This window comes from Pseudomonas sp. LBUM1670, from assembly GCF_059695695.1.
Map to the genome: position 1 here is coordinate 4918266 of NZ_CP166783.1, position 227514 is coordinate 5145779.

Consider the following 227514-nt stretch of genomic DNA (forward strand, 5'->3'; position numbering starts at 1 on the left):
CGGGTTCCGCCCTTGCGCGAACGCCGCGACGACATCGAATCGTTGGCCAGTCATGTCCTCAAGCGTCTGGCAGCAGGCACCGGTCAGCCCGCCACGAAACTCCACCCGCAAGCCCTTGAATCGCTGAAGAGCTATCGCTTTCCGGGCAACGTGCGGGAATTGGAGAACATGCTCGAACGGGCTCACACCTTGTGCGAAAACAAACAGATCGAAGCCAGCGATCTGCGACTGACCGAAGGCAACTGCACCGCAGACAGTGGAGTGCCGGACCTGACGCAGATCGACAATCTGGAAGACTATCTGGACAACGTTGAACGCAAACTCATCCTCCAGGCCCTGGAAGAAACCCGCTGGAACCGCACGGCGGCGGCTCAGCGGCTGAATTTGTCGTTTCGGTCGATGCGTTACAGGCTGAAAAAATTCGGTTTGGATTGAGGTCCTCTTCGCGGGCAAGCCTCGCTCCTACAGGATTTGAGTCGATCACAATGTGTAAATCGACTCATACCCTGTAGGAGCGAGGCTTGCCCGCGAAGGCGTTCTGAGAGACACCGAATATCTAACGGTCAAATACGCCCGATCGGTGCATACGGCGCCGGATCAATAATCGGCGCCCGGCCCAGCATCACATCCGCAAACAACTGACACGACGCCGGCGCCAGCACCAACCCGTTACGGTAATGCCCGCAGTTGAGCCACAGTCCGTCAAAACCCGGCACCCGCCCAATGTAGGGAATCCCTTCCGGCGAACCCGGCCGCAGCCCGGCCCAATGCCCGACCACTTGGGCATCCGCCAGCGCCGGAATCAACTCCACCGCAGAGGCCTTCAGACTCTCCAGCGCAGACACGGTCGGTGTCTTGTCGAACCCTTCGTGCTCCAGCGTACTGCCAATCAGAATGTGGCCATCGCGCCGGGGAATCGCATAGCGCCCCTTGGCCAACACCATGCTCGGCAAGAAGTCTGCCGCGCACTTGTAGAGAATCATTTGCCCTTTCACAGGCTCGACCGGCAGTTCCAGCCCCAGGCTTTTGAGCAAATCACCGCTCCAGGCGCCAGCCGTCAGCACCACCTGATCACCGTGGATAGCGCCCGCCGACGTCTGCACGCCGACGACATTATCGCCCTCATGGATAAACCCGCTGACTTCGCATTGCTCGTGAATCGTCACGTTCGGCAGCGCCAGCAAAGCCGCCTTGAGGGATTTCACCAGCCGCGGATTGCGCACATTGGCCACGTCGGCCATGTAGATCGCCCGGGAGAAACCGGAGCCCAATACCGGCACGGCATCGCGTGCCGCCGAGATATCCACAGCCCGCAACGGACGGTTTTCGCGCTTGGCCCAGGCCAGCGCCTCGGCCTCATCGTCCAGATCCAGCCAATACAGACCGGTGGTGTGCACCTCGGGATCAACACCGGTCGCGGCAAATAGCCGCTCGCCCAGCTGTGGATAAAAATCCTGCGACCAGTGGGCCAGTGCGGTGACCGCCGGGCTGTAGCGCCATGGGTAGAGTGGGGAGACGATGCCGCCACCGGCCCAGGACGATTCCTGACCGACATTCGACCGGTCCAGCAGCACAACGCTCTGTACTTCGGACGCGAGATTGAACGCCGTCAGCAGGCCAATCACACCGCCGCCGACAATCACCACTTGCTGTTGCATGGTCATGTTCCGATCCAACCGTTAAATAGACAGAGGGCGCAAAAGGCACCCGAAAAAGCAACTCAGCGCCCCCAGCAATCCTTGGTAGTCAGGCCGGACGCAGCACTGACCATGCTTCTGACACCGGTGTTGGTGATGGTGAAATCGCCACACTTGTCAGTTTCCATGCTGCCGGCCTTGCGTGCAGCGGTCAGCAGGAAGGTCTGGTCGGTCAGGGTCGGGGTGATGGTGTAGAAGTCATTGCCGGTGCTCAGGCCGGTGGCACCGGTGTAAACATTATTCTTCGAGTAAAACCGTTCGAGAATTTGCGCCTGCTCGGAAAGCAGCCCGGCCACTTCAGTCCGACGCCCCTTTTTCACGTATTCAGTGAGGCTCGGGTAGCCAATGGTGATGACGATCCCGATGATCGCAATCACGATCATGATTTCGATCAGGGTAAAACCTCGATTGGATCTGCGCATTCATCAACTCTCACTTACTGAATTTGTCGCCACATGATGCGACGGCTACCGCCGCCGGCTTTTTCCACCAGCGAAGTGGGCGTTCCGCTGGAATCGTTCACAATCTTGCGGGCTCCGCCGTTGACGATGGCGTTCAAGAACGGCATCCCGCCAGTAAATATCACTCCACTGGATATCGTGTCCGCGCTGTCGACCACCCCGTCGCCGTTGGTGTCGAGCACCGCGTAGTTGAGCATCTTACCGCTGAACGCATCCAGTTCGACCAATTTGCCGGTGCCGAAACTGGCACAAGGGTCCGTAGTGTCGACTACGGCGGTAGTAAATACGATTCGCCCCAGCACCAGGGATGCCTGGTTGATCACTCGTTCACCGGTCAATACGCTGTTGTAGACCAGTGGCAAGTACCAGCCCTTCTCCGCCGGATAAGTCGTTTCGTTCTGGCTGGTAGTAATGAATTGCCCCGAACTTCCCGAGAACACGCCCGTCACCGACTGGGCCTGCAAACTGGATGTGGTGATCTGTCCGGAACCGCCGTCAGCGTCCCATACCGCATAGAACGCCTGCAGATCCTTGTTGGTCTTGTCGACGGTCTCGTTGAACTTGCCGGTGCCGAAAAACACCACCTTACCGCCCAGTGAATTGTCCGCCAGTAACGGCTGCGCGGTGATCGGCTGGGTGGCGCCGCCAGCCGTTGTGAACAACGGCTTGCCGGAAAACGCCACGCCCCAGGTGTTGGTGGTGGCACCGCTCAGATCAAACTTCCACAACCGCCCTTTCAGATCTCCGCCATAGGCGGCCTGCACCACATTCTGTGAGTTGACTTTGAGCTCCACCGAAGACAGTCCATTAGTGGTCTCCGTGCTGTCGATGACGATTTTCTTGATCAGTGACCCGTCACGAATATCGACCACATACAACGCCGCCACACCGGAATTGCTGCCATAGCCGTTGGAAATGAACGCCGCCCAACGACCGTCGGCCAAGCGTGCCACTTCCGGGCGGGCGTAGGCATAACCCAGATCATTGAAAACGTTCGCCGTATTGGCCGTGGCGGGTGCACTGAACTCCCACAACGCCTTGGTCACGTTACCGGCCGAAGCATCAAATAGCTGCAGCGCGTAAAACGTCTTGCCACCCGCCCCTGTCCCGCCGATCGCCAGGGTTTTCCAGGCACTGTTGAGTTGTGCATCGAATACGCCCACTTGCCCGTCGACCAGAAACTTGTGGCTGACGCCGTTGATGTAGGCGGTATCGGCGATATAGCGCAAAGATGGCAGTACGCTGGACGGCATGTAGGCATAGCGTCTCGCGCCGTTACCCGAGTTGATGACGCTGACAAAACCATCGTTGGCGTTGACCACCAGACTGGAGTTCATGTTGGTTGCTTTAGTGGCCAGATAGGTACTGTAGCTGGTGTCACTCACCAGATCGGACGCGGTTTTGTCCGTAGGCGAGGCTAGCACCAAAGGCGAGTTGATGATGTCGCCGAGCAACACACTGCGCACTTTCAACCCGGTCTTGTTGGTGCCCTTGCTCCACTCCACCAGATCGCTGCCGGTGATGCCGGTGGGCAGCCCCTGACTCAACACCGTCTGCTGCGCCGGGGCGAAATTGGTATAAGCAAGGGTGACGGGAGCATTGCTCACGCTGTTCCAGGACTGGTAAATCGGTGCCGTGGCGCCGGGTACGATGGCCGTGTCAGTGGTCCAGAGCACTGAGGCGGTATTGACCGTGCCAGCGGCGGTGAACCCATAGGATTTTATGGTGCCGCGCCAGTCCTTGGGGTCGTAGCTGGTCTGGTAGTAAGCGGAACCGACACCGACGATTGCACTGCTGGTGGTGCCGCCCCCCCCTGAACCGGCTTTCGAGGTGATGTCGCTCAGGGCGGATGACAGCGCGGTGTTGAGGCCGGCGCTGTCAGTTGCCTGATAATACCTGCCCTCCCCGTACCTGGCGGCGTCCGACAACATCTGATTCGCGGCAGTGAAGCCTACGGTGTAGGTGTTCATGTTCTGCGTGGGGAAATCTGCGGCGTTCCAGCTTTTGCCACCGGCGTCGGTACCGGTGATGCGCATGTCGATGTCGAAGGCGAATTTGGCAATGTCGTCCAGGTACAACGTGTCACCCTCGCCATCACCGGAGAGGTTGTCGCCATCGTTCGCACTGTTGCCGTCCCAGTTCGGCAAACGGCTGCCACCGAGCGGATCGTCGGTCGGGAAGGTCCGGTCGAACGTAGGCAGTCCATCGGTGATCACCACGCCGTAGTTTTTCTGGCAACGATACTGGATCGGGCTGGTGTAAGTGGTGGGTGTCGAGTTGTAGTACGGCGCCATGCCGCGCATGTACCGCGTGATCTCGTAATAGGTTTCTGCCAACGGGGTATTGGCGATTGCACTCAAATCATTGATCGATGAAATCAGGTTGTCGAAGTTGGTTTGCGCCTGCCCCTGGGTGATGCTCCCAACAGCAGTTAGATCACTGACAGCGCGGGCGATAAACCCACCTTGGTCGGAATTACTGCCCTTGGGCGGGTTGAATGTCGCAAGCCCGATACGCAGCGCGCGATTGCCTGTAACCAGACTCGTAGAAACATCCTTCGCTACGTTCATTCGGTAATCGTTGGGGATGGCACCAGTGCCAGTGGTGAAGTCCCTGTTCGATCCATTCGCCAGACTCACCAGATAAGACAGATAGTCAGCCGTATAACGCGTGTTTTCGTGGCCCACCGGATCGGGCAACTTCAGGCATATCGACGACATCCCGGATCCCCGATAAAAACCGTACCAGTTGCCGTTGTTGGAGCAGTCGCCGCGGTTAAGGCTCGACAAGGCGATGTTGGTATCTTCCATGTTCAGATTCTGTCCGTTCGAACATGTGCCGTTTGAATGGCAGTTCGCAATTTGCGCGCGGCTGACCGTCGGATCGAAACCCGGCGCCCAAATGATGTTGTTCATGCTCCCCGAATCATCGATCAACAGCATCACGTTTGGCGGCACCGCCGCAGCGCTCAGCAGGGGCGAATCCGAGGGCGTGAACGCGTAAGCAGGGGCTGACAGGTACAGGCCCAATGCAACGCCAGTCAGCAACCGCCAGATCCCGGAGCACCTGTCAGTACTTGGCATAGATGCTCTCCACCACACTGCGAACGTTATTCCCCACGATGGCCACTGCCGTGACCCGATAAAGCGTCGCAGAGGTGTTGCTCGGTACATTCACAGCGTTCAACGTGGTGCCGATGTTCTGCACTCCGTAGAAACCGTTGGCGGCGGCGATCCAGGTGACACCCGAAGTGGAGTTGAGCCCCGCGGCGATGATCGACGAAGACTCGGCCGGTGGTGCGCATTTAGTGGTGCCGCTGCAAACCGGCAATGCATAAGTACCCAGCTGCACTGCACTTTCGCCGATGCGCAACGCGGCTTCGGCGATCTGGAACGACTGATTGCGCAGGGTCACGCTGCTGGCCATTTTTTCCTGCAGAGTGGCGTTCTGCATCGATGAAATGCCGATCAGTGTCAGCAACAGCAGAAACACCAGGCTGACCAGCAATGCCATGCCGCGCTGGACATGAGAGGTCACGGAAGAAAAATTCATCGGTCCTCCCCTCATGGCAAGCGGTTGCGCAATGCGGCAACCACGTTGAAGGTTTGATCGCGAACGCTATTGTTCGGATCGAAGAGGGTTAACGTCAGACGCACACTGCGGATTCGCGCAGGGTCGGACGGGTTGGTGCTGTAACTGGAAGCAGCCGTATCGTTGGCCGATGCAGCGAGCCCGTAGCTCACATTGAAAGTCCTGACGTTGTCGACCAGCACCGCCTGAGTCGGCGTCCCGTTGCCGACACCCATTGTCAGCTGATTACTCCTGAGGCTGTAAATCAGGCGCCGAATCGGAAACGCCAATTGCCCCGTTGCGGGGGTTCGCACGCCGGTGTACGCCGTCGCGGTGTTCCTGCAGTCAGACACCACCGTCCACACCGGGGTCCCGCCACTGCCTCCGACATCGGCGGTCACCAGGGTCAGTTTGAGGTTGGCATTGTCCCAACTGATCGGTGTGACCTGACTCGCATTGAAGTCCCCCGCCGTACTGGAATCGGTAATCGTCCCCAGACAACCAAACATCCCCACCATGCGGATTTCCTGAATCATCTTGCTCAACACGAAACGCGCATCTTCCTGCATGTTCGCCGCCGCGTTCTGGCTGACGTAGGTGTTCTTGGCCGCGATAAAAATCTGCGCCACGCCGAGTACCACAACCAGGCTCAACGCCAGGGCGATCATCATTTCGATCAGGCCGAAACCTCGATTGAGACGGTTCATGGCGTCGCCACCGGATCAATGGCGGCGCGACTGGTCAGCACAAAGCTGCGACGGGAGTTGGCGGTGTTGGCAGCCCGCGAGTCGTCCCAGGTGATGGTGATGGTGTACACCCGCTGATTGAGGGTGACGCTGCCGGTGGCGGTGCTGCCGAGGATACCGACGATGCTGGACGTGAAGTCGTACAGGTCCTGATCTCGCGCGACATTCAGGTTGCCCGACGTCGGTGGCGTGACGGTGTAATCGGCACCGGAGTTGGCGCGGATGCGGTCCATCATGTCGTAGGCAATGAAACTCGCCTGGCTGGTCATTCGCGAGCTGTCAGTGTACTTCAGCGCATTGAGCTGAAACGCCGCTGCCCCCAACAGGCCCACGCTCAGAATCAACAACGCCACCAGAACCTCGATCAGCGTCATGCCTTCCTGTGCACGCTTGCTCCATTCCCTCATCCGCAACTTCCACCCAATAGAATTCGTCCGTTCAAACACACCGTCAGCGTCCTGTTTTGCGCCCCCAGTACGTAGCTGATAACCACCTCCGTGGACGGTGCCGACAGACCACCCAGATTGTTGAAATCAATGGCGGTCACTCCTGAGGTTAGCGTCAGAGTCGCGCCGCTGCTCATCGCTGGAACAACCCGCAATACATTGGCCGAAGTGCCAGTACTGTCATAGACCGTCAGTTCCCCGGTCCAGGCTGTGCCGCCCGCCGTTGGTCGCACCCGGGTGGTAATGCCCCGGTCAATGGCTTCAAGCCTGGCGAAATTCAGGCCGCGCTGCAGGTCGCTGATTTCAGTATCAGCTTTGGTGCCTTGCACAGAACGGGTAAACGCCGGCACCACCAGGGTAATCAGAATCAGAAAGACCGCGAGCGCTACCAGCAACTCGATCAGCGTGAAACCTTTTGTACGATGATCCATCGGTGCCCTCCGTTGCCGTCGGCTATACCTGCTGTTACACGCTAGAACATTCGACGGACAGATGTACGGTTGTTTTGCCATTAGTCGCGCAAGGATTGTGCGAGCTACCGCATTCCAGGGAGGTGATTTCATGCGTCAGCAGGGTTTCAGTCTGGTTGAACTGCTTATGGGACTGATGATTATCGGGATTGTTCTGCATTTGGTCAGTCCAGCGTTCGCAGCGCTTACGGAATCGAACCATCGAGAAGTAGCAGCGGAGTCGTTAATCAGCGGTATACGCAACGCCAGAACCCTCGCGATCTCGCGCAATCAGAGCGTTGTGATTCATGGCATCAATGGCGATTGGGGTCAGGGCTGGCGAATCATTTTCGACATCAGTGGCAAAGGCCCGGAGGACACCAGCAATCCGATTGTGGTGGAGCACACCAGCGGAACGCGGCTGCCGATTGTCGGCAATTGGTGGGTCAAGCGATACATACGTTTCAGCAGTCTCGGCGAACCGCTGATGCCAAAAAAAGCTTTTCAAGCCGGAACGTTGCACCTTTGCGATGCCCGTGAGCCCGTGAGCCAGCTTCAAGTAGTGCTGGCAGCCACCGGTCGCGTCAGCCTGCGCAGCGATAAGGCTGCACAGGCGTTGTGCGAGAAAGGAGAAAAATCAAAGCAGCGAACGAACGCGTAACTCTTTAGGCATGGAAAACGTGATGTTCTCCTCGCGACCGGCCAGCTCATCGGCACCGGTAGCGCCCCAGGCCTGCAACTGCTGGATCACACCACGCACCAGTACTTCCGGAGCGGAGGCGCCAGCGGTAATACCGATGCGCTCGACACCATCGAACCAGCTCTTTTGCAGGTCTTCGGCGCCGTCGATCAGGTAGGCCGGAGTGGCCATGCGTTCGGCCAGCTCACGCAAGCGATTGGAGTTGGAGCTGTTCGGGCTGCCGACCACCAATACCACATCGCATTCGTCGGCTAGTGTCTTGACTGCGTCCTGACGGTTTTGCGTCGCGTAGCAGATGTCGTCCTTGCGCGGACCACCGATCGCCGGAAAGCGCGTACGCAGGGCGTCGATGACGCGGCTGGTATCGTCCATGGACAGGGTGGTCTGGGTGACGAACGCCAGTTTTTCAGGATTGTGTACTTGCAACGCGGCAACGTCTTTCTCGTCCTCGACCAGATAGATCGCGCCACCATTGCTGCCATCGTACTGGCCCATGGTGCCTTCGACTTCCGGGTGACCGGCGTGGCCGATCAGGATGCATTCACGACCGTCGCGGCTGTAACGCGCGACTTCGATGTGCACCTTGGTCACCAGCGGGCACGTCGCGTCGAACACTTTAAGGCCACGGCCGGCGGCTTCGGTGCGTACAGCCTGGGAAACGCCGTGGGCACTGAAGATCACGATGACGTCATCCGGCACCTGATCCAGTTCCTCAACGAAGATCGCGCCGCGAGCACGCAGGTCTTCAACGACGAATTTGTTGTGGACCACTTCGTGGCGCACATAGATCGGCGGCCCGAAGACTTCCAGGGCGCGGTTGACGATTTCGATCGCCCGGTCCACACCGGCGCAGAAGCCACGGGGATTGGCGAGTTTGATTTGCATGCTGTGCCTCGTGTCTTGCGCGCGGAAACAATGAATAACCACTGTGGGAGCGGGCTTGCTCGCGAAAGCGTTGGCACATTCAACATTTATGTCGACTGATAGACCGCTTTCGCGAGCAAGCCCGCTCCCACAATTTTGACCGCATCCGGTCAGTTACAGCGATTTGACGCTGATGATTTCTACGTCAAAGGTCAATGTCTTGCCAGCCAGCGGATGGTTGAAGTCGATGGTCACTTGCTCGTCATCGAACTCTTTCACCACGCCAGGCAACTCAGTATTGGCCGCATCGTTGAAGATCACCAGCAAACCCGGTGACAATTCCATGTCCTTGAACTGTGAGCGCGGGATGATCTGTACGTTTTGCGGGTTAGGCTGGCCGAAAGCGTTTTCCGGCTGAATCGTCAGCGTACGCTTGTCGCCCGCCTTGAAGCCGAACAGTGCCGCTTCGAAACCTGGCAACAGATTGCCGTCGCCGACCTTGAAGGTCGCCGGGGCTTTGTCGAAGGTGCTGTCGATGGTGTCGCCGTTCTCCAGGCGCAGTGCAAAGTGCAAGGTGACTTCCGTGTTCTGGCGGATGCGTTGCTCAGCCAATACCTGTTCAGTCATGAACGGCTTCTCCGGTCTTTTTACTTTTGAACATGTCCAGCGCCAGCATCACGGCACCGACAGTAATTGCACTGTCGGCAAAGTTGAACGCCGGGAAATACCAGCGGTTCTGCCAATGCACCAGAATGAAATCGATCACATGGCCCAGGGCAATCCGGTCATACAGATTGCCCAGCGCGCCACCGAGTACCAGGGCCAGCGCAATGGCCAGCCAGGTTTCGTTGCGCCCCAGACGCTTGAGCCACACCACCAGCACCGCACTGACCACCACCGCGATCAGGGCAAACAACCAGCGCTGCCAGCCCGAGCTGTCGGCCAGGAAGCTGAACGCCGCGCCGGTGTTGTAGGCCAGGGTCCAGCTGAAGTAATCGGGGATCACCACGATCTGCTGGTACATCGCAAGCTTGCCTTCAAAGTAGAACTTGCTGGCCTGGTCGATGACCAGGACCAGCAAACTCAACCAGAGCCAGCCCAGCCGTCCGAAACGGCCAATGGCATTAGGCATAGTGACGAACCTCGCCAGCGCCGCTGATGTTGTCGACACAACGGCCGCAGATTTCCGGATGCTCCGGGTTCACGCCAACGTCTTCACGGCAGTGCCAGCAACGGGCGCACTTGGCGAAGGCCGACTTGACGATTTTCAGCTTCAGACCGCTGACTTCGGTGACCACCGCGTCCTCGGGTGCCTGAACAAAAGGCGCAACGCTGGCGGTCGAGGTGATCAGCACGAAACGCAGTTCGTTGCTCAGCTTGGCCAGGTCGGCGCTCAGCGCGTCTTCGGCAAACAGCGTCACTTCGGCTTGCAGGTTGCCACCGACGGCTTTGGCCGCGCGCTGGATTTCCATTTCCTTGTTCACAGCGACCTTCACCGCCATGATCCGCTCCCAGTAGGCGCGGCCCAGTTCAACGTTTTCCGGCAGTTCGGTGAGGCCTTCGTACCAGGTGTTGAGCATCACCGATTCGTTACGCTCGCCCGGCAGGTATTCCCACAATTCGTCAGCGGTGAACGCGAGGATCGGTGCGATCCAGCGCACCAGCGCTTCGGAGATGTGGTACAGCGCGGTTTGCGCCGAACGGCGGGCCTTGCTGTTGGCGCCAGTGGTGTACTGACGGTCCTTGATGATGTCGAGGTAGAAACCGCCCAACTCCTGCACGCAGAAGTTGTGGATCTTGGAGTAGACGTTCCAGAAGCGGTATTCGCCGTAGTGCTCTTGCAACTCGCGTTGCAGCAGCAGCGTACGGTCCACGGCCCAACGGTCCAGCGCCAGCATTTCTTCGGCCGGCAGGATGTCGGTGGCCGGGTTGAAACCGGTCAGGTTGGAGAGCAGGAAGCGCGCGGTGTTACGGATGCGCCGGTAGGCGTCCGCACTGCGTTGCAGGATCTGCTCGGACACCGCCATTTCACCCGAATAATCGGTCGAGGCTACCCACAGACGCATGATGTCGGCGCCCAGGGTGTCGTTGACTTTCTGCGGCGCGATCACGTTGCCCAGGGACTTGGACATCTTGCGACCGGACTCATCGACGGTGAAGCCGTGAGTCAGTAGCTCGCGGTACGGCGCGTGGTTGTCGATGGCGCAACCGGTCAGCAGCGACGAGTGGAACCAGCCACGGTGTTGGTCCGAACCTTCCAGGTACAGGTCGGCGCGCGGGCCGGCCTCGTGGCCCATCGCGTGCGAACCGCGCAGGACGTGCCAATGCGTGGTGCCCGAATCGAACCAGACGTCCAGGGTGTCGCTGATCTTGTCGTACTGCGGCGCTTCGTCACCGAGCAACTCGGCAGCGTCCATCTTGAACCAGGCTTCAATGCCTTCGACTTCGACGCGCTTGGCGACTTCTTCCATCAGCTCGGCGGTACGTGGGTGCAGTTCGCCGCTTTCCTTGTTCAGGAAGAACGGGATCGGCACGCCCCAGTTGCGCTGACGGGAGATGCACCAGTCCGGACGGTTGGCGATCATCGAGTGCAGACGCGCCTGGCCCCAGGCTGGAACGAACTTGGTGTCTTCGATGGCTTTGATCGCCCGCTTGCGCAGGGTGTCGCCAGTGACCGGCTCTTTGTCCATGCCGATGAACCACTGCGCGGTGGCGCGATAGATCAGCGGGGTCTTGTGACGCCAGCAGTGCATGTAGCTGTGTTCGATGACGGTGGTGTGCAGCAGCGCACCGACTTCGGTCAGTTTGTCGACGATGGCCGGGTTGGCTTTCCAGATGAACTGGCCGCCGAAGAACTCCAGCGACGGTACGTAAACGCCGTTGCTTTGTACCGGATTAATGATGTCATCGTTGACCATGCCGTATTTTTTGCAGGTCACGAAGTCGTCTACGCCGTAGGCCGGCGAGGAGTGAACCACACCGGTGCCAGCGCCCAGTTCAACGTAGTCGGCCAGGTAAACCGGCGACAGGCGATCGTAGAACGGGTGACGGAAGTTGATCAGTTCCAGCGCTTTACCGGTGGTGGTCGCGATGACCGAGCCTTCCAGGCTGTAACGGGCCAGGCAGGATTCGACCAGCTCTTCAGCCAGGACCAGCAGTTTGTCGCCGACGTCGACCAGGGCGTAGTTGAATTCCGGGTGAACGTTCAGCGCCTGGTTGGCCGGGATGGTCCACGGGGTGGTGGTCCAGATCACGATCGAAGCTGTTTTGCCCAGCGATGGCAGACCGAAAGCGGCAGCCAGTTTGGCTTCATCGGCGATCGGGAACGCCACGTCAATGGTCGAAGACTTTTTGTTCTCGTACTCGACTTCCGCTTCAGCCAGGGCCGAACCACAGTCGAAGCACCAGTTCACGGGCTTCAGGCCCTTGAACACGAAACCGCCCTTGACGATTTCGGCGAGCGCGCGGATTTCACCGGCCTCGTTCTTGAAGTCCATGGTCTTGTACGGGTTGGCGAAGTCGCCCAACACGCCCAGACGGATGAATTCGGACTTCTGGCCTTCGATCTGCTCGGTGGCATACGCACGGCACAGTTCGCGGGTCTTGTCCGCGCCCAGGTTCTTGCCGTGGGTCACTTCGACTTTGTGCTCGATCGGCAGACCGTGGCAGTCCCAGCCCGGAACATAAGGCGCATCGAAACCCGACAGGGTTTTCGAGCGGATGATCATGTCCTTGAGAATCTTGTTCAGCGCATGACCGATGTGAATCGTGCCGTTGGCGTACGGAGGACCGTCGTGAAGTACGAACTTCGGACGATCCTTGCCAATTTCGCGCAACTTACCGTACAGGCCAATGCTGTCCCAGCGCTGCAGAATCTGCGGTTCGCGCTGAGGCAGGCCGGCCTTCATTGGGAAGGCGGTGTCCGGAAGGTTTAGCGTGGCTTTATAGTCGGTCATTTATGGCTCTTCATTAGCGATTGGCGCTAGGTGCGACAGGGCACGGGCGGCGGCGACATCCGCATTGATCGCCGTCTTAAGCGCCTCCAGAGAGGCGAAACGCTGCTCTTCACGCAGCTTGTGGTGGAAAACCACCGTCAAACGCCGGTCATACAGATCGCCGGCAAAATCTAAAAGATGCACTTCGAGATGGGCTTTGCCATCCCCTTGGACCGTTGGCCGCACGCCGATATTGGCGACGCCAGGCCAGGTCTTGCCATCGATGTCGACGTCGACCAGGTAAACCCCGGACAGCGGCACGCGACGACGCTTGAGTTGAATGTTGGCGGTTGGCGTACCCAGTTGGCGCGCCAGCTTTTGGCCGTGCAACACACGCCCGGTAATCTGGAACGGACGACCGAGCAGGCGTTCGGCCAAGGCAAAATCGGCAGCGGCCAAGGCATTTCGCACCTGGGTGCTGCTGACGCGAATGCCATCCAGCTCAACGGTTTGCGCCGCTTCGACGGTGAAGCCTTGCATGACGCCGGCCTGTTGCAGGAAATCGAAATCCCCTACCCGGTCGCAACCGAAGCGGAAGTCGTCACCGACCTCCAGGTGCTGCACGCCGAGGCCATCCACCAGAATGGTATCGACGAATTCACTGGCGCTGAGTTTGCTAAGGCGCTGGTTGAAAGCCAGGCACAGGACCCGGTCGACACCTTCGTCAGCCAGTAGCTGTAGCTTGTCGCGCAGACGTGCGAGGCGCGCCGGCGCGGTCTCCGGGGCGAAAAACTCCCGGGGCTGCGGCTCGAAAATCACCACGCAGCTGGGTACGCTCAACTCGAGCGCTCGCTCACGCAGCCTCGCCAGGATAGCCTGGTGGCCACGGTGAACACCGTCAAAGTTGCCAATAGTGGCGACACAGCCCCGATGCTGGGGGCGCAGGTTGTGGAGGCCTCGAACCAGCTGCATAACGCGCTTCTTGCTCATAAAGTGGTCGATTATAACCACACCCGGCGGCCGACGACAGGCAACACCGTAACCCAAAGTGATCGAGCCGACAAAACTGCTCGCCCGCCCGTGTTTATCGAGGCAAAAGCCTCAGCTCAGCGCCTTGCGATTGAAGTCGCGCAAACGGAAGCCCATCAACAGCAACATCCCGAAATACGAGACCACCCCAGCGCCCACCAGAGCCCCCAGACGCAGGAACCGCTCCAGCATGTGCCCCTGATCCCAGGCCGGCATAAAGTGCATCCCGACCAGCAACACTGCGGACATTACCAACACCGCGATCACCAGCTTGGCGCCAAACTTCGCCCAGCCCGGTTGTGGCTGGTACATCTGCTGCTTGCGCAGTTGATAGAACAGTAGCCCCGCGTTGAGGCAGGCACCGGCGCTGATCGCCAGCGCCAGCCCGGCGTGGGCCAGCGGACCGATCAGCACCAGGTTGAACAACTGCGTAACGATCAACGTGAAAATTGCGATTTTTACCGGCGTGCGGATGTTTTGTTGCGCATAAAAGCCCGGCGCCAGCACTTTGATCACGATAATCCCGAGCAACCCAACGGAATAGGCAATCAACGCCCGCTGGGTCATGGCCGCATCGAAGGCGCTGAACTGGCCGTACTGAAACAGCGAAACCGTCAGCGGCTCAGCCAGAATCCCCAGCGCCAGCGAGCACGGCAACACCAGCATGAAGCACAGGCGCAGTCCCCAATCGAGAATCCGCGAATACTCGGCGCGGTCTTTGCTGGCGTAGGTCTTGGCCAGCGTCGGCAGCAGAATCGTGCCCAACGCCACGCCCAGCACCCCGGATGGCAATTCCATCAAACGGTCGGCGTAATACATCCACGACACGGAACCGGCGACCAGGAACGACGCAAAAATGGTGTTGATGATCAGCGAAATCTGGCTCACCGAAACGCCGAGAATTGCCGGCAGCATCTGTTTCATGACCCGCCAGACCCCGCTGTCGCGCAGGTTCAGGCGCGGCAGCACCAGCATGCCGATTTTTTTCAGGTGCGGCAGCTGATAAAGCAATTGCGCCAGACCGCCAGCCAGCACCGCCCAGCCCAGAGCCATGACCGGCGGATCGAAATAAGGCGTCAGGAACAGCGCAAAGATGATCATGCTAACGTTGAGCAAGGTCGGCACGAAGGCTGGCACCGAGAAGCGGTTATAGGTGTTGAGGATCGCCCCGGCCAGTGAAGACAGGGAGATCAGTAGTATGTAAGGAAAGGTCACCCGCAACAGGCTGGACGTCAGCTCGAATTTTTCCGGGGTGTTGGTAAAGCCTGGCGCTGTCGCCCAGATCACCCATGGCGCCGCGAGCATGCCCAACGCGGTGACCAGCGCCAGCACCAGTGTCAGCAAACCGGAAACGTAGGCAATAAAGGTGCGCGTCGCCTCCTCGCCCTTCTGGCTTTTATATTCGGCAAGAATCGGCACGAACGCTTGGGAAAAGGCCCCTTCGGCGAAGATCCGGCGCAGCAGATTGGGCAGTTTGAAGGCGATGAAGAAGGCGTCCGTCGCCATTCCCGCGCCAAATGTCCGCGCAATGAGGGTGTCACGAACAAACCCCAGAATCCGGGAAAGCATCGTGATAGAGCTGACGGCGGCCAACGATTTGAGCAGATTCATTGAAAGAGTTTGTGCCTGTCGATAAACAGCAGGCGAACAACGCGCCCACTTATGCGATACTCCGCGCCGCAGCAGCACAGAGCCAAAGCTCGCGAGTTTACAGGTCAAGCGCCGGAAATAAATATCCCGCCTCTTTATACCTACCACTTAGCGGAACGTCTCAACCGCCCTTGACAAGACATCAACTCATCGGCATGATTCGCGGCCTATTTTGTTTGCTATTTCCTAAAAAGTCTTTCGAGGAGCTCGACGGTGGCCAACACACCTTCCGCCAAAAAACGTGCAAAACAGGCTGAGAAGCGTCGCAGCCACAACGCCAGCCTGCGTTCCATGGTTCGTACCTACATCAAGAATGTAGTTAAAGCCATCGACGCAAAAGACGCTGAAAAAGCTCAAGCTGCTTACGTTCTGGCCGTGCCAGTTATCGACCGTATGGCCGATAAAGGCATCATCCACAAGAACAAGGCTGCTCGCCATAAGAGCCGCCTGAACGGTCACGTCAAGGCTCTGAACCTTGCTGTTGCCGCATAAGCGATAAGCTTGTTGAAAAACCGACCTCAGGGTCGGTTTTTTATTGCCTGCGATTTAACAAACGCAACGCAAAAAAAATGTGGGAACGGGCTTGCTCGCGAAGGCGGTGTATCAGCCAACATTAATGCCGACTGACACTCCCTCTTCGCGAGCAAGCCCGCTCCCACATTTAGATCTTCGTTAGCTTATTGATTGTGTGTCCACGGCAAAATCGGAATCGCTGTCACCGCATTCTGCGGGCTGCCTTCGATCAAGCGATCGCTGTACACCAGATACACCAGCGTATTGCGTTTCTTGTCGAGGAAGCGCACCACCTGCATGGTCTTGAATACCAGCGATGTACGCTCCTTGAACACCTCTTCGCCATCCTTCAACTCGCCTTTGAAGTTGATGGGACCGACCTGGCGGCACGCAATAGACGCTTCGGCACGATCTTCCGCCAACCCCAGCCCACCTTTTACGCCACCGGTTTTGGCGCGCGACAGGTAGCAGGTCACACCCTCGACCTTAGGATCGTCAAACGCCTCGACCACAATGCGGTCATTCGGGCCGACGAACTTGAACACCGTCGACACCTGACCGATTTCCTCGGCCGAGGCCAGCAGCGGCATCGCCAACAGCAGACCCAACAATCCTTTTGCCCCACGCATTCAGGTATTCCTTCAGACCAGGATCAGGTTATCGCGATGGACCAGTTCCGGCTCCGCCATGTAACCCAACAGACCGACAATCGCCTCAGACGACTGACCGATGATTTTCTGCGCTTCCAGCGCGCTGTAGTTGGCCAGGCCACGGGCAATCTCACGACCGTCCGGCGCCACGCAAACCACCATTTCGCCGCGACGGAAACTGCCCTGGACCAGTTTGACGCCGACCGGCAACAGGCTTTTGTTGCCTTGGGACAACGCCGTCACCGCACCCGCATCCAGCACCAGCGTGCCGCGGGTTTGCAGATGGCCCGCCAGCCATTGCTTGCGCGCTGCCAACATGCCGCGCTCCGGCGACAGCAAGGTGCCGATGCGCTCGCCCGCCTTCAGGCGATCCAGCACACGCTCAAGGCGCCCGCCAACGATGATGGTGTGCGCACCAGAACGCGCCGCCAGTCGTGCCGCGCGCAACTTGGTCTGCATGCCGCCGCGCCCCAGCGCACCGCCAGTACCACCCGCCACCGCATCCAGCGCCGGATCATCGGCACGCGCTTCGTAGATCAGCTGGGCGTCGGGGTTGTTGCGCGGGTCGGCGTCGAACATGCCGTCGCGATCGGTAAGGATCACCAGCAAATCAGCTTCGACCAGGTTGGCCACCAGCGCCGCCAGCGTGTCGTTGTCGCCGAAACGGATTTCATCCGTAACCACGGTGTCGTTTTCGTTGATCACCGGGATCACTTTCAACTCGACCAAGGCACGCAAGGTGCTGCGGGCGTTCAGGTAGCGCTTGCGGTCGGACAAGTCGTCGTGCGTCAGGAGAACCTGCGCAGTGTGCCGACCATACTCGGCAAAGCTCGACTCCCAAGCCTGCACCAGGCCCATCTGACCGATGGCGGCAGCCGCCTGCAGTTCGTGCATCGCACTGGGTCGTACGGTCCAGCCTAGACGGCTCATGCCCGCTGCCACCGCCCCGGAGGACACCAACACCAGCTCGATGCCCGCTTCATGCAGGGCCACCATCTGCTCGACCCAGACACCCATTGCCGCGCGATCCAGGCCCTTGCCGTCCGCCGTCAGCAAAGCGCTGCCGATTTTCACGACCCAACGCTGCGCACCTGTCACCTTGCTCCGCATCATCTTCAACCTTAGCTTGAGGACAGCGCGACCCAGCGCTGTCCGTAACGTTATTCGTGACTACCGATTTCCAGATACTAAAACGCCGCTCTAGTGAGCGGCGTTTTAGTTTATCGCAACGAATCAGTCGCGCACGTAAATGATTTCCGGACCGTCTTCATCATCCACGTCTTCTTCGTCCCAATCATCGTCGCCGATGTCATGGACCGACTTCACGCCGCTGCGACGCAGGGCACGCTGGTCATCCAGAGCCTGCAGCTGAGCACGGGCTTCGTCTTCGATGCGCTGATCGAGTTCGGCCAGCTCTTCCTTGTAAGCAGGGTCGTTCGCCAGGCGATCGGCACGATCTTCCATGTAACGCATGATGTCGTGACACAGACGCTCGGTGCCGAGCTTGGAGATCGCGGAGATCACGTAAACCGGACCCGTCCACTCCAAGCGCTCAACGATTTCCTTGACGCGAGCATCGTGCTCTTCTTCGAGGATCTGGTCGCACTTGTTCAGCACCAGCCAACGATCACGCTCAGCCAGAGACGGACTGAACTTGGTCAGTTCGCTGACGATCACTTCAGCCGCATCCGGGGCACTGGTGTCGTCGAGCGGCGCCATGTCCACGAGGTGCAGCAACAAGCGGGTACGCGACAAGTGCTTGAGGAAGCGAATCCCCAGGCCTGCGCCATCGGAAGCGCCTTCGATCAGACCCGGGATGTCCGCGACCACGAAGCTCTTCCAGCGATCGACGCTGACCACACCCAGGTTCGGCACCAGCGTGGTGAACGGGTAGTCGGCGACTTTCGGCTTGGCGGCCGATACCGAACGAATGAAGGTACTTTTGCCCGCATTCGGCAAGCCCAGCAGACCGACGTCCGCCAACACCTTCATTTCCAGCTTCAGGTCACGCGCCTCACCCGGTTTACCCGGAGTCGTCTGACGCGGAGCGCGGTTGGTACTGGATTTGAAACGGGTGTTGCCCAGACCGTGCCAGCCACCGTGAGCCACCAGCAATTTCTGGCCAGCCTTGGTCAGGTCGCCGATCACTTCTTGAGTGGCGGCGTCGATGACCGTGGTGCCAACCGGAACACGCAGCACCAGCTCTTCACCTTTCTTGCCGGTGCAGTCGGTGCTTCCGCCGTTGGAACCGCGCTCGGCATCGAAATGCCGGGTATAGCGGTAGTCGACCAGGGTGTTGAGGTTTTCGTCGGCGATCATGTAGACCGAGCCGCCATCACCACCATCACCGCCGTTCGGGCCACCGTTCTCGATGAATTTCTCGCGACGGAAGCTCATGCAACCGTTGCCGCCGTCACCGGCCTTTACTCGAATCGATACTTCATCAACAAACTTCATAACAAAACGCCTCTCGCCATACGGACGAGCCGAAAAAATCCAGACATAAGACTCTTGCAAAAATGAGCGCAGCGACCTCAATCAACGACCGCAAATCCAGCGCTGGAGCCCATTACAAACAGCTTTGCAAGAGACTCACCCCACAAACGAAAAAGCCCCGTCGCGAGACAGGGCTTTTCCAGCATCTACGTAATTATGCCGCGACGACTTCAGTCTTCGGGACAATGCTCACGTAACGGCGATTGAAAGCGCCTTTTACTTCGAACTTGATCACGCCGTCGATTTTAGCGAACAGAGTGTGATCTTTACCCATGCCAACACCGTAACCGGCGTGGAATTGGGTGCCGCGCTGACGCACGATGATGTTGCCCGGAATGATAACCTGGCCGCCATACATCTTCACGCCAAGGCGTTTGGCTTCTGAGTCGCGACCGTTACGGGTACTACCACCAGCTTTTTTGTGTGCCATGAGTCAATTCTCCTAGTGAGGAATTAGGCTGAAATTAAGCCTGAATACCGGTGATTTTGATCTCGGTGTACCACTGGCGGTGGCCCATACGCTTCATGTGGTGCTTACGACGACGGAACTTGATGATGCGGACTTTATCGTGACGACCTTGGGAGATCACTTCAGCCACAACGGTAGCGCCGGCAACAACTGGAGCGCCGATGTTCACGTCATCGCCATTGGCGACCAACAGAACGCGATCAAAAGTAACGGATTCGCCAGTAGCGATTTCCAGTTTTTCGATCTTCAGGTATTCACCTGGGGCGACCTTGTATTGCTTGCCACCAGTAACAATTACTGCGTACGACATGGTATTTCTCCGATAATCCTGCTCACCCAGCTCTTTATAAGAAGAGGTATTGGCTGGCATGGCTGCATAAGGCTGGAAGGCCTGTTTGCAATTGCGTAAGGCAGGTGCTGCCCAGGAAGTTCAGGGTGCGCGATTGTACGCAAGCTGCCGGAGCGATGCAAGAGGCCGTCCATCGCGCCTTGACACCCGCCGACGTGGGTCCTAGCATGCCGCGCAACCCTTCTGGAGCGACTGTCGCTGATGCAACCCCAAGCTTTCTACCGCGCGGTGGCGGACGATTTTAGCGCCGTCGACGGCATCATCAAGAAGCAGCTGACTTCCCGAGTGCCGCTGGTATCGAAAATCGGCGACTACATTACCTCGGCTGGCGGTAAACGCCTGCGTCCTTTATTGGTGCTGCTGTGTGGCAAGGCCCTTGGCCGCGAAGGCGACGACCTGCGTCTGCTGGCCGCGACCATCGAGTTCCTGCACACCGCCACCCTGCTGCACGACGACGTGGTCGACATGTCCGGCATGCGCCGTGGCCGCTCGACCGCCAACGCCATGTGGGGCAACGCGCCGAGCGTGCTGGTAGGCGACTTCCTGTATTCGCGCTCCTTCGAAATGATGGTCGAACTGGGTTCCATGCCGGTCATGAAGATCCTTTCGCAAGCCACGCGCATCATCGCCGAAGGCGAAGTGTTGCAGCTGTCTAAGGTCCGCGACGCCAGCACCACCGAAGAAACCTACATGGAAGTCATCCGTGGCAAGACCGCGATGCTCTTCGAAGCTTCGACCCACAGCGCCGCAGCCCTCTGCGAAGCCACTCCAGAACAGGCCGAAGCCCTGCGCACCTTTGGCGATCACCTGGGCGTGGCCTTCCAACTGGTCGACGACCTGCTGGACTACAAGGGCGACGCGGAAACCCTGGGCAAGAACGTCGGCGACGATCTGGCCGAAGGCAAACCGACCCTGCCGCTGATCTATACCATGCGCGAAGGCACGCCGGAACAGGCGGCACTGGTGCGCAAGGCGATCCAGAAAGGCGGCATTGAGGACCTGGAAAGCATTCGCGAGGCCGTTGAGGCTTCCGGCTCCCTTGAGTACACCGCGCAACTGGCCCGCGACTATGTGGCCCGTGCGATCAAATGCCTCGACGCGCTGCCTGCCAGCGAATACCGCGATGCGTTGGTGGAATTGAGCGAGTTTGCGGTAGCCCGCACGCACTAAAACTGTGGGAGCGGGCTTGCTCGCGAATGCAATCCGTCAGTCGACATCGTCAGTGACTGAGACACCGCATTCGCGAGCAAGCCCGCTCCCACAGGTTCGTCACCGCCATGCCCTCTCCCGTCTAAAACCCTATACAATGTGCGCTTTTTAGCGATCCTGAATCCAAGGAGCTTTAGTGAGCACGTTGCCACCCTGCCCGAAATGCAAATCCGAATACACTTACGAAGACGGCGCTCAGCTGATCTGCCCAGAGTGCGCCCACGAGTGGTCCGCCAGCGGCGAAGCTGAAGCAGCGTCCGATGACACCGTGAAAAAGGATTCGGTAGGCAACGTCCTGCAGGACGGCGACACCATCACCGTGATCAAGGACCTCAAGGTCAAAGGCACGTCGCTGGTGGTCAAGGTTGGCACCAAGGTCAAGAACATCCGTCTGTGCGATGGCGACCACGACATCGACTGCAAGATCGACGGCATCGGCCCGATGAAGCTCAAATCCGAGTTCGTCAGAAAAGTCTGAACCTGCTGTACTCCATCCCGCGCCCGCCGTGGGATGGCGCTTCTCCCTCCCCCGCTTCACCCGGCATTTTCCTCGCAGTAGCCAAACGCCAGCCGTTTTGACCTTAGGCAATCCTTACCCGGAAAAAATCACAAACCGCCAATAGGTCCTTGCTATTTGATGAATAGGAATTATTCTCATTGAAATCCATCAATGGAGATGAGACCCATGACTTATTTGATCGATGCCTGGCTGGACCGCCCACACCCCTACCTCAGAATCCTGCATCGGGAAACCGGGGAAGTCTGTGCGGTGCTTGAGGAAGAAGCCTTGAACGAGCTGCAGGATCAGGGTGATCTGGACGTCAACGGCTTGAGTTCCAGCGAGCCGGTGGTACTCAAGGAACTGGTGCGCAATCTGTTTCTGTTCTGCTATGCCCGGGCGTTGCGCCCGTCAAGTGAGCTGCACCACAAGATCGAAGTATGAAGCGTACAAGCAAGGTGTCGGAGCAGGCCCTGTGGGAGCGGGCTTGCTCGCGAAAGCGATCTGACATTCAACACTAATGTTGCCTGACACTCCGTCTTCGCGAGCAAGCCCGCTCCCACATTTACCGGGCCACTCCCACACGCAGGGCTTACAGAACGTCGAGCAGCTCGACGTCGAAGACCAGTACGCTGTGCGGCGGAATGCTGCCAACGCCTTGAGCGCCGTAAGCCAGTTCGCTCGGCACGTACAGACGCCATTTGCTACCGGCGTTCATCAGTTGCAGGGCTTCGGTCCAGCCAGCGATCACGCCGCCCACCGGAAATTCAGCAGGCTGACCACGATCGTAGGAGCTGTCGAACACAGTGCCATCGATCAGAGTGCCGTGGTAGTGAGTACGCACTTGGTCTTCACGGGTCGGCTTGGCGCCTTCACCGGCGGTCAGCACTTCGAATTGCAGACCGGAAGCCAGGGTGGTGATGCCATCGCGCTTGGCGTTTTCAGCCAGGAAGGCCAGGCCTTCGCCAGCAGCCGCTTCAGCTTTGGCGGCCGCTTCAGCTTGCATGATTTCGCGAATGACTTTGAAGCTCGCGGACATTTCTTCCTGACCCACACGGCTTTCCTTGCCGGCGAATGCGTCGGTCAGACCTGCCAGGATCGCGTCCAGGCTAACGCCCGGCGGCGGGTTGTCGCGCAGCTGGTCGCCCAGCTGACGGCCAATACCGTAGCTGACGCGGGTTTCGTCGGTGGACAGATTTACTTCGGACATGACACTGCTCCGCTGTGCGGACGGCCCTGGAACTTGCCGTGCGTGCACAGCGCGTCCCGGAGCGCCCGGAACCAAAAGGGCCAGCAGACTAGCACAGATGTCGTTGCGCTGATGAGGGTGTCAGTGCCGCCAGGCAGAACCGATGTTGATCGGCACCTTCAGGCTTTCCTCCGCATTCGCACCCAACCCGCACATTTCATCATGAACCGAGGTGTGCACAAGGTTGAACGGCAAGGTAGGAAAGGCATGAAGCACTTCACGCGCATGCTCGACCGAACGCAGGTGAACGGCCTGGCCGCGGGCATCGCTCAGGGGGTACGCAGAACCATGCATGCGCGCCTCCAGCAAGTAGATCCCGCCTTCCATGGAGATCAGGTTCAGCTCATCGATTTTCCCGGCGATGGCATAAGCACGTAACTCATCGAAGTTCATGGAACGCACCCCATACAGTGGCGAGACAACATCCTTACAGGCATAGGCCTCAGCGCTTCAAAGTACAAGCCATAAACGCCACCGCCCGTCTGTTTCACAACTCTCCCTGTGGGAGCGGCGGTGCGACGATTCGACTTGCTCGCGAAGGCATCAACTCGGTCTGACGGTAAACCGCGGTGCTGCCTTCGCGAGCAAGCCCGCTCCCACATGGTCAGTGCGAATCAGTGCTTGGTGAGTTTGTCCAGGTAACCCATGGCAAAGGCCGACACCACGAAGGTCATGTGAATGATCACGTACCACTTCAAATGCTCGGGATCGACGTTCCTGGCGTCCATGAAAACCCGCAGCAGGTGAATGGACGAAATCGCCACGATGGACGCCGCGACCTTCATCTTCAATGAAGACGAATCCATGGTGCCCAGCCATTGAATCTCACACATTGGGCTGTAAATGGCCGCGAGTATACCAGCCGCCTGTTGCACCCAGAAACCATCGGAAAATCCGCCACCTGCGCGTGTGTGACAAGGTTTTTCTGCTAGTGTCCAAACCATTGACAGCTCCGCGACATCGGACAGGAAGACTGGAAATGGATGTGCGATTGCCTTTAACGAGCGCCGCAATGGGCTTGGTTCTGCTGATGAGCGGCTGCTCACCCGGCGATGACAAACGCCAGGTCAGCCTCGAGGAAAAGACCGCGCAGTTCGAGAAGTCCCTGGACGCCATTCAGGACCCGAAACTCAAGGTTGCCGTGGCCGAACTGGGTGGCTCGCTGCTGTTGCTCGAGCGTGCACAACTCAAACTCGACAGCAAAACCGTGGCAACCGAGTACGGCGAAGACGTCCTCGCCGTGCTCAAGCACTATCCCACGCCCCAGGCCCTGGTCGACACGTACATCAACGGCCTGATGGTGTTGCACAAGGATTCCAGCTCCGATTACCTGACCGACCTGCAACCGGTGTTCCCCTTCAACTTCGACATTCCGGCCACATTTCTCTTTCCCCATGGGCTGGAATGGCAGTCGGTGACCCTGAGCAACAAACGCGTGATTCCGTTTCAGCCGGAATGGTCGGAAACCGATCCGGGCATCCAGCTCAGTCCGTCGAGCTCCAGTCTGACCAACCCTGATGACCTGACAGTAACCTATCCGTTCATCGATGGCCTGGACGTCGAAAACAAGAACCAGCCGCAGCCCGTCAGCCTGCAAGGCAAGGTGGAAGTCATCGCGCCGCGCAGGCTTTATAGCTTCGACCTGACGAAAAAGGACGTTGGCCAGACCCGCACCAACGATAACCTCAGCGTCACTCTGCTGAAGCTGGCAAACAACTACGCCGAAATCGAATTCAACAACAGCGCACCGCTGGCACCCGAGGTCGGCGAAACGCCACTCAACCCGCTGATCGTCCAGGCGAAGGACGCCACCGGGCAGTTTCTTTTGCGCTCGGGCTCGATTAACGAAACCGCCGCGCAAATTGCCTTCTATCAAAAACAGCTCGCAAAAATGCAGCAGCAAAAGGCCTGGAGCGAGACGTTCGAAAAACAGCTCGACGAAGAGCAGCGCGCCTTTGAGAAGCAACAAAAAAACCATTACTCCAAGGTCTATTTCAACGGGCCGATCGATACCCTTGAAGTCAGCCTGCTCGACTTCTCGGCGGCCACGGTCACACGCAAGGATCTGGACCTGCCAGTCCGTCGCTTCGACCAGCACACCACCGAAAAAACCATCCAGCCACTGACCTTGCCCGTGGTGGTATACGACGATCAGGCCCCGACCTGGCTCAAAGGCGCGACGCTGAGCGAGGAGCAATTGAAAAAAAGCGTCAGCATCCGGCAATCGGTCGATGACCCGAGCGCCGCGCGCATCGAATTCGATCACACCCGAAGTTTCAACGATGAACTGCTGGGCACTTCCTTCAACCCCGGCGATAGCCCGGTCAGTTTCTTTACCGAGGACAGCAGCGGTAAACGCGATGAGCCGATCGAGCTGCCGCCGGAGGCGTATCAGATCGATCCCCTGCGCGGCATCATCACTTACGATCTGAACCTGTTTGCGCAAACGCCGGCCTACGCGGTGGGCTCCATGCCGCTGTTCCTGGCGACGGTCGACAAGCAAACACTCGACGCCCATCAACTACCCAAAGGCCTGGAATTGAAAGGCAATGCGCTGGTGGTTGATCTCAAGATGTTTCCCGCCCAGGACTGGCGCTTTTTCGCCAGGGACGACAGCGGTCACTACCTCAAGGAGATTCTTTCGGTCATTCACGACGCGAGCGCAGAAGGCCCGGCGCTATTCGGCGTGCATTACTTCTATGGCCTGCCCACACGCCTGGAAACCTATCAGCGAACCGACCTCACCACCGTGCAATATGGTTTCGAGGTCAAGCTGGACAAGGCTGACACGTCCAGCCTTGCCCAATAGCCCTCTCAATGGTCGGGGCGAAACTCGAAACCGCCCAGGTTGCGGCAACGTCCGCCATTGATTTCCCGCAGTTGGGCTTGCAGGTGCAGGCACCAGATTTGCGGATCGTCCGCCAGCTCGTAGCCGTGCAGGGTCAGGCTTTCAACAATGGTGTCGAGGATTGATTCAGCCACGAAGGGGCCATGAAACGGGCCCTGGGCTTTGATGGCTGACGGTTGTTCGCCGGCCATTCCGGCGGCGAAGAGTAAGGTCCACATGCCCGTATCGCCAGCCAATGGCTTGATGGCACACTCGATACGGGTCACAAGACCCAGGCATTGACGGGTGAGGCAGAGGTTGCGCGACATGGCAGCGACCCTCGTTAGATCCGGTATTCAGCCCCCACGGGAGAGCTGTCTCGATCCAGTGATAACTGTCGATATCCTAGAGCTCAGAATAGAAGAAAAGTCTGACCAGCACGTCAACTGAGACCAGAATGCGCCGAATGGTCACTGCGTGAGGCTTGAAGTCAGGGTAATGGCACGCTCTCAGGTTTAACCGGATACCAATGTGGGAGCGGGCTTGCTCGCGAAGGCGTCGTGTCATTCAACATTGATGGTGACTGACACGACGCCTTCGCGAGCAAGCCCGCTCCCACAGTAGATCGGTGTGATCCTCAGAGTTGTGTCAGGCCGGTTTGGTTTCCACCAACGCTTCCTGCGCCGCTTCTTTCTCGGCTTCCTTGAGGTCTTCTTCGCTGATCATTTCCGCGATCACCCGCAAGCGTTCGACCACCCGCGCATTCACGCTGCCTTCTGGGAACTCGCCATTCTCATCCGGCGCACCGGCAGGCTCGCCGACCAACAGGCTCAACGCCTCATCGGCCTGACGCACCGCGTAGACATGGAATTGCCCCGCGCGTACCGCCGCCAACACCTTCTCGTCCAGCATCAGCGTGGCCACGTTGGCGTGAGGAATGATCGCCCCTTGCTCACCGGTCAGCCCGCGGGCTTCGCAGAGGCGGAAGAAGCCTTCGATCTTCTCGTTGACCCCGCCCACCGCCTGCACTTCACCGAACTGGTTGATCGAACCGGTGATCGCAAAGCACTGCTTGAGCGGCGTTTTCGACAAGGCCGAAATCAACGTACACGCCTCACCCAGCGACGCACTGTCGCCATCGACGTAACCGTAGGACTGCTCCAGCGCGATGCTCGCGGAAATCGCCAGCGGGAACTCCTGGGCGTAACGGCTGCCCAGATACCCGGTGAGGATCATCACGCCTTTGGAGTGTATCGGCTGGCCGAGGTTAACTTCGCGCTCGATGTCGACGATGCCGCTGCCGCCCGGATACACCGTGGCGGAAATCCGCGCCGGCACACCGAACGCTGAGTCGCCGACCTCCAGCACTGTCAGCCCGTTGCACTTGCCGACCGCCGCGCCATCGGTGTCGATCAGGATGATCCCGGCCAGCATGTCATCGAGAATCCGCGCCGAAACGCGCCCGGTGCGGGTGGCCTTGGCCTTGAGCGCACGCTCGATGTGCCCGGCGTCGGTCATTTCGTCGCCCGCCAGGTGACGAATGAAATCCGCCTCGCTGACCAGTTGGAACAGGTCACCGATCCGCGCCGACAAACGTCCCTGATGCTCAGCCAGACGCGCACTGTACGTCGCCACACGCGCCACAGCATCGGCGGTCAGAGGCGCCATACCCTCTTCGGATGTGCGGGTTTTCAGTAACTGGGCGAACTGTTCCAGGCTTTCATCGACCATCGGGATGTCTTCGTCGAAATCCACCAGAACGCGGAACATCTCCTGGAAGTCCGGATCGAGGTCTTGCAGCGTGTAATACAGCTGACGTGCGCCGATGATGACGACTTTGACCTGCAACGGGAGGTGCTGCGGTGTCAGGGTAACGGTGGCGAAACGGCCCATCTCGCCGAGTGGCGATTCCATTTTCAGCTTGCGCGATTGCAGGGCGCGCTTGAGCGCATCCCACACAAACGGCTCGCTGAGCATTTTTTCCGCTTCGAGAATCAGGAAACCGCCGTTGGCACGGTGCAGCGCGCCCGGTCGCAATTGACGATAAGTCGTGAAGAGCGCGCCCTGATCGGTGCTGTATTCGATGCGACCAAACAGGTTTTCGTAGGTCGGGTGCGGTTCGAACACCACCGGCGCACCGCCGCTGGCCGAATGACCGACCACCAGGCTTGGCGCGTATTGCTCTTCCAGCATCTTGCGGGCAACGGCATCGACCTTGCTGTCGTCCACCAGTTGCTCGACCACGGTTTTCAACAGATAAACCTGCATCGCCTGCAGGTAACCGCACACCGCCGCGTTCTCGGCGTATTTCTCCGACAACGGCGACAGCAACGGCTGCAAGGCCAACGTGATGGTTTCTTCGTTGAGGTGGCGCAGTTGATTGCTCGACTCACGTTTCCATTGCGGCAGGCTGGCGAGTTCTTCGTTCAGTCGCTCTTCCAGACCGGAAATGTCTTCGTGAAAACGCTCGCGATCGGCTTCCGGCAACTGGGCGAATTCCGCTTCGTCCAAGGCCTTGCCTTCACTCATCGGGGTGAACGCGATGTTGCTGGCGTCGCGGTAAAGCGCAACTTCCTTTTCCAGCGCCAGGCGCTCGATGATGTCCAGCGCCTTGTCGTAGCGCTGGTTGAAAGCGCGGTCGATGGCGCTTTTCTTCTGCTGGTAGGACGGGTGTTCGAATACCGCGGGGAACGTCGCCACCAGGTTGTCGATCAACGTGTTGATATCACCGATGAACGCACTGGCCGTTCCCGAAGGCAATTCCAGGGCGCGGGGCTCGCGCGGCTCATCGAAATTGTTGACGTAGACCCAGTCCGCCGGGGTTTGCAGGCGTTTGCCTTCGGCTTTCAGGTAGCGTTTGACGAACGAAAACCGGCCGGTGCCAGGTTCGCCCATGACAAATACGTTGTAACCGGGGCGTGGCATGGCCACACCGAACTGCAAGGCTTCGACCGCACGTTCCTGGCCAAGCACACCGCGGAAGGGCTCCAGATCATTGGTGGTAGAGAAGCTGAACTGTTCAGCGGAAAACGGACGGGTCAGCGCTTCGGGCGCTAGACGCAAGCTGGCAGCAACAGGATCAGGCATCGGGCTTCCTTACATCAGGCGGGGCAGATAGCGGCATTCTGGCGCTGCCTATACCTCACTTGCAAGGTGCGCCTTTAGCCAAAGCATAGCCAAACCGGCATCCCCAGGCGGGCCGGGTCTAAATCAGCGTTTCCCACGAATATTTCGCAAAAAATCACGGAACCCCTGGAACGTGCCTAAACTCCAAACTGCGCGGCTGGAACAATAACCGGCCCACTGGCGCCAGATCGGGCCAGACCCCTCGTCCATTGGTATGCACATAAAGAGAACAAAGCTATGAAACGGATTCTTCTCGGTACTCTCTTCACCGTTGTATCCCTCAACGCTATGGCACAAGCGCCAGGCGGTCCGGATTGCGGTTGGGGCAACATGCTGTTCGAAGGTCAGCGTGGCACCCCGGCTCACTTTCTGGCCTCCACCACCAACGGCACTTCCGGCAACGCAACCTTCGGTATGACCTCCGGTACCAACGGTTGCTCGACTAATGCGTCGCTGACCTATGGCGGCAAATCCTGGATTGCCATGAATGGCATGATGAACGAGCTGTCCGAAGACATGGCCAAAGGTAACGGCGAAGCGCTGACTACCTACGCCGTGGTACTGGGCGTGGCGCCGGAAGACCGTGCGCACTTCGCCGCCGTGACTCACGAGCACTTCCAGCAGATCTTCAGCAAGGCTGACGTGACCGCTGATGACGTGCATACCAACACCCTGGCCGTTTTGAAGGCCGATCCCCGTCTGGCCAAGTACGCAACTCAAGCATAAGCTCGACCCGCCCGCTCCTTTTCGGGAGCGGGCTTTATTTTTTTGACCTGCCCTCTTTGGGTCTTTATTCTCGAATTTCTAAGTTGCCCACTATGCTCAAACGCCTTGCCTGGCTGGCGCTCTGTGTCTGCGCCCCGCTGTCCGCCGCGCCACACATCGACAATCAACGTTTGCAGCAACTGGCCAACGATCCCTTCTGGATTTCCCTCGGTCATTACGAAACCGCCAAGCTCGGCGGCTGGCGCAGCTATGTCAGCGACAGGAAGTTCTTTCTGGCGCCCGACGGCAACGAACATCCTGACCGCGAACTGGCGGCCACCGTGCAAGCGCTGTACGCCCCGGCCAGTGCGGGCGAAAAGCACGCGCAATGCGTCTACCCGGCGCGTACTCGCTGGCTCAAGGCACAACTCAATCTGACCGGTCTGCCGACACTGGACTGCGCCGATTTCAAGCAATGGTTCAAGGATGTCTCGCCCCACAGCGCGGTGATGATCTTCCCGGCGGCCTATCTGAACAGCCCGTCCTCGATGTTCGGCCACACCCTGCTGCGCATCGATCAGGCGAATGTGCAGAGCGACAAAACATCTTTGCTCAGCTACGCGATCAACTTCGGCGCCTATATCGAAGGTTCGGACAACAGCATCCTGTATGCCTGGAAGGGCTTGATGGGCGGCTATCCGGGCCTGTTTGCGCTGGTGCCGTATCAGGAAAAACTCTCGGAATACCGCAGTCTCGAGAACCGTGACCTGTGGGAATACCGGCTGAACCTGACGCAACAAGAAACCGAGCGCATGGTCGAGCATGTCTGGGAACTGAAACAGATCCAGTTCGACTATTTCTTCTTCGACGAAAACTGCTCCTATCGCCTGCTGGAACTGCTGCAGGTAGCGCGCCCGAGCCTGCGCCTGACCGAACAATTCCCGCTGACCGCGATTCCAACCGATACCGTCAAAGCCGTGAAAGAAGCAGGCCTGGTGGAATCCATCCAGTATCGGCCGTCCCGCGAGCGTGAGCTGCTGAGCCGCGCCGAGCCGCTGACCAATGAAGAACAGCAGTGGGTGCTGAAAGTCAGCGCCGATCAGAAACTATTGCAGGAACCGGCGTTCAAGACGCAACCACGCGAGCGTCAGGCGCTGATCATCGATGCGGCTTACCGACTCGAACGCTACCGCGCCAACGGCCAGGAGCGCGATCCGCAACGGGCTCAGCGCAGTTTCGAATTGCTACGGGCGATCAACCAGAACCCGGCACCCGAGCTGGAGATTCCGCAACCCGGCCTGCCCGAGGACGGCCATGAATCCCGTACCTGGCAGGCCGGCATCGGCACCCGGGGCGACAAGGCGTTTGGGGAATATGGCCTGCGCATGGCCTATCACGACCTCAACGACAACTCGGAAAGCTTCCCCCTCGGCGCACAGATTGAAATCCTGCAGATGAAACTGCGCCAGTACGAAGGCAATGACTGGCAGTTGCAGCAACTGGATCTGGCGACCATTCGCTCCCTGACCCCGCGTAACGAGCTGTTGCAACCGCTGTCGTGGCAAGTCACCGGTGGCCTGGAGCGTGTGCCGGGCAAACATGACGATGAAACCCTTGTCAGTCACGTCAACGGCGGTGGCGGTGGCACCTGGCAGCTGAGCGAGGACATGCTCGGTTTTGCCTTGGGCACCGTGCGCGTTGAGCACAACAATGACTTCGCCGGTTTCATCGCCCCGGCGGCAGGTTTCAACAGCGGCGTGCTGTGGAAAAACCCGCTGGGCAATTTCAGCCTGGAGGCCAAAGGGGATTTCTTCACCAATGGCGAAGTGCGTCGTAGCGTGAGTCTGAACCAGCAATGGGAATTGTCGCGCAACCTCGGTCTGCGCCTGAGCGCCCAGCGTGAATTCAGCCATTTGGCTTCGCCTGAAAACGAAGTGATGCTTGAGGTGAAGTGGTATCACTATTAACGCAAATCCCCCTGTGGGAGCGGGCTTGCTCGCGAAAGCGGTGTGTCATTCAACATTAATGGTGACTGACACACCGCTTTCGCGAGCAAGCCCGCTCTCACAGGGGATAAGTGTTGGCCAACAGAATAATCACAGACCTTTCACAATCACCTCACGAATCCACTCCTAGACTTCACTTATAGGCCGTTAAACGGCCGGGAGTCCGAGATGTGGCGTTGCGTGGGTGTGGTGGGTTTATTGATGTTGATCATGGGCTGCCAGACGACCCACGAAGACCTGATTGCCAAGGGTTATCCGCCGGCGTTCGCCGATGGCTTCGATGACGGTTGCAGCAGTGGCCGGCAAGCTGCCGGGGCGATCACCGGCGAGTTTCGCAAGAACGTCCCCCGCTACCTCAAGGACAAGCAATACGCCGAAGGCTGGAGCGACGGTTTCCGCCAATGCCAGGCCATGCGCGAAAGCGAAGACCGCGAGGACTATCGCAGCCACCATTGGGACGAGCGTGAAAAAGCCTGGCAGCAACAGAAAGACCAGGACGCCGCCCGTGCGTTTCGCTCGCAATGAGTCGCTTCCAGACATCCGTCGAAACTAAAAGACAGTGACCATGGCCCAAACCCTATAACGGGAGAAAAAACCATGAGTCGCGCCTTCGTCAATGAAGATAACGCTGCCGCGCAAGCCGATCAGCCAGTCGAACGGCAGGTCAGCGCGCAGCTTAATTACGTCACGCCCGCGGGTCTCGCGCAGCTTCAAGCGAGACTCGTCGAGGTGCAAAACTTGCTCAATGATCAAAGCGCAAAAGGTGATCTGGCCGACAAACAACGCCAGGCCGACCTTGAGCGTGATTGGCGGTATTTCAACCAACGCGTGCAAAGCGCTCAATTGGTCACACCCGCCTCCTCCACCGATAAAGTGCAGATAGGCAGTTGGGTGACCTTTGCCGATGATCAGGGCAACGAACAACGCGTGCAGTTGGTGGGCGAGGATCAGGCGGATGCCGCCAGCGGGTTGGTCAATTGGGGCTCGCCGCTGGGCCGGGCCTTGCTTGGCGCGAAGGTGGGGGATGAGGTGGTGTGGAAGCGGCCGGTGGGGGATTTGGTGATTGAGGTTCTGGCGATAGAGATCGGGTGACCTGAATGACGCCTTCGCGAGCAAGCACGCTCCCACAAGGGATTCTGCGGATCACCGTGATCAAATGTAGGAGCGGGCTTGCTCGCGAAGGCCGCGCCGCGGTGATACTGAAATCACAAAAAAAAACGGAGCCCCAAAGGCTCCGTTTTTCATGCAACCAACCTGAAATCAGGCCAGTTTCTTGTGGCGTACCCGGTGTGGCTGGGCAGCGGCTTCGCCGAGGCGTTTGCGACGATCGGCTTCGTACTCGGTGTAGTTGCCTTCGAAGAACACCGCTTGCGAGTCGTCTTCGTACGCCAGGATGTGAGTCGCGACGCGGTCAAGGAACCACCGATCGTGAGAGATCACAATGGCGGCGCCCGGGAAGTCCAGCAGCGCTTCTTCCAGGGAACGCAGGGTTTCGACGTCGAGGTCGTTGGACGGTTCGTCGAGCAGCAGGACGTTGCCGCCCTCTTTCAGGGTCAGGGCCAGGTGCAAGCGACCGCGCTCACCACCCGACAGGTCCTTGACGAACTTCTGCTGATCGCCGCCCTTGAAGTTGAAGCGACCGACGTAAGTGCGCGACGGAATCTCGTAGTTGCCGATGCGGATCTGATCCGAACCGTCGGAGATTTGCTGGAACACCGTCTTGCTGCCGTCCAGGTCTTCGCGGCTCTGATCGACACACGCCAGTTGCACGGTTTCGCCGACTTCGATGCTGCCCGAATCCGGAGTTTCCTTGCCCATCAGCATGCGGAACAGGGTCGATTTACCGGCACCGTTACCGCCGATCACACCAACGATGGCGCCTTTTGGCATGGAGAACGACAGGTTATCGATCAACACGCGATCGCCGTAGCCCTTGGATACGTTCTTGAACTCGATGACCTTGTCACCCAGGCGCGGACCGGCCGGGATGTAGATCTCGTTGGTTTCCGAACGCTTCTGGAATTCCTGCGACTGCATTTCTTCGAAGCGTTGCAGACGAGCCTTGGATTTCGACTGGCGGGCCTTGGCGCCTTTGCGCACCCACTCCAGTTCTTCCTTCATGGCTTTTTCGTGAGCCGACTGCTGCTTGGATTCGGCAGCGAGACGATCGGACTTGGCTTCAAGCCAACCCGAATAGTTGCCCTCGTAAGGAATGCCCGCGCCGCGGTCGAGTTCCAGAATCCAGCCAGCGACGTTATCCAGGAAGTACCGGTCGTGCGTGATCGCAACGACGGTGCCCGGGAAGTCGTGCAGGAAGTGCTCCAGCCAGGCAACGGAATCGGCGTCCAGGTGGTTGGTCGGTTCGTCGAGCAGCAGCATGTCGGGGGCGGACAGCAGCAGGCGGCACAGGGCCACACGACGCTTTTCACCACCGGAGAGGAATTCGACCTTGGCGTCCCAGGCCGGCAGGCGCAGCGCATCGGCGGCGACTTCCAGCTGGCGATCCAGGTTGTGACCGTCGCTGGCTTGCAGGATGGCTTCGAGCTTGGCCTGTTCGGCTGCCAGTTTGTCGAAGTCGGCATCTTCATCAGCGTAAGCCGCGTAGACCTCGTCCAGGCGTGCCTGAGCGTTCTTGATCACGCTGACCGCTTCCTCGACCACTTCACGCACGGTCTTGGTCGGGTCCAGGATCGGCTCTTGCGGCAGGTAGCCGATGTTCAGCTCCGGCATCGGACGGGCTTCGCCCTCGAACTCGGTGTCGACGCCGGCCATGATTTTCAGCAGCGTGGATTTACCCGAACCGTTGAGGCCGAGCACGCCGATCTTGGCGCCAGGGAAGAAGGACAGTGAAATGTTTTTCAGGATTTCCCGCTTCGGCGGAACAACTTTGCCCAGCCGATGCATGGTGAAGACGTATTGAGCCATGGAGAACCTTGGGTCAGTGACAGATGAATGATTGAAGCGCGGGCGATGCCCGGCCAGGCCGTGCGCGTCGACGATTGACGGGTATCAATGCTGCGCGCTGAAAAAACCTGATTCTAGGAGCTGGAACGCTCCCGCGTAACCGGCAAAGCTACCTTAATGACGAGAGGCAGTCCAGCCGGGAGGGACTGGCACTTTGACACGACTCAAGGCATGCTAGCCGCTCTATGGGCGTCCGGCTTATAGTGCACGTCGCGCCAGTCCAGCCAAACCGCAGGATTACAGTTTGTCTAATGTCACTCCGCCCTTGACCAACCGTGCACCGACTGTTGCACTCGGCTCCCCCCTGCGCGGAACCCTGAAAGGTGCGCTGGCGACACTCGTGCTGTTGCTGCTCGCCCTGCTGTTCTGGCAACTGCTGGATCAGCTTCGCGAAACCCAGAAAAGCCAACGTCAGTACACCATCGACTACACCGCCGATCTGGCCGCGCAAGTCAGCCTGAACATGTCGCTCAATGCGCAGATCGCCCTCAACCTGCTACCGATCGTCGAACAGCCGCAAAGCGCCGACGAACTGCAGGAGCTGCTTCGCAAGCTGCAAAAATCCTTGCCCGATCTGCGCAGCCTCGTGCTGTTGAGTCCCTCCGGCAAAGTCCTCAGTGACAGCGCCGCCGACAGTGACGACGCCGACTACCTCGTCGAGCTGGTTCGTCGCAGCCGTGCCCAGGGCCACTTTTTCAGCAACTCCGATAACGGTTCGATTGTGCACTTGCTGCTGCATCAAGCCAGCGGCAGCACTCGTGGCTACTGGGCCCTGCGTCTGAAGCCGACCTTTTTCTCGTCACTGACCAAACAGAACGAGACCGGTATCCGCCCGCTGTGGTTGGTGGAAAACCGCTTCAATCACCAGGTCATCAGCCGCGATGAATCGCAGCCCTTGACCAAGCCGAGCGAACTGACCGAAGACGATGTGGCCAACAGCGTGCTGACGGTTCCCCTGAGCAACAGCGACTGGCAATTGCGCGGCTTGTTCGACCGCAAACGCGTGATTGAAGAACTGCTGCCCGCGTTCATCGGCAAATGCCTGTTGGGGCTGGCGTTCTCCCTGCTGCCGCTCTTTGCCCTGCTGGGCATGCGCCGCCGTCAGCGCCAGGTGACTGAAGGTCGTCGACGCTATCAGGATATTTTCGAAGGCACCGGCGTTGCGCTGTGTGTACTTGACGTGTCGGGACTCAAGAGTGCTTTCGACAAAGCCCGGCTGCACAACAGCGAACAACTGCGTGGCTGGCTGGAGTCTGCGGAACAGCGGCAGCAATTGCTGCAGGAACTGCGCATCACCGAGGTCAACCAGGTTGCCCTGCAACTGCTCAACGTCAACACCTGCGAACAAGCCTGGAAACTGCTGATCGACGGCAATCCGCTGGACGGCACCGCCATCGGCAATCAAATGCTCGAAGCGGTGCTCAACCAGCAGAAACAGCTTGAGCTGGAGATAAAACTCCCGGACGCCAATGGGCGCGACCAGCACTTGTGGCTGGTGCTGCGCCTGCCGGAAAACCAGGATGACTATAAAGCGGTGATCCTGAGCATCAACGACATCACCAGTCGCAAGCTCGTCGAACTGTCGCTGCTCGAGCGTGAAGGGTTCTGGTCCGATGTGGTGCGCACGGTGCCGGATCATCTGTACGTGCAGGACGTGATCAGCCAGCGCATGATCTTCAGCAACCATCACCTGGGCCAGACGCTCGGCTACAACCGCACCGAGCTGCACCAGATGGGCGAGTACTTCTGGGAAATCCTCCTGCACCCCGAAGATGCCGACTACTACCACCGTTCGCGCCAGGCCCAGCGTCACGCGGGCTACACCCAATTGCTGCACTGTCAGCTGCGCTTCCGTCACCAGGACGGCAGATGGCGGTGTTTCGACATTCGTGAGCAGGCGCTGGCGCGTGACAAGCATGACCAGGTCACGCGGATCATCGGTGTGGCCAAGGACATCACCGAGCAGATCGAGGCCAGCGAGTCCCTGCGCGACAGCGAGCAGCGTTACCGGATGCTCGCCGAAAGCATCAGCGACGTGATCTTCTCCACCGACAGCAAGCTTTCGCTCAACTACGTCAGCCCGTCGGTGCAAGCGGTGCTGGGCTACGACGCCGACTGGATCTTCCAGAACGGCTGGCAGACGACCATTGCCAACCCTCAGCAATTGTCCGGCATCTACGGTCTGATGGACCGCGTCAGCAAAGCGCTGGATAAACCCGACCAACTGGCGCTGCTGCGCAGCCAGGTGCAGACCCAACTGTTCCTGTTCGACTGTCTGCGGGCAGACGGGCGCAAGATTCCGATCGAGTTGCGTCTGGTACTCGTCTGGGATGAACACGGCGCTTTCGAAGGCGTGCTCGGCGTCGGTCGCGACATCAGCCAGCAGCGCCGCGCCGAAAAAGACCTGCGCATGGCGGCCACGGTATTCGAACACTCGACCTCGGCGATCCTGATCACCGACCCGGCGGGCTACATCGTCCAGGCCAACGAAGCGTTCAGTCGCGTGAGCGGCTATGCGGTGGAGCAAGTGCTCGACCAATTGCCAAACATGCTGACCGCCGACGAGCAGCAGGAAGCGCATCTTCGGTATGTGCTCAAGCAATTGAATCAGCACAGCACCTGGGAAGGCGAAGTCTGGCTCAAGCGGCGCAATGGCGAGCATTACCCGGCGTGGGTCGGCATCACGGCGGTGCTCGACGACGAAGGCGATCTGGCCAGTTACGTGTGTTTCTTCAGCGACATCAGCGAGCGCAAGGCCAGTGAACAACGGATTCACCGCCTCGCCTATTACGACGCCCTGACCCACCTGCCCAATCGCACGCTGTTCCAGGATCGCCTGCACACCGCGTTGCAATCGGCGGAACGGCAGAAGTCCTGGGTGGTGCTGATGTTCCTCGACCTGGACCGTTTCAAACCGATCAACGACTCCCTGGGCCACGCCGCCGGCGATCGCATGCTCCAGGAAATGGCCACGCGCCTGCTCGGTTGCGTCGACGATGACGACACCGTGGCGCGCATGGGCGGCGACGAATTCACCTTGCTGCTGCAACCGCGCATCAACCGGGAAATCGCTTTGAACCGGGCGATTCACGTGGCGGAGCAGATCCTCGCCAGCCTGGTGACGCCGTTCGTGCTCGAAGGCCGCGAGTTCTTCGTCACCGCCAGTATTGGCATCGCCCTGAGTCCGCAGGACGGTAACGAACTCAGTCAGTTGATGAAGAACGCCGACACCGCGATGTACCACGCCAAGGAGCGCGGCAAGAACAACTTCCAGTTTTATCAGGCCGACATGAACGCCAGCGCCCTCGAGCGCCTGGAACTGGAAAGCGACCTGCGCCATGCCCTGGAGCAAAACGAATTCGTGCTGTACTACCAGCCTCAATTCAGTGGCGACGGCAAACGCCTGACCGGTGCCGAAGCTTTATTGCGCTGGCGTCATCCGCGCCGCGGACTGGTGCCGCCGGGGGATTTCATCCCGGTGCTCGAAGAACTCGGGCTGGTGGTGGATGTTGGCGACTGGGTGATCAGCGAGGCCTGCCGTCAGCTCAAGACCTGGCATCAGGCCAAGGTGCGGGTGCCGAAGGTGTCGGTGAACATCTCCGCGCGGCAGTTCTCCGATGGCCAGCTCGGCACGCGGATCGCCACCATCCTCAAGGAAACCGGCCTGCCGCCGGCGTGCCTGGAGCTGGAACTGACCGAAAGTATCCTGATGCGCGAAGTCAGTGAGGCTATGCAGATTCTTGCCGGGCTGAAAAACCTCGGGCTGAGCATTGCAGTCGATGACTTCGGCACCGGTTATTCATCGCTCAACTACCTCAAGCAATTCCCGATCGACGTGCTGAAAATCGACCGCACCTTTGTCGACGGATTGCCGTCTGGTGAACAGGATGCGCAGATTGCCCGGGCGATTATCGCCATGGCCCACAGCCTGAATCTGGCCGTGATCGCCGAGGGCGTGGAAACCCATGAGCAGCTGGACTTCCTGCGTGAACACGGCTGCGATGAGGTTCAGGGTTACCTGTTCGGGCGTCCGATGCCGGCGACCCGGTTTGAAGCGCAGTTCAGTAATGATGCGTTGTTCGTGTTTGACTGAAGCTCTGTGCTGTAGCTGAAGGCCCCTTCGCGAGCAAGCCCGCTCCCACATGGTTTTAGGGTGTACACACAATTTGTGAACATCGAAGATCCAATGTGGGAGCGGGCTTGCTCGCGAAGAGGTCCGCATGATCACCGCTGATCCCGTCATGAAGCCCACTTGTCTGCGACATGACGTCCTTTCATATGCCATCTAAAACCCATTGGGTTAGAATGCCCCCCTTTTCTGCCCCCGATCCTTGAGGACCGCCATGTTCAGCCGTGATTTGACTATTGCCAAGTACGACGCCGATCTCTTTGCCGCCATGGAGCAAGAAGCTCAGCGCCAGGAAGAGCACATTGAGCTGATCGCTTCGGAAAACTACACCAGCCCTGCGGTGATGGAAGCTCAAGGCTCGGTACTGACCAACAAGTACGCCGAAGGCTACCCGGGCAAGCGTTACTACGGTGGTTGCGAGTTCGTCGACATCGTTGAGCAGCTTGCAATTGATCGTGCCAAGGAGCTGTTCGGCGCCGATTACGCCAACGTTCAGCCGCACGCCGGTTCGCAAGCCAACAGCGCCGTTTACCTGGCTCTGCTGCAAGCAGGCGACACCATCCTGGGCATGAGCCTGGCTCACGGTGGTCACTTGACCCACGGTGCCAGCGTTTCCTCCTCCGGCAAGCTGTACAACGCCGTTCAATACGGCATCGACGCCAACGGCCTGATCGACTACGACGAAGTCGAGCGTCTGGCGGTTGAGCACAAGCCGAAAATGATCGTGGCCGGTTTCTCTGCCTACTCGCAGATCCTCGACTTCCCGCGCTTCCGCGAAATCGCTGACAAGGTTGGCGCCTACCTGTTCGTCGACATGGCCCACGTGGCCGGTCTGGTCGCCGCTGGCGTCTACCCGAACCCGGTTCCGTTCGCAGACGTCGTGACCACCACCACGCACAAGACCCTGCGCGGTCCACGTGGCGGTTTGATCCTGGCTCGCGCCAACGCCGACATCGAGAAGAAGCTGAACTCCGCAGTATTCCCGGGCGCCCAGGGTGGCCCGCTGGAGCACGTGATCGCCGCCAAAGCGATCTGCTTCAAGGAAGCGCTGCAGCCTGAGTTCAAGGCCTACCAGCAACAAGTGGTGAAAAACGCCCAGACCATGGCCAGCGTGTTCATCGAGCGCGGTTTCGACGTGGTCTCCGGCGGTACTGAAAACCACCTGTTCCTGCTGTCGCTGATCAAGCAGGAAATCTCCGGTAAAGACGCTGACGCCGCTCTGGGCAAAGCGTTCATCACCGTGAACAAGAACTCCGTGCCAAACGATCCACGCTCCCCGTTCGTGACTTCCGGCCTGCGCTTCGGCACTCCAGCTGTGACCACTCGCGGCTTCAAAGAAGCAGAGTGCAAAGAACTGGCCGGCTGGATCTGCGACATCCTGGCGGACCTGAACAACGAAGCGGTGATCGACGCCGTTCGCGAGAAGGTCAAGGCCATCTGCAAGAAGCTGCCGGTGTACGGCGCCTGATTGCACCGCTGAACTGCGGCAATAAAAAAACCGGCCAGTGATGGCCGGTTTTTTTTCGTCCGGGTTTTGAGTGGATCAGGCAGCAACCGGTCTCGCGAACTCCAGCGACAACACATCAGGCAAACCGGCGTCCACGGCATGCAGCAGGGCCTGACCGACACCCGTGATGCCTAGCATCATGCCCAGATCAGGGATGTTGCGCTCATCCAGAAAGTCTTCATTGAAGAAATTATGGGCCACTTGGGAAAGCGCCCGATTGACCTTCGCAATGCCCTGCTCATTGTTTGTCTCTCGATAGAGTTTGAGCAGGCACATCAGGTTGCCAAAATCACCATGGCACAGGCTGTAACCCGACCCGAGACCCTGTTCCCAGAGATGACGCTCGCAGCGTTCGGCGTCTTGCTCAAGTACCGTTCTGGTTTCGGCGTCCAGCGCGTCTCCCATCGTTTGAGTCAGCCAACGTCGGGAAAGGAGAATACCGCCATCGCCGTGGCACCATTTTACAAGGGACGCAGACTGCGCGTTTTCCCGCAGATCTAGCCAGAAACCATCGACCGTGTGGCGGTTTTCTGCCTGCAACCACTGTGCAATCAACTCGGCGAGCAAGGGATCTTTCGTGACCTCCCAAGCCTTGCCGATTGCCCGCAACACTCCGGAAATGCCATGAGAAAAACCGGTCCACAGCGGTTCCCCCGTTGCCTTGTGCCGCAGTGTTCCGTTGTCCAGCGTCAGGGCCGATTGAATGGCTTGTGAGAGCTTTTCGATCAGCGGACGCAATGTCTCGCGCTTTCCGAGCTGATAGAGATTCACCAGAACGGTCAGAGCGCCACACCAGCCTTGAACGAAATCGAATTCATCGCCTTCGCGTGGAAAATCCGTCAGTTTCACCAACAGATCTTCGACGGTCGCCTGATAGGTCTGGCGGCCAGTCATCAGCTCATAATTGACCAATACGTACAGGTAGGATGTCAGACCGAAATACGCACTGACCGCCAGTTTGTTTGGAAAATGCTCTTGGGATTGACTGATCGCACACAGGATTCGCTCGGCCTCATCCCGGTGGCGTGTCGCGCCACTGACCCGGAACAGGCTCAGGTAGAAAATCGCCAGTCCTCCCATTCCGTTGTACAAGCTATTGCCCATGTGCGTTATGAAGTTGCGTCTGGTGCGTGGATGCGTATCCATGAACGTCCAGCCGACATCGCCTTCCTCGCCCTCTATGCGGCTCTTTTCAATGAGTCCGGCAATGTGAATGGCGCCATCGAGATAGTGCGCGCGACCAGGATCAGGTACGGCAACAAGATGATGACTTCGATCAAGTGATTCGATGGCGCCAGTCACCAGACACGCCTGCAATATCCGGATCTGAAACGCCTTGTCTTTGGGCGACAGTATTTCCAACTTGCGCCGGCAAGTCTCAAATGGACGTTCAATAGGCAACAAAGCAACGGTTTGACCCTGTGCGTTGAGCAAATGGTCAGACAGCAAGGATTGAGTGAAGCATGGAAAATTGGCCTTCTTTAGATCGTTGATCTCGTGCCTTGGAATGTCGTATTCATTAAGCGTATCGCCGATATCGGACCACAAGGTTGCCAACAGCAAGTCATGTTTCAGCTGGCATTGAGTGAAGCGCGGGTGAGTCATCATTCCGATGAAGTCAGCGTAGCGTCGGGTATTTTTGATCAGGACCCGGGACTTCAACCCTTCGGCATGCTTCTCGAGCAACTCGAGTAATGCAGCTCGTCGGTGAACGATTTCATCGTAACCAAGCTCGAAACCGCAAAAAAATACCTCCTTGTAATCAGTGACCGAACGCTTCTCGCCTGCAAAAATGGGTAGGTGTCGCATCAGCGGACGATTGTCGACTTCATGCGGCTTCAAGCGATAAAAACCATTCTCAAGCACCAGTAGTTTTCTGATGGCGACGAACTGCTGCTGCCGACTCAGGCCGCTTTGGTCATTATCGGAGCCTGCTGAATTAGGCACAAAACCGGTTGTAAACACCGACTGGCTGTTGAGCTTGATGATCTTGAAAAGCGCCCGGCCATGAGGCACATCAACCTTTAAGTCGACCATGGCCGGAGTGAACAGGCACTCCAGATCGATCATCACCGGGCTGCTGCCACAGGCAATGATATTTTCATAATGGAAGTCGATGCCGTTCAAGGCATGGATCACTGCAACCTGTGCCCCCAGGCGTTGAAAGAAAAGCAATAACTCACTTTCCGTTTCGCAGGGCACGTTGTCGATTTTTTCAATCCAGCAGTGATCATCCACAGAAACCATCAGGGGTGCGTAGACGGCGAAGCAGCTGTTTCCAGTCTGCACCCGCAATTGCTCAAGCAAAGCACTGTAAAACAACGCTTCACGATTGTTTCTTGGCTTGAAAATCAGTTCCTGACTGCCGATCCGCACGCAGCAGACGGTTTCGCCGTTGGCATGAGCATCGCCGAGCCCCAGGGAAATCGCACCGACGCGCTTGTCGGACAAGGCAAAAGTGCGCTTGAGCTGTTGAAAATCCTCGGCAAAACAATGGAGGATTCTGTACAGGTACGCCGCCGTATCTTCGATCCGCTCTACCAGCAAACGTGTCAGTACCGGATACGATTTCAGGAAGTGCGCCAGCCTTACGCCTGCCAGTTCCTGATCAAAAGTTTCCGGGTCCAGATCAGCGCCGTCGGCTATCCGGTTATTTAGATGATGAACCAGCGATTTCTCTGCCAGACTTTTAACCAGTGAAGTCACGTGAGAGCGAAATCCAGGTAGAAATGCATCCACATCAATCAATTTACATACGGAACTGTATTTAAGATCACTTTCAAAAACATGTTTCAGAAAACCATACCAACGAGCGTAAAACTTACCGAATACAACTTTCTCAGCCCCCGCCTCCAGCGGCAATGAAACGATTTTTTCAACTTTCGTTTCAAACGCGCGAGCCACCGGATCATCTTTAACTCTACCGGAGGACAAAGTATCTCGATATTCTTCCAGCAACGCCTGACGGCCGACACCAAAATAACGGCAAACAGCTTTGTCATCCTTGTGTAAAAGTTCGATCATTTTGCTCAGTGCGTCATATTCTTGCGCCTCTGCTGCGCTCATGATGTTCACTCGACATTCAGAAGATTGGAAAATACCGGACACCCGCGCGAAGCAAGGCGGGCCTGGGCCCGCCTTGTAATATTATGGGAGGCAGCAGGTAAAGGTGCATCCCAAGGTGGAGCAACTAAGAGTGGTTTCACAACCCACTTCCGCTGCAACAATGGCGTTACCAGAGTTCACATACGCCTGGAAATCCGCACCCAACTCACCGGACAGATCCAAAATCAGCTCTTGCATGGAATTACTCCTGATTAAACTATTAGTCGCCTTAAGTGACGAGAATCAAAATTACCATCTACCGACGACCTTCATCTCTCTTTAAATGAAACCAAATGCGAGCAACTTCCTTGCGTACAAACACCCCACCACAACCACATTAAATAGCGCAGATCCTGACCATCTAAATACCTTGTAAAACTCAGGCACTCCGCCATCAGGCCAAGTCAGTAAAACCTGAATCTGGATTACTTTCCTAATATTACAAAAACTTGGATTCGCCATCACTTGGCGTCATTGCACCAGGCTTAATCAAAACTTGTGAACCTACAACTTAATATCCATTTACAACCTGTTACCCCTGAATGCAGATTCGCGGGGTGTTGACGCAACTGTCCCATCAGCAGGTCGTCGTGCTGCGCACTCAACATCCTGAACCGACACCTGGATTATCTCGAAAAACCGTTACTGAATGCGGGTACGGTTCTGAGCCAGAATCGTGTTGCCGGTTAGACCGTCTTCGCGAGCAAGCCCGCTCCCACAGTGATCTTTGGTGTTCACAGGTTTTGTGCCCACCCAAAACCTGTGGGAGCGGGCTTGCTCGCGAAGGCGGCATCAAACTCACTGAAGATGTCAGTATTTACTCCGCCGCCACCCGCTCAAATCCTTCCCGAATCTTCTCTTCCGGCAACTCATCGGCAATAAAAACGATCACGCTTTCACGCACCTCGCCCTCCACCCATTCCGTATCCCAATCGAATCCGTACAGCTTCAGGACGCCTTGAAAAACCATGCGCCGCGGCTCGCCACCGATGTTCAGCACGCCTTTGTAGCGCAGCAGTTGCTTGCCATGATCTTCCAGCAGTTCGTTCATGAACTCGCTGAGCTTGTCGATATCCAGCGGCTTGTCAGTGCGCAGCACCAGGCTGGAAATGCGGTCGATGGAAGGCGCTTTGCTCACCGGGCGCAAATTCACGCCGCCACCGAGGTCGGCATTCAGGTTGAAGCCGCGCACATCAAGCAATTCGGCCAGGTCGATCTTGCCATTGTCGACCACGCGAATCGGCGCGCGACGGTTGATGCGGGTCAGGCGTTCGCTCAATGCGGTGAAGGTCGGCTCGTCCACCAGATCGCGCTTGCTCACCAGCAAGCGGTCGGCGAAACCGATCTGCGCCTGGGCGATGGTTTGGGTCAGATGAGTGTCGGCGTGCGCCGCGTCGACCAGGGTGATGATGCCATCGAGGATGTAACGCTCGCGCAGTTCTTCGTCGATGAAAAAGGTTTGCGCCACGGGTGCCGGATCGGCCAGGCCGGTGCACTCGATCACCAGACGGTCGAAGGCGATTTCACCGCTGTCCAGGCGTTCGAGCAACAGATAAAGCGCCTTGGTCAGGTCGGTGTGGATGGTGCAGCAGACGCAGCCGTTGGACAGCGTCATCACTTGCACCGGCTCATCACCCAGCAGTTGGGTGTCGACGCCGGCGTCGCTGAATTCGTTTTCGATCACGGCGATTTTCAGGCCGTGCTCGGCTTTGAGCAGGTGGCGCAGCAGCGTGGTCTTGCCGGCGCCGAGGAAGCCGCTGAGGATCGTGACGGGAATGGGAGAGGACAACTGGAGTCTCCTGTTTCACAAAATGAGAAATCAACACAAAAACAAATGTGGGAGCGGCGGTGCGACGATTCGACTTGCTCGCGAAGGCGGGGTGTCATTCAACACTAATGTCGACTGACACACCGCTTTCGCGAGCAAGCCCGCTCCCACAGGGATTGCATCAAGCCGGCTGTTGCATCAACAGCACTTCGGCCCACCCTTGCCACCGTAACGAGCTTCCTGACGCTCCCGGAAGAACATCTCATAACTCATCACCGGTTTGTCCGGGTGTTTGCTTTGCATGTGCTCGACGTAGTTGTCGTAGTCGGGCATGCCGACCATCAGGCGCGCGGCCTGACCGAGGTATTTACCGAGGCGACTCAGGTCATTGAACATGCTGCACTCCTCGATTACGCGTCCGGCAGGGCCTGGAATGGCGCTTCTTTATCCGTACGCTCTTTTTGACCCCAGGCGGCAATACCGACCTTGAGCGCATAGAACAGGATACTGAAGACCACAAACAGGAACAGCGCCGTCAGCGTTGCGTTGGTGTAGGCGTTGAAGATCACGTGTTGCATCTGAGTGATGTCCTTGGCCGGGGCGAGGATCTGACCGTTGGCCAGCGCATCGCTGTATTTCTTCGCCAGCGACAGGAAGCCGATCGCCGGGTTGGCGTCGAACAGCTTGATGAAGCCGGCCGTGGTGGTGCAGATCAGCAGCCAAACCGCTGGCAGCATCGTGACCCAGACGTAGCGCTGGCGTTTCATTTTGATCAGCACGACGGTGCCGAGCATCAGCGCGATACCGGCCAGCATCTGGTTGGAGATACCGAACAGCGGCCACAAGGTGTTGATGCCGCCCAGCGGATCGATCACGCCCTGGTACAGCAACCAGCCCCACATCGCCACACAACCGGCGGTGGCGATCAGGTTGGCGGTCCAGGATTCGGTACGTTTCAGCGCCGGTACGAAGGAGCCGAGCAAATCCTGGAGCATGAAGCGTCCGGCACGGGTGCCGGCATCGACCGCGGTCAGGATGAACAGCGCTTCGAACAGGATCGCGAAGTGGTACCAGAACGCCATGGTGTTTTCACCCGGCAGGACACTGTGGAGGATCTGCGCGATACCGACCGCCAGGGTCGGTGCACCGCCGGCGCGAGCCAGGATGGTGGTTTCACCGATGTCCTTGGCCACCGCTTGCAGCGCTTCCGGGGTAATTGCAAAACCCCAGCTGCTGACGGTTTGTGCCACTGCCACCACGTCACCGCCGACAACGGCGGCCGGACTGTTCATGGCGAAATACACGCCTGGCTCGATCACCGAGGCGGCAACCATCGCCATGATGGCCACGAACGATTCCATCAGCATGGCGCCGTAACCGATGTAACGAGCGTTGACCTCGTTATCCAGCAGTTTCGGCGTGGTGCCGGACGAGATCAGCGCGTGGAAACCCGAGACCGCGCCACAGGCGATGGTGATGAACAGGAACGGGAACAGACCGCCCTTCCACACCGGGCCGGTGCCATCGACGAACTGGGTCAATGCCGGCATTTTCAGCTCTGGCATGGTGATCAGGATGCCGATCGCCAATGCGACGATGGTGCCGATTTTCAGGAACGTGGAGAGGTAGTCACGCGGTGCCAGGATCAGCCAGACCGGTAACGAGGCGGCCACGAAACCGTAACCGACCAGCATCCAGGTAATCTGCACGCCAGTGAAGCTGAACGCCTTGGCCCACAACGGATCAGCGGCAATTTGCCCACCGAGCCAGATCGAACCCAGCAGCAGCAATACGCCGACCACCGAGATTTCGCCGATGCGGCCCGGACGGATGTAGCGCATGTAGATGCCCATGAACATCGCGATCGGGATGGTCGCCATTACCGTGAAAATGCCCCACGGGCTTTCGGCCAGGGCTTTGACCACGATCAGCGCCAGCACCGCGAGGATGATGATCATGATCAGGAAGCAGCCAAACAGCGCGATGGTGCCGGGGATGCGGCCCATTTCTTCACGGACCATGTCGCCCAGCGAGCGACCGTTGCGGCGAGTGGACATGAACAGGACCATGAAGTCCTGAACCGCACCGGCCAGCACCACACCGGCAATCAGCCACAGCGTGCCGGGCAGATAGCCCATCTGCGCCGCCAGAACCGGACCGACCAGCGGCCCCGCGCCAGCGATGGCCGCGAAGTGGTGACCGAAGAGGATGTGTTTGTTGGTGGGAACGTAGTCCAGACCATCATTGTTGAGCACGGCGGGGGTGGCCCGTCGTGAGTCGAGTTGCATCACATTGTTAGCGATGAACAGGCTGTAGTAACGATAAGCAACCAGGTAGATGGCCACGGCAGCGACCACAATCCACAAGGCGTTGATCGCCTCGCCTCGGCGCAATGCCACTACACCAAGGGCGCACGCTCCTACGATTGCCAGCAGCAGCCAGGGTAAGTGGCGTAGCAGGCTATTATTATTTTTCATTTTTTTATTCCAGCCAGGGTGGACAAGAAAGACAGCCACCCCGAGTTTAGCTCTCCTGACGGCAAAGGCCATACCCTGACATTGGTCTAGCCGCCCTTACTGGCTGGCAGGCTTTAACGATGCGGGTCTATAGTCAGCAAACATTTCGAGGATTGCGCCATGAGCGAACACCCTGCCGAGCGCCGCCGTTTCAAACGTATTGCGTTCGATGCCCGAACCGAGCTGAGCCAAGGGGAATTCATCTGGCCAGTGAAGCTGATCGACTTGTCGCTCAAGGGATTGCTGATCGAGCGCCCCGAACCGTGGCTGGGCGACCGGGAAAAGATTTTTTCCGTCGACATACATTTGAGCAAGGACATCGAGATCAAGATGGACGTGCAACTGACGCACGACGATCACGGCCAGTTGGGTTTCGTTTGCCGATACATCAGCCTGGAATCCATAGCGCGCCTGCGGCGGTTGATCGAGCTCAATCTGGGTGATCCGAAGGAGCTGGAACGCGAGTTGGGTGCGCTCATCGAAATCTGACAGCCCTCACCATTCAAATGTGGGAGCGGGCTTGCTCGCGAAGGCGGTGTGTCAGTCACCTTAATAACTGAATGTCAGACCGCTTTCGCGAGCAAGCCCGCTCCCACAGTGGCTGCGCCCGTCCCACAAAATTATTCGAACAATGCATCCAATGCCTGTTCGAGGCGGGTCACTGCAATAATCTGCAACCCCGGCGGCGCCTCCTTCGGCGCGTTACCCTTGGGCACGATGGCCCGTTTGAAGCCATGCTTGGCGGCCTCTTTCAAACGCTCCTGACCGCTGGGCACCGGGCGCACCTCGCCAGACAAACCGACTTCGCCGAACACCAGCAGATCATGGGGCAATGGCCGGTTGCGCAAACTGGACATGACCGCGGCCATCAGCGCCAGGTCGGAAGCGGTTTCCAACACCTTCACGCCACCCACCACGTTGAGGAACACGTCCTGATCGTGGGTCGGAATGCCACCGTGTCGGTGCAGTACCGCCAACAACATCGCCAACCGGTTCTGATCCAGACCCAACGTGACCCGACGCGGGTTGGCCAGATGGCTGTCATCCACCAGCGCCTGGACTTCCACCAGCATCGGCCGGGTTCCCTCCCACGTCGCCATGACCACACTGCCCGGTACTTCTTCCTGAGCACGCGTCAGGAAAATCGCCGACGGGTTGGAGACTTCCTTCAGTCCCTTGTCGGTCATGCCGAACACGCCCAGTTCGTTGACCGCGCCGAAACGGTTTTTCACCGCCCGCAGCAAGCGCAAGCGACCATCGGATTCGCCCTCGAAATACAGCACGGTGTCGACCATGTGCTCAAGCACTCGCGGACCGGCCAATGCGCCCTCTTTCGTCACGTGGCCGACCAGGAAAATCGCCGTGCCGCTCTGCTTGGCGTAGCGCACCAGCAAGGCCGCGCTCTCACGAACCTGGGACACGCCGCCCGGTGCCGATTGCAGTTGTTCGGTGAAAATCGTCTGAATCGAGTCGATCACCATGACCTTGGGTTTTTCGACCCGGGCGGTGGCGATGATGGTTTCGATACAGGTTTCGGTCATGACGCGCAGTTGATCCTGCGGCAACCCCAGACGCCGGGCGCGCATGGCCACTTGTTGCTGGGACTCTTCGCCAGTGACATACAGTGCCGGCATGCTTTTGGCGAGGTTGCACAAGGTTTGCAACAGGATGGTTGATTTGCCAATGCCGGGATCACCGCCGATCAGCACCACCGAGCCATCCACCAGGCCGCCGCCCAAAACGCGATCCAGCTCACTGGAGGCGGTGGAAAAGCGCGGTATTTCTTCGACGCTGACTTCGGCCAGGGTCTTGATCTGCGCCTGCTGGCCGGTCCAGCCGGTGCGACCGCTGGGGGCCGCAGCACCGCCGCTCTCGACCATGGTTTCGGTCAGGGTATTCCAGGCCCCGCACTCGCCGCACTGGCCGGCCCACTTGGGGAACGTTGAGCCGCACTCGGTGCAGCCGTACATGCGCTTGGCCTTGGCCATCTGAACTCCCGGCAAAAAACGCGATGATAGCTCAGCTGGACTGGATCGGCGCGAAGCAGTTGCCCAATGAAACTTCATCCGTAACTTGTGCAATTGCCCGAAACGTAATCGTCGAGTAACAGCTCACAGGATTTGTACAACTTTTCCCATCGATAGCCCAATCCAGATCCGGATCGGAATAACCTATAAACAACAAAAGCTGTACAAACCTTTTATATCTCGACAAGAGGGCGTACAGCATAATTTTCACAAGTTATAGTTCAACACGCCACATCAACTTACTGGCAATTCAGTGGCACCCATAACTATCCGGAGCCGACAACCTGTACATTAAAATTAACTATGTAAAAGTTCTGAGCCAATATCATTCCATGCAACAAGCCAACATTACATTCAACTGCTCCCCCTTCAAACTTTCAAGCGCCCCGGAGTGACGGACAGAATGCGCTGCGCTGATAGAGCACTCCCCCCCAGAACGATGGATCATTACGGACAAATCGCGCAGGGATGATGGCGTTTTGTAAACTTTTATCCGATGACCCGGTCGATAGCAGGCAAGCTCTGTAAGCAGTTGTGTCGGGCGAGAAGCCTTTGGCTGATTTACACTGCGTTACCAACCTCATCTGTAACAAGGAAATAACCTATGGGCGTGATAAGTGAGTTCAAGGCCTTCGCGGTCAAGGGCAATGTGGTCGACATGGCCGTCGGCATCATCATCGGTGCCGCCTTCGGCAAGATCGTTTCGTCGTTTGTCGGCGACGTGGTGATGCCACCAATCGGCCTGCTGATCGGTGGGGTGGATTTCAGTGACCTGGCCATTACGCTCAAGGCAGCCAACGGGGATATCCCCGCGGTGGTACTGGCGTACGGCAAATTCATCCAGAGCTTGATCGACTTCATCATCGTCGCGTTTGCGATCTTCATGGGCGTCAAAGCCATCAACCGCTTGAAGCGCGAAGAGGCCGTTGCGCCAACACTGCCGCCTGTTCCGACCAAGGAAGAAGAGCTGCTGAGCGAGATTCGCGACCTGCTGAAAGCCCAGAACAATCAGCCTGAGTGACGTGATGCATTCAAGAACGGCGCCTTCGGGGCGCCGTTTTTTTTTACCAGTAGTTTTCCACCGCTATATGCCCGGGGCGTCGGCTGAGGCTCAAGTGCATGCCGCGCTGTTTTAGCAGTTGGCGCGTGTCATCGATCATCTGCGGATTACCACAGAGCATGACCCGCGAATGCTCGGCCGTCAGTGCCACACCCGCCACCCGCTCAAGTTCGCCATTCTCTATCAGCGTCGTGATCCGGCCACTCAAGGCGCCCGGATGCTCCTCGCGAGTGACGGTGACGATGGACTGCAGCTTGTGCGCATACTCGGTCAGATAGTCACGTTGCGCCAACCCCGAGATCAGCTCCTGATAAGCCAACTCCCGGGCTTCGCGCACGCTGTAGACCAGGATGATTCTTTCGAATTTCTCCCAGACTTCGAAGTCCTGCAGGATCGACAAGAACGGCGCCACGCCCGTACCTGTGGATAACAACCAGAGATCGCGCCCGTCAACAAAACGGTCAAGCGTCAGGTAACCGAAGGCCTGGCGGTCGACCAGCAGGGTATCGTCCACGCCCAGCCGACTCAGCTCACTGGTGAACTCGCCCCCCGGCACCACAATGGAAAAGAACTCGAGGAACTCGTCATAAGGCGAAGAGACCATGGAATAGGCACGCCACACCGTGCTGCCATCGGCCTTGGTGACCCCCAGCCGGGCGAACTGACCGGCACGAAAGCGAAAGCCCGGATCCCGAGTCGTACGCAGAGTGAACAGGCTCGGGGTCAGCGGCTGGACGTCGAGCAGGGTCTGACGTGTGAATTTTTCTGCACTGGCGGTCATGGGGCGTTCCATTGAACAGATGGCTCCAGTGTCCCGCAAAACATGTGCATTAAACACCGACGGTTTGTAATGCCTTTCACAAGGACTATCAAACGGCAAAACTCACACTAGGCCTTCCACATTTTTTCACACACTATCCAGTTAAAACACTGAAGCCCGATCAATAACATTAAGCTCGACATTCTATTTTTATGCTTCGAACTTTCTATTAGAACTGGATATTTAGTTTTTAATAGCCTGACAAAACTAAAAATTCTCACTCTGTATGTAGGATTCATCCTACACTCGATGCGTGCTGGATCTCGGATCCAATTAGCACCCCGAGAAGATTTGGATAATGGAGATACATTATGGATCAGTGGAAGGAGTCACAGCTTAACCGACTGGCGGATACGACGGATTTAGATAACGCGTACCAGATAGCACTTGGATTCGCTAAAAATATCGGGTTTAAATTTTTCGCTTTTTCAACTACTTATCAAACAAAAAACAACCAATATAATACTGTCGGACGGAACAATTATCCTGCCGGCTGGAACGACGAATATGAACGAAAGAATCTGAGATCAGTAGACCCGGTAGTAGCCCATTGCAATCACTCCATGCTGCCCATTCTGTGGAGCGCAAACCTTTTCTCCAATGTTCCTTGGCTGTGGGAAGCCCTTGAAGCGCAAGGTTTTCAGCATGGCTGGTCGCAATCGTTGAACGACGAAGAGAACGGCTCGTGCAGCATTCTGAGTCTGGCCAGGAGCCATTGTGCGATCACGGCGTTGGAGCTGTATGAAAACCTCGGTTTCTCAGTGTTCATGTGCCGTCATCTGCATGCGTTGGTTGCACAATCGCTGCCCAAGCGCCTGACGATACCGTCCCCCCCCCTCTGTCCCCTCGCGAAATCAAAGTACTGGAACTGGCGGCAGGCGGTAAGACGGCGGATGAGAGTGCCAGAATTCTCAATCTCAGTGCGCGCACCATCCATTTCCACATTCAAAGCGCCATCGAGAAGCTCGGCGTCAACAACAAGATTTCGGCAATCATCACCGCCATCAAGAAAGGCTACCTGGACAGCACCGCGATACGTTGATCATTAAAACCTGCGAGTAATCCAAAAGAAAAAAACGTACCATCTGCGACACCTCCAGAGTGTTGACGTGTGAACCGACACGACGCAGTACACTCGGACGGTCTCGCCCGCTACAACGCCCCTGGGCCGCGGGAAACCCGTTGATTACCCAGAGCCCCGCCCCATGCCTTTGCTCGAAACACCCTTCGCCCGACTCGACCTGATCCGCCAGCCCGAACAGCAGAACGAACCGCTGCAAGCGTTTGATGCCGCCGACGAATACCTGCTCAATCATCTGGCCGAACAGCAACCGGCCGCAAACACCCGAGTGCTGGTGCTCAATGACAGCTTCGGCGCATTGGCCGCCAGCCTGGCTGGCAAGGTTCAGGTGAGCACCAGCGGCGATTCGTTCCTGGCCTTCCAGGGGCTGGAAAAGAATCTGATCCGCAACGGCCAAGCCTTTGATGCCGTGCCGAGTGTGCCTGCCAGCGAAGCAGTCACCGGGCCGTTCGACCGGGTACTGATCCGGGTACCAAAAACCCTGGCCCTGCTGGAGGAGCAACTGATCCGCCTGCAAAACCAGCTGGCACCCGGTGCCCAAGTGATAGCCGGCGCCATGATCAAGCATCTGCCACGGGCCGCCGGGGATTTGCTTGAACGCTACATCGGTCCGGTGCAAGCATCATTGGCGGTGAAAAAGGCTCGACTGTTGATCGCCACGGCTGAAGCCAAAGCTCCCGCGACGTCCCCCTACCCCACCCGCTATCGACTCGACACGCCGCCCATCGAACTGCTCAACCACGCCAACGTGTTTTGCCGGGAAGACCTGGACATCGGCACGCGGGCGTTTCTGCCGCACTTGCCGACGAACCTCGGCACGGCGCGCGTCGCCGACCTCGGCTGCGGCAACGGCGTACTGGCCATCGCCAGTGCCCTGCAAAATCCCGAGGCGCACTACACGCTGGTGGACGAGTCCTTTATGGCCGTGCAATCGGCCGCCGAAAACTGGCGCGCAGCGCTGGGTGATCGGGACGTGATTGTGCGTGCCGGTGACGGTTTGGCCGGGCAGGAACCACAATCATTGGACGTAGTGCTGTGCAACCCGCCGTTTCATCAGCAGCAAGTGGTGGGTGACTTTCTGGCCTGGCGGATGTTCCAGCAAGCCCGGGAGGCGCTGGTGGTGGGCGGCGCGCTGTATATCGTCGGCAATCGTCATCTGGGTTACCACAGCAAGCTGGCGCGGTTGTTCCGCGGTGTTGAGCAGGTGGCGGCCACACCGAAATTCGTGATCCTTAAAGCCCGAAAATAATTCCAGGCAAAAAAAACCCTCCAGCGCAGGAGGGTTGTAAATCCGTGCCGCAAGGCATCGGAATGGGATCAGGTGCGAAGCATCAGTGCGTCGACAGGCCTGCTGCATTCATGAACATGCGCATCAGGCTTGCAACGATGAACAGCGCCACCACGCTGCCGGTCCAGATCATTGCCAACCAGCCGAGTCGCTGCCAAAGCGGTTTTTTTTCTGCGGCTTCGATTTCCTGCAAAGTGTGTTTGGTGGTCATTGCTTTCTACCCTCTCGTTAAGATTAATGGCGTCTGTGATGACGCCATCGCGAGCAAGCTCGGCTCCTACAGGTTCAGTGGGCTAGTGGTAACCATCTTCGTGGGTGACCTTGCCGCGGAACACGTAGTAGCTCCAGAAGGTGTAACCCAGGATAAACGGGATGATGAACAGCGTCCCCACCAGCATGAAACCCTGACTCTGCGGCGGTGCGGCGGCGTCCCAGATCGAGATCGACGGCGGCACGATGTTCGGCCACAGGCTGATGCCCAGACCGCTGTAGCCGAGGAAGATCAGCACCAGCGTCAGCAGGAATGGCGTGTAATGCGCATTGCGGGCCACGGCGCGGATCAGACCGTACATGGTCACCAGCACCAGAATAGGCACCGGCAGGAACCAGAACAGATTCGGCAACGTGAACCAGCGAGCGGCGATTTCAGCATGAGCCAGCGGCGTCCAGATGCTGACGATGCCGATCACTGCCAACACCACGAAGGCCAGCGGCCGCGCCAGGTCATGCATCTGCTCCTGCAATTTGCCTTCGGTTTTCATGATCAGCCAGGTGCAACCAAGCAGCGCATAAGCCACCACCAGTGCGACGCCGCAGAACATCGTGAATGGCGTCAACCAGTCCAGTGAACCCCCGGCGAACTGACGGTTGACCACTGGCAATCCATCAATGAACGCCCCCAGGGCCACGCCCTGAAAGAACGTCGCAGCAATGGAACCACCGATGAAGGCCTTGTCCCAGAGGTGTCGTTTGTCGTCCTTGGCCTTGAAGCGGAACTCGAACGCCACGCCGCGGAAGATCAGCCCGATCAACATGAAAATCAGCGGCAGGTACAGCGCCGAGAGCACCACTGAATACGCCAGCGGAAAGGCACCGAATAACGCCGCGCCCCCCAGAACCAGCCAGGTTTCATTGCCGTCCCACACCGGTGCGACGGTGTTCATCATCACGTCACGGTCGGTCTTGCCCGGGATAAACGGAAAGAGAATCCCGATCCCCAGGTCGAAACCGTCCATGACCACGTACATCATGATGCCGAAGATGATGATCACGGCCCAGATCAGCGGAAGATCAATACCCATGATTCAAATCTCCTTTTGCAGGCTGGGGTCGTGGTCGGCATCAGCGGAATCGTCGGCTGCGGACAGCGGACGGGCCGGCGTGCGTTTTTTGCCAGGACCACCCTCGGGCGTTTCCTCGCCTTCGTCGATCTTCGGCCCTTTGCGCACCAGACGCATCATGTACCCAAGGCCGGCCCCGAACAGCGCGAAATAGACCACGACGAACAGGATCAGCGTGATGCTCATCTGCATGAAGCTGTGATTGGACGACGCATCTGCCGTGCGCATCAACCCGTAGATCACCCACGGCTGGCGGCCGATTTCAGTGGTAAACCAGCCGGCGAGGATCGCGATCAGGCCGGACGGGCCCATCCACAACGCCAGGTACAGGAACGGTCGCGAGGTATACAACTTGTCGCTTTTGCGTAGCCACAGGCTCCACAGACCGGTAAAGATCATCAGCATGCCCAGGCCGACCATGATCCGGAACGACCAGAACACAATGGTCGAATTCGGTCGGTCTTCTGGCGGGAACTCCTTGAGTGCCGGCACCTGTTTGTCCAGCGAGTGCGTGAGAATCAGGCTGCCCAGGTACGGAATTTCTACCGCGAATTTGGTCCTCTCTTCTTTCATGTCCGGCCAGCCGAAGAGGATCAGCGGAGTCGGTTCATCGCCGTGGTTTTCCCAGTGGCCTTCGATCGCCGCGATTTTCGCCGGTTGGTGCTTCAACGTGTTGAGGCCGTGGAAGTCACCGATGACCGCCTGGATCGGCGCCACGATCAGAGCCATCCACATGGCCATCGAGAGCATGGTGCGGATCGCCGGGTTGTCCTTGCCGCGCAGTAAATGCCAGGCTGCCGAGGAACCGACAAAGAACGCCGTCGCCACGAATGCGGCCGTCGCCATGTGCATCAGGCGGTACGGAAACGACGGGTTGAAAATCACTGCCAGCCAGTCGGTTGGAATGACCTGGCCGTTGATGATTTCGTAGCCCTGCGGGGTTTGCATCCAGCTGTTGGAGGCGAGAATCCAGAAGGTCGAGATCAGCGTGCCGATGGCGACCATGACCGTGGCGAAAAAGTGCAGGTTACGCCCGACCTTGTTCCAGCCGAACAGCATGACCCCAAGGAACCCCGCTTCAAGGAAGAAGGCCGTCAGTACTTCGTACGTCAGCAACGGCCCGGTCACGGAACCGGCGAAGTCCGAGAAGCGGCTCCAGTTGGTGCCGAACTGATAGGCCATGACCAGTCCGGAGACCACGCCCATGCCGAAGTTGACGGCAAAGATCTTCGACCAGAAGTGGTACAGGTCGCGGTAGGTATCGTTGTGGGTTTTCAGCCACAGGCCTTCGAGTACCGCCAGGTAACTCGCCAGACCAATGGTGATGGCCGGGAACAGGATGTGGAACGAGATGGTGAACGCGAACTGAATTCGGGCGAGATCAAGCGCCTCCAAACCGAACATAAGTCTTCCTCTGTCAGGTAAAACCGGCTGAAGGCTTGCGGCCTGCACCCACTGCCCCCACGGATATGGAGTGTGGCGAATTTGCATTCGTTCTTTTTTTACAAACATCACACGTAGGGAATCTGGCCATCTGGCCGCCGGATCAATTCCAGAAAGGTTTTGATCTGGATCAAGCATGGCTGAAAGAGTAGTCCGGTTTTTGGCGATGGACGGTGTGGTCTTTTGCCGCGTGACAGGTTGCCTCACGGGCTTGGAAATCAGCAGCAACACATTCCCTGTGGGAACGGGCTTGCTCGCGAAGGCGGAGTGTCAGGCGACATGGATATCGACAGATACGCCGCCTTCGCGAGCAAGCCCGCTCCCACAGGATATTGCGGTAATCCTTGAGATCGGTGTCTAGCTAACTAAATTCCCGTCTCCGCAACTTCTGGTTACAGGTTGGTGATAATCTCGGGCCTTCCCTCGCTCAAGATCTGCCTCAGATGCCCAGCCAAGCGCCCTTGCTGTTACGTCATCATCGACCTTTCATTGCGTTCTGGCTGGCTCGGGTGTTTACCGCCAGCGGCTTTCAGATGCTCACCGTCGCCATCGGCTGGAACCTGTATCAGTTGACCGGCAATGTGCTGGATCTGGGCCTGGTCGGCCTGGTGGAATTTGCCCCCCGGGTACTGTTCATGTTGCACACCGGGCATGTCGCCGATCGGTATGACCGCCGAAAAGTCGCGGCCATCTGTCAGTCACTGCAAGCATTGATTGCACTGACGTTGGCGATTGGCGGCGCCACCGGCCACGTCACCCGGGAAATGATCTTCATCCTCGCGTTTCTGCTCGGCGCCGCGCGCTCCTTCGAGATGCCGACCACCCAGGCGCTGCTGCCGAGCATCGTTCCCCCCGCGCTGTTCCCCCGCGCCGTCGCCGCTGCACAGTCGGCGCAACAATCGGCCACCATCGTCGCCCCGGCCCTCGGTGGTTTGCTGTATGCCTTCGGCAGCGTCTGGGTCTACGGGCCGACCGTGGTCCTTTATGTGATCGCCTGCCTGTTGATGCTCAATCTCCCCGCCCGGCAAACGCCGCTGAACAAAGGCAAGGCGACCCTGGATTCACTGCTGGCAGGTATCCGTTTCATTCGCAGCCGTCCGGACATTCTCGGGGCCATTTCCCTCGACCTGTTTGCCGTGCTGTTGGGTGGCGCTACGGCACTGCTGCCGGTGTTCGCCAAGGATATTCTGCTGACCGGGCCGTGGGGGCTGGGCCTGCTGCGTTCGGCTCCGGCAGTCGGTGCGTTGCTGATGTCGCTCTGGCTGGCGCGTTTTTCGGTGGATCGCAAGGTCGGTCGGGTGATGTTTACCGCTGTCGGCGTGTTCGGCGTCGCGACCATCGCGTTCGGCCTGTCGACGTCGTTCTGGTTCTCGCTGGCCGTGCTGGTGGTCCTGGGCGCGGCAGACATGATCAGCATGGTGATCCGCGCGTCCTTCGTGCAACTGGAAACACCGGACGAAATGCGCGGCCGGGTCAGCGCAGTGAACGGCCTGTTCATCGGCGCTTCGAACCAGTTGGGCGAGTTCGAATCCGGCCTCACCGCCCATTGGTTTGGCACCGTACCGGCGGTGGTCATGGGCGGCATCGGCACGCTGGTGGTGACGGGGGTGTGGATCAAGCTATTCCCGACGTTGGCCAACCGTGATCGCATGCATGTGCCGGCAGAAGAAGCGAAGGTTTGACGTTCTTTAAACTACCAACTCCCTCACCACCGTCGCCCGAGTGGCCTTGCCGCAGAGCTGTTCAACCAGCGTCAGAGCAAACTCCAGTGCGTCCCCCGAACCTTGCGCAGTAACGCAATTGCCGTCGACCACCACCGGTTGATCGACGAAGTTGCAGCCCAACAGCTGATGACTGGCCGAAGGCAGGCAGGTCATCCGCCGCTGACGCAGGACACCAAAGGCTTGCAGTGCCAGGGCCGGGGCTTCGGCGATGCCGGCGAACAGACGACCTGCCGCCGCCTGATCCTTGACCAATTGCTGCAAGGGTTGATGGGCCGCCAGATGCTGCGCGCCGACTGCGCCGCCGGGCAGTGCAATCAAATCAAACGGCTGGGCCAGCAAATCCACCAGCATCGCATCGGCCGTCACTCGGGTGCCGCGAGCACAGGTGAGCATGCGCCGCCCCTCGATGCTCGCCACCACCACTTCAACCTTGGCGCGGCGCAGCACATCGATCAGCGTCACTGTTTGCAGGTCATCGATGCCCTCGGCGAGGGTAATCAGAGCTCTAAAGGTCATGGGCGCGGTCCGCAGGATGATCTTTAAAGCGTAGTCAGCTTTCCTGACCCTTGTTCGAGCCGGCCGTTACTTGATGTAAAGCTGCGTCGACATCGTGTTGCCCGGCGCGTTGATGGACGTGTTGCTGAAGGTGAACGTGCCTTCCTGCTTGCCGGCCAGATCGAAGACATACAAATAGCCGACTGTTTTTCTGCCGACGGTGCACTCGGTCAGATTGCCATTATCAAACGCACAGACCGGGGTCCGGGTGCCGTTCACCTCAAAACCTTCCAGCCCGACATGCGCCGCGCGGCCGTAGCCGACTTCCAGCACGTAGATCTTGATGTTCGGCCCGCTGTGATCGCAGCGTGTTTTCTCCTGCCCCTCGCCAATGTCTTCAAAACCACAGGCTGGCGACTCGACCTTGAGCACCTTGACCTGGCTCAACGGCGCCGCCGAAGCAGCCGAGGCGGTCTGCGCCCCCAACGACAAGGCAAACAATGTTCCGAATACGGTAAGCAGACGCTTTTTCATGCAATCCCCATGTCCCCCAAAACCAGCGCGCAGTATGGCGCACTTGGCTTTAACGCAAAACATCGACGACGATCGCAGCCATAAGCAGCCACAAGCCCACGCTGCTGGTATGATGCGCGGCTTTTTCCGACCCACAGAAAATTACCAGGCGCCTGCAGTGGTCTGTGCTTTGCTGTTGAGGTCGATACATTCACGGCGCCGGGCGCGCCACGGGGAGCAGACATGCTGGAAAGGCTGTTTCAACTGAAGGCACACAACACCAACGTACGCACCGAGATTCTGGCGGGCGTCACGACCTTTTTGGCTATGGCCTACATTCTGTTCGTCAACCCGAGCATCCTCGGCGAGACCGGCATGGACAAGGGCGCGGTGTTCGTCGCCACATGCCTGGCAGCCGCCTTCGGCTCCACGGTGATGGGCCTGATCGCCAACTACCCGATTGCCCTCGCACCGGGCATGGGCCTGAACGCCTTCTTCACCTACACCGTTGTCCTGCACATGGGCCACACCTGGCAGGTGGCGCTGGGGGCGGTATTCATCTCGGCGGTGCTGTTCTTCCTGCTGTCGATCTTCCGCATTCGGGAATGGATCATCAACAGCATCCCGCTGCCGCTGCGTTCGGCGATTGCCGCCGGTATCGGCCTGTTCCTGGCGCTGATTGCCCTGCACAACGCCGGCATCGTGGTCAGCAATCCGGCGACCATGGTCGGCCTCGGTGACCTGAAACAACCGGCGCCGATCCTCGCCACCCTTGGTTTTGTCCTGATCGTCGCCCTCGAAGCCCTCGCCGTGCGCGGTGCCGTGCTGATCGGCATTCTGGCGGTGACCATCGTTTCGATCCTGATGGGCTTCACCCCGTTCGGCGGTGTGACGTCGATGCCGCCATCGCTGGCGCCAACCTTCCTGCAACTGGACATCAAGGGTGCACTGGACATCGGTCTGGTCAGCGTGATCTTCGCTTTCCTGTTCGTCGACCTGTTCGACAACTCCGGCACCCTGATTGGCGTTGCCAAGCGCGCCGGGCTGATGGGCAAGGACGGGCACATGCCGAAAATGGGCCGTGCCCTGATCGCGGACAGTACCGCGGCGATGGCCGGTTCGTTGCTGGGCACATCGACGACCACCAGCTACATCGAATCCGCAGCCGGCGTGAGTGCCGGTGGCCGTACCGGCCTGACGGCCATTGTGGTGGCGATCCTGTTCCTGTTGGCGCTGTTCTTCTCGCCACTGGCCGCCAGCGTTCCGGCGTTCGCCACGGCTCCTGCACTGCTGTTCGTCGCGGTACTGATGACTTCCGGCCTGGCCGAAATAGACTGGGACGACATCACCGTTGCCGCACCGGTCGTGATTACCGCCCTGGCCATGCCGTTCACGTATTCCATCGCCAACGGCATCGCCTTCGGTTTCATTTCCTGGACCGCGATCAAGTTGCTGTCCGGTCGCGGCCGTGAGCTGAACTCGGCGCTGGTGATTCTGTCGATTCTGTTCGTGATCAAGTTGGGTTGGTTCAACGCATGACTTTTGATTCCCAGGCCTACACCGTTCAGCTCGAAGAAAAGGTCACGCGCTTGCGTGACCTGCTGGCCCCGTTCGATGCGCCGGAACCGGCCGTATTCGATTCGCCGTTGAAGAACTTCCGCCTGCGTGCCGAATTCCGCCTGTGGCGCGAAGCCGGCGAGCGTCACTACGCGATGTTTTCCCAGGAAGACAAACGCACGCCGATCCTGATCGAAGCGTTTCCGATTGCCAGCCTGCGTATCAATGAGTTGATGCCACAGCTGAAAGTAGCGTGGCAAGCGAGTGCAGCCCTGAGCCACAAGCTGTTTCAGGTGGAGTTCCTGACCACCCTGGCCGGCGATGCGATGATTACCCTGTGCTATCACCGCCCGCTGGATGAACACTGGCACGCGGCGGCGTCGAAACTGGCGGCAGACCTGAACGTCAGCGTGATCGGCCGCTCGAAAGGCAAACGCGAAGTGATTGGCCATGATTACGTGGTCGAAAAACTGGAAGTCGGCGGCCGCACCTTCAGCTACCGCCAGCCGGAAGGCGCGTTCACCCAGCCCAATGGCACCGTGAACCAGAAGATGCTCAACTGGGCTTACGACGCCCTCGGCGATCGCCCGCACGATCTGCTGGAACTGTATTGCGGCAACGGCAACTTCACGCTGCCGCTCGCGACCCGCGTACGCAAAGTGTTGGCCACCGAGATCAGCAAAACCTCGGTCAATGCGGCACTGAGCAACCTCAGCGAAAACGCGGTGGATAACGTCACACTGGTGCGCCTGTCCGCCGAAGAACTGACCGAAGCCCTGAACGAAGTCCGCCCTTTCCGTCGCCTGCATGGCATCGATCTCAAGAGCTACGAATTCGGTAGCGTCTTCGTCGACCCGCCTCGCGCCGGCATGGACCCGGACACCTGCGAGCTGACCCGGCGCTTCGACAACATCCTGTACATTTCCTGCAACCCGGAAACCCTTGCGGCCAACATCGCCCAACTGAACGACACGCACCGCATTACCCAATGCGCAATGTTCGACCAGTTCCCGTGGACCCATCACATGGAATCCGGGGTGTTGTTGACCCGGCGTTGATCGCAGCCGCCTGATACAAATCAGCCGTCAGTACGACGGCTTTTTTGTGCGCGCTCAAACGGTGACATCCGGCTTGCGCGGGCGCCCACCCTTGCGACCATTGGCCCGCGCCGCCTCGGCCTTGGCAGCGCTGCTTTGGCGACCATTGCGCGAAGCGATGACCGAAGCAGCCATGTCCATCAGCGGCTTGCTCGCGGAAATCATTCCGGCGATGGACACATGCAAACCCTTGCCCTCATGGCAGAGGGCGGTCCCGGAAAAGCCGACTTTCAGGTCGGCGAAATCCGCGACGTCGAAATCATCGAATTCCGGGTAGTGCTGCACGGGCAGCAGCACGCCACTGCCATCAATGAAACTGACTGCCAGACACGGTTCCACAAAGGACACGGCAGTCACCTGCAAACCGCTTTTGTGGCGCACTTGCCCACGCTGGATGGCGTCGTCCAGCACGGCTTCGGTCACAGGCCGATCAGCCAGTGTGTTCGCCTCTATCGTTTTCATAACTTGATCTCCACGCCCTCCGAAACGCCAAATAGCGCCAGCAGGGTCTTGTTCGTCTCGGGCTCATAGCAAGCCGAGCAAATCATGTCGGTCGTACTCGCAATCCTTTTCACGACCAGGACTTCGCTGGTCCGCCAGTCCCATATCTGATGATCGAGGCAGACCGTGTGCAGCTTTTCCCACCAGATCGTACGAGCGCGACGCAAGTGGGCGGGTTGTCTGAGTGCGTGACGCAATCCTTCCAGCACGGGTGCAGGCGGCCGGTTTGAATGAGGAACCACGTCCCACAGCTCGACACTGTTGTGCCAAAAGCTGAATTTGAACCGTGCGCTCCAGGCCCCGGCGTCCACATGCGCGTGCGGTGGGCAGTGTTCATCGCGCAGCATGATCACCATTGAAAGCCCTTTGTAGCAGAACAATTTCATGCTAACCCATCCGTTAGGTTAATGAGCCCGACGACTCGTCATTCCTTGAAAAATCCGATAACCGGTGCTGACGTGCATTCAGCCACCCGAACTTGAGGCTAGCGGTCGAAGCCGTCCAGGGTGCGGCGATCAGGGACAAAAATGGTAAGCAATCCTTTCACCAATTTGATAAACACTGCGTCAGGCCCTTCATTTGATCCCCGGTGTAATCAATCATGCAGCGAACATTCGACGATCTTCAGCTCGGCAGCATCGAGCTGTTTTGCCTCGCCGCCGAAGCTGGCAGCTTTACCGCAGCGGCGTTGGTGGCCGGGGTAACGCCCGCAGCGGTGAGCCGTTCGGTGTCGCGCATGGAGGAACGTCTGGGTGTACGGTTGTTCGCCCGCACCACTCGCAGCGTCAAATTGACCGATAGCGGGCGCCGGTATTACGAAGAATGTCGTCAGGCGCTGGCGCAGCTGGTCGAGGCCCAACGCGAAGTGATGGGCCAGCAGCAGGAGCCTTCCGGCACCTTGCGCATCAGTATTCCCACGACGTACGCCCATCACCGGATCCTGCCGTTGCTACCGGCGTTTCGGGAGCGATTTCCACAGGTGAAAGTCGAGTCGCACATCAGCAATCGCAACATTGATTTCGTCGGCGAAGGCTATGACATGGCCATTCGCGTGCGGGCGATTCCGGATTCCGGACTGATTGCCCGACAGCTTGAGGACGCGGAACTGGTGATGATCGCCAGTCCCGATTACCTCAAGCGCGCGGGCACTCCGCAAACCCTGGGCGACCTCAAGCAGCACGAGTGCATCCAGTACGAACTACCCAGCAGCGGTCGACGGATTGCCTGGTTGTTCAACGACCATGGCGAGCAACGCGAGATTCTGGCCGAGGGCAATTTCAGTTGTTCCGACGATGTTCTGGGTGGTGTGACCTTGGCCAGGCACGGGGCGGGGCTGTTCCAGACCTATCGGTTCATTGTCGAGAAGGAGTTGGCCGATGGCTCGCTGGTGGAAATTCTCAAACCTTATGGTGGACGCTCGCGGCCGTTCACCCTGCTCTATCCGCAAAGTCGACATGTGCCGCTTCGGTTACGGGCGTTTATCGATTTTCTGGTTGAGCATTTACCACGCTAAAAGATCGCAGCCTTCGGCAACTCCTACAGTTGGAAGGCGTTTTTCTGTAGGCGCTGCCGAAGGCTGCGATCTTTGCAATTGTCCGATCACCGCACACAAAAGTCCGGTTCGGGGCCTCTTCAATTGACCAAATTAACCATCTAGTACAATTTATCTCCACAGGCTGACCATCAGTCAATGCCAAAAATAATAAGTGGAGAGACCCCGATGCCCCCTATCGTTCTGGTGCTCAACGGCCCGAACCTGAACCTGCTTGGCACCCGTGAGCCGGCGACCTACGGCCACGAAACCCTGGCAGACATTTCAGCATTGTGCGGACGTGCCGCCGAAGAGTTTGGCCTGGCGGTGGAATTTCGCCAGACCAACCATGAAGGCGAATTGCTCGACTGGATTCACGCCGCCCGCGGCCGTTGCGCCGGGATCGTCATCAACCCCGCGGCCTGGACCCACACCTCGGTCGCCATTCGTGACGCCCTGGTCGCCAGCGAACTGCCGGTGATCGAAGTCCACCTGTCCAACGTCCACGCTCGCGAACCCTTCCGCCACCACTCCTTTGTTTCAGGCATTGCGACCGCAGTAATGGCCGGATTCGGCAGCCACGGCTATCGTTTGGCGCTGGAGCATTTCAGCCTGCGCTTGAAGGGGTGAACGCCGTGAATCAGAACAACGCGGTACTGGCCGGACTGATCGGCGCCGGCATCCAGGCGTCCCGTACGCCCGCGCTGCACGAGCATGAAGGCGATGCCCAGGGTTTGCGTTACCTCTATCGCCTGATCGACCTCGACCAATTGAAACTCGACAGCAGCGCCCTGCCCGACCTTTTGATGGCGGCCGAACAGATGAATTTCACCGGGCTGAACATCACCTTTCCGTGCAAGCAGACGATCATCCCGTTGCTCGACGAATTATCCCCGGAAGCCCGCGGCATCGGTGCGGTGAATACGGTGGTGTTGAAGGACGGCAAACGCATTGGCCACAACACCGATTGCCTGGGCTTTGCCGAAGGTTTTCGACGTGGGTTGCAGGGCGTTGCCGTTGAGCGTGTCGTACAAATGGGCGCCGGGGGTGCCGGTGCGGCGGTGGCCCACGCGCTGTTGAGCGAAGGCGTACGACTGCTGAGCATTTTCGATGTGGACGACAGTCGGGCTCAGTCGCTGGCGAACAACCTGAATCAGCATTTTGGTGCTGGCCGCGCGGTGGCGGGTCATGATCTGCCGAGCACGCTGGCTCAGGCCGACGGACTGGTCAACACCACGCCCATGGGCATGAAAAAACTGCCCGGCATGCCGGTACCGGTGGAGTTGCTTCGGGCACAGTTGTGGGTGGCGGAGATCGTGTACTTCCCGCTGGAAACCGAACTGCTGCGCAACGCCCGCGCCTTGGGTTGCCGGACGCTGGATGGCGGCAACATGGCGGTGTTTCAGGCGGTGAAGGCGTTTGAATTGTTCAGCGGCGTGGTGCCGGATGCGCAGCGGATGCTGGCGCATTTTCAGAGCATGAATGGCTGAAGATCAAAAGATCGCAGCCTGCGGCAGCTCCTACAGGATGCACACAAAACCCTGTAGGAGCTGCCGCAGGCTGCGATCTTTTCAGGCCTGCAGGTACCGCAAAACCGACTCGCAAATCATCTCCCGATGACGCTGCTTGATGCTTTCATCCGGCAAGTCGATCTGAAAAATCTCGCCAAAGGTGTGGCGGTTCGACACGCGATAGAAGCAGAACGAACTGATCAGCAGATGCACATCCAGCGGCTCAAGCCCCGACCGGAACACACCCTCTTCAGACCCGCGACGCAAAATCACACCCAGTGAATCAAGAATGGTGTTGTTCATTGCCTTGATCGCATCGGAACGCTTCACGTATTCGGCGTTGTGAATGTTCTCGATGCTGACGATGCGCACGAATTCGACATTGCGATCATGGTGATCGAAGGTAAATTCCACCAGCCGCCGAATCGCTTCCACCGGCGCCAGTTCGGCCAGGTGCAAGCGGTTTTCGGTGCTGCGAATATCGCCGTAGAGTTTCTCCAGCACCTCAATGTAGAGCTGTTCCTTACTGCCGAAGTAGTAATAGATCATGCGTTTGGAGGTGTGAATGCGCTCGGCGATCGCGTCGACGCGAGCTCCGGAAAGCCCCTGCTGGACGAACTCGACAATGGCTTCTTGAAGAATGTTCTCGCGGGTCTTTTCCGGGTTGTTCTTGCGACTCTTGCGAGGCTCGGCCATGGGTTCGTCGGGCGCTACGGAGAGTTCTGAAATTATTGTCATTGCGGGCTCACGGCCATCACTGCACAGGCTGGCGATTATGAGCCGCACCGCACAGTGAAGGAAGCCGCGCGGCAGCGGTTTAACCTCGCGCTTACCAAATTCCTACAACTTGGCCTGACGAAGAGCGCCGCTGCGGGATTTGGCCATGGCCGCCAATCGCACCGCCACGTTGGCCGCGCCATAACCGGCGTAGCCATTCTTGCGCTGGATGATTTCAAAGAAAAACCGCCCTTCGAACGGCTCGGTGTAAACGTGAAACAGCTCGCCACCCTGGGCATCACGGTCGTAGAGCACGTTGTAATAGGCGAGTTCACTGAGGAATTCGTCATCGAAATCGAACCGCGCAGCCAGGTCATCGTAATAGTTGAGCGGGATATCCAGCAGCGGAACGCCCGCCTCCTTGGCACGGCTGACTTCGGCAAAGATATCGTCGCAGTCAAACGCAATGTGATGCACACCAGAGCCGCGATAACTCGACAGTGCGTGTGAGATCGCGGTGTTGCGGTTCTCGGAAATGTTCAGCGGCAAGCGGATAGAACTGTCGCGACTGCGCAGCGCCCGACTCTTCACCAGACCGTAGGGGTCCGGCAGAACCACTTCGTCGTCGGCTTCGAAATCCAGCAGGCTCTTGTAGAACAGCACCCAACTGTCGAGGCTGTCGGCCGGTAACGCAATGGCCATGTGGTCGATTCGCTTGAGGCCACCGCTGGCCACGGCGGCCGGTTGCAGATTGAAGTCGGTGCCATAGACGTCGGCGTCCTGGTCCACCAGATAAATCAGGCTGCCATCCGGCGCACGTACCGCCGCCAACTCCAGTTCATTGGGGCCGACCAGTCCGCGATACGGCTGACCTTTGTAAGCCACAGCCCGGGCCAGCGCGCTGGCGCTGTCGTTGACCCGCACCGCTGTGGCGCACAGCGACGGTCCATGCGCTTCGAAAAAGCTGTGGGCAAACGAGTAAGGCTCGGAGTTGAGGATCAGGTTGATGTCGCCTTGACGCATCAGGCTCACACTTTTAGAGCGATGCTGCCCGGCCTTGACGAAACCCAGCCGCTCCAGCCAATGAGAGAGTTTGGCGCCGAGACTTTCATCCACGGCGAACTCGAGAAACTCGATGCCGTTGTATTCGCTGGCCTTCGGCGTCTCGAACAGAATGTCCGGGGTGGCCACGGGTTGGGTTTCCTGCGCCAGCCGCTCGCGGGTTTTCTCTTCCAGGTACAGCAGCGAACGCAAACCGTCGGCGGCGTTGGCCCGTGGCGGCGCGGCGCGGAAACCATCGTTGAAAATTTCCAGCGACAACGGTCCGGTGTAGCCACTCTTGATGATCGGTGCGAGGAACCCCGGCAAATCGAATTCGCCCTGGCCCGGGAAGCAGCGGAAATGCCGGCTCCACTCCAGCACGTCCATGGCCAGGATCGGCGCGTCGGCCATTTGCACGAAGAAGATTTTGTCGCCGGGAATCTCGGCGATGGCACTCGGATCGCCCTTGAGCGACAGCGTGTGGAAACTATCGAGCAACACGCCCAGACTCGGGTGGTCAGCCTGTCGAACGATGTTCCACACCTGTTGATACGTGTTCACATGCCGGCCCCAGGCCAAGGCTTCGTAACCGATTCGCAGGCCCCGCGCAGCGGCGTGTTCGGCCAGCAGGCGCAAATCGTCGACGAGGATCCGTTCATCACCGATGGCGTCGGCCGAGGCATTGCTGCAGACCAGCACCAGGTCGGTGCCCAGTTCCTGCATCAGGTCGAATTTGCGCTCGGCGCGTTCCAGATTGCGCGGCAGGCGGTCGCGGCGGCAGCCTTCGAAATCCCGGAACGGCTGGAACAGCGTGATGGCGATCCCGAGATCGGCGCACATCTGTCTGACTTCCCGTGGGCTACCGTCGTAGTAGAGAAGGTCATTTTCGAAAATCTCCACCCCGTCGAACCCTGCGGCGGCAATGGCTTCGAGTTTTTCCGGCAGGGTACCGCTCAAGGACACGGTGGCAATGGAACGCTGCATATTTCGACTCCCGGTGGTGGAGGCTGTCTTGTTGTGGGCATAGCTACGCTTTCGCTTATGTAGGAGCGAGCTTGCTCGCGATGGACCCAAGAGCGCCGCGTTTTAGCCAGAAAACACGCGTAATCCTTAAGACCATCGCGAGCAAGCTCGCTCCTACAAGGAACAGCGCTCGTCCCATGGACCGCGTTTTTCTTGACGTGAATTATTGGCTGCAAGATCCTGCACAGCAATTCAAAGTGTACTATCCGGTTAGTTTTGCGTGCGATTATCGAACACAATGGCCTTTGGCGAATTGACGATTTTTCGTCCACTGCCCACCATCGACTACACATTGAGTCCGGTCACAAACATCGGTCTCGGTGACCCAAGACCCAGAACACCACATAAAAATAATCGGTGGCCTAAATGACTCCTTCCCAAAGCTCACCCGTGGAGCGTTCCTCCATGACTCCTGCCACTGGCGGCATCGGCGACAAGATCCGCGGCGCCATGGCCGTCGGCAAAACCCGCTGGGGCATGCTGGCGCTGGTATTTTTCGCCACCACCCTGAACTACATCGACCGCGCCGCACTGGGCGTGATGCAGCCGATCCTCGCCAAGGAAATGAGCTGGACGGCGATGGATTACGCCAACATCAACTTCTGGTTCCAGGTGGGTTACGCCATCGGTTTCGTGCTGCAAGGCCGGTTGATCGACCGGGTCGGCGTGAAGCGCGTATTTTTCTGCGCAGTGCTGCTCTGGAGCCTGGCGACCGGCGCCCATGGCCTGGCCACCTCGGCGGTCGGTTTCATGGTCTGCCGCTTTATCCTCGGACTGACCGAAGCCGCCAACTACCCGGCCTGCGTGAAAACCACGCGGCTGTGGTTCCCGGCCGGCGAGCGCGCGGTGGCCACCGGCATCTTCAACGCCGGCACCAACGTCGGGGCGATGTTCACGCCGATGCTGTTGCCGCTGATCCTGCACGTGTGGGGCTGGCAGGCGGCATTCCTGTGCATGGCTTCACTGGGCGGCATCTGGTTGGTGTTCTGGGGTCTGAAATACTTCAACCCGGAAGATCACCCGAGCGTCAAACAATCGGAACTGGACTACATCCAGAAGGAAGTCGAACCGGAACAATCCCGCGTACCGTTCTCGAAAATCCTGCGCATGCGTGGCACCTGGGCGTTCGCCCTCGCCTACTCGATAACGGCGCCGGTGTTCTGGTTCTACCTGTACTGGCTGCCGCCGTTCCTCAATCAGCAATACAACCTGGGGATCAACGTGACCCAGATGGGTATCCCGCTGATCATCATTTACCTGACTGCCGACTTCGGCAGCGTCGGCGGCGGGATCCTGTCCTCGTTCCTGATCGGCCGCGGGGTCAACCCGATCAAGGCGCGGCTGATGTCCATGTTCCTGTTCGCCTGCTGCATTGTCGGTGTGATCATGGCGGCTGGTTCGAGCAGTCTGTGGGTCGCGGTGTTTGCCATCTCACTGGCCATCGGTGCACACCAGGCCTGGACCGCGAACATCTGGAGCCTGGTGATGGACTACACGCCTAAACACATGATGAGTACGGTGTTCGGTTTCGGCGGCATGTGCGCCGCAATCGGCGGGATGTTCATGACCCAGTTGGTCGGCCACATCCTGACCATCACCAACAACAACTACACCGTGCTGTTCACCATGATTCCGGCGATGTACTTCATCGCGCTGACCTGGATGTACTTCATGGCGCCACGCAAGATTCCGACCGTTACCGAGTAAACACCGTCCATGTGGGAGCGGGCTTGCTCGCGAATGCGGACTGTCATTCAACATTGATGTTGACTGATACATCGCCTTCGCGAGCAAGCCCGCTCCCACAGTTCGTTCAGCGTTTTTATCGACGGCTTTGCTGCCACGCCGCCGCCAACCCACTGCAGCAAATCACCGCAATCCCGACCACCGTGGTCAGCGTCGGTGTGTGAGAAAACAGCAACCAGCCCAGCAAACCGGCAAAGACAATCTGGCAATAGCCGAACGGCGCCAGCAACGCAGGGGCGGCGTGACGGAACGCTTGGGTCAGAAACAGATGCGCCGTCATCCCGCAGGCCCCCAGCGCCACCATCATCAATCCATGCCCGACACTCGGCACTTGCCAGAAGAACGGCACCAACGCGCTCATCACCAGGGTGTTGCACAGGCCGGCAAAGAAGTTGCTGGTGGTGGGGCTGTCGATCTCACTGAGCTTGCGGGTGAGCAACTGATAAAAGCAGAAAAACAGCGCCGAGCAGAGCGGCAATAAAACCGCTGGCGTGAATAGATCGCCGCCGGGGTGGACGATGATCAACACGCCAATAAATCCGCAAATCACCGCGATCCATTGGCCACGGGTGACGCGCTCACGCAGCAGCGGCACCGACAGTGCAGTCACCAGAACCGGTGCAAGAAAGTTGACCGCCGTGGCTTCGGCCAGCGGGATGTACTGTAAACCCGTGGTGAAAAACAGACTGGTGCCCAGCAGGCACAACGCCCTCAGTAACTGCAGCAACGGCCGTTTGGTGCGTAGGACACGCATTCCGGACTGCGGCAGAAAAATCCCGGCCATCAACAAGGTGTGAACCACATAGCGAGCCCAGACCACCATGACGATCGGGTAGATCCCCGAGAGGTATTTCGACAAGGCATCGTGGCTGGAGAAGAGGAAGGTTGCGACAACGATCAGCAAAATCCCTTTGAAGGGTTGGTTTACGCCGGAGAGCGGGGTGCTGACGGTCATTGGGTTTCCCTTTGTGCCTCGCGAATTCGACTAATTTAGAACCAGGTTCCAGATTCTCATACACCCGCACCCTAAATGTGGGCGAACAGCGCACACAATTTGTTGCCGCGATGCCTCATCGCAATGGTCGTTAATTAAAGAACTCGGACGCCAGGCTAGCGGCAGACAACTCCTCGGTAAATTGCAGCAACAGCGGAGCCAACTCATGAAGTCGCGCCCCCGGCATCCGTGCGCTTGGACCGGCAATGCTCAGTACGCCAATCACTCGCCCATCGGTGGGGTGCCGTACCACTGCCGCAATCGCTGACGTGCCCACCGCCGAACTTTCCTCGACCCAGGCGTAACCTTGCTCCCGCGCCAGCCGCAGCCGTTCCAGTAACTCAATGTTGGAGCGTGGTGCGTTCGGCCCCAAATCTTTCGGCCGGTCGCCAGCCTGTCGCTCCACTAGCGACAATGCCTCGGCGTCGCTCATGCACGCCAGCCATGCATGGCCCGATGCCGTATAAAACAGCGGTGCGTCGCGGCCCATGTCCGGGTCGTAACGCAACCCCGAACGGGCGCCCTGGGATTTGGCGATCCAGATCTGCCGCTCACCTTCGATGACACCAAGGCGCACCAGTTCCCCGGTTTCCCGGGCCAGACGATCCAGCACTGGCTGAACGATATCGGCACCGCTACCCGCCAGGTAACGAAAACCCATCGCTACCAGTTTGGTTGACAAGTGATACCGCTGGTTCTCCGGATTCTGCCGCACATAACCCAGCCGAATCAGCTCCGCGAGCAAACGGTGGGTTGCGCTTTTAGGGATGTCCAGCTGCTCCGCGAGCATCTGCATTGGCAAACCGCGAGGATCACGGGTGAGGCTTTCGAGCACATTGAAGACACGTTCGATCTGACTGCCGGCCATGAGAGGTTCCGAATTCGATTTGCCCTGATTCTAGAAGACGAACCGAGGAATGCGAAATCTGGAACCCGAAGCTCGAGAGACGCAGACATTCGACTGTTTGATAAAAACCCGTCTCCTGAGGGAATTCGATGGGTTATCCATGTTCCTACAGCCTGCAAGGCTACCGGCCAGCGAGCGAAAGACGGACGACCGGACTGGCGCCGCTCTCACTCACCAGCAACACTCATCCCCACGGACAATCAGAGGATTCCCACATGCTTTGGAAAAAAGGCCGACGCAGTGACAACGTGGTCGATGCCCGTGGTGATGGTGGCGGCGGCGGGATGCGCTTCGGTGGCGGCAAGGGCCTGAGCCTGACGGCGATCATTCTGATTGTCGGGATCGGCTGGCTCACCGGCCAGGACCCGATGCAGATCCTCGGCGAGCTGACCGGGCAGATGACCGAGCAATCGGCACCGGCCCCAACGCAAACCCGCAAGGCACCACCGGCCAATGATGAAGGAGCGGAGTTCGTACGCTCGATCCTCGGTGACACCGAAGACACCTGGGGCCAGATTTTTCAGCAGGCCGGTCGGCAGTACAAGAACCCGACCCTGGTGCTGTTCAGCAACCGGGTGAATTCGGCCTGCGGCCTGGCAACTTCGGCAACCGGTCCGTTCTATTGCCCGGCGGACCAAAAAGTCTATCTGGACACGAGTTTCTTCCAGGAAATGTCACAACGCTTTGCCGCCGCGGGTGACTTCGCTCAGGCCTACGTGATCGCTCACGAAGTCGGACACCATGTTCAGACGTTGCTTGGTGTCTCGGCGAAAATTCAGACCGCCCGCCAGCAAGGCCAGCAAATGGAAGGTGACGGTGGTTTGCTGGTGCGCCAGGAACTGCAAGCGGATTGCCTGGCCGGTGTCTGGGCCAACAACGCGCAGCAGCGCCTGAACTGGCTGGAACCTGGCGATATTGAAGAAGCCTTGAATGCCGCCAACGCCATCGGCGATGACCGCTTGCAACAGCAAGGTCAGGGTCGCGTGGTGCCGGACTCGTTTACCCATGGTACGTCGGCGCAAAGGGTGCGCTGGTTCAAAACCGGATTTGCGCAGGGCCAGGTGGGCCAGTGCGATACCTTTGCGGCGAAAACCCTATAAATGAAAAAGTGGCTGTTGGTTCTGTTGTTCACCTGTGCAAGTACCCAGGCTGCCGAGCCTGGGGTCAAGGAGATCAGCCCCGGACGGCTGTTGTTGAAAGAAGGTGAGATGGCCGTGGGCATCAGCCCGGCGCCAGCGAAAATCGAACGCGTGCTGATCATCATCCATGGACGGTTGCGCAATGCTGAAACTTACCGCCAGAGCGCCGAGCGTGCATCGGAGCAGGCCGGGAAAAGCGCGAACACGCTGGTGATTGCTCCGCAATTTCTCAATGAAACCGACGTGGCACTCCATCCAGTGGCCGACACCGTGTTGCGTTGGCAGGGCAATGACTGGATGGCCGGCGGTTTATCCACCGCTCCGTTTGCTCTGAGTTCCTACGCGGCACTCGACCAGATCATCGCCCGGCTCGGCGATCGCCGACAGTTTCCGGATGTGAAGGACGTCGTCATCGCGGGACACTCTGGCGGTGCTCAGGTGGTTCAGCGTTATGCGCTGTTGAGTCACGATCAACCAGAGCTCAAGGCCGCCGGCGTGCACGTGCGTTATGTCATCGCCAACCCGTCTTCATACGCGTATTTCGATGAGCGGCGGCCGGTGGCTTTCAGTCACGCCGGTTGCCCAAATTTCAATCGCTGGAAGTACGGTCTGACAGATTTGCCTGCTTATGCCGAAGGACAAACGCCCGCGCAGCTGGAGGACAATTACGTTCAGCGTGACATCGTTTATCTACTGGGGCAGCAGGACATCGACCCGAATCATCCGGCGCTGGATAAAAGCTGTGAAGCGAAAGCCCAGGGCGCTTATCGATTGATTCGCGGGCGTCATTATTTTGATTTTTTAAAGCGCAGCCATCCGCAAGGGTTGAATCAGCAACTGATCGAAGTGCCCGGGGTCGGGCATAACGGGGATGGGATGTTTATGTCGCCGGAGGGGCAGAAGGCGTTGTTCGGGCAGTGAGCCTTGTAGTGCCTGTCAGTGCCCCTTCGCGAGCAAGCCCGCTCCCACATTCGATCGAGTTCTTCCAGCAAGAATGCGGTCGAATGTGGGAGCGGGCTTGCTCGCGAATGCGTCTAGTCAGACAACCAATCCCTCAAGCCGAAAGCATCTGCCTTAGCTCAACACAATCCGCCGCATGCCAATCGGTCAATTCCGGCCAAGGATTATCCGGCAGATTGACCAACACCGTTCGCGTTCCCGCCGCCCGACCGCAATCCAGATCAAACCGGTAATCACCGACCATCACCATCTCGCTCGCCGGCACCTTCCAGGCCTCGGCCAGTTTCAACAAACCACCGGGATGCGGCTTGGGCGGCGCTTCATCACGCCCCAGCACATCCTCCACCGCGAAGCAGTCCGCCAGGCCGATGGCCTCCAGTGTCACATGCGCCAACTCCCGAGCGTTGCGCGTCAGAATGCCCAGCCGATAACCACGCCCGGCCAACTCACGCACCAGCTCCACCGCGCCCGGCGCCGGTTTCGAACCCAGCGCCAGATCCCGTTCATGCTCCAGTAGCCACGCGTGTTTGGCCGCGGCTTCATCAGCCGGCAGCGCCGCGAGGTGGGTCAGAATGTCGTCTTCGGCCGGGATCGCCAATGCCACGCGAATCGCCGCGAAATCATGCACGGCCACCGTCAGGGTGCCATCCATATCGAACACCCAGTTCCGCACCTCGGCCAGGCTCATGCCCAATCCTTGCGATGACGGATCAGGCCTTCCTGAGTGACCGATGCCACCAGTTGCCCGGCGCGATTGAACACGCTGCCACGGCTGAACCCACGGGAATTGCCGGCCCATGGGCTGTCCATCGCGTACAACAACCAATCATCGGCCCGCAGGTCCGCGTGGAACCACAGCGCGTGATCGAGGCTGGCGACCTGCATGTCTTTCTGCCAGACCGATTTGCCGTGAGGCAGCATCGACGTGGTCAGCAGACCGAAATCCGAGGCGTAGGCCAGAAGGTACTTATGCAACGCCGGGGTATCGGCCAAGGCACCGTCGGCGCGAAACCAGACGTATTTGATCGGATCGGAGGGCTGCGGGTTGTAGGGATCTTTCTCGGTGACCGGTCGGAATTCGATCGGTTTCGGGCACAGCAGTTTTTCTCGCATGTGTTCGGGAATCAGGTGCGCGCGCTGCTGCGTCAGCTCCAACTCCGACGGCAGGTTTTCCGGGCCGACCACAACCGGCATTTCGGTCTGGTGCTGGAAGCCTTCTTCGTCGTACTGGAACGAGGCGCTGCAGGTGAAAATCGGGTTGCCCTTCTGGATCGCCGTCACCCGGCGCGTGCTGAAACTGCCGCCGTCGCGCACCCGGTCAACCTGATAAACCACCGGCAACCCGGCATCGCCCGGACGCAGGAAATAACCGTGCATCGAATGCACATGCCGCGCTTCTTCGACCGTCTGACTGGCTGCCGACAGGGACTGACCCAGTACCTGGCCACCGAACAACTGACGAAAACCGAGGTCCTGACTACGGCCACGGAACAGGTTTTCTTCGATCGGTTCCAGGGTCAGCAAATCGACCAGATCATCCAACACTTGGCTCATTCAGACTCTCCTCACACAACGCAATGCCGCGCAGTCTTGGCTGCGGCGGTCGGTTCAGTTTTCGGCCAGGGCCATCATTGGCGCCATTGTAAACGTCCGGGCCGTCTTATCCATGCAAGGTTTGCAGCCATTGTTCACGGGTGATGCGGTACAACACATGGTGACGCAGGGGATGATCGGCCGCGAGCGTCGGGTGCTCGAAATCAGCGGCTGAATCATGCTGCATGCCGATCGCCTGCATGACTTTCTGCGAAGGCATGTTGGTTTCAGTGGTAAAGGACACGACTTCTTTCAGCGCCAGCCGGTCAAACCCGCAGCGCAGAGCGGTCCACGCCGCCTCACTGGCGTACCCCAGGCCCCAGTGTTCCCGGGCCAGACGCCAACCGATTTCGATGGCCGGAGTAAACGGCGCATCGAAACCGACCACGCCCAACCCGGTAAAACCGATGAAGGCACCCGTGTCCTTGCGCTCCAACGCCCACAAGCCGAAACCATGCTCGGCAAAATGCCCGCGAACACGCCCGATCAGCGAAGCGCTGTCCAGCCGACTCAGGGGCGCCGGAAAATAGCGCATCACTTGCGGATCGGAGCACATCGCCGCAAACGCCGGCAAATCCTCATCCCGCCACTGTCGCAACAGCAGTCGCGCGCTCTCGAGTTCCAGTATCGGCTCCATCGTGCCCCTCCGTTTCCATGCTGCGAGTCTACATCGCTGGTAGGATCGTTCACTCATTCCTGCTTGACGCTGTCTAATCCTGAACCAGGTTTACACCGCATTTCATATTGTAGGAGCGAGCTTGCTCCGGGCGGCGTTCCGACGAAAAACTCAAGGTCGCGACGGAGCATCTGGGTTTTCGCATTATCGTTCACGACCATCGCGAGCAAGCTCGCTCCTACAGTAATAAAGGCCCGCCATGTCGCTGCCGCTGATCTACCACGAAGACTACAGCCCCGAGTTCCCGGCGGATCACCGCTTCCCGATGGACAAGTTTCGCCTGCTGCACGATCACCTGGTGGACAGCGGGCTGACCCGGGACGCCGACCTGCTGCGCCCGGAACTCTGCCCACCGGAGATTCTCGCCCTCGCGCATGACGCTGCTTATATCGAACGCTACATGAGCGGCGAGCTGTCCCGCGAAGACCAACGCCGCCTCGGCCTGCCGTGGAGCGAAGCGCTGGCCCGGCGCACGGTGCGCGCGGTCGGCGGTTCCCTGCTGGCGGCGGAACAGGCGCTGGAACATGGATTAGCCTGCCACCTGGCTGGCGGCACGCACCATGCGCATTACGACTACCCGGCGGGGTTCTGCATCTTCAATGACCTGGCGGTGATCAGCCATTACCTGCTGGAAAGCGGTCGTGTGAATCGGGTACTGATCTTCGATTGCGACGTGCATCAGGGCGACGGGACTGCACGGATCCTGCACAACACCCCGGACGCGGTGACCGTTTCCCTGCACTGCGAGAAGAACTTTCCTGCACGCAAGGCCGAAAGTGACTGGGACATCCCGTTGCCCAAAGGCATGGGCGATGCCGATTACCTGAAAGTGGTGGACGACGCGCTGAATTATTTACTGCCGCTCTATCAACCGGACCTGGTGTTGTACGACGCCGGTGTCGATGTGCATAAGGATGACGCGCTCGGTTATCTGAAGCTGACAGATGAAGGCGTGGCCGCTCGTGATGAAAGCGTAATGCGCCACTGCCTCGGGCGGGATATTCCGGTGGTCGGGGTGATTGGCGGCGGCTACAGCAAGGACCGTAAGGCCTTGGCGCGACGTCATGGAATCCTCCATCACAGCGCGCAGCGGGTGTGGACGTCATCAGGTTGTCATTGAGGTGTGAGTCTTTACCCACAATGCCTGTGGAACTGCCTGTGGATAACCTGAGTGAAAGGGCCTGCAGGGCATGTTGCATATAGCCTGCAAAGGGGTGGTTGTTTTTTGATCAGCTCTTGAACACACCAACAACACCCTGTGGGAGCGGGCTTGCTCGCGAAAGCGATTTAACACTCAACATAGATGTCGACTGGCCCAACGCTTTCGCGAGCAAGCCCGCTCCCACCCTGATCTGTGCGGTAGAATGCCCGGCTTATTCCGCCGAACCGCAGCGCATTCCATGACCCAATCTTCCGCCGCCCTCCCTCCTCAAGTCGCCATCATCGGCGGCGGCCCCGCCGGCCTGATGGCCGCCGAAGTGCTGAGCCAGGCCGGAATCAAGGTCGATCTGTACGACGGCATGCCGTCAGTGGGGCGAAAATTCCTGCTGGCCGGTGTCGGCGGCATGAACATCACCCATTCCGAAGCCTACCCGGCATTTCTCTCACGCTACGCCGAGCGCGCACCGCAGATTGCGCCGCTGCTGCGTTCCTTTGGCGCTGATGCGTTGTGCCAGTGGATTCATGATCTGGGTATCGAAACCTTTGTCGGCAGCTCCGGCCGGGTGTTTCCGACCGACATGAAAGCCGCGCCGCTGTTGCGCGCCTGGCTCAAACGGTTGCGGGATGCCGGCGTAGTTATCCACACCCGGCACCGTTGGCTTGGTTGGGATGACAAAGGTGGATTGCGCGTCGAAAGTCCTGATGGCGAAAAAACCCTCCAGCCCGACGCAACCCTGCTGGCCCTCGGCGGCGGCAGTTGGTCACGTCTCGGTTCGGATGGCGCATGGATGTTGCCACTCGAGCAGCGCGGCGTAGGACTGGCACCGCTGCAACCGAGTAATTGCGGCTTTGAGGTGCAGGCCTGGAGCGAGTTGATGGTCAGCAAATTCGCTGGCGCGCCGCTGAAAAACATCGCCATCGGTCTGAATGACGACGTGCCACGGCTAGGGGAATGTGTGATTACGGCGACCGGGATTGAAGGCAGTTTGATTTATGCGCTGTCAGCTCCAATCCGCGAAGCAATCAATCAACATGGCTCGGCGACCATTCACCTCGATCTGTTGCCGGGCCGGCCTGTGGATAAAGTTGCGGCCGCGCTGAGCAAACCCCGTGGTTCGCGCTCAATGTCCAAACATCTGCACAGTCAGCTCGGGATAGACGGCGTGAAAGCGGCGCTGCTGCGCGAACTGACGCCGGCAGAATGCTTCGCCGATCCGGCGTTGCTGGCCAACGCGATCAAGGCGCTGCCACTGCCCTTGGTTAAAACCCGTCCACTGGACGAAGCCATCAGCAGCGCCGGTGGCGTGATGTTCGAGTCGATGGATGAACGTTTGATGCTCAAGCAACTGCCTGGTGTGTTCTGCGCGGGGGAAATGCTGGATTGGGAAGCGCCGACGGGGGGCTATTTGCTGACCGCGTGTTTCGCCAGTGGGCGAGCGGCGGGGTTGGGAATGGTGGAGTGGTTGAAGCACAAGGATTGAGACCGAGGCGCGCCCTTCGCGAGCAAGCCCGCTCCCACAGAGGATTTGCGACCGACACAGATCCAGTGTGGGAGCGGGCTTGCTCGCGAAGGCGGCTTAACAGACGCCGCAGCTAATCAAGGCTTACGCTTACGCGGCCCAGTGTTAAACACCGGCACTTTGCGCACAGGCTTGATCGAAGGCTCCGGCGCCGAAGCATCCCCGCTCTCAACCCATTTACCCAAATTGCGCTTACCGCCACTGGACGTCTTCGGCTTCTTCGGTTTTTTCGGCTTCTTCACCACCTGACCGCTGGCATCGGTATCCGGCACCCGGTGCTCTGGTTCAAAGTCATGTTCCATCTGCCGAGGCAACGTCTGACGCGTCAACGTCTCAATGGCCGACAGCAAATTCACTTCATCCGCGCACACCAGCGAAATAGCCTGCCCAGTGGCACCCGCACGGCCGGTACGACCGATCCGGTGGATGTAGTCCTCTGCCACGATCGGCAGGTCGAAATTCACCACCAACGGCAAATCTTCGATATCCAGACCACGGGCCGCGACGTCGGTAGCGACAAGGATCTGCACTTCGCTGGCCTTGAAACGGTCCAGCGCGCGCTGACGGGTGGCTTGCGGTTTGTCGCCGTGGATGCCGTCGGCATTGATGCCCAGGCCCTGGAGTTTTTCCACCAGCGCGTCCACGCCGTTGCGGGTCTTGGCGAACACCAGCACCTGCTTCCACTTGCCTTTGCGCAGCAGATGGATGAACAGCTCCGGCTTGCGCTTCTTGTCCACCGTCACCACCCACTGTTTAACGGTGTTGGCGGCAACGTTGCGCGGGCTGACTTCGATGCTCAGCGGATCGTTGAGCATTTGCCCGGCCAGCAGGCGAATCGCATCGGAGAAGGTCGCGGAGAACAGCAGCGTCTGACGTTTCTTCGGCAGTACCCGGTAAATGTTCCCCAGCTCCTCGGAAAAGCCCAGGTCGAGCATGCGATCGGCTTCGTCCAGCACCAGGGTTTGCAGCTGGTTGAACTTCAGCGCGTTCTGGCGGAACAGGTCGAGCAAGCGGCCCGGCGTCGCCACCAGCAGGTCGACGCCTTTGCGCAGCTTCATCATTTGCGGGTTGATGCTGACGCCGCCGTACACCGCATAAGTGCTCAACGGCAGGTTCTCGGCGTACTGACGCACGGCTTCGTGAACCTGTTCGGCCAGTTCGCGGGTCGGCACCAGGATCAGCGCGCGCACCGAGTTGGCGGTGACTTTCGGCCCTTCCATGGCCAGCAATTGCAGCAGCGGCAGCGCGAAACCGGCGGTCTTGCCGGTGCCGGTCTGGGCGGCGGCCATCAGGTCACGACCGGCCAGCACCGCCGGAATGGCTTGCGCCTGAACCGGCGTAGGGGTCTGGTAGCCGAGCGTCTCGAGAGAGCGCAGCAAGGGTTCGATCAGGCCAAGGGTGGCGAAAGTCATGGGATTACCGTAGGAAAATTCAGCGCGGTTGTGCAAAACGAGTGTGCAATGGCGCGCAGTTTACCCTAATTCACGCTCGATTCTGTCTGCACCACGGCAGCAGGTCGAACCGGCGCCCGCCGCCACTGCGGCAAACCGATCAACACCACAGCACTGATGATCACCAACATAGCCAACGCTTCTTCGATACCAATCGTTTCGCCAACGAACACGATCCCCAACAACACCGCCACTGCCGGGTTGACGTAGGCATAACTGGTGGCCGCCGCCGGACGTACGTTTTTCAACAGGTACATGTAGGCGTTGAAGGCGATGATCGAACCGAAGAAGGTCAGATAGGCCAGCGCCGCCCACCCTTCAATCGGCGGCATGGCTTCCAGGTGCTCACCGCTCAAGGCACTGCCAATCAGCAGCACCACGCCACCCACCAGCATTTCCACGGCACTGGCCATCGCCCCCTGAGGCAGCGGCAAATGCTTGCTCCACACCGAACCGAACGCCCAGGCCGCCGCCGCGAATATCAGCAACAGCGCGCCCAGCGGGCTCGATTGCAGGTTGGAACCGAGGTTGAGCATGGCGATGCCGATCAGCCCGAGCACAATCCCGGCCCATTCGAGACGGGTATTACGCGCGCCCCAGAAATATCCACAGAGCAAGGTAAACAGCGGCACCGTCGCCACCGCCAGCGCAGCGACGCCAGAAGCGACGCCCATGTGCTCCGCCACACTCACCCCGCCGTTACCGCACGCCAGCAGCAAAATCCCGATGATCCCCGCCGCTTTCCACTGCGCCCAGGTCGGCGCCGGCGCCCCGCGCCAGCGCAGGAACCCATACATCAAGGTCCCGGCGATGACGAAGCGAATACCGGCGAGCAGCAAGGGCGGCCAATACTCCACGCCGATACGAATCACCAGGTAAGTCGAGCCCCAAATCACGTACAAGGCGAAAAAGGCAGCGATCAACGGCAAGGGAAAACGGCGCAGGCCAGGCATGGGGGCAGCTCGCAGGCAAGGACAAATGAACAGCTATTCTAGAAAGGCCAACGGCGGAAAATAAGTTACAAAACCTGTTTATCGCGCCGGTACACTTTTCAAATCACGGAGATCAGCGCTATAAACCGTGTTTTCGAAAGTCAGTCTTTTTTCAGGAATCCGCCCATGGACAAATACGACCGCATGCTCCTCAGCGCCCTGCTGGAAAACGGTCGTGCGTCCTACGCCGACCTCGCGCGCAAGGTCAACCTGTCCGCCCCGGCCGTGGCCGAGCGAGTGGCCAAACTTGAGGCCAGCGGGGTGATTACCGGTTATCAGGCGAAAGTCGACATGGCCAAGCTAGGGCTGCCGATTCAGTGCGTGATCGAACTGCGCCTGAATCAGCATGGCAATCAGAAAGCCTACGACGACCTGATCAAAATCCCGCAACTGACCGAATGCCACCGGGTGACGGGTGATCCGTGCGTGATCATGCAGGCGGCGGTGGGCTCGATGCCGGAGCTGGAAGAGTTGATTAACCGGATTGCCACGTTCGGGTTCAGCAAGACGTCGATTGTGTTGTCGAGCGCGATCGAAAAGCGCGTGCCACTGGGGCAGCTGGAAGGTAAGCCGATCTAAAGTTGCAGGTGAACAACTGTGGGAGCGGGCTTGCTCGCGAAAGCGGTGTGTCAGTCGACATCAATGTTGAATGACACACCGCTTTCGCGAGCAAGCCCGCTCCCACAGGGGATTTGCGGGGTGTCTGTCAGAACCCGCGATGGCGCTTCAGGTGTTCATTGATCTTTGCCGCTGGCACTTTCTGCAGGCTGACCAGCAAATCATGGGACAGCTCGCGCAACCCGTGCTTCTGCCGAAGTTCCTGCGCGAGGTGTGCCGTGAGATTGGCGGCCATTTCGGCATCGGCCATGGCCCGGTGAGCCTGGCCGGTATGAGGCAGTTTGGCGAAAGTAGTGAGCGTACCGAGTTTGTGATTCGGCGCAGCGGGCATCAATCGTCTGGCGAGTAACAGCGAGCAGGCAAAGTTCTGCAACCGAGTGCGTTTGATCCGCCCCAGTTCAAAGTCCCAGAACTTCTGGTCGAACGCGGCGTTGTGCGCCAGCAGCGGCGTGGTGCCGACGAATTCGTTGACTTCGTTCATCACCTGTTCGGCCGACGGCGCGGTGCGCAGCATGGCGTTGCTGATGCCGGTGAGTTGTTCGATGAAGGCCGGGACGCGTACGCCGGCGTTCATCAGGCTCTGGTAACGCTCAACGATGCGCCCCTGTTCAAGGATCACCACGGCAATTTCCGTGGCCCGGCAGCTACTGCTCGGGGAGATCCCGGTGGTTTCAAAGTCGATGACTGCTATGCGTTCCAAACCTGTTTCAACTCCGTAAAAATCAATTCTTGAGCAGCAACGCGCCTTCGATCGGCACGTAGCGGCTGGCGGCGCGGATCAGCGAGTTGGCCGTCAGGCCCGGCACGCCGTAGGCCACCGCTTGCACACCGTGCTTGGCGATGATGCGTTCCAGCAGCATGTCGAAATCGCCGTCACCGGAGGCCAGCACCACTTCGTCGACGTGGTCTGCCGCGTCCATGATGTCGAGGGTGATGCCCACGTCCCAGTCGCCCTTGGCCGAGCCGTCGCTGCGCTGGATATAGGGCTTGAGCTTCACGGTGAACCCGAGATTGCGCAGGATCTGCTGGAACTGCTGCTGTTTGCTGTCGCCACGGTCAATCGCGTAGGCATAGGCCTCGACGATCTCGCCCTGCTTGCTGATGTCAGCCCACAACGCGGCGTAGTTGAAGTGGCAACCATAGGCCTGACGCACGGTGTAATAGAGGTTTTGCACATCGGCGAACACTGCAATTTTTTTCACCGCACATCCTCTCGGCGCTTAAGCGCACAGGCTGAATCAGGCACCGGGCCCGAAAAGTTGCCCAGTATGCCAGCCTGAAGGATTGTTCCGCGAATAATCGGCCCGAAGCCTCTTGGAGCCTCGGACGAATGGCAACCTGTGGCGAGGGAGCTTGCTCCCGCTGGGTCGCGAAGCGGCCCCCAAAAAAGGACTGCTGCGCAGCCCAGCGGGAGCAAGCTCCCTCGCCACGGGTTCGGTGTTACACCTGTAACGTTGAATCAGACGAAGGAATCGTCGTCGTCGCCGCCGCCGCCGCCGCCGCCGAAGAACGATGAACTGTCATCGCTGTAATCACCAGAGTTGTCAGCCACACGCTGATCGTCGCCCCAACCGTTGTCACCGCCCTGATCGTTGACCTGAGCCGGCTCTTCCTTGATCACTTCAACCACTTCCGGCTGCTGGTTGTCGTGGAACAGGCTGCTGATGCCCTGTGCCAGCATCACGCCACCCGCCACACCGGCCGCGGTTTTCAGCGCGCCACCGAGAAAACCGCCCCCGACCGGCTGCTGCGGCACGTAGTTCTGCTGCGGTGGCGGTGCACCAAAATTTTGCTGGGGCGGTGGCGAATTGAACGACTGTCGCCCAGGTTCACGCCAACCGCCACTGGAGGGCGGCGCACTTTGCGCAGGCGTTTCACGGGAACTGCCGCCGAAAATACTCGACAAGAAGCCACCGCCGCTCGGTGCCGGAGCAGCCGTCTGTGCCTTGGCCGATTGCAGTTCGGCCTGCAATTGCTGGATTTGCTGAGTAAGTTGCTTGTTCTGTTGGTCGAGGCTTTTGATTGCTGCCTCTTGCACCAGAATGGCCTGGGTCATGAAGTAGCCCGCCGCGGGTTGGCGAGTCAGGTGTTCCTTGATCCGCGCCTCGGCCTGGGCGTCGCGCGGGGCTGAATCCGTTTCGGCCTGTTGCAGCCGGGAAAACAGTCCATCGATCAGGGTTTGTTCTTCGCTGTTCATGGCGACCTCGTAGATTGCCGGGGAAATCGTTGTCCTTCTCCACTGAGGATAAGGTGCTCGACCTTAATGGAGGCTGAAACAAGTTGTTTCAATGACCTTTACCGAACGTTTACGTTTGCTTCAGGCGGTACATCATCGGTTACAGTGAGTTACTAAATGTGAACCTGCGATACCGACTGATGAATCCGTTCGATGTACTGCGTGACTCTTTGTATTTCTTCAAGCGCAATCTGCGCCAGATCGTGCGGCTGTGCCTGCCGTTGGTGATCTTCGAAGCGCTGCTGCAACAAGTGGTCGACCATTCCACCCCACCTGACAGTTTTCCCGGCATCAGCGTGATTGTCGGTTTGCTGGTGTATCCGCTGTACACCGCCGCGCTGATCCTGTTTCTCGATGCGCGCAGCCGTGGCGAATCGCCGCGCAACCGTGACCTGCTGGCGAGGTCCGCCTGGCTGTGGCCGCGTTTCGCCCTGCTGACCGCGCTCAATACCGTGCTGATTCTGCTCGGTCTGTCGCTGTATTTCCTGCCGGGCATCTGGCTGATGGTGACCCTCGCGTTCGGCGAGTACCTGCTGGTACTGCGCGGCCTGGCGCCACTGGCGGCGATGAAGGAAAGCCTGCGTCTGACCCGCGGCCATTTCATGCGCATCCTGGTGTGCATTCTGTGTGTGATGGGGCCGTTGTGGGTGCTCAAGGGGTTGACCCTCCAGGTTTACCCGGAGCCGCAGAACCCGATGATTTCCCTGCTGATCGACAGCGCCCAGAGCTTTTTGCAGCTGTTCACCAGCGTGGTGCTGTTCCGTTTGTTCATGCTGATCAGCGAGGTACCGGAGAAAATCGACCGGCCGCTCTGACCGTGGGCTTCGGCGCGGCGCTCGGTTATGCTCGGGGCCATCTTTTGTAACGCTATAAGCCGAGCCATGACCCGTCTACTGCGCTACACCCTGCTAGGCCTGCTGATCGCTGCCGGTCTGATTGCCTTGCTGATCTACAGCCTGACCTGGCGCCCCGAGGCCAGGGAAACGCTGCCCGTCAGTTGCAACGCTCAGGCACCGACACTGGTGCCCGGTCAGGCGCTGAAAGTGATGACCTGGAACGTTCAGTACCTGGCGGGTAAACGCTATGTGTTCTGGAATGACCTGGCGGCCGGCAACGACGAAAACCCGACCGCCGAAGACATGGCTTTCAGCCTCGATGAAGTAGCACGGGTGATTCGCGACGAGCAACCGGATGTTGTGCTGCTGCAGGAGCTTGATGACGGCGCCAAGGCCAGTGATTACCTGAGCCAGTTCAAACTGCTTCAGGAACGGCTCGCCGACCGGTATCCGTGCAGCGCTCACGCCTTCGACTGGAAAGCTGATTTCGTGCCGGAACCACACATTTTCGGCAGCGTCGGCCGGCAACTGGTGACCCTCAGCCGTTTCCAGATCGAACACGCCGAACGCCTGCAACTGCCGGTCGCGCCAGCCAACTTCATCAGCCGCCAGTTCAAACCGAGAAACGCGCTGCTGGTGACTTACCTGCCGTTGAGCGACGGCGGTCAGATGGCGGTGCTCAACACCCATCTGGACCGCGTCCTCCAGCCTGACGACACGTTGCAAGCCCAAGTGAGCGCTGTCGCCAAGGTGCTCGACAAATACGAAAGTCGGGGCACGCCATGGCTGATCGGTGGCGACTTCAACCTGTTACCGCTGGGTCAGTATCGACGCCTGCCCACCGAACAACGCACGCCCTACTCCGCCGATAGTGCGTTGCACCTGTTGTGGGACAAGTACCCGATGATCCCGACCAACAATGAAGCCAGTGGAATCGATCGGGCGCGGTGGTTGACGCATTACCCGAATGATCCGGGCTTGAACGGCCCGGACCGGACTGTCGACTACCTGTTTTACAGTCCGCGGATCAAGCGGGTCGAGGCGATGGTGAGGCAGGACGATACCTTGCGGATCTCCGATCATTTGCCGGTGATTGCGCGGTTTCTTTTACCGGCCAACTGAAGATGCAGAACCTGTGGGAGCGGGCTTGCTCGCGAAGGCGGTGTGTCAGTCAACATCAATGTTGAATGGTCAATCGCCTTCGCGAGCAAGCCCGCTCCCACAGGGATAGACGGTGCAAGGTCAATGCACCTCCTCCAAGTCATCATGCAATAACCCGAAAATATTGCGTTTCATCTCGATAAACGAGCGCTCCATGACCATGTCCAGGGTCCGTGGGCGTTCGATCGGCACGTCCAGAATCTGCTTGATCCGTCCAGGTCTGGCGCCCATCACGTAAACCCGGTCACCCAGCAGAATCGCCTCGTCGATATCGTGGGTCACGAACAGCACGGTCTTCTTGCTGTTGCCCCAGACCCGCAACAACAGCTGCTGCATTTGCAGGCGCGTCTGGCTGTCGAGTGCGCCGAAGGGTTCGTCCATCAGCAGGATTTGCGGGTCGTTGGCCAACGCCCGCGCAATCGCCACACGCTGCATCATGCCGCCGGACAGCTGCTTGGCGTAGTTGTCGGCGAACCCCGTCAGGCCGACTTCATTGACGTAGTAATCGACGATTTCCTTGCGCTGCGCCGCCGCCATGCCGCGACGCTTGAGGCCGAACTCGACGTTCTGCCGCACGGTCAGCCACGGAAATAGCGTGTAGCTCTGGAACACCATGCCGCGATCCGCGCCGGGGCCCTGCACTTGCTGGCCGCCGACGTAGATCTCGCCTTCCGTGGGTTCATTCAGGCCGGCGGTGAGGTACAGCAAACTCGACTTGCCGCAGCCCGACGGCCCGACCAGCACGGCGAACTGCTGATCCGGAACCTCGAATGAAACCTGATCCAGTGCGGTGAACATTCCGCCATCGGGCTTCTGGTAACGCAGGCTGACCTTGTCCACTTGCAGGCGTGGCGCGGCGTGCGCCGGGGCGGCCATCGGGGTGACGAAACGCGGGTTGACGGCGGTTACTGAGCCCATGCGGCAATCCTCAGACGAAGGAAACGGAACAGTTGATCGGTGACCAGGCCCAACAGGCCGATGATCGCGATGGCCAGAAAAATCACATCCACCTGAAAGCCGCGCATGGCTTTAAGGCTCAAGTAACCCAAACCGCTCGAAGCCGCGACCAGTTCGGCGACCACCAGGTAAGTCCAGGCCCAGCCCATGGTCACGCGCAAGGTATCAAGCACGCCCGGCAACGACGCCGGGGCGATCACATGCAGCACCGCGTCGCGGCGGTTTGAACCCAAGGTGTAGGAAGCATTGATCAGGTCTTTGGAGATGCCCTTGGACACGTCCGCAATCATCACCAGTTGCTGGAAAAACACACCGAAGATAATCACCGAAACCCGCTGTTCCAGACCGATGCCGATCCACAGAATGAACAGCGGTACGAACGAGGTCACCGGCAGGTAGCGAATGAAATTCACCATCGGTTCAAGGAACGCCTGAACGATGCGAAAGCTGCCCATCAGCAATCCCAGCGGCACCGCCACCAGCGACGACACAATGAAACCGACCATCACCACTTCGACACTGGCCCACACATGTTGGCCGAGCGTGCCGTCGCGGCTCAGGCGCACGGCGGCCTCGACCACCGCGCCGGGTGTCGGCAGGAACATGCCCGGCACCACGCCGCCGTACGACAACCCGGCCCACAGGCCGACCAACAACACCCAGGCCAGACCGCTGGCGCTCCAGATCACCGACCCCGGCAGGCCGGTCTTGGGCGTGATGCAGCGGCTCAGCCATGAATTGCGCTTGAACATGCGAACCTCCTACAGCGGGGTGACGAAGCGGTTGTCGATCAGGTCGTCATTGCTGACGTTGTAGGGTTTGCCCTGCAGTTCACTGGCGGTTTCATTGGCCAGTTTGATCAGCGGTTCGCTGTCGCCCGGCTTGCCCGGCGAGCCCAGGAGTTTTTCGCTCATGGCCTGATCGTAGAAGCGCACGCCTTGCGCGGCGGCTTCCAGTTCCTTCGGATCGGCGAGGTAACCACCGACGCCTTTGGCCATGATTTTGTAGGCCTCCTGCGGATGGTCCTTGGTGTACTGCACCGCTTTGTACAGACCGGCAACCAATGCCTTGACATCTTCCGGTTGCTTCTCGATGACGGTGCAGTTGAGCGCGACCACATCGACAATGACGCCCGGCGTGCTGCTGCTGTCGATCAATACTTTGCCTTGTTGTTTGTTGCGCACCATCGACAGGTGCGGTTCCCAGGTCACGGCGGCCGGTACGCGACCGGCGATGAACGCGGTGGCGGCGTCGTCGGCCGTCATGTTTTGCACGGTGATGTCGCTCATGGTCATGCCGTGTTTTTTCAGCAGATAAGACAGCCAGAACTGCGAGGTGGAACCTTCGTTCACCGCCACGGCTTTGCCTTTCAGCTCCTGCAGACTCTTGACGTCCTTGCCCACCAGAACACCGTCGCCACCATGGCTGTCGTCCAGTGCAGCTACGGCTTTGAAGCAGAATTGCGGGCGGTACTTGAGCACTTCGTCGATGGTCGAGGCCGAGCCAGATAATTCGCCCGAGGCCTGCGCGGCCATGTACATCGAGGCTTCTTCGACGACGGGCAATTCGACGGTCAAACCGTTTTCCTTGAAGTAGCCCAGATCCTGGGCGAGGTAAAGCGTGCCGTAACCGACCCACGTGGTGTGGCCGATAGAGAGGGTGCCGGCCTGGGCGCTGGTGGCGACCGTGGCGGCGATGGCGGTGACCGCCAGTGGATGAGCGACGCGGGTAAGTAAGGACTTGATCATGGAGCACTCCCAAAGCTGTTGATTTAGTTTTGTCATGGGCAGTACGGCCAGTGGCCTTGGAGAAGCGCTGCCACTTGTGGTCTCTGATGGACCTTGTTGTGGGCAGCGTTCGGCTGACTGGCGAGGTCGATGTTGGACCAAGGTGGGGATCAGGAAAATCAGGAAATATGTCGTTGGGAGTGATGAAAAAACTGGGTAGCTTGGGCTGTAAAAGGGCGGGGTTGGCGGGGGTGCATGGGGGGTGCACAAGGTGAAAGCTGTGGTGAGTCGGCTATCGCCTTCGCGAGCAAGCCCGCTCCCACATTGGATCTATGTCGGTCACAAAATTTGTGTACGACACCGATCAAGTGTGGGAGCGGGCTTGCTCGCGAAGAGGCCTGAAAGAGCGCTAAAAAATCAAAGCCGGCCGTATTCCTGAGCGGTACGATCGATCGCTTTCAGGGTTTTGCCGACAAGCTCATCAACCTCTTCCCGACTGGCAATCAACGCCGGCGCCATGATCATTCGCCCCAGCGTCGAGCGAATGATCACCCCTTCCTCAAAGCCAATCGTGCGGCAGCGCCAGGCAATGTCGTTTTCGTTGGCAAAGCGCTTGCGGCTGGTTTTGTCTTCGGCCAACTGCAACGCCGCGACCATCCCGACACCCTGAATATCCCCCACCAACGGGTGATTGCCGAACACCTCGCGCAAGCACTGTTGCAGGTATGGCCCGATGTCGTCCTTGACCCGCGCCACCACGCCCTCATCGCGCAACGCCTTGAGGTTGGCGATGGCCACCGCTGCCGCCACCGGGTGCCCGGAATAGGTCAGGCCGTGGGCAAACACGCCGCCCTGCTCCACCAATACCTGCGCCATTTTCTTCGACAGGATCAGCCCGCCCATGGGGATGTAACCGGAGGTCAAACCCTTGGCGATCGACAGCGTGTCCGGCTCGAAACCGAAGTGTTCATGGGCGAACCATTCGCCGGTGCGACCGAAGCCGCCGATCACTTCGTCGGCACACAGCAGCACGTCGTATTTGCGGCAGATCCGCTGAATCTCCGGCCAGTAACTTTCTGGCGGGAAGATCATCCCGCCCGCGCCCTGGAACGGTTCGGCGATGAACCCGGCAACCTTGTCCGCGCCCAGTTCGAGAATCTTCGCTTCGAGTTGCTGCGCCGCTCGCAGGCCAAATTCAGCCGGGGTGAGGTTGCCTTCATGAGCGAAGAAATACGGCTCGTCGATGTGCTCGATGTCCGGCAGCATGCCGCCCATTTCGTGCATGAACTTCATGCCACCGAGCGCCGTCGCTGCCAGGGTCGAACCGTGATAACCGTTCCAGCGACCGATCATGACTTTCTTCTCGGGCTTGCCGAGGATCGTCCAGTAACGGCGCACGGTACGGATCAGCACCTCGTTGGCCTCGGACCCGGAGTTGGTGTAGATCGCGTGGCTGTAGTGCCCCGGCAACAGACTGAACAGCAGCTCCGACAGCTCGATCACCTGTGGGTGAGTGGTGTGGAAAAACATGTTGTAGTACGGCAGTTGCTCAAGCTGCTGTGTCGCCGCAGCGGCCAGATCCTTGCGGCCATAACCGAGGTTGGTGCACCACAGCCCGGACATGCCGTCGAGGTACCGCCGACCATCGTTGTCCCACAGGTGCAGACGCTCGCCACGGACCATCACCCGCGGTCCTTCGTCATTGAGCGCCTTCTGATCGACGAAGGCGTGGATGTGGTGCGCAGCGTCGGCGGCCTGGTAGTCGCGGGTTTCACGTGGTGTGGTCATCGCCAGTTCTCCGTTTTGTTGTTAGCGGCTGTTATGAGCGCAGCTGAAACCAGGTGGTCTTCAACTGGGTGTATTTATCGAATGAGTGCAGCGACAGATCACGGCCAAAACCGGACTGCTTGCCGCCGCCGAACGGCACGGTCACATCGAGCGCATCGACGCTGTTCACCGACACCGTGCCCGCCCGCAATTGCCGCGCCACGCGGTGCGCGCGATTGAGGTCATCGGTCCACAGCGACGCGGCCAGACCGTAGACGCTGTCGTTGGCCAGTTGCACGGCATGTGCCTCGTCATCGAACGCCGTGACCGCCAGCACCGGGCCGAACACTTCGTCGCGAAACAGCGGCATGTCCGGGCTCACGCCGGTAAAAATCGTCGGCTGAATGAAGTTGTCCGAACCGTTGAAGATCGACTGTCGGCCGCCGCATATCCGCGTCGCGCCCTGACGTTCGGCGTTTTGGATGAACTTCATGATGCGCGCGGTCTGGCGGCTGTCGACGATCGCCCCGGCACTGCTCGACGGGTCCAACGGATCGCCCGGCAACCAGCGCTCGGCCTGCGCTTTGAGGCGCTGGACGAACTCATCATGAATCGAGCGTTCCACCAGCAACCGCGAGTTGGCCGAACAGACTTCGCCCTGATTGAAGAAGATCCCGAACGCGGCTTTCTCGGCGGCGAGATCCAGATCCTGACAATCGGCGAACACCAGGTTGGCACTCTTGCCGCCGCACTCCAGCCACACCTGTTTCAGGTTCGATTGCGCGGAATACTGCATGAAATATTTGCCGACTTCGGTGGAGCCGGTGAACACCAGGCAATCGACGTCCGGGTGCAAACCGAGGGCCTTGCCGGTTTGTTCGCCGAGGCCCGGCAGCACGTTGAGCACGCCTGCTGGCAGCCCGGCTTCCAGCGCCAGCTCGGCCAGGCGCAGGGCGGAAAACGGTGATTGCTCGGCGGGTTTAAGGATCACCGAATTGCCTGCCGCCAGCGCTGGTGCGAGTTTCCACGCGGCCATGTCCAGCGGAAAATTCCACGGCACCACGGCGGCGATCACGCCCAGTGCTTCGCGAGTGATGGTCGCCAATACGTTCTGCGCACTGGGCGCGATCTGGTCGTAGAGTTTGTCGAGGCTTTCGGCGTACCAGCGGAACACCCCGGCGGCGCCGGGCACGTCGATGTTGTAGGCGTCCATCACCGGTTTGCCCATGTTCAGCGAATCGAGCAGTGCCAGTTCTTCGCGGTGGGTCATGATCAGATCGGCCAGACGCAGCAGCACTTGCTTGCGCTCACCCGGCGAACGCGCCGCCCAGGTGCCAGCCTCGAACACTTGCCGCGCATTTTTGACCGCGACGTCGACGTCTTCAGCGCCGCACGCGGTCACGTTGGCCAAGCACTGGCCGGTGGCCGGGTTGATCGCGGCGAAGGTTTGCCCGGACTGCGCCGAACGGGGTTTACCGTCGATCAGGGCCCGGTCGGGGAACTGCAGCGCAGCGGCTTTTTTTTGCCAGTATGCAAGCTCGAACACGTTCAGATGCTCCATGGGCTTTTCTTGTGTCTGGATGGTGGCCCAGGCCCGTGTCGAGGAAAAATAGTAAAAATGTCTTCGCAGACCATGAAAAAACTGGGCAGCCCATCTCCACGGTCGCGCGGTATGTGGTTATTGTTCAGGCACAACAACACCGTCGTCAGAACGGATGCAGTCGGCGCAAAAATGGCCTGGATGTCGAGTCCATCCACCCCGAGGTTTGCCGTGGCTGCCTACAACCTGCGTCAATTGAAGTACTTCATCACCACCGTCGAATGCGGCAGCGTCGCCGAGGCCTCGCGCAAGCTGTACATCGCCCAACCGGCGATCTCCACGGCGATCAAAGGCCTGGAAGACAGCTTCGGCGTGCAACTGCTGATCCGTCATCACGCCCAAGGCGTGTCCCTGACCCCCAGCGGTGCGCGCTTTTACCGCAAGGCCCAGGAACTGTTGCGCATGGCCAAGGAGTTCGAACAGAACGCTTTGGCTGACAACGACGTGGTGGCCGGGCAAATCGACATCGGCTGCTTCGAAACCGTCGCCCCGCTGTACCTGCCGCAATTGATTGCCGGGTTCTCGGCGCTGTACCCGGGGGTGAAAATCCGCATCCGCGACGGCGAGCAGCAGGAACTGGTGCAGGGCCTGACCTCGGGCACTTTCGACCTGGCGATCCTCTATGAACACGACCTCGACGCCACCATCCAGACCGAACCACTGATGCCGGCGCAGCGACCTTACGCGCTGCTGCCGGCAGATCATCGCTTTGCCCAGCTCAAACAGGTGTCGCTGCGTGATCTGTGCCTGGAACCGATGATCCTGCTGGACGTGCAACCGAGCCGGACCTACTTCGTCAGCCTGTTCGAAGAGCTGGGTCTTACGCCACACATTGCCTTCAGCTCACCGTCGATCGAGATGGTCCGGGGCATGGTCGGCCAAGGGTTCGGCTTCTCGATCCTGGTCACCCGCCCGCACTCGGAATGCACCTACGACGGCCAGAAAGTGGTGTGCGTGGACATCGTCGAAGACGTTACCGGCTCAGGGCTGGTGGCTGCGTGGCTGAAGCGCGGGCAACTCACCAAACCAGCGCAGTTGTTTGCGGATTACTGCCGGGAGCAGCTCACCGCCAAAGCCGAAAGATCACACCCACCCCTGTAGGAGCGAAGCTTGCTCGCGAAGGACGTCCAGACAACGCGTTCATTCAGACAGCACGCGTCTTCGTTGACGACCATCGCGAGCTTCGCTCCTACAGAGGAATGCGTACACCTGAAAATCAGGCCGGCCGGTAGGCCGCCTCGCAGTGCTTTTGCGGTGCACGCCCCCTGGAGAGGCCGAGTGGAGGTTCTGCGCAGTGGGCAACCCGGCATGGATGCCGGGTTAGCCGCCCCCGGAGCAGGACCGGAGCGAGGCACCGAACGAAAGGGGCAAAAGCCCTTGGTTACTTGGGGCTCTTCCAAGTGACCCGCCATAAGGGCGGAACCAATAGCCGCCGTTACCGCAACAACGGATATACACACAAATCACTTACGCGGCTTGATCCGCGCCGTAGCCTCCGCCACCAACGGATCATCCGGCCAATAATGCTTCGGATACCGCCCCTTCAAATCCTTCTTCACCTCGGCATACGTACTGCGCCAGAAGTTCGCCAGATCCTGCGTCACCTGCACCGGCCGCCGCGCCGGCGACAACAAATGCAATTTCACCACCTGCCGTCCACCGGCGATGCGCGGCGTTTCGGCCAACCCGAACAGCTCCTGCAAACGCACCGCCAGAATCGGCGGCTGCTCGCTGTAATCCAGACGAATCGACGAACCCGACGGCACGCTCAAATGATGCGGCGCCCACTCGTCCAGCCGCTGCGGCAACGGCCACGGCAGCAAGTTGTGAACGATGCTCGACAGGTCCAGATTGGCAAAGTGACTGAGCCGCGAGACCTTCCCCAGATACGGCATCAACCAGTGTTCAAGGCTTTTGAGCAGCGCAGCATCACTGACATCCGGCCACTCACTCTGATCCTTGCTCCCCAGATCCAGCTGCCGCAACAACGCCACTCGCGCCTGCCACTGACGCAACTCCGGCGTCCACGGCAACAGCTCCAGACCTTTGCGCCGCACCAGATTCACCAGCGCCTGACTGCGAGCGGTTTCATCAAGCCCGGTCAATGGTTCACGACTGAGGATCAACTCCCCGACCTTGCGTTGACGCTCGGCGCGCAACACACCTTCGCGCTCATCCCAATCCAGCTGATCGACCACACGCACCTGCTCGGCCAACACCGAATCGAACAACGCCGGATCAAAATCCGCCGCCAGATAAATTCGCTCTTCACGTTGGCCCTGACGGCTGCCGAGATCGGCGATCACCAGCCACGACTCCTTCATCAAACTGTCGGCTTCGGCGAACAACGCCGCACGACCGTTGGCCAGGCGATATTCCGCGCCACCGGCACGTCGCTGCTGGGCAACACGGTCGGGATAGGCCAGCGCCAACAGTGCGCCGAGCCAGCGTGGATGATCCGGATCGCCGACCGGCTCCGACGCCTTGCCACGCAGATAACCGCGATACTGCCGCGCCAGTTGCCGGGCTCGCTGAACGCCGCCCTGAGCCCCGCGCGCAGCACGCTCTTCACCGGACAGCAGCACCAATCGACTGTGCAAATCGGCGCCGGCACCACGCAAGATATCCCGCTCACCGAGCAATGCCGCGACATCACACGCCATCTCCGCCAAGCCAAGCGCCTGCCCGCGCAGCAGCAAATGTGCGATGCGCGGATGCGCCGGCAGCTCGGCCATAGCCTGACCGTGACGGGTCAGCGCTTCACCGTCCAATGCCCCCAAACGATCAAGCAAGTCCTGAGCCTGTGCGTAGGCTGCTGTCGGTGGCACGTCGAGCCACACCAACTGCCCCGGCGACACGCCCCAGCGACCCAGTTGCAACGCCAATCCGGCAAGGTCTGCCGAAAGAATTTCCGCACTCGCATACGCCGCCAATTGCTCGTGCTGATCCTGCGACCACAAGCGATAACACACGCCCGGTTCCAGGCGCCCTGCCCGACCGGCGCGCTGGGTGGCGCTGGCGCGGGAGATGCGTTGCGTGTCGAGGCGGGTCATGCCGCTGCCCGGATCGAAACGCGGCACTCGCGCCAGCCCGGCATCGATCACCACGCGCACGCCGTCGATGGTCAGGCTGGTCTCGGCGATGTTGGTCGCCAACACGACTTTGCGAAAACCTGCCGGTGCCGGATCAATCGCGGCACGTTGCGCGGCGAGGTCCAGTTCGCCGTGCAACGGGCAGAGCAACACCTGCGTGCTCTCACCCAACGCATCGGCCAATTGTTGATGCACCCGGCGGATTTCCGCTTGCCCCGGCAGGAACACCAGAAGGCTGCCGGTTTCGTCATTCAAGGCTTCGAGAATCGTCTGCACCAGACGCGGCTCGATAAATTCACCGGGCTGGAACGGCCGCCCCCAGCGCATCGCCACCGGGTACATGCGCCCTTCACTGCGCAGGATCGGCGCGTCATCGAGCAACCCGGCCAGGCGTTCACCTTCCAGCGTTGCCGACATCAACAGGATTTTCAGCGGCTGATCGTCGCGGAACAGCTCCCGTCCATTCAGGCTCAGGGCCAATGCCAGATCGGCGTCGAGACTGCGTTCGTGAAATTCGTCGAAGATCAGCAAACCCACCCCTTCCAGCGCCGGATCATCCTGCAAGCGGCGAGTGAGGATGCCTTCGGTGACCACTTCGATACGGGTCTTGGGACCGACTTTGCTGTCGAGACGAATGCGATAGCCAACGGTTTCACCGACTTTTTCGCCCAGCTCACTGGCCAGACGTTCCGCCGCCGCACGTGCTGCCAACCGGCGCGGTTCAAGCATCAGAATGGTCTGCCCGGCCAGCCACGGCTCGTTGAGCAACGCCAGTGGAACACGGGTGGTTTTACCGGCGCCGGGCGGTGCTTCGAGCACGGCTTCGTGGCGTGTAGCCAAGGCTTCACGCAGGGTGGGTAAAACTTCATCAATCGGCAAAGAAATCATGCTGGCTCCCAAACAGAGGGCCGAGTATAACGGCGAACTGCCTGGCGTTCGTCGCGGTCCTAATTCATAACGACGACGCTTCGTTTTCCAGATAACTCAGGAGAGTTCATATGCGTGTTCCCTTTCGCCTGATTGGCGGTGTGCTGGTCGCGACCCTGCTGACCCAGGTCACTGCTTGCGGATCGATTTTCTACCCCGATCGCCGTGGGCAGATCGACGGCAAGATTGACCCGGCCATCGCCGTGCTGGATGCCGTGGGCCTGCTGTTCTACATCATCCCGGGCCTGATCGCTTTTGCTGTCGACTTCGCTACCGGCGCGATCTACTACGCACCCGGCGAGACCGCGCACGTGGCACCGGAAAAACTCAAGGAAGCCATTGGCGCCGACGGCAAGGTCGATAACCACAAGTTGCAGACTATTCTTGAAACCGAACTGGGCCGCAGCTTCCCGCTGGACGACCCACGTTTGATTCAACACAAGGGCAGCACTCAGCAACTGGCGATGCTCGGCCTGCAACCTGCCGCGTAATCCGTGCACATAAAGGAATAGCCGCCCCTATGACCTCCAGCTCCGAACACGCCCGCCTGCTGCGGCTGGCGACCCGTGCCTCGGTGGCGGTGGCGTGCACGTTGATCGTCGCCAAGGCCATCGCCTGGTGGTTGAGCGGTTCGGTCAGCATGCTCGCCGGGCTGACCGACTCGGCCCTCGACGGCGTCACGTCGCTGCTCAACCTGCTGGCGGTGCATTACGCCTTGCGCCCTGCCGACGAGGATCACCGTTACGGGCACGGCAAGGCTGAGTCTCTGGCGGGCATGGCGCAGGCATTGTTCATTGGCGGCAGTGCGGTGTTGATTGCGTTGCAGGCGTTTGATCGGCTCAAGCATCCGGAACCGGTGGGTGCGCCGTGGATCAGCATCGGGGTGATTGTGTTCTCTCTGGCGCTGACATTGGCCCTGCTGATGTTGCAGCATCGGGTGGTCAAGGCCACCGGTTCCAACGCGGTGCGCGCCGACGCCCTGCATTACCGTTCGGACATGCTGCTCAATGGCAGCATTCTGGTTGCGCTGGTGCTGGCCGGCTTCGGCTGGCATCAGGTGGATGCGTGGTTCGGATTGGGGATCGCCGCGTACATTCTCTGGAGCGCCATTCAGATCGCCCGGGAAAGTTTTACGGTGTTGATGGATGAAGAGCTGCCGCCGAATGTCAGTCAGCACATGCTCGAACTGGCCTGCAGCGTGCCAGGGGTTTTGGGGGCGCACGACCTGCGCACGCGGGTTTCCGGCAATCAATGGTTCGTGCAATTGCACCTGGAATTGCCGGGTGAGCTGACCCTGTCAGTCGCCCATGGCATCAGCGATCAAGCGGCGGATGCGATTCACGCCGCTTACCCGCGAGCCGAAGTGCTGGTGCACGCCGACCCGCAGGAAGTGGTGAAGACCGACAGCGCGAATCAGAAACTCACCTGATACCCGCGACTGCTCAGGCAGTTGCCTTGGGCCTGACGGTAGGCTTGCACCACCGACGGGTCCGGTTGATAAGTGGCCGTGCGCGGATCGAAGCCGCTCTGCTGCACCGCGTATTGATAGCACTCGTACCCGTCCTGATTGACCTGTTCCGGCGACTGCCCGTTGGCCGGATACGCCACCACGTCATAACCATTGCTGACCGGTTGCGGCTGCGGTTGCACGGGCGGTTCGACCACGATGTAATCCTGAGTACTTTCCTGGTAGGCGTAATACGAACCGGCCGCGAGGAACAACAGCGCGCCACCGACCCAAACTTCCCGGGCGTAATCCGGCAGATAGCCGACGCGAATCCCGCGCGGCGGCTGCACCACCACATAACGCGGGCCCAGTGGCCGATACCAGTAGCCTGCGGAGTAGAAATAATCCTGCCCCCGATAGGGCACGCGGTAGTCGCGGTCCGGGAAGCGGTCGATCACATGACCGGGACGATACTGCGGCCCTGGTCCCCAACCATTACCGTGCCCATCCGGGCGACCGGCCCAGCGATGGTCATCGGGACGCGGGCCGTTGTTCTGCCAGTGCTGATTGTTGTCATTGCGCCGCGGCACATCCTGGTAGTAACCACGCTGTGGCTGCTGGGTCTGGCGCACGGTATCGGACCGACCCTGAATCGGCAGGTCGTTGGCCGGCAATTGTGGTGACGGCGGTGGTGGCCGAACGGGACTGTTGAAGTCGCGAGGCTGATTGTCTCGTGGCTGATTGCTTTGCCCCTGACCGCCATTGTGCGGTTGCCCGTTGTGCTCGAACTGGCGACTGTTGTCCCCGCGAATGATGTCGTTATTCTGCGAGGGCGGCTGATTGTTGCCGCCATGCCCCTGATTGTTACCCTGATGCCCATCTCCACGTTGTCCGTTGTCAGGACCACGGTTCTGCGGCTCATCGGCCAGCGATTGCGCAGTGACACTGATACACAGCAAACCAACACCGGCCAAACGCCAGATGCGCGACTTCATGCTTTTCCTCACTGCGGGTTAGGGCTTGTACGTAAGACTGGGAAAGCACAGGCCGGTTCTGCAACAGGTTATCAGTCGCAAAACTTATTTATTGAGGGGCCGGCGTCAAATGGCGGGCAAAAGAAAAGGGAGACCCGTCGGCCTCCCTTTGAGAACTTCGTCCGTGCTCGACGCTTTTGACGTCGGCTCACCTCACGCCGTCTTCTGGACAGTGTGCAGCTCGGGGGCCAGCGCATCCCCGGTGGGGGTGGCGGCCGCGACTGGCCTGATTGGGCGAGCCGCTGTGGACTGTTTGTCCGAGCAGTGATTCTGGTGATAAGAATAGGCCTGCGACGCCGACAGAGGATTGCGAAGATTGCTCAAATAAACATGACTTGCGCAATTTTTAACCCTGGATAGATAATCTGCCGCAATTGATATGACAAAGGCCTGATTGATGAGCAAACTCGACCGATACGACCTGAGCATTTTGGCGGAATTGCAGCGCGACGCGCGCATCTCCAACCAGGAGCTGGCCGAACGCATCGGCCTGTCGCCTTCACCGTGCTCGCGCCGGGTCAAGCAACTGGAAGATGACGGCTACATCTCCCGCCAGGTGGCGCTGCTGGACCGCAAGATGCTCGGTTTGAGCCTGACCGCTTACGTGCTGATCGGCATGGACCGGCATACGCCGGAGCGCTTCGAGAACTTCGAAGCCGCCATTCGCACCTTGCCGCAAGTGCTGGAATGCAGTCTGGTGACGGGGATGGATGCGGACTATCAGCTCAAGGTGGTGGTGCCGGACATGGATCACTACCAGAAATTGCTGCTGGGGCATCTGACGCGGATTGAAGGGGTGACGAGTGTGCGGTCGAGTTTTGTGCTGAATCAGGTGTTGAATAGCACTGAGTTGCCCTTAACTCATCTGCGCAGCTGACACGCTTACCTGTAGGAGCGAGCTTGCTCGCGATGGGCTTAAGGGCGGCGCGTTTAACAAGGAGGAACGCGTTATCGTTAACGTCCATCGCGAGCAAGCTCGCTCCTACAGTTTAAAGCCGGGCGACGAATAGCTGCGACACACCGCCGCAGCCCAATGCTCCGCCCCTCCCCCATGCCGTATACTCCAGCGCCTTTTAGCCCCGCCCGCGCTGGAGATGTCCGATGGATCCTGCAGTTTTCGAAGAGTGGATGATGACCGGACTGGTCAGCATTCTGATCATTTTCATGGGTTTCATCGTCTGGGATCTGGCGAAAAAATCCAAGGCCGGGCGCTTTGGCTCGTTCATCCTGTTCTTCGTACTCGGCCTCGGCGTGGCCGCCTTCGTGGTCAAAAGCGTGGTTATCGGGATGATCGAATCCGGCTCGCTATAAGCGCGCCGGCACTTCCTTCCACTGGCCCTGATCGAGCCCTTCGATCGTCCAGTCGCCGATTCTGACCCGCACCAGACGCAACGTCGGCAAGCCGACCGCCGCGGTCATGCGCCGGACCTGACGGTTACGCCCCTCGCGAATCACCAGCTCCAGCCAACGGGTCGGCACGCTTTTGCGAAAGCGTACCGGCGGATTGCGTGGCCACAATTCTGGCTCTTCAAGCTGCCGCGCTTCAGCGGGCAAGGTCATGCCGTCGTTCAGTTCGACACCCTCGCGCAAACGCTGCAACTGCTCAGCGCTCGGTTCGCCCTCCACTTGCACCCAGTAGGTCTTGGCCAGTTTGTGTTTGGGATCGGCAATCCGCGCCTGAAGCTGGCCGTCGTTGGTCAGCAGCAGCAAGCCTTCACTGTCGCGATCCAGGCGTCCTGCGGGGTAAATCCCGGGAATTTCGATGTAGTCCTTGAGCGTCGCCCGCCCTTCGCCATCGCTGAATTGCGTCAGCACATCGAAGGGCTTGTTGAACAGAATCAGCTTCGGCTCGGCCGGTGGCGCTTTGGCGACACGGCGCGGGGCTGAGGGCGGGTTATTCGCGCCAGGACGGCGAGACACGGGACGTTGAGGACGTGACATGGGAAAGGAACATCTAACGGTCAGGGCTGCTAATGCTAGTGCCCTGACCGCCAAATGACCATGACTGTCAGCGGAACGGCGGCTCGTCGAAGCTGCGCAGTTTGCGCGAGTGCAGCGAGTTGAGTTCGGTGCGCAACAGATCCACCGCCTCGATACCGATCTTCAAGTGCTGGCTGACCGCGCGCTCGTAAAACGCGTTGGCCGAACCCGGCAGCTTGATTTCGCTGTGCAGCGGTTTGTCCGAGACACAGAGCAACGTGCCGTACGGCACCCGCAAGCGATAACCTTGCGCGGCGATGGTGCCGCTTTCCATGTCCACCGCCACGGCGCGGGACAGGTTGATCAGCGGACGTTCCTGGGCCCAACGCAACTCCCAGTTACGGTCGTCGTAGGTCAGCACGGTGCCGGTGCGCAGGCGTTTTTTCAGTTCGTCGCCCTTCTCGCCGGTGATGTTGGCCGCCGCTTGCTGCAACGCCATCTGCACTTCGGCCAGGGCCGGAATCGGAATGTTCGGCGGCACGACCCGGTCGAGAATCCCGTCGCGGCGCATGTAGGCGTGAGCCAGCACGTAATCGCCAATGGTCTGCGACTGACGCAAACCGCCGCAGTGACCGATCATCAACCAGCAATGCGGACGCAGCACCGCCAAATGGTCGGTGATGTTCTTGGCGTTGGACGGGCCGACACCGATGTTCACCAGGGTCACGCCATGACCGTCGCTGGCGATCAGGTGATAGGCCGGCATCTGATAGCGGTGCCAAACCACACCGGCCGCAATCGCCGAGGCTTCACCGTGATCCATGCTCTTTTCGATGATGACGTTGCCCGGCAACACCATGCGCACGAAACGCGGATCGCTGCGCAACTGCTCCAGACCATGGACGATGAACTGGTCGACGTAACGGTGGTAGTTGGTCAGCAGAATCCATGGCTGCACATGGCGCCAGTCGCTGCCGGTGTAATGCACCAGACGGCGCAGGGAGAAATCCACCCGCGCGGCATCGAACAGGGCCAGCGGCAGCGGATCGGTGTTTTCCCAATCATACAAACCGTCAGCGATGCCATCGGTGGCGGCGGACAGGTCGGTACTCGGGAACACCCGCGCCAGCACGGCAGCGGTCACGCCGGAGCCGGCCAGTTCATCGCCCTGCTCGACCACGTAGGGATACGGAATATTCTGCTGGCTGATGCCGACTTCCACGGTCACGGTGAAGTCATGCATCAACGGCACAAGTTGTTCCAGCAAGTATTTACGGAAAGCCGCCGGATGGGTGACGGTGACGCTGTAGGTCCCCGGCAACTGCACCTTGGCGTACGCGCGCGTGGTCTGCGGGACTTCGCCCTGGCAGTGGTAGGTCAGACGCAGTTCAGGGTATCGAAACATCGCACGCTGTTCGGCGTCCGGGTCAATACGATCCTTGAGGTAACGCTTGAGCGCCTGATGCAGCGCGGTGGTTGCACGATTGTGCAAGAGAGCAAGCCGGTCCACGGCTTCCTCGGCGGTTTGAACGACAATAAAAGCTTCGGTCACGATCAGCATCCTGTGTTCTGACTTGCAGGTCTTCATCTTGCCTGCATCGTCGTCCGACGGGAACAGTGGCGTGTCGCCCAAATACTAAGTCTTACGCAGATCAATGGTGGGAGCGGGCTTGCTCGCGAATGCGGTCTATCAGTCAACATCTCTATCGACTGACACACCGCATTCGCGAGCAAGCCCGCTCCCACAGGGGTTCGGTGGTGTTTACAGAAGCGGGGTCGACCGGGCGACGATCGCTTCCACCTCCAGCCCCCGTGGCAACGCGCCATACACCCGACCGGCGGAGCCGAGGCGGCTGGCGATGAAGGCATCACTGACCGCTGAATTGCCCGCTTCAAGCAATAGTCTGGCCTGCAGCCCCAGCGCGATATCTTCCGTGAGCTGCCGCGCACGATACTGAATGTCGCTGGTGTCCTTGAAGGCTGTCTGCAACTGGCTGATGTGCGCGGCCAGCCGTTTGTCGCCATGACCATCGCCCAATTCGCTGAACAGCACATCCAGCACACCCGGTTCTTTCGACAGCGCCCTCAACACATCCAGGCACTGCACATTGCCAGAACCTTCCCACGTCGAATTGACCGGTGCTTCACGGTACAAACGCGGCAGGATGCTGTCTTCGACATAACCCGCGCCGCCCATGCACTCGGCGGCCTCGTTGATCATCGCGGGGGCGCGCTTGCAGATCCAGTATTTGCCTACCGCTGTCACCAGTCGGGCGAATTTCGCTTCGTGTTCATCCTCCAGATCATCCAGCGCCTTGCCCATGCGCAGGCTCAACGCCAGGGCCGCTTCACTTTCCAGCGCGAGGTCGGCAAGCACGTTCTGCATCAACGGTTGCTGGCTGAGCAGCTTGCCACCGACGCGGCGATGGGCGCAGTGATGGCTGGCCTGAGTCAGTGCCTGGCGCATCAGCGAGCTGGACCCGACCATGCAATCGAAGCGGGTCATGGCAACCATTTCGATGATGGTCGGAACGCCGCGCCCTTCTTCGCCGACCATCCACGCCAGCGCACCACGGAACTCCACTTCGCTGGAGGCGTTGGAGCAATTGCCGAGTTTGTTCTTCAGGCGCTGGATGTAGAACTGATTGCGCGTGTCGTCCGGGCGATGACGCGGCAACAGGAAACAGGTCAAACCCTTGTCGGTCTGCGCCAGGGTCAGGAAGGCATCGCACATCGGCGCGGAACAGAACCACTTGTGACCCACCAGTTCGTAGGCTTGCCCCGGACCGCTGGCCCCCACCGGATACGCTTTGGTGGTGTTGGCCCGCACATCGGTGCCGCCCTGTTTCTCGGTCATCGCCATGCCGATGGTGACGCCGGCCTTGTGGGCCATGCCGACGTTGCGCGGGTCGTATTCGGTGGCAAGAATCTTCGGCAGCCACTGCTCGGCCAGATCCGGTTGCAGGCGCATCGCCGGGACGCTGGCGAAAGTCATGGTCAACGGGCAACCGCTGCCGGCTTCGGCCTGGCTGTGCAGATAGGTCATGGAAGCGCGGGCGACGTGGGCGCCGGACTGCGGATGAGCCCAAGGCAAGGAAGTCAGACCATGCTCGACCGCCGTGCGCATCAGTTCGTGATAAGCCGGGTGAAATTCCACCAGATCGATGCGATGACCATAACGGTCGTGACTGCTGAACACCGGCTTGTTCTGGTTGGCCAGAAACCCCGCTTCCATCAGCGGCCCGCCGGCCAGTGCGCCGTATGCGTCGATCCGCGATTCGGCCCAACCGGCCCCGAAACGCCGCGACCACTCCTGCAAAGGCAAGTCGATGCGATACAGGTTGGTGCCGTCCAGCGACGGTGGCTGGTTGGTGACTTCGTGGGTTTCGGCGAACGGATGCAGGTTCATGACGGGGCTCCTTTGGTCAGCCAAGGAATTCAGTTAATCACTGCCCCGAGGCTGAACAAAGTGGCATATCCGCCTAACTGTCGGCGCTTTCGCCTTGTTCTGGACAGAGCACCCGACGATACAGCGCAGCCTGCAAGTCTTCGAACTTCACCGGTTTGCTCAGGTAGTCGATCAACGCCCCGCTCAGGCAACGTTCCCGATCAGCGCTCAGGGCAACCTTGAACACCGGCAATTGCGCGCAGCCCGGCAAGGCACGGATCTGGCAACAAAGTGAGACGCCATCCAACGACGGCAACTGACCATCGAGCAGCACGGCGTCGAATGTTTCACGCTGCAAGAGATCCAGCGCGGTCACGCCATTGTCGGCCGTTCGCACCCGGAACCCGAGCTTGAGCAACATGCCGCGCATCACCAACTGATTGATGCTGTTTTCATCCACCAACAGCACGGTGCAGTCCTGCGGCAAGCGCAGACGCGGGAATTCCCGAGTCACTTGCTCTACCACGGCCAACTCAAACTCGACGTCGAGCTGGAAACGACTGCCGCGACCGGGCTCGGAGCGGTGAGTCAGATGCCCGCCAAGCAAGTCGACCAGTTGCCGACAGATCGCCAGGCCGACGCCCAAGCCGCCATATTCACGGGTCATCGAGCCGTCGAGCTGGAAGAAGCGCTGGTACAGCGTCGCCTCGCCCAAATCCGTGAAGCCGATGCCGGTGTCGATCACCGCAAAGGACAGTGCCAGCCGGTCGGGGCCCACGGATTTCCCCGTGACCCGCAGCGCCACGCCGCCCACACGAGTGAACTTGATCGCGTTCTCCAGCAGGCATTCCAGGCATTGCGCCAACTTGATGTTGTCGCCGTGCAAACGGTCCGGCAGGCCGGGCGTGACGTCAACCTTGAAGTCCAGTGACTTGCCCGAGGCATTGCCCTCAAACTGCACGCGCAAGGCATCGACCACGCTGCGCAAACTGAAGGTCGACGCATTGGCCTTGAGCTTGCCGGCCTGCAATTCGGTCAACGTGAGGATGCCATTGACCATGCGCATCATGTCCCGCGCCGAACCGGCGGCCGTTTGCTGGTATTGCTCCAGCTCCGGGTCCATCTCGACGGTTTGCATCAACTCCAGCGAACCGATCACACCATTCATGGGTGTGCGCAATTCGTGGGTCAGCGTGGCGAGGAATTCATCCTTGAGCTTGTTACTGCGCGCCAGTTGCTGGTTGAGCACTTCGAGCTTCTGACCGGCATCGAACAAGGTCTGCGCCTGCTGCTCACGCATGGCGTTGATGCGGTCGGCCAGGGCCAGGGACAACAGCGCCACTTCGATGGCGGAGCCGATCTGGCTGGAATACATGGTCAGGAACACGTTCGGCAGGTAACCCAGCACCATGAGCGTGTTGATGACGCCGCCGAGCAAAAACGCCGACCAGGCGATGATGAAATAACGCGCCACCCGCAGGCCGCGCAACCAGGCGAAGATCCCCGCGGCGAAAATCACCACGGTGAACGTCAGCGCCAGGGCCGTCGCCAGACGCAGGGCCAGGGCGTAACTGGTCAACAGCGACAAGCCGACCACCACCGCGCCGAACGCAATCAACACCAGCAGCAAGCGATCGAGCCAGCGACTGAGGGTCGCCGTTTGCAGGAAACTGCGGGCGAACTGACTGCCGAACAACCCTGCGCAGCCAATGAAGAACGGCGTCGCGGCGTTGGCCCACCAGGGATTGTCCGGCCAGAAATACTGCACAGCCGCGCCGTTCACCGACAGTTGATACAGACCGAACGAGGCAATGTAGAAGATGTAATAGAGGTAACTGGTGTCGCGCACGCTGAGGTAGATGAACAGGTTGTAGACCAGCATCCCCAGCAACACGCCGTAAATCAGGCCCAGCACGTAAAGCCGGACCGGCTGTTCTTCAAGAAACGCAGTGCTCGACCACAACGTGACCGGTGCCTGGATAGACCCTTGGCTTTGCAGGCGCAGGTACAGGGTTTGCGTTTGATCCGGTGTGAAATTCAGATTGAACAAATAGTTGTTCTGGCGAATCTCGCGGCTATCGAACGGCAAGGCATCGCCGGTCTGTCGGGCCAATCGATAGGCTCCGCCGGCATCGGGCACGTACAGATCAAGGTGATCGAGGGGTGGATAGGCCAGTTCCAGCAGCCAGGTCCGTTGCGTAGCGGGATTGGTCGGGCGGTAATGCAGGTCGATTTTCAGCCAGAACACCGAACGCGAATAACCGGCGTTAAGGGTGGCCTTATCGTGGGGTCTGAAGTTTCCGGCAGCGGCTTGTGCGCGGACATCATCAATGGTCGCCTGACCATCCGCATCTTCGAACACTTGCAGGGTTCGACCCAGGGGCAGGCTTTGAGTGAATTCATCGAATCCGACTGCGCTCGCCATAAGGGGCAAGCAAAACAGCAACATCAGCAAATAGCGCATTTAAGCCCCAGCGTGGCCTGTCCGGTTATCTCAGGAAGTCCCTCATTCCTTTTGAGTAGACGTAAAACCGGTGTTGCCTGTCATTGGCTTGGATCCACTCTAGCATAGCCGTTGATGGCCATTGAACACCATTGCAACATTTCCTGTAAAGGCTCTAGTACGGGCGCTCCAGCGAAGATCATTGAGTTAGAGCTTTTGCTCGGTCACATTATGACAATCCCTGCAGATTGCACTGCCACCCCATGCCTCTCTATCGGCAGACCTGGCGGGCACTGCACCCGAAAATCGATGTTTGGTGGTAAGCTCGCGCACCATGAATATCTACAGCTCTCGCCCCGTTGTCCTCTGTCTCTCCGGCCACGACCCAAGTGGTGGCGCCGGCTTGCAGGCAGATATCGAAGCCCTGCTCGCCCAGGGTTGTCATGCGGCCCCGGCCGTCACCGCCCTGACCGTGCAAGACACGGTCAACGTCACTGACTTTCGCGTGCTCGACCGCGAGTGGGTGCTGGCCCAGGCCAATGCCGTGCTCAACGACTCCGAAGTCGCTGCCGTCAAACTGGGCATGCTCGGTTCCCTGGAAATGGTCGACACCGTCGTCGAACTGCTTCAGGCGCACCCGCACTTGCCGATGGTCTGCGACCCGGTGCTGCGCGCCGGCGGTGGCGGACGACTGGGCAAGGATGAAGTCGGCTACGCCATGCGCGAACGCCTGCTGCCCCTGGCCATCATCGCCACCCCTAACCTTCCCGAAGCCCGCATCCTCGCCGAACTGCCCGAAGGCACCGCGGACGAGTGCGCTGAAAAACTCCTGCCATTCGTCAAACACCTGCTGATCACCGGCGGCCACGGCGATGAAAACGAAATCCACAATCGCCTGTACAGCCGCGACGGTCGCCGGGAAACCTTTACCTGCCAGCGCCTGCCCGGCAGCTATCATGGTTCCGGTTGCACATTGGCAAGCGCCTTGGCCGGTCGTCTGGCCTTGGGTGAAAACCTCGCCAGTGCCGTGCAAACCGCGCTTGACTACACTTGGCGCACCCTGCGCGATGCAGAGCAACTGGGCAAAGGTCAGTTCGTGCCACGCCGCCTGCCGCTGGATTTCTGTTCGTAACGCCATGAGGCTTGTCCGATGAAACTACGTGGCCTTTATGCCATTACCGATAGCCAGCTGCTGGCCGGTAGATTTCTACCGTATGTAAAAGCGGCGCTGGACGGCGGCGTTACTCTGCTGCAATACCGCGACAAAAGTAGTGACGATGCCCGGCGTCTGCGCGAAGCCGAATCCCTGCGCAGTTTGTGCGAACTCTACAAGACCCAACTGATCATCAACGATGACTACGAACTGGCTGCACGCCTTGGTGTCGGTTTGCACCTGGGCCAGACCGATGGCCCACTGATGCCGGTTCGGGCACTGCTCGGTCGTCAGGCGCTCATCGGTTCGACTTGCCACGCGCAACTCGAACTCGCTGAGCAAGCCGCCAAAGAAGGCGCCAGTTACGTCGCCTTCGGCCGCTTCTTCAACTCCAACACCAAACCCGGCGCACCGACTTGCAGCCTTGAGTTGCTCGATCAGGCCCGCAGCAAACTGCACCTGCCGATTTGCGCGATCGGCGGCATCACCCTGGAAAACGCCGCGCCACTGGTGGCCCACGGGGTCGATCTGCTGGCGGTGGTCCACGGCCTGTTTGGCGCCGAGAGCACGGCTGAAGTCACCCGCCGCGCCCGCGCATTCAACGCCCTGCTTTCTATTTAAGTAGCCTGAAAGTCTGATTTGAGAGCCCGATCATGTCTCGTTCCGAAACCCTGTTTGCCAATGCCCAGAAACACATTCCCGGTGGCGTGAACTCGCCTGTTCGCGCGTTCAAGAGCGTTGGCGGTACGCCGCTGTTCTTCAAGCACGCTGAAGGCGCCTACGTCACCGACGAAGACGACAAGCGTTATGTGGATTACGTCGGTTCCTGGGGCCCGATGATCCTCGGCCACAGCCATCCGGACGTGCTGGACGCGGTGCGTAAACAGTTGGTACACGGTTTGTCGTATGGCGCTCCGACCGCGATGGAAACCGAGATGGCCGACCTGGTCTGCTCGATCGTACCGTCGATGGAAATGGTGCGCATGGTCAGCTCCGGCACCGAGGCGACCATGAGCGCGATTCGCCTGGCCCGTGGTTTCACCGGCCGCGACAGCATCATCAAGTTCGAAGGCTGCTACCACGGTCACTCCGACAGCCTGCTGGTCAAAGCCGGTTCCGGCGCGTTGACCCAAGGCGTGCCGAGCTCGGCCGGCGTACCGGCATCCTTCGCCAAACACACCCTGACCCTGCCGTTCAACGACATCGAGGCCGTGGAAACCATGCTCGCTGAAGTCGGCCAGGACGTGGCCTGCATCATCGTCGAGCCGGTGGCCGGCAACATGAACTGCGTACCGCCGGCACCGGGCTTCCTCGAAGGCCTGCGGACCTTGTGCGACAAGCACGGCGTGGTGCTGATTTTCGATGAAGTGATGACCGGTTTCCGCGTCGCCCTCGGCGGTGCTCAAGCGCATTACGGCGTCACGCCAGACCTGACCACGTTCGGCAAGATCATCGGTGGCGGCATGCCGGTTGGCTGCTTCGGCGGCAAACGCGAAATCATGTCGCACATCGCGCCACTGGGTCCGGTTTATCAAGCGGGCACCTTGTCGGGTAACCCGCTGGCGATGGCGGCCGGCCTCACGACCTTGCGCCTGATCAGCCGCCCGGGCTTCCACGCCGAGCTGAGCGACTACACCAGCCGCCTGCTCGATGGCCTGCAACAGCGCGCCGATGCCGCCGGCATTCCGTTCGTGACCACGCAGGCAGGCGGCATGTTCGGCCTGTACTTCAGCGGCGCCGACGACATCGTCACGTTCGATGATGTGATGGCTAGCGACGCGAAGCTGTTCGGCCGCTTCTTCCACCTGATGCTCGAAGGCGGCGTGTACCTGGCGCCGAGCGCATTCGAAGCCGGCTTCACCTCGATCGCCCACGGCGAAGCCGAGTTGAAACTGACATTGGATGCCGCCGAACGCGCATTTGCCGCACTGAAGTAATGCTGCGCCGCTGACGTTGGCGATTGCCAGCGTCAGCTTTCACCTACATCCCCGGGTCTTTTCCTACTCATCTGCCGATAATCCCGCGCAAACCGGGCGATATATTCCCCGCGCAGCAGAAAAACGAGTAAAGACTTTGTAAGGTTGGCCCTGCTTATTTCATAATGCGCGCTTATTGGATCCCTCGATGGGTCCGCGCGCCCTCCAGAGGTAAGTCGATTCCCATGAACCGCACCGGCCGCGCCCTTGCACTGGGCTGCCTGTTGCTCCTTCAGCCCCTGCTCGCGCTCGCACAAGCAGGCGGCAACTCGTTGTTAATCCCAGCGATGGGTCGTTGCACCCTCAATACCCAGCCGCAAGACCTGGCACAGGCGCTCGCCGCCTGCGAGAAAGCGTCGGATGAGGGGGATGCGCAAGCGCAATACGAGTTGGGTGAGTTTTACTACGACGGCAAAAACAACCCGCGCGACCTCAAATTGGCCCTGGCCTACTTCGAAAAGGCCTCGCTGCAAGGCCACGCCCAGGCGCAATTCAAACTCGGCACCATGTTCTTCCACGGCGAAGGCGTACCGGCCAATAACGTTCAGGCGTATATCGTGCTGAAAATGGCGGCGGTCAATGGCGCTGAAGAGGCGCTGGATACGGCGGATGAAGTCGCCGAGAAAATGCCTCGCGAAGAACTTGAGGTAGCGACTCAAGTGCTTGGGCAAATATTTCGTAAATACCTGATGGAATTGCAAAGCGCCGACGGGCGTACGCCTTTCTCACCACTTCCCTGATTTCTGCGTTGTTCTGACTGGCCCATTCGCGAGCAAGCCCGCTCCCACATTGGATCTTCAGTGAACACAATATTTGTGAGCGCCATAGATTAACTGTGGGAGCGGGCTTGCTCGCGAAAGGGGCGACTCGGTCTTGAGGCTTACTTCTCAGGCATCGGCATCGGAAACGGCATGACATTGCCGACCGCGCCGCGGGCTTCGCTGATTTTCGGTGTGCCAAGACGCTCGACTTCGTCGATGCGCACGATCGAATGCATCGGCACAAAACTGCGCACAACACCTTCGAACTGAGCCTTGAGCTTCTCTTCGCTCGGGTCGACGACCACTTGCGTGCGCTCGCCAAAGACGAACTCTTCCACTTCCAGGAAGCCCCACAGATCACTTTGATAGATCTGCTTGGCATACATTTCGTACACCTGGCCCTGGTTGAGGAAAATCACCTTGTAGATTGGAGCTTCACGTTTGGTCATGGTGGGCGAGCAACACATCGGGGGATAAAAATGAGGGCGCGAACTATAGCATAGCCACCGGACGCGCAGCGGTAGGAACCTGGGTACATGTTCCCTATAATGCGCGGTTCTTTGAATCACGTGATGACTGTATCCATGGCCAAGAAGCTTTACATCGAAACCCACGGTTGCCAGATGAACGAGTACGACAGCTCGCGCATGGTCGATCTGCTGGGTGAACATCAGGCCCTGGAAGTCACCGCTCGCGCTGAAGACGCCGACGTGATCCTCCTCAACACCTGTTCGATCCGCGAACGCGCCCAGGACCGGGTGTATTCCCAGCTTGGTCGCTGGCGCGAACTGAAACTGGCGAACCCGGAAATGGTGATTGCCGTCGGCGGTTGCGTGGCCAGCCAGGAAGGCGCCGCCATCCGCGATCGCGCCCCGTATGTCGACGTGGTGTTCGGTCCGCAAACCCTGCACCGCCTGCCGGAAATGATCGATGCCGCCCGCGCCACCAAATTGCCGCAAGTCGACGTCTCGTTCCCGGAAATCGAAAAATTCGACCACTTGCCGGAGCCGCGCATCGACGGCCCGAGCGCTTACGTGTCAGTCATGGAAGGTTGCAGCAAGTACTGCACGTTCTGCGTGGTGCCCTACACCCGTGGCGAAGAAGTCAGCCGACCGTTCGATGACGTGATTGCCGAAATCATCCACCTCGCGGAAAACGGCGTGCGTGAAGTGACGCTGTTGGGCCAGAACGTCAACGGCTATCGCGGCACCACCCACGACGGTCGTCTGGCGGATCTGGCCGAGTTGATTCGTGTCGTCGCGGCTGTCGATGGCATCGACCGGATTCGCTACACCACGTCCCATCCGCTCGAATTCTCCGACAGCCTGATCCAGGCTCACGCCGAAGTGCCGGAGTTGGTGAAACACCTGCACTTGCCGGTGCAATCCGGTTCGGACCGCATTCTTTCGGCGATGAAGCGCAACCACACGGCGCTGGAATACAAATCCAAACTGCGCAAGTTGCGCGCCGCCGTGCCAGGGATCTGCATCAGCTCGGACTTTATCGTCGGCTTCCCCGGTGAGACCGAAAAAGACTTCGAACAGACCATGAAGCTGATCGAAGACGTTGGTTTCGACTTCTCCTATTCGTTTGTCTACAGTCAGCGCCCAGGCACGCCGGCGGCCGATCTGGCCGACGAAACGCCGGAAGAGCTGAAAAAAGAACGCCTGAACGCCCTGCAACATCGCCTGAACCAGCAAGGTTTCGAGATCAGCCGACAAATGGTCGGTTCGATCCAGCGGATTCTGGTCACCGATTATTCGAAAAAAGACCCCGGCGAGTTGCAAGGCCGGACCGAGAATAACCGGATCGTCAACTTCCGCTGCGACAATCCAACCCTGATCGGCCAATTCGCTGACGTGCACATCGATGCAGCGCAGCCGCACTCGCTGCGGGGTTCGCTGATCCCGTAACACCACATTCCCCCCCTGTGGGAGCGGGCTTGCTCGCGAAGGCGGTGTGTCAGATACATCAATGTCGACTGACACACCGCCTTCGCGAGCAAGCCCGCTCCCACAGAGACGGTGTTTGTCCTTGCGATATTTAAGAGCTTTCGCACCCGCGCCACTGGCGTTATCCTTGATTTCATCTTAATTGCCCCAGGGCGGCTAAATACGACCTTGAACGCACCCATAGAACCACATCGTTTCATCCTCGAGCCCTTTGAGGCTCGCCGCTTCGCCAATCTGTGCGGGATGTTCGACGAGCACCTGCGCTTGATCGAGCAACGCCTGACCATCGAGATCCGCAACCGCGGAAACCAGTTCGAGCTGATCGGCGACCCCAAACACACCACCTCCGCGGAAAACCTCCTGCGCCGCCTGTACCGGGAAACCAAGGGTACCGAGCTGTCGCCAGACATGGTTCACCTGTTCCTGCAGGAATCGGCCGTCGAAGAGCTGGACAACGTTTCCCCGTCCGAACCCTCCGTAGCCCTGCGCACCAAGAAAGGCATGATTCGCCCTCGCGGCTTGAATCAGCTGCGCTACGTGAAGGAAATCCTCGGTAACGACATCAACTTCGGCATCGGCCCGGCCGGCACCGGCAAGACCTATCTGGCCGTTGCCTGCGCGGTAGACGCGCTGGAGCGCGAGCAGATTCGACGCATCCTGCTGGTGCGCCCGGCGGTTGAAGCGGGCGAAAAGCTCGGCTTTCTGCCCGGCGACCTCTCGCAAAAAATCGACCCGTACCTGCGTCCGCTCTACGACGCACTCTACGAGATGCTCGGCTTCGAATACGTCGCCAAGCTGATCGAGCGCCAAGTGATTGAAGTCGCGCCGCTGGCCTACATGCGCGGTCGCACACTGAACAACAGCTTCATCATCCTCGACGAAAGCCAGAACACCACCGTCGAGCAGATGAAGATGTTCCTGACCCGTATCGGCTTCGGCTCCACTGCGGTCATCACCGGTGACATTACTCAGGTCGACCTGCCGAAAGGCACCAAATCCGGGCTGCACCACGTGATCGAAGTGCTGAAAGACGTGCCGGGCATCAGCTTCACCCATTTCAAGCCAAAAGACGTTGTACGCCACCCATTGGTCCAGCGGATCGTCGAAGCCTACGAGCGCTTCGAGAATCGCGTAGACGAAACGCAAAAGGACAGTCGCCGCGATGCTTGAGCTTGATCTGCAACTCGCTACCGAAGCGCCCGCCCCCAGCGAAGCCGAGTTCCGCCTATGGTGCGAACTGGCCCTGCGCCAGCGCACCGCCGACTCCGAGATGACCATTCGCCTGGTCGACGAAGCCGAAGGCCGCGAACTGAACCACACCTGGCGGCAGAAGGATTACGCCACCAACGTGCTGTCGTTTCCCGCCGATGTGCCGGACGAGTTTCTCGATATCCCGCTGCTGGGCGATCTGGTGATCTGCGTGGCGGTGGTCGAGCGCGAAGCCGCTGAACAAGGCAAGGAACTGAAGGCCCACTGGGCACATCTGGTCATTCACGGCTGCTTGCATCTGCTCGGTTACGACCATATAGATGACGATGAAGCCGAAGAAATGGAAGCTCTGGAACGAACGTTGCTTGCAGAGTTGGGCTATCCCGATCCGTACGCGGACGACGAAATTGAAACATCCCCTATCGTGACAACAAAGGATTCAGAGTAATCGCTATGAGCGAAGATCGATCGAGCAACGGGCAGAAGTCATGGCTGGGTAAACTCACCCAGGCTTTTGCCCACGAGCCGAAGAACCGTAAGGAGCTGCTGGAGCTTCTGCGCGACGCACATCAAAACAAGTTGCTGGACAGCGAAGCGCTGGCCATCGTCGAAGGCGCCATTCAGGTTGCGGATCTGCAAGTACGGGACATCATGGTCCCACGCTCGCAGATGATCAGCATCAAGGCGACCCAGACACCCCGCGAGTTTTTGCCTGCCGTGGTCGACTCGGCTCACTCCCGTTACCCGGTCATCGGCGAAAGCCACGATGACGTGATGGGCGTGTTGCTGGCCAAGGACTTGCTGCCGTTGATCCTCAGGGAGAACGGCGACAGCTTCAACATCAAGGACCTGCTGCGCCCGGCCACCTTCGTGCCCGAGTCCAAGCGCCTGAATGTGCTGCTGCGCGAGTTCCGCGCCAACCACAACCACATGGCCATCGTCATCGATGAGTACGGCGGCGTGGCGGGTCTGGTGACCATCGAAGACGTGCTGGAACAGATCGTCGGCGACATCGAAGACGAGCATGACGTCGAGGAAGACAGCTACATCAAGCCGCTGCCCAGCGGTGATTTCCTGGTCAAGGCCCTGACGCCGATCGAGAACTTCAACGAGTTTTTCGACAGCGAATTCTCCAACGATGAATTCGACACCGTTGGCGGCCTGGTGATGAGCGCGTTCGGACACTTGCCGAAACGCAACGAAATCACTGAAATCGGCCCTTATCGCTTCCGTATCCTCAATGCGGACAGCCGCCGGATTCACTTGCTGCGCCTGACACCCATTGCCCGTTAAGGATTGACATGCTCCGCGTAACCCGCCCCGGCTGGCCCGGTAACCTGCTGGCCGTGGCGGCCGGTGCACTCACCACCCTGGCCCTGGCGCCGTTCGATATCTGGCCGTTGGCGTTGCTGGCGGTCGGCTTCTTTTACGCCGGTTTACGCGAACTGAACCCCCGCCAGGCCCTGGGCCGTGGCTGGTGCTTTGGCTTCGGCCTGTTTGGCGCCGGCACCAGCTGGATCTATTACAGCATCCACAACTTTGGCGGCGCATCGGTGCTGCTGGCCGGGTTCCTGATGCTGCTCTTCACCGCGGCGATTGCCTGGTTCTTCGCCCTGCCCGCCTGGATCTGGGCGCGCTGGTTGCGTCGCAACGAAGCACCGCTGGCCGATGCCATGGCGTTCGCAGCGCTGTGGGTAGGCCAGGAAGCCTTTCGTGGCTGGTTCCTCACCGGTTTCCCGTGGCTTTACTCCGGTTACAGCCAGCTCGACGGCCCGCTGGCCGGGCTCGCACCCGTGGGCGGAATGTGGCTGGTGTCCTTCACCCTGGCCTTGACGGCCGCACTGATCTACAACGCTTCACGCCTGATCAAGACGGGTCGCAAAGGCTTTATTGCGGCGGGTGTGCTGTTGCTGGTCGGCCCTTGGGGCGCCGGCATCGCGCTCAAAGGCCATGCCTGGACCAGCCCGGCCGGCGCACCGCTGAGTGTCGCGGCGATTCAAGGCAATATCGAACAAAGCATGAAATGGGACCCGGCGCAGCTCAACGCGCAACTGGCGCTGTACCGCGATATGAGTTTCAGCTCCAAGCGTGTCGACCTGCTGATCTGGCCGGAAACCGCGATCCCGGTGCTCAAGGAATCCGCCGCAGGCTACCTGGACATGATGGGGAAATTCGCTTCCGAGCGGGACTCGGCAATGATTACCGGCGTCCCCATTCGCGAAGTCGTGCGTCACGAGAAGCGCTTTTTCAACGGCATCACCGTGATCGGCGAAGGCGATGGTACTTACCTCAAGCAGAAGCTGGTGCCGTTCGGCGAATACGTGCCATTGCAGGACGTACTTCGCGGACTGATTGCCTTCTTTGACCTGCCGATGTCTGACTTCGCCCGCGGCCCCGCCGATCAGGCGATGCTGCAAGCCAAGGGCTTTCAGATCGCGCCGTTCATCTGCTACGAAGTGGTTTATCCGGAATTTGCCGCCAGCCTCGCGGCTCGCAGCGATCTGTTGCTGACCATCAGCAACGACACCTGGTTCGGCAAATCCATCGGCCCGCTGCAACACTTGCAGATGGCGCAGATGCGCGCGCTTGAGGCCGGTCGCTGGATGATCCGCGCCACCAACAACGGCGTGACCGGCCTGATCAACCCCTTCGGCCAGATCACCACGCAGATCCCGCAGTTCGAACGCGGCATCCTGTACGGCGAAGTGGTGCCGATGCACAACCTGACGCCATACCTGCAATGGCGCTCGTGGCCGCTGATCATTGTTTGCGTGTTGTTGTTTGGCTGGGCATTGATCGCCAACCGGATGGCGAAAACCGTTTAAAAGCTTCGCGAGCAAGCCCGCTCCCACATTCGACCGCATTTCTCTGAGAGAACGCGGTTACCTGTGGGAGCGGGCTTGCTCGCGAAGGCGGCATCACCGGCACCGAATCAATCAGCCGCGACATCCCCTCGATAGAACAACCGATACCCCACCTGCCCCACCGCCTCATTCAACAATTGCCCGCTCTGCCAGATCGACTTGAATTCCGGCATCCAGCCGCCCAGCGGTCGCGCATTGTCTACGCCCAAGAACCCTACAGGCGCCGCCACCACCTCAAATCCTGCCTTCTGGAAACTCGAGACCGCCCGTGGCATGTGCCAGGCCTGAGTCACGACCACAACGCGCTTGATCCCTTGTGGCAGCAACACTTCGGCACTGAACTGCGCGTTTTCCCAAGTCGTACGGCTGCGCCCTTCCTGCCAACGCACGGTGACGCCGAAATCATCGAGCAACGAGTCCGCCATCAATTTGGCTTCTGTCGGTGGTGTGCCGTAATGCAGGCCGCCACTGGTCAACACCGGCAGGCCGGACGCCTTGGCCAGTCGCGCCGCATAACGCTCGCGCTCCAGCGCAACACCGGTCGGCTGGTCTGCCCCCCAGGCCGGATCACCACGCTCCCGTCCCGCACCGAGCACGATAATCGCGTCGGCGCGCTGCCCCAGCATTGCCCATTCCTCGCGCGCCAGCGGCGGTTCACGCTCAAGGGCCGCCGCGCTCCACTGCACCACCACCGGCAAACTCATCAACCAGAAGCCGCCCACGCCCAATACAAAGCACACACCCGCAAGCCGCGGTCTTGAGCGGCGAAACCACCAGGCAAGCACCAGTAACAGCAATAAAATGCCGGGCGGTAGCAGAAGTTGTTTTACGAAGTAACGAAAAGGCATCGAGCATCTCCTGAAGATGCCCGAAGCCTAAGTGGATTGATGCAATGCGACAACAAATGCGAAAGGACTATGCTTCAAAAAAGCCATACGTCAGGGGTTCAAGCGCCCTTACTTGAATTGCAGAGACCGGATCTTTACCGCATCCCTGCCGGGTGTCTTGTCCTTGAGCCAGATGATCTTGGCCGAACGTGGTGCGTCGAGTTGCTTCACTGCTTCTGACAAGCATCCGTGTGTTTCACGTTCACTGCGGTCCAGATACGCCTTGACCAGTGCAAATTCTGCGGGGCTCAGGCCACGCAACTCCAGCTCAAGGGGACGTTCATCGCGCAACCGGTCAGCAGTTTTTGCCGCGTCCAGGGCCATTCCCAGACGATCGATCAGTCTTTCGTACAGCTCCGGTTTTGTAACTTCTTGCTGTGAATCAACCATCCCTCACCTCATTGAAGATAAGACTCGCTCCCCATTTAGAGCTTAGCTTCCATGAACAAACCGGCTGAACGCCGCGACCAACGGCCCTCGCAGCCATTTCTGCAAGACGCGCGGCAGTAATCAGGGTTTCCCTCGGTAGAGTGCGGTCATGTATGCTACGGCGCTTCCTGTAACTCCACTTCCAGCTCGCTTGGGCACCGCAACGCCGATTTGGCGTGATCACCGTCCAGCGTCGCATTGAAGAGGATTAGGCCACCCCTATTCAGTTCAAAAGTAGCCATGCACGAACAATATCAGCCCCGTGAAATCGAAGCCGCCGCCCAGTCGTTCTGGGACGAGCAAAAGTCCTTTGAAGTCAGTGAACAGCCAGGCAAGGAGACTTTCTATTGCCTGTCGATGTTCCCTTACCCCAGCGGCAAGCTACACATGGGGCACGTGCGCAACTACACCATCGGCGACGTGATCTCCCGCTATCAGCGCATGCAAGGCAAAAACGTTCTGCAACCCATGGGTTGGGACGCCTTCGGCATGCCGGCGGAAAACGCCGCGATGAAGAACAACGTAGCGCCCGCCAAGTGGACCTACGAAAACATCGCCTACATGAAAACCCAGCTGCGCAGCCTGGGCCTGGCGGTGGACTGGTCCCGCGAGGTGACCACCTGCAAGCCGGATTATTACCGTTGGGAACAATGGCTGTTCACTCGCCTGTTCGAAAAAGGTGTGATTTACAAGAAAAGCGGCACCGTGAACTGGGACCCGGTCGACCAGACCGTTCTGGCCAACGAGCAGGTGATCGACGGCCGCGGCTGGCGTTCCGGCGCGCTGATCGAAAAGCGCGAAATCCCGATGTACTACTTCAAGATCACCGCTTACGCGGATGAGCTTCTGGAGAGTCTCGACGAGCTGACCGGCTGGCCTGAACAGGTCAAGACCATGCAGCGCAACTGGATCGGCAAATCCCGCGGCATGGAAGTGCAGTTCCCGTACAACGTCGACTCCATCGGCGAAACCGGTGCACTGAAAGTCTTCACCACCCGTCCGGACACCCTGATGGGCGCGACCTACGTTGCTGTGGCCGCCGAACACCATCTGGCGACCCTGGCCGCGCAGAACAACCCTGAGCTGCAAGCGTTCATCGCTGAATGCAAGGGCGGCAGCGTCGCCGAAGCCGACGTCGCCACTCAAGAGAAAAAAGGCTTGCCGACTTCGCTGTTCGTCGAGCACCCGCTGACCGGTGAGAAGCTCCCGGTGTGGGTCGCCAACTACGTGCTGATGCACTACGGCGATGGCGCGGTCATGGCGGTCCCGGCGCACGACGAACGTGATTTCGAGTTCGCCCACAAGTACAACCTGCCGATCAAATCCGTGGTGCGCACCAGTTCCGGTGACACCAACCCGTCCCCGTGGCAAGACGCCTACGGCGAGCACGGCACGCTGATCAATTCCGGCGAGTTCGACGGCCTCGACTTCGAAGGCGCCTTCGATGCCATGGAAGTCGCGCTGATCAAGAAAAACCTCGGTGCCTCTCGCACCCAGTTCCGCCTGCGCGACTGGGGCATCAGCCGCCAGCGTTACTGGGGCTGCCCGATTCCGATCATCCACTGCGATACCTGCGGTGATGTGCCGGTCCCGGAAGATCAGTTGCCCGTTGTGTTGCCGGAAGACGTTGTACCGGACGGCGCGGGTTCGCCGCTGGCGCGCATGCCGGAGTTCTACGAGTGCACTTGCCCGAAATGCGGCGCACCGGCCAAGCGTGAAACCGACACCATGGACACGTTCGTCGAGTCCTCGTGGTACTACGCCCGTTACGCCTCGCCGCACTATCAAGGTGGCTTGGTGGAAAAAGCCGCGGCCGACCATTGGTTGCCGGTTGATCAGTACATCGGCGGTATCGAACACGCGATTCTTCACCTGCTCTACGCGCGCTTCTTCCACAAGCTGATGCGCGACGAAGGCCTGGTGAGCTCCAACGAACCGTTCAAGAACCTGCTGACCCAGGGCATGGTGATCGCCGAGACTTACTATCGTCGCGAAGCCAACGGTGCTTACACCTGGTTCAACCCGGCGGACGTCGAACTCGAACGCGACAGCAAGGCCAAGGTCATCAGCGCGAAGCTGATCGCCGACGGCCTGCCGGTGGAAATCGGCGGCACCGAGAAGATGGCCAAGTCAAAGAACAACGGCGTCGACCCACAGTCGATGATTGACCAGTTCGGCGCAGACACCTGCCGCCTGTTCATGATGTTCGCCTCGCCACCTGACATGAGCGCGGAATGGTCCGACTCCGGAGTAGAAGGTTCGCACCGCTTCCTCAAGCGCGTCTGGCGTCTGGCTCAAGCGCACGTGACTCAGGGCCTGCCGGGCAAACTGGACGTCGCCAGCCTGAACGACGAGCAGAAAGCCATTCGCCGTTCGATCCACCTGGCTATCAAGCAGGCCAGCCACGACGTCGGCCAGAACCACAAATTCAACACCGCCATCGCTCAGGTGATGACGCTGATGAACGTGCTGGAAAAAGCCGCACAGGCTACCGAACAGGATCGCGCGCTGATTCACGAAGGTCTGGAAAGCGTGACGCTGCTGCTGGCTCCGATCACCCCGCACATCAGCCACGAGCTGTGGAATCAACTGGGTCACGCTGAGCCTGTGATCGACGCCGGTTGGCCGGTGCTGGACGACAGCGCACTGGTGCAGGACAGCCTGACACTGGTTATCCAGGTCAACGGCAAGCTGCGTGGCCAGATCGAAATGCCGGCCAGCGCGACGCGTGAAGAGATCGAAGCCGCTGCCCGTATCAACGAAAACGTGCTGCGTTTCGTCGACGGCCTGACTATTCGTAAAGTGATCGTAGTGCCCGGGAAACTGGTCAATATCGTCGCCAGCTAATTGGATCAGGCGCCAGGTGAGCCTGGCGCCGAGTAAAACCTTTCGGGCCGCACGGTCGGCCCACATGGTTTCAAGGGGAGCAACAAGATGATCAAACGCAATTTGCTGGTGATGGGCCTTGCGGTCCTGTTGAGCGCCTGCGGTTTCCAGCTGCGCGGCACTGGCACCTATGAACTCGCCTTCAAGGAACTCGACCTGAGTGCACGCAACTCCTACGGCGAAACCGTGACCATGATGCGTCAGTTGCTGGAAAGCAGCGGTGTCAATATCCACACGGGCGCGCCTTACAAACTGGTGCTGTCCGATGAGCAGGAAAGCCAGCGCATTCTCAGCTATGCGGGCGCCGGCCGTACTGGCGAGTACCAGGTGACCACAGTACTCAACTACGACATCCGTGGTGAGCACGACCTGCCGTTGCTGAGCGACAAGCTCGAAGTACAGAAAGTCTTTATCCACGACGGCAACAACCTGGTGGGTTCCGACCAGGAAGCCAAGGATGCTCGCAAGGAGATCCGTCGCGAACTGGTTCAACGCCTGATGCTGCGCTTGCAGCAGTTGTCCCCGGCTCAGCTGGATCACATGCAACAGACCGCCGAGGCCAAGGCCAAGGCTGACGCTGCGGCACTGGAAGCCGCGCAAAAGGCTGAAGCGGAAACGCCGCGTCAGTCGCCCATCGAAATCCCGCAGCAGCAGTAAGACTTACGGGGCGCTCAGGCGCCCCGTTCGCCCTCTCTTATGAAACTCGCCCCCGCCCAACTCGCCAAGCACCTGCAAGGCACTCTCGCGCCGGTCTACGTCATCAGTGGCGACGACCCGTTGCTGTGCCAGGAAGCCGCCGACGCGATTCGTGCAGCCGCTCGGCAACAAGGTTTCGACGAACGTCAGGTGTTCGCCGCCGACGCCAGTTTTGACTGGGGGACGTTGCTGCAAGCCGGCGCGAGCATGTCGTTGTTCGCGGAAAAACGCCTCCTGGAACTGCGTTTGCCATCTGGCAAACCCGGTGACAAAGGGGCGGCCGCGTTCATCGAGTACTGCTCGCGACCGGCTGAAGACACCGTGTTGCTGATCAGCCTGCCGAAACTCGACGGCAGCGCGCAGAAAACCAAGTGGGGCAAGGCGCTGGTCGAAGGCCAGCACACCCAGTTCGTGCAAATCTGGCCGGTGGACGCCAACCAGTTGCCGAGCTGGATCCGCCAGCGCTTGTCCCAGGCCGGGCTCTCCGCCAGCCAGGACGCCGTCGAACTGATCGCCGCGCGCGTCGAAGGCAACCTGCTGGCCGCCGCCCAGGAAATCGAAAAACTCAAACTGATGGCCGAAGGTGGGCAGATCACCGTCGAGACCGTGCAAGCGGCGGTGGCCGACAGCGCGCGTTTCGATGTCTTCGGGCTGACCGACGCGATTCTCAACGGTGAAGCAGCGCATGCCCTGCGCATGCTTGAAGGGCTGCGCGGTGAAGGTGTCGAGCCGCCGGTGATTCTTTGGGCTTTGGCCCGTGAACTGCGTCTGCTGGCCAATATTTCCCTGCAATACAGTCAGGGCGTGCCGCTGGACAAAGCCTTCAGCTCTGCCCGACCGCCGGTCTGGGACAAGCGCAAACCGCTGATGAGCAAAGCCCTGCAACGCTACTCGGCGCAACGCTGGGCGCAGCTGTTGCTGGAAGCCCAGCGTATCGACGCACAGATCAAGGGCCAGGCTGCGGGTTCGCCGTGGATGAGCTTGAGCCGGTTGTCGTTGTTGATGGCTGGGCAGCGGCTGACATTGCCTGCCGAGTAAGGCGTTCGATCGCATAACGGCAATTCGCTGTAGGAGCGAGCTTGCTCGCGAAGGACGTCAACGATGATGCGGGCATCCTGACAGACCGCAGTGCCCTCGGGTTCTTCGCGAGCGAGCTCGCTCCTACAGCGAAGGCGTCCGAAAGGTCCTACGCAATGTGGGGTCTAGACAGAACCTAAACTTCGGCAGATCATTTCCCCCCGCAAAACCCACTCAATCGAGAGATCTGATCATGAGCAAAAAGCCATCCAGGAATGGCCATAACAAGGCCAAATCCATCATCGCCCAGCCACTGTTCCGCAGCCGTCAGGAACGAGCCGGCAAGGGCAAAGGCAGCTACCGCCGCGAAGCCTTCCAGTCTGACAACTGGGAGGCTTCTTACTTTCTGGCGGCCTGAAAGGCAAGCCATCGCTCAACATGTTAAGGTCTGCACCTGATTCGTATTCCCTGGACCCGTGCATGCCCTTTTGTATTTCCCGTCGTTGGCACCTGCGCCAATTGATAGCTGCCTCCAGCCTCGTTCTGCTTGTCGCCTGCGCGGAAAAACCGACCGCCGCCGACGCCCAACCGCTTCAGACCCTCCCCGTCGCGTCAGCCCCTGCGGTGATTCCGCCCGTGGTGCCGACCGGTGAGAACCTCGACATCCAGCCCACCCAGACCTTCGCCGAATGGCAGGCGGGTTTCCGCAAGGATGCGCTGGCCGCCGGCATCCGCGCCGACCTGTTTGATCGCGCCTTCGCCAATGTCAGCCTGGACACCAGCGTGATCCGTGCCGACCGCAGCCAACCGGAATTTTCCCGCCCGGTGTGGGAGTACCTCGACGGCGCCCTGTCGCCGCTGCGGGTGCGCAAAGGTCAGGCGCTGGTCAGCCAGTACGCGGACATCCTGCAAAGCATCGAGCAGCGCTACGGCGTCGATCGTCAGGCACTGGTCGCGGTGTGGGGCATGGAGAGTAACTTCGGTCAGTTCCAAGGTAGCAAGTCGGTGATCAACTCCCTGGCGACCCTGGCCTATGAAGGCCGACGCCCAGGCTTCGCCCACGCGCAATTGATCGCAGCCCTGCAGATCCTGCAACAGGGCGATATCGAGCCGGAGCAGATGCTCGGTTCCTGGGCTGGCGCCATGGGCCAGACCCAGTTCATCCCGACCACCTACAACACCCATGCGGTGGACTTCGATGGCGACGGTCGCCGCGACATCTGGGGCAGCTCCGCCGACGCCCTGGCCTCGACCGCTCACTACCTGCAAAGCTCTGGCTGGCAGAGAGGTCAGCCATGGGGCTTTGAAGTTCAGCTACCGGGCAGCTTCAACTACGTGCTGGCCGATGGCACGATCCGCAAGAGTGTCGCCGAATGGCAGCAACTGGGCGTGACGCTGCCTAACGGCGGACAGGTTCCAGCGGGCTCCGAACACCTGTCCGCGGCGCTGTTGCTGCCGGCGGGTTATCGCGGCCCGGCGTTCCTGGTGCTCGACAACTTCCGTGCGATTCTCAAGTACAACAACTCCTCGTCCTACGCGTTGGCCGTCAGTTTGCTGTCCGAGCGCTTCAACGGCGCGGGCCTGATCAACGGCGCCTGGCCGAAGGATGATCTGCCGCTGAGCCGTACCGAGCGGATCGAGCTGCAAAATCTGCTGAGCGCGCAGAAATACGACGCGGGCACGGCCGATGGCATTATCGGCGCCAACACCCGCAAAGCGATCCGCAGTGCGCAGCAGTCGTTTGGCTGGCCGGCGGACGGGTATCCGACGCACAAGTTGCTTGAAGGTCTGCGTAACCGATAGTCAGTTGAACGGCTGATACCGCCTTCGTCGGAACGCCGCCCGGAGCAAGCCCGCTCCCACACTTAACCGCGTTCTTGCATGGAAACACGGTCGAAGGTGGGAGCGGGCTTGCTCGCGAAGACTGACTACCAGTCGATGAAACTCTATCGCCTGGTTACAACATCCTGCTCCAACACCAACTCCTTGTTCCCCGCATCCAGCCTCACCAACGCCCCCATCGGCAACGTCAGGTTCGGATCGCAATGCCCGCTCCGCCACCCCGACAGCACCGGTATCCGAAACGGTTCAAAGGTCTGCTTGAGCAATCGCTCCAGCGCAACCGCATCAACACCGGCCACATCCCCCACCAGCACCCCGCGCAACTTGCCCAGCGTCCCCGCGAGACGAAGCTGAGTCAGCAGCCGATCAATGCGATACAACGGCTCGTTGATGTCCTCAATGAACAGGATGACGCCCTCGGCATCAATCTCATAAGGCGTGCCCATGGTTGCGGCAATCATCGCCAGATTGCCGCCCAGCAAGCGGCCGTGCGCGATGCCAGGCTCGATGGTGGTCAACGGATAGGCCACCGGGTGCGTCAACACACTGCCCGCCTTCACCTGTCCTCTGAGCATGTTGAAAAACGAGGCCTCGGTAGGCTTTTGCTTGTCCCCCAACAGGTCAGCATTGAGCAACGGACCATGAAAGGTCACGAACCCCGCGTAACGGCTGATCGCCAGGTGCAACGCAGTGATGTCGCTGTAGCCGATGAACGGCTTGACGTTGTTTTGCAGCAACTCGAAATCGATGCGATCGAGAAAACGCGGTGTGCCATAACCGCCGCGCAGGCAAATGATTGCATCGACTTCACAGTCGGCGAACGCCGCGTGCAGGTCATTGAGGCGTACATCGTCGCTGCCGGCCAGGTAGCCGTCCTGCTTGTAGACACCGGGAAAGATTCGCAGTGCGTAACCGCGAGCCCGCATCCAGGCAATGGCTTTGTCGGTGTCCAGCGCAGCGGGGCCGGCGGGCGCGATCACGCCGATCAGCCCTTCCCGGGGCAAGGCCGGAACCGGCGTATGTGGAAACAGTGTGTGGGTCGGTCGAACGGTCATCCATGAATCTCCCTGCGCGAAATCTTCAGCACACAGTAGTCAGGAACGGGGACAAACAGAAGAGGGTCAATCGCCCCGCAGGTTGCAGGAAAAGACTGTAGTTGCCGTAGGCACGACTAATAAAAAAAAGCCCGCAAGGTTGAAAAACCTTGCGGGCGTTTTGTTACAAGGACGACATCAATTCAGCTTTAACCAGCTTCGCCTGCTCGTCAGCGTGGTACGAAGAACGCACCAGCGGGCCGGAAGCGACGTTCTTGAAGCCCATTTTGTAACCTTCCTCGGCGAACCAAGCGAAGGTGTCCGGGTGCACGAAACGCTGCACCGGCAAGTGGCTGCGGGACGGTTGCAGGTACTGGCCCAAAGTCAGCATGTCGATGTCGTGTTCGCGCATGCGCTTCATGACTTCGATGACTTCTTCGTCGGTCTCGCCCAGACCCAGCATCAGACCGGACTTGGTCGGAATGTGCGGCATCATCTGCTTGAAGCGTTGCAGCAGGGTCAGCGACCACTGGTAGTCCGAACCCGGACGCGCAGCCTTGTACAGGCGCGGCACGGTTTCCAGGTTGTGGTTGAACACATCCGGCGGCTCGGCAGCGGTGATTTCCAGCGCGACGTCCATACGGCCACGGTAGTCCGGCACCAGCGTTTCGAGCTGCACGTTCGGCGACAGTTTGCGGATTTCGCGGATGCAGTCGGCAAAGTGCTGGGCACCACCGTCACGCAAGTCGTCGCGATCCACCGAGGTGATCACAACGTATTTCAGTTTCAGGTCAGCGATGGCGATGGCCAGGCTTTCCGGCTCATTGACGTCCAGTGGTTTCGGACGGCCGTGGCCAACGTCGCAGAACGGGCAGCGACGGGTACAGATGTCGCCCATGATCATGAACGTCGCGGTGCCGCCGGAGAAGCACTCGCCCAGGTTCGGGCAGGACGCTTCTTCGCACACGCTGTGCAGCTTGTGTTTGCGCAGCAGGGCCTTGATGCGGTCGACTTCCGGGGAAACCGGGATGCGCACGCGGATCCAGTCGGGCTTCTTCGGCAGTTCGGTGGTCGGGATGATCTTCACCGGGATGCGTGCAACCTTCTCGGCGCCGCGCAGCTTGACGCCGGCTTCAACCTTGGCACGCGGGGCCGGACGCTCGGTAACATCCAGCGTCGGGATCATGGTTTGCACTGCATCAGTAGTCATATCAGTCGATTCCGCCCGTTAGGGTCGTCTGCTCAGCATAGTCGAGGTGTTTGACGAGCTGCGCGCGCAGCCGGGCACTTACCTCGGCAAATTCAATCGTTCCTGCGTGATCGCTCAGCTGGGTCATCGCCAGCCCGGCGTAACCGCAGGGATTTATCCGTCGAAACGGTTCCAGGTCCATGTCCACGTTCAGGGCCAGGCCATGAAAGGAGCAACCGTGGCGAATCCGCAAACCCAGGGAAGCGATTTTCGCTCCGTCGACGTAGACACCCGGCGCATCCGGCTTGGCCGCGGCAGTGACGCCGTAACTGGCCAGCAACTCGATCAGGCAATGTTCCATGCGCGTGACGAGGTCACGCACGCCGAAACCGAGCTTGCGTACATCGAGCAACAGGTAGGCCACCAACTGGCCGGGACCGTGATAGGTCACCTGGCCACCGCGATCGACCTGCACCACCGGAATATCGCCCGGCAGCAGCAGGTGCTCGGCCTTGCCGGCCTGGCCCTGGGTGAACACCGGCGGGTGCTCCACCAGCCAGATCTCGTCAGCGGCATCGCTGCCGCGTTCGTTGGTGAAGCGCTGCATCGCATGCCAGACCGGCTCGTAAGCCATCTGGCCAAGCTCGCGAAAGCCCAGCGTGCCAGACATCACAGCACCATGTGCACGAAACCGGTAGCCCGCAACTCGCTGTTGATGTCGTACAGCTGTTCTTGACCGGTGGCGATGATGTGCAGCTGGATGGTTGTGTACTTGCCGTTGGTACTCTGGCGCTCGGCCAGGGTCTTGTGGTCAACGGTCGCGTGTTTCTCAAGGATCGCGATGATCTTGTCCTTGAAACCCACGCCGGTGTCGCCGATCACCTTGATCGGGTAATCCGCGCAGGGGAATTCGATCTTTGGCGCCTTTACTTCGGTGTCTGTCATGGCGTAACGGCCTCGTAAGCCGTGGCAACGGACATGGCCCCGCTCCGGATTGGAGCGGGGCCATGAGAGTCCACACTAATTCAGTTGAACAAGCCGTAGAAGAATAGACGGATGCTATCCCACATGCGACGGAAGATACCACCCTCGTCGACCGCGTCCAGGGCGATCAGGTCAGCGCTGTGCACCACCTTGTCGTCCAGCTTCACTTCGACTTTACCGATCACGTCGCCCTTGGCGATTGGCGCAACCAGTTGCGGGTTCATGGTCATGCTGGCAGCGAGCTTTTTCAGCTGGCCTTTTGGCAGGGTCATGGTCAGGTCTTCAGCCAGGCCGGCCTTGACTTGGTTGGTGCTGCCTTTCCAGACAGGGGCCTGAGCCAGCTCGGCGCCTTTCTGATAGAAGGTCTGGGTTTCGAAGAAGCGGAAACCGTAGGTCAGCAGCTTCTGGGTTTCCGATGCACGAGCCACTTCGCTGTTGGTGCCGAACACCACGGCGATCAGGCGCATGCCATCACGTACGGCCGAAGACACCATGCAGTAGCCGGCTTCGTCGGTGTGGCCGGTTTTCAGACCGTCGACGGTCTTGTCGCGCCACAGCAGCAGGTTGCGGTTAGGCTGCTTGATGCCGTTCCAGAAGAACTCTTTCTGCGAGTAGATCGCGTAGTGAGCCGGGTCTTCGTGGATGATTGCGCGAGCCAGCACGGCCATGTCGTGAGCCGACGAGTAGTGCTCAGGGTTCGGCAGACCGGTCGGGTTCATGAAGTGGCTGTTGGTCATGCCCAGGTCGGCCACGGTTTTGTTCATCATGTCGGCGAAGGCGTCTTCGCTGCCGGCGATGTGCTCGGAGAGCGCAACACTGGCGTCGTTGCCCGACTGAATGATGATGCCGTGCAGCAAGTCGCTGACGGTCACCTGCGTGCCGACCTTGATGAACATCCGCGAACCACCGGTACGCCAGGCGTTTTCGCTGACGGTCACCGGATCGTTTTCGCCGATCTGGCCACGACGGATTTCCAGGGTCGCGATGTAAGCGGTCATCAGCTTGGTCAGGCTGGCAGGCGGCAGACGCTGGTCACCGTTGTTCTCGACCAGCACGTTGCCGCTGCTGGCATCCATGAGCACATAGGCTTTGGCGGCCAGTTGTGGCGGCGACGGCATCATCTCGACCGCGAAAGCGGCAGGCGAGAGGAGCAGCGGGACTAGAAGGCACAGGCGTTTGGCAAAGGTGGTGATGTTCATCCGTCTCTCGAAATCGCTAATGGAAACTGCCCGAGGGCAAAACTAATCAGACAGCTTAATAACGAGCTGTCACGTGTTCAGTCGTTCACTCTCAACCCTTGCCGGGCTTTTGTTCTTCAACGAGCCAACAACCAGGTTCACCCCCCAAACCGCAAGTGAACCCTCAATCAAGTACTACGTATTACTCGGCGGTGACCACGCTCGGTGAACCGAGATTGGCCGTCCGCACGCTGTTCTGCACTTGCTGGATTTCACCCGGCGAGCCGATCGGCCCCAGGCGCACCCGATGCAGTGTCTGTTGATTGCGCACGATCGAACTGATGAACACCGGAGCGCTCACCATCCCGCTGAGCTTCGATCTCAGGAGTTCTGCAGCGTCCGGGTTGGCGAACGCGCCCACCTGCAGATACTGGCCAGAGGCTGGTACAGAAGCGTTTTTTTTTGCATCGATCTGCACGGGCACGACGGCCGCGGCGTGTTGCTGCGGCGGCGGTGTCCATTGTTCGACCGTGCCGGCCGAAGCGGTAATCGTCGGCGCGGTATTCTGCGCGACTTGCGGCTCGTTGAGCATTAAAGGTGCCGGACGGCCTTTGGCCGCCCACCACTGCTGAGGATCGATACCTTCAACCTTGACCCGCGCAGTGCCGGTTTCGGCATAACCGAGTTTCTTCGCGGCGGCGTAGGACAAGTCGATGATGCGGTCCGAGTAGAACGGGCCACGGTCGTTGACCCGCAGGATCACGGTCTTGTTGTTGTCCAGGTTGGTCACCCGAACGTAACTTGGCAGTGGCAAGGTCTTGTGAGCGGCACTCATGCCATACAGGTCATACACCTCGCCATTGGCGGTGTTCTGGCCGTGGAACTTGGTGCCATACCAGGACGCCGTGCCCGAGGCGACGTAGGTCTTGGACTCTTGCAGCGGAAAGTAAGTCTTGCCCAGCACGGTGTACGGGTTGGCCTTGTAAGGACCGGTGTGCAGGGTCGGCGTGGCATCCGGGATGCGCGATACGTCGACGTCCCACCACGGTGCGCCATCTTTGTGGGCGCGGTTGATGTCCAGCCCCGGCGCCGGGCGCACGGCGGTGGAAGAAGACTTCTGTGTCGGCGAGCGGCTGGTCGAACAACTGGCGACCAGCACCGCCAACGCGGCGAATGCCAGCAGCTTCAGGGGTTTATTCATAGGCAATGCCCGCATTACTTGACGCCCCGTGCTTGGACCAGCTGTTCAGACAGTTGATGCACGGCCATGGCGTACATCACGCTGCGGTTATAACGCGTGATCGCGTAAAAATTCGTCAGGCCCATCCAGTATTCAGGGCCATTGTCACCTTCCAGGCGGAATGCCGTGACCGGCATATCATCGCGCAGCGCATCATGACTTGACCACCCCAGCGCCCGCAACTCCCCGACGGTTTTAGTCGGTTCAATGCCGGTGGTCAAACCTTGGTCGATCTGACTGCCACGCACATCGGCGCGGCTGACCACAGGCTCGCCGGACACCCAGCCGTGACGCTTGAAATAACTGGCGACGCTGCCGATGGCATCGTCGGGATTGGTCCAGATATTAATGTGGCCGTCACCGTCGAAATCCACCGCATAGGCGCGGAAACTGCTCGGCATGAACTGCGGCAAGCCCATCGCCCCGGCGTAGGAACCTTTGAGGGTCAGTGGATCGACCTGTTCTTCTCGGGCCAGCAGCAGGAATTCACGTAATTCCTTGCGGAAGAATTCGGCACGGGGAGGATAGTCGAAACCCAGGGTCGACAAGGCGTCGATTACCCGGTAATTGCCGGTATTGCGGCCAAAAAAGGTCTCAACGCCGATGATCGAGACAATCACCTGGGCCGGCACACCGTATTCCTGCTCTGCACGGGCCAGTACCGCCTCGTGCTGCCGCCAGAAATCCACGCCGCGGGCGATGCGGGCGTCGGTGATAAACATCGGGCGATACTCGTTCCACTGCTTCACCCGCTCCGCGGGTTTCGAGATCGCGTCCAGAATCGCCTGTTTGCGCTCGGCTTCGCGGAACACGCCCATCAGCTGTTCACCGGCAAAGCCGTAGTCGCGGGTCATTTCACCGACGAATTCGGCCACCTGGGGGGTGCCTTCGTAATCGCCGGCCAACGCGTCCTGCGCGATGCCAAGGATGCTTACCAGGCTGACCCATGGCGCATTTCGAGTCGCCCAGCCACGCATTACTTGCATTGAAATCTTCACCTTATTCAAACTTGTGCGATCCACTTACGATGGGTATGGATCGACATCAAAACCCCAAACGCTGACAGCAGCGTTACCAGCGAAGTTCCTCCGTAGCTAATGAACGGCAACGGCACCCCCACAACCGGCAACAGGCCACTGACCATACCGATGTTGACGAAAACGTAAACAAAAAACGTCATGGTCAGGCTGCCCGCGAGCAATTTGCCGAACAATGTCTGGGCCTGGGCGGTAATCACCAGCCCACGGCCGATCAATAGCAGGTAAATCAGCAGCAGTGCGCAGATGCCGACCAGACCGAACTCCTCGCCCATGACCGCAATAATGAAGTCAGTGTGGCTTTCCGGCAGGAAGTCCAGGTGGGACTGGGTGCCCAGCAGCCAGCCTTTGCCAAATACGCCGCCGGAGCCGATGGCCGCTTTCGACTGAATGATGTTCCAGCCGGTCCCCAGCGGATCGCTTTCCGGGTCGAGGAACGTCAGGATTCGCTGCTTCTGGTAGTCGTGCATGATGAAGAACCACATCGCCACGGCCACTGGCACGGCCGCGGCCAGCACGCTGAGAATCCAGCGCCAGCGCAGGCCACCCATGAACAAAACAAATGCGCCGCCCGCGAGAATCAGCAACGAAGTGCCCAGGTCGGGCTGGCGCACGATCAGAATGAACGGCAAACCGATCAGAAACAGACTGACGCCCACGTGCTTGAGCTGCGGCGGCAAAGTGCGTTTGGACAAGTACCAGGCAATGGTCGCCGGCATCAGGATCTTCATGAACTCCGAAGGCTGGAAGCGGATCACCCCCGGAATGTTGATCCAGCGCGTGGCGCCCATGGCGTTGTGGCCCATGACGTCCACCACCACCAGCAACAGCACGCCGAGCACATAACCGACCGGCACCCAGCGAGCCATGAAGCGCGGTTCGAACTGGGCGATGACGATCATCGACACCAGGCCGATGCCGAACGACGTGGCTTGTTTGGCCAGCAGATCCCAGCTCTTGCCGCTGGCCGAATACAGGACGAACAGGCTGCCGGCGGCGAGGGTCAGCAGCAGGATCAGCAACGGGCCGTCGATGTGCATGCGTTGCAACAGCGTCGCACGACGACGCATCACATCCTCGCTGGAGAGGATGCGATCGAAATTACTCTTCACGGGCCGTAGCCTCCGCACTGATTGGGCTGGCGTATTCGGCTTTCAGTCGGCCGTCCTGGTCCAGAAGCCAGGCGTCCATGACCTGGCGCACCACCGGCGCGGCGACGCCGGAACCGGATTCGCCGTTCTCGACCATCACCGACACCACGATTTTCGGGTTGTCGGCCGGCGCGAAACCGACGAACAAGGCGTGGTCGCGATGACGCTCCTGAACCTTGGAGCGGTCGTACTTCTCGCCCTGCTTGATCGCGACCACCTGGGCCGTACCACTTTTGCCGGCGATCCGGTATTGCGCGCCGATCGATGCCTTGCGCGCCGTACCGCGAGCACCGTGCATCACTTGCTGCATGCCGTGGTTGACCCTGGTCCAGTCGGACGGGTCGCGCAGGATGATGTCCGGCATCGGATTGTCATCCTTCGGCCGCTCGCCTTCGACGGTCTTGGCCAGGTGCGGACGGTTCCACACACCCTTGTTGGCCACCAGCGCCGTGGCCTGGGCCAGTTGCAGCGGCGTGGATTGCATGTAGCCCTGGCCAATTCCGAGAATCAGCGTTTCGCCCGGGAACCAGGCCTGACGGCGTGTCGCGCGCTTCCATTCCCGCGTAGGCATCAACCCCGGCGACTCTTCGAACATGTCCAGCGACACCTTCTGGCCGATGCCGAACTTGCTCATGTAGGCCGACAGCCGATCAATCCCCAGTTTGTGCGCCAGGTCGTAGAAGTAGGTGTCGTTGGACCGCATGATCGCCGTATCCAGATCGACATAGCCGTCACCGGTGCGGTTCCAGTTCCGGTATTTGTGGTCGTAATTGGGCAACTGGTAATAGCCGGGGTCGTACACCCGGCTCGACGCCGTCACGACACCCGCGTCCAGACCGGCAACCGCCACCGCCGGTTTGATGGTCGAACCCGGCGGGTACAGACCGCGCAACACGCGGTTGAACAACGGGCGGTCAATGGAATCGCGCAGCTCGGAGTAAGCCTTGAAGCTGATGCCGGTGACGAACAGATTCGGGTCGAAACTCGGCTGACTGACCATCGCCAGTACTTCACCAGTCGCCGGGTCCAGCGCCACCACCGCACCACGGCGACCGCCGAGTGCCGCTTCGGCCGCTTCCTGCAACTTGATGTCCAGGCTCAGGACGATGTCCTTGCCGGGAATCGGATCGGTGCGCTTGAGCACGCGCAAGACGCGGCCTCGCGCGTTGGTCTCGACTTCTTCGTAACCCACCTGACCGTGCAACTCGGGTTCGTAGAACCGCTCGATGCCGGTCTTGCCGATGTGGTGCGTGCCGCTGTAATTGACCGGATCGAGGGACTTCAGTTCTTTCTCGTTGATCCGCCCCATGTAACCCACCGAGTGCGCAAAGTGCGCGCCCTGCGGGTAATGCCGCACCAGTTGCGCAACCACTTCCACACCCGGGAGGCGGAACTGGTTCACGGCGATGCGGGCGATCTGCTCTTCGGTCAGCTCGAACAGGATCGGCACCGGCTCGAATGGCCGACGCCCCTGCCGCATGCGCTTCTCGAAAATCACCCGATCCTCGGGCGTCATCTCCAGCACTTCGACGATCACGTCGAGCACTTGCTGCCAGTCGCCGGAACGCTCGCGGGTCATGCTCAGGCTGAAGCTCGGCCGGTTGTCGGCCACCACCACGCCATTACGGTCGAAGATCAGCCCACGCGTTGGCGGAATCGGCTGCACGTGGACGCGGTTGTTTTCCGACAGGGTCGAGTGGTACTCGTACTGGATCACCTGCAGGAAATACAGCCGTGCGATCAGCACGCCGAACAGCGCCACCACCGCAATTGCCCCGAACACGACGCGGCCACGCACCAGACGGGCGTCTTTTTCGTGGTCCTTGATGCGGATCGGCTGGGACATGAGGCAGAACTACTTGTGGTAAGGGTGGCCGGACAGAACTGTCCAGGCACGGTACAGCTGTTCGCCGATCAGAATCCGCACCAGCGGGTGCGGCAACGTCAACGGCGACAACGACCAGCGCTGATCGGCCCGCGCACAGACTTCCGGCGCCAGCCCTTCGGGGCCGCCGACCATGAAATTCACCGTGCGCGAGTCGAGCCGCCAGCGATCGAGTTCGACCGCCAACTGCTCGGTGCTCCAGGGCTTGCCGTGGACTTCGAGGGTGACAACGCGCTCGTTCGGCCCGACCTTGGCCAGCATGGCTTCGCCTTCCTGACGGATGAAGCGTGCCACGTCGGCGTTCTTGCCACGGGTGTTGAGCGGTATTTCCACCAGTTCCAGCGCCAGCTCGGACGGAAGACGCTTGGCATATTCATGCCAGCCTTCTTCCACCCACTTGGGCATGCGTGAACCGACGGCGATCAGTCGCAGTCGCACAGCGTTCCCTTATTGCTGGTCTTTGTTGAGCTTGGTGAAATGCTCATGGGTGTTTTCCGGGCTGTGATGCGCAGCGCTGGCCGAACGGCTCTGCTCTGCACCGGCCCACAGGCGTTCCAGGTCATAGAACTGGCGAGCCGAGGCGGTCATCATGTGCACGATGACGTCGTCCATATCCAGCAACACCCAGTCGCTGTCGCCCTTGCCTTCTTCACCCAGCGGCTTGACGCCCTGGGCTTTGACGGCTTCGCGAACCTTGTCCAGCATCGCGCCGATCTGGCGGTTGGACGTACCGGTGGCGATGATCATGAAGTCAGTGATGCTCTGCTTTTCACGAACGTCGATGACCTGAATGTCCTGGGCCTTGACGTCTTCCAGGGCTGCTACGGCAACCTTGACCAGCTCTTCGCCAGCCAGCTCAGGGCCGGTTGGAGCTTCTACTGGCAGGGGGGCGCTCTTGAATGTGCCTTTGCGCTTTACTTTAGCTACGTCTTTGTCAGTCATATAAAACTCGTTTTGCTCGTATGTTCGGGCGCTTCGCTACACGCATTCACGTGCCTTGAAGCGCACCCTTTTTCAGTTCGACGCACGGTAGAGTCCGTGCGCATCGATGTAGGCCAGGACCGCGTCGGGCACCAGGAAACGTACCGACTTACCGCTGGCCAGCAGTTGACGGATCTGGGTGGCGGATACCGCGAGCGGTGTCTGCCAGACGAATGCAATCTGTCCGCTCGGCCCTTTGAGGGCCAGCGGGTCGCTCACCGAGCGCGCTGCCAGCAGGTTGCGCAAGGCATCCGGCGGTTCGCTGTCGGCATCCGGGCGTTGCAGCACCAGGATGTGGCAATGCTGGAGCAACTCTTCCCAGCGGTGCCAAGTGGGCAGGCCGCAAAATGCGTCCCAGCCCAAAAGTAGAAAAACCTGGTCTTCAGCGGCCAGTTCGGCACGCATCAGTTTCAGGGTATCGATGGTGTAGGACGGCATGTCCCGCTGCAATTCGCGGGCGTCCACCACCAACGGTGCCACACCGGCCACCGCGCACTTGACCATCGCCAGACGGTCCTTCGCCGACACCTGCGGCGTGCCGCGATGAGGCGGCCTGGCACTGGGTGTCAGTCGCAACTCATCGAGCGCCAGCGATTCGGCGACTTCCAGCGCACCGCGCAAATGGCCGACGTGCACCGGGTCGAACGTCCCACCCAACATGCCGATACGTCGAGGCGCAGGTTCGCTGGCGGTGACCGGAGCCGACGGATTAAGGTCGCCCAAGTCAGACCGACGCCTGGCCGCGCAACTGGCCATCACCGACCACGATGTACTTCTCGCAGGTCAGGCCTTCGAGACCCACCGGGCCACGGGCGTGCAGCTTATCAGTAGAAATGCCAATCTCGGCACCCAATCCGTATTCGAAGCCATCGGCGAAACAGGTCGGCGTATTGATCATCACCGACGACGAATCGACTTCCGCGACGAAACGCCGGGTGTCTGCGAGGTTTTCGCTGACGATCGAATCGGTGTGACGGGAGCCGTACTGATTAATGTGCTCGATGGCCTGGTCCAGCCCGTCGACCACACGGATCGAGAGAATCGGCGCCAGGTACTCGGTGTTCCAGTCTTCTTCGGTGGCCACCGCAGCATCGATGATCGCCCGCGTGCGCTCGCAACCACGCAGCTCGACGCCTTTTTCGCGGAACTGTGCAGCCATCGACGGCAGGAAATCCTTTGCAACGGTTTGATCCACCAACAGCGTCTCCATCGCACCGCAGATGCCATAACGGTAGGTCTTGGCATTGAAGGCGATGCGCTGGGCTTTCGGCAAATCGGCGTGGGCGCTGACGTAAACGTGGCAGATGCCGTCCAGATGCTTGATGACCGGAACGCGCGCGTCACGACTGATGCGCTCGATCAGCCCACGGCCACCACGGGGCACGATGACGTCGACGTATTCAGGCATGGTGATCAGCGCGCCAACAGCCGCACGGTCGGTAGTTTCGACCACTTGAACCACAGCGGCCGGCAGATCGGCCTCGGCCAGACCGCGCTGGATGCAGGCAGCAATGGCACGGTTGGAATGAATCGCCTCGGAGCCGCCGCGCAGGATGGTCGCGTTGCCGGACTTCAGGCACAGACTGGCGGCATCGATGGTCACGTTGGGCCGGGATTCGTAGATGATTCCGATCACGCCCAACGGCACGCGCATCTTGCCGACCTGAATCCCCGACGGACGGAAGCTCATGTCGCGAATGGCGCCGACCGGGTCCGGCAACGCTGCCACCTGACGCAAACCGACGATCATGCCGTCGATGCGTTCCGGGGTCAGCGCCAGACGCTCCAGCAGCGCAGGTTCCAGACCATTGGCGCGACCCGCGGCCAGATCCAGGTCGTTGGCTGCCGTCAGCTCGGCACGCGAAGCGTCCAGCGCATTGGCAGCCGCCTGCAAGGCGCGGTTTTTCTGCGCGGTGCTGGCACGGCCGATGATGCGCGACGCTTCGCGAGCGGCGCGACCCAGGCGGGTCATGTAGTCGGGAACGGACTCAGTCATTGTCTACTGTGGTCTTGGTAAAGAGGAAAGCGGCAGATTATAGCTGTCGCGTCTCCCGACTAACAGCGGTGACGGGCGGATGGTCGAAATGGAGGGCAATTTGCCGACGTTCAGCCGTGATTAAGCTGCAAATTGTTATCATCACGACTCAATCAGCTTTGATAAATGCCGTTCATCATGTCCAATCTGACTGTTCGTGCGCCTGCTGCGAGCCTGCCCACCGGGCTCCCGGACGCGTTTTTCGACCGGGATGCGCAAACGCTGGCCCGGAATTTACTGGGCAAAGTCATCCGTCATCGGGTAGGCGACTTGTGGCTCAGTGCCCGGATCATCGAGACCGAAGCCTATTACTTCGAAGAAAAAGGCAGCCATGCCTCTCTCGGCTACACGGAAAAGCGTAAGGCTTTGTTTCTGGATGGCGGTCACATCTATATGTATTACGCCCGGGGCGGCGATTCGCTGAATTTCAGCGCTCAAGGCCCGGGCAATGCGGTATTGATCAAATCCGCTTATCCGTGGGTCGATGAGTTGAGCGGGCCGGCGAGCCTGGCGCAGATGCTGTTGAACAATCCTGATACCCAAGGCCGCCCTCGCCCTTCGCAAAAGCTTTGCGCCGGGCAAACGCTGTTGTGCAAGGCGTTGGGTTTGAAGGTGCCGGTCTGGGACGCCAAGCGCTTCGATCATGAAGTGCTGCGGGTGGAAGATGTCGGCCCGGCCCCTGGCCACATCATTCAAACCACGCGCCTGGGCATTCCTCATGGGCGCGATGAGCATTTGATGTACCGCTTTGTCGACGCCGCCTACGCACCGTATTGCACGCGGAACCCGCTGCGGCGGGGGCAGGTCGAAGGGCGCGATTATTTTTTGCTGACTTGATGACGGAACATATTCCTTGTGGGAGCGGGCTTGCTCGCGAAAGCGGTGTGTCAGTCGAAGTTGATGTCGACTGGCACACCGCTTTCGCGAGCAAGCCCGCTCCCACAGGGGTTCGGTGGTGTTTTGAAGATTGCGTTCGGCCCTTGGGGCCAATTGATTATTCAATGGAGTTGTTTTTATGGGCCCATGGCTCGATAGCGTGACTGGATGGTTGACGGTCAACCCGCAATGGCTGGCCGCGGCAGTATTCATTGTGGCCTTCGTGGAATGCCTGGCGATTGCCGGACTGATCGTGCCCGGCACGGTGTTGCTGTTTGCCGTCGCGGTGCTGGCCGGCAGCGGCGCGCTGTCGTTGAGCGAAACATTGCTGCTGGGATTCGTCGCCGGCGTGCTGGGCGATATCGTGTCCTACTTCGTAGGGCGACATTTCCATCAGAACATCCGGCGCCTGCCCGGCCTGCGCCATCACCCGGAATGGATCGCCGGCGCCGAGGCTTACTTCCAGCGCTATGGCATTGCCAGTCTTTTGGTCGGGCGTTTCATCGGGCCGTTGCGGCCGATGCTGCCGATGGTTGCCGGGATGTTCGACATGCCCTTCCCGCGCTTCGTCGCTGTCAGTCTGCTGGCTACGGCCGGTTGGAGCGTCGCCTATCTGTTGCCCGGCTGGGCCACGGGTGCCGCAATTCGCTTGCCATTGCCGGAAGGCTTCTGGCCTGAGGCCGGGGTCGTTGCCGGCAGCATCGCGGTGATGCTGGGCTTGAGCGTGACCAGCAGCCTGCGCCGTCATCGCAAAGCGACGATCGTGATTGCCGTCATGAGTTTTCTGATCCTGGCTGGCCTGTTTATCGGCTACCCGCACCTGACCGCCCTCGATCAGGGCGTGATGACACTGGTGCAGGAACACCGCAGCCCGACGCTCGACGAAGTCGCCGTCACCTTCACGCTGATTGGCGAGTTCCGCAACATGCTGCTGCTCAGTGCCCTGCTGACCGCTTTGCTGCTGCTGACCCGGCAATGGCGACAGGCGATTTTCGCGGGTAGCACCCTGCTCTGCACCGCGCTCGGCAATACATTCACCAAACAGTTTTTCGCCCGCGTGCGCCCGGAAGTGTTAAGTGATCCGCTGGTGAGCTACAGCATGCCCAGCGGTCACGCGTCGGGCTCCTTCGCGCTGTTTCTGACCCTCGCCGTTCTGGCCGGCCGCGGACAACCGCCGCGGATGCGTCTGACCTGGTTGTTGGTGGGTTGCCTGCCGGCGCTGGCGATTGCCTCGTCGCGCGTCTACCTCGGTGCGCACTGGCCAACGGACGTGCTGGCCGGCGCAATGCTGGCGGCATGCTTCTGTGCGGCGAGCCTTGGACTGAGTCAGCGCCAGACGCCACTCAACGCCATGCCACCCAGGGTTTGGTGGCTGGTTCTGCCGGCAATGGTTGCGATGTTCGGGTTCTTTGCGTTGCGGCATTTGCCGCATGCGATGTTGCGGTATGCCTATTGAAGATCAAAAGATCGCAGCCTTCGGCAGCTCCTACAGGTGTACGCCTTACCTGTGTAGGAGCTGCCGAAGGTTGCGATCTTTTAGCGTTCGTCAGGCGAACAATTCACCCTGCAATTCATCCAGCAGCGCCTGGATCGCATCCAGTCGTTGCTGCGGATCATCGAGTTGCAGCAGGTCGATCTTGTCCACTTCGGCGAACGGCAGCAGGTAGGCCAACTGATTGGCCAGCGATTGTTGCCCGGTCGCTTCAGTGCCCATGTTCAACGCTTCAACCATCGGGTGTTCGGCCAGGGCCTTGAGCAGTGCGACGAGGTCGGCATCCTCGTCCTGCAACGGTTGCTCAGGCTCGTCTTCCAGCCACTCGACCTCGGCGACGGTCAACTGATCGCGCTGAACCTCGGTGCGCAACACATGAAAACGCCGTCCGCCCTGCACCCGAATGCCCAGCAGACCGTTGTCCTGCTGCTTGAAGTCGGTAATCAGCGCTTCACAACCGACCAGCGCATAACCCGCCGGAGCAATGCCGACTTCTTCGCCATCGAGAATGCACACCACGCCGAAGCCGCCGCCCTGTTTCATGCAGCGGCTGATCATGTCCAGGTAGCGCGCCTCGAAGATCTGCAAGTCGAGGATGCAGCCAGGAAACAGCACCGTGTTCAGCGGGAAAAGCGGCAAGCTCATAGACATTTCCTTACACCACCATCGACACCGCCAACGGCAGGAACACCGCCGTGGCCACGCCCATCAGACTCATTGCCAGCGCCGCGAAGGCGCCGCATTCTTCACTTTCCTGCATGGCTACCGCCGTGCCGACCGCATGGGCGGTCATGCCCAGCGCCATGCCGCGCGCCTCGGGGCTGTGGACGCCGAGCCGGTTCAGCAGGCTCGGCCCAAAGATCGCCCCGATCACGCCGGTAATCAACACAAACACCGCCGCCAGCGCCGCTACACCACCAATCTGCTCGGCCACCAGCATGGCAATCGGCGACGTCACCGACTTCGGTGCCATGGTCATCAGGATCATGTGTTCGGCACCGAACGACCAGCCCAGCAACACGCCCATGCCGGTGGCGACCACACCGCCTATCACCAGCGTAGTAAATATCGGCCAGAACAACTGCCGGATCCGCCGCAGATTGAGGTAAAGCGGCACGGCCAGCGCGACCGTGGCGGGGCCGAGCAAAATACTGAGGATCTCGGTGCTCTTGCGGTACTCGGCGTATGTCAGCCCGCAGCCCACCAATACGCCAATGACCAACAGCATGGAAACCAGCACCGGCTGCAGAAAGATCCAGCGGGTTTTCTCGAACGCCGCCAGCACCAGCTGATAAGCGCCGAGGGTGATGCCGATGCCGAACAACGGATGATGAATTACCGACGTCCAGGCGCCTTGCCAGTCGAAGATCATTGCGGGTCCTCGCGGTGCGCGTGGCGCTTGACCATGCGCTGCATCAGCACACCGGCGAAGGCCATGGACAACAACAGCGACAACACCAGCGCACCGACGATGGCCCAGAAGTCCGCGGCAATGTCCCTGGCGTAAACCATCACGCCCACAGCCGGCGGCACCAGCAGCAACGGCAGGTAACGCAGCAGGCTGCTGGCCGCCAGGTTCAACGGTTCGCCCACCTGGCCACGGCAGATCAGGTACACCAGCAGAAGCAGCAGGCCAATGATCGGCCCCGGCAGCACCGGCAAAAACAAATGGTTGATGGCTGTGCCCAGCAATTGGAACAACACCAGCCAGGTCAGGCCCCGTAACAGCATCCGTCCTCTCCCCTGCAAATTCGCGCCCGGCATTATAAGCATGCCGAAGCTATGGATCGGCATTCGCCAAAAGCATGAACAGTTGACCGGAGCAATTTGCCATGTTGATCTAAAGTGGTAATCCGGGAGGTCAAATCCCCCCACCTCAAAACTATAAAATGATGAACCGAAGGAGAGTCTCAATGCCCTATGTTCCCGCTGCAGAGCTCATAGATTACGTCGGCAAGGAACTTGGACGTTCCGAATGGCTTACCATCGATCAGGACCGCATCAACCTGTTCGCTGAAGCCACGGGGGACTATCAGTTCATCCACGTTGATCCGGTCAAAGCCGCGCAAACGCCATTTGGCAGCACCATTGCGCACGGCTTCCTGTCGCTGTCGCTGATCCCCAAACTGATGGAAGGCATCCTCATCCTGCCTGAAGGCTTGAAGATGGTGGTCAATTACGGCCTCGACAGCGTGCGGTTCATTCAGCCGGTCAAGGTCAACTCAAAAGTGCGACTCAAGGTCGATCTGACCGAAGTCACCGAGAAGAAACCCGGCCAATGGCTGCTCAAGGTCACCGCCACGCTTGAGATCGAAGGCTCGGAAAAACCGGCCTATATCGCCGAGCCGTTGTCACTCTGCTTCGTGTAAACCCTCCCGGATGCGAAGCAGCTCATGCTGTTTCGCGACCTCTCTCTATTTCCCTCTCTGTATAAGGTCATAGAGCTGCGGCATACTCGGTCGCCTAATTGCCCGGATCCCGCTATGCGCCCACTTGCACTTCTCGCACTGACCCTATTGCTCACCGCGTGCGGTGACGGCGAATCGCTGTTGCCTCCCGACGCCCGCCTGCCGGACGGCGGACGCTATCGCGGTGACCTGGTCAACGGATTGCTGCAAGGCCAGGGCCGCGTCGATTACCCGAACGGCAGCTGGTACGCCGGCAGTTTCGACAAGGGCCAATGGCATGGTCAGGGCGAATGGCACGGCAGCAACGGCGAAGTGTATCGCGGGAATTTCAACCTGGGTCTGTTCGACGGCCAGGGCACACTGACCACCAGCGGCAGCAGCTACACCGGCGGCTTCAAGGCGGGTCGGCGCGAAGGCGAAGGCACTCTCAAAGAAAACGGCATGACCTACCGCGGCGAATTCAAGGCCGATCAGTATTCAGGGCTCGGCCGTCTGGAACTCGAGGACGGCAGTTCGTATCAAGGTCAGTTCGCCCATGGCAAACCCAACGGCGAAGGCCAGCGCAGCGACGCCAGCGGCAACCAGTTCACCGGGCACTTCAAGGACAGCCAGCTGGAAGGCAACGGGACCTTCAATAGCGCTGACGGCGACATCTACGTCGGCGGCTTCAAGAACAACCAACTGCACGGCAAGGGCCGCTACGAGAATGCCGACGGCGATGTCTGGCTGGGCCAATTCAAGGAAGGCTCGCTGAACGGCAAGGGCGAGTTGATCGGTGCCGACGGCAGCCACTACACCGGTCAGTTCAGCGACTGGCGTTTCACCGGTCAAGGCCGGCTGAACCTGCCCGACGGCAGCTTCTACATCGGCAAATTCGACGGTGACAGTTATCAAGGTCGCGGCACGCTGGTGTTGACCGATGGCACGGTGCAGAGCGGCACCTGGGTCAATGGCCAGCGAGTGCGCGATGCCGACGGCAAACTGCTGCCCGACAGCCTCGAACTCGGCTTGCTCGCCCAGGGGCGCTTGATCGATGACGCACTGGCCAACGTGCCCGCCTCGACCCCGGCGATCGAGCTGTACACCCTGACCCTCGGCGGTGACGGCAAGCAGAGCGTGTTCCTGCGCGAATCCGATTACGTCAGCAACATGCTCAGTAGCCGCTTCGGTGCGTTTGGCCAGATTCGCCTGGTGAACCATCGCGATCACCTTGTCGACCGGCCGATGGCGACCCGGGAAAACCTGCGCCGCGCCGCACTGACGCTGGCCGAACGCAGCGGTCCGGAAGACTTGATCTTCATCTACCTGACCAGCCACGGCACCAGCGAACACGAACTCGTGCTCGACCAGCCGCGCATGGAACTGTCCGATCTGCCGGCCGACGAACTCGCTGCCGTGCTCGCGCCGCTGAAAAACCGCGACAAGATCGTTGTGATTTCGTCTTGCTACTCCGGTGGTTTCATTCCCGCCCTCAAGGACGAACGCACCCTGATCATGACCGCCTCGCGCGCCGACCGCGTGTCGTTCGGGTGCTCGGAAGAAGCCAACTTCACCTACTTTGGCGATGCGCTGTTCGCCCAGGCCCTGAATCAGACCGACGACCTGGAACAAGCTTTCAAGCTGGCCAAGGCCACCGTGGCCGAGCGGGAACTGGCAGACAGCTTCGAAGCCTCTGAACCGCAGATCTGGGCACCGAAAACCGTTCTCTCCCACTGGCAGCTGTTACGCAAACAGCAGGCACGAAAAGCGCTACAAAGTGTCTCTACCGGCAGCAAGGATGCAAAGAGCAACTAAGCTGAACAGTATCAAGGGGGAAACACTATGTACTTGACGCCTCAGCATGTATTGCTGGCCGGAGCTACCGGCCTGACCGGTGAACACCTGCTCGATCGCCTGCTCAACGAGCCTACGATCACACGCGTATTGGCCCCCTCACGCCGGCCGTTGGCTGAGCACCCCCATCTGGAAAACCCGGTCGGCGAGCCGGCGGCGTTCCTGCCGCAACTGAACGGTCGCGTCGACATCGCCTACTGCTGTCTCGGCACCACGATCAAACAGGCGGGCTCGGAACAGGCGTTTCGCGCGGTCGATCTCGACATGGTGGTGGCCTTCGCCAAACGCGCGCGGGAAATGGGCGCGCGGCACTTGATCGTGATCAGCGCCCTGGGGGCCGATCGCCGATCCTCGATTTTCTACAACCGGGTTAAAGGCGAGATGGAATACGCATTGCGTGCACAAAACTGGCCGCAACTGACCATTTGTCGGCCTTCGTTCCTGCTGGGCGAGCGAATTGAACCGCGTACGGCCGAGCAATTCGTCGGGCCGTTGTCCCGCTTGATCCCTGGCAAATATCGCGGCATCGAAGCCTGCCAACTGGCCCGCGCGATGTGGCGACTGGCGCTGGAAGAGCAGGATGGGCTGCGGATTGTTGAGTCGGATGAGTTGAGGAAGTTAGGTAAATAAATCTCTGGTGCCTGAACGGACGCCTTCGCGAGCAAGCCCGCTCCCACATTAGACCGAGTTCGTCTGGACAATTCGGTCTAATGTGGGAGCGGGCTTGCTCGCGAATGGCGCAACACCGATTTAAAGCCGAAAACTACAACCCGCCGGTCGCCTGAAAACTCACCCCGATCACTGTCAGCACCGACAACGGCAACAACAGCGTATCCAGCAACGCGCTGGCCGGCAGATCAACGCCAGGATAACTCGGCGCCTCCGCACCGAAACGGTCCATCGCGCAACAACCGCCATTCATGGCATACAAATCCAGCCGCGTCCCCGCATACACCACCGGCGCCCCAGGTTTCGCGGCATCCAGCGTGCGCACCGTGGCGCAACCCGCCAGTTGCAGCGCCAGCACGATCATCAGCAACTTATTCATCGCTGGTCAGATGGTGTTCGCCCCAACGCGGCAGCATGTCTTGCGGAATGTTCAGCAGGTTGAGAATCCGCGCCACGACGAAGTCGATCAGGTCATCGATGGTTTGCGGTTGATGATAGAAGCCCGGCGATGCTGGCAGGATCGTCACGCCCATGTTCGACAACTTGAGCATGTGCTCCAGATGAATGCTCGAATACGGCGCTTCGCGCGGGACCAGAATCAGCTGGCGACGCTCCTTCAACGTGACGTCGGCGGCTCGTTCGATCAGGTTGTTGCAGGCACCGGTCGCGATAGCCGACAGCGTTCCGGTGGAACACGGCACCACCACCATCGCTGCCGGCGCGCCGGAGCCCGAGGCCACCGGCGACATCCAGTCTTCCTTGCCGTACACCCGAATCTGCCCGGCGGCAGCGCCGGTGTATTCGGTGAGGAAGGCCTGCATCATCTGGGTTTTCGGCGGCAACGTTACGTCCGTCTCGGTGGCCATCACCAGTTGCGCAGCCTTGGAGATCAGGAAGTGCACCTCGCGGTCTTCGCGGATCAGGCAGTCCAGCAGGCGCAAACCGTACTGGGCGCCGGAAGCGCCGGTCATCGCCAGCGTGATGCGTTCCGGGCCGTTGTTCATTGCAGCGCCTCGGCGAGTTTGCCGTGCAGGCCGCCGAAGCCGCCGTTGCTCATGATCACCACGTGAGTGCCGGGCTGAGCCTGGCTTTTCACGCGCTCGATAATGCCTTCCAGGGAATCGCTGACAATCGACGGCACCGTGCACAGCGCCGCAGTAGCGCCCAGGTCCCAGCCAAGGTTGGCCGGTGCGTACCAGATCACCTGATCGGCATCGACCACGCTTTCCGGCAAACCATCGCGGTGAGCGCCGAGCTTCATGGAATTGGAGCGCGGCTCGATGATGGCGATCAACGGTGCGTCGCCAATGCGTTTACGCAGACCGTCGAGGGTCGTGGCGATGGCCGTCGGGTGGTGAGCGAAGTCGTCGTAGATGGTGATACCACGCACGTCCGCGACTTTTTCCATCCGGCGCTTCACGCTTTTGAACGCACTCAACGCGGCGATGCCCATGGACGGAACGACACCGACATGCCGCGCCGCCGCCAGGGTGGCCAAGGCGTTGGCAACGTTGTGTTGACCGGTCATGTCCCACTCGACCACGCCTTGAGCGACGCCTTCGAACATCACTTCGAATTTCGAACCGTCTTCGCTCAGCAACTTGACCTGCCACTGACCGCCAGCGCCGGTGGTTTGCACCGGGGTCCAGCAGCCCATCTCGATCACACGCTGCAACGCCGGTTCGGTGGTCGGATGGATCACCAGGCCTTCGCTTGGAATGGTCCGCACCAAATGGTGGAACTGCCGCTCGATGGCGGGCAGATCGGGGAAGATGTCGGCGTGATCGAATTCCAGGTTGTTCAGGATCGCCGTGCGCGGGCGGTAGTGAACGAATTTGGAGCGCTTGTCGAAGAACGCACTGTCGTACTCGTCGGCTTCGATCACGAAGAACGGCGTGCCGCCCAGACGCGCCGACACCGAGAAATTCTGTGGCACACCGCCGATCAGGAAGCCGGGGCTCATGCCCGCGTGCTCCAGCACCCAGGCGAGCATGCTGCTGGTGGTGGTTTTGCCGTGCGTGCCGGCGACGGCCAGGACCCAGCGATCCTGCAACACATGATCGGCCAGCCACTGCGGGCCGGAGACATACGGCAAGCCTTTGTTCAGCACGTATTCGACTGCCGGGTTACCACGGGACATGGCGTTGCCGATCACCACCAGATCCGGGGCCGGATCGAGTTGCGCCGGATCATAGCCTTGGGTCAACTCAATGCCCTGAGCCTCAAGCTGAGTGCTCATCGGTGGATAGACGTTGGCATCGGAGCCGGTCACGTGATGGCCCAGCTCTTTGGCCAGAACCGCCATCGAACCCATGAAAGTGCCGCAGATACCAAGAATATGAATGTGCATAGTCGACCTCGTAAAACATGGCCGCAGGTTAGCGTAGGGAGGCGAAAATCGCACCTTGTGTTTCGGACTTGAGGCCCCCTTCGCGAGCAAGCCCGCTCCCACAAGGACCGCGCGCCCCTGTGGGAGCGGGCTTGCTCGCGAATGGCGGCGGCGCGGTTTACCGGGCGATCCCGTGTTTACGCAGTTTTCGATAAAGGGTGTTACGGCTGACGCCAAGTTGCTCGGCGGTATGGGTCATATGCCAACGGGTTTGCTCCAGCGCATTCAGCAATGCCAGCCGCTCGACATCATTCAGGGGATGTTCGGAAGGCTGTTCAACGGCAACAATCGGCATCGGTCGCATCTGACGAATCATCGCCGGCAAATCCTCCAGCCCGATCCGCCCGCCGTCACACAACGCCGCCAGCGTACGCAACACATTGCGCAACTGCCGCACATTTCCGGGCCAGGCAAAACCCAGCAACGCCTGGCGTGCCGGCTCATCAATCAGCACCGTCTCCCCGCCCGCCTCTTGCGCCAGCAGAAAATCGAGCAACTGCGATTTATCACTGCGGTCGCGCAACGCCGGCAATGCGATTTCCAACCCATTGAGCCGATAGTACAAATCCTCGCGGAAGCTGCCGTCCTGCACCCGCTCCAGCAAATTACGGTGAGTGGCGCTGATGATCCGCACATTGACCGATTCCGGCTCGCCGCCAATCGGCACCACTTGCCGATCCTCAAGCACTCTTAATAGCCGGGTCTGCAACGCCAGGGGCATGTCGCCAATTTCATCCAGAAACAACGTCCCGCCATCGGCCTGCTGCAACTTGCCACGCATGCCTTCCTTGCGCGCACCGGTAAAGCTGCCGCCGCGATAGCCAAACAGTTCGCTCTCGATCAGGCTTTCGGGAATAGCCGCGCAATTGAGCGCGACGAAGGCCTTTTCCGCCCGCTGACTGGCCTGATGCACGGCTTTGGCGAAGGCTTCCTTGCCAGATCCGGTTTCGCCGTTGATCAGCAGCGGTACGTCCCGTTCGAAGACGCGCAGGGATTTGCGGAAGTCCTCCTGCAACCCTTTGTCGCCAAGGCAAATGCCCGACAAACGCGAAGGTTCCGCCACCACCGGGCTTTGCACCACCGGCACAGGAATGCTGCGCGGCTGACCGCGCAACACGGCAAACAGACTTCGTCCGTCACGGGTGCGCAACGGCCAACTGGCGCTGGCATTCACACTCGCGCGGCCCAGCAACTCATCCAGCGAGCAGTCGAAAAACGTCTCGACCGGTTTGCCCAGCAGTCCGCCGCGAACATGCCCCAGCAGGTTGAGCGCACTCTGGTTGACCGCACAGATCCGCCCTTCCCCGTCGAACGCCAGCAACCCTTCGCTGAACAGCCCGACGGATTCGGCCTGCAGGTGAAAACGCAGCAACCACTGATTGTCGAAGTAACGCAGGAAATAGCAGCTCTCGATCATCTTCGCCGACAAATTGACCAGCGCCATGGTGTGAAACTGACTTTGCCGCGACACCTCATGCCGTGCCGAGGACACGTCGAGCACCGCCAGCAGTTCGCCATGCGGGTCGAACACCGGGCTCGCCGAGCAGGTCAGGCCGGTGTGGCGGCCGCGAAAGTGTTCGTCCTGGTGAATGGTCAGCGATTGGCGTTCCACCAGGCAGGTGCCGATGCCATTGGTGCCTTCGCAGGCTTCGCTCCAGTCGGCACCGAGCCAGAGACCGGCGCGCTCGAAAATCTTCCGCTCGGCGGGCGCGGTCACGCAGTTGAGGATCACCCCGCGCGCATCGGTCAGCAGCACCGCATGGCCAGCGCCGGAGAGTTGCTGATGCAGGCTGCTCATTTCGTTGCCAGCGATGTGCAGCACTTGTTGCAGGCGTTCACGGCTTTCGAGGACGCGGCCATGTTCCAGCACCGTCGGGGCCATGGTCAGGGCGGGGTCGAGGTGATAGTCCTCAAGACAGCGCAGCCAGGAACGGGCGATGGACGGATCGCTGCCGGGACCGTGCAAGTGGGATTTTCCCTGGGTCACGGTCAGCACTTGCTGGGCATGGCGACTCAAATGGTTGTCGTGCATTTCTTATTATTCTCCCCGAGAGCTGTGCTGCCCCTGAAAGAGGCTGACACATACCTTGTGGCGAGGGAGCTTGCTCCCGCTCGAGTGCGAAGCGCTCGCCAATCATGTATCGGCAAACATTTTGGGGTCGCTTCGCAACCCAGCGGGAGCAAGCTCCCTCGCCACAGAGGAATACCTGATGGCAATGTTGGCCCAGCATCCTCCAGCCATCGGCGCATTGCAATGCTGGCAAGACCGACCAGTCACACGCTGTGCCACAAGCGGTACAAAGTGTCACTGTCACCGTACCGAAAGCGTCACAGACGCCGCCCGCCCGTCCGACAAAAATCTCGCAAGGCCTTGATTCTACTGACCTGCAAGGCAGTGGCCCGACCTTTGCTCTACGCTTATAGCAAGCGCACATGCGCCTCTCTAATAAATACAAAAGCCAAGGAGAAAACATCATGCGTTACGCTCACCCCGGTACTGAAGGCGCTATCGTTTCGTTCAAGAGCAAATACGGTAACTACATCGGCGGCGAGTTCGTCGCGCCTGTCAAAGGTCAGTACTTCACCAATACCTCGCCAGTGAATGGCCAACCGATTGCCGAATTCCCGCGCTCCACGGCCGAAGACATCGACAAGGCCCTGGACGCTGCCCACGCCGCTGCCGATGCCTGGGGCGCCACGTCCGCCCAGGCTCGCTCGCTGGTGCTGCTGAAAATCGCCGATCGCATCGAGCAGAACCTGGAACTGCTGGCAATCACCGAATCCTGGGACAACGGCAAAGCCGTTCGCGAAACCCTCAACGCCGACATCCCGCTGGCCGCTGACCACTTCCGCTACTTCGCCGGTTGCATCCGCGCGCAGGAAGGCAGCGCTGCCGAGATCGACGGCAACACCGTGGCCTATCACATTCACGAACCTCTGGGCGTGGTCGGGCAGATCATCCCGTGGAACTTCCCCATCCTGATGGCTGCGTGGAAACTCGCCCCGGCCCTGGCGGCCGGTAACTGCGTGGTGCTCAAGCCTGCCGAGCAAACCCCGCTGGGCATCACCGTGCTGATGGAACTGATTGGCGATCTGCTGCCGCCAGGCGTGCTGAACATCGTGCAAGGCTACGGCAAAGAAGCCGGCGAAGCCCTGGCCACCAGCAAACGCATCGCCAAGATCGCCTTTACCGGCTCGACCCCGGTCGGCTCGCACATCATGAAATGCGCCGCCGAAAACATCATTCCGTCCACCGTGGAGCTGGGTGGCAAGTCGCCAAACATCTTCTTCGCCGACATCATGCAAGCTGAAGAAACCTTCATCGAGAAAGCTGCCGAAGGCCTGGTGCTGGCGTTCTTCAACCAAGGCGAAGTCTGCACCTGCCCGTCTCGCGCACTGGTGCAAGAGTCGATCTACGACGATTTCATGAAAGTGGTGATGAAGAAAGTCCTGCAAATCAAACGTGGCGACCCGCTGGACACCGACACCATGGTCGGCGCCCAGGCGTCCGAGCAACAGTTCGACAAAATTCTTTCGTACCTGGAAATCGCCAAGGGCGAAGGCGCCGAACTGCTGACCGGCGGCAAGATCGAAAAACTCGAGGGCAGCCTGGCGACCGGTTATTACATCCAGCCGACCCTGCTCAAGGGCACCAACAAAATGCGCGTGTTCCAGGAAGAAATCTTTGGCCCGGTGGTGAGCATCACCACGTTCAAGGACGAAGCCGAAGCCCTGGCCATCGCCAACGACACCGAGTTCGGCCTCGGTGCCGGTCTCTGGACCCGCGACATCAACCGCGCCTACCGCATGGGCCGCGCCATCAAGGCCGGTCGCGTGTGGACCAACTGCTACCACCTGTACCCGGCGCATGCCGCGTTCGGCGGTTACAAAAAGTCCGGCGTCGGTCGTGAAACCCACAAAATGATGCTCGATCATTATCAGCAGACCAAAAACCTGCTGGTGAGCTACGACATCAATCCGCTGGGCTTCTTCTAAAAACCGGAGGCGATACAGGTAGTTCTGTGTCGCCCTTCAAATAGCTTTCGCGAGCAAGCCCGCTCCCACAGGGGTTTTGTGGTGAATCCACAAGGATGGGCCGACACAAGTCCACTGTGGGAGCGGGCTTGCTCGCGAAGGCTTCCTTAAAGACAACATCAAAACATCGCCCTGCCGCTCTGGCACGGGCTTTGCGTGCCCGTTTTACAGTAAATGCAGTTCCCGAAAGTCCAACAGATCAAACAATAAAAAAGACAGCGAGGACTTATGACTTCTTCCACACAGCTCAAACCCACACTCGGCACCCTGCATTTATGGGGCATTGCCGTCGGCCTGGTGATCTCCGGCGAATACTTTGGCTGGAGTTACGGCTGGGGCACCGCAGGCACCCTGGGTTTCCTCGTCACCGCGTTGATGGTGGCGACGATGTACACCTGTTTCATCTTCAGTTTCACCGAATTGACGACCGCCATTCCCCACGCTGGCGGGCCGTTTGCCTACAGCCGGCGGGCCTTTGGCGAGAAAGGCGGGTTGATCGCCGGCATCGCCACCCTGATCGAATTCGTCTTTGCGCCACCCGCCATTGCGATGGCCATCGGTGCTTATCTAAACGTGCAATACCCGGAACTTGACCCCAAGATCGCAGCCGTTGGCGCCTATTTCCTCTTCATGACCCTGAATATCCTTGGCGTCAGCATCGCTGCGACCTTCGAACTGGTGGTCACCGTACTGGCCGTCGCCGAGTTGCTGGTGTTCATGGGCGTGGTCGCGCCGGGCTTCAGCTTCAGTAACTTCGTGCTTAACGGCTGGTCGGGCTCCAACGACTTCACGATGGCGTCAATACCCGGCATCTTTGCGGCAATCCCGTTCGCGATCTGGTTTTTCCTCGCCATTGAAGGCGCGGCGATGGCGGCTGAAGAAGCCAAGGACCCGAAACGCACGATTCCCAAGGCGTACGTCAGCGGCATTCTGACGCTGGTGTTCCTCGCGATCGGTGTGATGGTGATGGCCGGCGGCGTGGGCGACTGGCGCGAGCTGTCGAACATCAACGACCCGCTGCCGCAGGCGATGAAAGCCGTGGTCGGCAACAATTCGACCTGGATGCACATGCTGGTCTGGATCGGCCTGTTCGGGCTGGTGGCGAGCTTCCACGGGATCATTCTCGGCTACTCGCGCCAGTTCTTCGCCCTGGCCCGTGCCGGTTACCTGCCTCGCTCGCTGGCAAAACTGTCGCGCTTCCAGACCCCGCACCGCGCCATTCTGGCCGGCGGCGTGATCGGCATCGCGGCGATCTACAGCGACGGCCTGGTCAATCTGCAAGGCATGACCCTGACGGCTGCAATGATCACCATGTCGGTATTCGGCGCCATCGTGATGTACATCATCAGTATGCTGAGCCTGTTCAAGCTGCGTAAAACCGAGCCGAACCTGGAACGCAGCTTCCGCGCGCCGGGCTACCCGATCGTACCGGGCATCGCGCTGTTCCTGGCGGTGGTGTGCCTGGTGGCGATGGCGTGGTTCAACCCACTGATCGGCTGCGTGTTCCTCGGGTTCATGGCGGCCGGTTATTTGTATTTCCAACTGACCGCCAAACAGCGCTTCGATGCGCCTGCGGATGCGATGCTCGAAGGCGTCTGAATTGCACCGGCGCCGGGCTGATTGCCCGGCGCCTGCTTTATTGAAGTGCACACAGATCCCATTGTGGGAGCGGGCTTGCTCGCGAATGCGGAGTATCAGTCACCACATCTGCTGGATGTCAGACCGCATTCGCGAGCAAGCCCGCTCCCACAGGTTTGTTCAGTGTTATCAAGACTTGTAGAGACCAGGAGGACACCGTGGCCACATTTGCCCATTCCGTCGGCGCCCAGACCTATCGCTTCGCCAGCCTCAAAGAGGTCATGGCCAAGGCCAGCCCGGCGCGCTCCGGCGACTTCCTGGCCGGCGTCGCCGCCCTCAACGATGGCGAGCGTGTGGCCGCGCAAATGGCCCTGGCTGATATCCCGCTGACGCATTTCCTGCAGGAAGTGCTGATTCCCTATGAGGCCGATGAAGTCACCCGACTGATCATCGACACTCACGACAAACAAGCCTTCGCCGTGGTCAGCCATCTCACGGTGGGCGGATTCCGCGACTGGCTGCTCAGCGATGCCGCCGACGAACAGAGCCTGCGCGCCCTCGCCCCCGGACTGACGCCGGAAATGGCCGCGGCCGTGTCGAAAATCATGCGCGTGCAGGACCTGGTGCTGGTTGCGCAGAAAATCTGCGTCGTCACGCAATTTCGCGGCACCATGGGCCTGCGTGGACGCTTGTCCACACGCCTGCAACCCAACCATCCCACCGACGAACCGGCGGGCATCGCGGCGAGCATTCTCGACGGGCTGCTGTACGGCAACGGCGACGCGATGATCGGCATCAACCCGGCCACCGACAGCATTGCCTCGATTTGCGCGATGCTGGAAATGCTCGACGCAATCATCCAACGCTACGAAATTCCTACACAGGCCTGCGTGTTAACCCACGTCACCACGTCCATCGAAGCGATCAATCGCGGCGTTCCGCTGGACCTGGTGTTCCAGTCGATCGCCGGCACCGAAGCGGCCAATGCCAGTTTCGGCATCAACCTCAACATTTTGCAGGAAGGCTACGACGCCGGTTTGAGCCTGAATCGCGGCACGCTCGGGCAGAATCTGATGTATTTCGAGACCGGCCAGGGCAGTGCCCTGTCGGCCAACGCCCATCACGGCCTCGATCAACAGACCTGCGAAACCCGCGCCTACGCCGTGGCGCGACATTTCAAACCGTTTTTGGTGAACACCGTCGTAGGATTTATCGGCCCGGAGTACCTCTACAACGGTAAACAGATCATCCGTGCCGGTCTGGAAGACCACTTCTGCGGCAAATTGCTGGGCGTGCCGATGGGCTGCGACATCTGTTACACCAACCACGCCGAAGCCGATCAGGACGACATGGACACCCTGTTGACCCTGCTGGGCGTGGCCGGGATCAACTTCATCATGGGCATCCCCGGCTCCGACGACATCATGCTCAATTACCAGACCACCTCGTTCCACGACGCGCTCTATGCCCGACAAACGTTGGGCCTGAAGCCGGCACCGGAATTCGAACAGTGGCTGGCAAAAATGGGCATCTTCACCCAGGCAGACGGCAAAATTCACTTCGGCGACAGCCTGCCGCCCGCCTTCCGCCAAGCGATGGGGCAACTGGGATGAGTGTCGAGATGGATAAACCGCCTGTTGATTCAGAAAATCCATTGCTGGAACTGCGGCGCCTGACCCCGGCGCGAATTGCACTGGGCCGCACCGGGATCAGCATGCCCACCCGCGCGCAGCTGGATTTCCAGTACGCCCACGCCCAGGCCCGGGACGCGGTGCATCTGCCCTTCGATCATGCTGGGCTCAGCTCGCAATTGGCCGAATGCGGATACGAAAGTGTGCTCCTGCACAGCGCCGCCACAAACCGGGACAGTTATTTGCAGCGCCCTGACCTGGGGCGGAAATTGAGCGATGAGTCGGCGCAAATCTTGCGCAACCATGCTTCAGCCCATCCCGGCGGCGTTGATCTGGTGATTGTCGTGGCCGATGGTTTGTCGGCACTGGCTGTGCACCGTCACACCGTGCCCTTCCTTGCGCGCATGCGAGAGCAGATCGAAGTCGATGGCTGGACGGTTTCGCCGGTGATTCTGGTAGAGCAAGGCCGGGTCGCGGTGGCCGATGAAATCGGTGAGCTGCTGGGCGCAAAAATGGTGGTGATCCTGATCGGCGAACGCCCTGGCCTCAGCTCGCCAGACAGCCTGGGACTCTATTTCACCTACAATCCAAAGGTCGGCCTGACGGATGCTTATCGCAACTGCATCTCCAATGTGCGACTGGAAGGCTTGAGTTATGGCATGGCGGCACACCGTTTGCTTTATCTGATGCGTGAAGCCTGTCGGCGGCAGCTGTCGGGGGTTAACCTGAAGGACGAAGCGCAGCTTCAGACGCTGGAGTCGGACGCAGGTGCGGACATGAAAGGTAATTTCCTACTGATTCCGCCGAATGCCTGAACCGTTTCCGCATTGCGTTTCTGATTCGATTTCAGGCAGGATCCAAACACGGCTGCCCGAGTGAAGAACCGTTCGCCGTCAGAGCACGTGAAGACAGCCACTTGAAGACGAGACCTATCGATGCGGATTATTCAAGCGACCCTCGAACATCTGGACCTGCTGACCCCGTTGTTCGTCAAATATCGCGAGTTTTATGGCTCCCTGCCGTATCCGGACTCGTCCCGGGCGTTCCTCGAAAAACGTCTGCGTCGCAAGGAATCGGTGATCTACCTGGCCCTGCCCGATGACGACGACAACAGACTGATGGGTTTCTGTCAGCTGTACCCGAGCTTTTCGTCGCTTTCGCTTAAACGCGTGTGGATCCTCAATGACATCTATGTCGCTGAAGACGCCCGCCGTCAGTTAGTCGCAGACAACCTGATGCGTACCGCGAAAAAAATGGCCAAGGAAACCAATGCCGTGCGCATGCGCGTATCCACCAGCAGCGACAACAAAATCGCACAGAAAACCTACGAGTCCATCGGATTCAAGGAAGACACCGAGTTCAAGAACTACGTGTTGCCGATCAGCGACGAGCTCTGACCTCGCTAAACTTTTGTAGGAGCGAAGCTTTCGCGAGCAAGCTTCGCTCCTACAAAAAAAGCACACCGCGCCGCCGGTCTTGCGCGACATCCCCCGCTACAAACTCGACGCGCTTTTCACTTTTCAGCCCGTATAATGCCGACCTTTCCGCTTGCAAGAAAAACTACACTCGTCAGTAGCCTTAAGCGAATTCATCCGCACAGGCCTGCTGAGTCTCGCCGTCACCACAGGTGCCCTCCATGGATTTCAACCCGCTCGACCTTATCCTGCATCTCGATGTCTACCTCGACTTGCTGGTAAACAACTACGGGCCATGGATCTACGCCATTCTGTTTCTGGTGATCTTCTGCGAAACCGGCCTGGTGGTGATGCCCTTCCTGCCGGGCGACTCCCTGCTCTTTATCGCTGGCGCTGTGGCGGCCGGTGGCGGCATGGACCCTGTACTGCTGGGCGGCTTGCTGATGCTCGCGGCAATTCTCGGTGACAGCACCAACTACATCATCGGACGAACGGCGGGCGAACGTCTGTTCAGCAACCCGAACTCGAAAATCTTTCGTCGCGACTACCTGCAACAAACCCACGACTTCTATGATAAGCACGGTGGTAAAACCGTGACCCTGGCGCGTTTCCTGCCGATCATCCGCACCTTTGCACCGTTCGTCGCAGGTGTAGGGAAGATGCCTTATCCGCGTTTCTTTGCCTTCAGCGTCCTTGGCACCCTCCTTTGGGTGGGCGGCCTGGTGACCCTCGGTTACTTCTTCGGCAACGTCCCGTTCATCAAGCAAAACCTGTCGCTGCTGGTGGTCGGAATCATTCTGCTGTCGCTGGTGCCGATGATCATCGGTGTGGTCCGCAGCCGCTTCGGCAGCAACGCGTCCAAAGCCGAACCACGCTGAGCGATGTGGTCGCTCAGCGCCTGGCGGCGCCGGCGCATCCTGGCCAGACACCCGATTGCCGACGACATGTGGCAGCGGGTCCGTCATCACCTGAGTTTTCTCGACGGCATCAGCGCAACTGAAGACCAGTGGCTGCGCGAAGCCAGTGTGCTGTTCCTCGAAGACAAACACCTGACCGCCCTGCCCGGCGTCGAACTCCATCAGGAGCAACGTTTGCTGCTCGCCGCCCAGGCGCAATTGCCCTTGCTGAACCTGGGCGATCTGAACTGGTATCAGGGTTTTCACGAAATCGTCCTTTACCCCGACGACTTCCTCAGCCCGCAGCGCCATCGCGACGCCAGTGGCGTCGAGCACGAATGGGACGGCGAACACAGCGGTGAAGCCTGGCAGCAAGGCCCGATCATCCTCGCCTGGCCCGGCGTGATGGCCAGCGGCGGCTGGGAAGGCTACAACCTGGTGATCCACGAACTCGCGCACAAACTCGACATGCTCAACGGCGATGCCAACGGCCTGCCACCGCTGCACGCCGACATGCGCGTCAGCGATTGGGCCAGGGTCATGCAAGAAGCCTACGACGACCTCGACCGGCAACTGGAGCGCAATCCGGACGCCGAAACCGCCATCGACCCCTACGCCGCGGAAAATCCCGCCGAGTTTTTCGCTGTCACCAGCGAATACTTCTTCAGCGCCCCGGATTTGCTGCACGAGGCGTATCCTCAGGTGTATGAACAGCTGAAGCTGTTTTACCGGCAGGACCCGTTGACGCGGCTGAAGCAACTTCAGGCCCATAACCCGGTCTATCAGGCACACGACTAAGGTCTACACGACCTCTGGTACGTGGCGTCATCGGCGGAATATGCCTATAATCGCCGCCACTTTTTGGTCAATCCGGCCAAGTGTTTTTGGTCAACTAACGGGGGCACCGCCCAATGAGCTACAGCAAGATTCCGGCTGGCAAAGACCTGCCGAACGACATCTACGTCGCGATCGAGATTCCGGCCAACCACGCGCCGATCAAATACGAAATCGACAAAGACAGCGATTGCCTGTTCGTTGACCGTTTCATGGCCACCCCGATGTTCTACCCGGCCAACTACGGTTACATCCCGAACACCCTGGCTGACGACGGTGATCCCCTCGACGTGCTGGTCGTGACCCCTTACCCGGTTGCTCCAGGCTCCGTGATCCGCGCCCGTCCGGTCGGCATCCTGAACATGACCGACGACGGCGGCGGCGATGCCAAAGTCATCGCAGTCCCACACGACAAGCTGTCCCAGCTGTACGTCGACGTGAAGGAATACACCGACCTGCCACCGCTGCTGATTCAGCAGATCGAGCACTTCTTCGCGAACTACAAAGATCTCGAAAAAGGCAAATGGGTGAAGATCGAAGGCTGGGCCGGTGCAGATGCCGCCCGCGACGCGATCACCAAGTCGGTTGCTGCCTATAAAGGCTGATCGCCGCTTCTCACGAACGGCTATAACAAAGAACCCCGGTTGATCCGGGGTTTTTTGTGGGCGTTTGAATATCACATTCAACGGTAGGTTTAACTGGCGGGCAAACCGGTTTTTTCTTGTTTAATTTTTACAAAAGACGTCTTACATCAGGACTTAAATTTCACGCCAGATTTGATCGTTTTGTTGAATCAAAGCCTTATGCCGCACGGCTAGACTCGTGTTTATGAAAAAGAACAAAACCTGCGGCCCACGATTCAGAATGCTCCTGAAAGAGTTCCAAATCACGACAACGAGATTTGCCGAATTCCTGGGCATTCCCGACCCTCAAACTGTCCATAACTGGTATGCCCGCGGAGTGCCCGACTACCGCATGGAGGATGTCGCCAGAAGACTGTCCGTGAACACCGAATGGCTGAAAACCGGCGAAGGACCGAAAGACGCCAGGGAATTGCATCTGATCGATGCATCCGGCAACACCTTCGACGCCCAGTCGATCCGGGGCACCTATCGGGTGATCGAGCCAATCGATATCGAACTGCCCTTTTACAAAGAAACGGCCATCACGCCTGGCTCCGACAAAACCCACGTCATCAAAGACCCCAGCGAATCGATCCGCCTGCCGCGCAGCGATCTCGACTCCCTGGAAATCATTCACGCCGATGCCATCTGCGCCCGCATGGTGGGCAACAGCATGGCCGAAAAAATTGAAGACGGCTCCATCGTCGCCATCGACCGCGGGCTCACGCAAATCGTCGACGGAGAAATTTACGCCATCGAACACGACGGCATGTTGCGCATCAAATACCTGAGCCGGGTACCGGGCAACGCGATTCGCATGCGCAGCCACAACAGCGCCGATTACCCGGATGAGGTATTCAGACCTCCGCAAATCGAAGAAGAAAACATCAGGGTGCTGGGATGGGTGTTCTGGTGGTCGACCCTTAACAAACGCAGACCGCCGGTGCCGTTCTTGTAGCTTATTTATCGACACGCCCATTTCTACAGATATCACACAAACCTTGTGGGAGCGGGCTTGCTCGCGAAGGCGGTGGAACATTCACCTTCAAAACCCGGATCGGCTACTCGCTCCAGAGCAACCTGACAGCTCTACCCCCGCACCAAGCTGGGAATTCCCCAAAAAAATCAGTATGATGCGCCCCACATTTGCGCATCACCCGCCCCGCGGCTCTGATCGCACCGACAAGGCAGATGATTTTCTCGCCGAGTCCCACAGCCGGACGCAAGATCCGGGTGTACGTTTTGAAGGCTGGCGCGGTTTACCAAAAATGAACCAAGCCAGTCCCCGAGAAGCCGGCCACAAGCCGGCTTTTTAATGTCTGGAAGAAAGCACACCTGTCGTCTGAAAACACTGAGTCAGGGGTTGTCGGCCTAGGTAACTATTGCTACCGTAACGACAAACGTCATTACAGGTATCTACCCATGGCTTCCATCAACATCCGCATCGACGATGACCTGAAGCGGCGTTCATTTGCCGAGCTGGAAAAACTCGGGGTAACGCCCTCCGAGCTTCTACGCCAAACCCTTCAGTACGTTGCCGAGCGCGGCAAGCTGCCTTTCAAAGCTGCACTACTCAGCGAAGAGGATGAAGCACTCATCGCCGTCGTCACCGAACGCCTTGCCTCCCCTCAGCGAGTCAAGGTAAGCCTGGATGATCTATAGCCTCGAATTTGATCGTCGCGCGCTGAAAGAGTGGAACAAACTGGGCGACACGTTGCGCCAGCAGTTCAAAAAGAAGCTCGCCGAGGTGTTGGAAAACCCTCGCATCGAAGCTAATCGGCTTCGTAATTTGCCAGATTGCTACAAGCTGAAGCTACGCAGCGCCGGCTATCGCTTGATCTATCAGGTACTTGATGAAGAGGTTGTGGTGTTTGTGATCGCAATTGGAAAGCGCGAACGTGAAGCCGCTTACCAGGATGCGCAGGACCGAATCGGTCAGCAGCCTGCTGACTAAATAGATTTGTCGCAGCACTCCTGCGACAAATGTGAAACGGATAGTGTCAGCACCGCTGTCACAATCACTCCCTCACGGATAACTAAACCCCTTAACCAACGTCAACTCCCCCACCGCCCGCATCGGCACCAGAAAAGTCTCCATCTTCTCGTTCGGCGTCCCTTCCTCGGTAATCACCGTCACCTGCGCCGTGGTCAGCGGCTGAACCGCGTCCTCCTGCCCCTCTTCATCACTCCGATACCCGCCCCCAAAGTAATTCACATACACCAAATACTGCCCTTTGATCGGCGCAGGCATGGCGAAGATTTCCGGGCCATACCCCGTCGTCACGTCCACATCCAGCGCCGCGCCATTCGGCACAACACGATCGCCGTACCAGATGTGCGCGCCATCGGGGGTGATGAGGTGCAAGTCCAGATCCGTACCGTCGCTGTCCCAGGCCAGCAACACCCGCAATTTCGCCGGGGTGGCGCCGCCACTGGCGTTGAGGAACTGTGTGCGATGGCGTTGTTGGCCATCGGGGCTGCGGACTTCGACGCTGTTGCTGCCGTTGGGGAACGAGAACGGTCGGTCGAAGCGGCCAGCGGGATCGATCTTCAGTGGCATGCTGACGCCGTTGACGATCAACCGGCCCGGCTCTGCGGACTTGGGCGTGGCTTTGATCTGGCCGGTAATGCGTGCGGTATTCGCCTGTCCCACCGGCGTATTCACCGAGGAAGCCGGGTAGTTGACGGTTTGGCGGAAGTTTTCACCTTCGCCCTCGACCGCACCCGTGCGCCAGCCACCGACGGGGGTGTCGAGTTTGACGGTGCTTTCAGCCGCAACAAGCGTCGGCAACACGCAAAAAGAACAAAGGAACAGGAAGACCTGTGGATAACGGAGTTTCATGGCCTATTCCAGCAAGAGGTGGCGGGCGAGCCCTTCGATGTAGGTTTCATCCTGGCCGTTGGGGTGTGCTTCGAAGGCCAGGTGCAGGTATTCGTGGGTCAGGTCGAGGCGATCTTGCAGGGACAGGACGCCGCGCACATAAATGCGCTGGCGTTCGCGGTCGACGTACGGGCGGCCGAAGGCCAGGCGGCAGACAGCGAAAGTGCTGACTTCGTTGTAGCCGGTTTCGCTTTCGAGGCGTTGGCGCCAGCCGCGACGTTGGGTTTGCAGCCAGTTTTGCGCGGCGGGAAGCGCTTCGCAGGAAGCGACGGGGTTGTCCCAGCGGCTGAGGCTCGCGCGCGGGTAGGCGTGCAGCAGGATGGCGTCGTAGCGTTGGCCGGCGTTGGCTTGTTCGACGGCATGTTGCCAGGAGAGTTTGTCCGGGCCGGGTTGGTCGGAGTGGTAGGTGACGGCGCTGCCGGCGAGAACGAGGTCGCTGGTCCATGCGGCGATGTTGCGCGATTCGGTCGTGGCTGGGCGTGGGGCAACGCGTTGGCGGCTGCTGCTGTCGTCGATGCTCAGGCAGTCGCCGTTGCGGGTGGCGTTTTGCAGAAGGTAAGTGCGGATGGCGATGGCGAGGGCTTTGGCGGCTTCGGCAGGTTCGGGTTTGGCTTCCCGTTGCAGGACGCGGGCGACGTACTCTTCGCGGTCCAGGCGGGCGACGAGCTTGTCCTTCAACAAAAACAGTTCGCCGTCGCTGTGGATACCGAGCTGGTTGCCGTTGGTAAATTCGACGCGAAAGTCGCCCTGCATGGGTCCGGAAGAAACAACACGATCCCCCGCCAGAACGCGCCCGATCGGATAGCGAGAAAACAATCCGACCACAACGCAGCGCCCTGCATCCAAAGGCCAATCAACCGGCAACACAGAAGCCAACACCCCACCGTAATTGCGCAGAACCATCTGACTGGTCCCCCGCCCACCGGCCCAGATCGGCGTGCCATCCGCCAGCCAACCCGCAAAACCGCCCTGACGCGACGACGGACCCTGATCCCCCAACCAGCTCCAGGTCTTCACCCGCAATCGGCTACCGAGTTCGCCCACGACATTGCCGTCAGCGGCGTTCAACACCACGTCCAGCAACACCCGTCGTGCCTGATCCTGTGCCGGCAACACGGCCAACTCCTTAAGCAATTCAGCCACCGAAACCCGCGTGGATGGCTGCAACGAAGGCAAATCCAGCAGCCACTCCGGCGCCTGCCGCGTTTGCCAATACGTGCGCCAATCTGCGCCAGTAATGCCTAACCGCGCAGGCTCAAAATACAACCCGCACGACTTCACCAACGCCTGATCCCGTTCAATCCTGCCGCCAGCCGTGCAGCAATAAACTTCTTCTTTCGATTGTCCGCGACATTCGTAAGGCGACTCATGAGCGCCGGTATCCACCAGCCAGCCGTAGACAAACAACTTCCACAGGCTGCCCAACGGCGCCTGCAAATCAGCAGGCAACGGCTCGCGAGAAATCACCTGAGTCCGGCTCAACGAAAGCAGCTCACCTTTAAAGGCCAGACGCAGCGGCTCGTCCTGCGCTGTCGCCAGCACAGGGATCAAGCACAACCACCACCAGAGCAAATGCCGGGTCATGTCAGTTGACCGTGACCTGACCAAGCGCCGGTTTCTGCTCCTGGGCCTGATGTTGCGGCGCGTAGACCTGAGTGAAGCGCACCGGCGGCAGGTTGAACTGGCCCTTCTGCGAGAAGCGCACCAGGTGACGCAAACGCAATTCGCCGCTCAGAGCATCCACCGGAATCGCGTAAGCCATCTGACCCGGTTCGAAGCGCGCCTTCTCCAGCGCAGTCGGTTCAGTGCCGGACTTGCCCATCAACTTGATGCCCCACGTGGTGCGCTCGACATCCGCACCCGGCGGCAGTGGCACTTCGATCATCCCGTAGCGCAGCGGCTTCGCGGCTTTGCTGGTGATGATCACTTCGTCCAGGTACAGGCTGTCGCTGGACAACGGCTTGGTGCCGACCGCTTCCAGCTTGAAGGTGAAGGCTTCGTCACCCGGCACCAGACGCGACAAGCGACGGGTGATGGTCACCGCCATCGGATCCACCGACGGCTGTCTAGTCTGAAAGCTCAACGCTGCACGCAACGGACGCTCTTGCACCCCGGTCAGCGACAACACCGCAGGCACGGGCGAAGCGCCCTGCCACGTCCAATACATCTCACCGGTATCACCGTAGTTTTTCCTCCAGCCCTCACCCGGTGCCAATGCGATAGTGGGCGAAGCCTGCTCGATGCTGCGTTGCAACCAGGTCAGCGCCAACGCGCGTTCCAGGGTCGATTGCTGTGGCAGCAACCGTTGCAACAACGCTTGCGCGTGAGCCTGGTCGAAGGCTTGCAGCGACAGGTTCAACGCTTCGGCAAACGGTTGAGAGCTGGCGGCCAGACGCTGTTGTGCATCGGCCACTTGCCGATTGAAAACATCCGGCAGAGTGACCTTCGATTGATTCGCCAAAGAAGCGGTCAACGCACGCGCCGCCGCCAGACCCAACGCCGAATCCGGATCGCTCATGACAAGGCTGTCTTCGCCATCTTCCAGCAGATTCGCGGCATTGCCCTCGCCCGCTTTCGCCAGGTCATCCATCAATCCGCTGAGCAAGGTATTCACCGGCAAATGCATCTGTTTGGCGAACGACAGGATCAACGCTCGCTGCAACAGCGGCGTGTTTTGGGCCTGCTTCGAATACACCTCCAGCACCCGCCACCAATGCTCCGGCGGAAGGCTCAGCTCCAGTGCTTGGCTGGCGTGCCAGTCGGCGTAGTAGGCGTACGCGGTGAGGAACGCATCCGGTTCACCGTCCATGCCCCACCAGGTGAAGCTCGCTGACGGTCCGGCCATTTGCACCAGTCGCAGACGGCTGTTTTGCATGATCAGACGCAGGCGATCACGGATCTGCGGATTCGACGACAAGGTCGGATACGCAATGCTCAACGGCAGCAATCGACTGGCCGTCTGCTCGACGCCGCCGTACGGATAGCTCAACAGATCATCGAGTGCTGAACGGAACAGCGCTTGCGGACTGTCATCCAGACGCAGGCGAATGTCCGTTGCGTCCGCCGGCAAGCTCAGCGGTGTATCGCCGCTGGCCACGTCCAGACTTTGGCTTTGCGTGACCTGCCAACCTTCGCCGGTCGCGGTCAGGCGCACGGCCAGGGCGTCGGCGATTTTGCCGTCCTGCACCAACTCGGCCGTCCACTCACCAGTGGCCAACGCAAACGCCGGCAGTGCGATGTAGTTGATGCCGTTGTTCAGGGTGACGGGCACGCGCTGTTCGGCGCCTGCGTAATGAATCACCAGCTCAGCCTTGACCGGTTTTTCCGCCTGACTGAAGGCGAACACACCGAGATCCGGTTTGTCGCCGGTACGGAATTTGGTCGGGCCGCTCCACTTCAGGTACAGCGGTTTTTCCGAGCGCACGAATTGCTTCTTCTGCCCGACCTGACCGTCATCGGCAATGGCTCGCGCGGTAATGCGCCAGCGGGTCAGCGAATCCGGCATTTTGAAGGTGAAGCGAGTTTTGCCATTGGCGTCGGTGATCAATTCCGGTTGCCACGCGGCGGTGTCGACGTCTTCGCGACGCGGCCGCTCCAGCACTTTCACGCCACGTTCGCTGCGGTTGGCTTTGCCCGGTGCACCAGGGCTGCCCGGCAATGCGACGTCGTAGCTGATGAACGACAAACTGGCGCTGGTGCGCACGTTGTTGCGGCGCGGGTGATAGAAGAACTGGTCGATGGTCGGCGCGACTTCCGGTTGCAGCGCGTAGACCATTTCATCGACCACGCTGACCGTCAGGTGCGCCGGCATCGGCTTGCCGGCGAACTGGGTGGTGAGGTCGACGGACACGGTATCACCCGGTTGGTATGCCTCTTTGTCGGTGGCGATGGTCACATCGATCTGCGGCGCAATCACCTTGATCCCGGCGTTCTGGAAGCTGTATTGACCGCCCTTGGTGTAGAGAACGGAGAAGGTCAGGTTCGGCGCGAAATTATCCTTCACCGGGATGCGTGCGCGGTATTGGGTCTCGCTGAGTTTTTCCATCTTCAGCCAGTCGCTGCCCTTGGACAGCAGCGCCGTGGCCTCGACCTTGTCGCGCTCCAGCGATAGCAAGGCATCGCTGACGGGCTCTGGAAAAGTGATCAACGCAAGTGCTTCGTCGCCCGCCTTGTACTCGGGTTTATCGAGGACGATTTCCACAGTGCCGGGCACGGCTTTGACGCCGTCGCCAGTGACCGAATGGCCGGTCGCACCGACCACTCGACCATGCTCATCCTTCAATGTCAGGTTGTAAGTGCCGGGACGGTCGAAGGCCAACGTGAAGCTTTTATCACTGGCGGCGAGTTTGCCTTCGCCAGTGCTCTGGTCTTCCAGACGCACCCAGCTGTAGCTGCTCGGCGTGACGGTTTTACTTTGCTCGCTGCCACCTTCATTCAGATAACTGAAAGCAACCTTGTCGCCCACCGCACTGAACCGCTGCGGCGCACGCAGACTGAAACTCGCCGCGCCACGGTCGATGAGGATTTCCTTGGTGGTCCTGACCCGATACGCCGCACCATCGCTGGCAAAAACGGTGAGCATGTAACGGCTCGGTTTCTCGGCGGCCGGCAGGTCGAGGGTCGCGTTGCCTTTGGAATCGGTGGTCAGTTCGGTACTGGTCAGCTCCACCGGGAATTGCCCGAGGTATTGCAGCTCGTTATCGACCATCGACAGTTGCTGGGCGCGCAGGCTCAGGGTCAACTTGGCGTCGGCCACCGGTTTGCCGTCGGGGTACAGCAGCACCAAACTGCCTTTCACCGGTTCGCCGGTGCGGTAATCCTGCTTGGACAGGTTCAGGGATATTTCGAAGTGCGGTTTGATGTATTCGGCGACGCGGAAGGCGCTGCTGTAGGCCTGATCCTTGTAGCTGAAACGCAGTTCATAACCGCCCGCCACCGCGTTGTCCGGCAACTGGAAACGACCTTGAGTGCCGGCCTTGGAATCGAGTTTCAGCGCCAGCGATTGCAGCGCCGTGCCCGTTGCGTCGAGCACCGTCACGTTGACGTCGGCAGCGGTCGGCAACACCGAATCGCGCGCGTTCTTGAACTCGCGACCAACGATTTTCAGCGACACCCAATCCCCCGGCCGATACAGCGGCCGGTCGGTGAACGCATAGAGTTTGGTGTCGTAGATTTCGCTGTCGTAATAGAAGTTCTCGGAGACGAACACCCCGCCCTCTTCGTCCTCGCCGATCACGAACGAACGCTCCGGGCTGACGTGTTTCAGACGCAACAAACCATCGGCATCGGTGACACCGCTGCTCATCACGCCGAGGCCATCGGTCCACAGCACATTGACCTTCGGCACCGAACTGCCTTCGTGTTTGCGCGCAGCCCAGACCACCAGTTCATCACCGGCAATCTTGCTCACGGCCACAGTGTTGGAGACGAAGACCATGGTCGTTGCGCGGTACTTGCCGATCAGCGCTTCCACCAGATACAGGCCCGGCTTCAAATTGCCCAACGGGATGTACACGTTGCCGGGCGCGACCGTGCCGAACTCGCTGGAAGAACCGGCCAGGTTCACACCGGTAGGCGGCTGGATCGGTTTGGCTTGCCACAGCGGATAACGGAACTGGCTGACCACCGGCAGGCCCGGAATCAACGCGAATTGCGGCTGGGCATCGTAAGGCGTTGGCGCGGCAATCGCGGTGCCCATCTTCAGCTCAGGCACTTCCTCGGTGACTTGTTTACGCGACTCGTAGGAAAACGCCCGCTGCATCACGCGACGGGATTTGCGATACCAGTTATCCCACAGGTACGCGAGGGTATTCGACAGGCCTTCGCCCTTGAACTGGCCGTCGCTGACCACGCGGTGCAGGTTCTTCTGGCGCTTGAGGAAATCCAGCGGTTTGTCGATGCGGTACACGCGAATGTCGGCGCCGCCGTAAGGCTCCATGCGGAAGCGGCGATAGTCGCGGCCCGGCGCTTCGAGACGGACCATCGCCTGCTCGTCACTGGCGAAACTACTGTCGGCCAGCAGGAAAAAGCTTTCACCGGCCACCGGCGTGTAGCCGCTCGGCTCGACGGTGTCTTCGGCATTCACTGCCGAAAAAGGCAGTACCAATACCAACAGTAGAGACAGAAAGCGCAGCATGCGGGCACCGGTCATTGCGTGAGAAAGTTCAGTCGATAGACGCCGATGAAGTTGGGGTTGGCTGCGTCGGGTATCCATCGGGTGTCCTTCCATGTCATGAGTTGCTGCAGGCTCGCGGAACGCATGCCGTTGTCAGTGGGAGTCGTTGTGCCGGTGTGATAGGCGATGAAGCGGCCCATCCAGATCATCAGGTGCTGGTCGTCGCCCTGATCGAAAAACATTAGGTCGCCGGGCCGGGCTTGCGCCAGGTCGCGGCCAACCAGATGACTGTTGAACTGAATCAGTTTGATTGCGTTGACGTACGGCCCGACCTTGCCGCCGCCCTGCTGCCATTGCTGAGCGAGACCGCGTTGCGCCTCGCTCAGTTGCAGCTCCGGCGGCAGGTAGCGGTTGGACAGGCCATTGCTGCGCAGCCATTTGTCGTCATGGTCTTTCAGCGCTTCGTTGGCGGCGAAACGGACCAGCCCGGCGCAGTCCTGCTGATACCAGCGCGGGCTCGGGCCCTGGGTCAATTGTTCCTGGGCGATGCGCACGAACCAGGCACGGAACACCTGGGATTGCTGCACGTCGAGCGGCGCGGTTTCGCTGGCGAATGCGCGGCTGCCCAGCAACATCGCCAGCAGGCCGAGGCCTCGGATGAGTGCGGTCACAGGGCTTTCCATTCCAGCGGCAGCCATTGCCAGTGGCCGTCGGGTTCGCTGCCTTCGGGCAAGGTCAGGGCATATTTTCCGTAGTCGCCGAGCTGGCGCAGTTTCGGAATCAGGTAGGTTTGCGCGGCGTTGTAAAACACCGGCTCCATGTCCTGCGGCAGGCTGTCGAGGGTTTCCTGCTGCATCAGTTGCGCCATGGAATCCGGGCCGAAGTAGACCGGCATCAGCAGGTCTTTCGGCACCACGTCGGCCATCGGCGGGAAGCGTTTGTCGAGGGTGCCGAGGGCCTTGTCCACGAGTTTGTCGTCGAGGGAAAACAGCAGCGTCGAACCGTGACGCGCCAGGCTCACGCGCATGAACGCCTTGCCGGTGATCGCGTCCGGGTCCTCGGCGTCCTTGGCTTTGTAAGGGCCGAAACTGGAACTGACCTGACGCTGCCAATGGTGACTTTCGCCTTCCTTTTTCTCGACCACCGGGAACGCGTGCTCTTCGACGTTACCTTCGTAGGCGCCGACCATCGAGCTGAACAAGTTGCCCAGGTCACCGTCGAGTCTGGCGCTGTCGTCGTCATTCAGACTGGCCACCAGCAGCGGTGTGTACAGCCGCGAATCGGCGTACCAGCACAGGCCGGCGGCACCGGCCATGTGTTCGGTCAATGCCTGGGCCACGGTCTCTTCGGCGCCGAGTTTTACCAGCAACGGTTTCTGTTGTTCGGCGGCGAGCGGCAGAGCCACGCAAGCACTCGCGCCCATCGGCATGGCTTGCCAGATCGGTTTGAAATCGAAGTCCGGCTGGTTTTCCAGTTCGTCCATGGCGAGAAAGCTGTGCCAGCCTTTGTCGTCCATGTCGAAACGCAGGCCGGCGAAGTTCGGGATGAAACGCTGGTAACCCATGGCCAATACGCTGGAGTTGACCGAGAGGCGTTGTTTCACTTCAGGCGCCCGGGGTGGCAGGCCGAAGGCTTCGGGGAACAGTTTCTGGCCACCGAGCAGTGCTTCCAGGGATTGGGTCGAAACCATGCCGCGCTCATCGGTCAGGCCGCTGGCGGTGTCATACAGTTTCGAAGGATTCGACAGCACCACCAGCTTGTCGCCATGGGACGCGAACACCAGCGCTTTGCTGTTGTTGTAGGTGAGCTGATACAGCGGCACCACATCGCCGGCCACTTTCATTTCACTGAGCCGGGTCAGTTGCGAATCATCCAGTGCCACTTTGGCGAGTGGCTCCAGCACCTTGGCCAGACCACCGCGATCCATCACCAGCAGGAAATCCTTGAGCCGACCATCCGCCCCGCGCCACAACGCCACGTCTGCCGGTTGATCGAAAAGCTGTTCGATCAGGCTGTCCTGCAACTTCAGGTCATGTTCGTAGATGATCCGCCGCAGACTGCCGATCAAGCCGAGGCGATCGGCATGGGTTTCGTAATAGAAGACGAAATCTTCGGTCAGGGTTTCCTTGAGGAACGGCACCGCCAGCAAGTCCTTGGGCAACTGGCTCAGGGAATGGGTTTCGAGCAGACCGTCCGGGCGGCTCATGCCCAGTTTGTCGCTGGCAAGTGTAGCCGGCGGCGCCTTGGGTTTGTGCATGAACCAGCCCAACCCGCCCGCCACGCCGGCCACCAGAAGCAGTCCGGCCAGCAGCACTGGCCAGCGCCGGGAAGGTTTGGCAGCAGGTGCGTCGGCGGCCGGGGTAACAGTGTTATCGCTCATGTTCACAACGCCCAATTCATCCGTGGTGCGGGATGCTTAATAGTTGAAAGTCTTGACCAGCAGCAGGTCACCGATCGCGCGCAGGGGCACGATGAAGGTCTCGCGTTTTTCGTCGACGGTGTTTTCGTTGAGCACCAGGTTGATCTGCGAGGTGATCACCTCGTTCTGGTTGCTGGTCTCATCGAAGTTATAGCCGCCGCTGCCGAAGTTGCCCCAATAGTTCACGTAAACCAGATAGGTGCCATGCAACGGCGCGGTCATGGTGAACATTTCCGGGCCGGGGCCGTCGACGCCGTCCGGGTCCAGGCCACCGCCGTTGCTCATCGCCGGGCGAGCCCAGAACGCGTGTTGACCGTCGGGGGTAATGATGTGCAAGTCGAGTTCAGCTTTCGGATCGTCCCAACCCAGCACCACGCGAATCCGCGCCGGGGTGCGCAGGTTGTTGGCTTCATAGAATTGAACGCGCTTGAGCGACTGGCCTTCGATACTGCGCACTTCGACGCTGTTGGAGCCCGCGCCGAATGCGTACGGCCGGGCGAAACGCCCCTGGTCGTCGGTGTACAGATTCAGTGGATTGCCGTTGACCGCCAGCGTGTGCGGCCCGCGTTGAGTGCCGATGGCCTTGAGCTGGCCTTCGATCATCGTGCGATTGCGTTGCACACCGCGGTCGATGGGCGGTGTGGGATAGGCGACTTGCGGATTTTCGCTGCGGTCCAGCAGGCCGTTGTAACGCCAGCCACCCACCGGTTCCGACAGCTCGGCCGTCGGCTCGGCCCACGCAGCGGTCGCGCAGCCCCACCCCATCAGGAATAGAAAAAATGAACGCATGTGAGGCCTCCTGCCATGCATAACGAAACCTTGCGCCTGATCCTCGGCGCGTTACAGATCCAAAAACTGCGTTTCGTCAGAAAGACCCGTGACTAATGGGTCGTTTAAGGCGCGAAGGTTAGCCATTTGGCGGGTTTTTAACAATCGGATCCATCTTGAATTGCGGTAGAGGTCACGGAGGTTGCTGGACGGTGAGCCGAATAGGCGTCATATTCGGCTCACCGAATGAGCCGAATAGCGTTTTTAATCGGCTCACACACAAGAGCACCTAGTTCATGGCACCTCACTGGATCTGGCAGCAACCTGATTGGCCGAACTTCAACTGGCAAGCCGAGCGCCTGGCGCCCATGCTGCGCGAGTGCGTTCAGGCGCAAGGGCGGTTGATGGGCATGGCCAGTTCGGTGGGCAGTTCGTTGAGCGCGCAAAGCGAACTGGATGCTTTGCTGCAGAACATCGTCACTTCCTCCGCCATTGAGGGTGAGCAACTGAACGTCGGTTCTGTGCGGTCGTCGCTGGCACGGCGATTGGGTCTGGAACTGGTTGATGGCGATCAAGTGAGCCAGCGTAGCGAAGGCTTGGCGCAGCTGATGCTAGATGCCACTCAGCATTTCGCCGAGCCGCTGACATTGGAGCGACTGCTGGATTGGCATGAATGGTTGTTTCCCGAGCAGGACGCGGCCCTCGCGGCCCGAGCGATCCGTATCGGCGCACTGCGCGGTGATGATCCGATGCAAGTGGTATCCGGCCGCCTCGACAGACCGACCGTTCACTTCGAAGCCCCACCTCGCCTTGGCCTGGAGCGACAGCTCGACACCTTCCTCACCTGGTTTGAAACCAGCCGAAGCCATGTAGATCTCGATCCATTGCTACGAGCCGGCATCGCGCACTTCTGGTTCGTGACGCTGCACCCTTTCGACGATGGCAACGGTCGCCTTACGCGAACGATCACCGACCTGGCATTGGCTCAGGGTGAAGCGCAGGCGATCCGATTCTATGCCATGTCAGCGAGCATCCTTGAGGATCGCTCAGGCTATTACCGGGTACTGGAACACAGTCAGAAAGCTACGTCGGATATCACAGGATGGCTGGAATGGTTTCTGCAAACCTTACTGCGCAGCTTGCAGCAGGCCATGGCGCGGATTGAATCAGTGCTCGGCAAGGCGCGTTTCTGGCAGGCGCATCGGGAGTCCGGACTGTCGACCGAACAGATGAAGGTCCTTAACCGTTTGCTTGATGGTGGGGAGCGAGGTTTCGCAGACGGGATCAGCGCAGCTCAGTATCAGGCTGTGGCGAAAGTATCCAAAGCCACCGCGACCCGTCATCTGGCTGAATTGCTGGAGAAAGGCTGCCTGCAAAGGCTGCCCGGTGGCGGGCGCAGCACTCGTTATCAAATCAATTATCCAGATGACTCAACACAATAACCTGTTGAAACACAGGCCTGTGGGAGTGGGCTTGCTCGCGAAGAGGGAGTATCAGTCACCATTGTTGGTGTCTGATATTCCCTCTTCGCGAGCAAGCCCGCTCCCACAGGGATGACCCCGCTCATTTGCCCATAACCCCCATGTCTGCTAGTGTCGCGCCGGTTTAACGTCAACCGGAAATAGCCGCCATGGCCCGCAAAAAAGCTGCACTGGATTTCGAACAATCCCTCGCCGACCTGCAAACGCTGGTGGAGCGACTGGAGAACGGCGAATTGTCGCTGGAAGACTCGCTGACGGCTTTCGAGCAAGGCATCGGTCTGACCCGCGATTGCCAGGCAGCGCTAGCCCAGGCCGAGCAGAAGGTTCAAGTGCTGCTCGAGCGTGATGGCGAGCTGGCCGAGGAACCCTTTGACGCGGATCAGCCAGAATGATCGCAGCGTATTCGGCGACCAGCCAGGCCCGTGTCAATGCGGCACTGGAAACCTTGTTCAACGCGCCAAACCCTGAACTCGCGCGGCTGTACGAAGCCATGCGCTACAGCGTGATGAACGGCGGCAAACGCGTGCGCCCTCTTCTGGCTTACGCGGCGTGCGAAGCGCTGGGCGGCAAGGCTGAGCAAGCCAACGGTGCAGCCTGCGCGGTGGAGCTGATTCACGCTTATTCGCTGGTGCACGACGATCTGCCGGCCATGGACGACGACGATTTGCGTCGCGGCCAGCCGACCACCCACAAGAAATTCGATGAAGCCTGCGCGATCCTCGCCGGCGATGGCTTGCAGAGCTTGGCCTTCAGCGCCCTGCTCGACCCGCGCCTGAGCTCATCGGATGCAGAGATTCGCCTGCAAATGGTCAGCGCATTGGCGTTGGCGGCCGGCCCGGCGGGCATGGTCGGCGGCCAAGCCATCGACCTCGGCTCGGTTGGCTTGAAACTCGATCAAAAGGCCCTCGAAACCATGCACCGGCACAAGACCGGCGCGCTGATCGAGGTCAGCGTCAAACTCGGTGCCCTCGCCAGTGGCCGCGCTGAAAAGGACGAACTGAAGTCCTTGCAGACCTATGCACAGGCCATCGGCCTGGCGTTTCAGGTGCAGGACGACATTCTCGACGTCGAAAGTGACACCGAAACCCTCGGCAAACGCCAGGGCGCCGACATCGCCCGCGACAAGCCGACCTACCCGGCCCTGCTCGGCCTCGACGCGGCCAAGGCCTACGCGCTGGAACTGCGCGACCAGGCCCTGCACGCGCTGCGACCGTTTGACGCGGCCGCCGAGCCGTTGCGCGATCTGGCCCGTTATATCGTCGACCGCCGTAGCTGACGGCGTATCCGCCAAAAAAGACCAACGCGTGGGCAGGGGGCGATGCATCAGGTAAACTGCCGCATCTTTTATACCTATAACGATTCGCCTGATGCCCACGACGTTTCATGAGATTCCCCGCAAACGCCCGACCACGCCCCTGCTCGACCGTGCCAACACGCCGGACGGCCTGCGCCGGTTAGGCGAAGCCGAGCTGGAAACCCTGGCCGATGAGTTGCGCCTGGAATTGCTCTACACGGTCGGTCAGACCGGCGGGCATTTCGGTGCAGGCCTGGGCGTCATCGAGCTGACCATCGCGTTGCATTACGTCTTTGACACCCCGGACGACCGGCTGGTGTGGGACGTGGGTCATCAGGCCTATCCGCACAAAATCCTCACCGGCCGTCGCGAGCGCATGGGCACCCTGCGCCAGAAGGACGGCGTCGCCGCTTTCCCGCGTCGATCCGAGAGCGAGTACGACACCTTTGGCGTCGGCCACTCCAGCACCTCGATCAGCGCAGCGCTGGGCATGGCCATTGCCGCCCGCCTGCAGAACAGTGATCGCAAGGCCATTGCAGTGATCGGCGACGGCGCGTTGACCGCCGGTATGGCGTTCGAGGCGCTGAACCATGCGCCGGAAGTGAACGCCAACATGCTGGTGATCTTGAACGACAACGACATGTCGATCTCGCGCAACGTCGGTGGCTTGTCGAATTATCTGGCGAAAATCCTTTCCAGCCGCACCTACGCGAGCATGCGCGAAGGCAGCAAAAAGGTCCTGTCGCGCCTGCCCGGCGCCTGGGAAATCGCCCGTCGCACAGAAGAATACGCCAAAGGCATGCTGGTCCCCGGCACGCTGTTCGAAGAGTTGGGCTGGAACTACATCGGCCCGATCGATGGCCACGACCTGCCGACCCTGATCGCCACCCTGCGCAACATGCGCGATCTGAAAGGCCCGCAATTCCTGCACGTCGTCACCAAGAAAGGCAAAGGCTTCGCCCCGGCGGAAGTCGACCCGATCGGTTACCACGCGATCACCAAACTCGAACCCGTCGATGCACCGGCCGCTGCGCCGAAAAAGGCTGGCGGGCCGAAGTATTCCGGCGTGTTTGGCGAATGGCTGTGCGACATGGCCGCTTCTGATCCACGCCTTGTCGGTATTACTCCGGCAATGAAGGAAGGCTCCGACCTGGTGGCGTTCAGCGAGCGTTTCCCGCTGCGCTATTTCGACGTGGCGATTGCCGAGCAACATGCCGTGACCCTCGCGGCCGGTATGGCCTGCGAAGGCGCGAAACCTGTTGTGGCGATTTATTCGACGTTCCTGCAACGGGGTTACGACCAGCTTGTACATGACGTCGCGGTGCAAAACCTCGACGTATTGTTCGCCATCGACCGTGCCGGTCTGGTGGGCGAAGACGGCCCGACACACGCGGGCAGCTTCGATCTGTCGTTCCTGCGCTGCATCCCCGGCATGCTGGTGATGACTCCGAGCGACGAAAACGAACTGCGCAAAATGCTCACCACCGGCCATCTGTACAACGGCCCGGCGGCGGTGCGTTACCCGCGAGGCACTGGCCCGAACGCGACGATCGAGAAAGACCTGCAACCGATCGAAATCGGCAAAGGTGTGATTCGCCGTCAGGGCAGCAAAGTCGCCCTGTTGGTGTTCGGCGTGCAACTGGCCGAAGCGCTGAAAGTCGCCGAGACGCTGGATGCGACCGTGGTCGACATGCGGTTCGTCAAACCACTGGATGAAGACCTGGTTCGCGAGATTGCCGGCAGCCATGAGTTGCTGGTGACCATCGAAGAGAACGCGATCATGGGTGGTGCCGGTGGCGCCGTCAGCGAGTTCCTCGCTCGCGAAAACATCCTCAAGTCGATGCTGCACCTGGGCTTGCCGGACAGCTACGTCGAGCACGCCAAGCCTGCGCAAATGCTGGCCGAGTGCGGGTTGGATGAAGCAGGGATCGAAGCATCGGTTCGTCAGCGGCTGCAACTGCTCAATATTTAAGCGCATCACCCTGTGGGAGCGGGCTTGCTCGCGAATGCGGTGGATCAGTCGGCATCAATATTGACTGATCCACCGCATTCGCGAGCAAGCCCGCTCCCACATTGTTTTGTGCAACCTTTAAAAATGTGTTCGCTTTAAAGTGCCAACTAACTGCCCATGAAACTCTCACGATTCGCTTTGACGCTGACCCTTCTGCCGTCCGGCCTACTCCTGGCCGACACCTTCGAACGCGATCAGGCCCTGAAGCTGCCCGACGTGCTGATCAGCGCCAACCGCCAGGTCGAAGCGCGCAACGACAGCAGCGCCGCCAACACCGTGTTCACCCGCGACGACATCGACCGTCTGCAACCGAGCAGCGTCACTGACTTGCTGCGTCGAGTGCCGGGCGTGCAAGTCGGGCAAACCGGCGGGCGCGGTAGCCTACCGGGGATTTACATTCGCGGCACCAAGTCGGCGCAGAGCCTGGTGCTGGTGGACGGTCAACGCATCGGCAACTCGACTTCCGGCGACAGCGACCTGCAACACATCAACATCGAACAGGTCGAGCGCGTGGAAGTTCTGCGCGGCTCCCGCTCGGTGATTTATGGCAGCGATGCGATTGGCGGGGTGATCCAGATCTTCACCCGCCGTGGCGCCGAACAAGGCCTGCAACCGCGCCTGCACGCAGGCTTCGGCAGCAATCAGACCTGGGAGCGCAGCCTTGGCTTGTCTGGTGGCGATGAGCAAACCCGCTTCAACCTCGGCGCCAGCCTCGATGAAACCGCCGGGATCAATCGCACCCACGAGTCGTACCCGAGCGACGGCGATCACGATGAGTATCGCAACAAGTCGTTGAGTCTGAGCCTGAGCCACGCGCTCACCGATGACATCGAAATCGGCGCGAACCTGCTGGATAACCGGGGCAAAAGTGCATTCGACAACCCGTTCGGCCGCTTCGACACCACCACCTTCGAATCGGTCCAGCAGCAGCCTTACAACGAGTTCACGGTGAGCAGCCTCAGCAGTTACGTCGATGCGCGCGTCAACGACCTGTGGAAAACCCGGGTCGAATTCGGCCACAGCGAAAACCGCGAGCAGACCTCCGACAAGCTCAGCGATGAACGCGGTGTGTTCAACACTTACCGCGATTCGCTGAACTGGCAGAACGACCTGACGCTCGACGCGCGCAACAGCCTGATCCTTGGCGGCGACTGGTACGAAGACCGCATCAACAGCAGCACAGCGTTCGACGAGGACAGCCGCTGGAACCGCGCGGCGTTTGTTCAGCATCGCTATCAGGCGGACAGCTTTTCCACGGAACTGGGCCTGCGTCGCGACCAGAACCAACAGTTCGGCAGTCAGAACAGCTGGAGCGGCACGTTCACCCTGCCGTTGAACCCGGACAACGATGTGCTGCTGACCTACAGCGAAGGCTTTCGCGCGCCGACCTTCAACGACTTGTACTACCCGAAGTACAGCAATCCGGACCTGAAGCCTGAAACATCAAAAAGCTATGAGCTGCAATGGCGTAGTCAGCTGACCGATACCAGTCGCCTCGAAGCCTCGCTGTATCGCACCGACCTCAAAGACGCGATCATCTTCGGCAGCAACGACCGACCGCAGAACGTCGCTTCGGCGCGGATCAACGGATTTGAAGCGGCGTTGAAGCAGGAACTGTTCGGCTGGCAGAGCAATCTCGGCGTGGCGATCATCGACCCGCGGGATCGCGACAGTGGCCATACCCTGGCGCGTCGTTCACGGCGCACGTTGAGCCTGGATCTCGATCGGCAGTTCTATCGACTGGGTTTCGGCGCCAGTTGGCAAGCGGTGAGCAGCAGTTATGACGATGAGAACAATCAGCAGCCGTTAGGCGGGTATGCGCTGCTGGGATTGCGCAGTAGCTGGGCGTTGAATCGTGAGATCAAGCTTGGGTTGAAGGTCGATAACTTGCTGGACAAGGGTTACAGCCGGGCGTTGTACAGCCATGACGGCAGTCAGTTTGGGTATCGCGAGGAAGGTCGGGCGTGGATGTTCGGGGTGACCTGGACGCCGGGGTTCTGATCTGGAATTTGAAGTGTTCGGGTGGGCCTCTTCGCGAGCAAGCCCGCTCCCACAGGGGTTTTGTGCCGACCAAAGATCCAATGTGGGAGCGGGCTTGCTCGCGAAGCAGGCGCCTCGGTCTCAACGGTCAGGCGCAATCACCCGGCAAAGTTTGGCCGTCGCCTCGATCATCTGCCCACTCGGTCGTTCCAGCCCCTTGTCCGTCACCAACCGCAATTGCCCCTGCACCACGGCCGTCACCTGCGGCCAGGCCTTCCACGCATCCAGCTGCGCCTGATCGCTGGCCAGAATCACCTCGGGATTACGCTGCAACACCGCCTCCACACTGACCTGCGGCGCGGGCAGTGTCAGGTCGGCAAACACATTGCGCGCGCCGCACACTTCCAGCGCATCGCTGATGATCTGCCCGCCGCCGACGGTATACAGCGGACGATCCCAGACCTGGTAAAACACTCGCAACGGTTCGTCCCGTCGATAGCGCTGGCGCAGTGCATCGAGGCGCTGACGCAGATCGCTGGCCAATGAAACGCCACGCTCGGGCCGCCCGAGTTGCGCGGCGATCGCTTCGATTTGCGCGGTCAATTGTTCAAGGTTGTGAGGGTCGGCGACGTACGTGGGGATGTTCAAACGCTTGAGTTGTTCACGCTGCGCCGGTCCGACGCTGCCGGGCCAGAGCAGCAACAAATCAGGTTTCAGGCTGAGCAAGCGTTCCATGTCCAACTGACCGTAGCGGCCAACGGAAGGCAGGTCTTTGAGCTCAGCAGGACGATCGCCAGCATCGAGCACACCGACCAGCAAATCAGCCGAGCCCAGTTCAACCACGATTTCAGAGAGAGACGGCGCGAGGCTGACGACGCGCTCGACCGCAACAGCCGAGCCGCTGACGGCCAACAGCAAAACCGCCAGCCCGACGCGGCGCATCAGCCGAGTTGACGCGGGATACGGTAGAGGTAGAACAGCACCGTGGTCGACAGCGCCAGCAGCACCAGCGGCACCGCTTCAAGACCAACGAAGACGGCCAAAGCACCGATCCAGGCCGGCAAACCAGCGGCCAGAAACGCAGCACGGCGCTTGGCAGCCAGGACAATCCACGCGGCAGGCTCTTCAGGGGTATCGAGGGCTTTCTGGGTGGCGATCAGCGCGTGCTTGTAGCCACCGAAAAACTTCAGACTGACAAACATCGACGCCACGCCAGCAATGAACAACGGCATCGCCAACACCGGCAGGATCGCCTCGCTCTGGCCGAATATGCCGTTGATGACGAGCAGCGGCAGCAGGGCCAACGCCAGGTATTGCCACCAACTGACGGACAGTCGCCGCCGAACCTGACCGCGGGTCACGCCCGGTCTACCTCGCCCTGATGCTCGTTGCCCATCATGTGGTCGAGCTTGCTGGCCTTGGTGGCCAGGTAGAGTTTGTTGTGCGGATTGTGGCCGGTGTGCAGCGGCACGCGCTCGGCAACCACGATACCCATGTCGGTCAAGGCTTTGACCTTGCGCGGGTTGTTGGTCATCAGACGCAGGGATTTCACGCCCAGGTGCTCAAGCATCGGCAGGCACATGGCGTAGTCGCGCTGGTCGGCGGCGAAGCCCAGACGCTCGTTGGCTTCAACGGTATCGGCGCCGCCATCCTGCAATTCATAGGCGCGGATCTTGTTCAGCAGGCCAATGCCGCGGCCTTCCTGACGCAGGTACAGCAACACGCCACGGCCTTCTCGGGCGATGGCCTGCAACGCGGCTTCAAGTTGCGAGCCGCAGTCGCAACGCTGGCTGAACAAGGCATCGCCGGTCAGGCATTCGGAGTGCAACCGGCCGAGTACCGGGGCACCGTCGTCGAACTCACCCAGGCTCAGCACGACGTGTTCGCGCCCGCTTTCTTCATCCAGAAAGCCGTGCATGGTGAATTGCGCAAAAGGTGTTGGCAGCTTGGAAGCGGCGACAAAAACGACAGGCACCGGTGTGCTCCTGATCTATAGGTACTGGAGATTCGCAGACGCGGCATTGTAACAGCACGTTCCTACAGACGCTTAGGCTGAATTATGGGGCATAACGATCTAATAGTTTGATCTCTGGTTGGCCACCATCCCTGTGGGAGCGGGCTTGCTCGCGAAGACGGTCTGTCAGTCAATATCATCGTTGAATGTTAGACCGCCTTCGCGAGCAAGCCCGCTCCCACAGGGGTCGTGTTCAGTTCGGGTCGAACGGATAAGGCTGCTTCCAGCGCTCGAAGATCGGTTTCAGCTCACCGCTTTTCACCAGCACCTCCATTCGCTGGTCGAACAGCGCCATCAACTTCCGCGCCTTGGGCGTATTGGCAAAGCACAGGTACAGCGGCAGTTCTGCAATATGCGTGCGCCGGAACTGGGACGGATCCTTGGCCCGGCGGACCACGTAATCCACCTCGGTCAGCGCGTCGATGTAGTAGTCGGCACGGTTGTGGGTCAGCATCGACAGAATGCCGGTGCGCCGCATCACTTCGTTATAGCGACGCACGTTAGGCAGGTAATCCTGGAAGTCGTAACCCCGGACCCAGGCCAGCCGATAGTTGCCCAGCGTCTCCGGCGTCGGCGCCGGATTGCTGGCCAGCCCCAGGGCATAGATGTGATCGGTGTCGTAATTCCAGCGCGGATACAGCAGATCGCTGACTTCATCGTGATAGGCGCCGACACAGGCGTCCACTTCGCCACGCTGGGCCAGGCCGATGGAGCGAATGTAAGGTTCGGTCCGGATGTCCAGTTTGACGCCGGCCGGCTCGAAGACTTCACGCAGCACGTCCCAACCCAGGCCATGGCCATCGGCGGCGGTGTAGTCTTCCCAGTCTTCGCTGGCCAGATGAATCACCGATGGCGTTGTCACTGCCTCCCCCGCCTGGGCGAGCGAAGCAAATAGTGCGAACCCCATCACAGCCAACCAGCGTCGAGCCATCCTAGTCTCCCGCTCCGCCACTCATCAGGCGAAAATCCATACCAGCCCCTGCATTGCCAACCACGCGAACACCCCGGCCAATACGTCGTCGAGCATGATCCCGACACCGCCGTGCACATGCCGGTCGATCCAGTGAATCGGCCACGGCTTGAGAATGTCGAAGAAGCGGAACACCACAAAACCCGCGAGCAGCCAGTACCAGCCTTCCGGCACCAGCCACAGGGTGATCCACATCCCGACCATTTCGTCCCAGACGATGCCTTCGTGGTCGTGCACCCGCAAATCGTCGGCCACTTTGCCGCACAGCCAGAAGCCGAACAGCATGGTGATGCCCAGCATCAGCCAATAACCCCAGTCGGGCAGCATCTGCCACAACGGAATAAAGGGTAGCGCAACTAACGAACCCCAAGTGCCCGGCGCCTTTGGCAAGGTGCCCGAACCGAAGCCGAACGCCAGGAAATGCCAAGGATTGCGCCAGACCGACGGCGGTACGAATTCCGCCGGAACCTGTTTGGGATGATCTGTCACGGTGTCTCCCGAAAATGTTGATAGCCCCGTGTTTGCGGGGTGATGTCTTGTCCGTCAGCATCCAGCAACACGACGCCCTGCCCCGCCACCACACGCCCGACCACATGGATCGGCCAGCCATCTGCCACCATCTGCGGCAACTCGACGGACGGTAAGGTGAAGGCCAGCACGTAATCGTCTCCGCCGCTCAAGGCGGCGTTCTCGGCGCCCGCTTGACCGAGGAAGGCCACTAAAGCCTTCGACAGCGGCAACCGGTCCCGTTCAACTTGAATGCCGACCTTCGACGCGAGGGCGATGTGCCCGCAGTCGGCGAGCAGGCCGTCGGAGATGTCCAGCGCCGAAGTCGCCTTGCCGCGCAAGGCCTGACCCAATGCGAGTTGCGGTTGCGGCGACCAGTAATGCGCCAGCAGCGGATCGGCGATGGCGGCCTCGGCGGTTCGCTGACCAAGTACCAGCGGCAAGGCACCGGCGGCGTTGCCCAGCTCACCCCCGACACACAGCAGATCGCCTGGCTGCGCGCCGCTGCGGGTCAGCGCCAAACCGCTTGGCACACGCCCGAACACTGTCATGGTCACGCTCAATGGCCCACGGGTGGTATCGCCGCCCACCAGCGCCACGCCACAGTTCTGCGCCATGAGGCTCAATCCACGGGCATACGCTTGCAACCAATCGGCGGTCGCCGAAGGCAAGGTCAGGGCAAGGGTAAAGGCAACAGGAGTGGCGCCCATGGCAGCCAGGTCACTGACGGCCACGGCCAGCGAGCGCTGACCGAGCAGAAACGGGTCGCAAGGATCGGCGAAATGCACGCCGGCCACCAGCGTGTCGGTGGAGATCGCCAACTGTTCCCCGGGGGGAACAGCGAGCAAGGCGCAGTCATCGCCGATCCCGAGGGCAACGCCTTCGCCGCCCTGCGCACAAGGCGCGGCGGCGAAGAAATTGCGGATCAGCTCAAACTCGCCCATGGCTGAGACAAAGAGTTCAAGCGCCAATCAGCGCTTGAACGCCTTCACTTCAGCTTCACGCAAACGCGGGGCCAGCTTGTCGAGTACACCGTTGACGAATTTGTGGCCGTCGGTTGAACCGAAGACTTTCGCCAGCTCGATACCTTCGTTGATCACAACGCGGTATGGCACGTCGACGCGCTCAAGCAGTTCCCAGGTGGACAGGCGCAATACCGCCAGTTCAACCGGGTCCAGCTCTTCGATGGTCAGGTCCAGGCAAGGCTTGAGAGCGGCGTCGATCTTGTCCTTCTGCGCGGGAACCCCATGCAGGATTTCACGGAAGTAGGCGCCGTCGACATCGCTGAAATCGTTATCGACCCGAAACTGTGCTTCGATCTCGTTCAGCGATTGCTTGGCCATGTGCCACTGGTACAGCGCCTGAGTCGCGAGCTGACGGGCTTCGCGACGCTTGACGCTTTTCGATGGCTTGCCGGCATCCGCAGGCTTTGGATCGCGCGGGTTGAAACGATCGCTATCGTCGTTAATCACTTGGCCTCCAACTGCGCCAGCAGGCTGACCATTTCCAGAGCGGACAGGGCAGCTTCGGCACCTTTGTTACCGGCCTTGGTGCCGGAACGTTCGATGGCTTGCTCGATGGAGTCAACGGTCAGCACGCCGAAGGCAACCGGTACGCCGAATTCCATGGACACCTGGGCCAGACCCTTGGTGCATTCGCCCGCCACGTATTCGAAGTGCGGAGTACCGCCACGAATGACCGCGCCCAGGGCGATGATGGCTGCGAACTCGCCCTTCTGAGCGACTTTCTGCGCAACCAGCGGGATTTCGAAGGCGCCAGGCGCACGGATGATGGTGATGTCGCTTTCGCTCACGCCGTGGCGAACCAGGGCATCAACTGCACCGCTGACCAGGCTTTCAACGACGAAGCTGTTGAAACGGCCCACTACCAGAGCGTAGCGGCCTTTAGGGGCGATGAAGGTACCTTCGATGGTCTTCAGGGTCATTCGTTAATTCTCTTAAAGAGCCGGGACGCGTCTTCTACGCATCCCTCAGTGATATTTGAACCGCGAATACAGCACCGGAAATTCCGCAACGACGTTCACTTCTGTGGCGAGGGAGCTTGCTCCCGCTTGGGTGCGCAGCGCCCACAAGAGGGGCCGCTACGCAGCCCAGCGGGAGCAAGCTCCCTCGCCACAGTAAATCAAACAAGCCTTAAGTGAACAACGATGCCAAACCCCGGGTCATTATTCGGAGGGCACGTATTCTACAACTTCCAGATCGAAACCGGATATCGCATTAAATTTCATTGGCGCAGACATCAGGCGCATTTTGCGCACGCCCAGGTCCCGAAGGATCTGCGAACCCGCCCCGACAATGCTGTAGGTGGTCGGTTTTTTCGCCGGTGCGTGATCGGCGGTTTCGCGGATGTGCGCCAGCAACACGTCGCCATCGAGCGGGTGACCGAGCAACAGCACCACGCCGCTGCCGGCCTCGGCAACCGCGGCCATGGCGGCACGCAGGCTCCAGCGGCCCGGCTGCTTGACCATCAACAGGTCACGTAGCGGGTCCATGTTGTGCACGCGAACCAGTGTCGGTTCTTCGGCGCACACGGTGCCCAGGGTCAGGGCCATGTGCACGTCGCCTTCCACGGAATCACGATAGGTCACCAGGTTGAATTGGCCCAGTTCGCTGTCCAGAGGCTGCTCGGCAATCCGCTGAACGGTACGTTCGTGGATCATCCGGTAGTGAATCAGGTCGGCGATGGTGCCGATCTTGATGTTGTGCTCAGCGGCGAAGGCTTCCAGTTCGGCGCGACGGGACATGGTGCCGTCGTCGTTCATCACTTCGCAGATCACGCCGCTCGGCTCGAAACCGGCCATGCGCGCGAGGTCGCAGGCGGCTTCAGTGTGGCCAGCGCGAGCCAGAGTGCCACCGGCCTGGGCCATCAGCGGGAAGATGTGGCCCGGGCTGACGATGTCTTCAGCCTTGGCGTCTTTCGCGGCAGCGGCCTGCACGGTGCGTGCGCGGTCGGCGGCAGAGATACCGGTGGTCACGCCGGTGGCGGCTTCGATGGACACGGTGAACTTGGTGCCGAAACCGGAACCGTTGCGCGGTGCCATCAGCGGCAGCTTCAGCAGTTCGCAGCGCTCGCGGCTCATCGGCATGCAGATCAAGCCACGGGCGTGCTTGGCCATGAAGTTGATGTGTTCGGCCTGGCAGCACTCGGCGGCCATGATCAGGTCGCCTTCGTTCTCGCGGTCTTCGTCATCCATGAGGATGACCATCTTGCCTTGGCGGATGTCTTCAACCAGTTCTTCGATGCTATTGAGCGCCACAAGGCACCCCCTTGGGTCAGGATTTGAGGTAGCCGTTGGCGGCCAGAAAGCTTTCAGTGATGTTACTGGAGGTTGGCTCTGCGGCTTTGTCGCCCAACAGCAGGCGCTCCAGATAACGGGCAAGCAAGTCGACTTCCAGATTCACCCGGCGACCTGGCTGGTACGACGCCATGATGGTTTCGCTCAGGGTGTGCGGAATGATCGTCAGCAGGAACTCGGCGCCATCGACCGCGTTCACGGTCAGGCTGGTGCCGTCGACGGTGATCGAGCCTTTGTGGGCGATGTACTTGGCCAGTTCTTTCGGCGCGCGAATGCGGAATTCCACGGCGCGCGCGTTCTCGGTGCGGGCAACCACTTCGCCCACGCCATCGACGTGGCCGCTGACCAGATGCCCGCCGAGGCGAGTGGTCGGGGTCAGGGCTTTTTCCAGGTTGACCGGGCTGCCGCTTTTCAAGTCGTTCATGGCGGTGCAGTCGAGGGTTTCGCGACTGACGTCCGCGGCAAAACCATTGCCTGGCAACTCAACAGCCGTCAGGCACACGCCGTTGACCGCGATGCTGTCGCCCAGTTTGACGTCGCTCAAATCGAGCTTGCCGGTTTCTACGTGTACCCGCACATCTCCGCCTTTTGGGGTCAATGCACGAATACTGCCGATGGATTCGATGATGCCGGTAAACATGGAGTCCTCCTCGAGAACAGGGTCGTCGCTTGGCGCAGGCCGGGAATTATACGCTCGCCGTCGGTGCAGGAACGGCGATGATTCGCCAGTCATCGCCAACCGCGCGAATTTCGGTGATTTTGAGCTCGGGCGCGTCTTTCATCTGCGCCAGCGGCCAGTCCAGTAATGGTCGGGCCGAAGAGCCGAGGAACTTGCCGGCGATGAAAATCTGGAATTCATCCACCAGGCCCTGCTGGGCAAAGGCCCCCGCCAAACGTGGACCCGCCTCGACCAGCACTTCATTGACCCCGCGATGGGCCAGTTCGACCAGCAACTTGCGCAGGTCAACCAAACCATCGTCGCCGGCCACGATCAGGCATTCCGGGCCGTTGGCGTATTGCTCTTCGATCGCCATGCAGGTGGCGACCAGCGCCGGGCCGGCCTTGAAGAACGGCGCGTCCAGCGGCACGCGCAAACGGCCATCGATCAATACGCGCAGCGGCGGACGGCTCATCGCCAAAGCGGTTTGCTCGGCGTCCAACCCCAACTCATCGGCACGCACGGTCAAACGGGCGTTGTCCGCCAGCACCGTGTCGGCGCCGGTCAGCACCACGCTGGCCTGGGCGCGCAGGCGTTGCACCGCCGAACGCGCGGCCGGGCCGGTGATCCATTGGCTTTCTCCGCTTTCCATCGCGGTGCGACCGTCGAGGCTCATGGCCAACTTGACCCGCACGAACGGTAAACCGTGTTCCATGCGTTTAAGGAAGCCTTGATTGAGCTTGCGCGCCTCGCCTTCCAGCACACCGCTTTCGATAGCGATGCCGGCCTGGGCCAGACGCTGCATGCCGCGACCGGCCACCGACGGGTTCGGGTCCTGCATCGCCGCGACTACCCGAGCGACGCCGGCGTTCACCAGCGCATCGGCACAGGGCGGCGTGCGGCCGTGGTGGCTGCACGGTTCGAGGGTCACGTAAGCGGTGGCGCCACGGGCCTTGTCGCCGGCGGCGCGCAGGGCGTGGACTTCGGCGTGGGGTTCGCCGGTGCGCACATGCCAGCCTTCGCCGACAATCTGCCCGTCACGCACGATCACACAGCCAACACGCGGGTTGGGGTGTGTCGTGTAATGACCTTTGCGCGCCAGTTCCAGCGCGCGGGCCATGTAATGGGCGTCGAGGATGGCAAGTTCTGGGGAGGTGGTCATTCTTTCACCGGCTCACGGGCCAGGCGATCGATCTCTTCGCGGAACTCGTTGAGGTCCTGGAAGCGCCGATACACCGAAGCGAAGCGAATGTAGGCGACTTCGTCGAGCTTTTGCAGCTCGGCCATCACCAGCTCACCGACCACGAGGGACTTGACCTCGCGTTCGCCGGTGGCGCGCAGTTTGTGTTTGATGTGCACCAGCGACGATTCGAGGCGCTCGACACTCACCGGGCGCTTCTCCAGCGCACGCTGCATGCCGGCGCGGAGTTTTTCTTCGTCGAACGGCTGGCGGCTGCCGTCGGTTTTGATCAGGCGCGGCAACACCAGTTCAGCGGTTTCGAACGTCGTGAAACGCTCGCCGCAGGCCAGGCATTCGCGCCGGCGGCGCACCTGTTCGCCCTCGGCGACCAGACGTGAGTCGATGACCTTGGTGTCGTTGGCACCGCAGAATGGACAGTGCATGGTGGCAGGCAACAAAAAAAGGGAGGGCCATGGTAGCGCATCCCGGTGGCAAGACAAGCCATAGGGTTTGCGGTATACAGACTGGTTATATAGAACGATCCATGGATTTCACCTTGCTGGAGCCGCTAATGTCACTCAGACCGCTCGTATTGCTCAGTCTTTTCAGCCTGTTGGTGGCCTGCAGCAGCGATGCACCCAAGCCCCAGCCGCCGACACCAGGGCCTGCCCCACAGGCTGCGCAGAAGAAAGCCAAAGAGTCCGCCAACCTCGGCCCGCTGCCGGCTTATCAACGTGAACTGAGCGGCACCCTGCAAGGCGTGCCGGCTGGTGCCGAAGTCGAACTGGCCCTGCTGGTGATCGACGACAAGGATCGCCCACAGCAATTGCTCGCCAGTTCCAGCCTGATTGGCACCAATCAAGTGTTGCCGTTTCATCTGCGTTTCAACCCGGAATCTTTCCCGGCCGGCGCCCGCGTGGAACTGCGGGGCCGTGCCAGCCAGTCCGGCCAGCTGATTTTGCACCTGCCATCACAGACCATCACGCAGCCAACCACGCAGGTATTGGGTCAGCTGCAATTCGTCAAAGCGCCATGATTGCACCGCTCGACTTGCAACAGGCGTTGGGTGAATTGCTCGGTGATGCGCAGCTTGTCCCTGTCGCATTGCCCGATACCGAGGTGAAACTCTGGCTGATCGACGGCGACAACATGGATCGCGCGTTCAGCCCGGAAGAAACGCGACGGATTCTGCATGAGCCGCCGTACTGGAGCTTTTGCTGGGCCAGCGGGCTGGCAGTGGCCCGTTATCTCGCCGAATTCCCTGAGTGGGTCAAGGGCAAACGGGTGCTGGATTTCGGCGCCGGTTCCGGGGTGGCGGGAATTGCCGCCGTGAAAGCCGGGGCGCTGGAAGTGGTGGCCTGCGACCTGGATCCACTGGCGATTGCCGCGTGTCGGGCGAATGCTGAACTCAATGAAGTGGAACTGAGCTACTCGACGGACTTTTTCGCGGAGGCGGATCGGTTTGATCTGATTCTGGTGGCCGACGTGTTGTATGACCGGGCGAATCTGCCGTTGCTCGATGAGTTTTTGAGTCGTGGCCGGGAGGCGCTGGTGGCCGATTCGCGGGTGCGGGATTTTCGTCATCCGTTGTATCAGCGGATTGAAATGCTGGAAGCGATGACTTTGCCGGATCTGGCTGAGCCGGAAGAGTTTCGGCATGTGAGCCTGTATCACGCGCGGCGTGGCTAAAAGCTTCGCGAGCAAGCCCGCTCCCACATTTGATCGATGTCGCTCACAACATCCGGACACCCACAAATCTACTGTGGGAGCGGGCTTGCTCGCGAAGGCGTCCTGTCAGGCAACACACCTCTCAACGGCCACCCCGCTTTCAGCCACACCCCACCAAGCCGTATAGTTGCCCCATTCACGCTTCCAAGAGATCCCCCATGAGTCAGGAAACGCCGTACATCTTCGACGCCACGACTGCCGATTTCGACCAGTCGGTGATCGAGAACTCTTTCCACAAACCGGTGCTGGTGGATTTCTGGGCCGAATGGTGTGCGCCCTGCAAAGTGCTGATGCCGATGCTGCAGACCATTGCCGAGAGCTATCAGGGCGAGTTGCTGCTGGCCAAGGTCAACTGCGATCTCGAACAGGACATCGTTGCCCGCTTCGGCATTCGCAGCCTGCCGACCGTGGTGTTGTTCAAGGATGGCCAGCCGGTGGACGGTTTTGCCGGTGCACAACCGGAATCAGCCGTGCGGACGATGCTGGAGCCTCATGTGCAAATGCCGCCACCGGCGGCGGCTGATCCGTTCGAACAGGCTCAGGCGCTGTTCGACGAGAGTCGTTTTGCTGACGCCGAAGCCGTTCTCACTATGCTGCTGGGCGAAGACAACACCAACGCCAAGGCGCTGATTCTTTATGCCCGTTGCCTGACTGAGCGCGGCGAGTTGGGTGAAGCGCAAACCGTGCTCGACGCGGTGAAAAGCGACGAACACAAGGCTGCATTGGCCGGTGCAAAGGCGCAGATCCAGTTTCTCGGTCAGGCCAAAGACCTGCCGGATGCCGCAGACCTGAAGGCGCGTCTGGCGAAGAATCCGCAGGACGATGAAGCGGTGTATCAACTGGCGATCCAGCAACTGGCCCGTCAGCAGTACGACGCGGCGCTGGATGCGTTGCTCAAGTTGTTCATCCGCAACCGCAGTTACAGCGAAGGCTTGCCGCACAAGACGTTGCTGCAAGTGTTCGAACTGCTGGGCAATGATCATCCGCTCGTGACCACGTATCGCCGCAAACTGTTCGCCGCGCTGTATTAAACAGCCCTTGTAGGAGCGAGCTTGCTCGCGATGGGCGTCAACGAAGACGAGGGCCGCCTATATGACCGCGGTGCCCTGACGCCTTCGCGAGCAAGCTCGCTCCTACAACCAGCGGTACAGCGGCGTATCTCCGCCGCTCTCGACCTTCACATCTGCGCTATGTCGCAGCCGCACCAACAGGCGCTTGCCCGACGCCGCGCTGCCGGTCAATCCTTCCAGCTGCTCCAGTAAATCCGGCCCGCTCAATTGCCCGGCCTTGCGCAGCAAATCCTTTGCGATCTGCCACTGCGCATCGTCCTGATTCACCGGTTTCGCCGGCGCCGCACTGGCTTCGGGCTTGACCACCTGCAACTGCGCGCCGAGCCGCGCCCAGTCACCTTCGTCCATCTCCAGAGTCAAATCCACCGGCCAGTCGCCGATGCTTCCGCGTATCCGCAACATAAGTCTGCTCCTGCACATTTCTGACCCACATGCTCCCATGGGACTTGTGCAACGCCAAGCGGACGGTCAAACTCTCGGCACTTACGTTATAAGATTACATAACAATTTATTCACTTTACTTACGGAGACCCGCCATGCGCCGTTTGCTTCTCGCTTTACCGTTTGCCCTGTTGCCGCTGGTTGTCGCCCACGCCGCTGAAGAACATGACCATGAGCACGGCAGCCTTGGCGCTCACGAACATGGCGTCGGTCGCCTGAACGCGGCGCTGGACGGTCAGACCCTGGAGCTGGAGCTGGAAAGCCCCGCGATGAACCTGGTGGGTTTCGAACACGCCGCCACGACCGACGCCGACAAAGCCAAAGTCGCTGCCGTCCGTGCACAGCTGGAAAAACCGCTGGCCCTGTTCAACCTGCCGAAAGCCTCTGGTTGTGTGGTGGCGGCCCAGGAACTGGAAAGCCCGCTGTTTGGTGACAAACCGGATGACGATCACGACGACGATGCCAAAGACGAACATCACCACGATCACAGCGAAATCCACGCTCACTACCAACTGACCTGCGCGGCCCCGGGGGCACTGAAAACCCTGGACCTGGCGAATATCTTCATCACCTTCCCGGCGACCCAGAAAATTCAGGTACAACTGATCAGCCCGAGCGGGCAGCAAGGGGTCGAAGTGACGGCCAAGGCTGCCGCCCTGAAATTCTGACCCACCACAAAACCACTGTGGGAGCGGGCTTGCTCGCGAAGGGGCCGTCACATTCAACAGAGATGTTGCCTGACACACCGCTTTCGCGAGCAAGCCCGCTCCCACAGGGTTCACCTATCACCTGACCGGTTTCACATGACCCAAGCACTCATCGAACTGTCCGACCTGGGCTTCAGCTGGCCCGGTCACCCACCGCTGCTGGACATCCCGGCGTTTCGTCTGGAGCCGGGTGAAACCCTGTTCCTCAAAGGCCCGAGCGGCAGCGGCAAGACCACCCTGCTCGGCCTGCTCGGTGGCGTGCAGAAGCCCGATCGCGGCAGCATTCGCCTGCTCGGCCAGGAACTGACCGAACTCGGTGCCGGCGCGCGTGATCGTTTCCGGGTCGATCACACCGGTTACATCTTCCAGCAGTTCAACCTGCTGCCGTTTCTCTCGGTACGCGAGAACGTCGAGTTGCCCTGTCACTTCTCCAGACTGCGTGCCGAAAGGGCGATCCAGCGCCACGGCAGCGTCGATCAAGCCGCCGCCACCCTCCTCGCTCACTTGGGCCTGAAGGATGAAAGCATCCTAAGCCGCCGCGCCGATTCACTGTCCATCGGCCAGCAACAACGCGTTGCTGCCGCGCGCGCCTTGATCGGTCAGCCGGAACTGGTCATCGCCGACGAACCGACTTCCGCGCTGGATTACGACGCTCGCGAAAACTTCATTCGCCTGCTGTTCGCCGAATGCCGCGAAGCCGGGTCGAGCCTGTTGTTTGTCAGCCACGACCAAAGCCTCGCGCCACTGTTCGATCGCCACCTGTCGCTGGCCGATCTCAATCGCGCCGCCACCCCGTCCGAGGTCTGAGATGTATTTGTTTCGTCTAGCCATGGCCAGCCTGGCTAACCGCCGCTTCACCGCGATCCTCACCGCGTTCGCCATCGCCCTGTCGGTCTGTCTGCTGTTGGCCGTGGAACGGGTGCGCACCGAAGCCAAGGCCAGTTTCGCCAGCACGATCAGCGGCACCGACCTGATCGTCGGCGCCCGCTCCGGTTCGGTGAACCTGCTGCTGTACTCGGTGTTCCGCATCGGCAACGCCACCAACAACATTCGCTGGGACAGTTTCGAACACTTCGCCAACAACCCGAAAGTGAAGTGGGCGATCCCGATGTCCCTCGGCGATTCCCATCGCGGCTATCGGGTGATGGGCACCACCCAGGCGTACTTCGAGCACTACCAGTACGGCCATCAACAACACCTGGAATTGGCCGATGGCCGCGCCTTCGCTACCGATCCATTTGAAGTGGTGCTCGGCGCCGAAGTGGCCGATGCCCTGCACTACAAACTCGGCGACAAACTGGTGCTGGCCCACGGCGTGGCGGCGATCAGCCTGGTCAAACACGACGACAAACCGTTCACCGTGGTCGGCATTCTGAAACGCACCGGCACCCCGGTGGACCGCACGTTGCACATCAGCCTCGGCGGCATGGAAGCGATTCACATCGACTGGCACAACGGCGTGCCCGCCCAGGGCAAAGGCCGGATCAGTGCCGATCAGGCGCGCAACATGGACCTGACGCCGCAAGCGATCACCGCGTTCATGCTCGGCCTCAACAGCAAGATTTCGACTTTTGCCATGCAGCGCGAAATCAACGAATTCCGCGGCGAACCGATGCAGGCGATCCTGCCGGGTGTGGCGCTGCAAGAGTTGTGGAGTTTGATGAGTACGGCGGAAAAAGCCTTGTTCGTGGTCTCGCTGTTCGTGGTACTGACCGGGTTGATCGGCATGCTCACGGCGATTCTCACCAGCCTGAATGAACGTCGGCGCGAGATGGCGATTCTGCGTTCGGTGGGCGCTCGTCCGTGGCACATCGCAACCTTGCTGGTGCTGGAAGCATTTGCCCTGGCGCTGTCCGGCGTAATCGCCGGCGTGGCGCTGCTTTACGTGTGCATCGCCGCTGCTCAGGGTTATGTGCAAGCCAATTACGGTTTGTATCTGCCGCTGGCCTGGCCCAGTGAATATGAATGGACGCTGCTCGGTGGCATCCTGATCGCCGCGCTGCTGATGGGCAGCGTGCCGGCCTGGCGCGCGTATCGCCAATCCCTGGCCGATGGCCTGTCGATCCGACTATGAGGACGTTAACGATGCCCCGCGCTCTGCTTGCGCTGTTGATGCTGGTTGCCCTGCCGCTGTGGGCGGCCGAGCCGAAAGAGCTGACCTGGTCGGAAATGATCCCACCGAACGCCATGCCGGAGGTGCCGAACATGACGCCCTTGCATGACTTGTCGCAGATGGGCAACGCGCTGTCTGCGGAATCGGCGCCAGCGGCCAAGCAAGACATGCCCAATGCCCCGGTGGTGAAGAGCCTCGACGGCAAGAACATTCGCCTGCCGGGCTACATCGTGCCGCTGGAGGTGAGTGAAGAAGGCCGCACCACGGAGTTTCTGCTGGTGCCATATTTCGGCGCCTGCATCCATGTACCGCCACCGCCGTCGAACCAGATCGTGCATGTGAAAAGCGAAGTCGGCGTGAAGCTGGACGAGCTGTATCAGCCGTACTGGATAGAGGGGGCGTTGCAGGTCAAGGCGTCGACCAGCGAGTTGGCGGATGCGGGGTATCAGATGGAGGCGGACAAGATTTATGTGTATGAACTGCCGGAGTGAGTCCTGGCAGTCATGTGGTGTTTGATAGATAGCCTTCGCGAGCAAGCCCGCTCCCACAGAGATCTTCTGTGAATGCAACATTTGTGAACAACGGAGAACAATGTGGGAGCGGGCTTGCTCGCGAAGGGGCCGGCAGAGGTTCCGCAAAAACCCGGGCCATCACCGTTTCATTGAGCTGAATCAAAAGACCGGATCAGGCGGCTCCGTACCATTGGACATCGAACATTTTCAACGTCCTTTGGAGCCCCCATGCACAAGTCCATGCTCAGCGCTTCGCTGTTTGCCCTCGCGCTCGCAGCCCCGCTCGCCTACGCCCACGAAGCCGGCGACATCCTCGTTCGTGCCGGCGCAATCACCGTCAACCCGAAAGCCGACAGCTCCAGCGTCAAGGTCGATCAAGGCCCGCTGAAAGGCACTGATCTGGGTGGCAAGGCCACCATGAGCAGCGACACGCAACTGGGCCTGAACTTTGCCTACATGCTCAACAGCCACTGGGGCATCGAGCTCCTGGCAGCGACGCCATTCGAGCACGACGTGAAGCTCAAAGGCACCGCCCTGGGCGCGGCCAACGGCAAACTCGGCACCCTGAAACACCTGCCGCCAACCCTGAGCGTCGTGTATTACCCACTGGATGCGAAATCCGCGTTCCAGCCGTATGTCGGCGCCGGTATCAACTACACCTGGATCTACGACGAGCACGTCAGCAGCGATGCCCAGACCAACGGCTTCAGCAACTTCAAGGCCGATAACTCGTGGGGCATGGCGTTCCAGGTCGGTGCCGACTACATGTTCACCGACAACATCATGCTCAACGCCCAAGTGCGCTATATCGATATCGATACCACCGCGACCGTTGAGAACAACGCCGTAGCACCGGGCACTCGGGCCAAGGTCGATGTGGATGTTGATCCGTTCATCTACATGGTGGGTCTGGGTTACAAGTTCTAAATCGTTCACGTGGTGGGAACGACCGTAAACCCTGTAGGAGCGAGCTTGCTCGCGATGGACATTAACGATAACGCGTATTTTCTGAATAAACGCGTTGCTGTTGAGTCCATCGCGAGCAAGCTCGCTCCTACAGAACTTCCAACAACCGTGCCAGGCCGACACTCATCGGCGTCTGCTGTGGAGGCGTAAAGCGCTCCAGCAACCGCTGGTTGTTCGCCCGCGAATGGCGGATATCACCGGAACGTGCCGGGCCGTAGCTCACGGGCGGCAGCTCACCGACCACCACTTTCAGCGCTTCAAGCATTTGCTTGAGACTGGTGGCCTGGTTCCAGCCGACATTGACCGCGCCTGCATCAACCTGCGGTTTTTCGATGGCTTGCACCAGCACCTCGACCAGGTCCTCGACGTACACAAAATCCCGCGTCTGCTCGCCGTCGCCAAACACCATGATCGGCAGGCCCTTCTGCGCGCGCTCGCTGAAAATGCTGATCACCCCGGAGTACGGCGAGGACGGATCCTGGCGTGGGCCAAAAATGTTGAAGAAGCGGAAAATCACCGGTTCCAGCCCATGCTGGCGACGGTAGAAATCGAAGTAATGTTCGCTGGCCAGCTTGTCCGACGCGTACGGTGTCAACGGCGCCTTGGGCGTGTCTTCGTTGATCGACTCGCCTTCGCCATTGTTGCCGTAAACCGCCGCGCTGGACGCAAACAGCACACGCTTGACGCCCGTCTCGCGCATGGCTTCGCAGACATTCAGCGAGCCAATGAAATTGCTCTGGTGCGTCTTCACCGGCTCATCCACCGAGGCCTGCACCGAAGCCACCGCCGCCAGATGCGCGACTGCACTGCAACCGGCCATCGCCTTGGCGACCAGTGCCGCATCGGCAACGTCGCCGACAATCAGCTCAACGCCAGGGTTATCCAGCGGCAGGTTGCTGCGCTTGCCGGTGGAGAGGTCATCGAGAATCCGCACCGAGTGACCCTTGGCAAGCAAGGCGTCGGTCAGGTGCGAGCCGATGAAACCGGCGCCGCCGGTGATTAAAACAGGGCCGTCAGCCATGGCGATAGAACCTTTCCAGCAAGGCCGGGAGTGCCGCACGCCAGGCGCGGGGCTTGATCCCGAAGGTGTGGAGGATTTTCTTGCAGGCCAGCACCGCGTGTTGCGGCTCTTCAGCAGCGTCCGGTCGCGCGGCGTGAGCCTGGGCGGTCGGCGCTTCGATGGCCAGCGGATGCAGCGCGCGGGCTTCGGCGAGAATCGCCTGCCCCAGCGCCAGCGGCGTAGTCGCCTCGTGCCCGGCGTAATGGTAGGTGCCCCACAGCGGCGCCGCGCAATCGAGTTGCTTGAGCACGGAAATGATCACCCGAGCCGCATCGTCCACCGGTGTCGGATTGCCCCGACGGTCGTCGGCCATCAACAGTTCTTCCGGTTTTTCGGCGCGGGACAGGAAACGCCCGAGGGTGCCGTCAGGACTGTCATCGAGCAGCCAGCCGAACCGCAGCAACACGTGTTGCGGGCAGGTCGCGCGAACGCTTTGCTCGATCCGCCACAAGGCCTGACCGCGCAGGCCCAAAGGCACCGGCTCGTCTTTTTCGCTGTAGGCCGTCGCCCGGGAGCCGTCGAACACGCGATAGCTCGAGGGTTGCAGCAGCACGATGTTGTGGTGCTGGCACAACTCGGCCAGACGCTCGACCGCGCGCTCCTGCCCGGCCAGACGTTGATCGCTGACCGTCTCCGCCTGGAACCAGTCGAAGTAGTAGGCGAGGTTGATCAACGCGTCCGGGCGGGTGTCGTCGAGCAGTTGCGTCAGGCTCGCGGCATCCCAGCCGTCTTGCGGTGGGCGGGGGGCGAGGAAACCGATGTCTTCCTCCGCACCGAGGCGAATCAGCGCCTGCCCAAGGGCATTTCCGCCGCCCAGTAACATAAGGCGCATTCGCATAGAGTCAGCAGGCCCAGTCTGATTGAAACAATGGCTTTATCGACACCGCTCGCGGGCGATGCCGTCGATAGATGCAGGAATCGTTGCATTTTGCGGGTTTAGTGCGCAACCGTCATCCGTAAAGTGTAGATACCTTGGATGTGCGCTGCCTGTGCCGGCCTCTTCGCGAGCAAGCCCGCTCCCACATTTGATCTCTGTCGTACACAAATTTTGTATCTACTGGAGATGCAATGTGGGAGCGGGCTTGCTCGCGAAGAGGCCATAAGGATCACCGCAGATCCCCAGCGGTACTTGCATCTTCCCATCCCCACCCGCATAAATTGTTGCATGAATCTGCCCATTCCCACGGACGCTGCACTGGCAGGCTTCCACCCCGCCGTCAGCGCCTGGTTCAGCAGCACCTTCCCGACGGTCACCGCCGCCCAGGCCCGGGCGTGGCCGCTGATCCGCCAGCACCGTTCGACCCTGATCGCTGCGCCCACCGGTTCCGGCAAAACCCTCACCGCGTTTCTCGCCGTCATCGACGATCTGGTTCACCGTGGGCTGGAAACCGCAGGCGGTTTGCCTGACGAAACGCTGGTGGTCTACGTCTCGCCGCTCAAGGCCTTGTCCAACGACATCCAGATCAACCTGCAAAACCCGCTGGCCGGGATCACTGAACAGTTACGTGCGATGGGCTTGCCCGAGCTGCAGATCAATACCGCCGTGCGCACCGGCGACACGCCACAAAAAGACCGCTCGGCGATGCGCAAAACCGCGCCGCACATTCTGGTCACCACCCCGGAATCCCTTTACGTGCTGCTCGGCTCCGACTCCGGCCGGCAAATGCTCAGCACCACGCGCACGGTCATCGTCGACGAAATCCACGCCATCGCCGCCAGCAAACGCGGCAGCCACCTGGCCCTGAGCCTTGAACGATTGCAGGCGTTGTGCGCCGTACCGTTGATGCGCATCGGCCTGTCCGCCACGCAAAAACCGATCGAAGCCGTCTCGCGTTTTTTGGTGGGACGTGATCGCGAGTGCGAAATCATCGACATCGGCCACGCCCGTCCACGGGATCTGGGCATCGAAGTACCACCGGTACCGTTGTCGGCGGTGATGGCCAATGATGTCTGGGAATTGGTCTACGACCGGCTCGCGGCCCTCGCCCGCGAACACCGCACCACGCTGATTTTCGTCAACACCCGACGCTTGGCCGAACGCTTGAGCCGGCATTTGAGCGAGCGTCTCGGCAAGGAAGCGGTCGCCGCCCACCACGGCAGCCTGGCCAAGGAGTTTCGCCTGGACGCCGAACAGCGGCTCAAGCGCGGCGACCTGCAAGTGCTGATCGCCACGGCGTCGCTGGAACTGGGGATCGACATCGGCGATGTCGATCTGGTCTGCCAGATCGCCTCGCCGCGCTCGATTGCCGGGTTTCTGCAACGGGTCGGTCGTTCCGGCCACCAGGTCGGCGGTACGCCGAAGGGCCGGTTATTCGCCACCACCCGCGACGATCTGATCGAATGCACCGCCCTGCTCGACTGCGTGCGCCGGGGCGAACTCGACACCTTGCAGATCCCTGAAGCGCCGCTGGACGTGTTGGCCCAACAGATCATTGCCGAGGTCAGTTGCCAGGAATGGCAGGAGCAAGCGCTGCTGGAGATGTTCCGCAAAGCCTCGCCCTACACCGAACTCGACGAAAAACATTTCCAGGCGCTGCTACAGATGCTCGCCGAAGGCTACAACGGTCGCCAGGGCATCCGCAGCGCTTACCTGCACCGCGACGCCGTGACCCGCACGTTGCGCGGTCGGCGTGGCAGCAAGCTGACCGCCGTCACCAGCGGCGGCACCATTCCGGACAACGCCGACTACAGCGTGCTGCTGGAACCGCAAGGGCTGAACATCGGCAGCGTCAACGAAGACTTCGCTGTAGAAAGCATCGCCGGCGATATCTTTCAACTGGGCAATACGTCGTACCGAATCCTGCGGGTCGACACCGGCAAGGTCCGGGTCGAAGATGCCCAGGGCCAGCCGCCGACCATTCCGTTCTGGCTCGGTGAAGCGCCGGGGCGCAGTGCCGAACTGTCCTTCGCCGTGGCGCGCCTGCAAGCGCAACTCGATGAGCTGCTCGGCGCCACGCCCGGCAACTTGCAGCCCGCCCTCGACTGGCTGACCGACACCCTCGATCTGAACCTCGCCAGCGCCGAACAACTGGTGGATTACCTCGCCCGCGCGCGCCTGACATTGGGCGCCCTGCCGTCGCAGGACACGCTGCTGATGGAGCGTTTTTTCGACGAATCCGGCGGCACGCAACTGATCATCCACACGCCGTTCGGCAGCCGTATCAACCGCGCGTGGGGCCTGGCCTTGCGCAAGCGATTCTGCCGCACCTTCAATTTCGAATTGCAGGCCGCCGCCAGTGAAGACGCGATCGTCCTGTCGCTGTCCACCAGCCACAGTTTCGAGCTCGACGATGTCTGGCGCTACCTGCACAGCAACAGCGCCGAGCACCTGCTGATTCAAGCGGTACTCGATGCGCCGCTGTTCGGCGTGCGCTGGCGCTGGAATGCCGGGGTCGCGCTGGCGTTGCCGCGTTACAGCGGCGGACGCAAAGTCGCTCCGCAGATCCAGCGGATGAAAAGCGAAGACCTGATCGCCAGCGTGTTTCCCGAGCAGATTGCCTGCGTGGAAAACCTCGCTGGGGAACGGGAGATTCCAGAACATCCACTGGTAGAACAAACCCTCGACGATTGCCTCCACGAAGCCATGGACTGCGAAGGCTGGCTGACCTTGCTGCGGCGCATGGAAAACGGCGACGTTCGCCTGATCAGCCGCGACCTGCCGGCGCCCTCGCCACTGGCCGCAGAAATTCTCAGCGCCCGGCCTTACACCTTTCTTGACGATGCGCCGCTGGAAGAGCGCCGCACCCAAGCCGTGCTCAACCGGCGCTGGACCGATCCGCAGTCCACCGACGACCTCGGCGCGCTGGATGCCGAGGCGATTCAAGCGGTGCGCGATGAGGCCTGGCCGACGCCGACCGGCATTGATGAAATGCACGAGGCACTGATGAGTCTGGCGTGCATCAGCGATACCGAGGCGCAGGCCAATTTGCAGTGGCTCGATTGGCTGAACGTACTTGCCGAGGGCGGTCGCGCCAGTCGTTTGCAGGTCGATGCCGAGCGATCACTGTGGCTGGCGCTTGAACGACTGACGTGCCTGCGGGCGATTTATCCACAGGCGATTTGGCTGCCACCGCTGGAGGCGCTGCCGGGGTTCGATGAAGTCTGGGAGACGGACGAGGCGGTGCTGGAAGTCATCCGCGCGCGGCTCAGCGCGTTTGGTCCGTTGCCGCTGAGCGCGATTGCTGAACCTCTGGGATTACCTGCGATACAAGTCACCCAGGCGCTGGCGCAACTGGAACGAGAAGGTTATGTGCTGCGCGGACAATTCACTCCCGGCGCGGATCTGGAAGAATGGTGCGAGCGGCATCTACTGGCGCGGATTCATCGCTACACGGTCAAGCGTTTGCGGCGGGAAATCGAGCCGGTGGCGTTGCAGGATTTCATGCGTTTTCTGTTCGACTGGCAGCACCTTTCTGCGGCGACTCAGGGTCAGGGCAGCGCCGTGTTGCCAGCGATTGTCGGTCAATTCGAAGGCTACCCCGCCGCCGCTTCCGCCTGGGACAGCGACATTCTGCCGGCGCGGATCAAAGGTTATTCGGCAAGTTGGCTGGATGACCTGTGCCGCAGCGGCAAACTGGTCTGGACGCGCCTGACTGCGCACAATAAAAACGCCAGCACCGCGTTGCGCAGCACGCCAATCGTGTTGTTGCCGCGCAGTCAGGTCGGGTTGTGGAGCAGTCTGACCGAGCAGACACCGGTCAGCGAACTGTCACCCAAAACCCAAAAGGTTTACGAAGCCCTCAGCCAGCACGGCGCACTGTTTTTCGATGAGCTGATTCACGAGGCTCATCTGCTGCGCTCGGAGTTGGAAATTGCCTTGCAGGAACTGGTCGGCGCGGGGTTGGTGAACGCCGACAGCTTTGCCGGTTTGCGCGCGCTGATTACCCCGGCGAGTAAACGCCAGGCCCGCAGCAGCCGACGCGGACGCGGGGCATTTATCGGCGGCATGGACGATGCCGGTCGCTGGGCTTTGCTTCGACGCGGGGCGCCAGCGCCGGTGCTGGATAACAAACGTCCAACGCCGAGCGATACGTTGGAGCACATCGCGATGACCTTGCTGCGGCGCTACGGCGTGGTGTTCTGGCGTCTGCTGGAACGCGAAGCGGACTGGTTACCGAGCTGGCGCGAATTGCTGCGCACGTTCCATCGGCTGGAGGCGCGAGGCGAGATTCGCGGTGGGCGGTTCGTCAGTGGTTTGGCCGGTGAGCAGTTTGCTTTGCCCGAGGCGATTCCGTTGCTGCGGGAAGTCCGGCGACGGGCACATGACGGGAGTTTGATCGCGGTGTGCGGAGTTGATCCGCTGAACCTGGCCGGCACGCTGTTACCCGGCGCGAAAGTGCCGGCGTTGGCGAGTAATCGGCTGGTGTATCGGGATGGTCTTCCGGTGGCTGCGGTGATTGCCGGCAAGCCGGTTTTCTGGGTGGAGCTGGATCAGCGAGGCAGTACCGAACTGCATAACAAACTGATCCGGTATTGATGTTATCTGGGCCGGCCTCTTCGCGAGCAAGCCCGCTCCCACAGTGGATCTCAGTCGTTCACAAATGCTGTGTTCGCTGAAGATCTACTGTGGGAGCGGGCTTGCTCGCGAAGAGGCCATCACTGCCGATAAAAATCATCGAACACTCGACTGATCCGGCAGCAACACCGATGAATGCTCCTGCGGCGCCCCGTCATCCACCAGCTCATCTACCCGCCGCTTCGGCATCAAAACCTGCTGTGGATAAGTCTGCGCAAAATGTACCCAAGGGCTGTTATCCACAAGCTTTTTCAGACGCTGGTTAAAGGCCCGGCTCACCGCATACTGCCCACCCGACACCGTACGGAACTGCGCCGTCAACACCACCCCGTTGAGGTCCATTTTGTCGACACCAAATACATCCAGCGGCCCTTGCAGGTTGTACTTGAGAAACGCGTCGTCACGAATCGAATCCCCCGCCTCGCGAATCAGCTCGATGGCCTTTTCGACGTCGGTGTCATAGGTGAACTGCACCGAGAAAAACGCATAGGCGAATTGCCGCGACTGGTTTGTCACGGCCTTGATCTGCCCGAACGGCACCGAGTGCACAAACCCCTTGCCGTCGCGCAGGCGTAAGGTGCGGATGGTCAGGCCTTCGACGGTGCCGGCATGCCCGGAGTCGAGCACCACCCAGTCACCGATAGACAGCGTGTCTTCAATGATGATGAACAGGCCGGTGATCACGTCCTGCACCAGTTGCTGCGAGCCAAAACCGATGGCCAGACCGACCACCCCGGCACCGGCCAGCAGCGGCGCGACGTTGATCCCGAGGTTGGCCATGGTGGTGATTGCGCAGATCACCACCAGGATGATTTTGATCGCGTTGCGCAGCAACGGCAGGATGGTTTTGATCCGCGTACTGGGCTGTGTCGTGCGTTTATTGATCGGCGGTTTCAAAGCTTCCTGAATCGCGGTATCGAGCACCACCCACAGTAACCAGGTCACCAGAAAGATCAGGCCCATGCTGCTCAGCGACTCACTGATCGCCCGGCCCACCGAGTTGCGCTCGGCGAACTCGAACAGCGACACGCCCCAGATCCGCCCAAGGATTTCGATGAAAGCCACGGCCGTGACAATCCGCAGTAACGCGTGAAGCAGACTAAGAAAGCGCTCCTTGTAGGCGCTGCTGCGCTGGAGCGCTGCGGCTTTTCGGGATTTGAACAGGTGCTGGAAAATCGTGCTGAGGAACACCGTGGCGATCAGCAGAATGGTGGTGAACAACGCACAGCGCAGGGCTTTCTGATTGTCCTCGCCGACGCCGATCAGGTTGATCGCCGAGACCATCACCATCAGCAGAATCGGCCAGTACCAAAGCCCGGAAAAGATCCGCAGGGATTCCTGCAACGAAGGCTGTTTCAAGCGCTGCGCCAGCGGCCGATTGCGGATCAAATGCGCCACCGGACGCCTCAGGCGAATCACCAGTAATCCGAAGATGATCGAGGCAAACAGGCCGGTAAACACTGCGATGCTGCTAGTGATGTTGCCGCCCAGTTGTCGGGCGATCTGCGGGCTGGTCAAGGCATCGCTGAGCGCCGCGAGGAAGCCGATAAGGAACAGCGGTTTGGGGCAGTAATCACGAATGATCTGCACCGCCCGGCGTTTGTGGCCGGTGTTGAACATGACGATCACGCACAAAAGCATCGAGGTGGAAAAAATGCCGCTGCTGGTGGCGTAGGCAAAACACAGGGCCAGCGCCCGGCCCACCGAGTTCGGCAGAAAATGGCTGACGTATAGCGTCAGCGGCAGGCAGATCAATGCGGGAATCGTGTACGGCAGCAGGTAGCCGAGCAGGTCCTGGCTGCGCTGGTATTTTCGAAAGAACCGCCCTTCGCTCAAGCGTTTGTCCAGCAGTCCGCCGAGCACCGTGAGCAAGGCGAACACGCCGAGCCAGACGCCGGACAACAACAGGAAATCGCCGACCACGCTCATCGGTGAGCGAGACGAGGGCTGATTGACCAGTTTGTCGACTTCATCCGCCGCCCGATCCGCCCGCAGGCGCCAGGCGTCGACCAGGTTTTCGTTGAGGTCGAGCTTGTCCTGAACGTCGTCAATGCTGGAACTGATCGCCCCGAGCAGGCCGCCCTGGACCAGTGGTTCAGGTTTCGCCGGCTCCTCGGCTGCGGCGGGAAGGCCCGGCAGCGTGGCGGCTTCCAGCTCGTTGCTGCCCAGAAACAGCAACGCCCCCAGTAACATCGCGGTCTTGAACTTGAGCAAAACGGGGAGCTCCTCGCAAAGGGTCTGTAAGGAACTGATTGATAAACGCCCGGCAAGTTCGGTTTTGGCCGAGAGATAACCCCACACCGTCGTTTTCCCCTGTGGCAGCGGGCTTGCTCGCGAAGGCGGTGTGTCAGTCCACATAAATGCTGGATGTGTCACCGCCTTCGCGAGCAAGCCCGCTCCCACAATGGATCCGTGGTGTTCTTTAGACAGTTACCGTCCGTAGCCCTGTCGAAACTTTCTCGCTTGCCCCGCAGTCATCAAAAGACGGGGTAATCCGGGGACCATCCGACGGGAGGCGACATGGCGGCGATTCACATTGGTATTTCAGGCTGGCGCTACACACCCTGGCGGGGTGATTTCTACCCGAAGGGGCTGACCCAGAAGCGCGAATTGCAGTTCGCGTCACGGGCGGTCAACAGCATCGAAATCAATGGATCGTTTTACGCCCTGCAACGGCCCGAACGTTACGCTGAGTGGTACGACGAAACCCCGGCAGACTTCGTCTTCAGCATCAAAGCCCCACGTTTCATCACCCACATCAAACGCCTGCGGGATATCCACAAACCCCTGGCGAATTTCTTTGCCTCCGGCGTGCTGGAGCTCAAGGAAAAACTCGGCCCGGTCCTCTGGCAATTTCCGCCCAATTTCAAATTCGACGCCGAGCTGTTCGAACACTTTCTTGAGCAATTACCCCACGACACCGAACAGGCCGCTACCCTCGCCCGTCAGCATGATTCGCACGTGAACGGTCACGCCAGCATGAAGGCGTACAAGAAAAAGCCTTTGCGCCATGCCGTGGAAATTCGCCACGAGAGCTTCGTCGACCCGGCGTTCGTGCGGTTGCTCAAACGCCATAACGCTGCGCTGGTGATCGCCGACACCGCCGGCAAATGGCCGTACCGCGAAGACATCACCAGCGACTTCGTCTACCTGCGTCTGCATGGCGCCGAAGAACTCTATGCCAGCGGCTACACCCCCGAGGCGTTGGATCGCTGGGGCGAGCGGATCGAAGCCTGGAACCACGGCCGGCAACCGTCAGACCCGCAATTGATCGCACCGCGGCAAAAGCCCAAGGCGCGCAAATCCCGCGAAGTGTTTTGCTATTTCGACAATGACATCAAAGTCCGCGCGCCCTTCGATGCCCGCCGTTTGCTCGAGCACTTTCATCTCGACAAGAGCCTCGCCACCACTCCCGGCGAACCTGCTGCCGAAGGGGTGCTGCCATGAATGGGCCCGAGCCGTTCAGCGCCGCCGATGATCAACAGCAAACCATGGCCGCCGTGCGCCGCTTCACCGTGCTGACGGTCAACACGCACAAGGGTTTTACCGCGCTCAACCGGCGTTTCATCCTGCCGGAACTGCGTGAAGCGGTGCGCAGCGTGTCCGCCGACGTGGTGTTTTTGCAGGAAGTCCACGGCACCCACGAGCACCATCCCCAGCGCTACAGCAACTGGCCGACGATGCCGCAGTACGAATTCCTCGCCGATACGCTGTGGCCGCAGTTCGCCTACGGACGCAACGCGGTCTACCCGGCGGGCGATCACGGCAATGCGCTGCTGTCGAAATTCCAGATCATTCGTCACGACAACCTCGACGTGTCTATCAGCGGACACGAGAACCGCGGCATCCTGCATTGCGTATTGCGTCTGCCCGGCGACGGCCCGGAAGTGCACGCAATTTGCGTCCATTTGGGGCTGCGCGAAACCCATCGCAATGAACAGCTGAAGCTGCTGGTCCAGCGCCTCGAAGAATTGCCGACCGACGCTCCGGTGATTGTCGCCGGCGACTTCAACGACTGGCGCCAGCGCGCCGATGCGCTGCTCAAGCCCTGTGGCCTGCGCGAGGTGTTCGCCGAACACCACGGCAAACCGGCGCGCAGTTTCCCGGCGCGTTTACCGGCCTTGCGCCTGGACCGCATTTACGTGCGCAACCTCAAGACCAGCCGCCCGAAAGTCCTGGCGGCGCGGCCCTGGTCACACCTTTCCGACCACGCACCGCTATCGGTGGAGATCGAGCTATGAGCAGCGCTCCAATGGAAAAAACCACCGTGGAACACCTGGCCACCCACCCGTCGGTCCGTGCGCCCGGCGTGATCGACGTCCACTACGGTTGGCAGGGCAACAATCTGGTGGAACTCCTGGAAAACGGCGAAGCCTATTTTCCGCGGGTGTTCGAGGCCATGCGCCAGGCCAAGACGGAAATCCTCCTGGAAACTTTCATCGTGTTCGAGGACAAGGTCGGCAACGAGCTGCAGCAAGTGCTGATCGACGCGGCGCAACGCGGCGTACGGGTCACCGCCAACCTCGACGGCTTTGGCTGCGGTGAGCTGACCACCAGCTATCTCGCTGCGTTGAGCGAGGCCGGCGTGAGCATTCAGATATTTGATCCGGCGCCGAAGCATCTTGGCGTTCGCACCAACTGGTTCCGGCGCCTGCACCGCAAGATCGTGGTGGTCGACGGCACGATCGCGTTCATCGGCGGGATCAACTTTTCCGCCGACCATCTGGCCGACTTCGGCCCCGAGGCCAAACAGGATTACTCGGTTGAAGTACAAGGCCCGGCGGTGGCCGACATTCATCACTTCACGCTGCTGCAAAGTGGTCGCCCGGCGCGTGCCAAATACTGGTGGCAACGGCGCCGGCAGCGGCGTTCGGAACTGGCCTTAAGCGACCACGATGGCCAGGTTCGTCTGGTCTACCGCGACAACGGTGATCACCAGACCGACATCGAAGAGGTTTATCGACAAGTGCTGCGCAGTGCCCAGCGCCGCGTGGTCATCGCCAACGCCTACTTCTTCCCGGGCTATCGCCTGCTGCGCGAGATTCGCAACGCCGCTCGCCGAGGGGTCGATGTCCGCCTGATTCTGCAAGGTCAGCCGGACATGATGGTGGCCAAACTGGCGGCGCGCATGACCTATGACTACCTGCTCAAAGCCGGCGTGCAGATTCACGAATATTGCGAGCGCCCGTTGCATGGCAAGGTCGCGCTGGTGGACGAAGACTGGAGCACCGTCGGTTCGAGCAACCTCGACCCGCTGAGCCTGTCGCTGAACCTGGAAGCCAATGTGCTGATCCGCGATCGCGCCTTCAACCGCGACCTGTTCGAACGCCTTGAGGTGCTGAGCAACAACCACTGCAAAGCCATGTGTGCGGAAAAATCCCCCCGTGGTCGGGTCTGGCACATGACCGTCGGTTTTCTGGTGTTTCACTGCCTGCGGCACTTCCCGGCGTGGGCCGGCTGGCTGCCGGCACACCAGCCGCGCTTGAAGCCCTTCACCCACCTCGCCGGGGGCGACCCTCATGAACCGCGCTGAAACACACTCGGCGCCTCACGCCGACAGCCTGCAAAAGTCGCGCTGGAGTCGCTGGAAGAAACCGCTGACGATGCTGTTTTTCCTGGCGCTGATCGTGCTATTCACGATGCTGGCCCAGCGCATCGAATGGAACGAGGTGTTCGACACCCTCGCCGACTTCAAGGTGCGCACGCTGATCATTGCGTCCGGGCTGACACTGGTGAGTTTTCTGGTGTACGCCTGCTTCGACCTGATCGGCCGCACCTACATTCGACAGGACCTGACCTGGAAGCAGATCCTGCCGGTGGGCATCATCAGCTATGCGTTCAACCTCAATCTCAGCGCCTGGGTCGGCGGCATCGCCATGCGATATCGCCTGTATTCGCGGCTCGGCGTGAGCAAAAGCAATATCGCGAAGATCCTCGGCCTGAGCCTGGCGACGAACTGGTTCGGCTACATGGTGATTGCCGGCGCGGTGTTCAGCAGCGGACTGGTACGGATGCCACCCGGCTGGAAACTCAGCAGTGGTGCGTTGCAAGGTGTCGGGATTTTGTTGCTGCTGGTGAGCGCCGGATACCTGGCGGCCTGCCGGTTTGCCAAGCGACGCGAGTGGGCAATTCGTGGCGTGGAAATCAACCTGCCTTCCTTGCGCATGGCGGTGCTGCAATTGGCACTGGGTGCGCTGAACTGGTCGTTGATGGCGGCGGTGATTTTCACTTTGCTGCCGAGCAAACTGGATTATCCGCTGGTGCTCGGGGTGTTGCTGATCAGCGCCATCGCCGGGGTCATCACGCACATTCCGGCAGGGCTGGGTGTGCTGGAAGCGGTGTTTGTGGCGCTGCTGCAGCATGAGGTGTCGCGAGGAAGCCTGGTGGCGGGGTTGCTGGCGTATCGGGCGATTTATTTCATCCTGCCGTTGCTGATTACCTTGGTGATGTATTTGATCGTCGAGGCCAAGGCCAAGTCGCTGCGGATTGCGAAGAAACCTTCTTGAGAATGGCGGCGAAACGACAGGCGTCTTCGCGAGCAAGCCCGCTCCCACATTTGATCGCGGTCTAATGTGGGAGCGGGCTTGCTCGCGAAGGCGTCAGTCAGATCAGCACTTACTTGGATTGAATAATGCTCAACCGCTCACCCACCACCATCTCGGTAATCCAGTCCACCAGAATCGAGGTGTACGCCTGCTGCGAAACCGGCTCGCTCAACGCGTGATCCGCGCCGTCGATAATTCGGTGTGTCAGCGAATGGGTTTGCTGGCACGCGGCGCGGTAGCTCATGATCGTCGCGTGTGGCACGTAGTCGTCGGACTCAGACTCCACCAACAACACATCCCCGGTAAATTGCGCACAAGCATGCAACGCACGATTGCTGTCGGCGCGCACCAGCGTACTGCGGTAATCACGCAAAATCATCTTGTCCAGATCGCGCTTTGGCGTATGCCATTGCTCGTCGCGATACAGCGCCGGCACCCGCAACGCCAGCCAGCGTACCGGGCGCAATGAAGTCAGGATCGCCGCCAGGTAACCGCCATAACTGGTGCCGACCACGGCAATCGCCGAGGTATCGAGCGCCGGATGCGCGAGCAATCGGTCGTAAGCCGCCAGCAGGTCGCGCAGGTTGTCTTCTCGCGTGACCCGCGTCAGCGGAATGCCGGTGCCGCCGGTGTGCCCGCGCAAATCGAACGTCAGGCACACGCAGCCAAGACCGGCGATGCCTTTGGCCCGCTCGAGGTCGCGTTCCTGGCTGCCGCCCCAGCCGTGCACGAACAGCACGCCGGGGACTTTCGATTTGGGGCTGAGAAAAGTCCCGCTCATCTGTTCATCGTCGATGTCGATCTGAATGGTTTCGCTTCTAGCCGTCATAGGATTGGACCGTTACGTACTTGAGAAGAAATTCACTGTTTTGTGCCGGCCCGCGGTACACCTCGATGGCGTCCGCCGGCAGCGCCTGATCGTTGTAGGTTTCCACCGAAGACACGCGGATTGCGCGCATGCCCGGATCGTTGACGAAACTCTGCAACGCCGCCACTTCCGCGCTGCTCGCGCCGCCCATGCGCCAGGACTGCTCGAGTACGCCGCTGCGCTGCAGGCCGTTAGTGTCCAGGCCTTGCGCAATGTCGTAGTTGCGTCGCGACGCGTAGAAACCGGGATAGGCCTCGTCCGCCGCGTTGTCGAACACCTGCGCTTGCCGGATCGCCAATCGCACCTCATCGGGCAGATCCAGTCCGAGCAAATCGTCGTAGTCACCCTGCACCACGAGCAAGTTGGACCCTCCATAAACCTGCTCGCCCTGACCGTCTTTGGTCAAGTATTGATCACCGCAGTAGCTCAGCACTTTGTCGCCGATGAAGCTTTGGCCGACGCTATGGGTCACCACGTCGGTCAGGTCCTGTTCCAGTACCACGCCTTCGGCGAACAGCATTTGGGCATCGGGCCGCGCAAGGACTGCGTCGAACTGATCAAGGCTGTTGATCACCTCCTGACCCCGCCCGGCACAGGCATGAATCGGTTTCAAACGAATGGGGCCGCTGTAGAGCAAGTGTTCCGCCGCAGGACGCGCATCGTCGAGGGAAAACACGCTGAGGCCATCAAGCACCACGCTGCGCACCCGTTCGGAAAACAACGGCGACCAACCCTGCGGAGCATGAGCGTTTTTGTTGCGCAGGCCGTGGCTGATGGCTTTGGTGCAGATGAAATCATGCTCGACGTAGCCACCCCACAAATCCTCCGGTCCGCTGACGCCCAACTGCCGCGCGGCGGCGGCACCGACCAGTGTTTGGGTGGGCAACAGATAAAGGTCACGACCGCTGTGCTTTTGAGAGTCGTAACTGCCACCGAATTTGAGCCCGAGGACCTGCGCCAGCCAACGGGCCAGCGCGCGATTGGTTTCAACTTCATGTTGTGGCGCGTCGGGTCGCACCGAATGGGCGACTACCAGTTTCTTGCGGTTTGTTGGGGTCATGCGTCCCCCTTCAATCGGCGCTAGATGAATGTAGTTGTAGGGGTGCAGAGATCAGGCCAACGGCGCCCGGGGTGAAATGAACGACAATTCAAGAAGTTGCCGAATCGGTGATAGCACTAAGCCTGTCTTATTCTGCACGACACCTGTTTCACTTCCGGCAATTTGCACGACCCAAGCCTTGCATAGATTCACTGTGGGAGCGGGCTTGCTCGCGAAAGCGGTGTGTCATTTATCATTAATGCCCATTGATACACCGCTTTCGCGAGCAAGCCCGCTCCCACAGTGGATTTGGGGTGTTGCTTATTGACGGGCCACGGCGGCGGACGGTGTCACCCCAAACCGCGTCCGATAATCACTCGGCGCCAGCCCCGTTATCTTCTTGAACGTCGCGCGAAAGGCGCTCGGGTCCTGATAGCCCACGGTCCAGGCAATGTGATCGATGGTGCCGTTGGTGAATTCAAGCATTTCCCGAGCCTTGCCGACCCGCAGGTGCTGGCAGTATTCGGTGGGTTTCAACCCGGTCGCCGCGCGGAATCGACGCAGGAACGTGCGCTCCTCCAGCCCTGCCCGTTCGGCCATCGCCGTCAGCGACACATCAGTCGCCCCGGTGCTTTGCAGCCAATGCTGAACCTTGAGAATCGAGGCGTCGCCATGGCTGAGAATCGGGGAAAAATTACTGCCGCACTCGCTCGCGCTGTCGCTGTGTTCCACCACCAGAAAACGCGCCGTGCCGGTGGCGATGCTCGGCCCCAGCAGTCGGTCCACCAGACGCAGACCCAGCTCGGACCAGGCCATCAACCCGGCGGTAGTAATCAGGTCGCCGTCGTCGACGATCGGTGTATCGGCCTTGAGTTTGATCGCCGGGTAACGCTCGGCGAAGGTCTTGGCCGAGGTCCAGTGGGTGGTGGCGCTGCGGCCGTCGAGCAGGCCGCTTTCGGCCAATAGAATCGAGCCCACGCAAACACCGCCGAGGGTCGCGCCTTGTGCATGTTGCTGACGAATCCAGCTCATCAAGCCTTGCGGCGCCTGACCTTCGGAAAAACCGCCAATCGACGGCGGGATCAACACCGCCACCAATGCACCGTCCGGCGCGGGATGGCTGTCGTAGACACGCTTGGGCACTTGATCGCCATCGACCTGCCAATGGCTGACCCGCAGCAGCGGCAACTGCGCCGCCTGATAGTCGGCGGCAATCCGGTTCGCCACCCCGAACAAGTCCGTCAGTCCATGCACCGCCGCCATCTGCGCGCCCGGATAAATCAGCACGCCCAGCTCGGCGATTGCCCTTTGTGCGTCCATTGTCAGTTTTCCCCCTTCTATTGTCGGTGCGGCCAATCCTCGGACAGTCCGCCAGGCCCAATACTTCATTCCACACCAACACACACTTCGAGGAAACAGTCATGGCCAAGCAAGCACTCATCGTAGTCGATATCCAAAACGACTACTTCCCCCAAGGCAAGTGGCCGCTGGTCGGCGCGGATGCTGCTGCGGACAATGCCGTACGCCTGATCGAGGCCTTCCGCGAGGCCGGCGATTCGGTGGTGCACATTCGCCACGAATTCACCTCCGACGAAGCGCCGTTTTTCACCCCAGGCTCCGAAGGCGCGAAGCTGCACCCCAAAGTCCTCAACCGCGCCGACGAGCCGGTAGTGCTCAAGCACTTCGTCAACTCGTTCCGCGAAACCGACCTGAAGTCGATCCTCGACGAACAAGGCATCAAGGAACTGGTGGTGGTCGGCAGCATGAGCCACATGTGCGTCGACGGCATTACCCGTGCGGCCGCCGACATGGGTTACGCCGTCACCGTCATTCACGACGCCTGTGCCTCCCGTGACCTGGAGTTCAACGGCCTCACCGTTCCGGCCGCCCACGTTCACGCCGCCTTCATGTCGGCCCTGGGTTTTGCCTATGCCCGCGTGGTGTCCACCGACGAGTTCCTGGCTACCAGCCAGCCGTAGGACGGCAACGACATGGATCAATACGCAGACCGTGCATCGGGCGTCAGGGTGAAACAGGTGTAAACCTGTTCCAGGGCTAGACAACCACGAGACTTACGGCCGAAAAGCCGGATAATGGCGGCCAAATCGTCTAGCCCGTTATTCTGGTACTCCCCCATGGAAATCAAGGTCAACTTTCTCGACAACCTTCGGCTTGAAGCCAAGTTCGATGACTTCACGGTGGTGGCCGATCAACCAATCCGCTACAAGGGCGATGGCTCGGCACCGGGTCCGTTCGACTACTTCCTGGCTTCGTCGGCGTTGTGTGCGGCGTACTTTGTGAAGTTGTACTGCAGCACGCGCAATATCCCCACGGATAACATCCGCCTGTCGCAGAACAACATCGTTGACCCGGAAAACCGTTACAACCAGATTTTCAAGATCCAGGTCGAATTGCCAGCGGACATCTCCGACAAGGACCGCCAGGGCATCCTGCGTTCCATCGACCGTTGTACCGTGAAAAAAGTGGTGCAAGCCGGGCCTGAGTTCGTGATCGAAGAGGTGGAAAACCTCGACGCCGATGCCCAGGCGTTGTTGATGCCTGCTTCCAGTTCAGAGGCGGGCACTTACATTGCGGGCAAGGATCTGCCGCTGGAGCAAACCATCGCCAATATGTCGGGGATTCTGGCGGACCTGGGCATGAAGATTGAAATCGCCTCGTGGCGCAATATCGTGCCCAATGTATGGTCGCTGCATATCCGCGATGCGCATTCGCCGATGTGCTTCACCAACGGCAAGGGTGCGACCAAGGAAGGCGCGTTGGCGTCGGCGTTGGGCGAGTTTATCGAGCGGCTCAACTGCAACTTCTTCTACAACGACCAGTTCTGGGGCGAAGACATCGCCAACGCGGAATTTGTGCATTACCCGAACGAGCGCTGGTTCAAGCCTGGCCGTAAAGATGAGTTGCCGGCCGAAATTCTCGACGAGTACTGCCTGAAGATTTACAACCGCGACGGCGAGCTGCGTGGTTCCCATCTGATCGATACCAACTCGGGCAATGAAGAACGCGGCATCTGCTCGCTGCCGTACGTGCGCCAGTCCGACGGCGAGGTGGTGTATTTCCCGTCCAACCTGATTGAAAACCTGTTCCTGAGCAACGGCATGAGTGCCGGTAACACGTTGGCCGAAGCCCAGGTGCAGTGCCTGTCGGAGATCTTCGAGCGCGCGGTCAAACGCGAAATCATCGAAGGTGAATTTGCACTGCCGGATGTGCCGGCCCACGTGCTGGCGAAGTACCCCGGGATCCTCGCCGGTATTCAGGCGCTGGAAGAGCAAGGGTTCCCGGTGTTGGTGAAGGATGCGTCTCTGGGGGGTGAATTCCCCGTGATGTGCGTCACGTTGATGAACCCGCGTACCGGCGGTGTGTTCGCCTCGTTCGGCGCGCACCCGAGCCTGGAAGTGGCGCTGGAACGCAGCCTGACGGAGCTGCTGCAAGGCCGCAGCTTCGAAGGCCTCAACGACTTGCCCCAGCCGACGTTTGAAGGTCATGCGGTGACCGAGCCGAATAACTTCGTCGAGCATTTCATCGACTCCAGCGGCGTGGTGTCGTGGCGCTTCTTCAGTGCCAAATCGGATTACGAATTCGTCGAGTGGGACTTCTCCGGCCAGGGTGAAAACTCGAATACCGAGGAAGCCGCAACCTTGTTCGGCATTCTCGAAGGCATGGGCAAGGAAGTGTACATGGCGGTCTACGAGCATATCGGCGCGAAAGCCTGCCGCATTCTGGTGCCGGACTATTCGGAAATTTATCCGGTAGACGATCTGATCTGGGATAACACCAACAAAGCGCTGTTCTTCCGCGCCGACATCCTGAACCTGCATCGCCTGGACGAAGACGAACTGCAAGCGCTGGTTGAGCGTCTGGTGGAAAGTGAGCTGGACGACTACACCGACATCACCACCTTGATCGGCATCGAGTTCGACGACAATACCGCCTGGGGTCAGCTGACGATCCTGGAGTTGAAGCTGCTGATTTATCTCGCCTTGCAACAATTTGAAGAGGCGAAAGAGGCGGTGGAAATGTTCCTGCAGTACAACGACAACACAGTTGAGCGTGGCTTGTTCTACCAGGCCGTCAATGTGGTGCTGGAGATGAAGCTGGACGAAGACCTGGAACTGGAAGACTACGAGGCCAATTTCCGCCGGATGTTTGGCAGCGAGCGAACGGATGCAGCGATCGGATCGGTGGACGGCAGCGTGCGCTTCCATGGCTTGACGCCGACCAGCATGAAACTGGAGGGGCTCGATCGACACCAGCGCCTGATCGACAGCTACAAAAAACTGCACCAGGCCCGGAGCTAACCGCGATTCAGTAGGAGCCGGGTTGCTGGCGATCCAGGCAGCGCGGTTAATCAGGTAAACCGCGTAATCGTTCATCGCCAGCAAACGGAACGCCGCCCGGCCGCTCCTACAAATAACGCGCAAAAGAAAACCCCCGACCAGTCCAGAGGACCGATCGGGGGTTTCGAGGCTAGACCTTACAAAAAAGTCTTGGCTACATCCTAGAACGGAATATCGTCATCAAAGCTGTCGAAATCCGGAGCTGGCTGCGGAGCGGCCTGCTGTTGTGGCGCCGGGCGCGACTGTTGCGGTGCTGCTGACTGCTGCGGACGCGGAGCCTGTTGGCGTGGAGCCGGGGCGGACTGCTGGTAGTTATTGCCCCCGCCTTGTTGGTCGCCTTGCTGTGGACGGCCGCCCAGCAATTGCATGGTGCCTTGCATGTCGACCACGATTTCAGTGGTGTAACGCTTGATACCGTCTTTTTCCCACTCACGGGTCTGCAGCTTGCCTTCGATGTAGACCTGCGAACCTTTACGCAGGTATTCGCCGGCGATTTCCGCAACTTTGCCGAACATCGACACACGGTGCCATTCAGTCTTTTCGACTTTCTGACCGGTTTGCTTGTCGGTCCACTGTTCGCTGGTCGCCAGACTCAGGTTGGTCACGGCGTTACCGTTAGGCAAGTAGCGAACTTCGGGATCCTGGCCGCAAGTGCCGACCAATATGACTTTGTTAACCCCACGGGCCATAACGTTCTCCTAGGCTTCGCACGCTGTAGCGGCCGGGTTGTTCACCAGACGCTCGAGGGTAGTGCGATCCAATAATTCGGTGTCCAGTTTGATGTAAATCGCCGCTTCATCGGCAACCACGATTGCATCGGTTACTCCAACGACGGCCTTGAGGCGCTCGATCAGGCCAGCTTCACGAATCGCTTCGGGCGACAACGGCAAGCGCAGGCTCGTCACATACGGAGGTTCCCGCATGGTAACAGCAAAGACTAGCCAAAGTGCAGCCAGCCCGGCACATCCCAAGAACACAACCGACAAACCGCCATGCTGGAAAAGCCAACCACCGAGTATCCCGCCCAGCGCCGAACCGAGGAACTGACTGGTGGAATAAACCCCCATCGCCGTGCCCTTGCCGCCGGCCGGTGAAACCTTGCTGATCAGCGATGGCAACGAAGCTTCCAGCAAATTGAATGCGGTAAAAAACACCACCGTACCAATCACCAGAGCCCGCAAGCTATCGCCGAACTGCCAGAAGAATAGCTCAGTGAGCATCAGCGTCAGCACCGCGCCCAATAAAACTCGTTTCATTTTGCGTTTCTTCTCGCCGTAGATAATGAACGGGATCATGGCGAAGAAGGAAATCAGCAGCGCGGTCAGGTAGACCCACCAGTGCTGCTCTTTGGGTAGACCGGCTTTTTCGACCAGGGCCAGCGGCAATGCAACGAAGCTCGACATCAACATCGCGTGCAACACAAAAATGCCCAGGTCCAGGCGCAGCAGGTCCGGGTGCTTGAGCGTCGGCATCAGCGCCTGACGCGCGACGCCGGACTCGCGATGCTGCAACGGCCCGGTGGAGCGCGGCACCATGAACATCACAATCACGATGCCAAACAGCGCCATGCCACCCGTGGCGAGAAACAATCCGGACAGACCGAAAGCGCGGGTCAGCAACGGTCCTACCACCATGGCGACAGCGAACGACAGACCGATCGTCATGCCGATCATGGCCATGGCTTTCGTCCGATGCTGTTCGCGGGTCAGGTCTGACAGCAATGCCATGACCGCTGCGGAAATTGCTCCGGCGCCTTGCAGGATTCGTCCGGCAATAACGCCCCAGATCGAATCGGCATTGGCCGCCAGCACGCTGCCGAGGGCGAAGACGATCAGCCCCAGGTAAATCACCGGGCGGCGCCCGATGCGGTCGGAAACGAAACCGAAAGGAATCTGAAAAATCGCCTGGGTCAGGCCATAAGCGCCAATCGCCAGCCCGATGAGGGCCGGGGTCGCTCCTGCCAGATCCATCCCATAGGTCGCCAATACCGGCAACACCATGAACATGCCAAGCATACGGAAGGCGAACACCAGGGCCAGACCGCTTGCTGCGCGGGTCTCACTGCCACTCATGCGTTCGCTGTGGGGATCGTGCATGGAAAAACCTCATGTGAACCGGCGGCGATTCTACCAGTCCCATCGTTTGACAGGGTATATCGCGACGCTTTGACGCGCTCCGCTGACAGACTCTTCATGCAGGAGAGTCACCCACTCGTTTGATAGTGTGCATCCATCCAGTATTTGGCCGTATACTCCTACGTTTTCGACGCCCGCCGAGCGAGGCCACTTTGGACAAGATCCTGATTCGTGGGGCCCGAACCCACAACCTGAAGAACATCGACCTGACCCTGCCACGGGACAAACTGATCGTCATCACCGGCCTGTCCGGATCCGGCAAATCGTCCCTGGCATTTGACACGCTGTACGCCGAAGGCCAGCGCCGTTACGTCGAATCGCTGTCGGCCTATGCCCGGCAGTTCTTGTCGATGATGGAAAAACCTGACGTCGACACCATTGAAGGTCTGTCGCCAGCCATCTCCATCGAACAGAAGTCGACCTCGCACAACCCGCGCTCGACCGTCGGCACCATCACCGAAATCTACGACTACCTGCGCCTGCTTTACGCTCGAGTGGGCATTCCGCGCTGCCCGGATCACGACATTCCGCTGGAAGCGCAAACTGTCAGCCAGATGGTCGACCTGGTCCTCGCGCAACCGGAGGGCAGCAAGCTTATGCTGCTGGCACCGGTGATTCGCGAACGCAAAGGTGAACACCTTTCGGTCTTCGAAGAACTGCGAGCCCAGGGCTTCGTGCGGGCCCGGGTCAACGGCAGGATCTGCGAACTGGATGAACTGCCGAAGCTGGACAAGCAAAAGAAGCATTCGATTGACGTCATAGTCGACCGATTCAAGGTCCGCGCCGATCTGCAGCAGCGTCTGGCCGAGTCGTTCGAGACCGCGCTGAAACTGGCCGATGGCATTGCGCTGGTAGCACCGATGGATGACGAGCCTGGCGAAGAGATCATCTTCTCCGCGCGCTTTGCCTGCCCGATCTGCGGCCATGCCATCAGCGAGCTGGAACCCAAGCTGTTCTCCTTCAACAACCCGGCCGGTGCCTGCCCGACGTGCGATGGTCTGGGCGTGAAGCAGTTCTTCGACATCAAGCGACTGGTCAATGGCGAACTGACCCTGGCCGAGGGCGCGATTCGCGGCTGGGACAGGCGCAACGTCTATTATTTCCAGATGCTCGGGTCGCTGGCGTCGCACTACAAGTTCAGCCTCGAAGTACCGTTTAACGAACTGCCGGCCGATCAGCAGAAATTCATCCTGCACGGCAGCGGCTCGCAGAACGTCGACTTCAAATACCTGAACGACCGTGGCGACATCGTCAAACGCTCGCACCCGTTCGAAGGCATCGTGCCGAACCTGGAACGTCGCTACCGCGAAACCGAGTCGGCCTCCGTGCGCGAAGAGCTGGCCAAGTTCCTCAGCACCCAGCCTTGCCCGGATTGCCGTGGCACACGCCTGCGTCGCGAGGCGCGGCATGTCTGGGTGGGCGAGAAGACTTTGCCGGCCGTCACCAATCTGCCGATTGGCGATGCATGCGAATACTTCGGTGTGCTGAAGCTGACTGGGCGTCGCGGCGAAATTGCCGACAAGATCCTCAAGGAAATCCGTGAGCGACTGCAATTCCTGGTCAACGTTGGCCTCGACTATCTGTCGCTGGATCGCAGTGCGGACACCTTGTCTGGTGGTGAGGCTCAGCGGATTCGTCTGGCCAGTCAGATCGGTGCCGGTCTGGTTGGCGTTTTGTACATTCTTGATGAACCGTCGATTGGCCTGCACCAGCGCGACAACGATCGGTTGCTTGGCACGCTCAAGCACCTGCGTGATATCGGCAACACGGTGATCGTGGTCGAGCACGATGAAGATGCGATTCGCCTTGCAGACTATGTGGTGGATATCGGCCCGGGTGCTGGCGTGCATGGCGGGCATATCGTCGCCGAAGGTACACCGGCCGAGGTCATGGCTCACCCTGATTCGCTCACCGGCAAGTATTTGTCGGGCCGGGTGAAGATCGCTGTACCGGCCGAACGCACGCCGCGTAACAAGAAGTTGTCGCTGTCCCTCAAGGGAGCTCGAGGCAACAACTTGCGCAATGTCGACCTGGACATTCCGATCGGTCTGCTGACCTGTGTCACCGGCGTGTCCGGCTCGGGCAAATCGACGCTGATCAACAACACACTGTTTCCTTTGAGCGCGACGGCACTCAACGGCGCAACGACGCTGGAAGCGGCGGCTCACGACAGCATCAAAGGGCTGGAGCATCTGGACAAGGTCGTCGACATCGACCAGAGCCCGATCGGCCGTACCCCGCGTTCCAACCCGGCGACTTACACCGGGCTGTTCACGCCGATTCGCGAGCTGTTCGCCGGTGTGCCGGAATCCCGTTCGCGCGGTTACGGTCCGGGGCGCTTCTCCTTCAACGTGAAGGGCGGACGCTGCGAGGCCTGCCAGGGCGACGGTTTGATCAAGGTTGAAATGCACTTCCTGCCCGACATCTATGTTCCGTGCGATGTCTGCAAGAGCAAGCGCTACAACCGCGAAACCCTGGAGATCAAGTACAAGGGCAAGAGCATCCACGAGACACTCGAAATGACCATCGAGGAGGCTCGGGTGTTCTTCGATGCGGTTCCTGCTCTGGCGCGCAAGCTTCAGACGTTGATGGATGTCGGCCTGTCGTACATCAAGCTGGGACAATCGGCGACCACGCTGTCCGGTGGTGAAGCGCAGCGGGTGAAACTGTCCCGCGAACTGTCGAAGCGCGATACCGGCAAGACGCTTTATATCCTCGATGAGCCGACTACTGGTTTGCACTTCGCGGATATCCAGCAACTGCTCGACGTGTTGCATCGTCTGCGTGACCACGGCAACACCGTGGTGGTGATCGAGCACAATCTGGACGTGATCAAGACGGCTGACTGGTTGGTGGATCTTGGGCCGGAAGGTGGCTCCAAAGGCGGGCAGATCATTGCGGTCGGTACGCCTGAAGAAGTCTGCGAGATGAAGCAGTCTCACACCGGTTTCTACCTCAAACCGCTGCTGGCTCGCGACAAGGCCTGAATCAGGCCCATGAAAAAGCCCCTGTCACTTCAATAGTGACAGGGGCTTTTTTGTATCGCCACCTGTAGGAGCGAGCTTGCTCGCGATGGTCGTTAACGATAACGCTGATCCGTGAATATACGCGGTGTTCTGTAGTCCATCGCGAGCAAGCTCGCTCCTACACGAGATCTTCAGGTTTTGAAATTCAGAACTGCGATTGCAGGTAATTCTCCAGACCGATCAACTTGATCAGACCCAACTGCTTCTCCAGCCAGTAGGTGTGATCTTCTTCGGTGTCGTTCAGCTGAATGCGCAGGATCTCGCGGCTGACATAGTCCTTGTGCAACTCACAGAGCTCGATGCCCTTGCAGAGTGCGGCGCGGACTTTGTATTCCAGACGCAGGTCGGCGGCGAGCATATCCGGCACGGTGGTGCCGACATCCAGGTCATCCGGACGCATGCGCGGCGTGCCTTCGAGCATCAGGATACGGCGCATCAGGGCGTCAGCGTGCTGCGCCTCTTCTTCCATTTCGTGGTTGATACGTTCGTAGAGCTCGGTGAAACCCCAGTCCTCGTACATCCGCGAATGGATGAAATATTGATCACGCGCCGCCAGTTCGCCGGTCAGCAACGTGTTGAGGTAATCGATTACGTCTGGGTGGCCTTGCATCGCCCTACATCTCCCTGCTTGAAAGTCTGTAGTTTGAACCACGACGACTGTTTGGTCACTTTGTTTGCGCGATAAAAGCGAAGATATTCTGAGAAAAGTGGTTTAAATAGCGCAAAAACCGCCCAGATGAGGGCGGTTCTGCTTCTCGTTTAGACTTCGTTAATCTGTACGTTGAGTGCCCTTGCGATTGTTTCTCCATACGCCGGGTCGGCCTTGAAAAAATGCTGCAATTGGCGATCAACCACATCGCTTGAAACGCCAGCCATCGCCCCGGCAATGTTGTTGACCAACAGTGCCTTCTGCTCATCACTCATGAGTCGGAACAGCGCACCGGCATGGCTGTAGTAGTCGGTGTCTTCACGATGATCATAACGATCAGCCGCGCCGATCAGCGCCAGAGCTGGCTCAGCGTAGCGAGGCGCTTGTTTCGGCGATTCGACGTAGCTGTTTGGCTCGTAGTTCGGCGCTGCACCGCCATTATTGCCAAACGCCATGGAGCCATCACGCTGGTAGCTGTTGACCGGGTTGCGAGGCGCATTCACCGGCAGTTGCTGGTGGTTGGTGCCTACACGGTAGCGGTGCGCATCTGCGTAAGCGAATACGCGACCTTGCAGCATGCGGTCCGGTGACAGACCGACGCCCGGAACCATGTTGCTCGGACCGAACGCCGCCTGCTCGACTTCAGCGAAGTAGTTCAGCGGATTGCGGTTGAGCTCCAGTTCGCCTACTTCGATCAGTGGAAACTCTTTCTGCGACCAGGTCTTGGTCACGTCGAAAGGGTTCTCGTAGTGCGCCGCAGCCTGGGCCTCGGTCATGATCTGAATGCACACTCGCCATTTCGGGAAATCACCGCGCTCAATTGCACCGAACAAGTCGCGTTGTGCGTAATCCGGATCCGTACCCGCCAGGCGCGCAGCCTCTGCCGGCGCCAGGTTCTTGATCCCTTGTTGGGTCTTGTAGTGCCATTTCACCCAGTGACGCTCGCCGCTGGCGTTGATCAGGCTGTAGGTGTGGCTGCCAAAGCCGTGCATGTGACGGTAGCCGTCAGGGATGCCACGGTCCGAAAACAGGATGGTGACCTGGTGCAGCGCCTCAGGCGAGTGTGACCAGAAGTCCCACATCATCTGCGCGCTTTTCAGGTTGCTCTGCGGCAGGCGTTTTTGAGTGTGGATAAAGTCCGGAAATTTAAGCGGGTCGCGAATGAAGAACACCGGCGTGTTGTTGCCGACGATGTCCCAGTTGCCTTCCTCGGTGTAGAACTTCAGGGCGAAGCCACGTGGATCGCGCTCTGTGTCGGCCGAGCCGCGCTCACCACCCACGGTGGAAAACCGCAGGAACGTTGGGGTTTGCTTGCCGACGGATTCGAACAATTTTGCGCTGGTGTAGTCGGTGATGTCGCGGGTGACGGTGAACGTACCGTAAGCACCCGAGCCTTTCGCGTGTACACGGCGCTCCGGGATGTTTTCACGGTTGAAGTGGGCAAGCTTCTCGATCAGGTGGAAGTCGTCGAGGAGCAATGGGCCGCGAGGGCCGGCGGAGCGGGAATTCTGGTTGTCGGCGACAGGAGCGCCACTCGCGGTGGTAAGTGTTTTATTTTGGCTCATGCGATCTCTTCCTCTGTCAGTCTTGAACTGCCGACTAATCGGCTGAGAGGAAGTATTGTTCACGAACGTTACACCTGCTAATTCATTAACCTGCAAGTATCGATAGAAAAAAACTAACGTAGGTACGCTTTTCATACGCGCACAAAAAACCGGGCACTAGGCCCGGTTTTTCGTTTCAGACTGACGTCTTACTCAGCGGATACAGCTTCACCGCCGGTAGCACGATCAACCAACTCGACGTACGCCATAGGCGCGTTGTCGCCAGTGCGGAAGCCGCACTTGAGGATGCGCAGGTAGCCACCCTCACGGGTAGCGTAACGCTTGCCCAGGTCGTTGAAGAGCTTACCAACGATAGCTTTCGAACGAGTACGGTCGAAAGCCAGACGGCGGTTAGCCAGGCTGTCTGTCTTGGCCAAAGTGATCAGCGGCTCAGCAACGCGACGCAGTTCTTTAGCTTTCGGCAGTGTAGTTTTGATCAGCTCGTGCTCGAACAGCGACACTGCCATGTTTTGAAACATGGCCTTGCGGTGCGAGCTAGTGCGGCTCAGGTGACGACCACTTTTACGATGACGCATGGTTCATTCCTTACCAAACACGACGTTCGGTGATTACGACGATCAGGCAGTCGCCTTGTCGTCCTTCTTAAGACTTGCAGGCGGCCAGTTGTCGAGGCGCATGCCGAGGGACAGACCGCGGGAGGCCAGAACGTCCTTGATTTCAGTCAAGGATTTCTTGCCAAGGTTCGGAGTCTTCAACAGCTCTACTTCGGTACGCTGAATCAGGTCACCGATGTAGTAGATGTTTTCCGCCTTAAGGCAGTTAGCCGAACGTACAGTCAGTTCCAGATCGTCAACCGGGCGAAGCAGGATCGGATCGATCTCGTCTTCCTGCTCGACAACCACTGGCTCACTGTCACCTTTGAGGTCGACGAACGCAGCCAACTGCTGTTGCAGAATGGTTGCAGCGCGGCGGATAGCCTCTTCAGGATCCAGAGTACCGTTGGTTTCCAGATCAATAACCAGCTTGTCCAGGTTAGTACGCTGCTCGACACGGGCGTTTTCCACCACGTATGCGATACGGCGAACCGGGCTGAACGAAGAGTCAAGCTGCAAGCGACCGATGCTGCGGCTTTCGTCTTCATCGCTCTGACGCGAGTCTGCCGGTTCATAACCACGACCACGAGCTACGGTGAGCTTCATGTTCAGGGCGCCGTTAGACGCCAGGTTAGCGATTACGTGATCGGGGTTAACGATCTCGACATCATGATCCAGCTGAATATCGGCAGCGGTAACCACCCCCGAACCCTTCTTCGACAAGGTCAGCGTAACTTCGTCACGACCGTGCAGCTTGATAGCCAGACCTTTAAGGTTCAACAGGATTTCAATTACGTCTTCCTGTACGCCTTCGATGGCGCTGTACTCATGGAGTACACCGTCAATCTCGGCCTCGACTACTGCACAGCCGGGCATTGAGGACAACAGGATGCGGCGCAGCGCGTTGCCCAGGGTGTGGCCGAAACCACGCTCGAGAGGCTCGAGAGTGATCTTGGCGCGGGTTGGACTGACAACCTGCACATCAATATGGCGGGGTGTCAGGAACTCATTTACCGAAATCTGCATGGATGCACCTATTTTCTAGCCCTTACTTGGAGTAGAGCTCGACAATCAGGCTTTCGTTGATGTCGGCGGACAGATCACTGCGAGCTGGAACGTTCTTGAAAACGCCCGACTTCTTCTCAGTGTCTACTTCTACCCATTCTACGCGGCCACGTTGGGCACACAGATCGAGAGCTTGGACAATGCGAAGTTGGTTCTTTGCTTTCTCGCGAATCGCGACCACGTCACCAGCACGAACCTGGTACGACGGCACGTTTACGGTCTGACCGTTAACGCTGACGGATTTGTGCGATACCAGCTGACGGGATTCGGCACGAGTAGAGCCAAAACCCATACGGTATACAACGTTGTCCAGACGGCATTCGAGCAGTTGCAGCAGGTTTTCACCAGTTGCACCTTTCTTGCCAGCAGCTTCTTTGTAGTAGCCGCTGAATTGACGCTCGAGAACGCCGTAGATACGACGGACCTTCTGCTTTTCACGCAGTTGGGTGCCGTAATCGGACTGGCGACCGCGGCGTTGGCCGTGGATACCAGGTGCTGCTTCAATGTTGCACTTCGATTCGATCGCGCGCACGCCGCTCTTCAGAAAGAGATCGGTGCCTTCGCGACGAGCGAGTTTGCATTTTGGACCAATGTAACGAGCCATTCTTTACAATCTCCTGGATTACACGCGGCGCTTCTTCGGCGGACGGCACCCGTTGTGCGGGATTGGCGTCACGTCGGTGATGCTGGCGATCTTGTAGCCACAGCCGTTCAAAGCGCGGACTGCAGATTCACGACCTGGGCCTGGACCTTTGACGTTAACGTCGAGGTTTTTCAGACCGTATTCCAGCGCAGCTTGACCAGCACGTTCAGCAGCTACTTGAGCAGCAAACGGGGTGGACTTGCGGGAACCGCGGAAACCCGAACCACCGGAGGTAGCCCAGGAAAGAGCGTTGCCTTGACGGTCGGTGATGGTCACGATTGTGTTGTTAAAAGAAGCATGGATGTGGGCAATGCCATCAACCACTGTCTTTTTAACTTTTTTACGAGGACGAGCAGCAGGTTTAGCCATGATTAATTTCCTGTCGATTCGCTGGGGCGATTACTTGCGGATCGGCTTACGCGGACCTTTACGGGTACGCGCGTTAGTCTTGGTACGCTGACCGCGCACTGGAAGACCACGACGATGACGCAGACCGCGATAGCAACCGAGGTCCATCAAACGCTTGATTTTCATGTTGATTTCGCGACGCAGGTCACCTTCAGTGGTGAACTTCGCCACTTCGCCACGCAGCTGTTCAATCTGCTCGTCGCTCAGATCTTTGATCTTTGCGGCTGGGTTTACCCCAGTCACTGCACAGATCTTCTGTGCAGTAGTGCGACCAACACCATAGATGTAGGTCAGCGAGATAACAGTATGCTTGTTATCTGGAATGTTAACGCCTGCAATACGGGCCATTCAGTGGGACTCCAATTGACAGCTACCTACGCCCCGGAAGCCAAGAAATAGGGCGCGAGATAATATCGCTGTAATAACAAATAATCAACCCGGTAGCGCACTAGCTACCGGGCTTGAAGCACAATCACACTCAGCCTTGGCGCTGTTTGTGACGCGGTTCCGCGCTGCAAATTACTCGAACAACACCTTCGCGGCGAATAATCTTGCAGTTACGGCACAGCTTTTTCACCGATGCACGAACTTTCATCACCAACTCCTCGAACCTTATGGGTACTCAGCGCAACATGCCGCTGCCGTAACCCTTCAGGTTGGCTTTCTTCATCAGGGATTCGTACTGGTGCGAAACGAGGTGCGATTGTACTTGGGACATGAAGTCCATCACAACCACGACGACGATCAGCAACGAGGTCCCGCCAAGGTAGAACGGTACGTTTGCTGCAACCACCAGGAATTGGGGCAACAGGCACACGGCCGTCATGTAAAGAGCACCGAACATGGTCAAGCGAGTCAGAACGCCATCAATGTAGCGCGCAGACTGCTCACCTGGACGGATGCCCGGAATAAAGGCACCGGACTTCTTCAGGTTTTCCGCTACGTCTTTCGGATTGAACATCAACGCCGTATAGAAGAAGCAGAAGAAAATAATCCCTGCACTAAACAGCAGAATATTCAACGGCTGACCAGGAGCGATCGACTGCGAGATGTCCTGCAACCAGCCCATACCTTCAGACTGGCCGAACCAGGCACCCAACGAAGCCGGGAACAGCAAAATGCTGCTCGCGAAAATGGCCGGAATAACACCGGCCATGTTCACCTTCAGCGGCAAGTGGCTAGTCTGCGCAGCGAAGACCTTACGGCCCTGCTGACGCTTGGCGTAGTGAACAGCAATACGACGCTGACCACGCTCAATGAACACCACGAAACCGATAATCGCTACTGCCAGCAAACCGATGGCAACCAGGGCGAAGATGTTGATATCACCCTGACGTGCAGACTCGAAAGACTGCCCGATCGCTCTCGGAAGACCGGCGACGATACCCGAAAAAATCAACATCGAGATACCGTTGCCAACACCACGCTCAGTAATCTGCTCACCCAGCCACATCATGAACATCGCACCAGCCACAAAAGTGGATACCGCGACGAAATGGAAGCCAAAGTCACCAGTGAACGCAACGCCCTGCCCTGCCAGACCAATGGACATGCCAATTGCCTGAACAAGAGCGAGGACGACAGTGCCGTAGCGGGTGTACTGGCTGATCTTGCGACGGCCAGCTTCACCTTCCTTCTTCAACTGCTCCAGCTGCGGGCTGACGGCGCTCATCAGTTGCATGATGATCGATGCCGAGATGTACGGCATGATCCCCAGTGCAAAGATGCTCATCCGCTCCAGCGCGCCGCCGGAAAACATGTTGAACAAGCTAAGAATGGTCCCCTCATTCTGTCGAAACAGGTCCGCGAGTCGGTCCGGGTTGATACCTGGAACCGGGATGTGTGCGCCTATTCGGTAGACGATAATCGCCAGGAACAGAAAACGCAGACGAGCCCAGAGTTCAGACATACCGCCTTTGCCGAGCGCAGAGAGAGCACCTTGCTTAGCCATTTATTCCTCGAACTTGCCGCCAGCTGCTTCGATAGCCGCACGCGCACCTTTGGTGGCGCCGATTCCCTTTCCGATGGTAACAGCGCGAGTCACTTCGCCGGACAGCATGATTTTCACACGCTGTACGTTGACGTTGATCACGTTGGCATCTTTCAAGGACTGCACGGTGACGATGTCGCCTTCCACTTTAGCCAGCTCGGACAGACGCACTTCTGCGCGGTCCATGGCTTTCAGGGAAACGAAACCGAACTTCGGCAGGCGACGATGCAGCGGCTGTTGACCGCCTTCAAAGCCTGGAGCAATAGTGCCACCGGAGCGGGAGGACTGACCTTTGTGGCCACGGCCACCGGTCTTGCCCAAACCACTACCGATACCACGGCCCGGACGATGCTTTTCGCGACGGGAACCCGGCGCTGGACTCAGATCATTGAGTTTCATCGATTAACCCTCGACACGCAGCATGTAGTAAGCCTTGTTGATCATCCCGCGATTCTCGGGAGTATCAAGTACTTCTACAGTGTGACCGATGCGACGCAGACCCAGACCCTTAACGCACAGTTTGTGGTTAGGGATGCGGCCGGTCATGCTTTTGATCAGCGTAACTTTAACGGTAGCCATGATCAGAAGATCTCCTTGACGCTTTTGCCACGCTTGGCGGCAATGGATTCAGGAGACTGCATAGCTTTCAAACCTTTGAAAGTGGCGTGAACCACGTTTACCGGGTTAGTCGAGCCGTAGCACTTGGCCAGAACGTTCTGAACGCCAGCAACTTCGAGGACAGCACGCATAGCGCCGCCAGCGATGATACCGGTACCTTCAGAAGCAGGCTGCATGTACACCTTCGAAGCGCCATGGGCGGACTTCATTGCGTACTGCAGAGTGGTGCCGTTCAGATCAACTTGGATCATGTTGCGGCGAGCAGCTTCCATTGCCTTCTGGATCGCAGCAGGCACTTCACGCGACTTGCCACGGCCGAAGCCAACGCGCCCTTTACCATCACCAACCACGGTCAACGCGGTGAAAGTGAAGATACGGCCGCCTTTAACGGTTTTGGCTACGCGGTTAACTTGAACCAGCTTCTCGATGTAGCCTTCGTCGCGCTTTTGGTCGTTATTTGACATAACTTAGAACTCCAGCCCAGCTTCACGAGCAGCATCAGCCAGCGCCTTGACGCGGCCGTGGTACTTGAAGCCAGAGCGGTCGAAAGCCACCTGCGAGACGCCAGCGGCTTTAGCACGCGTAGCGACCAGCTGGCCAACCTTAGTGGCCGCGTCGATGTTGCCAGTGGCGCCATCACGCAGTTCTTTATCCAAAGTCGAGGCAGATGCCAGGACTTTGTTGCCGTCGGCCGAAATGACCTGGGCGTAGATGTGCTGCGACGAGCGGAACACGCAGAGACGCACGACTTCGAGTTCGTGCATTTTCAGGCGTGCTTTGCGAGCGCGACGCAGTCGAGTAACTTTTTTGTCGGTCATTTGCTATGCCCTACTTCTTCTTGGCTTCTTTACGACGGACGACTTCGTCCGCGTAGCGCACACCTTTGCCTTTGTACGGCTCTGGTGGACGGAAGTCGCGGATCTCGGCGGCCACTTGACCTACCAGCTGCTTGTCGATGCCCTTGATCAGGATATCGGTCTGGCTAGGAGTCTCAGCGGTGATGCCTTCCGGCAGTTCATAATCCACTGGGTGCGAGAAGCCAAGAGCCAGGTTCAGCACTGTGCCTTTTGCTTGCGCTTTGTAACCAACACCGACCAGCTGGAGCTTGCGCTCGAAGCCTTGGCTTACGCCTTGGACCATGTTGTTTACCAACGCACGAGTGGTACCAGCCATTGCGCGAGTTTGTTGATCGCCATTGCGAGCAGCGAAACGCAGCTCACCAGCTTCTTCAACGATCTCAACGGACGAATGGATGTTCAGTTCGAGAGTGCCCTTGGCACCCTTCACCGAAAGCTGTTGGCCTGCGAATTTGACTTCGACACCGGCTGGCAGCTTAACGGGGTTCTTAGCGACGCGTGACATGCTTATCCCCCCTTAGAACACAGTGCAAAGAACTTCGCCGCCGACACCGGCAGCGCGCGCAGCACGATCCGTCATCACACCTTTGTTGGTGGAGACGATAGACACACCGAGACCGCCACGAACTTTTGGCAGATCATCGACGGACTTGTACTGACGCAGGCCTGGACGGCTAACGCGCTTCACTTCCTCGATGACCGGACGGCCTTCGAAGTACTTCAGCTCGATGGACAGCAGTGGCTTGATTTCGCTGCTGATCTGATAACCCGCAATGTAACCTTCGTCCTTCAGGACTTTGGCAACAGCTACCTTCAAAGTAGAAGATGGCATGCTTACGACGGACTTTTCAGCCATCTGGGCATTACGGATTCGAGTTAGCATGTCCGCTAACGGGTCCTGCATACTCATGGGCTAGACGCTCCTAATACAAAAAAATTAGCCTTGCGGCTACTACTTGTCGCCGAGCTCATCCATGCGGAAAAAGCACGGGCTCAGGCGAGCCGGGTATTCTAGACACACCCCACAAATGAATCAAGCCCCAAAAGGGGCTTGATTCAAGTTCAAGGTCACCGGCGGTCAGGATCTCGCGATCCCGAACGCCGAGACTTTGATAGTGCTTACCAGCTGGCTTTAACCAGACCAGGTACGTCACCACGCATTGCAGCTTCACGCAGCTTGTTACGGCCAAGGCCGAACTTGCGGTAAACGCCGTGTGGACGACCGGTCAGGCGGCAGCGGTTACGCATGCGCGAAGCGCTTGCGTCACGTGGCTGCTTCTGCAGAGCTACTGTAGCTTCCCAACGCGCTTCTGGACTTGCGTTCAGATCAACGATGATAGCTTTCAGTGCTGCACGCTTTTTGGCGTACTTGGCAACCGTGAGCTGACGCTTCAGCTCGCGGTTTTTCATGCTCATCTTGGCCATTTTCCTACTCCAATCAGTTGCGGAACGGGAATTTGAAAGCACGCAACAGGGCGCGACCTTCATCATCGTTCTTGGCAGTGGTGGTCAGGGTAATGTCCAGACCGCGGAGAGCATCGATCTTGTCGTAGTCGATTTCCGGGAAGATGATCTGCTCTTTAACGCCCATGCTGTAGTTACCACGACCATCGAAGGACTTGGCATTCAGGCCGCGGAAGTCGCGGACCCGAGGCAGGGAGATCGACAGCAGACGATCCAGGAATTCGT

At 59.7% G+C, this 227514-nt stretch carries 213 protein-coding genes and 2 pseudogenes (2 of these 215 running past the window's edge); 87 read left to right on the top strand and 128 right to left on the bottom strand.

Annotated features, from left to right (window positions below):
* Nucleotides 1-435, top strand: the end of a protein-coding gene (locus ACA073_RS22465) for a sigma-54-dependent transcriptional regulator (protein WP_497399575.1). Its footprint begins 903 nt before the window's first position; the window shows 435 of its 1338 coding nt (coding positions 904-1338); the start codon falls outside the window, past its left edge; its stop codon occupies nucleotides 433-435.
* A 128-nt stretch (nucleotides 436-563) separates the two neighbouring features.
* Here ACA073_RS22465 and thiO read toward each other — a convergent pair whose 3' ends face one another.
* The 7 genes from thiO to ACA073_RS22500 are packed head-to-tail and all read right to left on the bottom strand — an operon-like array spanning nucleotide 564 to nucleotide 7351.
* Entirely contained in the window at nucleotides 564-1664 is a 1101-nt protein-coding gene (thiO, locus tag ACA073_RS22470) for a glycine oxidase ThiO (RefSeq protein ID WP_497399577.1), read from the bottom strand.
* 56 nt (nucleotides 1665-1720) lie between these two features.
* Complete coding sequence (locus ACA073_RS22475; protein WP_214378871.1) at nucleotides 1721-2119, bottom strand: type IV pilin protein; 399 nt, start codon at nucleotides 2117-2119, stop codon at nucleotides 1721-1723.
* 14 nt (nucleotides 2120-2133) lie between these two features.
* Nucleotides 2134-5241 (bottom strand): pilus assembly protein, encoded by a 3108-nt coding sequence (locus ACA073_RS22480; protein WP_497399579.1) that lies wholly within the window; start codon nucleotides 5239-5241, stop codon nucleotides 2134-2136.
* Nucleotides 5228-5710 carry a pilus assembly PilX family protein gene (locus tag ACA073_RS22485; protein ID WP_497399581.1) on the bottom strand — a complete coding sequence of 161 codons (483 nt, stop codon included), beginning with the start codon at nucleotides 5708-5710 and terminating at the stop codon, nucleotides 5228-5230. Before ACA073_RS22485 ends, ACA073_RS22480 begins: the two co-directional genes overlap by 14 nt.
* Nucleotides 5711-5721: 11 nt before the next feature.
* Nucleotides 5722-6435 (bottom strand): PilW family protein, encoded by a 714-nt coding sequence (locus ACA073_RS22490; RefSeq protein WP_497399583.1) that lies wholly within the window; start codon nucleotides 6433-6435, stop codon nucleotides 5722-5724.
* Nucleotides 6432-6881 carry a type IV pilus modification protein PilV gene (gene pilV / locus ACA073_RS22495; RefSeq protein ID WP_497399585.1) on the bottom strand — a complete coding sequence of 150 codons (450 nt, stop codon included), beginning with the start codon at nucleotides 6879-6881 and terminating at the stop codon, nucleotides 6432-6434. Before pilV ends, ACA073_RS22490 begins: the two co-directional genes overlap by 4 nt.
* Nucleotides 6878-7351 (bottom strand): GspH/FimT family pseudopilin, encoded by a 474-nt coding sequence (locus tag ACA073_RS22500; protein WP_497399587.1) that lies wholly within the window; start codon nucleotides 7349-7351, stop codon nucleotides 6878-6880. Before ACA073_RS22500 ends, pilV begins: the two co-directional genes overlap by 4 nt.
* Before the next feature lie 130 nt (nucleotides 7352-7481).
* Between ACA073_RS22500 and ACA073_RS22505 the strand changes: the two genes are divergently transcribed.
* Nucleotides 7482-8030: a GspH/FimT family pseudopilin gene (locus ACA073_RS22505; RefSeq protein ID WP_497399589.1), complete on the top strand. Its 549-nt coding sequence runs from the start codon at nucleotides 7482-7484 to the stop codon at nucleotides 8028-8030.
* On the opposite strand, the gene ispH is transcribed toward ACA073_RS22505, so the two are convergent.
* The 6 genes from ispH to murJ all read right to left on the bottom strand — a co-directional run bounded on the left by ispH (nucleotide 8007) and on the right by murJ (nucleotide 15508).
* The gene (gene ispH, locus ACA073_RS22510; RefSeq protein WP_084319493.1) at nucleotides 8007-8954 is read right to left on the bottom strand and encodes a 4-hydroxy-3-methylbut-2-enyl diphosphate reductase; all 948 of its coding nucleotides are present in this window, start codon (nucleotides 8952-8954) and stop codon (nucleotides 8007-8009) included. The genes ACA073_RS22505 and ispH overlap by 24 nt on opposite strands.
* A gap of 153 nt (nucleotides 8955-9107) precedes the next feature.
* Nucleotides 9108-9545, bottom strand: coding sequence for an FKBP-type peptidyl-prolyl cis-trans isomerase (fkpB, locus tag ACA073_RS22515; protein WP_497404198.1), 438 nt, complete (start codon nucleotides 9543-9545; stop codon nucleotides 9108-9110).
* Nucleotides 9546-9552: 7 nt separating this feature from the next.
* Nucleotides 9553-10065 (bottom strand): signal peptidase II, encoded by a 513-nt coding sequence (gene lspA / locus ACA073_RS22520; protein WP_461953167.1) that lies wholly within the window; start codon nucleotides 10063-10065, stop codon nucleotides 9553-9555.
* Entirely contained in the window at nucleotides 10058-12889 is a 2832-nt protein-coding gene (gene ileS, locus ACA073_RS22525; protein ID WP_497399591.1) for an isoleucine--tRNA ligase, read from the bottom strand. The genes lspA and ileS overlap by 8 nt, the downstream gene beginning before the upstream one ends.
* On the bottom strand, nucleotides 12890-13840 hold the full coding sequence (gene ribF / locus ACA073_RS22530; protein ID WP_497399593.1) for a bifunctional riboflavin kinase/FAD synthetase: 951 nt from the start codon (nucleotides 13838-13840) through the stop codon (nucleotides 12890-12892).
* Between the two features lie 129 nt (nucleotides 13841-13969).
* Entirely contained in the window at nucleotides 13970-15508 is a 1539-nt protein-coding gene (gene murJ, locus ACA073_RS22535) for a murein biosynthesis integral membrane protein MurJ (RefSeq protein WP_497399595.1), read from the bottom strand.
* Nucleotides 15509-15760: 252 nt separating this feature from the next.
* On the opposite strand from murJ, the gene rpsT reads away from it, so the two are divergent.
* A complete protein-coding gene (gene rpsT / locus ACA073_RS22540) occupies nucleotides 15761-16039 on the top strand; it encodes a 30S ribosomal protein S20 (RefSeq protein ID WP_008154937.1) in 279 nt (92 codons plus the stop codon).
* Between the two features lie 185 nt (nucleotides 16040-16224).
* Here the strand turns inward: rpsT and ACA073_RS22545 are convergent, their stop codons facing one another.
* From ACA073_RS22545 to rplU, 5 genes are all read right to left on the bottom strand, one after another.
* Nucleotides 16225-16689, bottom strand: a complete 465-nt coding sequence (locus ACA073_RS22545) for a CreA family protein (protein ID WP_497399597.1) — start codon at nucleotides 16687-16689, stop codon at nucleotides 16225-16227.
* A gap of 12 nt (nucleotides 16690-16701) precedes the next feature.
* Complete coding sequence (gene proB, locus ACA073_RS22550) at nucleotides 16702-17820, bottom strand: glutamate 5-kinase (RefSeq protein WP_497404200.1); 1119 nt, start codon at nucleotides 17818-17820, stop codon at nucleotides 16702-16704.
* A gap of 123 nt (nucleotides 17821-17943) precedes the next feature.
* Nucleotides 17944-19167, bottom strand: coding sequence for an Obg family GTPase CgtA (gene cgtA / locus ACA073_RS22555; RefSeq protein WP_497399599.1), 1224 nt, complete (start codon nucleotides 19165-19167; stop codon nucleotides 17944-17946).
* Nucleotides 19168-19360: 193 nt separating this feature from the next.
* Nucleotides 19361-19636 carry a 50S ribosomal protein L27 gene (gene rpmA, locus ACA073_RS22560; RefSeq protein WP_003215862.1) on the bottom strand — a complete coding sequence of 92 codons (276 nt, stop codon included), beginning with the start codon at nucleotides 19634-19636 and terminating at the stop codon, nucleotides 19361-19363.
* A 34-nt stretch (nucleotides 19637-19670) separates the two neighbouring features.
* A complete protein-coding gene (gene rplU, locus ACA073_RS22565; RefSeq protein ID WP_003176051.1) occupies nucleotides 19671-19985 on the bottom strand; it encodes a 50S ribosomal protein L21 in 315 nt (104 codons plus the stop codon).
* Between the two features lie 240 nt (nucleotides 19986-20225).
* Between rplU and ACA073_RS22570 the strand changes: the two genes are divergently transcribed.
* The 3 genes from ACA073_RS22570 to ACA073_RS22580 all read left to right on the top strand — a co-directional run bounded on the left by ACA073_RS22570 (nucleotide 20226) and on the right by ACA073_RS22580 (nucleotide 22176).
* On the top strand, nucleotides 20226-21194 hold the full coding sequence (locus tag ACA073_RS22570; RefSeq protein WP_017340860.1) for a polyprenyl synthetase family protein: 969 nt from the start codon (nucleotides 20226-20228) through the stop codon (nucleotides 21192-21194).
* 175 nt (nucleotides 21195-21369) lie between these two features.
* Complete coding sequence (locus ACA073_RS22575; RefSeq protein ID WP_462007552.1) at nucleotides 21370-21711, top strand: zinc ribbon domain-containing protein YjdM; 342 nt, start codon at nucleotides 21370-21372, stop codon at nucleotides 21709-21711.
* Between the two features lie 207 nt (nucleotides 21712-21918).
* Nucleotides 21919-22176: a PA4570 family protein gene (locus tag ACA073_RS22580; protein WP_497305573.1), complete on the top strand. Its 258-nt coding sequence runs from the start codon at nucleotides 21919-21921 to the stop codon at nucleotides 22174-22176.
* Between the two features lie 148 nt (nucleotides 22177-22324).
* Here ACA073_RS22580 and bamJ read toward each other — a convergent pair whose 3' ends face one another.
* From bamJ to ACA073_RS22595, 3 genes and pseudogenes are all read right to left on the bottom strand, one after another.
* On the bottom strand, nucleotides 22325-22942 hold the full coding sequence (gene bamJ, locus ACA073_RS22585; RefSeq protein ID WP_149418390.1) for a BamJ family beta-barrel-assembly machinery protein: 618 nt from the start codon (nucleotides 22940-22942) through the stop codon (nucleotides 22325-22327).
* A 120-nt stretch (nucleotides 22943-23062) separates the two neighbouring features.
* Nucleotides 23063-23374 (bottom strand): DUF6482 family protein, encoded by a 312-nt coding sequence (locus ACA073_RS22590; RefSeq protein WP_497399601.1) that lies wholly within the window; start codon nucleotides 23372-23374, stop codon nucleotides 23063-23065.
* Nucleotides 23375-23595: 221 nt separating this feature from the next.
* Nucleotides 23596-23808 (bottom strand): annotated as a pseudogene (locus ACA073_RS22595) (YqhA family protein); the annotation flags it as partial.
* A 152-nt stretch (nucleotides 23809-23960) separates the two neighbouring features.
* On the opposite strand from ACA073_RS22595, the gene ACA073_RS22600 reads away from it, so the two are divergent.
* The gene (locus ACA073_RS22600) at nucleotides 23961-25790 is read left to right on the top strand and encodes a hypothetical protein (protein WP_497399603.1); all 1830 of its coding nucleotides are present in this window, start codon (nucleotides 23961-23963) and stop codon (nucleotides 25788-25790) included.
* Nucleotides 25791-25795: 5 nt separating this feature from the next.
* On the opposite strand, the gene ACA073_RS22605 is transcribed toward ACA073_RS22600, so the two are convergent.
* Nucleotides 25796-26137 (bottom strand): PA4575 family protein, encoded by a 342-nt coding sequence (locus ACA073_RS22605; protein ID WP_017340866.1) that lies wholly within the window; start codon nucleotides 26135-26137, stop codon nucleotides 25796-25798.
* Between the two features lie 319 nt (nucleotides 26138-26456).
* On the bottom strand, nucleotides 26457-28895 hold the full coding sequence (locus ACA073_RS22610) for a Lon protease family protein (RefSeq protein WP_497399605.1): 2439 nt from the start codon (nucleotides 28893-28895) through the stop codon (nucleotides 26457-26459).
* Between the two features lie 276 nt (nucleotides 28896-29171).
* On the opposite strand from ACA073_RS22610, the gene ACA073_RS22615 reads away from it, so the two are divergent.
* The 4 genes from ACA073_RS22615 to ACA073_RS22630 all read left to right on the top strand — a co-directional run bounded on the left by ACA073_RS22615 (nucleotide 29172) and on the right by ACA073_RS22630 (nucleotide 32737).
* On the top strand, nucleotides 29172-29660 hold the full coding sequence (locus tag ACA073_RS22615) for a DUF3015 domain-containing protein (protein ID WP_461953154.1): 489 nt from the start codon (nucleotides 29172-29174) through the stop codon (nucleotides 29658-29660).
* A gap of 92 nt (nucleotides 29661-29752) precedes the next feature.
* On the top strand, nucleotides 29753-31606 hold the full coding sequence (locus ACA073_RS22620; protein ID WP_497399606.1) for an Lnb N-terminal periplasmic domain-containing protein: 1854 nt from the start codon (nucleotides 29753-29755) through the stop codon (nucleotides 31604-31606).
* 207 nt (nucleotides 31607-31813) lie between these two features.
* A complete protein-coding gene (locus ACA073_RS22625; protein ID WP_497399607.1) occupies nucleotides 31814-32170 on the top strand; it encodes a hypothetical protein in 357 nt (118 codons plus the stop codon).
* A 72-nt stretch (nucleotides 32171-32242) separates the two neighbouring features.
* Nucleotides 32243-32737: a GreA/GreB family elongation factor gene (locus ACA073_RS22630; RefSeq protein ID WP_497399609.1), complete on the top strand. Its 495-nt coding sequence runs from the start codon at nucleotides 32243-32245 to the stop codon at nucleotides 32735-32737.
* Between the two features lie 168 nt (nucleotides 32738-32905).
* On the opposite strand, the gene ettA is transcribed toward ACA073_RS22630, so the two are convergent.
* Nucleotides 32906-34570, bottom strand: a complete 1665-nt coding sequence (gene ettA, locus ACA073_RS22635) for an energy-dependent translational throttle protein EttA (RefSeq protein ID WP_497399611.1) — start codon at nucleotides 34568-34570, stop codon at nucleotides 32906-32908.
* A 283-nt stretch (nucleotides 34571-34853) separates the two neighbouring features.
* Here ettA and ACA073_RS22640 point away from each other — a divergent pair, with 283 nt between their 5' ends.
* Together ACA073_RS22640 and glyA are read left to right on the top strand one after the other, a co-directional pair.
* On the top strand, nucleotides 34854-38702 hold the full coding sequence (locus ACA073_RS22640; protein WP_497399612.1) for a sensor domain-containing protein: 3849 nt from the start codon (nucleotides 34854-34856) through the stop codon (nucleotides 38700-38702).
* A 250-nt stretch (nucleotides 38703-38952) separates the two neighbouring features.
* Nucleotides 38953-40206, top strand: a complete 1254-nt coding sequence (gene glyA, locus ACA073_RS22645; RefSeq protein ID WP_497399614.1) for a serine hydroxymethyltransferase — start codon at nucleotides 38953-38955, stop codon at nucleotides 40204-40206.
* 75 nt (nucleotides 40207-40281) lie between these two features.
* Here the strand turns inward: glyA and lanM are convergent, their stop codons facing one another.
* From lanM to ACA073_RS22670, 5 genes are all read right to left on the bottom strand, one after another.
* Complete coding sequence (lanM, locus tag ACA073_RS22650) at nucleotides 40282-43311, bottom strand: type 2 lanthipeptide synthetase LanM (protein ID WP_497399615.1); 3030 nt, start codon at nucleotides 43309-43311, stop codon at nucleotides 40282-40284.
* 81 nt (nucleotides 43312-43392) lie between these two features.
* Nucleotides 43393-43548, bottom strand: a complete 156-nt coding sequence (locus ACA073_RS22655) for a hypothetical protein (RefSeq protein ID WP_497399617.1) — start codon at nucleotides 43546-43548, stop codon at nucleotides 43393-43395.
* A 619-nt stretch (nucleotides 43549-44167) separates the two neighbouring features.
* The gene (gene yjiA / locus ACA073_RS22660) at nucleotides 44168-45139 is read right to left on the bottom strand and encodes a GTPase (protein WP_497399618.1); all 972 of its coding nucleotides are present in this window, start codon (nucleotides 45137-45139) and stop codon (nucleotides 44168-44170) included.
* Nucleotides 45140-45316: 177 nt separating this feature from the next.
* Entirely contained in the window at nucleotides 45317-45514 is a 198-nt protein-coding gene (locus tag ACA073_RS22665) for a YbdD/YjiX family protein (RefSeq protein WP_008052036.1), read from the bottom strand.
* Between the two features lie 14 nt (nucleotides 45515-45528).
* Nucleotides 45529-47595: a carbon starvation CstA family protein gene (locus ACA073_RS22670; RefSeq protein ID WP_497399619.1), complete on the bottom strand. Its 2067-nt coding sequence runs from the start codon at nucleotides 47593-47595 to the stop codon at nucleotides 45529-45531.
* A gap of 159 nt (nucleotides 47596-47754) precedes the next feature.
* Here ACA073_RS22670 and ACA073_RS22675 point away from each other — a divergent pair, with 159 nt between their 5' ends.
* Nucleotides 47755-48123: a PilZ domain-containing protein gene (locus ACA073_RS22675; RefSeq protein WP_497399621.1), complete on the top strand. Its 369-nt coding sequence runs from the start codon at nucleotides 47755-47757 to the stop codon at nucleotides 48121-48123.
* 131 nt (nucleotides 48124-48254) lie between these two features.
* On the opposite strand, the gene radA is transcribed toward ACA073_RS22675, so the two are convergent.
* The gene (gene radA, locus ACA073_RS22680; protein ID WP_008040321.1) at nucleotides 48255-49622 is read right to left on the bottom strand and encodes a DNA repair protein RadA; all 1368 of its coding nucleotides are present in this window, start codon (nucleotides 49620-49622) and stop codon (nucleotides 48255-48257) included.
* Nucleotides 49623-50265: 643 nt separating this feature from the next.
* Between radA and mscL the strand changes: the two genes are divergently transcribed.
* Nucleotides 50266-50682, top strand: a complete 417-nt coding sequence (gene mscL, locus ACA073_RS22685) for a large-conductance mechanosensitive channel protein MscL (protein WP_497399622.1) — start codon at nucleotides 50266-50268, stop codon at nucleotides 50680-50682.
* A 43-nt stretch (nucleotides 50683-50725) separates the two neighbouring features.
* Here mscL and ACA073_RS22690 read toward each other — a convergent pair whose 3' ends face one another.
* Complete coding sequence (locus tag ACA073_RS22690) at nucleotides 50726-51502, bottom strand: ferredoxin--NADP reductase (RefSeq protein ID WP_497399624.1); 777 nt, start codon at nucleotides 51500-51502, stop codon at nucleotides 50726-50728.
* A gap of 350 nt (nucleotides 51503-51852) precedes the next feature.
* Between ACA073_RS22690 and ACA073_RS22695 the strand changes: the two are divergent.
* Both ACA073_RS22695 and ACA073_RS22700 read left to right on the top strand, forming a co-directional pair.
* A pseudogene (locus ACA073_RS22695) lies at nucleotides 51853-52583 on the top strand (helix-turn-helix transcriptional regulator).
* Between the two features lie 163 nt (nucleotides 52584-52746).
* Nucleotides 52747-53871: a methyltransferase gene (locus ACA073_RS22700; protein WP_497399626.1), complete on the top strand. Its 1125-nt coding sequence runs from the start codon at nucleotides 52747-52749 to the stop codon at nucleotides 53869-53871.
* An 82-nt stretch (nucleotides 53872-53953) separates the two neighbouring features.
* Here the strand turns inward: ACA073_RS22700 and ACA073_RS22705 are convergent, their stop codons facing one another.
* From ACA073_RS22705 to ACA073_RS22715, 3 genes are all read right to left on the bottom strand, one after another.
* Nucleotides 53954-54121, bottom strand: coding sequence for a DUF2474 domain-containing protein (locus ACA073_RS22705; RefSeq protein ID WP_461953138.1), 168 nt, complete (start codon nucleotides 54119-54121; stop codon nucleotides 53954-53956).
* Between the two features lie 82 nt (nucleotides 54122-54203).
* A complete protein-coding gene (gene cydB / locus ACA073_RS22710; RefSeq protein WP_497399628.1) occupies nucleotides 54204-55211 on the bottom strand; it encodes a cytochrome d ubiquinol oxidase subunit II in 1008 nt (335 codons plus the stop codon).
* 3 nt (nucleotides 55212-55214) lie between these two features.
* Nucleotides 55215-56654 carry a cytochrome ubiquinol oxidase subunit I gene (locus tag ACA073_RS22715; RefSeq protein ID WP_497399630.1) on the bottom strand — a complete coding sequence of 480 codons (1440 nt, stop codon included), beginning with the start codon at nucleotides 56652-56654 and terminating at the stop codon, nucleotides 55215-55217.
* 482 nt (nucleotides 56655-57136) lie between these two features.
* Here ACA073_RS22715 and ACA073_RS22720 point away from each other — a divergent pair, with 482 nt between their 5' ends.
* A complete protein-coding gene (locus tag ACA073_RS22720) occupies nucleotides 57137-58375 on the top strand; it encodes an MFS transporter (RefSeq protein WP_497399632.1) in 1239 nt (412 codons plus the stop codon).
* A 6-nt stretch (nucleotides 58376-58381) separates the two neighbouring features.
* Here the strand turns inward: ACA073_RS22720 and ACA073_RS22725 are convergent, their stop codons facing one another.
* Nucleotides 58382-58933, bottom strand: a complete 552-nt coding sequence (locus ACA073_RS22725; RefSeq protein WP_497399634.1) for a DJ-1 family glyoxalase III — start codon at nucleotides 58931-58933, stop codon at nucleotides 58382-58384.
* Nucleotides 58934-58999: 66 nt separating this feature from the next.
* Nucleotides 59000-59446, bottom strand: coding sequence for a DUF4879 domain-containing protein (locus ACA073_RS22730; protein WP_497399636.1), 447 nt, complete (start codon nucleotides 59444-59446; stop codon nucleotides 59000-59002).
* Nucleotides 59447-59668: 222 nt separating this feature from the next.
* Between ACA073_RS22730 and ACA073_RS22735 the strand changes: the two genes are divergently transcribed.
* On the top strand, nucleotides 59669-60964 hold the full coding sequence (locus tag ACA073_RS22735) for an NCS2 family permease (RefSeq protein ID WP_497399638.1): 1296 nt from the start codon (nucleotides 59669-59671) through the stop codon (nucleotides 60962-60964).
* Nucleotides 60961-62040: a tRNA (uridine(54)-C5)-methyltransferase TrmA gene (trmA, locus tag ACA073_RS22740; RefSeq protein ID WP_497399640.1), complete on the top strand. Its 1080-nt coding sequence runs from the start codon at nucleotides 60961-60963 to the stop codon at nucleotides 62038-62040. Before ACA073_RS22735 ends, trmA begins: the two co-directional genes overlap by 4 nt.
* A gap of 54 nt (nucleotides 62041-62094) precedes the next feature.
* Here the strand turns inward: trmA and ACA073_RS22745 are convergent, their stop codons facing one another.
* Both ACA073_RS22745 and ACA073_RS22750 read right to left on the bottom strand, forming a co-directional pair.
* Nucleotides 62095-62541 (bottom strand): DUF2442 domain-containing protein, encoded by a 447-nt coding sequence (locus ACA073_RS22745; protein ID WP_497399642.1) that lies wholly within the window; start codon nucleotides 62539-62541, stop codon nucleotides 62095-62097.
* A complete protein-coding gene (locus tag ACA073_RS22750; protein ID WP_497399644.1) occupies nucleotides 62538-62966 on the bottom strand; it encodes a DUF4160 domain-containing protein in 429 nt (142 codons plus the stop codon). Before ACA073_RS22750 ends, ACA073_RS22745 begins: the two co-directional genes overlap by 4 nt.
* A gap of 215 nt (nucleotides 62967-63181) precedes the next feature.
* Between ACA073_RS22750 and ACA073_RS22755 the strand changes: the two genes are divergently transcribed.
* From ACA073_RS22755 to ACA073_RS22765, 3 genes are all read left to right on the top strand, one after another.
* The gene (locus tag ACA073_RS22755; RefSeq protein WP_497399646.1) at nucleotides 63182-64093 is read left to right on the top strand and encodes a LysR family transcriptional regulator; all 912 of its coding nucleotides are present in this window, start codon (nucleotides 63182-63184) and stop codon (nucleotides 64091-64093) included.
* A gap of 207 nt (nucleotides 64094-64300) precedes the next feature.
* Nucleotides 64301-64741 (top strand): type II 3-dehydroquinate dehydratase, encoded by a 441-nt coding sequence (gene aroQ, locus ACA073_RS22760; RefSeq protein ID WP_497399648.1) that lies wholly within the window; start codon nucleotides 64301-64303, stop codon nucleotides 64739-64741.
* 5 nt (nucleotides 64742-64746) lie between these two features.
* A complete protein-coding gene (locus ACA073_RS22765) occupies nucleotides 64747-65601 on the top strand; it encodes a shikimate dehydrogenase (protein WP_497399650.1) in 855 nt (284 codons plus the stop codon).
* Between the two features lie 81 nt (nucleotides 65602-65682).
* On the opposite strand, the gene ACA073_RS22770 is transcribed toward ACA073_RS22765, so the two are convergent.
* Both ACA073_RS22770 and quiC read right to left on the bottom strand, forming a co-directional pair.
* The gene (locus tag ACA073_RS22770; protein WP_497399652.1) at nucleotides 65683-66360 is read right to left on the bottom strand and encodes a TetR/AcrR family transcriptional regulator; all 678 of its coding nucleotides are present in this window, start codon (nucleotides 66358-66360) and stop codon (nucleotides 65683-65685) included.
* Between the two features lie 102 nt (nucleotides 66361-66462).
* A complete protein-coding gene (quiC, locus tag ACA073_RS22775; RefSeq protein ID WP_497399654.1) occupies nucleotides 66463-68364 on the bottom strand; it encodes a 3-dehydroshikimate dehydratase QuiC in 1902 nt (633 codons plus the stop codon).
* A gap of 444 nt (nucleotides 68365-68808) precedes the next feature.
* Here quiC and ACA073_RS22780 point away from each other — a divergent pair, with 444 nt between their 5' ends.
* A complete protein-coding gene (locus ACA073_RS22780; RefSeq protein WP_497399656.1) occupies nucleotides 68809-70110 on the top strand; it encodes an MFS transporter in 1302 nt (433 codons plus the stop codon).
* A 115-nt stretch (nucleotides 70111-70225) separates the two neighbouring features.
* On the opposite strand, the gene ACA073_RS22785 is transcribed toward ACA073_RS22780, so the two are convergent.
* Nucleotides 70226-71104 (bottom strand): DMT family transporter, encoded by an 879-nt coding sequence (locus ACA073_RS22785; protein WP_497399658.1) that lies wholly within the window; start codon nucleotides 71102-71104, stop codon nucleotides 70226-70228.
* Nucleotides 71105-71234: 130 nt separating this feature from the next.
* Nucleotides 71235-72011, bottom strand: coding sequence for an IclR family transcriptional regulator (locus ACA073_RS22790; RefSeq protein ID WP_497399660.1), 777 nt, complete (start codon nucleotides 72009-72011; stop codon nucleotides 71235-71237).
* Nucleotides 72012-72265: 254 nt separating this feature from the next.
* Here ACA073_RS22790 and ypfJ point away from each other — a divergent pair, with 254 nt between their 5' ends.
* A complete protein-coding gene (ypfJ, locus tag ACA073_RS22795; RefSeq protein ID WP_497399662.1) occupies nucleotides 72266-73150 on the top strand; it encodes a KPN_02809 family neutral zinc metallopeptidase in 885 nt (294 codons plus the stop codon).
* Nucleotides 73151-74110 carry an alpha/beta hydrolase gene (locus tag ACA073_RS22800; RefSeq protein ID WP_497399664.1) on the top strand — a complete coding sequence of 320 codons (960 nt, stop codon included), beginning with the start codon at nucleotides 73151-73153 and terminating at the stop codon, nucleotides 74108-74110. It begins immediately after the preceding gene.
* Nucleotides 74111-74243: 133 nt separating this feature from the next.
* Here the strand turns inward: ACA073_RS22800 and ACA073_RS22805 are convergent, their stop codons facing one another.
* The 3 genes from ACA073_RS22805 to ACA073_RS22815 form a co-directional block, all read right to left on the bottom strand.
* Nucleotides 74244-74837, bottom strand: a complete 594-nt coding sequence (locus tag ACA073_RS22805; RefSeq protein ID WP_497399666.1) for an HAD family hydrolase — start codon at nucleotides 74835-74837, stop codon at nucleotides 74244-74246.
* Nucleotides 74834-75703, bottom strand: a complete 870-nt coding sequence (gene tesB / locus ACA073_RS22810) for an acyl-CoA thioesterase II (RefSeq protein ID WP_497399668.1) — start codon at nucleotides 75701-75703, stop codon at nucleotides 74834-74836. The genes ACA073_RS22805 and tesB overlap by 4 nt, the downstream gene beginning before the upstream one ends.
* Nucleotides 75704-75809: 106 nt before the next feature.
* Nucleotides 75810-76379 carry a GNAT family N-acetyltransferase gene (locus ACA073_RS22815; RefSeq protein ID WP_497399670.1) on the bottom strand — a complete coding sequence of 190 codons (570 nt, stop codon included), beginning with the start codon at nucleotides 76377-76379 and terminating at the stop codon, nucleotides 75810-75812.
* Nucleotides 76380-76617: 238 nt separating this feature from the next.
* Here ACA073_RS22815 and ACA073_RS22820 point away from each other — a divergent pair, with 238 nt between their 5' ends.
* Both ACA073_RS22820 and ACA073_RS22825 read left to right on the top strand, forming a co-directional pair.
* Nucleotides 76618-77538: a histone deacetylase family protein gene (locus ACA073_RS22820; protein ID WP_497399672.1), complete on the top strand. Its 921-nt coding sequence runs from the start codon at nucleotides 76618-76620 to the stop codon at nucleotides 77536-77538.
* 280 nt (nucleotides 77539-77818) lie between these two features.
* Nucleotides 77819-79060, top strand: coding sequence for a TIGR03862 family flavoprotein (locus ACA073_RS22825; protein WP_497399674.1), 1242 nt, complete (start codon nucleotides 77819-77821; stop codon nucleotides 79058-79060).
* A 116-nt stretch (nucleotides 79061-79176) separates the two neighbouring features.
* On the opposite strand, the gene rhlE1 is transcribed toward ACA073_RS22825, so the two are convergent.
* The gene (rhlE1, locus tag ACA073_RS22830) at nucleotides 79177-80511 is read right to left on the bottom strand and encodes an RNA helicase RhlE1 (protein ID WP_008031738.1); all 1335 of its coding nucleotides are present in this window, start codon (nucleotides 80509-80511) and stop codon (nucleotides 79177-79179) included.
* A 65-nt stretch (nucleotides 80512-80576) separates the two neighbouring features.
* Nucleotides 80577-81503: a drug/metabolite exporter YedA gene (gene yedA / locus ACA073_RS22835; RefSeq protein ID WP_497399676.1), complete on the bottom strand. Its 927-nt coding sequence runs from the start codon at nucleotides 81501-81503 to the stop codon at nucleotides 80577-80579.
* 165 nt (nucleotides 81504-81668) lie between these two features.
* On the opposite strand from yedA, the gene ACA073_RS22840 reads away from it, so the two are divergent.
* Nucleotides 81669-82121, top strand: a complete 453-nt coding sequence (locus ACA073_RS22840; RefSeq protein WP_497399678.1) for an Lrp/AsnC family transcriptional regulator — start codon at nucleotides 81669-81671, stop codon at nucleotides 82119-82121.
* 127 nt (nucleotides 82122-82248) lie between these two features.
* Here the strand turns inward: ACA073_RS22840 and ACA073_RS22845 are convergent, their stop codons facing one another.
* The 3 genes from ACA073_RS22845 to ACA073_RS22855 all read right to left on the bottom strand — a co-directional run bounded on the left by ACA073_RS22845 (nucleotide 82249) and on the right by ACA073_RS22855 (nucleotide 84357).
* On the bottom strand, nucleotides 82249-82860 hold the full coding sequence (locus ACA073_RS22845; RefSeq protein WP_214378980.1) for a 3'-5' exonuclease: 612 nt from the start codon (nucleotides 82858-82860) through the stop codon (nucleotides 82249-82251).
* A gap of 22 nt (nucleotides 82861-82882) precedes the next feature.
* Complete coding sequence (locus tag ACA073_RS22850) at nucleotides 82883-83362, bottom strand: LabA-like NYN domain-containing protein (protein WP_064675757.1); 480 nt, start codon at nucleotides 83360-83362, stop codon at nucleotides 82883-82885.
* A gap of 257 nt (nucleotides 83363-83619) precedes the next feature.
* Nucleotides 83620-84357, bottom strand: a complete 738-nt coding sequence (locus tag ACA073_RS22855; protein WP_497399680.1) for a DUF2076 domain-containing protein — start codon at nucleotides 84355-84357, stop codon at nucleotides 83620-83622.
* A 179-nt stretch (nucleotides 84358-84536) separates the two neighbouring features.
* On the opposite strand from ACA073_RS22855, the gene ACA073_RS22860 reads away from it, so the two are divergent.
* Nucleotides 84537-85211 (top strand): DUF7847 domain-containing protein, encoded by a 675-nt coding sequence (locus ACA073_RS22860; protein ID WP_497404202.1) that lies wholly within the window; start codon nucleotides 84537-84539, stop codon nucleotides 85209-85211.
* Nucleotides 85212-85277: 66 nt separating this feature from the next.
* Nucleotides 85278-86354 carry an endonuclease/exonuclease/phosphatase family protein gene (locus ACA073_RS22865; RefSeq protein ID WP_497399682.1) on the top strand — a complete coding sequence of 359 codons (1077 nt, stop codon included), beginning with the start codon at nucleotides 85278-85280 and terminating at the stop codon, nucleotides 86352-86354.
* 120 nt (nucleotides 86355-86474) lie between these two features.
* Here the strand turns inward: ACA073_RS22865 and ACA073_RS22870 are convergent, their stop codons facing one another.
* The 5 genes from ACA073_RS22870 to ACA073_RS22890 form a co-directional block, all read right to left on the bottom strand.
* Nucleotides 86475-87311 (bottom strand): ABC transporter ATP-binding protein, encoded by an 837-nt coding sequence (locus ACA073_RS22870; protein ID WP_497399684.1) that lies wholly within the window; start codon nucleotides 87309-87311, stop codon nucleotides 86475-86477.
* Nucleotides 87299-88102, bottom strand: a complete 804-nt coding sequence (locus ACA073_RS22875) for an ABC transporter permease (RefSeq protein WP_497399686.1) — start codon at nucleotides 88100-88102, stop codon at nucleotides 87299-87301. The genes ACA073_RS22870 and ACA073_RS22875 overlap by 13 nt, the downstream gene beginning before the upstream one ends.
* A 9-nt stretch (nucleotides 88103-88111) precedes the next feature.
* Complete coding sequence (locus ACA073_RS22880; protein WP_497399688.1) at nucleotides 88112-89098, bottom strand: ABC transporter substrate-binding protein; 987 nt, start codon at nucleotides 89096-89098, stop codon at nucleotides 88112-88114.
* A 396-nt stretch (nucleotides 89099-89494) separates the two neighbouring features.
* Complete coding sequence (locus tag ACA073_RS22885) at nucleotides 89495-90865, bottom strand: aspartate aminotransferase family protein (protein ID WP_497399690.1); 1371 nt, start codon at nucleotides 90863-90865, stop codon at nucleotides 89495-89497.
* Nucleotides 90866-90896: 31 nt separating this feature from the next.
* On the bottom strand, nucleotides 90897-92390 hold the full coding sequence (locus ACA073_RS22890; protein WP_497399692.1) for an aldehyde dehydrogenase: 1494 nt from the start codon (nucleotides 92388-92390) through the stop codon (nucleotides 90897-90899).
* A 225-nt stretch (nucleotides 92391-92615) separates the two neighbouring features.
* Between ACA073_RS22890 and ACA073_RS22895 the strand changes: the two genes are divergently transcribed.
* Complete coding sequence (locus tag ACA073_RS22895; RefSeq protein ID WP_497404204.1) at nucleotides 92616-93545, top strand: LysR substrate-binding domain-containing protein; 930 nt, start codon at nucleotides 92616-92618, stop codon at nucleotides 93543-93545.
* Between the two features lie 362 nt (nucleotides 93546-93907).
* Here the strand turns inward: ACA073_RS22895 and hrpB are convergent, their stop codons facing one another.
* Entirely contained in the window at nucleotides 93908-96424 is a 2517-nt protein-coding gene (hrpB, locus tag ACA073_RS22900) for an ATP-dependent helicase HrpB (protein WP_497399694.1), read from the bottom strand.
* A 110-nt stretch (nucleotides 96425-96534) separates the two neighbouring features.
* Between hrpB and pmcY the strand changes: the two genes are divergently transcribed.
* Together pmcY and ACA073_RS22910 are read left to right on the top strand one after the other, a co-directional pair.
* Complete coding sequence (gene pmcY / locus ACA073_RS22905) at nucleotides 96535-96954, top strand: periplasmic Zn2+ metallochaperone PmcY (RefSeq protein ID WP_497399696.1); 420 nt, start codon at nucleotides 96535-96537, stop codon at nucleotides 96952-96954.
* 29 nt (nucleotides 96955-96983) lie between these two features.
* Nucleotides 96984-97892 (top strand): cation diffusion facilitator family transporter, encoded by a 909-nt coding sequence (locus ACA073_RS22910; RefSeq protein WP_497399698.1) that lies wholly within the window; start codon nucleotides 96984-96986, stop codon nucleotides 97890-97892.
* On the opposite strand, the gene ACA073_RS22915 is transcribed toward ACA073_RS22910, so the two are convergent.
* Nucleotides 97877-98905 (bottom strand): DUF6515 family protein, encoded by a 1029-nt coding sequence (locus ACA073_RS22915; RefSeq protein ID WP_497399700.1) that lies wholly within the window; start codon nucleotides 98903-98905, stop codon nucleotides 97877-97879. The genes ACA073_RS22910 and ACA073_RS22915 overlap by 16 nt on opposite strands.
* Nucleotides 98906-99341: 436 nt before the next feature.
* Here ACA073_RS22915 and ACA073_RS22920 point away from each other — a divergent pair, with 436 nt between their 5' ends.
* Together ACA073_RS22920 and ACA073_RS22925 are read left to right on the top strand one after the other, a co-directional pair.
* On the top strand, nucleotides 99342-99821 hold the full coding sequence (locus ACA073_RS22920; RefSeq protein ID WP_007937367.1) for an Lrp/AsnC family transcriptional regulator: 480 nt from the start codon (nucleotides 99342-99344) through the stop codon (nucleotides 99819-99821).
* A 224-nt stretch (nucleotides 99822-100045) separates the two neighbouring features.
* Complete coding sequence (locus ACA073_RS22925) at nucleotides 100046-100255, top strand: DUF2788 domain-containing protein (protein WP_497399702.1); 210 nt, start codon at nucleotides 100046-100048, stop codon at nucleotides 100253-100255.
* On the opposite strand, the gene ACA073_RS22930 is transcribed toward ACA073_RS22925, so the two are convergent.
* The 4 genes from ACA073_RS22930 to ACA073_RS22945 form a co-directional block, all read right to left on the bottom strand.
* Complete coding sequence (locus tag ACA073_RS22930; RefSeq protein ID WP_497399704.1) at nucleotides 100250-100885, bottom strand: pseudouridine synthase; 636 nt, start codon at nucleotides 100883-100885, stop codon at nucleotides 100250-100252. The two genes, ACA073_RS22925 and ACA073_RS22930, sit on opposite strands and share 6 nt — an antisense overlap.
* Before the next feature lie 67 nt (nucleotides 100886-100952).
* Nucleotides 100953-102452 (bottom strand): AMP nucleosidase, encoded by a 1500-nt coding sequence (gene amn, locus ACA073_RS22935; RefSeq protein WP_497404206.1) that lies wholly within the window; start codon nucleotides 102450-102452, stop codon nucleotides 100953-100955.
* A 174-nt stretch (nucleotides 102453-102626) separates the two neighbouring features.
* Nucleotides 102627-104273, bottom strand: coding sequence for an acyl-CoA dehydrogenase family protein (locus tag ACA073_RS22940; RefSeq protein WP_497399706.1), 1647 nt, complete (start codon nucleotides 104271-104273; stop codon nucleotides 102627-102629).
* A gap of 73 nt (nucleotides 104274-104346) precedes the next feature.
* Nucleotides 104347-106716, bottom strand: coding sequence for a 7TM diverse intracellular signaling domain-containing protein (locus ACA073_RS22945; protein ID WP_497399708.1), 2370 nt, complete (start codon nucleotides 106714-106716; stop codon nucleotides 104347-104349).
* 313 nt (nucleotides 106717-107029) lie between these two features.
* On the opposite strand from ACA073_RS22945, the gene ACA073_RS22950 reads away from it, so the two are divergent.
* From ACA073_RS22950 to ACA073_RS22965, 4 genes are all read left to right on the top strand, one after another.
* Nucleotides 107030-107827 (top strand): hydroxymethylpyrimidine/phosphomethylpyrimidine kinase, encoded by a 798-nt coding sequence (locus ACA073_RS22950; protein ID WP_497399709.1) that lies wholly within the window; start codon nucleotides 107030-107032, stop codon nucleotides 107825-107827.
* Between the two features lie 18 nt (nucleotides 107828-107845).
* Entirely contained in the window at nucleotides 107846-108469 is a 624-nt protein-coding gene (gene thiE, locus ACA073_RS22955; protein ID WP_497399711.1) for a thiamine phosphate synthase, read from the top strand.
* Nucleotides 108470-108501: 32 nt separating this feature from the next.
* Nucleotides 108502-109785 carry a glutamate-1-semialdehyde 2,1-aminomutase gene (gene hemL / locus ACA073_RS22960; RefSeq protein ID WP_497399713.1) on the top strand — a complete coding sequence of 428 codons (1284 nt, stop codon included), beginning with the start codon at nucleotides 108502-108504 and terminating at the stop codon, nucleotides 109783-109785.
* A 224-nt stretch (nucleotides 109786-110009) separates the two neighbouring features.
* The gene (locus tag ACA073_RS22965; protein ID WP_497399715.1) at nucleotides 110010-110564 is read left to right on the top strand and encodes a tetratricopeptide repeat protein; all 555 of its coding nucleotides are present in this window, start codon (nucleotides 110010-110012) and stop codon (nucleotides 110562-110564) included.
* Between the two features lie 140 nt (nucleotides 110565-110704).
* Here the strand turns inward: ACA073_RS22965 and ACA073_RS22970 are convergent, their stop codons facing one another.
* A complete protein-coding gene (locus ACA073_RS22970) occupies nucleotides 110705-111034 on the bottom strand; it encodes a DUF1820 family protein (RefSeq protein ID WP_007894425.1) in 330 nt (109 codons plus the stop codon).
* 135 nt (nucleotides 111035-111169) lie between these two features.
* Here ACA073_RS22970 and miaB point away from each other — a divergent pair, with 135 nt between their 5' ends.
* The 5 genes from miaB to lnt all read left to right on the top strand — a co-directional run bounded on the left by miaB (nucleotide 111170) and on the right by lnt (nucleotide 116571).
* Nucleotides 111170-112498 (top strand): tRNA (N6-isopentenyl adenosine(37)-C2)-methylthiotransferase MiaB, encoded by a 1329-nt coding sequence (gene miaB / locus ACA073_RS22975; protein WP_497399717.1) that lies wholly within the window; start codon nucleotides 111170-111172, stop codon nucleotides 112496-112498.
* 207 nt (nucleotides 112499-112705) lie between these two features.
* Nucleotides 112706-113707, top strand: a complete 1002-nt coding sequence (locus ACA073_RS22980) for a PhoH family protein (protein WP_497399719.1) — start codon at nucleotides 112706-112708, stop codon at nucleotides 113705-113707.
* A complete protein-coding gene (gene ybeY, locus ACA073_RS22985; RefSeq protein WP_461953088.1) occupies nucleotides 113700-114194 on the top strand; it encodes an rRNA maturation RNase YbeY in 495 nt (164 codons plus the stop codon). Before ACA073_RS22980 ends, ybeY begins: the two co-directional genes overlap by 8 nt.
* A 5-nt stretch (nucleotides 114195-114199) precedes the next feature.
* Nucleotides 114200-115039, top strand: a complete 840-nt coding sequence (locus ACA073_RS22990; protein WP_497399721.1) for a CorC family transporter — start codon at nucleotides 114200-114202, stop codon at nucleotides 115037-115039.
* An 8-nt stretch (nucleotides 115040-115047) separates the two neighbouring features.
* Entirely contained in the window at nucleotides 115048-116571 is a 1524-nt protein-coding gene (lnt, locus tag ACA073_RS22995; protein ID WP_497399723.1) for an apolipoprotein N-acyltransferase, read from the top strand.
* Nucleotides 116572-116678: 107 nt separating this feature from the next.
* Here lnt and ACA073_RS23000 read toward each other — a convergent pair whose 3' ends face one another.
* Together ACA073_RS23000 and ACA073_RS23005 are read right to left on the bottom strand one after the other, a co-directional pair.
* Nucleotides 116679-117458 carry a YdcF family protein gene (locus tag ACA073_RS23000; protein ID WP_497399725.1) on the bottom strand — a complete coding sequence of 260 codons (780 nt, stop codon included), beginning with the start codon at nucleotides 117456-117458 and terminating at the stop codon, nucleotides 116679-116681.
* A gap of 108 nt (nucleotides 117459-117566) precedes the next feature.
* Nucleotides 117567-117887, bottom strand: coding sequence for a hypothetical protein (locus ACA073_RS23005; RefSeq protein ID WP_497399727.1), 321 nt, complete (start codon nucleotides 117885-117887; stop codon nucleotides 117567-117569).
* Nucleotides 117888-118166: 279 nt separating this feature from the next.
* Between ACA073_RS23005 and leuS the strand changes: the two genes are divergently transcribed.
* From leuS to ACA073_RS23030, 5 genes are all read left to right on the top strand, one after another.
* Nucleotides 118167-120773 (top strand): leucine--tRNA ligase, encoded by a 2607-nt coding sequence (gene leuS / locus ACA073_RS23010; protein WP_497399729.1) that lies wholly within the window; start codon nucleotides 118167-118169, stop codon nucleotides 120771-120773.
* Between the two features lie 87 nt (nucleotides 120774-120860).
* Nucleotides 120861-121469: an LPS-assembly lipoprotein LptE gene (locus ACA073_RS23015; protein WP_497399731.1), complete on the top strand. Its 609-nt coding sequence runs from the start codon at nucleotides 120861-120863 to the stop codon at nucleotides 121467-121469.
* Between the two features lie 39 nt (nucleotides 121470-121508).
* Nucleotides 121509-122546: a DNA polymerase III subunit delta gene (holA, locus tag ACA073_RS23020; RefSeq protein ID WP_497399733.1), complete on the top strand. Its 1038-nt coding sequence runs from the start codon at nucleotides 121509-121511 to the stop codon at nucleotides 122544-122546.
* A gap of 232 nt (nucleotides 122547-122778) precedes the next feature.
* Nucleotides 122779-122943: an alternative ribosome rescue factor ArfA gene (arfA, locus tag ACA073_RS23025; RefSeq protein ID WP_461953080.1), complete on the top strand. Its 165-nt coding sequence runs from the start codon at nucleotides 122779-122781 to the stop codon at nucleotides 122941-122943.
* A gap of 62 nt (nucleotides 122944-123005) precedes the next feature.
* Nucleotides 123006-124328, top strand: a complete 1323-nt coding sequence (locus tag ACA073_RS23030; protein ID WP_497399736.1) for a lytic murein transglycosylase — start codon at nucleotides 123006-123008, stop codon at nucleotides 124326-124328.
* A 143-nt stretch (nucleotides 124329-124471) separates the two neighbouring features.
* Here ACA073_RS23030 and ACA073_RS23035 read toward each other — a convergent pair whose 3' ends face one another.
* The 13 genes from ACA073_RS23035 to ACA073_RS23095 all read right to left on the bottom strand — a co-directional run bounded on the left by ACA073_RS23035 (nucleotide 124472) and on the right by ACA073_RS23095 (nucleotide 137042).
* The gene (locus tag ACA073_RS23035; protein ID WP_497399738.1) at nucleotides 124472-125422 is read right to left on the bottom strand and encodes a S66 peptidase family protein; all 951 of its coding nucleotides are present in this window, start codon (nucleotides 125420-125422) and stop codon (nucleotides 124472-124474) included.
* Between the two features lie 163 nt (nucleotides 125423-125585).
* Nucleotides 125586-126611: a lipoyl synthase gene (gene lipA / locus ACA073_RS23040; RefSeq protein ID WP_109786349.1), complete on the bottom strand. Its 1026-nt coding sequence runs from the start codon at nucleotides 126609-126611 to the stop codon at nucleotides 125586-125588.
* Nucleotide 126612: 1 nt separating this feature from the next.
* On the bottom strand, nucleotides 126613-127260 hold the full coding sequence (gene lipB, locus ACA073_RS23045; RefSeq protein ID WP_497399740.1) for a lipoyl(octanoyl) transferase LipB: 648 nt from the start codon (nucleotides 127258-127260) through the stop codon (nucleotides 126613-126615).
* Complete coding sequence (locus ACA073_RS23050; protein ID WP_008152827.1) at nucleotides 127260-127535, bottom strand: DUF493 domain-containing protein; 276 nt, start codon at nucleotides 127533-127535, stop codon at nucleotides 127260-127262. Before ACA073_RS23050 ends, lipB begins: the two co-directional genes overlap by 1 nt.
* A gap of 80 nt (nucleotides 127536-127615) precedes the next feature.
* Complete coding sequence (locus tag ACA073_RS23055) at nucleotides 127616-128773, bottom strand: D-alanyl-D-alanine carboxypeptidase family protein (RefSeq protein ID WP_214379033.1); 1158 nt, start codon at nucleotides 128771-128773, stop codon at nucleotides 127616-127618.
* Nucleotides 128774-128954: 181 nt separating this feature from the next.
* Nucleotides 128955-129968: a septal ring lytic transglycosylase RlpA family protein gene (locus tag ACA073_RS23060; RefSeq protein WP_497399742.1), complete on the bottom strand. Its 1014-nt coding sequence runs from the start codon at nucleotides 129966-129968 to the stop codon at nucleotides 128955-128957.
* Nucleotides 129968-130978 (bottom strand): lytic murein transglycosylase B, encoded by a 1011-nt coding sequence (gene mltB, locus ACA073_RS23065; protein ID WP_497399744.1) that lies wholly within the window; start codon nucleotides 130976-130978, stop codon nucleotides 129968-129970. Before mltB ends, ACA073_RS23060 begins: the two co-directional genes overlap by 1 nt.
* 17 nt (nucleotides 130979-130995) lie before the next feature.
* Complete coding sequence (rodA, locus tag ACA073_RS23070) at nucleotides 130996-132099, bottom strand: rod shape-determining protein RodA (RefSeq protein WP_497404208.1); 1104 nt, start codon at nucleotides 132097-132099, stop codon at nucleotides 130996-130998.
* A gap of 31 nt (nucleotides 132100-132130) precedes the next feature.
* Nucleotides 132131-134026, bottom strand: coding sequence for a penicillin-binding protein 2 (gene mrdA / locus ACA073_RS23075; RefSeq protein ID WP_497399746.1), 1896 nt, complete (start codon nucleotides 134024-134026; stop codon nucleotides 132131-132133).
* 9 nt (nucleotides 134027-134035) lie between these two features.
* Nucleotides 134036-134503 carry a 23S rRNA (pseudouridine(1915)-N(3))-methyltransferase RlmH gene (gene rlmH / locus ACA073_RS23080; protein WP_007937439.1) on the bottom strand — a complete coding sequence of 156 codons (468 nt, stop codon included), beginning with the start codon at nucleotides 134501-134503 and terminating at the stop codon, nucleotides 134036-134038.
* Nucleotides 134504-134512: 9 nt separating this feature from the next.
* Nucleotides 134513-135007 carry a ribosome silencing factor gene (rsfS, locus tag ACA073_RS23085; protein WP_461953072.1) on the bottom strand — a complete coding sequence of 165 codons (495 nt, stop codon included), beginning with the start codon at nucleotides 135005-135007 and terminating at the stop codon, nucleotides 134513-134515.
* Between the two features lie 72 nt (nucleotides 135008-135079).
* A complete protein-coding gene (gene nadD / locus ACA073_RS23090) occupies nucleotides 135080-135769 on the bottom strand; it encodes a nicotinate-nucleotide adenylyltransferase (RefSeq protein WP_497399748.1) in 690 nt (229 codons plus the stop codon).
* A gap of 1 nt (nucleotide 135770) precedes the next feature.
* Nucleotides 135771-137042, bottom strand: a complete 1272-nt coding sequence (locus tag ACA073_RS23095) for a glutamate-5-semialdehyde dehydrogenase (RefSeq protein ID WP_497399750.1) — start codon at nucleotides 137040-137042, stop codon at nucleotides 135771-135773.
* Nucleotides 137043-137219: 177 nt separating this feature from the next.
* Between ACA073_RS23095 and ACA073_RS23100 the strand changes: the two genes are divergently transcribed.
* Together ACA073_RS23100 and ACA073_RS23105 are read left to right on the top strand one after the other, a co-directional pair.
* Nucleotides 137220-137918 carry a DNA-3-methyladenine glycosylase gene (locus ACA073_RS23100; RefSeq protein WP_497399752.1) on the top strand — a complete coding sequence of 233 codons (699 nt, stop codon included), beginning with the start codon at nucleotides 137220-137222 and terminating at the stop codon, nucleotides 137916-137918.
* Between the two features lie 178 nt (nucleotides 137919-138096).
* Nucleotides 138097-139413 (top strand): bifunctional DedA family/phosphatase PAP2 family protein, encoded by a 1317-nt coding sequence (locus tag ACA073_RS23105; RefSeq protein ID WP_497399754.1) that lies wholly within the window; start codon nucleotides 138097-138099, stop codon nucleotides 139411-139413.
* Between the two features lie 90 nt (nucleotides 139414-139503).
* Here the strand turns inward: ACA073_RS23105 and ACA073_RS23110 are convergent, their stop codons facing one another.
* The 3 genes from ACA073_RS23110 to ACA073_RS23120 are packed head-to-tail and all read right to left on the bottom strand — an operon-like array spanning nucleotide 139504 to nucleotide 141180.
* Complete coding sequence (locus ACA073_RS23110) at nucleotides 139504-140094, bottom strand: LON peptidase substrate-binding domain-containing protein (protein WP_084319700.1); 591 nt, start codon at nucleotides 140092-140094, stop codon at nucleotides 139504-139506.
* A gap of 10 nt (nucleotides 140095-140104) precedes the next feature.
* Nucleotides 140105-140821 (bottom strand): LrgB family protein, encoded by a 717-nt coding sequence (locus tag ACA073_RS23115; RefSeq protein WP_497399756.1) that lies wholly within the window; start codon nucleotides 140819-140821, stop codon nucleotides 140105-140107.
* Nucleotides 140818-141180, bottom strand: a complete 363-nt coding sequence (locus tag ACA073_RS23120; protein WP_461953066.1) for a CidA/LrgA family protein — start codon at nucleotides 141178-141180, stop codon at nucleotides 140818-140820. Before ACA073_RS23120 ends, ACA073_RS23115 begins: the two co-directional genes overlap by 4 nt.
* Before the next feature lie 182 nt (nucleotides 141181-141362).
* Between ACA073_RS23120 and ACA073_RS23125 the strand changes: the two genes are divergently transcribed.
* The 3 genes from ACA073_RS23125 to ACA073_RS23135 all read left to right on the top strand — a co-directional run bounded on the left by ACA073_RS23125 (nucleotide 141363) and on the right by ACA073_RS23135 (nucleotide 144320).
* Complete coding sequence (locus tag ACA073_RS23125; protein WP_497399758.1) at nucleotides 141363-141818, top strand: MaoC family dehydratase; 456 nt, start codon at nucleotides 141363-141365, stop codon at nucleotides 141816-141818.
* A 114-nt stretch (nucleotides 141819-141932) separates the two neighbouring features.
* On the top strand, nucleotides 141933-143651 hold the full coding sequence (locus tag ACA073_RS23130) for a C13 family peptidase (protein WP_497399760.1): 1719 nt from the start codon (nucleotides 141933-141935) through the stop codon (nucleotides 143649-143651).
* A gap of 27 nt (nucleotides 143652-143678) precedes the next feature.
* Nucleotides 143679-144320: an oxidoreductase gene (locus ACA073_RS23135; protein WP_497399762.1), complete on the top strand. Its 642-nt coding sequence runs from the start codon at nucleotides 143679-143681 to the stop codon at nucleotides 144318-144320.
* A gap of 133 nt (nucleotides 144321-144453) precedes the next feature.
* Here the strand turns inward: ACA073_RS23135 and ACA073_RS23140 are convergent, their stop codons facing one another.
* From ACA073_RS23140 to ACA073_RS23155, 4 genes are all read right to left on the bottom strand, one after another.
* Entirely contained in the window at nucleotides 144454-144738 is a 285-nt protein-coding gene (locus ACA073_RS23140; protein ID WP_497399764.1) for a YceK/YidQ family lipoprotein, read from the bottom strand.
* On the bottom strand, nucleotides 144731-145363 hold the full coding sequence (ubiX, locus tag ACA073_RS23145; protein ID WP_128871424.1) for a flavin prenyltransferase UbiX: 633 nt from the start codon (nucleotides 145361-145363) through the stop codon (nucleotides 144731-144733). The genes ACA073_RS23140 and ubiX overlap by 8 nt, the downstream gene beginning before the upstream one ends.
* Complete coding sequence (mpl, locus tag ACA073_RS23150; RefSeq protein ID WP_497399766.1) at nucleotides 145360-146709, bottom strand: UDP-N-acetylmuramate:L-alanyl-gamma-D-glutamyl-meso-diaminopimelate ligase; 1350 nt, start codon at nucleotides 146707-146709, stop codon at nucleotides 145360-145362. Before mpl ends, ubiX begins: the two co-directional genes overlap by 4 nt.
* A 157-nt stretch (nucleotides 146710-146866) precedes the next feature.
* A complete protein-coding gene (locus tag ACA073_RS23155; RefSeq protein ID WP_497399768.1) occupies nucleotides 146867-148780 on the bottom strand; it encodes a sigma-54-dependent Fis family transcriptional regulator in 1914 nt (637 codons plus the stop codon).
* A gap of 443 nt (nucleotides 148781-149223) precedes the next feature.
* Between ACA073_RS23155 and exaC the strand changes: the two genes are divergently transcribed.
* From exaC to ACA073_RS23210, 11 genes are all read left to right on the top strand, one after another.
* Nucleotides 149224-150744, top strand: a complete 1521-nt coding sequence (gene exaC / locus ACA073_RS23160; RefSeq protein ID WP_497399770.1) for an acetaldehyde dehydrogenase ExaC — start codon at nucleotides 149224-149226, stop codon at nucleotides 150742-150744.
* 267 nt (nucleotides 150745-151011) lie between these two features.
* The gene (gene eat / locus ACA073_RS23165) at nucleotides 151012-152382 is read left to right on the top strand and encodes an ethanolamine permease (RefSeq protein ID WP_497399772.1); all 1371 of its coding nucleotides are present in this window, start codon (nucleotides 151012-151014) and stop codon (nucleotides 152380-152382) included.
* A 197-nt stretch (nucleotides 152383-152579) separates the two neighbouring features.
* Nucleotides 152580-153974 (top strand): ethanolamine ammonia-lyase subunit EutB, encoded by a 1395-nt coding sequence (locus ACA073_RS23170; RefSeq protein WP_497399774.1) that lies wholly within the window; start codon nucleotides 152580-152582, stop codon nucleotides 153972-153974.
* Between the two features lie 8 nt (nucleotides 153975-153982).
* A complete protein-coding gene (gene eutC / locus ACA073_RS23175; protein WP_497399776.1) occupies nucleotides 153983-154807 on the top strand; it encodes an ethanolamine ammonia-lyase subunit EutC in 825 nt (274 codons plus the stop codon).
* Nucleotides 154808-154927: 120 nt separating this feature from the next.
* Nucleotides 154928-155389 carry a GNAT family N-acetyltransferase gene (locus ACA073_RS23180; RefSeq protein ID WP_461953054.1) on the top strand — a complete coding sequence of 154 codons (462 nt, stop codon included), beginning with the start codon at nucleotides 154928-154930 and terminating at the stop codon, nucleotides 155387-155389.
* Nucleotides 155390-155628: 239 nt separating this feature from the next.
* Entirely contained in the window at nucleotides 155629-156285 is a 657-nt protein-coding gene (locus ACA073_RS23185) for a DedA family protein (protein WP_497399778.1), read from the top strand.
* Between the two features lie 3 nt (nucleotides 156286-156288).
* Complete coding sequence (locus ACA073_RS23190; RefSeq protein WP_497399780.1) at nucleotides 156289-157101, top strand: M90 family metallopeptidase; 813 nt, start codon at nucleotides 156289-156291, stop codon at nucleotides 157099-157101.
* A 113-nt stretch (nucleotides 157102-157214) separates the two neighbouring features.
* Nucleotides 157215-157742 (top strand): inorganic diphosphatase, encoded by a 528-nt coding sequence (gene ppa / locus ACA073_RS23195; RefSeq protein ID WP_008052339.1) that lies wholly within the window; start codon nucleotides 157215-157217, stop codon nucleotides 157740-157742.
* A gap of 223 nt (nucleotides 157743-157965) precedes the next feature.
* Complete coding sequence (locus ACA073_RS23200) at nucleotides 157966-158718, top strand: S24 family peptidase (protein ID WP_497399783.1); 753 nt, start codon at nucleotides 157966-157968, stop codon at nucleotides 158716-158718.
* Between the two features lie 464 nt (nucleotides 158719-159182).
* Entirely contained in the window at nucleotides 159183-159422 is a 240-nt protein-coding gene (locus ACA073_RS23205) for a type II toxin-antitoxin system RelB/DinJ family antitoxin (RefSeq protein ID WP_497399785.1), read from the top strand.
* Nucleotides 159412-159714 carry a type II toxin-antitoxin system RelE family toxin gene (locus tag ACA073_RS23210; protein WP_497399787.1) on the top strand — a complete coding sequence of 101 codons (303 nt, stop codon included), beginning with the start codon at nucleotides 159412-159414 and terminating at the stop codon, nucleotides 159712-159714. The genes ACA073_RS23205 and ACA073_RS23210 overlap by 11 nt, the downstream gene beginning before the upstream one ends.
* A 72-nt stretch (nucleotides 159715-159786) precedes the next feature.
* Here the strand turns inward: ACA073_RS23210 and ACA073_RS23215 are convergent, their stop codons facing one another.
* From ACA073_RS23215 to ACA073_RS23240, 6 genes are read right to left on the bottom strand one after another with little or no spacing between them, the layout of a single operon-like run.
* Entirely contained in the window at nucleotides 159787-160602 is an 816-nt protein-coding gene (locus ACA073_RS23215) for a YfaP family protein (protein ID WP_497399789.1), read from the bottom strand.
* Nucleotides 160603-160605: 3 nt separating this feature from the next.
* Nucleotides 160606-162225, bottom strand: coding sequence for a DUF2300 domain-containing protein (locus tag ACA073_RS23220; RefSeq protein WP_497399791.1), 1620 nt, complete (start codon nucleotides 162223-162225; stop codon nucleotides 160606-160608).
* Between the two features lies 1 nt (nucleotide 162226).
* Entirely contained in the window at nucleotides 162227-166792 is a 4566-nt protein-coding gene (locus tag ACA073_RS23225) for an alpha-2-macroglobulin family protein (RefSeq protein ID WP_497404210.1), read from the bottom strand.
* On the bottom strand, nucleotides 166789-167439 hold the full coding sequence (locus ACA073_RS23230; protein ID WP_497399793.1) for a DUF1175 domain-containing protein: 651 nt from the start codon (nucleotides 167437-167439) through the stop codon (nucleotides 166789-166791). The genes ACA073_RS23225 and ACA073_RS23230 overlap by 4 nt, the downstream gene beginning before the upstream one ends.
* Nucleotides 167424-169136: a DUF2138 domain-containing protein gene (locus ACA073_RS23235; RefSeq protein WP_497399795.1), complete on the bottom strand. Its 1713-nt coding sequence runs from the start codon at nucleotides 169134-169136 to the stop codon at nucleotides 167424-167426. Before ACA073_RS23235 ends, ACA073_RS23230 begins: the two co-directional genes overlap by 16 nt.
* 36 nt (nucleotides 169137-169172) lie before the next feature.
* A complete protein-coding gene (locus ACA073_RS23240; RefSeq protein WP_497399797.1) occupies nucleotides 169173-169964 on the bottom strand; it encodes a YfaP family protein in 792 nt (263 codons plus the stop codon).
* A gap of 275 nt (nucleotides 169965-170239) precedes the next feature.
* On the opposite strand from ACA073_RS23240, the gene ACA073_RS23245 reads away from it, so the two are divergent.
* From ACA073_RS23245 to ACA073_RS23265, 5 genes are all read left to right on the top strand, one after another.
* Nucleotides 170240-171385 (top strand): Fic family protein, encoded by a 1146-nt coding sequence (locus tag ACA073_RS23245; protein ID WP_497399799.1) that lies wholly within the window; start codon nucleotides 170240-170242, stop codon nucleotides 171383-171385.
* 188 nt (nucleotides 171386-171573) lie between these two features.
* The gene (locus ACA073_RS23250) at nucleotides 171574-171816 is read left to right on the top strand and encodes an exodeoxyribonuclease VII small subunit (RefSeq protein ID WP_007894317.1); all 243 of its coding nucleotides are present in this window, start codon (nucleotides 171574-171576) and stop codon (nucleotides 171814-171816) included.
* The gene (ispA, locus tag ACA073_RS23255; RefSeq protein ID WP_497399801.1) at nucleotides 171813-172700 is read left to right on the top strand and encodes a (2E,6E)-farnesyl diphosphate synthase; all 888 of its coding nucleotides are present in this window, start codon (nucleotides 171813-171815) and stop codon (nucleotides 172698-172700) included. Before ACA073_RS23250 ends, ispA begins: the two co-directional genes overlap by 4 nt.
* Nucleotides 172701-172791: 91 nt before the next feature.
* Nucleotides 172792-174690: a 1-deoxy-D-xylulose-5-phosphate synthase gene (gene dxs / locus ACA073_RS23260; RefSeq protein ID WP_497399803.1), complete on the top strand. Its 1899-nt coding sequence runs from the start codon at nucleotides 172792-172794 to the stop codon at nucleotides 174688-174690.
* A 156-nt stretch (nucleotides 174691-174846) separates the two neighbouring features.
* Nucleotides 174847-176730, top strand: a complete 1884-nt coding sequence (locus ACA073_RS23265) for a TonB-dependent receptor domain-containing protein (RefSeq protein WP_497399805.1) — start codon at nucleotides 174847-174849, stop codon at nucleotides 176728-176730.
* A 120-nt stretch (nucleotides 176731-176850) separates the two neighbouring features.
* Here ACA073_RS23265 and ACA073_RS23270 read toward each other — a convergent pair whose 3' ends face one another.
* From ACA073_RS23270 to nrdR, 12 genes are all read right to left on the bottom strand, one after another.
* Nucleotides 176851-177651 carry a cobalamin-binding protein gene (locus ACA073_RS23270; protein WP_497399807.1) on the bottom strand — a complete coding sequence of 267 codons (801 nt, stop codon included), beginning with the start codon at nucleotides 177649-177651 and terminating at the stop codon, nucleotides 176851-176853.
* Entirely contained in the window at nucleotides 177651-178070 is a 420-nt protein-coding gene (locus ACA073_RS23275; protein WP_497399809.1) for an MFS transporter, read from the bottom strand. The genes ACA073_RS23270 and ACA073_RS23275 overlap by 1 nt, the downstream gene beginning before the upstream one ends.
* The gene (gene ribA, locus ACA073_RS23280; RefSeq protein ID WP_461953028.1) at nucleotides 178067-178684 is read right to left on the bottom strand and encodes a GTP cyclohydrolase II; all 618 of its coding nucleotides are present in this window, start codon (nucleotides 178682-178684) and stop codon (nucleotides 178067-178069) included. The genes ACA073_RS23275 and ribA overlap by 4 nt, the downstream gene beginning before the upstream one ends.
* A gap of 232 nt (nucleotides 178685-178916) precedes the next feature.
* Entirely contained in the window at nucleotides 178917-179654 is a 738-nt protein-coding gene (locus tag ACA073_RS23285) for a substrate-binding periplasmic protein (protein WP_497399811.1), read from the bottom strand.
* A 24-nt stretch (nucleotides 179655-179678) separates the two neighbouring features.
* Nucleotides 179679-180182 (bottom strand): phosphatidylglycerophosphatase A family protein, encoded by a 504-nt coding sequence (locus ACA073_RS23290; protein WP_131062001.1) that lies wholly within the window; start codon nucleotides 180180-180182, stop codon nucleotides 179679-179681.
* Nucleotides 180179-181144, bottom strand: coding sequence for a thiamine-phosphate kinase (gene thiL / locus ACA073_RS23295; protein ID WP_497399814.1), 966 nt, complete (start codon nucleotides 181142-181144; stop codon nucleotides 180179-180181). Before thiL ends, ACA073_RS23290 begins: the two co-directional genes overlap by 4 nt.
* Nucleotides 181145-181171: 27 nt before the next feature.
* On the bottom strand, nucleotides 181172-181672 hold the full coding sequence (gene nusB, locus ACA073_RS23300; protein ID WP_462016729.1) for a transcription antitermination factor NusB: 501 nt from the start codon (nucleotides 181670-181672) through the stop codon (nucleotides 181172-181174).
* Entirely contained in the window at nucleotides 181669-182145 is a 477-nt protein-coding gene (gene ribH, locus ACA073_RS23305) for a 6,7-dimethyl-8-ribityllumazine synthase (protein WP_003228649.1), read from the bottom strand. Before ribH ends, nusB begins: the two co-directional genes overlap by 4 nt.
* A 240-nt stretch (nucleotides 182146-182385) precedes the next feature.
* Complete coding sequence (ribBA, locus tag ACA073_RS23310; protein WP_497399816.1) at nucleotides 182386-183477, bottom strand: bifunctional 3,4-dihydroxy-2-butanone-4-phosphate synthase/GTP cyclohydrolase II; 1092 nt, start codon at nucleotides 183475-183477, stop codon at nucleotides 182386-182388.
* A 16-nt stretch (nucleotides 183478-183493) separates the two neighbouring features.
* Nucleotides 183494-184156, bottom strand: a complete 663-nt coding sequence (locus ACA073_RS23315; RefSeq protein ID WP_008033746.1) for a riboflavin synthase — start codon at nucleotides 184154-184156, stop codon at nucleotides 183494-183496.
* A 46-nt stretch (nucleotides 184157-184202) separates the two neighbouring features.
* A complete protein-coding gene (ribD, locus tag ACA073_RS23320; RefSeq protein WP_497399818.1) occupies nucleotides 184203-185336 on the bottom strand; it encodes a bifunctional diaminohydroxyphosphoribosylaminopyrimidine deaminase/5-amino-6-(5-phosphoribosylamino)uracil reductase RibD in 1134 nt (377 codons plus the stop codon).
* Nucleotides 185333-185797 carry a transcriptional regulator NrdR gene (nrdR, locus tag ACA073_RS23325; RefSeq protein ID WP_003228656.1) on the bottom strand — a complete coding sequence of 155 codons (465 nt, stop codon included), beginning with the start codon at nucleotides 185795-185797 and terminating at the stop codon, nucleotides 185333-185335. Before nrdR ends, ribD begins: the two co-directional genes overlap by 4 nt.
* A 128-nt stretch (nucleotides 185798-185925) precedes the next feature.
* Between nrdR and ACA073_RS23330 the strand changes: the two genes are divergently transcribed.
* The 3 genes from ACA073_RS23330 (at nucleotide 185926) to trxA (ending at nucleotide 188113) form a co-directional block, all read left to right on the top strand.
* Nucleotides 185926-186390, top strand: a complete 465-nt coding sequence (locus ACA073_RS23330) for a YbaY family lipoprotein (protein WP_497399820.1) — start codon at nucleotides 185926-185928, stop codon at nucleotides 186388-186390.
* On the top strand, nucleotides 186387-187043 hold the full coding sequence (locus ACA073_RS23335; RefSeq protein ID WP_497399822.1) for a class I SAM-dependent methyltransferase: 657 nt from the start codon (nucleotides 186387-186389) through the stop codon (nucleotides 187041-187043). Before ACA073_RS23330 ends, ACA073_RS23335 begins: the two co-directional genes overlap by 4 nt.
* Before the next feature lie 197 nt (nucleotides 187044-187240).
* On the top strand, nucleotides 187241-188113 hold the full coding sequence (gene trxA, locus ACA073_RS23340) for a thioredoxin (RefSeq protein ID WP_497399824.1): 873 nt from the start codon (nucleotides 187241-187243) through the stop codon (nucleotides 188111-188113).
* 102 nt (nucleotides 188114-188215) lie between these two features.
* On the opposite strand, the gene ACA073_RS23345 is transcribed toward trxA, so the two are convergent.
* Complete coding sequence (locus ACA073_RS23345) at nucleotides 188216-188554, bottom strand: hypothetical protein (RefSeq protein WP_497399826.1); 339 nt, start codon at nucleotides 188552-188554, stop codon at nucleotides 188216-188218.
* 134 nt (nucleotides 188555-188688) lie between these two features.
* Here ACA073_RS23345 and ACA073_RS23350 point away from each other — a divergent pair, with 134 nt between their 5' ends.
* From ACA073_RS23350 to ACA073_RS23370, 5 genes are all read left to right on the top strand, one after another.
* A complete protein-coding gene (locus ACA073_RS23350; RefSeq protein ID WP_497399828.1) occupies nucleotides 188689-189261 on the top strand; it encodes a DUF2796 domain-containing protein in 573 nt (190 codons plus the stop codon).
* Between the two features lie 135 nt (nucleotides 189262-189396).
* On the top strand, nucleotides 189397-190107 hold the full coding sequence (locus tag ACA073_RS23355; protein WP_497399830.1) for an ABC transporter ATP-binding protein: 711 nt from the start codon (nucleotides 189397-189399) through the stop codon (nucleotides 190105-190107).
* 1 nt (nucleotide 190108) lies between these two features.
* The gene (locus ACA073_RS23360) at nucleotides 190109-191374 is read left to right on the top strand and encodes an ABC transporter permease (protein ID WP_497399832.1); all 1266 of its coding nucleotides are present in this window, start codon (nucleotides 190109-190111) and stop codon (nucleotides 191372-191374) included.
* A gap of 11 nt (nucleotides 191375-191385) precedes the next feature.
* Nucleotides 191386-191904: a DUF3299 domain-containing protein gene (locus ACA073_RS23365; protein WP_497399834.1), complete on the top strand. Its 519-nt coding sequence runs from the start codon at nucleotides 191386-191388 to the stop codon at nucleotides 191902-191904.
* A gap of 249 nt (nucleotides 191905-192153) precedes the next feature.
* Complete coding sequence (locus ACA073_RS23370) at nucleotides 192154-192852, top strand: OmpW/AlkL family protein (protein ID WP_497399836.1); 699 nt, start codon at nucleotides 192154-192156, stop codon at nucleotides 192850-192852.
* Between the two features lie 127 nt (nucleotides 192853-192979).
* Here ACA073_RS23370 and pgnE read toward each other — a convergent pair whose 3' ends face one another.
* Nucleotides 192980-193912: a UDP-N-acetylglucosamine epimerase PgnE gene (pgnE, locus tag ACA073_RS23375; RefSeq protein ID WP_497399838.1), complete on the bottom strand. Its 933-nt coding sequence runs from the start codon at nucleotides 193910-193912 to the stop codon at nucleotides 192980-192982.
* Nucleotides 193905-194789: a sugar nucleotide-binding protein gene (locus ACA073_RS23380; protein ID WP_497399840.1), complete on the bottom strand. Its 885-nt coding sequence runs from the start codon at nucleotides 194787-194789 to the stop codon at nucleotides 193905-193907. The genes pgnE and ACA073_RS23380 overlap by 8 nt, the downstream gene beginning before the upstream one ends.
* 327 nt (nucleotides 194790-195116) lie before the next feature.
* Here ACA073_RS23380 and ACA073_RS23385 point away from each other — a divergent pair, with 327 nt between their 5' ends.
* On the top strand, nucleotides 195117-199427 hold the full coding sequence (locus tag ACA073_RS23385) for a DEAD/DEAH box helicase (RefSeq protein ID WP_497399842.1): 4311 nt from the start codon (nucleotides 195117-195119) through the stop codon (nucleotides 199425-199427).
* Between the two features lie 135 nt (nucleotides 199428-199562).
* On the opposite strand, the gene ACA073_RS23390 is transcribed toward ACA073_RS23385, so the two are convergent.
* On the bottom strand, nucleotides 199563-201680 hold the full coding sequence (locus ACA073_RS23390) for a mechanosensitive ion channel family protein (RefSeq protein ID WP_497399844.1): 2118 nt from the start codon (nucleotides 201678-201680) through the stop codon (nucleotides 199563-199565).
* 306 nt (nucleotides 201681-201986) lie between these two features.
* On the opposite strand from ACA073_RS23390, the gene ACA073_RS23395 reads away from it, so the two are divergent.
* The 4 genes from ACA073_RS23395 to ACA073_RS23410 are packed head-to-tail and all read left to right on the top strand — an operon-like array spanning nucleotide 201987 to nucleotide 205972.
* Complete coding sequence (locus ACA073_RS23395; RefSeq protein WP_497399846.1) at nucleotides 201987-202913, top strand: DUF72 domain-containing protein; 927 nt, start codon at nucleotides 201987-201989, stop codon at nucleotides 202911-202913.
* A complete protein-coding gene (locus ACA073_RS23400) occupies nucleotides 202910-203707 on the top strand; it encodes an endonuclease/exonuclease/phosphatase family protein (protein WP_497399848.1) in 798 nt (265 codons plus the stop codon). The genes ACA073_RS23395 and ACA073_RS23400 overlap by 4 nt, the downstream gene beginning before the upstream one ends.
* Nucleotides 203704-204999: a cardiolipin synthase ClsB gene (clsB, locus tag ACA073_RS23405; protein WP_497399850.1), complete on the top strand. Its 1296-nt coding sequence runs from the start codon at nucleotides 203704-203706 to the stop codon at nucleotides 204997-204999. The genes ACA073_RS23400 and clsB overlap by 4 nt, the downstream gene beginning before the upstream one ends.
* Complete coding sequence (locus tag ACA073_RS23410; RefSeq protein WP_497399852.1) at nucleotides 204986-205972, top strand: lysylphosphatidylglycerol synthase domain-containing protein; 987 nt, start codon at nucleotides 204986-204988, stop codon at nucleotides 205970-205972. The genes clsB and ACA073_RS23410 overlap by 14 nt, the downstream gene beginning before the upstream one ends.
* Nucleotides 205973-206081: 109 nt before the next feature.
* On the opposite strand, the gene ACA073_RS23415 is transcribed toward ACA073_RS23410, so the two are convergent.
* From ACA073_RS23415 to ACA073_RS23425, 3 genes are all read right to left on the bottom strand, one after another.
* Nucleotides 206082-206840 carry an alpha/beta hydrolase family protein gene (locus ACA073_RS23415; RefSeq protein WP_497399854.1) on the bottom strand — a complete coding sequence of 253 codons (759 nt, stop codon included), beginning with the start codon at nucleotides 206838-206840 and terminating at the stop codon, nucleotides 206082-206084.
* A complete protein-coding gene (locus ACA073_RS23420) occupies nucleotides 206830-207939 on the bottom strand; it encodes a DUF3182 family protein (protein WP_497399856.1) in 1110 nt (369 codons plus the stop codon). The genes ACA073_RS23415 and ACA073_RS23420 overlap by 11 nt, the downstream gene beginning before the upstream one ends.
* A 300-nt stretch (nucleotides 207940-208239) precedes the next feature.
* Entirely contained in the window at nucleotides 208240-209238 is a 999-nt protein-coding gene (locus ACA073_RS23425) for a GlxA family transcriptional regulator (protein ID WP_497399858.1), read from the bottom strand.
* A gap of 101 nt (nucleotides 209239-209339) precedes the next feature.
* On the opposite strand from ACA073_RS23425, the gene ACA073_RS23430 reads away from it, so the two are divergent.
* Both ACA073_RS23430 and ACA073_RS23435 read left to right on the top strand, forming a co-directional pair.
* On the top strand, nucleotides 209340-209897 hold the full coding sequence (locus ACA073_RS23430; RefSeq protein WP_497399860.1) for a cysteine hydrolase family protein: 558 nt from the start codon (nucleotides 209340-209342) through the stop codon (nucleotides 209895-209897).
* A 156-nt stretch (nucleotides 209898-210053) separates the two neighbouring features.
* Nucleotides 210054-212237: an OsmC domain/YcaO domain-containing protein gene (locus ACA073_RS23435; RefSeq protein ID WP_497399862.1), complete on the top strand. Its 2184-nt coding sequence runs from the start codon at nucleotides 210054-210056 to the stop codon at nucleotides 212235-212237.
* A gap of 200 nt (nucleotides 212238-212437) precedes the next feature.
* Here the strand turns inward: ACA073_RS23435 and ACA073_RS23440 are convergent, their stop codons facing one another.
* Together ACA073_RS23440 and ACA073_RS23445 are read right to left on the bottom strand one after the other, a co-directional pair.
* On the bottom strand, nucleotides 212438-212965 hold the full coding sequence (locus ACA073_RS23440; RefSeq protein WP_056743429.1) for a single-stranded DNA-binding protein: 528 nt from the start codon (nucleotides 212963-212965) through the stop codon (nucleotides 212438-212440).
* Between the two features lie 9 nt (nucleotides 212966-212974).
* Entirely contained in the window at nucleotides 212975-214372 is a 1398-nt protein-coding gene (locus ACA073_RS23445) for an MFS transporter (protein ID WP_497399864.1), read from the bottom strand.
* A 191-nt stretch (nucleotides 214373-214563) separates the two neighbouring features.
* Here ACA073_RS23445 and uvrA point away from each other — a divergent pair, with 191 nt between their 5' ends.
* On the top strand, nucleotides 214564-217398 hold the full coding sequence (gene uvrA, locus ACA073_RS23450) for an excinuclease ABC subunit UvrA (protein WP_497399866.1): 2835 nt from the start codon (nucleotides 214564-214566) through the stop codon (nucleotides 217396-217398).
* 184 nt (nucleotides 217399-217582) lie between these two features.
* Here the strand turns inward: uvrA and bfr are convergent, their stop codons facing one another.
* The 17 genes from bfr to rplE form a co-directional block, all read right to left on the bottom strand.
* Nucleotides 217583-218047: a bacterioferritin gene (gene bfr, locus ACA073_RS23455; protein ID WP_007933692.1), complete on the bottom strand. Its 465-nt coding sequence runs from the start codon at nucleotides 218045-218047 to the stop codon at nucleotides 217583-217585.
* A 149-nt stretch (nucleotides 218048-218196) separates the two neighbouring features.
* Nucleotides 218197-219651 carry a catalase gene (locus ACA073_RS23460; protein WP_497399868.1) on the bottom strand — a complete coding sequence of 485 codons (1455 nt, stop codon included), beginning with the start codon at nucleotides 219649-219651 and terminating at the stop codon, nucleotides 218197-218199.
* Between the two features lie 188 nt (nucleotides 219652-219839).
* Nucleotides 219840-220226 (bottom strand): 50S ribosomal protein L17, encoded by a 387-nt coding sequence (rplQ, locus tag ACA073_RS23465; RefSeq protein WP_007943777.1) that lies wholly within the window; start codon nucleotides 220224-220226, stop codon nucleotides 219840-219842.
* Nucleotides 220227-220268: 42 nt separating this feature from the next.
* Nucleotides 220269-221270, bottom strand: coding sequence for a DNA-directed RNA polymerase subunit alpha (locus tag ACA073_RS23470; RefSeq protein WP_003186012.1), 1002 nt, complete (start codon nucleotides 221268-221270; stop codon nucleotides 220269-220271).
* 22 nt (nucleotides 221271-221292) lie between these two features.
* A complete protein-coding gene (gene rpsD / locus ACA073_RS23475; RefSeq protein ID WP_003210056.1) occupies nucleotides 221293-221913 on the bottom strand; it encodes a 30S ribosomal protein S4 in 621 nt (206 codons plus the stop codon).
* A gap of 18 nt (nucleotides 221914-221931) precedes the next feature.
* Nucleotides 221932-222321, bottom strand: coding sequence for a 30S ribosomal protein S11 (rpsK, locus tag ACA073_RS23480; RefSeq protein WP_002555466.1), 390 nt, complete (start codon nucleotides 222319-222321; stop codon nucleotides 221932-221934).
* Nucleotides 222322-222351: 30 nt separating this feature from the next.
* On the bottom strand, nucleotides 222352-222708 hold the full coding sequence (rpsM, locus tag ACA073_RS23485; protein ID WP_003186020.1) for a 30S ribosomal protein S13: 357 nt from the start codon (nucleotides 222706-222708) through the stop codon (nucleotides 222352-222354).
* Nucleotides 222709-222838: 130 nt separating this feature from the next.
* Entirely contained in the window at nucleotides 222839-222955 is a 117-nt protein-coding gene (gene rpmJ / locus ACA073_RS23490) for a 50S ribosomal protein L36 (protein ID WP_002555468.1), read from the bottom strand.
* Between the two features lie 27 nt (nucleotides 222956-222982).
* A complete protein-coding gene (gene secY, locus ACA073_RS23495) occupies nucleotides 222983-224311 on the bottom strand; it encodes a preprotein translocase subunit SecY (protein WP_414908691.1) in 1329 nt (442 codons plus the stop codon).
* Nucleotides 224312-224749, bottom strand: a complete 438-nt coding sequence (rplO, locus tag ACA073_RS23500; protein WP_007896782.1) for a 50S ribosomal protein L15 — start codon at nucleotides 224747-224749, stop codon at nucleotides 224312-224314.
* Between the two features lie 3 nt (nucleotides 224750-224752).
* Nucleotides 224753-224929: a 50S ribosomal protein L30 gene (gene rpmD / locus ACA073_RS23505; protein WP_003186033.1), complete on the bottom strand. Its 177-nt coding sequence runs from the start codon at nucleotides 224927-224929 to the stop codon at nucleotides 224753-224755.
* Nucleotides 224930-224931: 2 nt separating this feature from the next.
* A complete protein-coding gene (gene rpsE / locus ACA073_RS23510; RefSeq protein ID WP_003186035.1) occupies nucleotides 224932-225432 on the bottom strand; it encodes a 30S ribosomal protein S5 in 501 nt (166 codons plus the stop codon).
* Between the two features lie 3 nt (nucleotides 225433-225435).
* Entirely contained in the window at nucleotides 225436-225786 is a 351-nt protein-coding gene (gene rplR, locus ACA073_RS23515) for a 50S ribosomal protein L18 (RefSeq protein WP_003186037.1), read from the bottom strand.
* Between the two features lie 10 nt (nucleotides 225787-225796).
* On the bottom strand, nucleotides 225797-226330 hold the full coding sequence (gene rplF, locus ACA073_RS23520) for a 50S ribosomal protein L6 (protein WP_003176412.1): 534 nt from the start codon (nucleotides 226328-226330) through the stop codon (nucleotides 225797-225799).
* Between the two features lie 12 nt (nucleotides 226331-226342).
* A complete protein-coding gene (rpsH, locus tag ACA073_RS23525; protein ID WP_003186040.1) occupies nucleotides 226343-226735 on the bottom strand; it encodes a 30S ribosomal protein S8 in 393 nt (130 codons plus the stop codon).
* A 209-nt stretch (nucleotides 226736-226944) separates the two neighbouring features.
* On the bottom strand, nucleotides 226945-227250 hold the full coding sequence (gene rpsN, locus ACA073_RS23530) for a 30S ribosomal protein S14 (protein ID WP_003176414.1): 306 nt from the start codon (nucleotides 227248-227250) through the stop codon (nucleotides 226945-226947).
* A gap of 13 nt (nucleotides 227251-227263) precedes the next feature.
* Nucleotides 227264-227514 carry the final stretch of a 50S ribosomal protein L5 gene (gene rplE / locus ACA073_RS23535; RefSeq protein ID WP_003210069.1) on the bottom strand. 289 nt of this gene lie beyond the right edge of the window, so only the last 251 of its 540 coding nucleotides appear in the window; the start codon falls outside the window, past its right edge; the stop codon is at nucleotides 227264-227266.

What these genes read in the sequence shown, in the direction of transcription:
- thiO (WP_497399577.1), bottom strand. Translation starts at nt 1,664, where the DNA reads ATGACCATGCAACAGCAAGTGGTGATTGTCGGCGGCGGTGTGATTGGC.
- ACA073_RS22475 (WP_214378871.1), bottom strand. Translation starts at nt 2,119, where the DNA reads ATGCGCAGATCCAATCGAGGTTTTACCCTGATCGAAATCATGATCGTG.
- ACA073_RS22480 (WP_497399579.1), bottom strand. Translation starts at nt 5,241, where the DNA reads ATGCCAAGTACTGACAGGTGCTCCGGGATCTGGCGGTTGCTGACTGGC.
- ACA073_RS22485 (WP_497399581.1), bottom strand. Translation starts at nt 5,710, where the DNA reads ATGAATTTTTCTTCCGTGACCTCTCATGTCCAGCGCGGCATGGCATTG.
- ACA073_RS22490 (WP_497399583.1), bottom strand. Translation starts at nt 6,435, where the DNA reads ATGAACCGTCTCAATCGAGGTTTCGGCCTGATCGAAATGATGATCGCC.
- pilV (WP_497399585.1), bottom strand. Translation starts at nt 6,881, where the DNA reads ATGAGGGAATGGAGCAAGCGTGCACAGGAAGGCATGACGCTGATCGAG.
- ACA073_RS22500 (WP_497399587.1), bottom strand. Translation starts at nt 7,351, where the DNA reads ATGGATCATCGTACAAAAGGTTTCACGCTGATCGAGTTGCTGGTAGCG.
- ACA073_RS22505 (WP_497399589.1), top strand. Translation starts at nt 7,482, where the DNA reads ATGCGTCAGCAGGGTTTCAGTCTGGTTGAACTGCTTATGGGACTGATG.
- ispH (WP_084319493.1), bottom strand. Translation starts at nt 8,954, where the DNA reads ATGCAAATCAAACTCGCCAATCCCCGTGGCTTCTGCGCCGGTGTGGAC.
- lspA (WP_461953167.1), bottom strand. Translation starts at nt 10,065, where the DNA reads ATGCCTAATGCCATTGGCCGTTTCGGACGGCTGGGCTGGCTCTGGTTG.
- ileS (WP_497399591.1), bottom strand. Translation starts at nt 12,889, where the DNA reads ATGACCGACTATAAAGCCACGCTAAACCTTCCGGACACCGCCTTCCCA.
- ribF (WP_497399593.1), bottom strand. Translation starts at nt 13,840, where the DNA reads ATGCAGCTGGTTCGAGGCCTCCACAACCTGCGCCCCCAGCATCGGGGC.
- murJ (WP_497399595.1), bottom strand. Translation starts at nt 15,508, where the DNA reads ATGAATCTGCTCAAATCGTTGGCCGCCGTCAGCTCTATCACGATGCTT.
- ACA073_RS22545 (WP_497399597.1), bottom strand. Translation starts at nt 16,689, where the DNA reads ATGCGTGGGGCAAAAGGATTGTTGGGTCTGCTGTTGGCGATGCCGCTG.
- proB (WP_497404200.1), bottom strand. Translation starts at nt 17,820, where the DNA reads ATGCGGAGCAAGGTGACAGGTGCGCAGCGTTGGGTCGTGAAAATCGGC.
- cgtA (WP_497399599.1), bottom strand. Translation starts at nt 19,167, where the DNA reads ATGAAGTTTGTTGATGAAGTATCGATTCGAGTAAAGGCCGGTGACGGC.
- rpmA (WP_003215862.1), bottom strand. Translation starts at nt 19,636, where the DNA reads ATGGCACACAAAAAAGCTGGTGGTAGTACCCGTAACGGTCGCGACTCA.
- rplU (WP_003176051.1), bottom strand. Translation starts at nt 19,985, where the DNA reads ATGTCGTACGCAGTAATTGTTACTGGTGGCAAGCAATACAAGGTCGCC.
- ACA073_RS22570 (WP_017340860.1), top strand. Translation starts at nt 20,226, where the DNA reads ATGCAACCCCAAGCTTTCTACCGCGCGGTGGCGGACGATTTTAGCGCC.
- ACA073_RS22580 (WP_497305573.1), top strand. Translation starts at nt 21,919, where the DNA reads ATGACTTATTTGATCGATGCCTGGCTGGACCGCCCACACCCCTACCTC.
- bamJ (WP_149418390.1), bottom strand. Translation starts at nt 22,942, where the DNA reads ATGTCCGAAGTAAATCTGTCCACCGACGAAACCCGCGTCAGCTACGGT.
- ACA073_RS22590 (WP_497399601.1), bottom strand. Translation starts at nt 23,374, where the DNA reads ATGAACTTCGATGAGTTACGTGCTTATGCCATCGCCGGGAAAATCGAT.
- ACA073_RS22600 (WP_497399603.1), top strand. Translation starts at nt 23,961, where the DNA reads ATGGATGTGCGATTGCCTTTAACGAGCGCCGCAATGGGCTTGGTTCTG.
- ACA073_RS22605 (WP_017340866.1), bottom strand. Translation starts at nt 26,137, where the DNA reads ATGTCGCGCAACCTCTGCCTCACCCGTCAATGCCTGGGTCTTGTGACC.
- ACA073_RS22610 (WP_497399605.1), bottom strand. Translation starts at nt 28,895, where the DNA reads ATGCCTGATCCTGTTGCTGCCAGCTTGCGTCTAGCGCCCGAAGCGCTG.
- ACA073_RS22615 (WP_461953154.1), top strand. Translation starts at nt 29,172, where the DNA reads ATGAAACGGATTCTTCTCGGTACTCTCTTCACCGTTGTATCCCTCAAC.
- ACA073_RS22620 (WP_497399606.1), top strand. Translation starts at nt 29,753, where the DNA reads ATGCTCAAACGCCTTGCCTGGCTGGCGCTCTGTGTCTGCGCCCCGCTG.
- ACA073_RS22625 (WP_497399607.1), top strand. Translation starts at nt 31,814, where the DNA reads ATGTGGCGTTGCGTGGGTGTGGTGGGTTTATTGATGTTGATCATGGGC.
- ACA073_RS22630 (WP_497399609.1), top strand. Translation starts at nt 32,243, where the DNA reads ATGAGTCGCGCCTTCGTCAATGAAGATAACGCTGCCGCGCAAGCCGAT.
- ettA (WP_497399611.1), bottom strand. Translation starts at nt 34,570, where the DNA reads ATGGCTCAATACGTCTTCACCATGCATCGGCTGGGCAAAGTTGTTCCG.
- glyA (WP_497399614.1), top strand. Translation starts at nt 38,953, where the DNA reads ATGTTCAGCCGTGATTTGACTATTGCCAAGTACGACGCCGATCTCTTT.
- lanM (WP_497399615.1), bottom strand. Translation starts at nt 43,311, where the DNA reads ATGAGCGCAGCAGAGGCGCAAGAATATGACGCACTGAGCAAAATGATC.
- ACA073_RS22655 (WP_497399617.1), bottom strand. Translation starts at nt 43,548, where the DNA reads ATGCAAGAGCTGATTTTGGATCTGTCCGGTGAGTTGGGTGCGGATTTC.
- ACA073_RS22665 (WP_008052036.1), bottom strand. Translation starts at nt 45,514, where the DNA reads ATGTTCAATGACCTGAGTCGCCTCGGTAAATACCTCGGTCAGGCCGCG.
- ACA073_RS22670 (WP_497399619.1), bottom strand. Translation starts at nt 47,595, where the DNA reads ATGAAAAATAATAATAGCCTGCTACGCCACTTACCCTGGCTGCTGCTG.
- ACA073_RS22675 (WP_497399621.1), top strand. Translation starts at nt 47,755, where the DNA reads ATGAGCGAACACCCTGCCGAGCGCCGCCGTTTCAAACGTATTGCGTTC.
- radA (WP_008040321.1), bottom strand. Translation starts at nt 49,622, where the DNA reads ATGGCCAAGGCCAAGCGCATGTACGGCTGCACCGAGTGCGGCTCAACG.
- mscL (WP_497399622.1), top strand. Translation starts at nt 50,266, where the DNA reads ATGGGCGTGATAAGTGAGTTCAAGGCCTTCGCGGTCAAGGGCAATGTG.
- ACA073_RS22690 (WP_497399624.1), bottom strand. Translation starts at nt 51,502, where the DNA reads ATGACCGCCAGTGCAGAAAAATTCACACGTCAGACCCTGCTCGACGTC.
- ACA073_RS22700 (WP_497399626.1), top strand. Translation starts at nt 52,747, where the DNA reads ATGCCTTTGCTCGAAACACCCTTCGCCCGACTCGACCTGATCCGCCAG.
- ACA073_RS22705 (WP_461953138.1), bottom strand. Translation starts at nt 54,121, where the DNA reads ATGACCACCAAACACACTTTGCAGGAAATCGAAGCCGCAGAAAAAAAA.
- cydB (WP_497399628.1), bottom strand. Translation starts at nt 55,211, where the DNA reads ATGGGTATTGATCTTCCGCTGATCTGGGCCGTGATCATCATCTTCGGC.
- ACA073_RS22715 (WP_497399630.1), bottom strand. Translation starts at nt 56,654, where the DNA reads ATGTTCGGTTTGGAGGCGCTTGATCTCGCCCGAATTCAGTTCGCGTTC.
- ACA073_RS22720 (WP_497399632.1), top strand. Translation starts at nt 57,137, where the DNA reads ATGCCCAGCCAAGCGCCCTTGCTGTTACGTCATCATCGACCTTTCATT.
- ACA073_RS22725 (WP_497399634.1), bottom strand. Translation starts at nt 58,933, where the DNA reads ATGACCTTTAGAGCTCTGATTACCCTCGCCGAGGGCATCGATGACCTG.
- ACA073_RS22730 (WP_497399636.1), bottom strand. Translation starts at nt 59,446, where the DNA reads ATGAAAAAGCGTCTGCTTACCGTATTCGGAACATTGTTTGCCTTGTCG.
- ACA073_RS22735 (WP_497399638.1), top strand. Translation starts at nt 59,669, where the DNA reads ATGCTGGAAAGGCTGTTTCAACTGAAGGCACACAACACCAACGTACGC.
- trmA (WP_497399640.1), top strand. Translation starts at nt 60,961, where the DNA reads ATGACTTTTGATTCCCAGGCCTACACCGTTCAGCTCGAAGAAAAGGTC.
- ACA073_RS22745 (WP_497399642.1), bottom strand. Translation starts at nt 62,541, where the DNA reads ATGAAAACGATAGAGGCGAACACACTGGCTGATCGGCCTGTGACCGAA.
- ACA073_RS22750 (WP_497399644.1), bottom strand. Translation starts at nt 62,966, where the DNA reads ATGAAATTGTTCTGCTACAAAGGGCTTTCAATGGTGATCATGCTGCGC.
- ACA073_RS22755 (WP_497399646.1), top strand. Translation starts at nt 63,182, where the DNA reads ATGCAGCGAACATTCGACGATCTTCAGCTCGGCAGCATCGAGCTGTTT.
- aroQ (WP_497399648.1), top strand. Translation starts at nt 64,301, where the DNA reads ATGCCCCCTATCGTTCTGGTGCTCAACGGCCCGAACCTGAACCTGCTT.
- ACA073_RS22770 (WP_497399652.1), bottom strand. Translation starts at nt 66,360, where the DNA reads ATGACAATAATTTCAGAACTCTCCGTAGCGCCCGACGAACCCATGGCC.
- quiC (WP_497399654.1), bottom strand. Translation starts at nt 68,364, where the DNA reads ATGCAGCGTTCCATTGCCACCGTGTCCTTGAGCGGTACCCTGCCGGAA.
- ACA073_RS22780 (WP_497399656.1), top strand. Translation starts at nt 68,809, where the DNA reads ATGACTCCTGCCACTGGCGGCATCGGCGACAAGATCCGCGGCGCCATG.
- ACA073_RS22785 (WP_497399658.1), bottom strand. Translation starts at nt 71,104, where the DNA reads ATGACCGTCAGCACCCCGCTCTCCGGCGTAAACCAACCCTTCAAAGGG.
- ACA073_RS22790 (WP_497399660.1), bottom strand. Translation starts at nt 72,011, where the DNA reads ATGGCCGGCAGTCAGATCGAACGTGTCTTCAATGTGCTCGAAAGCCTC.
- ypfJ (WP_497399662.1), top strand. Translation starts at nt 72,266, where the DNA reads ATGCTTTGGAAAAAAGGCCGACGCAGTGACAACGTGGTCGATGCCCGT.
- ACA073_RS22800 (WP_497399664.1), top strand. Translation starts at nt 73,151, where the DNA reads ATGAAAAAGTGGCTGTTGGTTCTGTTGTTCACCTGTGCAAGTACCCAG.
- ACA073_RS22805 (WP_497399666.1), bottom strand. Translation starts at nt 74,837, where the DNA reads ATGAGCCTGGCCGAGGTGCGGAACTGGGTGTTCGATATGGATGGCACC.
- tesB (WP_497399668.1), bottom strand. Translation starts at nt 75,703, where the DNA reads ATGAGCCAAGTGTTGGATGATCTGGTCGATTTGCTGACCCTGGAACCG.
- ACA073_RS22815 (WP_497399670.1), bottom strand. Translation starts at nt 76,379, where the DNA reads ATGGAGCCGATACTGGAACTCGAGAGCGCGCGACTGCTGTTGCGACAG.
- ACA073_RS22820 (WP_497399672.1), top strand. Translation starts at nt 76,618, where the DNA reads ATGTCGCTGCCGCTGATCTACCACGAAGACTACAGCCCCGAGTTCCCG.
- ACA073_RS22825 (WP_497399674.1), top strand. Translation starts at nt 77,819, where the DNA reads ATGACCCAATCTTCCGCCGCCCTCCCTCCTCAAGTCGCCATCATCGGC.
- rhlE1 (WP_008031738.1), bottom strand. Translation starts at nt 80,511, where the DNA reads ATGACTTTCGCCACCCTTGGCCTGATCGAACCCTTGCTGCGCTCTCTC.
- yedA (WP_497399676.1), bottom strand. Translation starts at nt 81,503, where the DNA reads ATGCCTGGCCTGCGCCGTTTTCCCTTGCCGTTGATCGCTGCCTTTTTC.
- ACA073_RS22840 (WP_497399678.1), top strand. Translation starts at nt 81,669, where the DNA reads ATGGACAAATACGACCGCATGCTCCTCAGCGCCCTGCTGGAAAACGGT.
- ACA073_RS22855 (WP_497399680.1), bottom strand. Translation starts at nt 84,357, where the DNA reads ATGAACAGCGAAGAACAAACCCTGATCGATGGACTGTTTTCCCGGCTG.
- ACA073_RS22860 (WP_497404202.1), top strand. Translation starts at nt 84,537, where the DNA reads ATGAATCCGTTCGATGTACTGCGTGACTCTTTGTATTTCTTCAAGCGC.
- ACA073_RS22865 (WP_497399682.1), top strand. Translation starts at nt 85,278, where the DNA reads ATGACCCGTCTACTGCGCTACACCCTGCTAGGCCTGCTGATCGCTGCC.
- ACA073_RS22870 (WP_497399684.1), bottom strand. Translation starts at nt 87,311, where the DNA reads ATGGGCTCAGTAACCGCCGTCAACCCGCGTTTCGTCACCCCGATGGCC.
- ACA073_RS22875 (WP_497399686.1), bottom strand. Translation starts at nt 88,102, where the DNA reads ATGTTCAAGCGCAATTCATGGCTGAGCCGCTGCATCACGCCCAAGACC.
- ACA073_RS22880 (WP_497399688.1), bottom strand. Translation starts at nt 89,098, where the DNA reads ATGATCAAGTCCTTACTTACCCGCGTCGCTCATCCACTGGCGGTCACC.
- ACA073_RS22885 (WP_497399690.1), bottom strand. Translation starts at nt 90,865, where the DNA reads ATGACCACACCACGTGAAACCCGCGACTACCAGGCCGCCGACGCTGCG.
- hrpB (WP_497399694.1), bottom strand. Translation starts at nt 96,424, where the DNA reads ATGATTTCTTTGCCGATTGATGAAGTTTTACCCACCCTGCGTGAAGCC.
- pmcY (WP_497399696.1), top strand. Translation starts at nt 96,535, where the DNA reads ATGCGTGTTCCCTTTCGCCTGATTGGCGGTGTGCTGGTCGCGACCCTG.
- ACA073_RS22910 (WP_497399698.1), top strand. Translation starts at nt 96,984, where the DNA reads ATGACCTCCAGCTCCGAACACGCCCGCCTGCTGCGGCTGGCGACCCGT.
- ACA073_RS22915 (WP_497399700.1), bottom strand. Translation starts at nt 98,905, where the DNA reads ATGAAGTCGCGCATCTGGCGTTTGGCCGGTGTTGGTTTGCTGTGTATC.
- ACA073_RS22920 (WP_007937367.1), top strand. Translation starts at nt 99,342, where the DNA reads ATGAGCAAACTCGACCGATACGACCTGAGCATTTTGGCGGAATTGCAG.
- ACA073_RS22925 (WP_497399702.1), top strand. Translation starts at nt 100,046, where the DNA reads ATGGATCCTGCAGTTTTCGAAGAGTGGATGATGACCGGACTGGTCAGC.
- ACA073_RS22930 (WP_497399704.1), bottom strand. Translation starts at nt 100,885, where the DNA reads ATGTCACGTCCTCAACGTCCCGTGTCTCGCCGTCCTGGCGCGAATAAC.
- amn (WP_497404206.1), bottom strand. Translation starts at nt 102,452, where the DNA reads ATGAAGACCTGCAAGTCAGAACACAGGATGCTGATCGTGACCGAAGCT.
- ACA073_RS22940 (WP_497399706.1), bottom strand. Translation starts at nt 104,273, where the DNA reads ATGAACCTGCATCCGTTCGCCGAAACCCACGAAGTCACCAACCAGCCA.
- ACA073_RS22945 (WP_497399708.1), bottom strand. Translation starts at nt 106,716, where the DNA reads ATGCGCTATTTGCTGATGTTGCTGTTTTGCTTGCCCCTTATGGCGAGC.
- ACA073_RS22950 (WP_497399709.1), top strand. Translation starts at nt 107,030, where the DNA reads ATGAATATCTACAGCTCTCGCCCCGTTGTCCTCTGTCTCTCCGGCCAC.
- thiE (WP_497399711.1), top strand. Translation starts at nt 107,846, where the DNA reads ATGAAACTACGTGGCCTTTATGCCATTACCGATAGCCAGCTGCTGGCC.
- hemL (WP_497399713.1), top strand. Translation starts at nt 108,502, where the DNA reads ATGTCTCGTTCCGAAACCCTGTTTGCCAATGCCCAGAAACACATTCCC.
- ACA073_RS22965 (WP_497399715.1), top strand. Translation starts at nt 110,010, where the DNA reads ATGAACCGCACCGGCCGCGCCCTTGCACTGGGCTGCCTGTTGCTCCTT.
- ACA073_RS22970 (WP_007894425.1), bottom strand. Translation starts at nt 111,034, where the DNA reads ATGACCAAACGTGAAGCTCCAATCTACAAGGTGATTTTCCTCAACCAG.
- miaB (WP_497399717.1), top strand. Translation starts at nt 111,170, where the DNA reads ATGGCCAAGAAGCTTTACATCGAAACCCACGGTTGCCAGATGAACGAG.
- ybeY (WP_461953088.1), top strand. Translation starts at nt 113,700, where the DNA reads ATGCTTGAGCTTGATCTGCAACTCGCTACCGAAGCGCCCGCCCCCAGC.
- ACA073_RS22990 (WP_497399721.1), top strand. Translation starts at nt 114,200, where the DNA reads ATGAGCGAAGATCGATCGAGCAACGGGCAGAAGTCATGGCTGGGTAAA.
- lnt (WP_497399723.1), top strand. Translation starts at nt 115,048, where the DNA reads ATGCTCCGCGTAACCCGCCCCGGCTGGCCCGGTAACCTGCTGGCCGTG.
- ACA073_RS23000 (WP_497399725.1), bottom strand. Translation starts at nt 117,458, where the DNA reads ATGCCTTTTCGTTACTTCGTAAAACAACTTCTGCTACCGCCCGGCATT.
- ACA073_RS23005 (WP_497399727.1), bottom strand. Translation starts at nt 117,887, where the DNA reads ATGGTTGATTCACAGCAAGAAGTTACAAAACCGGAGCTGTACGAAAGA.
- leuS (WP_497399729.1), top strand. Translation starts at nt 118,167, where the DNA reads ATGCACGAACAATATCAGCCCCGTGAAATCGAAGCCGCCGCCCAGTCG.
- ACA073_RS23015 (WP_497399731.1), top strand. Translation starts at nt 120,861, where the DNA reads ATGATCAAACGCAATTTGCTGGTGATGGGCCTTGCGGTCCTGTTGAGC.
- holA (WP_497399733.1), top strand. Translation starts at nt 121,509, where the DNA reads ATGAAACTCGCCCCCGCCCAACTCGCCAAGCACCTGCAAGGCACTCTC.
- arfA (WP_461953080.1), top strand. Translation starts at nt 122,779, where the DNA reads ATGAGCAAAAAGCCATCCAGGAATGGCCATAACAAGGCCAAATCCATC.
- ACA073_RS23030 (WP_497399736.1), top strand. Translation starts at nt 123,006, where the DNA reads ATGCCCTTTTGTATTTCCCGTCGTTGGCACCTGCGCCAATTGATAGCT.
- ACA073_RS23035 (WP_497399738.1), bottom strand. Translation starts at nt 125,422, where the DNA reads ATGACCGTTCGACCGACCCACACACTGTTTCCACATACGCCGGTTCCG.
- lipA (WP_109786349.1), bottom strand. Translation starts at nt 126,611, where the DNA reads ATGACTACTGATGCAGTGCAAACCATGATCCCGACGCTGGATGTTACC.
- lipB (WP_497399740.1), bottom strand. Translation starts at nt 127,260, where the DNA reads ATGTCTGGCACGCTGGGCTTTCGCGAGCTTGGCCAGATGGCTTACGAG.
- ACA073_RS23050 (WP_008152827.1), bottom strand. Translation starts at nt 127,535, where the DNA reads ATGACAGACACCGAAGTAAAGGCGCCAAAGATCGAATTCCCCTGCGCG.
- ACA073_RS23055 (WP_214379033.1), bottom strand. Translation starts at nt 128,773, where the DNA reads ATGAACATCACCACCTTTGCCAAACGCCTGTGCCTTCTAGTCCCGCTG.
- ACA073_RS23060 (WP_497399742.1), bottom strand. Translation starts at nt 129,968, where the DNA reads ATGCGGGCATTGCCTATGAATAAACCCCTGAAGCTGCTGGCATTCGCC.
- mltB (WP_497399744.1), bottom strand. Translation starts at nt 130,978, where the DNA reads ATGCAAGTAATGCGTGGCTGGGCGACTCGAAATGCGCCATGGGTCAGC.
- rodA (WP_497404208.1), bottom strand. Translation starts at nt 132,099, where the DNA reads ATGCGTCGTCGTGCGACGCTGTTGCAACGCATGCACATCGACGGCCCG.
- mrdA (WP_497399746.1), bottom strand. Translation starts at nt 134,026, where the DNA reads ATGTCCCAGCCGATCCGCATCAAGGACCACGAAAAAGACGCCCGTCTG.
- rsfS (WP_461953072.1), bottom strand. Translation starts at nt 135,007, where the DNA reads ATGACTGACAAAGACGTAGCTAAAGTAAAGCGCAAAGGCACATTCAAG.
- ACA073_RS23095 (WP_497399750.1), bottom strand. Translation starts at nt 137,042, where the DNA reads ATGACTGAGTCCGTTCCCGACTACATGACCCGCCTGGGTCGCGCCGCT.
- ACA073_RS23100 (WP_497399752.1), top strand. Translation starts at nt 137,220, where the DNA reads ATGTCCAATCTGACTGTTCGTGCGCCTGCTGCGAGCCTGCCCACCGGG.
- ACA073_RS23105 (WP_497399754.1), top strand. Translation starts at nt 138,097, where the DNA reads ATGGGCCCATGGCTCGATAGCGTGACTGGATGGTTGACGGTCAACCCG.
- ACA073_RS23110 (WP_084319700.1), bottom strand. Translation starts at nt 140,094, where the DNA reads ATGAGCTTGCCGCTTTTCCCGCTGAACACGGTGCTGTTTCCTGGCTGC.
- ACA073_RS23115 (WP_497399756.1), bottom strand. Translation starts at nt 140,821, where the DNA reads ATGATCTTCGACTGGCAAGGCGCCTGGACGTCGGTAATTCATCATCCG.
- ACA073_RS23120 (WP_461953066.1), bottom strand. Translation starts at nt 141,180, where the DNA reads ATGCTGTTACGGGGCCTGACCTGGCTGGTGTTGTTCCAATTGCTGGGC.
- ACA073_RS23125 (WP_497399758.1), top strand. Translation starts at nt 141,363, where the DNA reads ATGCCCTATGTTCCCGCTGCAGAGCTCATAGATTACGTCGGCAAGGAA.
- ACA073_RS23130 (WP_497399760.1), top strand. Translation starts at nt 141,933, where the DNA reads ATGCGCCCACTTGCACTTCTCGCACTGACCCTATTGCTCACCGCGTGC.
- ACA073_RS23135 (WP_497399762.1), top strand. Translation starts at nt 143,679, where the DNA reads ATGTACTTGACGCCTCAGCATGTATTGCTGGCCGGAGCTACCGGCCTG.
- ACA073_RS23140 (WP_497399764.1), bottom strand. Translation starts at nt 144,738, where the DNA reads ATGAATAAGTTGCTGATGATCGTGCTGGCGCTGCAACTGGCGGGTTGC.
- ubiX (WP_128871424.1), bottom strand. Translation starts at nt 145,363, where the DNA reads ATGAACAACGGCCCGGAACGCATCACGCTGGCGATGACCGGCGCTTCC.
- mpl (WP_497399766.1), bottom strand. Translation starts at nt 146,709, where the DNA reads ATGCACATTCATATTCTTGGTATCTGCGGCACTTTCATGGGTTCGATG.
- ACA073_RS23155 (WP_497399768.1), bottom strand. Translation starts at nt 148,780, where the DNA reads ATGCACGACAACCATTTGAGTCGCCATGCCCAGCAAGTGCTGACCGTG.
- exaC (WP_497399770.1), top strand. Translation starts at nt 149,224, where the DNA reads ATGCGTTACGCTCACCCCGGTACTGAAGGCGCTATCGTTTCGTTCAAG.
- eat (WP_497399772.1), top strand. Translation starts at nt 151,012, where the DNA reads ATGACTTCTTCCACACAGCTCAAACCCACACTCGGCACCCTGCATTTA.
- eutC (WP_497399776.1), top strand. Translation starts at nt 153,983, where the DNA reads ATGGATAAACCGCCTGTTGATTCAGAAAATCCATTGCTGGAACTGCGG.
- ACA073_RS23180 (WP_461953054.1), top strand. Translation starts at nt 154,928, where the DNA reads ATGCGGATTATTCAAGCGACCCTCGAACATCTGGACCTGCTGACCCCG.
- ACA073_RS23185 (WP_497399778.1), top strand. Translation starts at nt 155,629, where the DNA reads ATGGATTTCAACCCGCTCGACCTTATCCTGCATCTCGATGTCTACCTC.
- ACA073_RS23190 (WP_497399780.1), top strand. Translation starts at nt 156,289, where the DNA reads ATGTGGTCGCTCAGCGCCTGGCGGCGCCGGCGCATCCTGGCCAGACAC.
- ppa (WP_008052339.1), top strand. Translation starts at nt 157,215, where the DNA reads ATGAGCTACAGCAAGATTCCGGCTGGCAAAGACCTGCCGAACGACATC.
- ACA073_RS23200 (WP_497399783.1), top strand. Translation starts at nt 157,966, where the DNA reads ATGAAAAAGAACAAAACCTGCGGCCCACGATTCAGAATGCTCCTGAAA.
- ACA073_RS23205 (WP_497399785.1), top strand. Translation starts at nt 159,183, where the DNA reads ATGGCTTCCATCAACATCCGCATCGACGATGACCTGAAGCGGCGTTCA.
- ACA073_RS23210 (WP_497399787.1), top strand. Translation starts at nt 159,412, where the DNA reads ATGATCTATAGCCTCGAATTTGATCGTCGCGCGCTGAAAGAGTGGAAC.
- ACA073_RS23215 (WP_497399789.1), bottom strand. Translation starts at nt 160,602, where the DNA reads ATGAAACTCCGTTATCCACAGGTCTTCCTGTTCCTTTGTTCTTTTTGC.
- ACA073_RS23220 (WP_497399791.1), bottom strand. Translation starts at nt 162,225, where the DNA reads ATGACCCGGCATTTGCTCTGGTGGTGGTTGTGCTTGATCCCTGTGCTG.
- ACA073_RS23225 (WP_497404210.1), bottom strand. Translation starts at nt 166,792, where the DNA reads ATGACCGGTGCCCGCATGCTGCGCTTTCTGTCTCTACTGTTGGTATTG.
- ACA073_RS23230 (WP_497399793.1), bottom strand. Translation starts at nt 167,439, where the DNA reads ATGGAAAGCCCTGTGACCGCACTCATCCGAGGCCTCGGCCTGCTGGCG.
- ACA073_RS23235 (WP_497399795.1), bottom strand. Translation starts at nt 169,136, where the DNA reads ATGAGCGATAACACTGTTACCCCGGCCGCCGACGCACCTGCTGCCAAA.
- ACA073_RS23240 (WP_497399797.1), bottom strand. Translation starts at nt 169,964, where the DNA reads ATGCGTTCATTTTTTCTATTCCTGATGGGGTGGGGCTGCGCGACCGCT.
- ACA073_RS23245 (WP_497399799.1), top strand. Translation starts at nt 170,240, where the DNA reads ATGGCACCTCACTGGATCTGGCAGCAACCTGATTGGCCGAACTTCAAC.
- ACA073_RS23250 (WP_007894317.1), top strand. Translation starts at nt 171,574, where the DNA reads ATGGCCCGCAAAAAAGCTGCACTGGATTTCGAACAATCCCTCGCCGAC.
- ispA (WP_497399801.1), top strand. Translation starts at nt 171,813, where the DNA reads ATGATCGCAGCGTATTCGGCGACCAGCCAGGCCCGTGTCAATGCGGCA.
- dxs (WP_497399803.1), top strand. Translation starts at nt 172,792, where the DNA reads ATGCCCACGACGTTTCATGAGATTCCCCGCAAACGCCCGACCACGCCC.
- ACA073_RS23265 (WP_497399805.1), top strand. Translation starts at nt 174,847, where the DNA reads ATGAAACTCTCACGATTCGCTTTGACGCTGACCCTTCTGCCGTCCGGC.
- ACA073_RS23270 (WP_497399807.1), bottom strand. Translation starts at nt 177,651, where the DNA reads ATGCGCCGCGTCGGGCTGGCGGTTTTGCTGTTGGCCGTCAGCGGCTCG.
- ACA073_RS23285 (WP_497399811.1), bottom strand. Translation starts at nt 179,654, where the DNA reads ATGGCTCGACGCTGGTTGGCTGTGATGGGGTTCGCACTATTTGCTTCG.
- thiL (WP_497399814.1), bottom strand. Translation starts at nt 181,144, where the DNA reads ATGGGCGAGTTTGAGCTGATCCGCAATTTCTTCGCCGCCGCGCCTTGT.
- ribH (WP_003228649.1), bottom strand. Translation starts at nt 182,145, where the DNA reads ATGACCCTGAAGACCATCGAAGGTACCTTCATCGCCCCTAAAGGCCGC.
- ACA073_RS23315 (WP_008033746.1), bottom strand. Translation starts at nt 184,156, where the DNA reads ATGTTTACCGGCATCATCGAATCCATCGGCAGTATTCGTGCATTGACC.
- ribD (WP_497399818.1), bottom strand. Translation starts at nt 185,336, where the DNA reads ATGACCACCTCCCCAGAACTTGCCATCCTCGACGCCCATTACATGGCC.
- nrdR (WP_003228656.1), bottom strand. Translation starts at nt 185,797, where the DNA reads ATGCACTGTCCATTCTGCGGTGCCAACGACACCAAGGTCATCGACTCA.
- ACA073_RS23330 (WP_497399820.1), top strand. Translation starts at nt 185,926, where the DNA reads ATGTCACTCAGACCGCTCGTATTGCTCAGTCTTTTCAGCCTGTTGGTG.
- ACA073_RS23335 (WP_497399822.1), top strand. Translation starts at nt 186,387, where the DNA reads ATGATTGCACCGCTCGACTTGCAACAGGCGTTGGGTGAATTGCTCGGT.
- trxA (WP_497399824.1), top strand. Translation starts at nt 187,241, where the DNA reads ATGAGTCAGGAAACGCCGTACATCTTCGACGCCACGACTGCCGATTTC.
- ACA073_RS23345 (WP_497399826.1), bottom strand. Translation starts at nt 188,554, where the DNA reads ATGTTGCGGATACGCGGAAGCATCGGCGACTGGCCGGTGGATTTGACT.
- ACA073_RS23350 (WP_497399828.1), top strand. Translation starts at nt 188,689, where the DNA reads ATGCGCCGTTTGCTTCTCGCTTTACCGTTTGCCCTGTTGCCGCTGGTT.
- ACA073_RS23355 (WP_497399830.1), top strand. Translation starts at nt 189,397, where the DNA reads ATGACCCAAGCACTCATCGAACTGTCCGACCTGGGCTTCAGCTGGCCC.
- ACA073_RS23360 (WP_497399832.1), top strand. Translation starts at nt 190,109, where the DNA reads ATGTATTTGTTTCGTCTAGCCATGGCCAGCCTGGCTAACCGCCGCTTC.
- ACA073_RS23365 (WP_497399834.1), top strand. Translation starts at nt 191,386, where the DNA reads ATGCCCCGCGCTCTGCTTGCGCTGTTGATGCTGGTTGCCCTGCCGCTG.
- ACA073_RS23370 (WP_497399836.1), top strand. Translation starts at nt 192,154, where the DNA reads ATGCACAAGTCCATGCTCAGCGCTTCGCTGTTTGCCCTCGCGCTCGCA.
- pgnE (WP_497399838.1), bottom strand. Translation starts at nt 193,912, where the DNA reads ATGGCTGACGGCCCTGTTTTAATCACCGGCGGCGCCGGTTTCATCGGC.
- ACA073_RS23380 (WP_497399840.1), bottom strand. Translation starts at nt 194,789, where the DNA reads ATGCGAATGCGCCTTATGTTACTGGGCGGCGGAAATGCCCTTGGGCAG.
- ACA073_RS23385 (WP_497399842.1), top strand. Translation starts at nt 195,117, where the DNA reads ATGAATCTGCCCATTCCCACGGACGCTGCACTGGCAGGCTTCCACCCC.
- ACA073_RS23395 (WP_497399846.1), top strand. Translation starts at nt 201,987, where the DNA reads ATGGCGGCGATTCACATTGGTATTTCAGGCTGGCGCTACACACCCTGG.
- ACA073_RS23400 (WP_497399848.1), top strand. Translation starts at nt 202,910, where the DNA reads ATGAATGGGCCCGAGCCGTTCAGCGCCGCCGATGATCAACAGCAAACC.
- clsB (WP_497399850.1), top strand. Translation starts at nt 203,704, where the DNA reads ATGAGCAGCGCTCCAATGGAAAAAACCACCGTGGAACACCTGGCCACC.
- ACA073_RS23410 (WP_497399852.1), top strand. Translation starts at nt 204,986, where the DNA reads ATGAACCGCGCTGAAACACACTCGGCGCCTCACGCCGACAGCCTGCAA.
- ACA073_RS23415 (WP_497399854.1), bottom strand. Translation starts at nt 206,840, where the DNA reads ATGACGGCTAGAAGCGAAACCATTCAGATCGACATCGACGATGAACAG.
- ACA073_RS23420 (WP_497399856.1), bottom strand. Translation starts at nt 207,939, where the DNA reads ATGACCCCAACAAACCGCAAGAAACTGGTAGTCGCCCATTCGGTGCGA.
- ACA073_RS23425 (WP_497399858.1), bottom strand. Translation starts at nt 209,238, where the DNA reads ATGGACGCACAAAGGGCAATCGCCGAGCTGGGCGTGCTGATTTATCCG.
- ACA073_RS23430 (WP_497399860.1), top strand. Translation starts at nt 209,340, where the DNA reads ATGGCCAAGCAAGCACTCATCGTAGTCGATATCCAAAACGACTACTTC.
- ACA073_RS23435 (WP_497399862.1), top strand. Translation starts at nt 210,054, where the DNA reads ATGGAAATCAAGGTCAACTTTCTCGACAACCTTCGGCTTGAAGCCAAG.
- ACA073_RS23440 (WP_056743429.1), bottom strand. Translation starts at nt 212,965, where the DNA reads ATGGCCCGTGGGGTTAACAAAGTCATATTGGTCGGCACTTGCGGCCAG.
- ACA073_RS23445 (WP_497399864.1), bottom strand. Translation starts at nt 214,372, where the DNA reads ATGCACGATCCCCACAGCGAACGCATGAGTGGCAGTGAGACCCGCGCA.
- bfr (WP_007933692.1), bottom strand. Translation starts at nt 218,047, where the DNA reads ATGCAAGGCCACCCAGACGTAATCGATTACCTCAACACGTTGCTGACC.
- ACA073_RS23460 (WP_497399868.1), bottom strand. Translation starts at nt 219,651, where the DNA reads ATGAGCCAAAATAAAACACTTACCACCGCGAGTGGCGCTCCTGTCGCC.
- rplQ (WP_007943777.1), bottom strand. Translation starts at nt 220,226, where the DNA reads ATGCGTCATCGTAAAAGTGGTCGTCACCTGAGCCGCACTAGCTCGCAC.
- ACA073_RS23470 (WP_003186012.1), bottom strand. Translation starts at nt 221,270, where the DNA reads ATGCAGATTTCGGTAAATGAGTTCCTGACACCCCGCCATATTGATGTG.
- rpsD (WP_003210056.1), bottom strand. Translation starts at nt 221,913, where the DNA reads ATGGCTCGTTACATTGGTCCAAAATGCAAACTCGCTCGTCGCGAAGGC.
- rpsK (WP_002555466.1), bottom strand. Translation starts at nt 222,321, where the DNA reads ATGGCTAAACCTGCTGCTCGTCCTCGTAAAAAAGTTAAAAAGACAGTG.
- rpsM (WP_003186020.1), bottom strand. Translation starts at nt 222,708, where the DNA reads ATGGCCCGTATTGCAGGCGTTAACATTCCAGATAACAAGCATACTGTT.
- rpmJ (WP_002555468.1), bottom strand. Translation starts at nt 222,955, where the DNA reads ATGAAAGTTCGTGCATCGGTGAAAAAGCTGTGCCGTAACTGCAAGATT.
- secY (WP_414908691.1), bottom strand. Translation starts at nt 224,311, where the DNA reads ATGGCTAAGCAAGGTGCTCTCTCTGCGCTCGGCAAAGGCGGTATGTCT.
- rplO (WP_007896782.1), bottom strand. Translation starts at nt 224,749, where the DNA reads ATGAAACTCAATGATCTGAGTCCAGCGCCGGGTTCCCGTCGCGAAAAG.
- rpmD (WP_003186033.1), bottom strand. Translation starts at nt 224,929, where the DNA reads ATGGCTACCGTTAAAGTTACGCTGATCAAAAGCATGACCGGCCGCATC.
- rpsE (WP_003186035.1), bottom strand. Translation starts at nt 225,432, where the DNA reads ATGTCAAATAACGACCAAAAGCGCGACGAAGGCTACATCGAGAAGCTG.
- rplR (WP_003186037.1), bottom strand. Translation starts at nt 225,786, where the DNA reads ATGACCGACAAAAAAGTTACTCGACTGCGTCGCGCTCGCAAAGCACGC.
- rplF (WP_003176412.1), bottom strand. Translation starts at nt 226,330, where the DNA reads ATGTCACGCGTCGCTAAGAACCCCGTTAAGCTGCCAGCCGGTGTCGAA.
- rpsH (WP_003186040.1), bottom strand. Translation starts at nt 226,735, where the DNA reads ATGAGTATGCAGGACCCGTTAGCGGACATGCTAACTCGAATCCGTAAT.
- rpsN (WP_003176414.1), bottom strand. Translation starts at nt 227,250, where the DNA reads ATGGCCAAGATGAGCATGAAAAACCGCGAGCTGAAGCGTCAGCTCACG.